Source organism: Couchioplanes azureus, from assembly GCF_014648355.1.
Classification (GTDB): Bacteria; Actinomycetota; Actinomycetes; order Mycobacteriales; family Micromonosporaceae; genus Actinoplanes; species Actinoplanes azureus.
The window spans coordinates 173,015-403,700 of the sequence record NZ_BMQY01000002.1 but is presented as its reverse complement, the minus strand read 5'-3'; the positions used below and the strand labels follow the sequence as shown (position 1 = coordinate 403,700).

The window sequence follows — 230,686 nt, the reverse complement described above, 5'->3', positions numbered from 1 at the left end:
GAAGCGGCCGTAGTAGCGGCCGTCGGCGCCGCGCAGCGGCGCACCGCGGAAGCCGAGCGCCTCGTTGCCGGCGACCTCGATCACCTGGTCCGGCTCGCTGGTCGCGAAGACCTCGATCGCCCCGGTGCCGTCCGGGCCGACGCTGTAGGTCGCCTGGTCGAGGTCGACGCCGGCGTTGGTCGCGTACCGGCCCTGGACGCTGAAGAGGTCGGTGAAGCCGAGCTCGGAGAGCACTGTGCCGGTGACCGGGTCCAGGCGCTCGATCCGCACGAAGTTGGTGTTGTACGGGCTGCCGACGACCTTGTGGTCCACACCCGGGTCGCCGACGTAACCGGCCGGAGCGGCGGGCGCGACGGCGGGGTCCCACTTCAGGAACGGGCCGACCCGCGAGGTGAACGCCTGACCGAACGCACCGGGGGTGGTGCCGATGTCCTCGGTCATGTTGACGCCCCGGTCGTCGGCCACGATGTCGTCGATGCCGTACGGGTGGGTGATGCGGTAGCGCTCGCCCTCGTTGGCGTCGAACCGGATCCGGATCCGGCCGAAGACCATCTGGTCGCCCTCGCGCACCTCCTCGGCGGCCCAGGCGCCCTCGAGATCCATCCCGATCGTGGCGTCGACGCCGTTGGCCAGCGTCAGCTCCGCGCCGGCGAGCTGGTAGAAGAACTCGCCGGGGAAGTTGTCGGGGTACGACACCGGCTGGTCCGGGTCGGGCACCTCGTCGGGCAGCGTGGAGCAGAGCGGGTCGTCGAGCGTCGTGCACGCCTCCAGGCGCACGTTGTTGCTGTCGCGGTACCAGGCCGGGAAGCCGTGCTCGGCGATCGGGCCGACCTGGGTGAGCTTGCCGGCCCGGGGGGCCGACGGTGCGACGACGACGGCGGCCGCGGTGCTGGCCAGCGGCGCCACGACCGCCACGGCGACGCCCAGGGCGACCGGCAGGCGAGCCAGTAGTTTCTTCATGGGACTCCTCAGACGTATCTGGAGCGTCACACCATGCCGAGGAGTCCCGTGGCCCGCCTGAGGCCGGCCTGAAGCCCGCCTGAAGTGCCCCTACCTGCCGGCCGGTGCGGGGGACACCGGCACCGGCGGCCGGCGGCGGCCGCGGACGGCACCGGCCGCGATGTCGAAGAGCAGGAACGCCGCCAGCGGGACGCCGAACAGCGGCAGGGCCCAGCCCAGCGCGAAGACCAGCGGAACGCCGGCCACCACGCCCCAGGTCGGCAGCTGCTGCCAGGCTCCGCGCGCGGGCGGCGCCCCGGCGAGCGCGCGGCGGCCGGCGCGGGTGGGGCGGCGCTGCCACCACATCCGGTAGCCCCAGCCGATGACGCAGACCAGGCCCACGGCGAGCGCGGCGAGCAGCAGCTGGTTGACCAGGCCGAACAGGGTGCCCATATGGGCGTTGATGCCCCAGCGGGTCAGCTTGGCCAGCAGCGGCCAGTCGGCGAAGTCGACCCGGTCCACGACCGTGCCCGTGGCGGCGTCGACGGCGACGACGTCGCGCCCGACCGGCCACTCGTTGCGGATCTGCCCGACGGACCACGCCGTCGCGGCGTCCTCGGGGACGGTGATCTCCAGGGGCCCGGACAGGCCGTGGTCGCGGGCCACCCGCACGACCCTGTCGGCCGCCGCGGGGTCGGCCGCCGTGCTGGCCGTGCCGGAGCCGCTGCCGCCGCCGTGATGGCCGCCGGACGGCTGCGCGCCCGCGCCGGTCAGGCTGGTGGACACCGAGGGACGGCTGCCCTGGAGCGCGTCCACGGCGACGCTGAAGTTGTCCCCGGCGTAGCGCGACCAGGTCAGGCCGGTGGCGGCCAGGACCAGCAGGCCGGCGGTCAGCCAGACCCCGGTGGCGGCGTGCCAGCCGCGGGTACGCCGGACGCCCTTGCGCGCGCTCAGGTCCGGGGTCAGCAGCCGGCGGGCGGTACGGTTGCCGCGCTGGCGCCGCCACCACAGGATCAGGCCGCCCACGGCGATGACGCCCAGCCAGCTCGCGGCGAACTCCGAGTAGTGCCGGCCGAGGTCGCCCAGGTGCAGGTTGCGGTGCAGGTCGTCGAGCCAGGTCTTCAGCGGCGTGGACGCCCACCACGTGGTCAGCCGGCCGGTCACCGCGCCGGTGTAGGGGTTCACGTACACCGTGTGCCGGTGCTCCTCGTCGAGCTCCGGCGACGTGAAGTCGATCTGCGTGGTGGCGTCGCCGTGCCCCGGCCGTACCGTGGTCAGGGTGCCCTCGGGGTGCGCGGCGCGGGCGGCGGCGATCTGCTCGGCCAGCGGGCGGGCCGGCCCGCCGGGCTCCGCCACGACGAGCTCGTCGGCGTACACGGCGCGTTCCAGCTGCGGCGCGAAGACGTACGCCAGCCCGGTCAGCGCCGCGACCAGCAGGAACGGCGCGACCAGGATGCCGGCGTAGAAGTGCAGGCGCAGCAGCAGGGGGCCGAAGCCCCTCGCCGACCGGTCCCGGCGGCGCGCGACGGGGGGCGCCGGGGAGGGTGGTGCGGTGGTGGTCATGGAAACTCCGGTCACGGTCGGCGGTGTGGGACTGCAGCGTTGGTCGCCCGTGACCGCCGGTTGGTTCCCGCCGTGATCGGCGGCAGCCCGGCGGTGAGGACCGTCATGGCAGGAACCTCCAGGGCGCGCGGACGAAGGCGCAGCCGTCGATGTCGAGCAGCGGACGTACGGCGGGATCGGTGGCCAGCTCGGCCAGGTCGGTGCGGACGCGGACGGCGGGCACCCCGTCGGCGTGCAGCGCGCGCAGCGCCTCGTCGGTGCTCACCTGCGCGAGGGCCACCGGCAGCGCGGGATCGTCGTAGCCGGCGGGCGTCCGTGGCGCGACCACCCAGCCGTCGCGGGTCGCCACCGGGGCACCGAGCGGTCCCCACGCCGGGCGCGCCGGCTCCCGCCCGCTCAGCCGGCTGTGCTGCAGGACCCCGGCGGCCGAGAGCAGGCTGCTGTCCACCCGGCGGCCGCGCCCGTCGGCGTGCCGGGCGACCAGCGCGGCGAGCACCCCCTCGGCCGACACCAGACCGCCGAGCACGTCGAGCAGCGTCATCAGCGATCCGGCCGGCGGCTCGTCGGCGGGGCGCAGATGCTCGCCCAGCCCGGCGTACGCCTGCACGGTGGAGTCGGTGCCCGGCGGTGCCCCGGGGCCTCGCGCGTCGCCCCAGCCGGAGGCGTACGCGTACACCAGGCCCGGATTGACCTTCGCCAGGTCCGTGCTGTCCAGCCCGAGGGCGGCGGCCCGTCCCGGCGCCCAGTTGTGCAGGAAGACGTCCGCCCCGGCGACCAGCTCGCGGACCGTGTCCTGACCGGCCCGGGTGCGCAGGCGGGCCGTCACGACCCGCTTGCCCCGGTTGACGGCGAGGAACCGCGCCGAGCAGCCGCCCACCATCGGCGGCATGCCGCGCGAGGGATCGCCGCCGTCGGGTTCCACCCGGATCACCCGGGCGCCGAGCAGGCCCAGCAGGTGCGCGGCGAGCGGGCCCTGGACGCGCCGCCCCGCCTCCACCACGGTCAGTCCGGCCAGCGGCAGGCCGCCGGGGTGCGCGGCCGCGGCGGGCCGCACCGCGTCGGTGGTGACGCTGACCGACCACGCGCCGCCGCCGAGACCGGGATCGGTCAGCCGCTGCGCGTGCGACCGTACCGGCTGCACCGCGACTCCGGCGGCCCGCGCCGCGCCGACCAGCTCGGCGTACGTCAGTGCGGCGACGGCCTCGTGCAGCTCGGGCGGCAGTGGGGCGACCGCGGTCGCCGAGCGGGTCACGAAGGCGTGCCACCCGGAATCGACCAGCCGGGCCGGCACCTGCAGGCCGGTCCACAGCGTCCACCACGGCTCGGGATCGAGCGTCTCCAGCTCGACGCGGATCCCGTCGATCGTGCAGAAGGGCGGTGGCGTGCCCCGCTGCTCGTAGCGTTCCGGGTGCTCGGGATCGGCCGCGGTTGCCGCGGCGAGATACTGCGACACGGTCAGCAGGGCCACCGAGGCGGGGTCGACGCGGACCTGCCCGACCGGCTGCCCGCGCAGGCCGGACAGCTCGGCGGCGAGGGTTCCCTGCGCGGCGACGATCCGGGTCGCGGCGGTCAGGTAGTCGACGCCGATGCGGCGCGGGCGGCCGGCGGCCCGCCCGTGCACGGCCATCAGCCCGTACGTGGCCTGGGCGCTCACCTCGTCGAACGCGCCGATCCCGGCGGTGGCCCCCGCGTGCTGGTTGGTATCCACGCTGAGAGTGGTCGGGAAACGGCCCGCCACGGTTCCCGGAAAGTCCGCCCGGGGCGATGGTCAAGTAGCCCGGTGCGGTGCCGAAGGAGAGCCGACGGAGTTCACCGTGGGGCCGAGCCGCCAGGAGGCGCTTGCAATGTCGCTCACCAGTCGTCTGTCGGTGTCGGGGGTGGCGGCCCTGATGATCACCGGCGCGCTCGTCGCGCCGGCCCCGGCCGCCTCGGCGGCTCCGGCGCCCCGTGCGGCGGCGGCCGCTTCGGGTGACGTGACGAGCCCGGAGGAGGCCGAGCGGGTCGACCGCGTCCCCGCGCCGGCGCCGGCCTGGTACAACTGCTACGGCGTGGGCCAGTGCGCCACGGTGACGGTGCCGCTGGACTACGACGACCCCGCCGGTCCGACGGTGGAGATTGCCCTGCTGCGGGTGAAGGCCCGCAAGCCGCAGAGCCGGATCGGCAGCCTCTTCGTCAACCCCGGCGGCCCCGGCGGCTCCGGCACCGCCATGGCGGCGTCGTCGTCGATGTTCCTCAGCGACGGCGTCCTCGACCGGTTCGACATCGTCGGCTTCGACCCCCGCGGCATCGGCTTCAGCGACACCGTCGCCTGCTTCCCCTCCACCCGGGCGCAGAGCATCGTGATGGCGAAGATGAACATGCTCTTCCCGTACGGCACGCCGCAGGAGAGCACCTTCGTCAAGTCCGTCCAGGCGATCGGCCGGGGCTGCTCCACGACCGGCGCCACGCTGGCCGGGGCCATGTCCACCGCCGAGGTGGCCCGCGACATGGACGTGCTGCGCCGCGCGGTCGGCGACACCAAGCTGACCTTCCTGGGCTTCAGCTACGGCACGGCTCTCGGGCAGTACTACGCCAACATGTTCCCCGACCGGGTCCGCGCCCTGGCCCTCGACGGCGTCATCGACCCCGTCTCCTGGACCGGCACCCCGCAGACCCGGGACCAGCTCCTGGACGACCGGCTGCGCTCCGCGGACGGGGCGTACCGGGCGCTGACCAAGCTGCTCGCGCGCTGCGACCGCGTGGGCCCGCAGGGCTGCGTGTTCTCGGCCGGCGACCCCGCGAAGCACTTCGCCGCCATCGCCCGCAAGCTGCGCGCGAAGCCGCTGGTCCTCCGGTTCGGCAAGAGCACCTTCAAGGTCACCTACGCCGACTTCGTCAGCCTCGTGCTGAGCAGTCTCTACACGCCGTACGCCGGCGAGATGGTCACCGAGATCGCGGCCTCCGTGGAGGCGCTGCTGGCCGCGCCGGGCAAGGTCACCGGCAAGCAGCGCTCGCTGGCGAGCAAGGCCCTGCTGGACCGGCTCGACCGGCTGCGGTCCCCGGGACGCGACTTCCCGTACGACAACTCGGCCGAGGCGTTCGCCGGGGTGATGTGCACCGACGCCCGGCACCCCGCCGACGCCGCGAGCTGGCCGGTGCTGACCGCGCGCGCGGACGCCCGCGCGCCCTACTTCGGCCGGGCCTGGGGCTGGGGCAGCGCCGCCTGCGCCGAGAACACCTGGACCGTCCGCGACGAGGACGCGTACCTGGGCCCCTTCGACCGTACGACGGCCGCCCCGGTGCTGTTCGTCGGCAACTACTGGGATCCCGCGACCAACTACCGCGAGGCGGTGTCGGCGTCGCGCCGGCTGCCCGGCAGCCGGCTGCTGTCCAGCGACAACTGGGGTCACACCGCCTACGGCACCTCGGCCTGCGTCACCCGCGCCGTCGACGCGTACCTGATCGAGGGCGCCCTGCCGGCCGCGGGCACGCTGTGCCGCTCGTCGATGCAGCCGTTCGGGCGCACCAGCGGCAGGGAGGTGGAGACCGACTCCATCTCGGTGGCGGCCGTCTCCGCCGCCGGGGAGACCAAGTCCCTGCCGCCGGTCGCGGGCCTCTACCCGGCCTCGATGCTCCCCATGAACGGCGGATGACCGCGAGCGCGCGACACGATCACCGGTGCGTGCATCGAATCCGATGGATGGTACGGTGCGACGGAATGTCATCTTTGGCACACGGGCGGTAACACACGGTCCCTAGTGTGGGCATCTCGGTGTCCGAACACCGTCACACCGGATCGGAGGGGTTGCAGCTGTTCGATGATTCTGCAGAGACGGAGCCGTACGAAGCCTACGTGTTCACGGACGATACTTACGACAACCTGCTCACCGCCCGGATGAGCCCGTTGTCGGTGATGGAGGTGCTGCACGCTCACGGGGTGGTACGCCGCCACACCGGGTCGGCCATGCAGGTCGCCGGGCAGGATCGCAAGGGAGACTGGCTCGTCGTGGCACTCATCGAGGACAGCGATGACGTCTACACCGTCGCCTCGGCCCGATACCTCGACGACGAGGAGATCGAGGCGATCGCCCGGATCAAGGGGGACTGATGAGCAGATTCGAGGACGCGGCGGCGTCCCTGAACGACCGGGACTGGAGCACGGCACACCGGGACAACGGCCATCGTCCCGGCGCGGTCGTGCACGCGGTCTCCATGTCGTACGAGACGACCGAGCGCCTGGTCACCCTGGCGCAGAGCCGGGGCATCAGCCCCAACGAGGTGATCCGCGAGGTGGTCGAGGACTACCTGGACAACGACACCGACGAGCTGATCACCCTCCGGCGGTCCGACCTGCACCGGGCCATCGACATCGCCGTGAAGAACGCCACCTGACGGCCGTCGGCCCGCGGTCCCGGGCGTGCCGGCACCGCGCGGCGGTTCCGGCCCGCGGTCAGCCGAGTGGGTCGGCGTCGCGCAGCGTCTCCAGCACGCGGGCGAACATCCGGGCCTTGATCGTGCCGAGGGTCGGTCCGGCCTTGGTCGTCAGGGTCTCGGCGAGGGCGAGCGCGGTGGGCAGCACGGCCTCCTCGCCGACCGCCTGGTCCACGATGCCCGCGGCGGCCGCCTCGGCTCCGCCGTAGCGGTGCGCGGTGGTCATCGCCCGGTGCGCGGCCTGCGGGGCGAGGCGCCCCTGGATCAGCGCGGACATGCCCCGGGTGAACGGGATCTCGATGTCGGCCTCGGGCAGGCACCAGTAGCCGCGGTCGGCGCGCATCACACGGAAGTCGTGCGCCAGCGACAGCATCGCCCCCGCCGCGAAGGTGTGGCCCTGCAGGGCCGCCACGGTGATCACCGGCAGGGCCAGGACCCGGGCGAACAGCTCGTGCACGCTGGCCGCGTACTCCTGGAACTTGTCGGCGTTCTCGCCCAGCCACCCCAGGTCCAGGCCGTTGGACCAGATCTTCCCGGTGGCGGTGGTGACCAGGGCGCACGGGCTGCCGGCCTGCTCGACCTTGTCGAGGGTGGCGTGCACGCTCGCGATCCAGTCGGGGTGGAAGCGGTTCTCCCCGTCCCCGAGGTCGAGCACGAAGACGTCGTCGTGGCGGTCGAGAGTTGGCACAGCAGGCTCCTCGCTCGTGGGCGGCCGGATTATGTTACTCCCAAGTAACTTGGCCGCGCCAGGGGTCCGCGGGGAGGCGGCTCAGACCCGGCGGAGCACCGACACCACCCGGCCCAGCACCACCGCCCGGTCGCCGTCGATCGGCTCGTACGCCGGATTGCGGGGTTCGAGCAGCACATGCCCGCCACGGCGGCGGAAGACCTTCACAGTGGCCTCCTCGTCGATCATCGCGGCCACGATGTCGCCCTGGTACGCCTCGCTCTGGCGCCGCACCACCACGATGTCGCCGTCGCAGATCGCCGCATCGACCATCGAGTCGCCCCGGACCCGCAGGCAGAACAGCTCGCCGCGGCCGACCAGGTCGCGGGGCAGCGTCAGGGTCTCCTCGGCGTCCTCCTGCGCCGGCATGGGACTGCCCGCGGCGATGGTGCCGACCAGCGGGACGCCCACGGTGTCCTCGGCCCGGCGCGCCGTCGGTTGCAGGAACATCCGGATGTCGACCGGGCGCGTCGCGCTGCGGCCCCGGCGCAGGAAGTCCCGCTCCTCGAGCACGCGCAGGTGACGGCTCACCGACGAGGCCGACGCCAGCCCGACCGCGTCGCCGATCTCGCGGGTGGACGGCGGGTAGCCGTACCTGATCGCCCAGTCCCGGATGACGGTCAGAATCGCCCGCTGCCGTGGCGTCAGCGTGGACGTGTCGAGATCCTCGGCCAGTGACATCTGGAGATCTTGACTGATGGACGGCCGCCCGGCCGGCAGGCGCGCTCAGGCCGGCGGCGGGATGCGCCGGCGCACGTCGTCCACGGTGGCCGGGCCCGGCTGCCACGCGGCCACCCAGGCGGCGTCGGACGGCGGCGCGAGCACCCCCTCCTCGAGGAAGGCGTAGCGCCCGTCCAGCACGCGCCGCGCCGCCGTCACGTCGAGGGCGTCGGTGTTGTCCCAGAGCGCGGCGAAGAGCGCCTCCGCCCGCAGCCGCGCCTGCCGGCAGAAGAGGTCGGCCAGCTCCACGCCCTGCGGCGAGTCCTGGCGCTGGGCGCGGGCACGGACGCACACCGCCGACATCGCGAACAGCTCCGCCCCGATGTCGACGATGCGGCCGAGGAAGCCCTGCTTGTGCTCGAGCCTGCCCTGCCAGCGTGACATCGCGTAGAACGTCGAGCGGGCGAGCTTGCGGGAGGCACGCTCGACGTATCGCAGGTGGTGGGCGAGCGGGCCGAACTCGGCGTACCCGGTGGGCACCTGACCGCGGCCGACGGCCAGGGTCGGCAGCCACCGCGCGTAGAAGGCGCCGGCGCGGGCCCCGGCGCGGGCCTTGCGGCCGAGCCCGGCCTCCGGGTCGACGATGTCGCCGGCGACCGACAGGTGGGCGTCGACCGCCTCGCGCGCGATGAGCAGATGCATGATCTCGGTCGAGCCCTCGAAGATCCGGTTGATCCGCAGGTCGCGCAGGATCTGCTCGGCCTCGGACGCCCGCTCGCCGCGGGCGGCCAGCGACTCGGCCCGCTCGAACCCGCGGCCGCCGCGGATCTGGACCAGCTCGTCGGCGATCTTCCAGGCCTGCTCGCTGGCGAAGAGCTTCACCAGCGCCGCCTCGATGCGGATGTCGTTGCGGTCGTCGTCGGCGATGACGCAGCAGAGGTCGAGCATCGACTCCATCGCGTACGTCGTCGCGGCGATGAAGGCGATCTTGCCGGCCACGGCCTCGTGCCGCCCGACCGGGCGGCCCCACTGCACCCGCTCCGCCGACCAGCCGCGGGCGATGGCGAGCGAGCGCTTGCCCGCGGCCACGCACATGGCGGGCAGCGACAGCCGGCCGGTGTTCAGCGTGGTCAGGGCGATCCGCAGGCCCTTGCCGAGGCCGCCGATGACGTTGCCGGCAGGGACGAACACGTCGTGGAAGCGGGTCACGCTGTTCTCCAGGCCGCGCAGGCCGAGGAACGAGTTGCGGCGCTCCACCGTGATGCCCGGCGCGTCGCCCTCCACCACGAAGGCGGTGATGCCCCGCTCCGGCACCCGGGCCATCACGACCAGCAGGGTGGCCACCGTGCCGTTGGTGGCCCACAGCTTCACCCCGTTGAGCCGGTAGCCGCCCTCGACCGGCTCCGCGACGGTGCCCAGGCGCGCCGGGTCGGAGCCGACGTCCGGCTCGGTGAGCAGGAAAGCGGACACCTCGCCGGCCGCCAGGCGGGGAAGGAACTCCTGCTTCTGGGCGGGGCTGCCGAAGATCTTGAGCGGCTGCGGCACGCCGATCGACTGGTGCGCGGAGAGCAGGGCGGCGACCGCGGGGCTCACCGAGGCGACGAGCGTGAGCGCCTTGCAGTAGTGCAGGTTCGACAGCCCGAGGCCGCCGTACTGCTTGTCGATCTTCATGCCGAACGCGCCCAGCCGGGCGAGGCCGTGGAAGACCTCGTCCGGGATCCGGTCCTCGCGCTCGATGCGGGCGCCGTCGACCCCGGTGCGCAGGTATTCGGCCAGCCGGGCGAGGAAGTCGTCGGCGTCGGCGCGGGGCTCGGGGGTGGGCCAGGGATCGATCAGGTCCAGCGGGAAGCGGCCCAGGAAGAGCTCCTTGCCGAAGCTGGGTTTGCGCCACTCGGACTCCCGGGCGGCCTCGGCGACCCGTCGTGCCTGCTGCTCGGAGACATCGGCCGGCTTGCGGTGCGTCGTGGTCACGGTTTTCCCCTTCGACCCGGTACGACTCGCTAGCCACACGCTACTCACGTCTGTTACCGAGCGGTAGCCCTGAGTGCTCACGGGTCCCGCCGCCAACCGGATCGCTACCTGGCTCGGGCTCAAGACGGTCCGGCCCGCGCCGATCGGTGAGCTTGCAGCAAACGGATCGAGCGGGTGGTGCATGAGCGAGAACGACGGGCAGGCGGCGATCCCGGCCCTGGGTGGCGCGGGCGACGCCGGCTTCCAGGCGCTGGTCGAACTGTCCCCGGACATCATCTTCGTGATCTGCGACGGCTACCACGTCTTCGCCAACGCCCGCGCGCTCGCGACGATGGGTGCGCGTACCATCACCGACCTGCAGGATCGTCCGGCGATCGAGTTCATGCACCCGGACTACCGGGACCCCGGCAGCGAGCGCATGCGCTCGCTGACCGCCGACGGTGAGCCGCTGCAGTACGTCGAGGAGAAGCTGGTCACCCTCGACGGCACGGTGATCGACATCGAGGCCGCCGGCACCCCGCTGGAGTTCGACGGCCGCCCGGCGGCGCTCATCGTCGCCCGCGACATCACCGCCCGCAAGCGGGGGGAGGCCGCGCTCGCGGCGGCCCAGGAGCGCTTCCACGCGGCGTTCCGGCACGCACCCACCGGCATGGCCATCCTCGACGGCCAGGGTGCCGTCACCGAGGCGAACCCGGCGCTGGAGGAGCTGCTCGCCACCCCGGCCGAGGAGATCGTCGGCAAGGCGTACTGGCAGTGGGTCGACGTCACCGACCGGCAGCGGGCCCGCGGCGCCTTCCGCGACCTGGCGCACGCGACCGTCGAGTCCTGCCGCGGCGACGTGCGCTTCTGGCGGCCCGACGGCACGAGCCGCTGGGTGCACGTGCGCATGGCCGCGCTCGCCGACAGCGGCGCGTTCGTGGCCCACCTGCACGACGTGACCGCCGCCAAGGCGGCCGAGCAGGAGCTCACCCAGCAGGCCCGCACGGACGCGCTCACCGAGCTGCCCAACCGGGCGGCGCTGCTGCACCACCTGGCCGGCGCGCTGGCCATGCGGATGACCCAGGTGGCGGTGCTCTTCCTGGACCTGGACGGCTTCAAGCAGATCAACGACGAGTTCGGGCACGCGGCCGGCGACGAGCTGCTGCGCCTGATGGGCCGGCGGCTGCGCGGCGCGATCCGGACCGAGGACATGATGGGCCGGCTCGGCGGCGACGAGTTCGTCGCCATCCTGACCGGGCCGGACTGCGAGCAGCGCGCCCGCGGCATGGCCGCCCGGATCAAGGGTGTGGTGCGCCAGCCGGTGCTGCTCGGCTGCGGCGTGGTGTGCGTCGGCGCCAGCGTCGGCGTGGCCGTGGGAACGGGCATGGACCACGAGGCGAAGGACCTGCTGGCCGCCGCCGACTCCGCGATGTACCGGGCGAAGACCGCCCGGTACGCCGCGGCGGCGCCGGCTACCGCCGGAACGGCCCGGTGACGCAGTACGTGATCCCGCCGGACGACAGCCCGGTGGTGCCCCGCTGCGAGGAGAAGTAGAGGCGGTCCCCGGCCGGGGTGAAGGCGGGACCGGTGATCTCGGAGCCGTCGTGGCCGGTGACCCGCAGGAACACCGAGACCTTGTCGTCCGGCGTGATCATGCAGATGTCCATGGTGGCTCCGTCCTCGGCGATGTACAGGTCGCCGCCCGCGGTGCCGGTGATGTTGTCCACGCCGCTCAGCGGCGCGGGGCCCGGGTTGACCAGGTCGTCGTCGTAGGCGAGCTCATAGCTGCCCGCGTTCAGGTTGACCTGCCAGATCCGGTTGTCGCCCTTGGTGGTGAACCAGACCGTGTCGTCGGCGTAGTGGCACCCCTCGCCGCCGTTGAACGTCTTGGCGCCGGAGACCTGGCGGCGGGTCGCCCGCGGTGATCCGTCGGGGTCGGGGACCCGGGCCCAGGAGAAGGTGCCCGAGGTGGCGCCGCCGGCGACCATCACCTCCAGCGCTCCCGCGGACAGGTCTCCCCAGGTGGTCGGGACGAAGCGGTAGAACTTGCCGTCCGGCTCGTCCTCGGTCAGGTAGATGACCCGCCGTACCGGATCCGCGGCCGCGGCCTCGTGTTTGAAGCGGCCCATCGCGGGCCGGGCCACCGCCGTGCCACCCAGGGGGTAGGTCTCGAACACCCGGCCCCGCGACACCTCCTCGCACGACAGCCAGGTGTTCCAGGGCGTCTTGCCGCCGGCACAGTTCACATTGGTCCCCGAGAGGATGCGGGACGCGCCGACGACCGCCCCGGACGACGAGAAGAGGATCCGCGAGGCGCCGCCGCCGGCGGACGCGGTGACCTCGGAGTTCGACACGTAGATCCAGCCCGTGCCGTTCGGGATGACCGCGCCGCCGTCGGGCGCGTCGTGCCACACATACGACGTCCCGGGCACCGCCTGCCGGGAGCGGGCGACGACCGTGCTCGTGAAGCCGGCCGGCAGCTGGATGCCGTTGGCGTCCGGGCCCAGGAGCGGGCCGTACGGCCCGACGGCGTTCTGCGCCGGCGCCCCGTAGGCCGCCGACCAGGCGGTGAACGGCAGGGCCACCGCTCCCGCACCCACCACGGTCGCTCGTAACATTGTGCGCCGGTCCATGGAACCTCCTCGATGGTTGTTTCGGGAATGTAGCCTCCGGTTTCTTGACGGCGGCGAGGCACAAAATGAACTTCTGGCACACGGTGCCGAATCTTCCCGCCCCGGAGGCGGGATGCCGCGTCTTGCCAAACCGTGCCGGGGAGGGCGAATCTGAGGGCGTGCCGCCGTGCCCCGGGCGGCGGCGACGGCTGACCCTGCCGGCCCGCCAGGAGGCGACCATGGTCAAGACTCGGATAGTGGTCGGTGTGGACGGTTCCGCCGGCGCGATGGCGGCGGTGCGGTGGGCCGCGGCCGAGACCCGGCTCCGCGGAGCCGATCTGCGCGTGGTGACGGCCCATCACCGGCGCTCCCCGACGGCCCCGGCCTCGGCGGACGAGGAGGCGGCGGCCGGCATTCTGCACGCCGCGGTGACCCAGGCCCGCTCGGCGGCGCCCGGCATCGAGGTCCGCGTCCTGGCGCTGCCCGGCTATGCGGTGCCGGTGCTGCTGCACGCCGCCGAGGAGGCGGCGCTGCTGGTGGTCGGCAGCAGCCGCCCGGACAGCGGCCTGCCCGGCCTGCCCCACGGGTCGGTACGCACCCAGGTGGCCACCCGCGCCAAGGGCTCCGTGGTCGTCGTCCGCGGCCGGCCCGGCCCGGAGGCCGGACCGGTGGTCGTCGGCGTCGGCGACGACGGCGGCACCGCCGGGCCGATCATCGGCCGTGCCTTCGAGGAGGCCGCCCTGCGTGGCGCCCCGGTCCTGGCGGTCACCGCGCAGGACGGCGCCCGCCGGCCCAGCCCGTCCGCCGCCCACACGGTGGGCGGCGAGCTCGACGACCTGCTCGCCCCCTGGCGTGCGCAATTCCCCGAGGTCTCGGCGGCGCGCGAGTTCACCGGCGGCGATCCCGGCAAGGTGCTCGTGGAACGCTCCCGGCAGGCCCGGCTGGTGGTGGTGGGTCCGCGCCGGCACGGCTTCGAGGGGGTCATGCTCGGCGCCGCCGGGACGCGGCTGCTGGAACGGGCCGACTGCCCCGTCATGATCGCGCGCTGAGGCCGCCCGGCGTCAGAGCGCGTACGGCGACCGGAACAGCCGTTGCGGGTCGACCGCGGCCCGGATGCGGCGCAGCCGGGCCAGGTGTCCACCGTGGTAGCGGGGGAGCAGTGCGGGGTCCGGCTCCACATAGTTGACGTAGCGGCCGGCCGACCACCGTGCCACCGCGCGATGCCCGTCGGCGATCCACCGGTAGGCGTCCGCGACGGTGGCCGGGTCGGCGGTGGGCGACTCGACGAGCCACTGCAGCATGGTGTGCACACCCCGCCAGGCGAAGGCGGTGGCGTCCGGCCGGACCCTGCCCAGCGCGCCGGTCATCCGCTTGAGCTTCGCCACCCCGGGACGGCGCTGCCGGGCGCGGCGCTCCACGGTGGCCAGCAGCGCCGCGACCCCCGCGCCGGGCAGCACGCGCGGGAAGATCTCGCTGCCGATCAGCTCGGTGGACCGGCTCGCGCAGGACGCGGCGTCGGTGCAGCCGGCCCGGTCGTGCACCACCTCCAGATAGGGGCGGCGGTGCAGCGCCGCGGACCGCGGGTCCCGGGCGATCGCGCGGACGATCGCCGCCACCTCGGCGTCCGGGGCGCCGTCGAGCACCACACCGGAGATGCGTACGGACAGCCGCCCGCGCGCGTCGGCGGCGAACTGGCAGGACGACCACGTCTCGTCCGGCGCGACCGCCAGCCGGGCCTGCCAGCCGGCGGCGACCCGGGCGGCGTCGCTCCAGGGGTACGTGAGCACGAACCTGCCGACCGGCGCCGCGCGGTGGGTGCGCATGCGCCAGGCGGTGACCACACCGAACTGACCGCCCCCGGCCCCGCGCAGGGCCCAGAACAGGTCGGGCTCCCGCCCGGCGTCCACGGTGCGGCGCCGGCCGTCGGCCGTGACCACCTCGGCGGCGGAGACCACGTCGCAGGTCAGCCCGTACGCCGAGGCGGCCATGCCGATCCCGCCGCCCAGGGTGATGCCGCCGATGCCCACGCTGCCGCACGAGCCGGACGGGACGGCGACTCCGGAGGCGCCGAGCCGGTTGTAGACGTCGATCAGCCGGGCCCCGCCGCCGATCGTCGCGCTGCGGGTGGCGGCGTCGTACGACACGGCGGCGAGCCGGCGCAGGTCGAGGACCACGCCGGTGCGGGTGGTGGAGGCGCCGACGTACGAATGGCCGCCGCCGCGGGGCACCACGGGCAGTCCCATCCGGCGGGCGAACCGCACCACCTCGGCGACGTCGGCGCCGGTCGCGCAGCGGGCCACCGCGGGCGGGCGGACGCCGTCGAAGCGGGGGTCGGCGAGGCGGCGGGCGGCCTCGTAGGAAGCGGTGCCGGGCAGCTCGACCGTGCCGTCGAGGGACGCGTCCAGCGCCCGCCAGTCCGCCGGGGTCGGTGCCCGACGGCCCGCGGTCGTGGCGCCGGACTGCCTCGTGACCTCTCCTGCGGCTTTGCCCGCGGAGTGTTCGGCGGCGTTTCCCGCGGCCTTTGCTGCCGCCTCTGCCGCGGCGGGCAGGGCGGCGACGGTGAGGCCGGCGGCCCCGGCTCGGATCAGGGCACGGCGTGACAACGGCATGCCGGAATCCTCGCATATCGCCGCATATCGCCCGCAGTGCTCGGGCCGGTGACCCACCACCGGGTGGTTGCGGCCCCGCTGTCGAGCTCCGTACGCCCGGCCGGGGTGTCGGCCTCCCGTCCCGAACCTTTCACCGGCGCTAAATCGTTTCTATGGTGTGGGCTACACCCGCAGCGGGGGCCTCCTGGGAAGTGAGCTTCATGGTGCCCTTGTCCGCCGCCGGCGCAGCGCTGCTGGATGAGATCGTCGAGATCGCCCTGATGCCGGGCGGTCCGGTGGAGCGGGCCCAGGCGCTGGTGGAGCCGCTGCGGCGGATCACCCCGTGCGACGCCGTGCTCATCACCGCCTTCGACCCGGAACGCCGGCTCCAGACACCGCTGCTGAGGCACGGCTACCACCCCATGGTGTCGCAGGCCCTGCACGGCCCGCGGTTCACCGCGGACGTCGAGCGGGCCGGACTGCACGGTCCCCGCCCGCCCGTACGGCTGTGCGACCTGCCCGTACCCGCCGAGACGCTGCCGACGTGGTCGCAGTGCCTGTATCCCGCGGGGTTCCGCGAAGGCATGGGAATGGGCCTGTTCACCCGCGACGGCCGGTACGTCGGCGTCGTGGGCACCAGCAGCACCGACCCGACGCCGGCCACCGAGGAGGCCCGCGACCTGCTGGACCACGCCGGGCCGTGGATCGCCCACGCGATCGACCCGCTGCGCACCATCAGCGCCATCGCCGCCCTGGTCAGCGACGCGATCGCGGGAGTGGCCCTCACCCGGGCCGGCAACACGGCGGCACTGAACGGCCTGCCCGGTCACCACCTCCTGCGCCTCGGCACCCGGCTGATGACGGCGGCGACCGCCCCGGCGGCCACCGAGAGCCCCCTCGCCACGTTCCTGTGCCCCGCCGACTGCACGAACACCGAGACCGAACTGTTCCGCGTCAGCATCCTCACCTGCCCTCCGGAACCGCCCGGTCACCTGCGCAAGGTGGTCCTGCTGTCCCCGGCGCCGAACCCGTACGGGCTGTCCCGCGAGGAGCTGCAGATCCTGGGCCTGCTGGTCGAGGGCTGGCCGCACACCCGGATCGCCGCCACCCTGGACATCCCCACGTCCCTGGTGGGGGACCGCCTCCACGAGATCCAGGCCAGGCTCGGCGCCACCTCCGCCCACCTGGCCGCGGCCCGGGCCCTGCGCCGGGGCCTCTACATCCCCGCCGCCCTGATCACCGCGGCAGTCTGCGAACGCTGCCCCTGAGCCCGTCGGAACCGTCCGCACGCCGGCGAGCCGCCCCGGACCGCTCGTCGGCGGGTGGGTAATACGGCGGTGTCACATACGGCGGCCCGGCGGTGCTCTGAAGATATGGAACATGAAGCCGAGCCAGCCGAGCCTGCCGGGCGCCGGGGGTTGTCGCCGGCGGCGGTGCTGACCGCGGACGGTCGCGGTGGGGTGACCCGGCGGGCGCAACGGAAGGACGGCGGTGCCGTGACGAGTCTGCCGCGGCCCGGGGGCTTCCGGAGTGATCTCGAGGCGGTCTTCCGTTCGGCCTATCCGCGGGTCGTGGCGGTCGCCGCCCGGGTGCTCGGGTCCCGCGACGAGGCCGAGGACGTGGCTCAGGAGGTGTTCCTCACCTTCGCCCGCTCGTCGGTGCCCGGCGGTGAGGCGATGGGGTGGCTCTCCGTCGCCGCGGCGCACACCGCGCTCAATCATCTTCGGTCCGGCCGCCGGCGCGCCGCCCGGGAGGGGTCCGCCGGCGCGGGGGACGTCGTCGCCGGGGACGTCGCCGATGCCGTGGTGACGCTCGACGAGCGCCGGCGGGTGCGGGCGGCGCTGGCGCGGCTGCCCCGCCGGCAGGCCGTCGCCCTGGTGCTGCGGCACAGCGGCCTCAGCTATGCCGAGGTCGCGGCCGCTCTCGGTCTTTCTTCCGGCAGCGTGGGCACCACCGTGCGGCGCGCCGAGTCCGCTCTACGCGAGGAGTTGATCCGTCATGCGCCATCCGACTGACGGCATCCTGCGCCGGCTCGTGGACGAGCCGGCCGGTGTCGCCCAGGCCGACCGCGAGCACGTGGCGGGCTGCCCGGTCTGCCTGGCCGGGCTGGCCGCCGCGCAGCAGGACGCGGCGGTCACCCGCGCGGCGCTGCACGCCGACCCGGAGGTCGACGTGGACGCCGGATGGGCCCGCCTGTCCCGGGCCGTCGCCGAGGCCCGGGCCGTGCCGGGAGACGCCCGGACCGCCGCCGGAGAAGCCGGGGCCGTCTCCGGAGACATCGTCCGGAGGGGGCGGGGGGCCACCGCTCCGGGCCGCTGGCGTACGGCGTTGCGCAGCCCGGTCGTGGCGGTGGTGGGTGTGGTCGCGCTGCTGGCCGGGGCCGGGGCCGCGGCCGCCGCGGACTGGCTGCCGATCTTCCGCGCCGAGAAGATAGCCCCGGTCACCGCCCCCGAGGCCGACCTGGTGAAGCTGCCCGATCTGTCCGCCTTCGGCGAGGTGCAGGTGACCGAGAAGGTCAGCGTCCGGACGGTCGACGGCGCCGCGGAGGCGGAGAAGATCACGGGGCTGTCCGTTCCGCAGGTGGGCGACCTGCCGCACGGGGTCTCGGGAGAACCGGCGTACCGGGTGGGAGCCAGGGCCAACGCGGTGTTCACCTACTCCGCGGAGAAGGCCGCGCAGACCGCCGCCGCGGCGGGCCAGACGCTGCCGCCTCCTCCCGCCGGGCTGGACGGCAGCCGGTTCCGGTTGTCCGCCGGCCCCGGGTTCGCCGCGGTCTGGTCGCAGGGCCGCCCGGTGCCGGCGCTGGTCGTCGCGCGCGCGGTCGCGCCCACCGCGTACTCCTCGGGCGTGCCGTTCGAGAAGGCCCGGGACTATCTGCTGTCGCTGCCCCTGCTGCCGGAGAACGTCGCGTCGCAGCTGCGCACGTTCTCCGCGGACGGGACGACGCTGCCGCTGTTCATGGCGGTCGAGGAGATGACGAGCTCCACCGCCGACGTCGACGGGAAGCAGGCCACCGTGCTCGCCTCGCGCGACGGTGTGCTGGCCGCCGTGGTGTGGGTCGAGGACGGGGTGGTCACGGCGGTGGCCGGTTCGCTCAGCGCCGACGAGGTGCTGGGTGTGGCCCGGGGAATGCGGTGGAACCGATGACGGGCCCGTCCGCGCCCTCCAGCGGCGCGCCCTCGGGCGGTGCCGGTCCGGGCGGTGCGGCTCTTCCGGGCGCCTCGGGCGGCGCGGCCTCGCTCGAGGCCGCCCGGCGGCTGGTCGCCGAGCTGCCGGCGGCGCCGGCCGTGTGGTGCTCGGGCCTGCGCAAACGGTACCGCCGGCAGACCGCGGTCGACGGCGTCTCGTTCACCGTCGGCCGGGGTGAGGTGCTGGGCCTGCTCGGACCCAACGGGGCGGGCAAGACCAGCGTCATCAAGATCCTGCTCGGTCTGGTCCGGCCCGATGCCGGAGAGGTGCTGCTGCTCGGGCGGCCGTCGGGGGAGCCGCAGGCGCGGGCCCGCGTGGGCTACCTGCCGGAGCTCTTCCGGTATCAGCCGTGGCTCACCGCCGCCGAGGTGCTGGCCCTGCACGTGCGGCTGGCGGGCGCCGCGGTGCCGGCCGGGGAACAGCGCGAGTGCCTGGCCACCGTCGGGCTCGCCGACCGCGCCGGCGACCGGGTCGGCGGCTTCTCCAAGGGCATGCAGCAGCGCCTCGGGATGGCCGTCGCCCTGGTGGCCCGCCCCGAGCTCGTGGTCCTCGACGAGCCGACCAGCGCGCTGGACCCGATCGGCCGGGCCGATGTGCGGGACCTGCTGCTGGCGCTGCGGGCGCGGGGGGTGGCCGTGTTGCTCAACTCCCATCTCATCGGCGAGGTGGAGCGGGTCTGCGACCGGGTGGTCATCCTCGACAAGGGCCGGGTCGCCGCCTCGGGCACCCTCGAGGAGCTGCTCGGCGGGCGGGAGCTGCGGCTGCGGCTGGACGCCGTGAGCGCGCCGGCGGAGGCCAGGCTGGCGGCCGCCGGCCGGCTCACGCGCAGCGGCGACGCGTTCACCGTCGAGCTGCCCGCCGAGCCGGATGCCGCGACCGTGCCCGAGCTGGTGGCCGACCTCGTCGCCCTCGGCGTCCGCGTCCACGCCGTCGAGCCGGCGCGGGTCAGCCTCGAGGAACGGCTGCTGGACATCCTCCGTACCGGTCACAGCGAGGAGCACCGATGACCGTCCGTACCGTGTTCGCCGTCGCCGCCCTGACGTTGCAGGAAGCGGGACGCCGCCGGGTGCTGCGGTCGCTCGCCGTCCTGACCGTGCTGCTGCTCTCGCTCAGCGCCTGGGGGTTCGCCCGGCTGGACGCGGAGTTCGGCGGGCTCACCTCGGGGGAGGCGAAGGTGGCCGGCTCCACGGTGCTCAACCTGGTGATGTTCGGCCTGAGCCTGATCGCCGCGCTCGGCACCGCGTTCCTGGCCGGGCCGACCGTGGCCGGGGAGATCGAGTCGGGGATCGCGCTGTCCGTCCTCGCGCGCCCGATCCGCCGCTCGGCGGTGCTGGTGGGCAAGTGGCTGGGGCTGGTCGTCTTCGGCAGCGGGTTCGTGTGCGTGGCCGGGCTCGCCCAGTTCGTCATCGTCCGCGCCACCGTGGGCTACTGGCCACCGCATCCGGCGACGGGCCTGGCCCTGCTGGCGGCCCAGACGACGGTGCTGCTCACCCTGGGCCTGCTGTTGTCGACCGCGATCTCGCCGATGGCGTCGGGCATCGTGGCGGTCGGGCTCTTCGGCGCCACCTGGATCGCCGGGGTGGTCGGTTCGGTCGGCGACGCCCTCGGCAACGACAGCATGGCGCAGGTCGGCACCGTCTCCCGCATGCTGCTGCCGACCGACGGTCTGTGGCGCGGCGCCATGAACTCCTTCCAGGATCCGGCGCTGCTTCTGCAGGTCGGCTCCGGGATCGAGGAGTCGCCGTTCCTGAGCATGGCCCCGCTCACCGCCACCTATCTGGTGTGGACCGGCGTGTGGGTCGCCCTGGTCCTCGGCCTCACCGCGTTCGCCTTCCAGCGCCGCGACCTGTAAGGATCCCTATTACTCAATATAGAGGTTCATATCGCGTACGCCCGGTTCGCCGCACTTTGCGGAAGTATGAACGGGCGGTCGAAAAAATTTTCTCAGATCGTTTTCAGGCGTCTTCATTCATCTGTCCTTAGTGGACTCTTAAGGATGGCCGTGACGCACGGTGACACCCGCCGCCGCGGCGCCCACCCGGCCGGGCGAGGCGCGGGCGAATCGCCTGCTCATCGGGTGGGTGCCGGGGAGGCCGGCCGCGTTGTCCGCCGCGCGTCCGTCGCGGAATTTGGACGCGCTCCCAGCGGCGCGACGCCGCGTCTCCGGGGGTCGGGCACGGGGGCGGTCGGCGGGCGTTGGTCCAGATTTCGGCGGTTGTGAATATCGACCGATTGTTATTAGCGTGCCAACCACTCAGTTGATCCTCTCCGCCGAACGGGCAGCTACAGCCAGCCGAACGGTGGAGGTGGCAGGTCAGGGAGGCACGTTGCGAGATCGCAGGAAAATGACGCGTCGGGTGTGGGGCGCGACGACGGTGGCGGCCGGGGCGCTGGCCGCCGCGGCCGTGGTGATGCCGGCCAGCGCGACGACGACGCCGCAGCCGGACGGGACCGGCACGGTGCACGGGGCCGGTGCGCCCGACGCCGTGGCGGACCGCTACATCGTGGTGCTCAAGCCCGGTGCCGACCAGGTCTCGGCGGCGGCCACCCGGCTGGCCGGCCGGCACGACGGCACGGTGCAGCGCACGTTCAGTCATGCGCTGCGCGGATTCTCCGCCACGATGAGCGCCGCCGAGGCGCGGAGGCTCGCCGCCGACAAGAGCGTGGCCTCCGTCCAGCAGGTGCGCCGGCTGCACACGATGGACACCCAGACCGACGCCGGCTGGGGCCTGGACCGCATCGACCAGGCGGCGCTGCCCCTGGACAAGTCCTACACCTACCCCAGCACCGGCAAGACCGTGCACGCCTACGTCGTCGACACCGGCATCCGCACCAGCCACGAGGACTTCGGCGGACGCGCGGAGAGCGGCTTCGACGCCGTCGACGGGGGTACGGCGGACGACTGCAACGGCCACGGCACGCACGTCGCCGGCACCATCGGCGGCACGAAGCACGGCATCGCCAAGGAAGTGAAGCTGGTGGCCGTGCGGGTGCTGAACTGCGAGGGCTCCGGCACCACCGAGCAGGTCGTCGCCGGCATCGACTGGGTCGCCGCCAACGCGGTCAAGCCCGCCGTGGCCAACATGAGCCTCGGCGGCGGCGCGGACACGGCCATCGACACCGCCGTCAAGGGCGCGGTCTCCGCCGGCATCACGTTCGCGGTGGCCGCCGGCAACGAGAACGCCGACGCCTGCGAGGGCAGCCCCTCCGGGGTCGCCGAGGCGATCACGGTCGGCGCGACCGCCGACACCGACGCCCGGGCCGACTTCTCCAACTTCGGCAAGTGCCTGGACGTCTTCGCCCCCGGCCAGGACATCGCCTCGGCCTGGATGGACAGCGACACCGCCACCAAGACCATCAGCGGTACGTCGATGGCGTCCCCGCACGTGGCCGGCGCCGCCGCCCTCGTGCTGGACACCAGGCCCGAGGCCTCCCCGGCCGAGGTCGCCACGGCCCTGACCGACGCCGCCACCGGCGACGTGGTCACCGGCCCCGGTACCGGATCGACCACCAAGCTGCTGCGCGTCGGTAGCTGACTCCCCGGCTCGACCCCCGCGACGGCGGGCCTCCGGCTCCCGGAGGTCCGCCGTCGGTCTCTCCGCACGAACCTTCACCGTGACATCCGAGCCGATCCTTGGAGACCATCGATGCGCCTTTCCCGTGCCGCCGCCGTCGCCGCCGCGGCCCTGACGGCGACCGCCGCCGTCGCCGTACCGGCCTTCGCCGGGGACGCACCCGACGCACCCGCCGTACCCGCCTATGCCGGGGACGTGCCCGACGTACCCGCCGTGCCGTCCAAGGCCGTCGCCCAGGAACACCTGAACGCGCTGGCCGTGGACGCCGAAGGCAGCGGCGCGGGCTACTCCCGCGAGAAGTTCCCGCACTGGGACGACGTCGAGGGCAGCTGCAACACCCGCGAGACCGTCCTGCGGCGCGACGGTGCCGGCGTCGTGGTCGACGACGCCTGCCAGGCCACCTCCGGTAGCTGGCTCAGCCCGTACGACGGGCAGACCTGGACCGACGCGGCCGACGTCGACATCGACCACCTCGTGCCGCTGGCCGAGGCGTGGCGCTCCGGCGCCGCCGCCTGGAGCACCGAGCGCCGCGAGCAGTTCGCGAACGACATGACCCATCCTCAGCTGATCGCCGTGACCGACGACGTCAACCAGGCCAAGGGCGACCAGGACCCGGCCGAGTGGCTGCCGCCCCGCACGGACTTCCGGTGCACCTACGCCAAGATGTGGATCAGCGTGAAGCACTCGTGGGAGCTCACCCTGCAGGATGCGGAGAAGTCGGCGCTGCAGGGATTGCTCGACTCCTGCACCTCCTGAACCACCGGCGCGCGGAGGTCCCCCGGAGCGGATTCGCCGGGGGACTTACCGGGTATGAGTAGATCTTGCTCGGGTGAGGAGGCCGGATGCGGCGAGGCGTCGCTCTGCTCGTCGTGGTGCTGGTGCTGGTGGCCGGGTGCGAGTGGCCGCGCGACGCCGGCAACACCCTCGCGGACGTCCGCGACGGCGTGTTGCGCGTCGGCCTGACCGAGAGCCCGCCCTGGGCCTGGGCCCCCGACCAGGGCGACCCGCAGGGCGCCGAGGTGTGGCTGGTGCAGCGCCTGGCGCAGCGGCTCGGTGCCCGGATCGAGTGGTATCCGGGCTCGGAGTCGGCGCTCATGCCGGCGCTGAAGGACCGGGTCCTGGACCTGGTCGTGGGCGGGCTGGACGCGCAGTCGCCGTGGACCGGGCACGCCTCGCTGACCCGCCCGTACGTCACGACCCGCACCGTCGTCGCCGCGCCGCCGGGGGTGACGGTGCCGGACGACCTGTCGGGCGTCGAGGTCGCCGTGCCGGCCGGCACCGCGGAGGTGGCGGCGCTGGCGTCGGAGGACGCCGTCGTCGTGGCGGTCCCGGAGATCACGGGCGGGGAGGGGCTGCCGGTCGTCGTGGGGCAGTGGCGGCTGACCGAGCTGCGGTTGCGCCCCTCCGGGCACGAGCTCGGCAAGCAGGACCACGTGTGGGCGGTGCCGCCGGGCGAGAACGGCTGGCAGGTGCAGGTGGAGGGCTTCCTGCTCAGCCTGTCGCACGCCGAGGTGGACGAGCTGCTGCGCCGGGCGGAGGAGGCGCGATGAGGGTCTTCGACCGGTTCGAGCTGCCACCCGGCAAGGCCGCGCTGCACCGGCGGGCGGTACGCCTGGAGTGGTGGACGATCGCCTTCTTCGTGGTCGCGATCGCGCTGCTGGCGGTCACGCTGGGGCAGTCGCAGGCGATGAAGGCGGCCTGGATCGAGGACATGCTGGGCCTGGTCCCGCCGGCGGCGTTCCTCATCGCCGCCCGGTACCGGACGCGCGCCCCGACCCCGCGCTTCCCGTACGGATATCACCGCTCGGTGAGCGTCGCCTTCCTGGCCGGCGCCGTCGCGCTGTTCGGGCTGGGCGGATACGTGGTGTACGACTCGGCGATGCGCCTCGTCGCCGGCGAGCGCCCGCCGATCGGCCTGGTCGAGGTGTTCGGTCAGCAGCTCTGGCTGGGCTGGCCGATGATCGTCGTCCTGTTCGCCACGATGGTTCCGGCGATCCTGCTGGGCCGGGTCAAGCGGCGGATCGCCCGCGAGCTGCACGACAAGGTGCTCTTCGCCGACGCCGAGATGAACCGCGCGGACTGGCTGACCGCGGGCGCGGCGATCCTGGGCGTGCTGGGCATCGGCGCCGGCTGGTGGTGGGCCGACGCCGTCGCCGCCCTCGTGATCGGCGGCGACATCGTCCGCGACGGCGTGCGTACCCTGCGCGGCGCGGTGGCGGACCTGATGGACCACCGCCCCCTGGTCGTCGACGGCAGCCGCCCGCATCCCCTGCCGGACCAGCTGCTCGCGGCGGTGCTCGACCACGACTGGGTGGCGGATGCCTGGCTGCGCCTGCGCGAGGAGGGCCACGTCTTCGTCGGCGAGCTCGTCGTCGTGCCCCGCCCGGGCACCGACGGCCTGGTGGACCGGCTCGAGCGGCTGGAGAAGTTCGTCCGCGGCTTCGACTGGCGCGTGCACGACCTGGTGATCGCGCCGGTGTCCCGGATCGAGGGCAGGCCGTGAGTCAGACCCGGCTGCCCGCCGGCGGGGCCGAGCGCTCCTCGGAGTAGCCGAGGAGGCCGATCAGGTCGCCGGTGGCCTTCGCGAACGCTTCCTGGATGTCGTCGTCGAAGTGGTTGCGCCAGTCGCCGGGCCGGCCCTTGCGGTAGTGCGACACCGCCCCCGCTCCCGTGCGGCTGTTCATCTCCGAGAAGCTGTAGCGGGAGAGGAGCGTGGTCAGCTCGGGCCGGGGAATGACGATCCCGCAGTGGCGCATCAGCTGGTCCACCTGCTCCAGCTGGGCGGGCCCGGTCAGATCCTCGTAGCGGAACAGCCGGACGGCGCCGTCGTCCGGGGCGGTCGCCCACGACCGGAGCGCCTTGAACGTGCCCTTCTTGGCGAGGTGGCCGATGAGGTACACCATCCCGTCCGTGAACGGCCGGTCCTCGAGCTCCTTGCGAACCTTGAGGACGTCGCCCATCGGCGCGTGCGACTTGCGCGTGGAGAAGTAGCTCGACACGACCATGTCCCGCGGGTCCCGCAGGACGAAGAACGCACGGTGGCTCTCGGGCTTCGGGATGGCGTCGAAGCGCTCACGGGAGAAGAAGAGCGACAACGCCACCCGGTTCGGCGGGCAGACCCGGGGATGGCTCCAGTTGTAGAACCGGGGATCGTAGGTGGGCAGCCCGCTGTGGCGATAGACGATCGGATCGCTGAATAGTGCCTTGATCCATTGGCTGGCCGTCTTGCGGACCGCGCAATGATAAATGTTCACGTATTCGCAACGCGAAACCACCGGGACGGTCAGCCGCAATCTGGTGTTGTGCGCCTCGAGCATGGTGCGGCGTATCACGACCCGCATGGAATTGGGAGTGTGCTGCTTGGCGTACATGACAGCGCGATTCAACATGGTCCAGGCCCTCGTCCTACCGTGCAGAAAAAGATCGCCACACCCGGCACCCCGCAGGTAGCGCACGTTACCTTACGAACTTTTAAACGGCCAGCGTTGCGGCCGGGGTGGCAGTGCGCGCACCAAGATCACGGATAGGTGGCCGGAACGGTTCAACGAAAGCCGGTGGAATGGGAAACGCCCGCCGGACTCAGGAGCGGACGAACGCGCCGAACTCCGCGGGGGTGCCGCCGGTGAGCGCGGTCGCCGAGGCCGGGGGATCCCTGCGGACGCAGCCGCCGGCCTTGCCGACCACCGTGAGACCCGTCAGGTCCCCGGCGCCCCAGACGGCCTTCTTGCGGGTCATCATCGGGTACATGATCTGCTTCTGATCCCGGATCTCCGGGTGGTCCAGGCCCACCGCGTGCCCGAGCTCGTGCATCAGCAGCTGGCCGCGGGTGCCCTGCCAGCCCACCCGCGGGCCGGCGCCGAAGCCACCCGTCAGTGTGACCCGCGTGTTCAGGACGACACCGGCCCACAGGATGAGACCCACCTTCGTGCCCTTCGCGGTGTAGCCGGTGGTCCACGCCGGGCCGCCGACGCCGGCCGGGCCGTTCTTCGGCAGCCACTCGCTCTGCTTGCCCGGATCCACCCACGCGACCACGAGCTGGGTGTCGGAGGGATAGTCCGGGTTGTAGCCCTTCGTGGCGTGCGGCACGGCGGTGGTCGTGCCGCGGTAGGCGAACCTGAGCCCGGTGGCGCTGCTGATCCGCCGGATCGCCCCCTCGAGGTCGGTCAGCGCGCCCTTCGGCGCCCGTGCCGGATTGAACCGGTAGCCGATGACCGCGCACGGGTTCCAGCGGGCGCGGGGGTCGAAGGTCGCCCACGCCTTGCGGTTGCCCGGCGCCGCGGCCCGGGCCGACGCGGTCGCCGCCGGGGCGGCCGTGGCCGGCGCCGGGACGGCGGCGGCGGGAACGCAGCCGGTGACCACGACGGCGAGGACGGCGGCGACGCGATGCCGGAGCGGGAGCGACATGGCCGTCCTGATCGGCAGCGCGGGGCCCGACCTGCGCAGATCCCGCCGGGGCGGCCGGCAACCCGATGGCAACCCGTCCCGTTCCCCCACGGCACCGGCTCGGGCCCACTCTGGGCCTGCGTCCTGCCGTCCGGGCGACGCGGAAGGGTGGTGGTCGCCGGATGTCCGTCGTACTGCGTCGCGTCGTGGTGGCCGGGTTCGCCGCCGGTGCGCTGGCCGCCGCCGTGGCGGCCGGGCCGGCCGGCATCGCCTCCGCGCCGGCGGCGACCGGCCCGGCCGCGGGACCGGCCCCCGTCTGGACCCCGGTGACCTCGGGGCTCACCGAGAGCCCGGACGAGCTGCTGCCCGAGCGGATCGGTGCCGACCAGCCGGTCGACATCGTCACCACCGCACTGGACGCCACCGGCCGCCCGGTGGTGACGACCCGGCGCGCGACCGGTCGGGAGCAGGCGCAGCGACTGATCCGCGCCGGGCAGGCGGTGCCGGGCGCGCTCGCCGTCGAGCTCGACGCCCCCGTCCGGCAGCTGGGCGTCCCGGCCGGCGCGGACCCGTACCGGAGCTCGCAGTGGGACTTCGCCAAGCTGCGGATCGCCACCGCGTGGCAGCGCTCCACCGGCGCCGGGGTCACCGTGGCGGTCGTCGACAGCGGCGTGGAGGCCGGCCATCCCGATCTGGGCGGGCGCGTCCTGCCCGGCATCGACCTGGTCGCGGACACGTCCGGCACCAGCGCGGACCCGAACGGCCACGGCACCCACGTGGCCGGCACCATCGCCGCGGTCACCGGCAACGGCGTCGGCGTGTCGGCCATCGCGCCCGATGCCCGCATCCTGCCCGTACGCGCCCTGGACGCGCAGGGCAACGGCGCCATGTCCGACGTGGCGGCCGGCATCGTCTACGCCACGGACCGGGGCGCCCAGGTCATCAACCTGTCGCTGGGCTCGACCAGCCAGGTGGCGTCGGTCAGCAACGCCGTCGCCTATGCCCGGGCCCACGGCGTGGTCGTGGTCGCGGCGGCGGGCAACTCCCGCAGTGCCGGCAGCCCCGTCTCCTGGCCGGCCGCCGACGAGGGCGTCATCGCGGTCGCCTCCACCGACTCGGCGGACCAGTACAGCAGCTTCTCCAACCAGGGCGGCTACGTCGACGTCGCCGCGCCCGGCTCGGGCATCCTCAGCACCGTCCCGGTCGCCGCGGGCGGTTACGGACGCATGAGCGGGACCTCGATGGCGGCACCGCACGTCGCCGCGGTCGCCGCGCTGCTGAAGGGCGCCGCGGCGGCCCTGACCCCGGACGCGGTCGAGCAGGCGCTGACCGGCACCGCCACCGACCTCGGCACCGCCGGACACGACCCCGACTACGGCTTCGGCCGGATCGACCCGGTGGAGGCCCTCGCCGCGGTCCCGGCGACCGCGCCGCCGGCACCCCCGGCCACGGAGCCCACGGCCGTCGCGACGACCACGCCGCCCACGGTCGTGCCGACCGCGGCCCAGCCGCCCCCGGTCCCGTCGCCGACCGCCACGGCGACCGGCACCCCCGCCCCCGTCACCACGCCGACGTCGAGCCCGACCGTGACGCCCCCGCCGAGCGGCACGCCGGCGCCGGAACCATCGCCCGGCCGGGCGGTGCCCGTCGTGTCCGGCAAGGGCCCGGCCAGCACGGTGACCTACGGGAGCGTGGTCACCACGACGTTCACCGTGACCGCCGGGGGACAGCCCTGGGCACGCCGGCCCGCGTCGCTCTGCGTGGCCGCCGTGACCGGCGCCTTCCGCTGCACGGCGACCGCCACGTCCGACACCGGCACCGTGCGCCACACCCAGGCGGTCACCGGCCGCTACTCGGTGCGGCTGGTGGTGTCCGCGACGGCGAGCTCGCCGCAGGTCTCGTCGGCGACGTTCACCTACCTGCCGCGTACGGTCGTACGCCTGGCGAAGAGCGGCCGAGGCGCGGTGACCGCGACCATCCGGGGCGTGGCCGGGCAGACGGCGCGCCTGCAGCGCCTCGACGGCCGGTCGTGGGTGACCGTGGTCACCTACCGCGCGACGGAGCGACGCACCGTCGCGCGCCTGCGGACCGGATCGCTCTACCGGGTCGTGGTGACGACGACGCCCGCCGTCGCGGGGACGGTCAGCGCGACCGTACGGCTCTGACCCGCCTCAGGAGCGGTGCGAGGCACTGCGGTTCAGCAGGGCCTGCACGTGCGACCGGAGCCGGGCGGGGCTGAACGGCTTCTCCAGCCAGCGGTCCACCGAGAACAGGTCGCGGTGCTTGTCGGCGCCGGTCAGCAGGATCACCGGGATCTCGGCGATGGTGTGGTCCTCGCGCATGGCCCGGATCAGCTCCAGACCCGTCATGCCCGGCATCATCTGGTCGGTGACCAGCAGATCGGGCTGGTTCTCCCGCATCGCGGTCAGCGCCTCGGGCGCGTCGTTCGCGGACAGGACGTCGTGGCCGTCGGTGCGCAGGGTCAGCTCGATGAGATCCCGCACGTCGACGTCGTCGTCGACCACCATTATCAAAGCCATGGCGCCCTTCCTGTGTCTGCCCAGAGTATGAGGCATCGGGGGCCCGCTCTCGCCCGTTTCGCCGACTCCGGCGCCGCGGGCACCGGGAGATCGCCACCGGTCGTCGCCTGACACCTCTGTGCCGCGCGAACCGGTCGACGGGGTTGATGTCGCAGGTTCCGGTCGTGTGCCGCGGCGGCGATCGCCGGGGGCGCGCCCGAGAAGCGCCACACCCGGATCGGCGACTCCGTGCGGCTGCGCGACGCGGGGGCGTGGTCCCACGCCGCCGAGGTGGGCGCGCACGACGTGACCGGCCGCCGCGCCGGAGGGGTAGCCGAGCAGGCCGCCGGGGGCTCACGTCCTGCGCGCGGTGGCGGTGGACCGCTCCGGCAACCGGAGCGAGCAGCCGCTGGAATACCGGATCACTGTGGGCGGCTGAGGGTCGCCGTTCCCGTGTCCTGCGGGCCGGCGCTGCCGAGCGTCCGGTTCAGCCACTGGAACAGGTCGGGCAGGACCGCGTTCCAGGTGGCGAAGTTGTGCCCGCCCGGCCGGTCGTCGACGACCTTGACCGTGTCCGGGGCGTGGACCAGCGGCGCGAAGGCCTTCAGGTCCTCGAGGGCCTCGCGGTCGCCCGTTCCGGCGAAGAGGAACAGGTGCGTCGGCGCGGGCCGGCGCTGGCCGATCAGGATCCGGGGGTCGTTGGCGCGGCGCAGGTCGAGGTCTCCCTTGTAGAGGTCGCCGGTCGACCGGTCGACGATCGGCCGGAAGTAGCCGGACAGGACTCCGGCGGCGGAGAACTTGTCCGGGTGGCGCAGGGCCAGGTTGGCCGCGCAGAAGCCGCCGGTCGAGTAGCCCACCACGGACCAGTTCCCCCGGCCGCTCGCCGCCCGGAAGTGGCGGCCTACCACGTCCGGCACGTCGCTGGAGAGGTACGTGTCGGCCCGGATGCCGTGGGCGGAGTCGACGCATTCGCTGTCCCGGCCGCGGACGGGGTCCTGCTCGGCCAGGACGGCGATCACCGGTGCCAGGTGCTTCGCGCCGATCGCCCGGTCCAGTGCGGCCGGCACGCCCACGCTCTTGGACCAGCTGTAATGGGTGCCGGGGTAGCCCGCCAGGAACAGCACGACGGGGAACTTGCGGGTCGCGGGAGTGGTGGCGTAGCCCGGGGGCAGGTAGATCTGCGCCGGGAGGCGGTATCCGGTGCGCGGGCCGGCCAGCATGGCGGGGATCAGGGTGCCCTGGCCGGGCCTGGGGGGATGGTCGGCGATCCAGCGGGCGAGACCGTCCTGGCCGGCGCCGTCGGCGGACAACGTCGGCGCCTGCTGCGGGAGCGAGGCCGCGTAGCTGTCCTCCTTGCCCTGGCCGAACAGCTCGCCGAGGGTGACGTAGAAGTTCGCCCCCCGGTTGATCACGGCGCCGATGCTGAGCAGCACCAGCAGTTGGACGACGAGCAGCCCGAAGGCGCGGTGCAGGGTGCGGAACCGGCCCCGGTCCCAGAACTTCGCGGTGGCCACCGCGGCGGCCACGGTCAGGGCGATCACCAGGGCGATCACCCAGCCGCTGGTGATGACGATGTCGCTCACCGGGACACTCCCGTCGGCGTGGCCGAGCGGGGGAGCACCGCCGGGGCGACGGCCTCGGCGCGGGGCGCCGGAACCGCACCGCGGCGTCCGGGCGGCGTGACGAACCCCTCGGCGATGGCGGCACCCAGGGCGACCCGGGGCAGGTCCCGGCCGCGCGGGTAGCAGATGAAGCGGGGCACCCAGCTGGGCTGGTACTTCACGTTGGCCCGGTAGAGCGACTCGAGCTGCCACCACCGGGAGGCGAACAGGAGCAGGCCGCGCCACCCGCGCAGCAGCGGGCCGGCGCCGAGCTGCTCGCCGCGGGCGAAGACCGAGCGGAACATGGCGAAGTTGAGCGAGACGCGCCGGACGCCCATCGCCTCGGCGCGCGCCAGCAGCTCCACGATCATGAACTCGAAGATGCCGTTGGGGCTGTCCGGGTCCTTGCGCATGAGGTCGAGCGAGAGGCCGTCGGCGCCCCACGGGACGAAGCCGAGCACGCCCGCGGGCCGGCCCTCGGCGTCGCGCACCTCGGCCACCACGTACTCCAGGTCGTCCGGGTGGGCGAAGCGGCCCAGGGCCATGGAGAAGCCGCGCTCCACGGATCCGTCCCGCCACTGGTCGGCGTAGTGCGACAGTTCGTCCATCGTGCTGGGTGCGACGTCGCCGACGCGGTGGATGCGCACCTCGTACCCGGCCCGCCGGACGCGGTGCACGGCCTGGCGGACCGCGCGCATCGGCCGGCCGTCCAGGCTGAACTCGCCGGTGTGCAGCACCGCCTCGTCGCCGATCTCCAGTACCCGCAGGCCCGCCCGGGAGTAGGCTCGCGCGCCGGCCGTGCTGGCGCCCAGGACCGCCGGGATCCAGCCGTTGGCCTCGGCCTGCTCGCGCCAGGCCGCGATGGCGACCGGCCAGTCCGCCTGGACGCCGATCGGGTCGCCGGAGGCGAGGCTCACCCCGTTGACCACGCGGTAGCAGACCGCCGACTTGCCCGTGGCGGACAGGATGCTGGTCTTGTCGTCGCGCAGGGCGAAGTAGCCGAGCGAGTCCTGACCGCCGTGCGCGGTCAGCAGCTCGCGCAGCCGCGGCTGCTGGGTGCTCGCCGCCTGCCCGGTGGCGCGACCCGGGCGCAGGCTCAGGTACGCCGCGAGGATCACGATCGCGGCACCGGCGAGGCCGGCGGTCACCGGGATCCAGCCCGGCGGGGCCGCGTGCAGCTGCGGCTGCCGGACGCCCACCAGCCCGCGTACCAGGTACCAGGCGCCGCAGAGGGCGCGGTGGGTGCCGCTGGCGGTGCCGGGGCTGAACGCCGTCAGCATCAACCAGCTCGCGACCGGCCCCAGCACCGCGAGGGAGGCCAGCAGCGCGGTGGCCGACCGGCGGGCCCGCGGCCGGGTCACCGGGAACTCGCCGCCCGCGGCGACCACGGCGGCCAGCAGCAGCACGCCGACGCCCAGGCGCAGCCCGGTGCCGTGCCCGCCGTAGCGGTGCCCGCTGTCCACCAGCGCCCCGGCGGCCGTCAGCACGATCGTGACCGTCATCAGGCACACCAGCCACACCCAGGCGGCGCGCTGCCGGCGGCTCAGGCCACGGGCCACGACGAGGTACAGGACGCCGCCCGCGGCCGTACTCATGGCGGGCAACCCGGACCACAGCGTCGCGTCCCCGGCGAGCTCGGCCCGGACCGCGCCGAGGGCGGCCAGGATGCCCAGCGTGCCGACGATGCCGCACAGCACGGCGGCGACCGCCGGTACCCGCCGGCGCCACGTGCGCCAGCGAGCGGACCGCGGTGCGGCCTGCTCCTCCACCGCCGTCGTACCGCCATCCTGTCGCGCCACGAATGCCTCCCCGTCGAACCGTCCGATGTCCGGCGATCCGCGTCGGTCCATCGACGCCAAGATCTGCCGGTCGACGAGAGAGTGCCATCAGCGCGCTACCCCGGGCATCGGTCGAAGAGCAGACCCGGCGCGCGGGTTCTCCACCGTTAGATGGAGCGGACCTCGTTCTGTGTACGTAGCGGCGCCCGGCCGCTCACGCTCCGTCGCCTACCGGACGCCGCCCATCAGCCGGGAGATCGGCCGCGCGGCGAGCGCCAGCGCCAGTCCCAGCACGATCGCCACGACGCCGAGCACCCCGAAGTACGCGACCTCGGCGTCGGCGCTGTAGTAGCGGGCCAGGGTGCCCGACAGGGCGGTGCCCAGCGCCACGGACAGGAAGAAGAGGGCCACCATCTGGGTGTGGAAGGCGCGCGGAGCGAGCTTGGTGGCCAGGGACAGCCCGACCGGCGACAGCAGGAGCTCCGCCACGGTGAAGACGAAGAGGATCCCGGCGAGGGCCAGCAGCGGCGCGCTGTTCGGCCCGCCCCCGGCGAGCGGCAGGAACAGCAGGAAGGCGACACCCATGATCGCCGTACCGGTGGCGAACTTCACCGGGGACGACGGCTGGCGGTCGCCGAGGCGTGTCCACAGTGCGGCGAAGGCCCCGGAGAGCAGGATGACGAACACCGGATTGATCGACTGCACCCAGGACACCGGCATCTCCCAGCCCAGAACCGTCCGGTCGAGCCGCTGGTCGGAGTAGAGCGTCACGACCGTGAACTGCTGCTGGTACAGCGACCAGAACGCGGCGCTGGCGAGGAACATCGGGATGAACGCGTAGACCCGCCGCCGCTCCACCGCGGTGACCTCGCGGCTGGCGAGGATCACCACGAAGTAGCAGAGGGCGGCGGCCGCGCTGACCACCACGACGACGGTGGCGAGCCGGTCCGCGGCCAGGACGCCGGTCACCGCCAGGACCACGACCGCCGCCAGGACGGCGCCGAACGCGCCGGCGGCCGTCGCCCGCCTGCCGGCGGGCAGCGGATGGGGCACCTCGTTCGCCGACTCGGGCAGTCGGCGCCGGCCGGCGGCGTACTGTGCGAGGCCGATGGCCATGCCGACCGCCGCCAGGCCGAAGCCGACGTGGAAGCCGGCGCTCTTCTGCAGCAGCCCGGTCAGCAGCGGCCCGGCCAGGGCACCGAGGTTGATGCCCAGATAGAACAGCGAGAAGCCCGCGTCGCGGCGTTCGTCGTGCTCGTCGTAGAGGGTGCCCACCAGCGAGGTGGCGTTGGCCTTCACGCCGCCGCTGCCGACCGCGATCAGCACCAGGCCCGCGGCGACGCCCGGCAGCCCCGGCAGCAGCGCCAGCGCGAGGTGCCCGCACATCACCAGCACCGCGCTGAGGAACAGGACGCGTTCGGAGCCCAGCAGCCGGTCGGCGACCCAGGCGCCGAGGATCGTCGACAGGTAGACGGCTCCGCCGTACGCGCCCACGATGCTGGTGGCGGTGTCCTCGCCGATCCCCAGGCCGCCGTCGGCGGCCGGGTAGTACAGGTAGATCAGCAGGATGCCCTGCATGCCGTAGAACGAGAACCGTTCCCACAGCTCCACCCCGAACAGGTGGGCGAGCGCCCGGGGCTGCCCCAAGAAGGTCTTCTCCCGCGTCACCGTCATGGCCCAGGCGCTACCCCCGGCCCCCGTAGGGCAAACGACGGACGTCGATCGATGCCGGCCCGGCTAGGCGCGGAACTGGCCGACCAGCGTCTTGAGCTGCGCGGCGAGGCCGGCGAGCTCCTCGGCGGCCCGGCCGGTGTCGGCGCTGCCCGCGGTGGTGTGCTGCACGGCCTCGGCCACCGAGCCGATCGTCGCGGCGATGTCCGCCGAGCCCGACGCGGCCTCGTCGACGTTGCGGCTCATCTCCTGCGTGGTGGCGGTCTGCTCCTCGACGGCCCCGGCGATCGTGGTCTGCAGCTCGTTGATCCGGGTCACCACGTGGACGATCTCCTCGATGGCGGCGACGGCGGCGTGCGTGTCCGACTGGATGGCCTGGACCCGCTGGGTGATGTCCTCGGTCGCCCGGGCGGTGTCCTGGGCCAGGTCCTTGACCTCGCCGGCGACCACGGCGAAGCCCTTGCCGGCCTCGCCGGCGCGGGCCGCCTCGATGGTGGCGTTCAGTGCCAGCAGATTGGTCTGCTCGGCGATGCTGGTGATCGCCTTGACCACCTCGCCGATCTGTACGGAGGATTCGCCCAGTTTCGCCACGGTCTGCGTGGTGGCCCGGGCGGCCTCGGTCGCCCGGCCGCCCACCTGGGCGGCCTCCGCGGTGCTGGCCGAGATCTCCCGGATGGAGGCGCCCATCTCGCCGGCGCCGACGGTCACGGTGGTGATGTTGCCGGACACCCGCCCGGCCGCCTCGGCCACGACGTCGGCGCGCTCGGCGGTCTGCGCGGCGTTGGCCCGGAGCTGGTCGCTGATCGTGCTGAGCGACCGCGCCGAGGTGGACACCTGCTCGGCCTGCTCGTCGATGCGGCGCACCACGTCGGCGATCTTGCCGGTGAAGCGGTTGAACGCGGCGCCGAGCTGGCCGATCTCGTCGCGGCGCGACTCGTCGACCCGCTGGCTCAGGTCGCTCTCCCCGGCGGCGATCTCGGCGAGCCGGTCGCGCAGCGACAGCAGGGGCCGGGTCAGCCGGGTGCCGAGCACCCACACCACGACGCCGGCGACCAGGAACGCCAGCGCGGCGGCGAGCAGCAGCCACGTGCGCAGCGCGTCCGCCGGCGCGGTGATCGAGGCGTCCGGCACCGCGACCAGCAGCGCCCAGGAGTCGCCGGTGGCGAGCCCGACGCGGGCGACGACCGCGGTGGCGTCCTCGCCCAGATGCTGGTCGCGGCCGGTCCAGCGCGCGGCGCCGGCCTCGCCCAGGGCGGCGGGGACCCGGCCGGCGACGTCCCCGGTCAGCGGCTTGCCGAGCAGTTCCGCGCGGGGATGGGTCACGACCACGCCGCCGGCGGTGACCAGCGAGAGGTACCCGGTGCCGTACGGCCGGCGGGCGCCCAGCTCGGCGCTCAGCTCGGCCAGCGCCAGGTCCACGGTGACCACCCCGGCGAACTTGCCGTCCACCATGACCGGGGCGGTGGCGGTCGTCATCAGCACGTCCTTGCCGTTGATCGGGTAGACGTACGGGTCGACCACCATGCTCTTGCCGGTCTTGCGGGGCACCAGGTACCAGTCGCCGGCGCCGGGCGTCTCGTAGTCCACCAGCGGGTCGGCCTCGAGCGCCTCGCCGTCGCGGTACCAGTACGGGATGAAGCGGCCGGTGGCGTCGCTCGGCGCCTTGCCGCGGAACTCGGCGTCGCGGCCGTCGAAGGCGTCGGGCTCCCAGCCGGTGGACATGCCGACGAACTCCGGGTGCCGGCCGAGGGTGTCGCGCACCAGGTGGCTCACCGCGGTCCGGTCGGTGATCCCGGCGGCCTTGAGGGTGACCATCGCCCCGGCCAGTTCCCGGGCGGCGTGCACGGCCACGTCGATCCGGGCCCCGACCTGGCCGGCCTCCCGGCGGGCCAGCTCCTCCATGTGCTCCGCGGCCTGCCGCTGGCTCAGGGCGGTCGTGCGCACGGTGGTGATCGCGACCAGCGCGCCGAGCGCCACGGCGATGATGACCAGCACGCTCGCGACGAGGCGGGTACGGATGCCGTGCACGGGTCCTCCCGGTGTCCGACGGGCGGCCGGGCGGTCCCGGGCACCCGAGGGAAAGATCGGCATGGCGTCCTGGATCGCTGAGCCTGCAGGATGCAGTGCACAATCGGGCCGTGAATTCCGCGCTGCCGTTCGAGGAACAGACCGCCGGCTCCGCCGTTCTGGGGGTATATCGGCAGGTCTTCGCCGTCCTCGCCCGGGAGGCGAACGGCATGGTCGACGACCCCGAGTCCGTCCGCGTCGACGAGTCGATCCTGCAGGCGTTCGCGGACGCGGGCCCGGCCGGGCTGACCGTGGAGCAGGTCGTCGCCGCCTGCGGGGACGCGCCGGCGGTGGCGGTCCGGCGCCGGTTCGAGGTGCTGCGCTCGTACCGGGCGGTGACCCGGGTCAACGAGCGCCCGCACGAGATGTACTACCAGGCGGCGTTCGCACCGTACGTGATGCTGCTGTTCCTGCGCCGCCTGGCCCGGACCGGCGGGCTCGGCGAGCTGCACCGGATGCTGTCGATCGCCCGGCTGGCGGCCGACGACCCCGCCACCACGCGCGACGACGCGCGCTCGCACCTGCGCGAGCTGACGCACGTGTTCCGGCTGCTCGCCAACCCGATCATGCAGCTGGCCCGGGGCGGGACGGTGGAGTCGCTGCGCTCGCAGGCGCAGCCGATGCTGGGCAACAGCGAGCTGCTGGAGCAGGCGCGGCTCTACCACAACCGCTCGGCGAGCCGGTGGCCGGAGCTGCTGAGCGAGTGCACCGACCTGCGGATGGCGCTGGGCGCCTACCGGGACGCGGTCACCACGGCCGCGCGCCGGCTGATCGACCAGGCCGGCCGGACCCGGGCGCTGGGGCTGCTCCCGGCCGAGCGGTGGCGCAGCTTCGCCCGGGACGCGAGCGTGGACGAGCTGGCGGCCGCGGCCGACGGCCTGCTGTTCGACGCCTTGGACCCGTGCTTCACGGCGGACGACCTGCTCGACGCGGTCGAGGAGGGCCTGCGTGGCGACGCCGGACGCACCCCGCCGCCGCGACCGCGGATCGAGGACGACGGCCCGGTCGCGGCACCCGCCGACACCGAGGCGGAGGTCCTCGCCGCCCGCGCGGAGCGGCTGCTCGGGAGCCGGGACCGGGTCGGTGTCGCCGAGTTGCTGGCCGCCGCGGGGAACTGGCCGGCCGCGCGGCGGGTCCTGTCCGACCTGACCGCGATCCAGTTGCGCACCGAGCTGCCGTACGCGCTCACCTGGGAGGACGGGCTGCGCATCGACCCGGCGTCCGAGCCGGCCTGGGTCACCGACGGCTGGTTGCGCCGCCGCGGCGACCAGGCGGTCCCGGCGTGAACGAGCGGGAGACCGCCCTGTGGTGGGCGAAGGTCCGATCCGGTGGACCGCAGCAGGCCCCGGCCGGCACCGCGTCCCCGGCGGGCATGGTGCGGCTCGTCGAGCCGGACGCGCGGTCGGTGTGGTTCCTGCCGGCCGTCGCGCCCGGCGCCGGTCCGCAGGTGCTCGCCGAGTACGGCCAGCCGGCCCCGACCCTGCCGGACAGCGCGGGCACCCTGCGGGTCTTCGCCGCGTGCCTGCGCTGCTGCTGGCCCGACCCGGGAACGGACCCGTGGCCGGGACGGCCCGCGGACCTGGCCCACGTCGACCGGGTGCTGGAGCTGCTGCACCCGGGCCGGGACCGGACCGGCCGGCAGCGGCTGCTGACCGCCGGGCTGCGCCGCCTGGAGACGTCCCGATGGGTGCTGCGGACCCCGGGTACGGTCCGGCTCGGGCCGCGGGTGGCGACCTGGGGCCCGCTGGAACTCAGCACGCTCCGGGAGCTGTGGCGGCTGATCCCCGACGCCGTCCCCGGCGCGCGGCAGGAGGCACGGTGACCGGCGCGAACCCGCTGTTCGACGCGGTGCTCGGCTCGTTGAGCGACCGCCAGCGCGAACAGGTCGAGGCGGCGTACGCGCTGCTGGAGCACTCCCGCGAACCGGTTCATCGCCAGGAGCTTCCCGCCCTGCGCGACCCGACCGGCCGGGAGCGCCTCGAACGGCTGCTGAGCCGCACCGGCCGGGTGCTCGTCCAGGTCGACGCCCTGCGGTTCACCACCGGCTACGACGACACCGTCGCCGCGGAGCTGACCGCCGGAGGCTGGCAGCCCCTGACCGCGGTCGAGCGGGCGGTGCTGGTGCTCGTGCTGGTGTACTCCGTCGCGATCCCGCGCAGCGAGGAACGGCTCGGCCAGGACGAGTGGACGAGCACGTACCCGGCGACCGAGCAGGACGTCCTGCGGACCGGCAAGGTGCCGCCGGGGGCCGCCAAGGCCGCGCTGAGCAAGCTGGTGTCCGCCGGAGTGCTGCGCCGGGTCCGCGGCGGCGACACCGACGGCGGGTACGTGCCCGGCCCGCAACTGCTGCGCCTGACCCCGGCGGCGCGGGCCCGGCTGCAGGACCAGCTGATCATCGCCGCCGCACCGGACCACCCCCTCGCCGCCGCCGTCCGCCGGCGTCGGTGCCGCACCTCGAGCAGGGAGAACCAGCGTTGACGGCACCCGGTAGCGGCCCGGACGTGGACGATCTCGTCGGGCCCAGGGTGCTCGCCGGCATCCAGATGATCAACATTTCCCGGCTGTCGACCCATCCGGTGCCGATCACCTCCCGGGGCCTGATCACCGTCGCCGGACAGGGCCCGTCGGACTCCAACGGCGCCGGCAAGTCGTCGTTCATCGCCGGGCTCAGCCTGCTGCACGCCGACGACCAGTGGCGCCTGCAGTCCGGTGCCCAGGCCGCGGCCGAGCTGCTGTTCACCGCCGAGCTGGCCGGGCAGGAGTCGCTGCACGCCAACGCCGACCGCGGCTACATCGTCGGCGTCTTCGTCCCGCCGGGCGCCCACTGCGTCGCCGAGCTGGAGGCGGACACGCTGACGGTGTGGCTGCGGATCAACCGGCAGGCCCCGCACCTGGAACTGCGGTGGGCGCCCCACCTGCACGTCGCGTACGGCGACACCGAGAACGAGCGTGCCGGCGGCGCCGACCGGCTCTGGGACGAGCTGCCCCGCAGCAACGGGCGTACCGACATCCGGGCCAACCGGCTCGCCCGGACCCTGTACGGCGGCACGGTCCGGTGCGTGTCGTTCCTGTCCACCTCGGTGCGGGCCAGCCTCACGGCGAACCTGCTGGCCCAGCCGCTGAACGAGCTCAGCCCGGAACGCATCTTCGCCGCGGTCGGGGCGCTGACCGGCCTGAACCGCGAGATCGACGACGAGCAACAGGCCCGACAGCAGGAACACCAGCACGCCGTCGACGCGCAGCAGGCCCGGCAGGAGTACGCGCAGTGGAGCGACCGGATGGCCGTCGTCGAGGACGCCGTCCGCTCCCGCGAGCAGGCCCGGACGCTGCTGGCCGAGGCGCGCGACAGCTGGACGTCGCGGTGCGCCCGCCACCTGGTCGACGGTGTCGCGCGGGACGCGGACCTGGCGGCGGAGCTGGACCGGCTGGCGGCCCGCCGCGACGAGCTCGACGAGCAGATCGAGACCGCGGCCGGCGACCTGGCCCGGCTGGCGGACGACGCGACCTTCGAGGCGAGCTACCGCCGGCGGGTCGCCGAGCACGAGGAGGCCCTGGCCGCCGCCCAGGACCTGCGCACCCAGCAGAGCCACCACATCGGCCAGCTCGAACAGCTCACCGCCCGGATCCGTACGCTGCGGGCGGCCGCGGACGCCGCCGACGGCCGGACGCTCGCCGAGGCCGAGACGGAGCTGCGTGACGCCACCGCCGCCATCCGCGACGCCGAGCGGCACAAGGGCGTCACCCAGCAGGCCGTGACCCGGGCCCGCGCGGCCCTCGCGGCCGCGGAACGGGGCGAGGACGTCGCGGACCCGCAGGTGCGGGCGCTGCGCGCCGCCGGGATCACCGGTGTCCCGCTCGTCGACGCGATCAGCCTCACCGAGGAGCAACGCCCGGTCTGGGAGGCGCGGCTGCTGCCGTACCGGCATGCCGTCGTGGTCGCCGACGCCGCGCCGGCGGTCAAGGTCCTCGCCGACGTCCCGGGGTCGCTGGTGGTCGAGGCGGACCCGCCGGGCCTGCCCGCCGGGGCCGGCCTGCCCGCCGCGGCCGACCCGGCGCTGACGGTCCACCGGTTCCTCGGCGTGCTCCGCGACCGCGCCGGCGACGCCGCGGCCGACCTCGACACCGCGGCGGGGGTGCACGGCACGGCCGGCTTCGGCGAGGCGATCACCGGCCGGGCCGGCCGCATCCACGCCGCCCGGGAGGCGCTGCACCGGGCCGCCCTCGCCGACGAGGCCGCCGACGACGGCATCCGCCGGGCACGGGGCGACCGGGACCGCTCGGGCGAGCACGTGCGGGCCGCCCGGGCCGCGATCGAGGCCGGCGCGCTCGACGGCCAGGTCGCGGAGCTGCGCGCCCGCAACGCCAGGATCGGCGAGGCGCTGGAGTCGCTCGCCGCCCGGCTCGCCGCGTCCAGGGCCGGCTACGAGGCGGCGCTCGGCGAGCGCAACGCCCGCGACCAGCGGATCACCGCGGCCCGGGCCCAGCGGGACGCGCTGCGCCGCGAGCGGGAGCACGAGCACGCCTCGTGGCTGCTGACGGCGGGGGAGCGGGCCACGCTCGACCTGCCCGGCCGGCACGACGCGTGGCAGGGGACCGTCGCCTCGGCGGAGCGGCATCTGCTGACCCTCGGCGAGCGGGAACAGAAGCGCAGCACGGCGGAGTGGGACGACCTGTGCGCGTACCAGGCCGATCGGGCCCGGGAGGCGTGCTTCCCCGCGGACACGCCCGCCGAGCAGATACCGGAGGAGCTGCAGGTCGTCGACGAGCGACGCCGCGACCGCCGGTCCGGCGCCCACCTGCGGCTCGTCCCGCAGGTCCTGCGGATCGTCGGCGCGTACCTCGACGAGCTGGCCGAGATCGACGAGCAGACCCTCGACCAGATCCACACCGAACGCGCCGTCCGCACCCAGACGCTGCACAGCGCCGAGACGCACCTGCACGAGGCGCAGCTCGCGTCGGCCGCCCTGCGGGCGACGCTCGCCACGGCGATCAAGGCCAAGCTGCGGCGGGTCGCGGCCGAGTTCGACCAGCTCGACCAGGCGTACGGCGGGTACGGCGCCGGCCTCGACTTCCCGGAACCCGAACCGCCGGCCGACCCGCAGAAGCCGTGGCAGTGGACGATCACGCCGCGCTGGCGGCGGGGCGAGGGGAAGCCGCTGTCGTCGTACCGGCTGCGGGGCAACACCGCGCAGATGGACGACAAGGCGGTGAAGCTGGTCTGCGCCGCGGCGCTCGCCGGGTCGCACGACCGGCCGCTGCTGCTCGTCCTCGACGAGCTGGGCCGCAACCTCGGCGCCGCGCACCGCCGGGACGCCGTCGCCCTGTTCGAGAACATCGGACGGGACCGTGCGATCAGCGTCGTCGGCGCGCTGCAGGACGACATGGAACGCTACGCGATCGGTGCGTCGAGCCTCTACATCAAACTGCGGCGCACCTCGGACGCGTTCCCGTACAACCAGGCGCCCGTCGTCGTCGGCAGCGAGGCGGAGTCCGCCCGCATCGCGCTGCTCGCCGAGTGGATGACGTCCTACCGGCCGCCCCCGCCGACCTGACGGCTCGCGGGGGCGGCGCGGGGTCAGCCGAGGCGCAGCTGCAGAGCGGCGGCGGCCCGGTCGGACGGATCGATGTCCAGGGTGTACGTGCCCGCCGGCAGCTTCTCCTGCCCCCACCAGCGGGACGGGTCGTACAGCCGCCGCTCGGCACCGTCGCACGTCTCGCCCATGCCGATGCTGCCGTCCGCCGCGCGGAGGGTGACCGACACGTACTCCGACGTGGACTGCGCACAGTGGAGGACCGGCCAGCCCTCCTGCGCCAGGGTGAAGGTCACCGTGGCGTTCTGCCCGGGGGCGAGGTCGAGGGCGAGCGGGCTGCCGTCCGCCGCCAGCGTGCCGGTCCGGTCCGCCGGAACCCGGTAGAACTTCACCCTCGCCGGGTAGGCCGGCCGGAACTCGCCGTAGTCCAGGACCAGCCGGTACTCTCCGCCGACCGGCAGAGCGTCGTCGACGACCGGGAAGAAGGGGCCGTCCGGGTCGCCCCACCGCGGGTCGTGCTGCGCGCAGTACGCGCCGGCCGTCCGGGGGAACTCCTTGTGGTCCGGGCCGAACAGGGTGGTCTTGAGGCCCCACTCCCTGCTCTGGCACTCCAGCCACACCCGCTCACCGGCGCGCGCCCGGAAGGCCACGACGGCGTTGCGCGGCGCGTCACCGGGCGACAGCTCCGTCACGAGGCCGCCCGCGGCCGGCACGATGGCCCGGTTGTCCAGCGCGGAGATCCAGAAGGTGGCGTGCACCGGCGACGAGAAGGTCATCCGGTACCCGCCGCCCTCGGACAGCATCAACAGCTCCAGCGACCGGTGCCGGCGGCCCTCCGCGCCGTCCACGCACGCCACCCGGCTGGTCCGGCCCGACGGGGCGACCAGCTCGCCCCACGGCGCCTTGCCCGCGTACGAGCAGTCCACGACCAGCTGGGCGCCGCTCCACGCCTCGAACCGGACCTCCGCGTCGCCGGTCACGGCGACCGGCTCGCCCGAGGCGTGCGACCAGACCACCGGCCGGTCGGCGGCGTGGGCGGGCGCCGCCCCGGCGACACCCGCCACGGCCGCCAGCACCAAGGCGGCAGCCCCCCGCAACGACAAGCGCATGTACGTTCCCCTCCATCGACTGTCGTCTCTTGCGTGCGACGCAGTGTCGCCCATCGCCCGCTGCCGGGTGTCACGGGGGTCGTCCGACGCGGATGCGCTGATGGTGCGGGCCGTCTACCCACGGCGGGCCGCGGCTTGTACAGTCGGGACCGGCTCGGGCGGTTGTTCACATGGATAACCAGCCGCCCCGGCGTCAACCGTCAACCATGTTCCGGCCCGGAGAAGCACGGGCCCGGGGAAACATGTACGTGAAGACGGCTGACGGGAGCTGATCATGGGCGCCGCCGGGATCCGGGTGAACGGGCGCGACCTCGCGCTGGGGGACGTCGCGCCGCACACCAGTGCGCTGGAGTGGCTGCGGGAGCAGGGGCTCACCGGCTGCAAGGAGGGCTGCGGCGAGGGCGAGTGCGGCGCCTGTGCCGTGCTGGTCGCGCGGCCCGGCGTCGACAGCCCCACCGAGTGGGTGGCGGTCAACGCCTGCCTGCTGCCCGCGCTGGGGCTGGACGGCCAGGAGGTCGTCACGGCCGAGGGCCTGGGCGGCCCGGAGCGCCTGCACCCGGTCCAGCACGAGATGGCGGTCCGCGGCGGCTCCCAGTGCGGGTACTGCACGCCCGGCTTCGTCTGCAGCATGGCCGCCGAGTTCTACCGGCCCGGCCGCGCGGCGGCGCCGGAGGGGACCCCGGCCGGCGACGACCACGGCCCGAACGGGTTCGACCTGCACGCGCTGAGCGGCAACCTGTGCCGCTGCACCGGATACCGGCCGATCCGCGACGCCGCGTACGCGCTCGGGCCGCCGGCGCCGGAGGATCCGCTCGCCGGGCGCCGGCAGGAACCGGCGGCACCCGCGCGGGCCACCCGGGTACGCCGCGACGACGGTGAGTTCGTCCGCCCGGCCGCGCTGTCCGAGGCGCTGCGGCTGCTGCGGGAGCGGCCCGGCGCGACCGTCGTCGCGGGCTCGACCGACTGGGGCGTCGAGGTGAACCTGCGCGGGGCGCGGGCCGGATGCGTCGTCGCCGTCGACCGGCTCCCCGAGCTGCGGGAGCTGACGATGGACGGTGACCACGTCGAGATCGGCGCCGCGCTCACCCTCACCGAGATCGAGCGCCGGCTCGACGGGCGGGTGCCGCTGCTCGCTCAGCTCTTCCCCCAGTTCGCCTCCCGGCTGATCCGCAACAGCGCGACCGTCGGGGGCAACCTCGGCACCGGGTCCCCGATCGGCGACCTCCCGCCGGTGCTGCTGGCGCTCGACGCCGACGTGGTCCTGGCCGGCGCCGACGGCGAGCGCGCGGTGCCGCTGGCCGACTACTACACCGCTTACCGGCGCAGCGTCCGGCGCGCGGACGAGCTCATCCGCTCGGTGCGGATCCCGCTGCCGCTCGCCGGCCTCACGGCCTTCCACAAGATCGCGAAGCGGCGCTTCGACGACATCTCCAGCGTCGCCCTCGGGTTCGCGCTGGAGGTCACCGGCGGGACGGTCGTGCGGGCGCGCATCGGTCTCGGCGGCGTGGCGGCCACCCCGCTGCGGGCCCGGGCCACCGAGGCGGCCCTCGAGGGGCGGCCCTGGTCCGCGGAGACCGCCGAGGCGGCCGCCCGGGTGCTGCGCGGCGAGGGCACGCCCCTGGACGACCACCGGGCCAGCGCCGGATATCGCGCCGCGATGCTCGGCCAGGCCCTGCTCAAGCTGTACGCCGAGAACCCGAGCCCGCAGGAGGTGGCCGGATGAGCGCCCTGTCCGAGCGCCCGGAGCACCCCGCCGTCGGCGTCGCGGTGCCGCACGAGAGCGCGGCGCTGCACGTCACCGGCGCGGCGCTGTACACCGACGACCTGGTCCACCGCACCAGGGACGCGCTGCACGCCCACCCCGTGCAGGTGCCCCACGCGCACGCCCGGGTCACCGCGCTGCGGGTCGAGCCCGCGCTGCGGGTACCCGGCGTCGTGCGGGTGCTCACCGCCGCCGACGTCCCCGGGGTCAACGACGCCGGGGTCAAGCACGACGAGCCGCTGTTCCCGGACGAGGTGATGTTCTTCGGTCACGCCGTCTGCTGGGTGCTCGGCGAGACGTACGAGGCGGCGCGGCTGGGTGCGGCCGCCGTCGAGGTCGACGTGGAACCGCTGCCGTCCGTGGTGAGCCTGCGGGACGCGATCGAGGCGGAGAGCTTCCAGGGCGCCACCCCGCAGATCGTGCGCGGCGACGTCGAGGCCGGGATGGCGGGCGCGGCCCACGTGTTCAGCGGCGACTTCGAGTTCGCCGGCCAGGAGCACTTCTACCTGGAGACGCACTGCTCGCTGGCGCACGTCGACGAGGCGGGCCAGATCTTCGTGCAGAGCAGCACGCAGCACCCCACGGAGACCCAGGAGATCGTCGCGCACGTGCTGGGCCGGCCCAGCCACGAGGTCACCGTGCAGTGCCTGCGGATGGGCGGCGGCTTCGGCGGCAAGGAGATGCAGCCGCACGGCTTCGCGGCCATCGCGGCGCTCGGCGCGACGCTCACCGGCCGTCCGGTACGGCTGCGGCTGACCCGTACCCAGGACATGACCATGTCCGGCAAGCGCCACGGCTTCCACGTCGACTGGCGGGTGGGCTTCGACGCCGCCGGCCGCCTGCAGGCGCTCGACGCGACGCTGACCGCGGACGGCGGCTGGAGCCTCGACCTCTCCGAACCGGTGCTCGCGCGGGCGCTGTGCCACACGGACAACGCCTACTGGCTGCCGCACGTGCGGCTCACCGGCCGCATCGCGCGCACCCACAAGACGTCCAGCACGGCCTTCCGCGGCTTCGGCGGGCCGCAGGGCATGCTGGTCATCGAGGACATCCTCGGGCGCTGCGCGCCGCTGCTCGGCCTGGACCCGGTGGAGCTGCGCCGGCGCAACTTCTACCAGGCCGGGCAGAGCACACCGTACGGCCAGCCCGTGCGGCACCCGCAGCGGCTGTACCGGGTCTGGGACCAGGTCCTCGACACCGGTGCGATCCGCGCACGGCAGGAAGAGATCGCGGCGTTCAACGCCGCGCACCCGCACACGAAGCGGGGCCTGGCCGTCACGCCGGTGAAGTTCGGCATCTCGTTCAACTTCACGGCGTTCAACCAGGCGGGCGCGCTCGTGCACGTCTACAAGGACGGCTCGGTGCTGATCAACCACGGCGGCACCGAGATGGGCCAGGGCCTGCACACCAAGATGCTGCAGGTGGCGGCCACCGCCCTGGGCCTGCCGACCGGCCGGGTACGGCTGGCGCCGACGCGGACCGACAAGGTGCCCAACACCTCGGCCACCGCGGCCAGCTCGGGCGCCGACCTCAACGGCGGCGCGATCAAGCACGCCTGCGAGCAGATCCGCGAGCGGCTCGCGCAGGTCGCCGCCACCATGCTCGGGGTCAACGCCGCCGACGTCCGCTTCGCCGGCGGCATCGCGCGAGGTGTCGGCGCCACCACCGGCGTCGCCTGGGACGACCTCGTCCGCGCCGCGTACTTCCAGCGGGTGCAGCTCTTCGCGGCGGGCTACTACCGCACCGAGGGGCTGCACTGGGACTCCTCGGTGATGCAGGGCTCGCCGTTCAAGTACTTCTCGTACGGCGCCGCCGCCGCCGAGGTCGAGGTGGACGGCTTCACCGGCGCCTACCGCACCCGGCGGGTGGACATCGTGCACGACGTCGGCGACAGCCTGTCGCCACTGATCGACGTCGGTCAGATCGAGGGCGGGTTCGTGCAGGGCGCGGGCTGGCTGACCCTGGAGGACCTGCGCTGGGACACCGGCGCCGGCGCCACCCGCGGGCGGCTGGCCACCCAGGCGGCCAGCACGTACAAGCTGCCCAGTTTCTCGGAGATGCCCGAGGACTTCCGCGTCACGCTGCTGACCGACGCCGAGGAGGACGGGGTCGTCTACGGCTCCAAGGCGGTCGGGGAACCGCCGCTCATGCTGGCCTTCTGCGTCCGCGAGGCGCTGCGCCAGGCGGCCGCCGCGTTCGGCCCCGCCGGGACCGGCGTGGAGCTCGCCTCGCCGGCCACGCCCGAGGCCGTCTTCTGGGCGATCGAGCGGGCGCGGGCCGGCGCCGGGGGAGAGCACACGGCGCGAGCGGACGTCACCCCGCCCGGGCCCGGTGCCGGGGCGCACCCGTTGCGGCCCGAGTCGGAACGGGTGGGCGAGGCGGTGAGTCGTGTCTGACCGCGGCTGGCTCGGCGCGGTCACCCACCTGCGGACCGTCCGGGAGCCGGGCGTCCTGGTCACGCTGGTCGCGGTCCGCGGGCACGCGCCCCGGGCCGCCGGCGCGAAGCTCGTCGTGGGCGCGACGCGGACCTGGGGATCCATCGGCGGCGGCAACGTGGAGGCCGTCGCGATCGACCGGGCCCGCGCGCTGCTGGGCACGGCGGGCGCGGTGCCGCAGACGTTCACGCTGGCGCTGTCGGACAAGGCGCCGTACCAGCACGGCGTGCAGTGCTGCGGCGGAGAGGTCACGGTCCTGCTGGAACCGCTGCCGGTGGTCCCCGCCGTGGCCGTCTTCGGCGTCGGCCACGTGGGCCTCGAGCTCGCGCGCATCCTGGCCCGGCACGACATCGAGCTGCACCTCGTGGACACCCGCGCGGATCAGCTCACCGAGGCCCGGCTGGCGGTGCTCGCCGACGCGGTGGCCGGCGTGCACGTGCACCGGGTGGCGGTGCTGCCGGAGATCGTGCTCGGGGAGCTGCCGCCGGGCACCCACGTACTGATCATGACGCACGACCACGCGGAGGACTTCGCGCTCTGCGACGCGGTGCTGCGCGGCGGCGCGTTCGGTTCCGTCGGCCTGATCGGCTCCGCGGGCAAATGGGCCCGGTTCCGCGCCCGGCTGGCCGAGCAGGGCCACGATGCCGCGGCGATCGCCCGCATCACCACCCCCATCGGGCTCCCGGACATCCGGGGCAAGGAACCCGCCACGATCGCCGTCAGCGTGGCGGCCGACCTGCTGCGCACGATGGAACGGGAGGCAGCCGCCGCCGTTCCCCTGACCCTGGACGCCGACACATGACCCTCTACCGTGCCCAGACCATCGACACCCCGCAGGACCCGTTCCGCGGTGGCGCGCTGCGCGCCGACGCCGACGCCGGCCTGCTCGTCGAGGACGGCGTCATCGTCGACCGGGACGGCTTCGCCCGGCTGCGGTCGCGGCACCCCGAGGCCGAGGTGGTGGAGCTGACCGGCGGTGTCCTGCTGCCCGGCCTGGTCGACACCCACGTCCACTTCCCCCAGGTACGGGTCATCGGCGCGCTGGGCATGCCGCTGCTGGAATGGCTGGAGCAGTGCGCCCTGCCCGAGGAGGCACGGCTCGCCGAGGTGGAGTACGCCCGCGCCGTCGCCGCCGAGTTCGTCACCGCGCTGATCGGTGCGGGCACCACCACGGCCCTGGTCTTCGGTTCGCACTTCGCCCCGGCGGTGGACGCCCTCTTCGAGGCGGCCGCCGCGAGCCGCCTGCGCGTCACCAGCGGTCTCGTGGTCAGCGACCGGATGCTGCGCGCGGACCTGCACACGACCGCCCGGCGCGGGTACGACGAGGGCCGCGCCCTGGCGCAACGCTGGCACGGCACCGGGCACAGCCGTTACGCGGTGACCCCGCGGTTCGCGCTGTCCTGCAGCGACGACCTGCTCGCCTCGTGCGGGCAGCTGCACCGCGACCTGCCGGACAGCTGGTTCACCTCGCACATCAACGAGAACCTCGACGAGGTGGCCACCGTCGGCCGGCTGTTCGACGGCGGCAGCTACCTCGACAGCTACGACCGGCACGGGCTGGTCGGCCGGCGCAGCGTGCTCGCGCACAACGTGCACCCGACGGACGCCGAGCTGAAGCGGCTGGCCGAGGCGCGGACGAGCGTGGCGCACTGCCCGACCAGCAACGCGGCGCTGGGCAGCGGCCTCTTCCCGCTGCACCGCCATCTCGCCCACGGGGTGCCGGTCGCGCTGGGCTCCGACGTCGGGGCGGGCACCGGCTTCTCGCTGTTCAAGGAGGGTCTGCAGGCGTACCTGCTGCAACGGCTGAGCGGCCCGGACGGCGTCGCGCTGACCGCGGCGCACCTGCTGCACCTGGCCACCGCGGCCGGCGCGGAGGCGCTCGGGCTGCGCGAGGAGATCGGCGACCTCGGCGTCGGGCGGCGCTTCGACGCGGTCTGGGTGCGCCCGGCGCCGGGTACGCCGCTCGACATCGGCATGCGGCACGCGACCGGACCGGAGGACGCGCTCGCCAAGGTGTTCGCACTGGGCACACCGTACGATGTGGCGCGGGTCTGGATCGACGGCGAGCCGGTGGCGGCGGGGACCGCCCGGGTGGAGCGCGCCGCCTCGGCGAGTTAGGACGACATGACGGACGACAGCATCTGGTTCCGGCGGTTCCGGCCCGCGGAGCCCGCGGCACCCCGGCTCGTCTGTTTCCCGCACGCCGGCGGCGCGGCGAGCTTCTTCGCGCCCATGTCCCGCGCCCTCGCCCCCGGCATCGACGTGTACGCCGTGCAGTACCCCGGCCGCCACGACCGCCACGGCGAACCGTGCCTCGACGACATCGCCGTGCTGGCCGACCGGCTGCACTCCGCCATGGCGGGATGGGATCCCCGGCCCCTGGCGCTCTTCGGGCACAGCATGGGGGCGATCGTCGCGTACGAGGTGGCCCGGCGGCTGCGGCGCGACAACCCGGGGCTGCCGCTGCATCTGTTCGCTTCCGGACGGCGCGCCCCGCACCGGCTGCGTCCCGACAGCGCGCCGCCGCGCGACGACGCCGGCATCATCGCCGAGCTGCGCAGGCTCGGCGGCACCGACGCGGCGCTGCTCGACGAGCCGGGCATCCTCGAGATGATCCTTCCCGCGCTGCGCAGCGACTACCGCGCCGTCCAGACCTACCGCTGGAAGCCGGGCGGCCCGCCGCCGTGTCCGGTCACCGTCCTGACCGGCGACCGCGATCCGCACACGACGATCGAGGAAGCCCGCGACTGGGAGCGGCACTCGCAGGAGCCCTTCGCCGTCCGGGTCTTCCCCGGCGGGCACTTCTTCCTGCTCGACCACGCCCCGGCCGTCCTGACGGTGATCCGCGACCAGCTCGCCGTCCCGCAGAACCGCCGCACCGCTTGACGGACAATCACCGGGGCGGACTCGGCACGGCGGACGGTGGACCATGCGCAACTGGCTGATCGGGCTCGGCATCGGCGTGGCGTGCGTGGTGGCGAGCTGGGCACTGCTGGTGGTGCTGGCGCGCCGGCTCCCTCCCGGGGTCCTGCGGGACCTCGCCGCGTTCATCCCGGACTGCGTCACCACCGTGCGCCGGCTGCGCAAGGATCCGCGGGTGCCGCGCCGGGCCCGGGTGGCGATCGTCATCGCGGGGCTGTGGCTGGCGAGTCCGATCGACCTGATCCCGGAGTTCCTCCCGGTGATCGGGCCGCTCGACGACATCGTCGTGGTCGCGCTGGCGCTGCGCTACGCCGGCCGGCAGGTGCCCCGCGAGGTGCTGCTGGCCGCGTGGCCGGGCGAGCCGCGGCTGCTCGAACGGCTGCTGGGACCGCCCCGGCCGGGCGCCACACCGGCCGCCTGACGCGCCTGGCGGCCCCGCGCTCGTCCACGCGTCGACCGGGGATCGAGGGGGCCCCGCCACCATCGGCAGACATGAACCGCCGCCCGGACCCGCCCGCGACGGATCTCGCCGCGCTCGCGTACGCCGGCGCGCACGGCGACCGTGACGCGCTGAGCCACCTCATCCGCGCCACCCAGCAGGACGTGGCACGATTCCTCGCCCGGCTGAGCGCCCCCGCCGACGTGGCGGACCTGACCCAGGAGACCTACCTGCGCGCCATCAAGGCGCTGCCCGGCTTCTCCGGCCGCTCCTCGGTCCGCACCTGGCTGTTCGCCATCGCACGCCGCGTCGCCGCCGACCACGTACGCACGGTCGTGCGCCGCCCCCGGCTCGCCGCCATCGCCGAGTGGCGGCAGGACCCGGACACCGCCGGTCCCCGCGGGCGGCACCGCTTCGACGAGTACCACGCCCTCACCGACCTGCTCGACCGGCTGGACCCCGAGCGGCGCGAGGCGTTCCTGCTGACGCAGGTCGCCGGACTGTCCTACGCCGAGGCCGCCGACGCCTGCGACTGTCCGGTCGGCACCATCCGCTCGCGGGTCGCCCGCGCCCGCGCGGACCTCGTCTCGGCCCTGCACGACCGGGACCGCGGGCCGCGCACCGCCGTGAGCTGAGCCACCGGGCGCTTCCGGCGGCACCAGACCACCCTCGCGAGCGGTCGAGCGCCGCCGGTCAGCGGACGAAGGCCAGGTCGTGGAGGGAACGCACGCGGGGCACGCCGGCGTCGGGGTGGGCGTCCGCGCGGTCCACGAGGACCGCCTCCAGACCGGCGGCCCGTGCGGCGAGCACGTCCTTCTCCAGGGAGTCGCCGACCATCAGGACGTCGGCACCGCGGAGACCCAGGAGCGCGACCGCGTGCTGGAAGGCGCGCGGGTCCGGTTTTCCCGCGGCCACCATCGAGGACGCCACCAGCAGGTCGATCTCGGCGCTGAGGGACAGCCGCTCCAGTTTGCGGCGTTGCTGGGTCTCGTCGCCGTTGGTGAGGATGGCGACCGGCAACCCGGCGGCACGGGCCCGCCGGAGCGTGGGAACCGCGTCCTCGAACGCCGTCCAGCCGGCCTCGTAGCGCGTGAGGTAACCCGCGAAGAGCGCGTCCGCTTCCCGGTCGGTCAGCGGCCCGGGCAGGAAGTCGCGGACCCGCTCGCGGCGCTGCTCGTCGAAGGTCAGCTCACGGCGCTGATAGCGGGCCAGGTGCCGTTCGGAGAGGTGTGCCCAGCGCCGGGGGACGTCCGGATCGGTGACACCGAGCTCCGCGGCCCACGCGACGACCGCCTCACGGGCGGCGGTCTGCTGGTCGATCAGCGTGTCATCGAGGTCGAACAGGACGGCGCGCACCGGAAGATCATGGCATGGGCCCGGGCACCTCGCGGTCCAGCAGGTGCAGCGGGGCCGCGCGGACCCCCGCCGCGTCGAGGGCGTCCCAGTAGGCGGCGGCCGCCGCCGTGCCGACCGGGCCGGACACCAGCGGCAACCCCGGTCTCGTCGCGTGCAGCAGCGACTCCAGCTGGCACGACGCCACCGTGCCCGGCAGGCCGGGCCGGGCCGCGGCGGGCAGGCCGGCGGCGACCGTCCGGTCGACCGGGCCGCAGTGCAGGAGCCCGCCGCCCACCACGAGCACGTCCCGCCGGTCGCGCATCCGGCTCAGGGCCCGCCCGGTGTCGAAGCAGTGCGGGAACGAGTCGTCCACCACGACGGTGCCCGGTCGCAGCCGGTCGACGTCCAGGGTGCCGGGACCGCCGCTGGTCGCCGCCACGATGACGTGCGCCCGGTACACCGGGTCCGGCGCCGCCGGGCCGGCGGTGACGATGTCGACGGGACCGTCGTAGCCGCCGGCCGCGATCGTGGCCGCCAGCTCGGTGAGCCGGCCGGCGGCGGCCGGTAGGTCGCACAGCAGCAGGCCGGCCGGCGCCGGCCCGGTGCGGGCCAGCAACAGCCGCAGAGATGCGGCGCCGATGGAGCCGACTCCCACGACGGCCAGCACACCGTCGGGCAGCGTGCGGCCGGTGGCGGCGACGGCGGCGAGCGTCGTGCGGACCACCGAGGCGGCGGTCACCGCGTGGCCGCTGGTCACCCGGGCCGCCGAGCGTACGCGGCGTGCGACCGCCGTGCCGTACCCGGTCAGGGACGGGATCATCCCGGCCAGCGACACGCTGCGCGCGCCCAGCTCCGCGGCGAGGTCGACGGCGGCGGCGCCGTCCGCGGCGAGGCCCGGCCCGGTCAGCTCGTCGGCGAACCGGGGCAGGCACACGAATCCCGACCGGCCGAGCGGCGTCGCGGCGGTCTCCAGCAGGCGCGGGCCGCCGTCGGGGAACAGGACCGCCCGGATGCCCTCCCGGTCCAGGGCGGGCAGCGCGCGGCGTACCTCCGCGGGCAGGTCTTCCGCCACGGCCGCGAGGTGCGCGGGGGCCGGAAGGTAGCCGACGAGGGCGGCATCCAGCCGGGTGGCCCGGTCGTGCCGCGGCCGTGCGCCGGCCGCTTGCTCGAGGCGCGACCGGAGGTCGGCGGCGAGCCGGTCGAGGGTCTGCGGTGCGGCGCGGCCGCGCAGCGTGAGCCGCAGGCCGCCGTCGACCGGGCGGACCGCCAGCAGCGTCTCGGTGCCGGGCGGGACCGCCAGGTCGGCGTCGGTGTCCTCCCAGGACAGCCGGAGCGTCTCGCCCCGGGGCGGGCCCAGTGCGTCGAAGTCCAGGTAGGTGAAGAAGAACCGCCATCCGCGCGGCGCGGTGAAGGTGCGGCTCCGGGCCTCCTGCACCGCGGCGGCCGCGCGCCGCAGGTCGTCTCCGGCGCCGGCCGGTGCGGGACGCACGGCGACCGCGGTCGCGCACGGGCCGAAGATGCGGGCCACGTCGGGCAGGGCGTGGTCGCGGCCGGTCACCGCCACGCCGACCAGCGGGTCCGGCTGCCGGGTCACGATCGCGAGGCTGTGTGCGTACGCGGCGAGGACCGGCACGAACGGGGTCACGCCGGCCGCGGCCGCCCGGTGCCGCAGCCCGGCCGTGACCGCCGCGGGGAGCGTGAAGCCGGTCGTCGCCACCGGGCCGAAGGCGTGCCCGTCGTTCTCCACGGGGACGGCGCTGAGCCCGCGCAGCAGTGCGGCGTAGTCGCGGAACGTCGACCGCAGCGGCGGCAGGGCGTCCGCACCCCGGTCGTAGACCGCCAGCAACTCGCGGGCCAGCAGCGCCACGCTGTATCCGTCCCCGACCAGGTGGTGCGCGTGCAGGACGAGGACGTGCTCCTGCGGGCCCGTGCGCAGCAGCCGCAGCCGCACCAGCGGCCATCGCGCGGGATCGAACCGATGGGCCCGCTCGGCCTCCAGCGCCGCGGCGAGCGGCCCCGGTGCCGCGTCGTAGCCGACGATCAGCCGGGAGGACGGCGGCAGCTCGCGCTGTGCCGGCGGGCGTGCGTCGCAGCGGAACGCCGTTCGCAGCATCGGATGCCGCGCGACGAGCACGTCGACGGCCCGCTGGAACCGGTCGGGGTCGAGCGGGCCGTGCAGCCGCGGCGCCGCCAGCCAGGCCGACGGGGCGCCGACCGCGTCGGCGAGCAGATAGCCGCGCTGGCCCGGGGTCAGCGGAAACTCCGCGTCGTCTGCGGCACCCGCCGCGGGCTCGGGGTGCGCCGCGGGCCCGGGGTGCTCCGCGGGCTCGGGGTGCGCCGCGGGATCGGCGGGCGCCGCGTCGATGGCGGCCGCCAGCGCGGCCAGCGTGCGGTGCCGGTAGACCACCGTCGGCCGGGGGAGCGCCGGCCGGTGCGCCGCCAGCCTGGCGAACAGGTCCAGGACGCCGATCGAGTCGCCGCCGAGGGCGAAGAAGTCGTCGTCGCGCCCCACGTGCGGCACGCCGAGCAGGCTCGACCAGAGCTCGGCCAGCAGCCGTTCGGTCGCGGTCACCGGTGGCGCGCCGCTCCGGCGGTCCGCGGCGCCCGGCGCCAGCCGCGCCCGGTCGACCTTGCCGGTGGCGGTGAGCGGCAACGCCGTCACCACCTCGACGCGGGCCGGCACCAGATACGGCGGCACCAGCCCTTCCAGGTACGTCCGCAGCTCCGCCCCGCCCGGCCGCAGGTCGCCCCGCGGCTGCACCCAGGCGACGAGCCGCCCGTCGTGGACCCGTACGGCGGACCGGTCGACCGCCGGGTGCCGGCGCAGCACGGCCTCCACCTCGCCCGGCTCCACCCGGTACCCGTGCAGCTTCACCTGGTCGTCCACCCGCCCCCGGAACCACAGCAGGCCGTCGGAATCGCGGTGGGCCCGGTCGCCGCTGCGGTACCACCGGTGTCCGTCGCGGTCCACGAACGACGCCGCGGTCTGCTCCGGGTCGTCGAGGTATCCGGCGGCGACCCCGGCCCCGCCGATGTGGAGCTCGCCCACCTCGCCGGGCCGGCAGCGGCGGCCGTCGGCGCCGATCACCTCGGCCAGCGCGCCGCCGATCGGCCGGCCGATCGGCAGATGCACCTCGTCGTCGCCGGGGCGCCGGTCGATCACGTGCGCGGTGGCGTTGATCGTCGTCTCGGTGGGGCCGTACAGGTTGGCGATGCGCGTGCCGGGGCCGGCCAGGTCGAACCAGCGCCGTACGTGGGCGGCGGACAGCTCCTCGCCGCCCACGTGCACCCAGCGCAGTGCGGAGAGATCGGGACGCCGGGCGCGCTTCTCGGCGGCCCCGAGCAGCCGCTCCCACAGCGTCGGCACCGAGCTCCACACCGTGATCCGGTCGCGTTCGACCCGGCGCAGCAGCTCCTCGGGGTCGCGGAGGGTGTCCCGGTCCCAGGCGACGACCGTGGCGCCGGCCAGCAGCGGCGCCAGAAGCTGACGCACCGAGGCGTCGAAGCAGATCGGCGCGGTCTGCGCCAGCCGGTCGCCGGGCCGGTACCCGAACGCCGCCACGGCCCAGTCCAGGTAGTTGGCCATGGCCCGGTGACCGACCACGACGCCCTTGGGCCGCCCGGTCGAGCCGGAGGTGAAGATGACGTACGCCTCGTCCCCGGGTCCGGTGGTCACGGGAGGCGGTACGCCGTCCACGCCGTCGCGCGTGTCGACCAGGGTGAGGTCGCCCAGGGTTCCCGCCTCGGTACGGGTGCTGTCGTCGTGCACGACCACGCCCACCCCGGCGCGAGCGAGCTGCTCGGCCAGCCGGGCGGTGGGGTACGAGGCGTCCAGGGGCACCCACGCCGCACCGGCCTTGAGGATGGCGACGAGGCCGACGACCGTGCCGGCGCCCGGCCCGGTGAGCAGGCCGATCCGGCGGGCACCGGTGGCCGCCAGCCGGGCGGCGAGCCGGTCGGAGGCCGCGTCGAGCTCACCGTAGGTCAGCGGCACGCCCTCGGTGCGGACGGCGACCGCCTCGGGCGAGCGACGGCACTGCCGCCGGATCCGCTCGACGACGGGCACCGTCGGCGGCGCGGGCACCGTCGGCGGCGCGGGCACCGTCGGCGGCGCAGCGCCGGCGAGCTCGTCGATCTCCGCCAGATGCTCGGCGGCGAGGCGCTCCACCGTGGACTGATCGAACAGCGCTGCCGGGTAGTTCCACGAGAAGTGCAGGGCGCCGTGCGCCTCGAAGCACACCAGGCCCAGCCGGGTCGCGGCCGACGCGGTGCCGGCGACGGTCGCCACGACGGGGCCGCCGGCGCCGCCGGTGCCGGGGAAGCGGGCGAAGCTGAAACTCGCCGGGCTCGCCGTGCGCGGCCCGGCGCCCTCCGCGGCGAGCATCCGCGCGAGGTCCACGGTGGAGACCGAGCCGTGCCGTTCGCTGTCCAGCCAGGCGTCGCGCAACCGCCGGGCGAGCGCGAGGACCGGCTCGCCCGGCCGTACATCGGCGAGCACCGGCAGCGTGTCCGCGAACGGGCCGACCATCCGCTCCACCCCCGCCAGCCGCGCGGTGCGCCCGGCGCGGGCGACCGCCACCGGCACCGCGGACTGGCCGCTCCACCGGGACAGGCACCGCACGTAGCCGGCGAGCAGCAGATGGAACAGCGACACCCCCGCCTCCCGGGCCCGCTCGCCCAGCCGTGCGGTCGGCGCCGGGCCGGCCGTCACCTGATGGACGGCGTACGGCGGCTCCGGCTCGCTCCGGGCGTCACCGTCGAACGGCAGCGCCAGCCCGGGGTACGCCCCGAGCGCCTCCCGCCAGTGATCCAGGTCCGCCGCGGCCGGGGCGCCGCGCGACGCCTCATGGTCGGCGAACGTCGTGGCGGGCGGCGCGGGCAGCTCGCGTCCGGAGTAGAGCGCCCACAGCTCGTCGCCGAGGATCGCCAGGCTGTAGCCGTCGGCGGCGGCGTGGTGCGCCACCACGAGCAGGTGCGCCAGCTCCGGACCGGCGACGGCCAGGACCGCCCGGAGCGGTGCCTCCCGGGTCAGGTCGAACCGGCGGTGGCGCAGGGCGGCGTCGAGCGTCTCCACCGGCCCGGCGAGCGCGGTCACGGTGAACCACGCGGGCCGCCCGGGTCCCGGTGCCGCGAACCGCTGCCCGCCGGCGCCGAACCGTACCCGCAGCATCGGATGGCGTCGCTCCAGCTCCGCGAAGGCGCGCCCCAGCCGGTCCGGGTCGACCGGCCCGGTCACGGTCTGCCGCACGGACGCGTACGCGGGTACCCCGGGGTACAGCCGGCCGGTGGTGACGAACGCCCGCTGCACCGGGCTGAGCGGGAACTCCGGCGCGCCCGCGAGGTGTCGGGCGACCTCGCCGAGCGTACGGTGCTCGAAGAACAGCGTCGTCGACAGCGTGCGGCCGAGCCGGGCCTCGAGCTTCTTGACCAGGTCGACGGCGGTCAGCGAGTCGAGCCCGAGGGCGAGGAACGGCTCGTCGGCGCCGATCGCCGCGGCGTCGGTGCCCAGCGGGCCGGCCAGCAGCTCCCGCACGATCGCGACGACGTCGTCGTAGCCGGTGCCGGACCCCGTGGTGCGGTGCCCGCCCGCCGCCTCCGGGGCACCGCCGTGGGCCGATGCGGAGCTGCCGGCCGCGTCGCCCGGCGCCGGACCGGCGGCCGCGTTGCCCGCAGCCGCGACGGCGGAGGTCTCGCCCGGCCGGTGCGGCACGGTGACCAGCACCTGGGGTGCGCCCACGGCGGCGGCCGTCCACAGGATCTCCGGCAGCCGGTCGAGCGGCAGCCCGTCGCCGTCCGCGGCGAGGCCCCCGGCCGCGGCGAGGCCGCCGCCGGTCAGCACCGGCAGGTTCACCGACACGAATCGCCGCCCGGCCTTCCGCTGCGCCGCGGCGAAGGCGTCGAGGCAGGCGTTGCCGGCCACGTAGGCGCCGAGCGCGCCGGCCAGGCCGGGCAGCACGGACGAGACCGACGACAACGCCACGACGAGCGGATCCTGCCCGCGCAGGGCCTCGGTGAGCAGGCGGGTGCCGCGGACCTTGGCCGCCAGATCCGCCGCGATCTCCGCCGGGGCCGCCGCCCGCAGGCTGCCCGGGCGGACCACCCCGGCCGCGTGCACCACGACGTCGAACCGGTGCCCGGCGACGAGCGCGGCCACGTCCGCCGCCACCGCCACGTCGGCCCGGCGGTACTCCACCGACGCCCCGAGCTTCCGCAGCTCCCCGAGGAGCGCGGCCGGTGCCGCCGAGCGGCCCGCGAGCAGCAGGTGCGGGCGTCCCCGGCGGGCCAGGTCCCGGGCGATCGCGCTGCCCGCCGCACCGGCACCGCCGACGATCAGATACCGCCCGTCGCTCGGCAGGTCCACCGGCGTGATGGGGGCGGCGCCGGTGAACCGGCGCTCGAGCCGGCGGCCGTCCCGCCAGGCGACGATCCGCGCGGGACCGGGCGCCGGCGGGTCGGCCGACTCCCGCGCGACGGCGTCGCGCCGGGCCGCCGGCGTGTCCGTCGAGGACAGGTCGACGATGCGGACGCCGAGGCCGGGGTTCTCGTCCGCCAGCGCCATCGCCAGACCCGTCCAGACGGCGTGCACGGGGTTCGGCCGCTCGGGGCCGGCGCCGGTGACGTGAACGTCCTCGGTGACGACGAGCAGGTGTCCCGACCGCGGCGCCCGCGCCAGCGCCCGCGCGGCGGCGGCGCCCTCGTCGTCGGTCCCGGCGGGTGCGGCCGTCACGACCGTCACCGGCGGGGGACTGCCGTCTTCCCCGGCGGCGTCGGTGCCGCGGACCGTGGCGGGCGCCTCGACCCATCGGGCGGTCGCCAGCGTCGGCGGCACGTCGGTGACCCAGTGACGGCGCCGCTGGAACGGATACGTCGGCACCTCCACCGGTCGCGTGCCGGCGTCGAGCCGGGTGCGGTCGAGAGGGGCACCGCGCCGCCACAGGTCTCCGGCCGTCGCCAGCAGGGCACGGGCGTCGCGGCCCGCCGGGCGTACCGGTGCCGCCGGGATCAGCGGCGCGAGCGCGACGCTCGCGCCCACCTCCACGAAGGCGTCGAAACCGGCGTCCCTCAGCCGGTGCACCGCGGCCGCGAAGCGTACCGGCCGCACCGCCTGTGCCGCCAGGTAGGCCGCGTCGTACGCCGCACCCCAGTCGCCCGTCACCGTGCTGAGCAGCGGAATCTCCGCGGGCCGCGGGGCCGGGGCATGGCGGGCGAGCCGGTCGGCGACCGGCGCCATGGCCGGGGAGTGGAAGGCGTGCGAGACCGCGAGCCGGCGGGTGCCGATGCCGAGGGCGACCAGCCGCCGGCTCGCCTCCTGGACCGCCTCGACCGGCCCGGCGAGCACCACCTGACGGGCGCCGTTGTCCGCCGCGAGGACCACGCCGGCGTCCAGCACCGCAGCCACCGCGTCGGCGCCCGCGGCCACCGCGACCATCGCCCCCGGCGTGGCCAGCTCCGCGGTCAGCCGGCCCCGTTCGGCGGCCAGCAGCACCGCCTCCACCGGGGTGAGCATCCCGGCGGTCGCCGCGGCGGCCAGCTCGCCGACGCTGTGCCCGGCGACCGCCTCCGGCCGGACCCCGTACGCGAGCAGCTGGGCCGCCTGCGCCACGCCGAACGCGACCACCAGCGGCTGGGTGACCTCGGTGCGGGCCAGGTCGCCGGCCGGCACCGACGGGTCCGTGCACCATGCGCGCAGGGTGCGGCCCGCGATCGGCCCGGCCGCCGCGGACACCTCGTCGAGGACCGCACGGAACCGGGGCGCGCCGGCGTACAGTGCGGCGCCCCGGCCCGGACGCTGGGTGCCCTGCCCGCCGAAGAGCCACGCCACCCGGGGCGCGCGACCCACGGGCGGGCCGTACGCCGCGGTCGCCAGGCGCTCGGCGAGGTCGCCGTCCGCCACCAGCGCGACCCGGTACGGCCCGTCGTCGCGGGCCGTGGAGACGGTGGCGCACACGTCCGCCTCGCGCAGCGCCGGATGGGCCCGCAGATGCTCCACGAGCTGGCCGGCCGCCGCCCGCAGCGCGGCCGCGGAACGGGCCGACAGCGTGAGCAGATGCGGCCCGCGGGCCGCGGGCGCCGGGTCGGCGGGGCCCTCCACCGGGTCGGGGCCGCAAGGCCCGGGGACCGGCGGCCCGGCGTCCGCAGGCCCGTCGGCCGGCTCCGGCGCGGGCGGCGCGGGCGGCGCGGCCAGGATCGCGTGCGCGTTGGTGCCGCCGAAGCCGAACCCGTTGATCCCGGCGACGGCGGGACCGGTCCACGGCCGCCGCGACGTGACCACCTCGAACCCGGCCCCGGCCAGGTCGAACCGCGGCGACGGGCGGTCGTGGTGCAGCGACGGCGGCAGCTCCCGGTGCCGCAGCGCGAGGACCACCTTCACCAGGGCGGGCAGCCCGGCGGCGTGCAGCAGGTGCCCGACGTTGGTCTTCACCGAGCCGAGCAGCCGCTTGCGCCCGTCCGGCAGCGGCGGGAACGCGTACGCCAGCGACTGCGCCTCGACCGGGTCGCCCACCGCGGTGCCGGTCCCGTGCGCCTCCACGTAGGACACCTCGGCCGGGTCCACACCACAGTCCCGGTATGCCTGGGCGATCACCTCCCGCTGCCGCAGCGGGTTCGGTGCCATCAGACTCAGCGAGCGGCCGTCGTTGGTGACCGCCGTGCCGCGCACCACCGCCAGCACCCGGTCGCGGTCCGCGTCGCCGAGCCGGGTGAGCACCAGCGCCGCGCCGCCCTCGCCGGGCACGAAACCGTCGGCGTCCGCGGCGAACGCCCGGCAGCGCCCGGTCGGCGACAGCGCCTGCGCCCCGCCGAGCAGCCGCTCGCCGGTCGGTGTCAGGAGCAGGCCGACGCCGCCCACCACCGCCACGTCGCAGTCGCCCGCCGCGAGACTGCGGTGCGCCAGGTGCAGCGCGACCAGCGCCGACGAGCAGGCGGTGTCCACCGCGAGGGCCGGGCCGCGCAGGTCGAGCAGGTGGGCCACGCGCGCGGGCAGCAGGCCACGCATCGTGCCGGTCATCGCGTGCGGCCCGGCCGTGCCGGTCGCCGCCACCAGCTCGGCGTACCCGCTCTCCCCGACGGCCGCGAACACGCCGATCCGGCGGTCGTGGCGGCGGGGCCCGGCGAGACCGGCGCGCTCCAGCGCCTCGTACGCCAGCTCCAGGAAGATGCGCGCGTGCGGGTCGAGGTAGCGGGCCTCGGCGTCGTCGATGCCGAAAAAGCCGGCGTCGAACAGCGCCGGGTCGCCGAGGAACGCGCCGTGGCCGCCGCCGGGCCAGCGGGTCACCGGGGCGACGCTGTCGCGGCCGGCCAGCAGGTTGCGCCAGAACTCCTCCGGGGTGGCGGCGTCGGGGAAGCGGCACGCCATCGCCACGACCGCGAGCTCGGTGCCCGCCACCGGGCGGGAGGCGGGCGCCGGCCGGCCGGCCGGGGCGGCCGGCCACCGGTCGGCCAGCAACCGGTCGGCCAGCTCGGGCACCGTCGCACAGTCGCGCAGCAGGACCGGGTCGAGCGTACGGCCGAGCGTGTCCTCCAGCGCCGCGAGCACCTCCATGGCCGCCAGCGACGAGCCGCCGATCGCCAGGAACCGGTCGGCCGGGCCGATCCGTTCCTCGGGGATGCGCAGCACGCGGGACCACACCGCGCGCACGGTCCGTTCCAGGTCGGCCCGGCTCCGCGGCACCCGGGCGGCGGAGGCCGGCACGACGGGCGGCGCGGGCGGCGCCGGCAGCGGCGCCGCGACCTCGTCGGCCCCGATGCGCTCGCGCAGCGCCTGGCGGCGGAGCTTGCCGCTGGTGGTCCGCGCGAATGCCCCGTTCGGGACCACCCGCACCTCGACCCCGTCGTACCCGAGCGCCTCCGCGACCCGGGCCCGGACCCGGGCGCCCACCTCCGGGTCCGCGCGCACGGCCGGCGCCGCCAGGAACACCACGACCCGCTCCCGGCCGCTCACCGCGCCGGTCGCGCCGACCACCGCCACCGGCCCGGCCCCGAGCCCCGGCGTCGCCGCCGCCACCTCTTCCAGGTCGCCGGCGTGGAAGGTGCGGCCGTGGACGAACACCACGTCCTTCTCCCGGCCGGTGACGCAGAGCCGCCCCGCGCGCAGGAAGCCGGTGTCGCCGGTCCGCAGCCAGCCGCCGGCCAGCGCGGCGGCGCTCGCGGCCGGGTCGCGGTGGTAGCCGCGGGTGACGTTCGGGCCGCGTACCTGGATGTGGCCGACGAGGCCGTCCTCGACCGGCCGGCCGTCCTCGTCGACGATCCGGATCCGGCAGCCCGGCACCGGGTGGCCGGCATCCATCAGCTCCACGGCCGGGGTGCCGGCCCCGGCGTCCACCGCGACCCCGCGGGCGAGCGCCGCCCGGCTCAGCCGCAACGGCCGGGCCAGCTCGCCGGGCGGCGTGAAGGCGACGGCGACGGTGGCCTCCGCCAGCCCGTACACCGGCCGCAGGGCGCGGGGGTCGAGCCGGGCCCGCGCCATCCGGTCGGCGAACGCCCGCCACACCGTGGGGGAGATCGGCTCGGCGCCCACCATCATCAGCCGGACGCTGCTCAGGTCGATCCCGTCGAGGGTCTCGCCGGCCACCCGCCGTACGGTCAGGGCCAGGGCGAAGTTGGCGGCCGACAGCACGGTCGCCCGGTGTCTCGCGGCGGTGCGCAGCCAGAGCTCGGGTCGCTTGGCGAACGTCAGCGGGCTGATCCGCACCTGCCGGCAGCCCCGGTGCAGCGGCACCAGGTGGGTGCCGATCAGCCCCATGTCGTGGAAGTACGGCATCCAGGTCAGCACGACGTCGTCGCCGTCCAGCGCGCTCGCCCGCGCCGCCTGCTCGAGGTTGGCGACCAGGTTGCCGTGGGTCAGCTCGACGCCCTTCGGCGCCGCGGTGCTGCCGGAGGAGAACTGCAGCATGGCGAGATCGCCGGTCGCGGCCCGGACCGGCGCGGCGAGCGGCGCGGAGCGGCGCAGCGTGGGCACCGGCAGCACCCGGGCGCCGGCGAGGACGGCGTCGCCGGCCAGCGGCGGGCCGCCGAGCAGCGCCGCGACGGCGGCCAGGCGGGCCGGTTCCGGCGGCAGCGGCACGGGTACGACGCCGGCCAGCACCGCGCCCCAGAACAGCGGCAGGAACTCGGCGCTGTCGTCGGCCACCACCAGCAGGCTGTCGCCGGTGGCGAGCCCCGCCCGGCGCAGGCCCCCGGCGATTCGCAGCGCGTCCGCGTACAGTTCGGCGTGGGTGACGAGCCGCTCGGCGCCGGCGTCGCCGAGGTGGACCACGCCCCGGTCGGGTGCGCGGGTCGCGGCCCGGAGCAGCACGTCGGTCAGCGTCATGAACACTCCTGGCAGGTCTCGGCGCCGGCACACAGCGCCGCCACGGTAGCCCCCGCGGGATGTCGAAGTACGCTGCGGGGATGACGGTGCCGCTGCTGCACGAGCGCTTTCCCGCGATCGTGGGACGCCTGCCGTTCCGCCGGCTCGGCACCGCGCCGACGCCGGTCCGCGCGGTCGCCGGCCTGGGCGGGGTGTGGGTCAAGGACGACGGCGGGTACGGCACGCTGTACGGCGGCAACAAGGTCCGCAAGCTGGAGTGGACGCTGGCCGACCTGCTGAGCCGCGGCCGCCGCACGGTGGTGACCGCGGGCGGCACGGGCAGCCACCACGCCGTCGCCGTGGCCCGCTACGCCACCGCGGCCGGCCTGCGGGTGGCGGTCGTCGCGCTGGAGCAGCCGTACGACGAGCACGTGGCCCGGCAGGCCGCCGCCGTGCACGCCACCGGCGCGACCGTGCGCCGGGTGGGCAGCGTGCCCGCCGGCTACCTCGCCGCCGGTCTGCTGCTCGCCCGGGCCGCGGTCACCGGCGCCCGGCCGAGCCTGCTGCCGGTCGGCGGATCGAGCCCGCGCGGCTGTCTGGGCTATGTGGAGGCGGCCCTCGAGCTCGCCGCCCAGGTCGCCGCGGGCGAGCTTCCGGTGCCGCGGCAGGTGGTCGTGCCGGTCGGCTCGGGCGGCACCGCCGCCGGGCTGGCCCTGGGCCTGGGTCTCGCGGGCCTGCCCACGCGGGTCGTCGGCGTGCTCGTCAACGACCGGACCCCGATGGGCGAGCCGCAGGTCCGCCGCCTCGCCGAGGCGACCGCGCGCCTGCTGCGCCGCAGCGGCGCCCCGCTGCCGGAGCGGGCCCCGCTGGCCCCGCTCACCGTCCGGGCCGACTGGCTCGGCCCGGGCTACGGCCACCCGACCGCCGCGTCGGCGGCCGCGGCTCCCTGGCTCACCGAGCACGCCGGCGTCCGCACCGAGCCGGTCTACACCGCGAAGGCCGCGGCGGCCCTGCGCGAGCTGGCCGGCGCCGGCCCGGCGCAGGGGCCGGTGCTCTACTGGCACACCGCGGACGAAGGGAACCGCGCGGAGACGCCGACGCAGTGATAGCTTTCGATGCGTTTCCGGGAATCCCCTCGTCCGGAGGTTACGCATGAAACGTTCCGTGCTGCGCGTCGGCCTCGCCGCGGCGCTGGTCGCCGCCTCGGTCGCGGTCCCCGGCGCCGCGGCCGCCGGTGCCCCGGTCCCCAAGCTGCTGGTGGTGGGGATGGACGGGCTCAACTGGGACAGCGTCGTGGCGGCGGACGCGCCGAACCTCGACGCCCTCGCGGCGCAGGGCGCGCTCGGCCGCAGCCTGGTGCAGTGCCCGTCGCTGGCCGACTCGTCCAGCGGCCCCGGCTGGTCGACCATCGCCACCGGCGTCTGGCCCGACCGGCACGGCGTACGCAACAACAGCTTCGCGGGCAAGCGGTACGACGCCTACCCCGACTTCCTGACCCGCCTGGAGCGGGCGGACCCGGCGCTGGCGACGTACTCCGCGGTCGACTGGGCGCCGCTGCACGAGCAGGGCACCTTCTCGCCGGCGATCGACACGCGGGTCACCCTCGACGGGGACGCCGACGGCTACGCCGGGGAGGACGAGAAGATCACCACGGACGCGGTGACCCGGCTGGGCACCGGCGATCCGGACGCGTCGTTCGTCTATCTGGGCAACACCGACGTGGTGGCGCACGCCGTGGGCACCGGCGGGCGCTACCGGGCCGCCATCGAGAAGCAGGATCAGCAGCTCGGCAGGATGCTGGCGGCGGTGCGGTCGCGGCCCACGTACGCGGACGAGAACTGGCTCGTCATGGTCACCACCGACCACGGTCACCGGGTCCCGTTCGGCGGGCACGGCGGCTGCCGCCCCGACGAGCGCGGCACGTTCCTGCTCGCCGTGGGCCCCGGCATCGCCGCGGGGGCCCGGCCGGTGGACGTCCGGCAGGCGGACCTGGCCGCGACGGCGCTGCAGCACTTCGGCGTCTCCGTGGCCCTGGACGGCCGCACCGTCCGGGCCCTCGCCGGCGATCCCTTCGACGGCCTGGCGCTGCGGACCCGGGTGGACGAGACGGGCATCCCGTCGACGCTGGCCGGCTGGACCCCGGTGCCGCCGGCCGGCTGGTCCGTGGACCGCGGTGCGATGCCCGCCGGCGGGGTCACCGAATGGCGGGGCTGGTCCTTCGCCACCGACGAGTTCTGGAGCCGGACGCAGGGCGGCCAGGAGCGGGAGAACGCCGTACGGGCGCGCGGCGTCTTCGCCGTGGCCGACAGCGACGAGTTCGCCGACAGGTCCGGCGGCACGAGCTTCGACTCGACTCTGGTGACGCCGGCCTATCCGGTCGCGGCGGGCACCACGGTCCGGGTGAACTACGTGACCCACTACCGGCAGGAGGGCGCGCAGAAGGGCGACGTCCTCGTCTCCTTCGACGGCGGACCCGACCGGCTGGTGCGGCGCTACTCGGCGGACGCCCTGGCCACGGCCGAGTCGCTGCCCGTGCCGGTGCCGGCCGGGGCCGGCGCGATGACCGTGAAGTTCCGCTTTCACGACGCGAGCAACAACTGGTACTGGGTGATCGACGACGTGACGGTCACCCCACTAATCTGAGCCGGACTCGTCTTTTCGAGGAGGCCGGAACCGTGGTTGCCCTGCCGACATTCCCCCCGGACTTCCTGTGGGGCGTCTCCACCGCGGCCTACCAGATCGAGGGCGCCGTGCGCGACGGCGGGCGGGGACCCTCCATCTGGGACACCTTCAGCCATACCCCGGGCCGGGTCCGCGACGGCGACACCGGCGACGTGGCCTGCGACCACTACCACCGCTGGGCGCAGGACGTGGAGCTGCTCGCCGCGCTGGGCGTCGGGGCGTACCGGTTCTCGATCGCCTGGCCGCGGGTGCAGCCCACCGGCGCGGGCCCGGCCCTCGCCCAGGGTCTGGACTTCTACGACCGGCTGGTGGACGCGCTGCTGGGCCGCGGCATCGCGCCGGTGCCGACGCTGTTCCACTGGGACCTGCCGCAGGCCCTGGAGGACGCCGGCGGGTGGCTCGCCCGGGACACCGCGCACCGCTTCGCCGACTACACGGCCGCGGTCGCCGACCGGCTCGGCGACCGCGTCCGGCGGTGGATCACCCTCAACGAACCGGTCGTGCACATGGCCGAGGGATACGCGCTCGGCACCCACGCCCCCGGCCGCGAGCTCATGCTCGACGCCCTGCCGGTGGCCCATCACCAGCTGCTCGCCCACGGGCTGGCGGTGCGGGCGCTGCGCGAGCGCGGTGCCGCGGAGGTGATGATCACCAACAACTGCACGCCGGTGTGGCCGGCCGGCGACGGCGAGGACGACCTGGTGGCCGCCGCGGTCTACGACGGCTTCCACAACCGGCTCTTCCTCGACCCGGTCCTGCGCGGCGAATATCCACCGTTCGCCGCCGGGCTCACCGACGCCGGCGTGGTCCGCGACGGGGACCTGGACGTCATCGCGACGCCGATGGACGCGCTGGGCGTCAACTACTACCACCCCACCCGGGTCAGGGCGGCACCGGAGGGCGCGCCGCTGCCGTTCGAGACCGTCGAGATCGAGGGCGTGCCGCGGACGGCGTTCGGCTGGCCCGTGGTGCCGGACGGCCTGCGGGAGCTGCTGGTGGGCCTGCGCGAGCAGTATGCCGGCGTGCTGCCGCCGGTCTACGTCACCGAGAACGGCTGTTCCACCGTGGACGTGCCCGGCGCCGACGGCCGGGTCCACGACGCCGCCCGCATCGACTACCTGGACGCGCACCTGCGGTCCCTGCACGAGGCGATCGTCGCGGGCGTCGACGTGCGGGGGTACTTCGTCTGGTCGCTGCTGGACAACTTCGAGTGGGCGGAGGGCTACAGCCAGCGGTTCGGCCTCGTCCGGGTCGACTACGACACCCAGCGGCGTACGCCCAAGGACTCCTTCGCCTGGCTGCGCGCCGCCCTCGCCGGGCAGCGGTGACCGTGCGCGCCGGCCTCGCCGCCCCGCCGCGGGTGGGCGGGCGCTGGATTACGCTGCTGTCGCTGGCCAACCTCGGCCTGTGGGTCGGCTACTACGCGCCGCTGCAGGTGTTGCTGCCCCAGCAGGCCGAGGAGGTGGCGGGCGCCGGCAAGGCCACCGCGCTGGGGATCGTCACCGGCGTCGGCGCGCTCGTCGCCGTCGTGGCGGGCCCGCTCGCCGGGGCGCTCTCCGACGCGACGACGGCGCGGACCGGGCGCCGGCACACGTGGACGGCCGTCGGCGCCCTGACCGGCCTCGCCGGGCTCGTCCTGCTCTCCGGGCAGCACACCCTGCTCGGGCTGACGCTGTGCTGGTGCCTGGCGCAGGCCGGGCTCAACCTGCTGCAGGCCGGGATCACCGCCATCGTCCCGGACCGGACGCCGGTGGGCCAGCGGGGCCGGGTGTCCGGCTGGGTGGGGCTGGCCCAGTCCTCCGGGGTGGTGCTCGGCGTCCTGCTGGTGACGGCCGTGGTGACCGGGGTGGACGCCGGCTACCTGCTGACCGGCGCCGTGGTGGTGCTCGCCGCCGCGCCGTTCGTGCTGCTCACCCGGGACCCGCCGGTCCCGGCGGAGCTCGCCCCGCGGTTCACCGCCCGGTCGGTGCTGACCGCGTTCCGGTTCCGCCCGGGGGAGGCCCCCGACTTCGCCTGGGCCTGGGCCACCCGGTTCCTCGTCCAGCTCGGTAACGCGATGGCGACGCTGTACCTGCTCTACTTCCTGCGCGACCGGGTCCGCCACCCGGACGCCGAGCAGGGGCTGCTCCTGCTCGTACTGGTCTACACCGCCGGGACGCTGCTGACCGTCGTGGCCGGGGGAGTGGTGTCGGACCGCACCGGGCGGCGCAAGCCGCCGGTCGTCCTGTCCGGATACGTGATGGCGGCCGCGGCCGTGCTGCTGGCCCTCTGGCCGACGTGGCCCGGGGCGGTCGTCGCGGCCGCCCTGCTGGGCCTGGGCTTCGGCGTCTACCTGTCGGTCGACCAGGCACTGATCACCCAGGTCCTGCCCGACGCGCGGGAGCGCGCCCGCGATCTCGGCATCATCAACATCGCCAACTCCGCGCCGCAGGTGCTCGGCCCGGCCGTGGCCTTCCCGATCGTGGCCTACCTGGGCGGCTATCCGGTGCTGTTCCTGTCGGTGGCGGCGGTGACCGTGCTGGGCTCGGTGCTGGTGACCCGCATCCGCTCGGTGCCCTGAGCCGGCCGCGGACCGCCGCCTCGAGTACATGTACAAGCTGGACACCTTTCGGGGTCAGGGTCTGGTCGGGTGTATCGCGGGACTGCGGTGGGTGTTCAGACCGTCCCAGACGAGCCCGATGGGTGCCTGCAGCTGCTGGTGAGCGGCGTCGAGCAGACGGATGAGGCTCGGTTCACGGAACCCTTTCGGCTCGCCCTTTCCACCGCCATCACCGGGGTCACGCCCCTGGGCGCCCAGGTGATGGCCTTGTGCGCTCGTGACGTCCGGCCGCACTCGTCGGCGAAACCGACCTAGGCGCCTCGTCGGGCGGCGACTCCTCCAGCGCGCGGCCACCGATATCGCCGCCAGTGCTCAGGTCGGCGTGGGTTTGGGCGCGGCGTTGCTCGGCGGCGCCGAGCAGGTGCAGGCCGAGATGCCCCGTGGGACTCGGCGGTGATGGGCAAGCACGGTGGTCAGCGTTGCGGGATGATCCATCGCTCGCCCGGCGCCGGGTAGCAGGACTTGGCGTCGGAGGCGAACCCGTCGCCGAACGCTGATCGCCCGGAACGCCCTGAGTCGCGACGAGTGCCGCATCCTGCTGTCCACAGCTGCCGCGAGTACCACACGGCGTCCGCCCTGACCCCGGGCACCGAGGCCGCGTCGCGACGCTGACAGCCGGCACGACAACGCACGCCGGGGGTGACCGACTGTCGCATGCGAAGAGCACTATGGGGGACATGGGAGCCGATCAGGTAGCTGACACCGACCGGGAGAATGCGGAACGGGATCGTCTCGTCGCCTTGGTCACCTCCGGTTCCGGCGCCTTCCAGTCCCGGTTGGACGCGCTGGCCGCGTTGGTGACCCGCTGGCCCCGACATCCAGCCACCGCCGCTGCGACAACGGCGTGCATCGACGGCGACCCGGTGTGGGTGGTGCGGCTGCGGGCGCTGCGGCACGTAGATCCGGCCCGCACCACGGCCGACGTCGTACGCCGGCGCGCTGTCGAGGACCTTCATCAAGACGTCCGTCTGGCGGCGCTGCGTTGCCTGGCCACGAACTGGCCCGCGGAACCCTCGACTCGCCGCTTCGTGTGCGATCGCCGGCTCCACGACCGCCACGCCACCGTACGCGTCGGCGCGGTGCGCATCCTCGCTGAAGCCTGGCGGGACGACCCGGCCACCTGCGCGCAGCTGCAACGCGTCGCCGAGGACGACCCGATTCCCGCAGCCAGGGAGGCAGCGCTCGCTGCGCTCACCGAACTGTGGCGCGACGACACCGGCGTCGAGGAATGGCTGCACCGCTACGTCGTCGCCGGCACGGGCGGTGCTGGCACCGCGGACGCCGACCGGGTGCCCCATCAGACCGCCGTGGTACGAGCACTGATCCGCTACCGGCGGACATCTCCCGCCACCGTGCCGCTGCTGCGCGCCGTCGCCTGCAACGCCCACGACGCGCGGCTACGGCAGTGCGCGCTCGAAGGCCTGGCGCACGGGTGGCCCCCGGACGATGGACTGCGAGCACTGGTCGAGGAACGGATCCGACACGAACCCGACGGCGCCGTGCGTACGGCTGCCGTCACCCTGCTTCAGCAGATCTGGCCGCAGTATGACGACACCATCGATGTGCTGAGTGGCGTGCTGTTCCACGATGCGAACCTGTCGGTTCGCCGTGCCGCCCTGTCGGCAGTCGTCTCGGGATGGCGACATCATCCCGGTGTCGAGCTCTGGTTGCGCCAGTGCGTCACCGCCGATGCCCTGGGCCTGTGCGAGGACGCCATGGATGCGCTGGTGACGCACTGGCGCAGCGACCCGGAAACGTACCCGTGGGTGTGCGGGCTCGCCATGGAGCACCCGCAGCCCAAGGTCCGGATCACCGCGATCAAGGCGCTTGCCGAGGGGTGGGCACCGCTCCCGTCGACGTTGCCACTGCTGCAAGGGCTGGCCGTGGCCGCCGAGACGGCCGAGGTGGTCCACGCCGCGTTCCGAGCCGTCGTGAGAGTGTGGCGCTCCGATGCCGCCGCTCGGCGGCGGTGGCTGGAAGAGCAGGCCATGTCCGACGAGCGCCCGGAACACGTACGGGCGGCGGCACTGTCCGCCCTGGCCCGTCTCGGCTCGACCGAGGAGACCTATCTGCTGCTGCACGAGATCGCGGTCACCGACGCCAGCGCAATGGTTCGGCGTACGGCATTACGGGCGTTGAAAGACGGATGGCGACGTGACGCGGCGACCACGCATCTGCTGGCGCACAGCGCTGACTCGGATGACGACCTCCGCACCCAGCCTCCCCGCATCCTGGCCCCCGACGCCGGCCAGATCGGCCAGGTGGCGCAGTGGGTGGCTCTCGCCGTTGCCAGTGGCGTCCTGGGCAACGCCGCCTACGAAGGCGCGAAGGAGTCCCTTCGCGGCCACCTGCGCCGCAGGAAGGCCAAGTCCGTCGAGGCACCGGAGGACACCGGCGCCTCGGCGACCGGTGACGCTTCCCGCAAGCACCCGGAGACCGCCCTGGTGCCGATCACCGCGAAGGAAGCCGAGCTGCTTGCCCGCGAGGCCGTCCGGTCCCGCTGCCGGGCCATCGCGATCGCGGTGCCCGACATGGACGCCGTCAAGACCAGTATCTATCAGGAGTCCACCGGCCGGTGGATGCTGATCCTGCGGGACCCCGCGCACCGGCGCTTCCGCGTCCGCATTCCTGCCGGACGCCCCACGGTGGGTGACGTGACCGTCGAGGTTCACCTCCCGCCCAGCTAGACACCGGGGTCTAGCTCCGGTCCGTTGTGAGGCTTTCGGAGGATCGACGTTGGCGGTGTAGCTGGTTCTGCTGGTGGGATGCGGTTCGGCGATTCGCCTGACCGCCTCCACTCGTGCGGACGCCCGGTTCGGCCGGCGAGGCCGAACCGGGCGTCCGCATGCTCAGTGCGAGTACAGCTCCACCTCGTAGGCCGAGAAGCCGTAGGAGGTGGCCCGGCTCTGCCCGGTCAGCCGCACGTGGCGGGCGCCGGTCGCCGGGAAGGTGACGTTGTCGACCCCGCCGTTGCCGCCGGTCACCGCCGCGACCTGGGTCCAGGCGCTGCCGTCGGGCGAGACCTCGATCTTGTACGCGGTGGCGTACGCGGACTCCCACCGGATCACCATCCGGGCCACCGGCCGGCTGCTGCCCAGATCGATGCGCAGCCACTGGTTGTCGGACCACCGGCTCGCCCAGCGCGTGGCCCGGTCGCCGTCGACGGCGTGCGCGGCGGGATGGCCGGGCTGGGTGGTCGACGCGGTCACCGCGCGCCCGGCCGCCAGGTTGCTCACGTCGTCGCCGCGCCGCGCCGGGAACGAGACGACCTGCTGGTAGGTGGGCCGGTTCTGCCAGCTCGTCATCGGGTGGGTGATGCCGCCGAGCGGTGACTGCAGGATGGCGTCGGCGCACCACTGGTCGCCGGCCGCGCAGTGCGAGTCGCCGGGATAGGTGGTGGTGGCCGGCACCGCCAGCGCCGCCGTGAGGCTGGCGAGCAGCGCGCCGCGGCAGGCGCCGAGACTGCCGTTCCCGCAGTAGGTGACCGGCCAGTGGGGAACGTCGTCGCCGAGCACCGCGCGCAGGTCCTTCTCCACGTAGCCCCACCAGCCGGACTGGAACGCGGAACCCTCGTGGCCCTGGCCGGTGGACGGCGACTCGTCGATCGGCAGGGTGTTCGCCAGCGTCTGGTACAGCTCGTCGCCGAGCGGCGTCTTGAACTGCGCCGGCACCAGCCGTGGCCACCAGGCGTCGAGGATGCGGATGGCCTCGGCGTCGCGGTAGACCTTGCTGCCCGGCGCGGTCTCGACGCGCTTGCTGCCGTCCTGCTGCCACGCGCGCAGCTTGGCGATCGCCTGGGCCTGGGCCGGATCGGTGACCGGGGCGGAGTCGATGACGCGCAGCAGGTCGTCGAGGACCTCGGCGCCCCGCAGGTCGGTGATCGCCGCGGTCTCCACGACGCTCAGCAGGCTGCCCCGGTCGAACGTGCGACCCGCCGCCAGGGCCTGCTTGATCGGCCGGTCCAGCAGGTCGCCGCGGTGCACCGCGCCGAAGCTGAAGTTGCCGTCGGCGGCCGAGAACCCGTTCGCCTGCTTGTTGTTCCAGCTGACGAAGTAGTCCTGGTTGACCGCCTGCGGGTGCGCCGAGGCGGGCTGGTACGCGGCGACGTTGGTGGCCGGGTCCCAGCCGGACCACTCGTACGCGGGCCGGCCCCAGGTCGGCAGGTTCGGGTCGGCGCCGGCGGACCGGACCGGGTGCGCCCCGGACGCGAAGTACGCCGTGTCGGCGGAGTTGACGTAGAACCAGTTGAACGCGAACGAGATCTGCGACGCCGCGGCCTGGAACCCGGCGGCCGTACCCATCTGGTCGGGCTCGTTGAACATCTGGAAGCCGAGCGCCGAGTCCGCCTCGTGCCGGTACGTCGCGCGCAGGCTGGTGAACGCGACCGGCTTTCCGCCGACCAGGCCGCGGTGCGACACCAGGCCGTACCTGGTCCGCAGCACGGTGAGCCGGTACGACCCGGCCGGGGTGGGATCGGCGGTGCTGGGCTCCCACGCGTTGGACTTGGACAGCGCCTCCATCGCGAGGCACTGACCGTGGTAGAGGTAGTGCGAAGACGCGGTGGTCGGCGTGCCGCCGCCGGGCTCGCAGAGCTCCGCGGCGAAGGTGTCGGTGATGTCCTGCCCCGCCGAGGTGGCGCTCCACGCGTAGTCGGGCCCGCGGCCCAGCAGCGTGTAGAGGTTCAGTCCGGCGAAGGCGGCGCCCCGGCTGCTGATCCCCGGGCCCTGCAGCTCCTGAAGCATGAGCAGCTGGGGAGCGAAGTAGCCGGTCTGCGGGCCGAACACGGCGACCGGGTGGCCCGTCGCCGAGTGCGCGGCGGAGACCACCGCCGCGTTGGACATGCCGCGGTGGCCGTCGATGGCCAGCTTGCCGAGGGACTCGGCGATGGCGCTCCTGCCGTGCCTGCGGGCCGACGTCGCCGTCCCGGACTGGTCGTAGACGAGCGGCTCGCCCGTGACGGTGCCCGGGTCCGGCATGGCGACCCCGGCGGCGCCGCGGTTGTCCGGCGTGTAGGGGAACGTCTGTCCGGCGTGCAGGGTCTGCACCGTCTCGGGATCGTTCTGGGAGCGGAACGTCGTCCAGACCGCGTCGCCGGCCGCGTCGCCGTACTCGGCCCGCGCGGCGATCCGGACCAGGGCGGACTGCATCTCGCCGCCGCCGCCCCCGCCGAACAGGCCGCCGATGACCCCGGCGACCGCGATCAGGTCGGTCAGCGTGAAGTCCTCCGGGCCCCCGGCGTTGGTGATCGGGTCCATGTTGCCGGTCAGCACGTACTCGCCGGGACAGTTGCGCGCGGCCATGCAGTCGGCGATGTACTCGTTGACACCGGCGACGTACGCCTGCACGTCCGCGTAGAGCTGCGCGCCGCGCGGTCCCGAGGACCGCAGCGCGTCGATCTGCGCCTGCAGGTCCGCCTCGGTGTACGGCGAGTTGCGCCACACGCTCTGTTCCAGGGCCCGGTTGCCCGGGTTGCCGCCGGCGAACGGGGTGAGCTCGCCGCGGGCCACGTGCCGCATCAGGTCCATGAGGAACAGCCGGTCCTCGGCCCCGGCGTAGCCCGCGCCGAACATCGTGCCGGCCCGGGTGCTGCCGGTGATGTGCGGGACGCCGAGGGCCTTGTCGCGGACCACGGTCACGTCGGAGCGGGGCTGGTAGCTGCGTTCGACCTCGCCGGGTGCGACGCCGAACGAGCCGTCGTTGAAGAAGGTGCCGATCTGCTCCTCGGTCAGGCCGGTGTGGTGGTGCACGAGGTCGGCATAGCGTCCCAGCTGGTCGCTGGAGTGCCGGGGCATGGTGCCGAGGGTCTGATGGGCGATGATCTGCACGAGGTTCGCGGTGCCGTTCTGGCCCGGCGGCAGGATGTCGTGGCACTCGCCGAGGCAGTGGTCGGTGTTGGTGGCGGGGGCCGCGGTGGCCGGTGCGCCGGAGGTGGCGCCGACCGTGACGGCGGCGGTGAGCAGCAGTGAGGCGGTCAGTACCGCGCGGATGCGCGGGGGGCGTCGGTGCATGGGCGGGGGTCCCTTCCGGGCCGCATGACGCGAGAAAGATTCATACTGCTAACCACCTGTTTACGGTCGGCGTCACACTTTGACAAGAGTCGATTTCTTCGGCCTCCGGCAGATGCCGCGAACGGATCAGAATTCGTACGGCGTCAGGAACTCCGGCCGCACGATCCGGGTCCGCGGCGACGCCGCCCGGATCGCGGCCTCGAAGGCGTCCAGCCGCCGGCGGTCGGCGGGTGCCACCACCGGCGGGTTCCGCAGCGGCGTCTCGAAGTTCTCCCAGTGCACCGGCACGACCACGGCCGGGCGGTCGAGCGCCGCGAGCAGGCGGGGCACGTAGTCGTGGGTGGCGTCGCTGCTGTTGATCGGGATCATCGCGACGTCCGGCCGGATGCCGGCCAGGTTGCGCTCGACGAAGTCGCTGGCACCCATGAGGAAGACCGACGGGCCGCCGGGTACGCGGAACACGTACGCCAGGGTGTCGCCCTCGGGCAGATCGGCGATCGTCGCCGGCGCCGCGCCGGGCGCCTGCAACCGGACGCCGGGAAAGGCGAGTGAGTACCTGGCGTTGCGGCTGTGCAGCGCGGCGACGACCTCGACCCGGTAGTCGCCGAAGTCCAGCACCTCGCCGCCCTTCACCGGGCTCAGCCGATCGCCGGGTACGCCGGCGGCCAGCCCCAGGTGGTAGGCGGTGAGGGTGCCCAGTACCCGTGCCCCGGTCGTCCGGGCCACGTGGGGCACGTCGGCGAAGTGGTCCCAGTGGGTGTGGGTCACCAGCACGGTCTCGGGGGCGCCCAGGTCCGCGGCGGCGATCGCGGCGGGATCCACGGCGAGCGGCGTGGCCGGGTCGAACGTGCCGCCGAACAGCCCGGTCCGGAAGCGGCTCACGTACGGGTCGACCAGCACGGTCCGGCCCGCGACGTCGATGCGCCAGCCGGTGGTGCCGAGCCAGCGGAACGTCGCGGTCCGCCGGCGTCGGGGAGCGGCGCCGGGCGCGGCGGCGGCCGGCGTGCCGGGCAGCGCCGCGGGCAGGGAGGCCAGCGCGGTGCCGGCCGCGGCGGTACGCAGGAAGTCGCGGCGGTCGAAGGCGTTGCGGGACATCACGGTCCTTCCGTCGAGGGACCCGCAGCACACCAGCGGCTCCCGCCGCGCGTCCAAGATCCGGTCGCCGCACCCGCCATAGCCGTCCGGATATCAGCCCAGCTCGCGACCGGCCCGTCGCGCGTCGCGCGTGGCGTGGATCACTCGGCGCCGGCGACTCCGGGCACGCCGGCGGGCAGACCGTCGCGCAGGTGCCGCACCGCGGCCGCCGCGGCCCGGCCGAGCAGCTGGTCGACGTCCATCCGGGACGTGTCGAGCCGCCGGGTCCGGACGAACACCGCGAGCGCGTACCGGCCGCCGTCCGGATACTCCGCCACGCCGGCCTCCATGTGCAGGCCGGGCAGCGTGCCGGTCTTGCCGGCCACCCGGACTCCGGCCGGGAACGCGGCCGCGAGCCGCGTCCAGAACATCTGCCGCGACATCAGGTCGCGCACCGTCGCGCAGGCCTCGGGCGGCCCGGCCTCGTCCCGCCAGATCAGCTGGAGCAGACGGGTGATCTCCTCCGGCGTGCTCGACGTGGTCCGCCGCGGGTCGAAGACGCGCAACGCGCGCACCTGCGCGTCGGAAAGGGTGGGAAAGACCCGGGCGAAACCGGCGCCGTCCGCCGCGCCCACGTCGGCGAACATGGTCTCGAGCATCTGGCGCGGGCCGCCCACCACGCGGGTCCGGACGAGGCCCAGCTCGGCGGCGAGGACCGGCAGCAGGTCCGGGCCGACCCGGCGCAGCAGCACGTCCGCGGCGGCGTTGTCGCTGACCGACATGGTGAAGTACGCCAGGTCGCGCAGCGACAGCTCGACGTCGTCGGCGCATCCGCCGGTGCCCCAGCCACCCAGCCGGTCCCCGCCGCGCACCGTCACCCGTTCGGCCGGATCGAGCGCGCCCGAGGCGGCCTGCCGGGCGTACTCCAGCGCCAGCAGGATCTTGAAGACGGAGCTGAGCACCACCGGCTCGCCGGAACGGCACCCCACGGCGTCGCCGGTGTCGATGTCGCGGGCATGCAGCCAGCCCTCGACGCCACCGGCGGCGAACACGTCGTCGACGGACATCGGACCACCCTAGGGTGGACGCCGTGGATCTCTTCCGGCACCTGCGGTATTTCCTGGTCGTCGCCGAGGAACTGCACTTCAGCCGGGCCGCGGAGACGCTCGGCATGGCCCAGCCGCCGCTCAGCCAGGCGATGCGCCGGCTGGAGCGCGAGCTCGGCGTCACGCTCTTCGACCGGCTGCCCCGGGGCACCGCGCTGACCACCGCGGGCCAGGCCCTGGTCGAGCAGGCGCGCGAGCTGCTCGCCGCGGAGCAGCGGATGCGGACGCTCATGCGCACCATCCGCGACGGCGACCTGGGCACGCTGCGGGCGGGCGTACCGCCGGACACCCCGGCGCAGGTCCTGGGGGAGCTGCTGCGCCGGCTCCGCGCGCACGCACCCGGGCTGGACGTCGATCTGCACGAGCTGACCACCGCCGAACAGCTCGACGCGCTGGCCGGTGCCCGGCTCGACGTGGGCCTGGTCCAGCACCCGGCCGACCTGGTCGACCTCGGGTCCGGCCCGGTCACCCGTACGCCGCTGGGGGTGGTCCTGCCGCGCGCCTCGCCGCTCGCCCGGTCCGCCACGCTGAGCCTCGCCGACCTCACCGGGCACGGCCTCGTCCTGTTCCCGCGCGCCACCGCACCCGCCTGGTACGACCACATCCTCGCGGTCGCCCGGGACAACGGGTTCGTGCCGGAGCGGATCCGGCACGCCCGCAGCCCGGAGCTGCTCTGCGGCCTGGTCCTCGCCGGAGACGGGGTGGCTCTGCACCGCGAGGCCGCGGTGCGCCGCGAACCGCGCGTCGCCTGGCGTCCACTGGCCGGCGAGCCGCTGCGGGAGGAGGTCTCCGCGGTCTGGCCGCGGCGCGGCGCGCACCCGGCGGCCGAGCGTTTCGCCACCGTGGCCGCCGAGGTCCTCACCGGACCGTGGTCACCCGCCGCCGCGCCGGCCGGCACGCCGACGCCCTGGTCGGTCGTCTTCGACACGGTCCGCCCGGGCCGTTGAGCGCCGGCCGGCGGCCTCCGGCTGCTCAGCCGAGGTCGCGGTAGTAGAAGTACATCGGCTCGCCGGCGCCGGGCTCGGTGTAGGTGAAGCCGTGCGCCTCGTAGAAGCGCCGGGCGTCCGTGTCGTCGCCGTCGACGTTGATCTCGATGGTCTCCGCGCCGCGCTCGCGGGCCAGCCGGCAGGCGGCCTCCAGCAGGGCATGCCCGTAGCGGCGGTTGCGGAGCTCGGGTCGCACGTACAGCTCGTCGAGCAGCACCACCGGGCCGTCGCTCCAGACGTTGGGGCGCAGGGACAGGACCGCCACGCCGGCGGCCGGTTCCCCGGTGAGCAGGACCGCGAGCCGGCCGTCGGCGAGCAGGCCCGGCAGGCGCCGGGCGAGGACGGCGGGACCCGGCGTGGGGGTGTCGAACTCGCGGTTGAAGGCGTCCAGCAGCTCGGCGACGGTGGCCGTCTCGGCCGGGGTCATCTCCCGTACGGGGTGGTCGGGCATCTCCGTACGGTGCCGCCCGCGGGCGAGCGGCGCAACCGGGTTCGGCCGGTGGTCAGCCGGCGCGGGTCACGGGGTCGTCTCGGCGAGCACCATCTCCGGCGTGGGCTCCGTGGTCGCCGGCGGTGGGGTGGTGGTCTCGGTGGACGGCTGCGGGATCGTCGTGGTCTCGGTGGGTGGCGGGGTGGTCGGGTCCACCGTCGGCGGCGTCGTCGGTTCCGTCGTGGCCGGCGGCGGCGTGGTCGGGGTGTGCTGGGTCGCCGTGGGCTCGGCCGTCGGCATCGTGGTGGTCGGCCACGTCGCCGGCCGGGACCAGGTCACGGTGGCGGCCGGCGGCGCCACGACCTCGCGGATGATGTCCCCCGGCGGCTTGCGGACCGGGTGGTCCGCCTCCGCGGGCAGGTCCCGCGGCGGCGCGCTCGCGGTGGGGCGCGGCATGACCTGCGGCGTCGGGGTCATGCCGGCGGCGCCGGCCGCACCGTCGGCGGCGGCCTCCGCCTGCCGGCCGTGCGGCGCCGCGCCGCCGTTGGCGATCTGGAGGCCGAGGATGCTGACGATCGCCGCGGCGACGGCCATGGACGCGGTGGCGGCGACGCGGCGCCGCGACCGGGTCCGGCCGATGGCCCGGACGCCGCCGACGACGGCGCCCGGAACGTTGCCGATGGCGGTGAGGGCCGGAACGCGGCCGAGGGCGGCCAGGGCCGGACCGCGGCCGGCGGCCGTGGCGACGGCAGCGCTGCCGGCCGGGACGCCATCGAGCGCGGCGGTGCCGACGGCGGTGAGGGCCGCAACGCCGCCGGCCGTGGTGGCGGCCGTGACTCTGGCGACGGCCGGACGCACGGCCGGCAGCCTGCCGATGGCCCGGCGGAGGACCTCGACCGCGGAAGCGGCCGACGGGCGCCGGTCGGCCTCCTCGGCGGTGCAGTCGTCGTAGAGGCGGATGATCTCGCGGGGGAGTCCGGCGATGCGCGGCAGGCGCGGCGTCCGGCCCCCGTGGCGGGCGGCCAGGATCTCGCCGACGGTGGTGCCGGGCCACGCGCGCGAACCGGTGAGGCATTCGAACAGCAGCAGGCCGAGCGCGTACACGTCCGCGGCGGGATAGGTCGGCTCGCCGCGCAGCTGTTCCGGCGCGAGGGTCGCCGGGGTGCCCCAGAGCCGCCCGTGGGTGTCGAAGCTGTTCTGCCCGGCGAAGGCGGCGATGCCGAAGTCGAGGACCTTGACGCCGCCCGGGGTGAGCATGACGTTGCGCGGCTTGACGTCGCGGTGCACCAGGTTGCGCGCGTGCGCGGCGGCCAGGGCCGCGGCGGTGTCCGCGCAGATCGCGACGGCCCGCTGCCACTCCAGCGCGCCGGTGCGGGCCAGCTCGTCGGCGAGGGTGTCGCCCTCGAGGAACTCCATGATGAGGTACGGGTGCCGCTCCTCGCCCTCGATCGCCTCGCCGTAGTCGTAGACCCGGGCGACGTTAGGGTGGCTGAGCCCGGCCGCGGCGCGCGCCTCCCGCAGCACGTCGACGGCGGGCTCCTCGGTGCCGTACCGGTACGGCGAGAAGAGCTTGATCGCCACAGGGCGCTTGAGCGTGCGGTCCCAGCCGCGGTGCACGACCGCGCTGCCGCCCCGCCCGACGGCCTCTTCCACGCGATAGCGGCCCGCGAGTGATCGCACCGTGATCCCTCCCCCGGACCTTGCGCTCGACCGTGGCATCACGCCACTACTCACCGTGCAGATCGGCGCCGGCTCGCCCCGGCGTCGCCGGATCGATCACGGTGCCGATTGCCTCGTGTGAATGGCCGACATCGTACCCGACCTGGGGAAGTGGTGCACCGCCCGGTGATGGTAACGATCGTGAACGATTTTCACGGTGTGTGAGCGCCACCACAGTGCCGCGGTCAGGCCTCGGCGTCGTAGGGCACTCCCCGCCCGGTGCGTTCCTCGAACACCAGCCAGGTCCGCGTGGTGCGCACGCCGGGGATGTCCTGGATGCGGTCCAGCACGACGTCCCGCAGCGCGGTGTTGTCCGGCGCCCGGACCAGCGCGAGCACGTCGTTGTCGCCGCCGATCAGGGCGAAGTGCTCCACGTACGGGATGTCGCTGATCCCGGCGGCGATCTGGCGCCAGGCGGTCTGGTCGATGGTGATCGCGACGTACGCGGTCGTGCCCAGCCCGATGCTGTGCGGGTCGAGCTCGGCGGTGAAGCCGCGGATCGTGCCGTCGTCGACCATCCGGGCCACCCGCGTGTACGCGTTCGACCGGGAGATGTGGGCGCGTTCCGCCAGCGCCCGAATGGAGATGCGCCCGTCGCGCTTCAGCTCCGCCAGCAGGACCCGGTCGGTCGGATCGAGCGGCCCGGCAGAACGTCCAGCCGCGCCGTCGGTCGGCGGCCTCTCCGAGGACATTGTGACGCCACTTCCCTTCATGATCGGCCATTCGTCTGCGATCATCCGGCGCCCTTGACCGTACATCGCCGCGAACCCACGCTGATGCGATCAGGCGTCCAGAGAGAGCGAGCGTCGCCATGCGGCTTGAGGACCTGCTGCCTTCCCCGGAACCCGTGCGTTTCGTCGCCGCCGACGGCACCGAGACGCCCGCGCCCGCCGGGTATGCCCGGCCGAGCGACGACCTGCTCGTCGAGGCGCACCGGCGGATGGTGCTGGGCCGGCGCTTCGACACCCAGGCCACCGCGCTGACCAAGCAGGGCCGGCTCGCCGTGTACCCGTCCAGCCGCGGCCAGGAGGCGTGCCAGATCGCCGCCGTCCTCGCGCTGCGTGACGACGACTGGCTGTTCCCCACCTACCGCGACAGCGTCGCCCTGGTCGCCCGGGGACTCGACCCGGCCGAGGTGCTGACCCTGCTGCGCGGCGACTGGCACTGCGGCTACGACCCGGCGGCCGTCAAGGTGGCGCCGCAGTGCACCCCGCTGGCCACCCAGACCATCCACGCGGTCGGCCTGGCCGAGGCGCTGCGCCGCAAGGGCGAGGACGGCGTGGTGCTGGCGCTGATCGGCGACGGCGGCACCAGCGAGGGCGACTTCCACGAGGCGCTCAACTTCGCCGCCGTGCGGCGCGCGCCGGTCGTGTTCTTCATCCAGAACAACGGGTACGCGATCTCCGTGCCGCTGGCCCAGCAGACCGCGGCACCCGCCCTGGCCTACAAGGGCGTCGGCTACGGCGTCGCCTCCGAGCAGGTCGACGGCAACGACCTGCTCGCCGTGCTCTCGGTGCTCGGCACCGCGGTCGAGCACGCCCGGTCCGGCCGCGGCCCCTACCTCGTGGAGGCGCACACCTACCGGATGGAGGCGCACACCAACGCCGACGACGCGACCCGCTACCGCGACGAGGCCGAGGTGACCCGGTGGGCCGCCGCCGACCCGCTCGCCCGGCTGCAGACGTACCTGCGCCGGCGCGGCCTGATCGACGACGAGGCGGTGCGGACCGCCGAGGCCGAGGCCGAGGCGTTCGCCGCCGAGGTGCGCACCAAGCTGAACGCGGACGTGGCGGTCGACCCGCGCACTCTGTTCGACCACGTCTTCGCCGAGCCGACCGCGCAGCTCGAGGAGCAGCGCGCGCAGCTCGTCGCCGAGCTCGACGCCGGGGAGGCATGAGATGACCACGGGTACCGCACCCACCGAGCTGACCATGGCGCAGGCGCTGAACGCCGCCCTCTGCGACGCGCTCGGTGACGACGAGAGCGTGCTGGTCTTCGGCGAGGACGTCGGCGCCCTGGGCGGCGTCTTCCGGATCACCGACGGCCTCACCCGCAAGTTCGGCGAGGACCGCTGCTTCGACACGCCGCTGGCCGAGTCCGGCATCGTCGGGCTCGCCGTCGGCCTGGCCATGGGCGGCATGCGGCCCGTCGTCGAGATGCAGTTCGACGCGTTCGCCTACCCCGCGTTCGAGCAGATCGCCTCGCACGTGGCGAAGATGCGCAACCGGACCAGGGGCGCGCTCACCATGCCCATCGTGATCCGGGTGCCGTTCGCCGGCGGCATCGGCGGGGTCGAGCACCACTGCGACTCCAGCGAGGCGTACTACGCGCACACGCCGGGGCTGAAGGTGGTCACGCCGGCCACCGTCGAGGACGCGTACTGGCTGCTGCGCGACGCGATCGCCGACCCCGACCCGGTCGTCTTCATGGAGCCCAAGCGGCTGTACTGGAGCAAGGCGAAGGTCGACCTCGGCACCCGCGCGGCCGGCCCGATGGGACGGGCCGCCGTCCGGCGCGCCGGCACGGACGCGACCCTGGTGGCCTACGGCCCCACCGTGCCGCTCGCGCTGCAGGCGGCGGAGGCGGCCGCGGCCGAGGGGATCAGCCTGGAGGTCGTCGACCTGCGCACGATCGTGCCCTTCGACGACGAGACCGTGGTCCGTTCGGTACGCCGCACCGGCCGCTGCGTCGTCGTCCAGGAGGCGCAGGGCTTCGCGGGCGTCGCCGCGGAGATCGCCGCCCGGGTGCAGGAGCGCTGCTTCCACTCGCTGGCCGCGCCGGTGCTGCGGGTGACCGGGTACGACATCCCGTACCCGCCGCCGAAGCTGGAGCACGCGCACCTGCCCACCGTCGACCGCATCCTCGACGCGGTCGACCGACTCCAGTTCGACGACGAGCCGGACCTGCGCCACACCGGGACCACGGCATGAGCGCCGACCAGGTCTTCCGCCTGCCCGACCTGGGTGAGGGCCTGACCGAGGCGGAGGTCGTCCAGTGGCGGGTCTCGGTCGGCGACACGGTGACCGTCGACCAGGTCGTGGTCGAGGTGGAGACGGCCAAGGCGGCGGTCGAGGTCCCCGTGCCGTTCGCGGGCACGGTCGCGATCCTGCACGCCGAGGCCGGCTCGGTCCTCGCCGTGGGCGAGCCGCTGATCACCGTCGCCGCGGCGGCGGCGCCGGACGGCGGCTCCGGTCCGGCCGAGCAGTACCGCACCGAGGAGCGGGCCGGCTCGGGCAACGTCCTGATCGGGTACGGCACCGGCCATGCCCCGGCCTCCCGGCGGCGTGCCCGCCGGGGCCGGACGGCGGCCACCGCGGCCGCTACCGCTACCGCCGGTGCAGCGTCCGCGGCCGGTGTGGCCACCCAGGCCTCCGCGACCGCCGTGACCTCCGTGGCCGCCGCGCCGGTGTCCGGTGAGCCGGCCGCGCCCAAGGTCATCTCGCCGCTGGTCCGCAAGCTGGCCCGCGAGCACGGCGTCGACCTCACCGCGGTCGTCCCCGGCGGTCACGGCGTCATCCGGCGCCGCGACGTCGAGGAGGCCATCGCGGCCACCACCGCTCCGGCCACCACCGCTCCGGCCACCACCGTTCCGGCCACCACCGTTCCGGCCGCTCCCGTCGCTCCCGTCGCTTCCGCCGTTTCCGCGGCCGGCGCACCGGCGGCCGGCATCGAGCGCATCCCGTTGCGGGGCGTGCGGCGGGCGGTCGCCGACAAGCTGGCGCGCAGCCGCAGCGAGATCCCCGACGCGACCACCTGGGTCGACGTCGACGCCACCGGCCTCGTCGAGGCGAAGAACGCCCTCGCGGACCGCGGCGTCGGCCTGCTCGCCCTGCTCGCCCGGATCTGCGTCGCGGGTCTCCGGCGGTTCCCCGAGCTGAACTCGACCGTCGACGTGGCGGCCGGGGAGATCCTCCGGCTGCCGCACGTCAACCTGGGCTTCGCCGCGCAGACCGACCGGGGCCTGATGGTGCCGGTGGTGCAGGGTGCGCACCTGATGAGCGCCGCCCAGCTCGGCGCCGAGATGAGCCGGCTGGCCGGGCTGGCCCGTGCCGGGACGCTGCCGCCCGCCGCGCTGACCGGCGGTACGTTCACGCTGAACAACTACGGCGTCTTCGGCGTGGACGGCTCGAACGCGATCATCAACCACCCGGAGGCTGGCATCCTCGGTGTGGGCCGTATCGTCGACAAGCCCTGGGTCGTCGACGGGCAGCTCGCCGTCCGAAAGGTCACGCAGCTGTCGCTGAGCTTCGATCACCGGGTGTGCGACGGCGGCGCGGCGGGCGGGTTCCTGCGCTATGTCGCCGACTGTGTGGAGAAGCCGGCGACCCTGCTTGCCGATCTGTGAGCTCGTGGAGGTGGACGTGACCGCGGTCGATCCCGCCGTTGTGCGCATCGAGGGCGACGAGGACCGCTGGGCGGTCCTGCGCGAGGTGGAGCAGCGGGTGCTCTGGCTCGCCACCGCGATGATCGACCACGCCAACCGGGTCCGGCCGAACCCGGACGGCCTCAAGGTCGGCGGCCACCAGGCGTCGAGCGCGTCGATGGCGACGATCATGACGGCGCTGTGGTTCGACCACCTCACCGCGCAGGACCGCGTCTCGGTGAAGCCGCACGCCTCGCCGGTGCTGCACGCGATCAACTACCTGCTCGGCAGCCTGGACGAGCGCTACCTGACCACCCTGCGCTCCTTCGGCGGGCTGCAGAGCTACCCGAGCCGGTCCAAGGACCCCGACCCGGTCGACTACTCCACGGGCTCGGTCGGCATCGGCGCCACCGCCCCGATCTGGGGCGCGCTGGCCCGCCGCTACGTCAACGCCTGCGGCGCCTCGACCGGCGCCGGCCGGCAGTACTCGCTCGTCGGCGACGCCGAGCTGGACGAGGGGGCGTGCTGGGAGGCCATCCTCGACCCGATGGTGGGCGAGCTCGGCGAGGTCTGCTGGATCGTCGACCTGAACCGCCAGTCCCTGGACCGGGTCGTGCCGCACGTCGCGGCGACCCGGCTGCAGGCCATGTTCGAGGCCGCCGGCTGGCAGGTGCTGACCGCCAAGTACGGCCGGCTGCTCAGCGCCATCTTCGAGCGGCCCGGCGGTGACGCGCTGCGCCGGCGGGTGGACGACATGTCCAACGCCGAGTTCCAGCGGCTGCTGCGGTGCTCGCCGGAGCAGTTGCGGCTGCGGTTGCCCGGCGAGGGGGCCGACGCGGCGGCACTGCGGGAGCTGGTCGACGGGCTCGACGACGGCACCCTCGTGGCGGCGCTGCGCAACCTCGGCGGCCACGACCTGCGCACCCTGGGCGACACGCTGGCGGCGATCGACGACAGCCGCCCCACGGTCATCTTCGCCTACACCGTGAAGGGCTACGGGCTGGCCACCGAGGGCCACCCGCAGAACCACTCGTCGCTGCTGACCGAGGCGCAGCTGCGCGAGCTCGGCGCCCGGGTCGGCATGTCGGTGGAGGCGCCGTGGGCCCGCTTCACGCCGCACTCGGCGCCCGGCCGGCTCTGCGCGGAGGTCGCCGCCCGGCTGCACCGCGCGCCGGTGACCGCGGAGCCCGCGCCGGACGTGCCCGCCGACCTGGGCCGGACCCCGTCCGGCACCTCGTCGACGCAGGCCGGGCTCGGCCGGGCCCTGCTCGACCTGACCCGCCAGGCCCCCGCCGTGGCCCGCCGCGTGGTGACCGCGGCACCCGACGTGGCGTCCTCCACCAACCTCGGCGGCTGGATCAACAAGGTCGGCGTGTGGTCGACCGACAACCGCCGCAACTGGTTCGACGACGACCCCGAGACCATCCTGCACTGGCGCGAGCGCCCCACCGGGCAGCACATCGAGCTGGGCATCGCCGAAGGCAACCTGGTCGGGCTGCTCGGCGAGCTGGGTGCCACGTGGAGCCGCTGGGGCCAGCCGCTGCTGCCCATCGGCGTGGTCTACGACCCCTTCGTCGAGCGCGCCCTCGAACCCTGGTCGTTCGGCATGTACGCCGGCGGTCAGTCGATCCTGGTCGGCACCCCGGCCGGCGTCACCCTCGCCGCCGAGGGGGGCGCGCACCAGTCCATCAAGACGCCGTCGATCGGTCTCGAGCAGCCGGGCTGCGTCAGCTACGAGCCCGCGTTCACCGTCGACCTGGAGTGGACCCTGCTCGCCGCGCTCGCCCGCCTCGGCAAGCCCGGCGGCAGCTCCGCGTACCTGCGGCTGTCCTCGCGCCCGGTCGACCAGGGCCTGGCCGACGTCCCCGCCGACCCGGCCGCCCGGGAGCGCCGCCGCCGTCAGGTGGTCGCCGGCGCCTACCTGCTGCGCCGCGCCCCGCAGCCACCGGCGCTGACCATCGCCGCGATGGGGGCCCTGCTGCCGGAGGCGCTGGCCGCCGCCGACCGGCTCGCCGCGCTGGGCACGCCCGCCGACGTGGTCTGCGTGACCAGCCCCGGCCTGCTGTTCGCGGCCATGCAGGCCCGCGCCGGCCAGGGCAGCGCCGACACCTGGATCCTCGACGCGGCGTTCCCCGCCGACCGGGCCGCGCCGCTGCTCACGGTGCTCGACGGCCACCCGCACACGCTCGCCTTCCTGGCCGGGGTGCACCGCCGGAGCGCCCGGCACCTCGGCGTGAGCACCTTCGGTCAGTCCGGCGCGCTCGCCGCGGTCTACCAGCACCACGGCATCGACACCGACAGCATCGTCCGCGCCGGCCTGGATCTCACCTGACCCACCCCGGGATCCCGCCCGGCCTCCGGCGGGGCCTCGCCCGGCCTCCGGCCGGGATGGCCTGACCTAGCGCCGGGGCGGGGCGATCAGGGCGCGGGCCGCCGCGGTGGCCCGGTCGGCGACGGCGTCGCTGGAGTGCGCCTTGCGGGCGAAGAAGCCGTCCGCCAGCAGCGACGTGTAGCCGTGCGCCACGGCGATCGTCGCCTCGACGAGCCGCACGGCCTCCTGGTACGAGCGGGAGCCGGTCGCCGTGGCCAAATCGATCAGGGTGGTCATCAGCGCCCGGGTCTGCTCGCGGCGGGCCTCGTCGGGCAGGTCGTACAGCTCGGCGGCGTAGATGACCTGGACGCCGGCGCCCGTGCCGGCGACGTACCGCACGTAGGCGCCCGCGGCCGCGGCCAGGCGCTCGGCCGGGTCGGTTCCCGCCGCGGCGGCGGCCGCGGCGATGGCGGCACGCAGGTCGCGGGCGGCGGCCGCGGAGACCGCGCCGAGCAGGTGCGCCCGGTCCGGGAAGTGCCGGTACGGCGCCGCCGAGCTCACTCCGAGCCGGCGCGCGACCGCGGCGACCGAGAAGCGCTGCAGGCCGCCCTCGGCGAGCAGCTCGAAGCTGGCCTGGATGAGCGCCGCGCGGAGGTCGCCGTGGTGGTAACCCCGTTCCGCCGACACGCCGCCCTCCCCGCTTGCCGATAAGTGAATGGGCTCTTACATTAGCAGGTGATAGCCCTCTTACATTGGCGGAGGCACTGTGAGCATCCGGCTCGGGTACCAGATTCCGAACTTCACCTATCCCGGCGTCGCGGACGAGGACCTCTTCGACACCGTCGTCGCGCAGGCCCGCGAGGCGGAGGCGGCGGGGTTCGACACCGTCCTGGTGATGGACCACTTCTACCAACTGCCGGGCATCGGGGCGCCGGAGAACGCGATGCTGGAGGCGTACACGACGCTCGGCGCGCTCGCTACGGCCACCTCGACGGTCCAGCTGTCCGCGCTGGTCACCGGGAACACGTACCGCAATCCCGCCCTCCTGGCGAAAACCGTGACCACCCTGGACGTGGTATCCCGGGGCCGGGCGCTGCTCGGGATCGGCGCCGGCTGGTTCGAGCGCGAGCACCACGACTACGGTTTCGAGTTCGGGTCGTTCGCCCAGCGCTTCGAGCGGCTGGAGGAGGCCCTGACCATCATCGCCCCGATGCTCAAGGGCGAGCCCGCGACCTTCGACGGCAAGTGGTACACGGCCCGCGGCGCCATGAACAACCCGCGGGTGCGGCCGGCGATCCCGATCATGCTGGGCGGCAGCGGTGAGCAGAAGACGTTCCGGCTGGCCGCGCGCTTCGCCGACCACATGAACATCATCTGCGACATCGACGACCTGCCGCACAAGGTCGCCGTCCTACGCCGGCGCTGCGAGGAGATCGGCCGCGATCCCGCCACGCTTGCCACCAGCTACCTGGTCATGGGCCTGGTGGGGGAGACGGGGCAGGAGGTCGCCGAGCTCGCCCACGCGGTGCCCGAGGACCGCCGCAACCGCGTCTTCCTCGGCACGGCCGACCAGGTCGCCGCGCAGGTGCAGGAGAAGGTCCTCGGCGCCGGGATCGACGGCATCACCATCAACCTGATCCGCAACGGCCACCGGCCGGGTGCCGTCGCGGGCCTGGGCGCCGCCCTCCGGCCCCTGGTCGCCGCCTAGCAGACGTCGAGGTGTGCGGCCCGCGTTGTCGGCGGGCCCATTCCACCGCGGGACGGCTCCTCGCTCGTCAGAACGAGGAGCCGCGACCCGGATGGCGTGCCTCGATGATGCGGAGGGTAGCGGCGGCGACTATCCTCTGTGACTCTTGTCAGGGTGAACACTGCGGGTCTGGAAGCCATCGCCGCTCGCCGCGCCCGCGGCCGCCGAGGCGGCCGTCTCCAGGACCGAGCCGCCTGATGCCAGGTCGATCACCAGCCCACGAACCCGCAGCAAGCGAGCGCGAGCAGTTCCTGAACTGGTGTTATGACAACCCGGGAACCACGGTGCACCAGTTCCAGAGAAGCCAGGTCGCCAGTTCGCGCGTTCCGCGTTCTTACCTGCCGCCGGACCCGAGGCAACTGACCCGCCAGTATGAGGCTCGGCGCCTACCTCCCGTTCGTCCTGTTCATCGCATCGCTCGGTCCTCTCGGGATCCGGCCGACCCCTGGACCTGGAAAGCCGGGAGATCACCAGAAGCCGGGTCCATATGGCAGTACCGCCTTGCGGAACTGCGCGACGCGGGCCTGATCACCTACAGCATCGACAAGGTTCCGCGGATCACTCTCACCGCTCTGGGCAGGACGAAGGTGGAGGCGCAGCGGGCCGACATCGAGGTTCGGCGACGGTGGCGGCAGAAGAACGCCGCCACGAACGGTCTGCTGCGCTGGTTGAGCGAGCAAGACCCAGATGGCCAACGGTGGAACCACGTCGACGGAGTGCTGACGAGTGAGCACGCCACCTTCGAGGGCGAGCAACTGCCTGAGGGCCTGTTCCGGCTCGCTGCGCAGTACCTGCAAGACGAAGGGCTGATCCGCGGAGACGGTGGCGCTGCCGAGATCCGTGGTCCAGTGACCGCGCAAATCACCTTCCAAGGCCAAGAATGCGTTGCACATGGAGGAGACGTGGCTGACCACCTGAGCCGGGAGAACGACCACCGCCCGAACATCACCACCACCTTCAATGCTCCCGTGTCCGGCAACATCGCCCTGCACAACAAGCACGTATCCCAGGGGTTCACCACGACATCAGGCCGTGCCGACGACGAGATCAGTGTCCTCGTGCGCGCCATCGTCGAGGCGCTCCCGGCTCTCGGCCTGCCTGAGGAACACGCCGCCGCGGTCCGCAGCAACACCGACGTCATCGAGGGCGAACTTGCCCGCCGCGAGCAGGACTCGAACATCGTCAAGACGATGATGAGTCGCACGGTGGAGATCATCACCGGGGCCACCGGCAGCACGCTCGGGCTCGTCCTGACCGGGTACGCCAAGGAACTCATGAGAAACGCCGGGCTACCCATCGATTAGGGAGTCTCGCTCGGATCAGGGTGGCTCGTCGACCGGACGTGGCGCCAGCGCGGTGGCCGGTGGCGCACCGGGTCGCCGTGGCGCGAGCTTCCCATCGAGCCCTGGACCCGACCATGATCGGCGAAGACGCCGCCTAGTTCGCGCAGCCGCGGCCGGCCGGGGCGTCCGGCAGGCCCAGCAGCCGCAGTTTCTCGAGGACGGCGGCGGGGGTGAACGGCTTGGTGAGGTAGGCGTCGGCGCCGGCCGCCATGGCATGCGCGATCTGGCTCTGCGCGCATTCGCCGGTGACCATCATCAGGGCGATGTCGCGCCACTGCGGGTGGGCGCGTACGGCGGTGAGCAGGTCCACGCCGTTGAGGTGCGGCATGTCCCAGTCCGACAGGATCACGTCCGGCGGTTGCGGCATGGCGGCCAGCATCCGCAGGGCGGCGCTGCCGTCGGGCGCCTCGACGACCTCGCACCCGGCCGGCGTCAGGATGCGCCGGATGACCCTCCGCATGGCGCACGAGTCGTCGACGACGAGAACCAGCACCTTGTCACCTCGTTGGCGTGGCCGGTGCGGCGCCCCTCGCCGCAGTGGTTGTCGTATCGGCGGCGAGCCCGGGGCGGCGAGCGATTCGCCGGGGTGCAATCGCGGAGTGAGCCGGTGCGCCCGGCCGGCGGTGCGCGGTGCGGGCGGCGCGGCGCGAGCCGGCCGGGGCGGTGGCGTTCGCGTGCCGGCGTCCGTTAGCGCACGACCACCGCGCCGGTCGGGATGAGCCGCAGGAGCCGGGCGACGTGGGGTTGCGGGCTGCGCATGTGGCAGGGGACGCCGTCCGCCGTGAGCTGGCGGAGGATACCGGCGAGCACGCGCATGCCGGCGAGGTCGCAGAAGCCCAGGCCGGCGAGGTCGATGACGACGTGCCGCGGGGCGTGCGCGGCGATGGCGTCGTGCAGCGCGTCGTGGACCTCGACCCGGTTCGACGCGTCGAGCTCACCCGCCACCGCGAGGATCAGCGCGCCGGTCGTCCCGATGACGGTGACGCTGGCGGGTGGTGGTTCCGCGAGTCGCCCGACCCATGGCTGAGTGGCTGTCACGGGCTTCTCCTTCCGGGACCCTCCGCCACCGGGTCTCCTCGCCGAAGCTGTGCGATACCCGAAGTCTCGTCTTCGCCGAGGCGGGCGGCAACCGGAAGGGAACCGTCAGGAAACGCCGATCCGGCGGAGGACGGCATCGGCCAGGCGCGCGGCCGCGCCGTCCGCGCTGCGCAGGAACAGCGACGGCTCGGTGAGCTCCAGCTCGAGCAGCAGCGGAGCGCCGTCCGGGCCCGGCACCAGGTCGACCCGGGCGTAGAGCAGGCGGTCGGCGCCTCCGGGAACCAGCCGCAGCACCCGCCCGGCGAGATCCCGCTCCTGTGCCGAGGGGGTACGGGCGGTGATGTCCTCGCGGTACTCGCCCGAGCGCTCGCCCCGGCCGTTCAGCAGCGGACCCTTGCGGACCGCGTGGCTGAAGGCGAGGGCCCCGGTGGCGTCCGGCAGGCACAGGATCGCCGTCTCGCCCGCGGTGTCGACGGCGGCGAGGTACGGCTGGACCATCGCCGTGCGGCCCTCGGCGCCGAGGCGTTGCACGTGCGCGCGGGCGGTGGTGAGATCCTCGGGCAGCAGATACCGGCCGGTGTCCCGGCTACCCGCGCTGATCGTCGGCTTGATCACCCATTCGCCCGCCTCCGGCGGCGTCCAGGCCTCGCCCGGCTCGACGAAGGTCGTCGGGGTGATCGGCAGACCGGCGGCCGCGAGGTCGCCGAGGTAGTGCTTGTCGGTGTTCCACTCCACGACGTCGGCCGGGTTGACCAGCCTGGGCACCGTGCGCGCCCAGGCGACGAAGGCGTCGCGCCGCGGCGCGTAGTCCCACGGCGAGCGCAGGACGACCAGGTCGTAGCCGTCCCAGTCGGCGGCCGGGTCGTCCCAGCGGACCGCGTCCACGGCCACCCCCCGCTCGCGCAGCGCGTCGCGCAGCGGGTGGTCGTCCTCGTAGAGGTCGGGGAAGATCTCGGCCGTGACGAGAGCGACCCGGGTGGCTCGCTCGCTCTGTGCGTGGGTCATGGAGATCTTGTACCCGGCTCCGCCACGGCGTGCCAGCGCTTTAGCGGGTCCGAGGGCGCCCGAAGCCGGGAACTTAGGGTCGCCTATCCTCACCGCGTGCCCGCCGTCGATGATCCGCCGCCGCTGCTCGCCCTGCGCGAGGTCGGTGTCGTGCACCGCGACGCCGGCGAGCCGGCGACCGCGGGCCGGGCGGTGCCGTGCGGGGTGACCCTCGCGGTCCGGCCCGGCGAGGCCGTCCTGCTGCTCGGCCCGTCCGGCTGCGGGAAGTCGACGCTCGCCCTGACCACCAACGGCCTCATCCCGCACGTCGTCGGCGCCGAGCTCACCGGCGCCGTCGAGGTCGGCGGCCGGGACACCCGCGCGCACCGGGTGAGCGACCTGGCCCGCGACGTGGCCATGGTGTTCCAGGACCCGGACGCCCAGATCGTCACCGCGACCGTCCTCGACGAGGTCTGCTTCGGACCGGAGAACCTGCGGCTGCCGGCCGGCGAGGTGCTGGCCCGCGCCGAGGAGGCGCTGCGCCGGGTCGGCCTGTGGGAGCGCCGCGACGAGGACCCCGACCGGCTCTCCGGCGGCGGGAGGCAGCGGCTCGCGATCGCCTGCGCGCTGGCGATGGGCGCCCCGCTGCTGGTCCTCGACGAGCCGACGGCGAACCTCGACCCGGCCGGCGTCGAGGAGGTCTACGCCGTGCTGCGCGAGATCGTCGCCGCCGGTGACCGGGGCGTCCTGCTCGTCGAGCACAGCCTGGACACGGCGATCGACCTCGTCGACCGGGTGGTCGTGCTGGACCGCGCGGGACGGGTGGTCCTCGACGGTCCGGCGCGGGAGACGCTCGGCCGGCACTGCGACCTGCTCCTCGACCTCGGCGTCTGGCTGCCCGTCAGCGCCCTCGCGGCCCTGCGCCTGCGCGCGGCCGGCATACCCCTGGAGCCGCTGCCGCTGACCCCGGCCGAGCTGGCGGCGGCGCTGGACGCCCGGCCCGAGCTGCCCGCGCCCGCGATCCGGGCGCCCGGCACCCCGCCGGGCGAACCGGTGCTCGTCGTGGACCGGCTCACCGTCGCGCGCGGCGGGCGGCCGGTGCTGCACGACGTCAGCCTGCGCGTCGCCCGGGGCGAGCTGATCGCCGTGGTGGGCGCGAACGGCGCCGGGAAGACGACCCTCGTGCAGGCCGTGGCCGGGGTGGTACGGCCACCGCGCGGCGCGGTCACGGTCGCGGGGCTCGACCCGGCGCGCGCCGGCGCCCGCGAGCTGGCCGGCCGGATCGGCTTCGTCTTCCAGAACCCCGAGCACCAGTTCGTGACCGGGCGCGTCGACGACGAGCTGGCCCTCGGGCTGCGGCTGCGCGGCGTGCCGGAGGACGAGGTGGCCGCCCGGGTCGAGGAGGTGCTCGCCCGGTTCGGCCTCGGCGAGTGGCGAGCGCTGCACCCCTTCCTGCTGTCCGGCGGGCAGAAGCGGCGGCTGTCGGTCGGCACCGCCGTCATCGTCCGCCCCGAGGTCCTGGTCCTCGACGAGCCGACGTTCGGCCAGGACCGCGAGCGCGCCGCCGAGCTGCTCGACCTGCTCACCGGCCTGCACGCCGAGGGCACCACGGTCATCGTCGTGAGCCACGACATGCAGCTCGTGGCCGAGCACGCGACCCGGGTCGTCGCGCTCGCCGGCGGCCGGATCGCCGCCGACGGCCCGCCGGCCGAGGTGTTCGCGCGCGACCTGCCGGGGCTGCGCCCGCCACCGGTCGCCCGGGCCACCCGCGCGCTGGTCCGGCACGACCGATGGCGCGCCGTGACCCGCCTCGCCGACCTTCCGGCTCCGGCCGCGGCGGGTGCGGCGTGAGCGTGCTCGACCTGCGGACGTACAACCCGCTGTCCATATTGTTCGGGACCCTGCCGCTCATGGTCTTGGTGATCGGCACCCGCGACCTGGCGACCCCGGCGCTGGTGTGCGCCGTGGCGCTGGTGCTGATCCTGGCCGGCGCGCGGGCGTCCGGCCGTACGCTGGCCCGGATCCTGCTCGGCGTGCCGGCCGCGCTGGCGGTCATGACCTGCTCGTTCGGCCTCTGGACCGACCCGGCCCGGTTCTCCGGCACCCGGCCGCCCGCCCGGTTCGGCCCGTTCGAGCTGTGGCCCGAGGCGCTGGAGAACGGGCTGGCCACGGGGCTGCGGCTGGTCGCCGTGGTGCTGCTGGCCCTGGTCGGCGGCCTCACCACCACCGGCCCGGACCTGGTCCGCTCGATGGTCCGCCAGCTGCGGGTGCCCTACCGCATCGGGTACGCCGCCCTCGCCGCGTTCCGCTTCGTCCCGCGCCTGCGCCACGAACTCGGTGTCATCCGCAGCGCGCACCGGGTGCGCGGGCTCGCCGGCGGCCGCGGCCCGATCGGGAGCGTGCGCCGGTACGGCGGCTACGCGGTGCCCCTGCTCGCCGGCGGGATCCGGCACGCCGAACGGGTCTCGCTGGCCATGGAGTCCCGGGCGTTCGGCGCCCACCCCACCCGCACGGAGCGTCACGTCGTGCCGTTGCGCGTCCGCGACGCCGTCCTCGTGGCCGCCCTCTGGTGCCTCACCCTCGGAGTGTTCGCATGAAGTCCCTCACCACCCGGTTCCTCATGACCTGCGCGGCGATCGGCGCGGCCAGCGGCGTGCTGCTGGTGCCGGTGAACCACGTCAGCGCGATCCTGGCCCCCACCGTCCCGGTCGCGTACGCGGCACTGGTCGGTTTCTGGGTCCTCGGCCCGGTCCTCGGCCTGGCGGTGCTGCGCCGCCCCGGCGCCGGCGTGCTCACCATGCTCATCGCCGGCCTGGTCAACGTGCCGCTCACGCCGTTCGGGCCGAGCGCGGTGCTCACCACGCTGATGGCCGGCGCGGCGGTCGAGTCCGCCTTCGCCGTCACACGGTACCGGGTCTGGAAGCCGTGGCTGTTCTATGCGACGACGACGGCCGCCACGGCGCTCTACGCGCTGATGGCGCACGTCAGCTTCCACATGGCCGCCACGGCACCCGCCGTCCAGGTGCTGTTCTTCGTCCTCATGCTGGCCGGCGCGGCCGTGGCGACCTGGGCCGGCCTGCGTCTCGCCCGGCGGGTCGCGGAGACCGGCGTCACCCGCGGCCTCGTCCGTCCGACCTCGACGGGTGCCTGACCGTGGGGTACAAGCCGCGCAAGCCGGTCGACCCGCGCGTGCTGCTCGTCGAGGTGCTCCGCACCGAGCGGGTCAGCCCGAACGTCATCCGCGTCACGGTCGGCGCCGAGGGCTTCACCCCGCAGGGCTACGACCAGTGGTTCCGGCTGTTCCTGCCGAGGCAGGGCCAGGACCACCTGCGGCTGCCCACCCGCACGTCGAGCCTCTGGTACGCGCAGTACCTGGCCACGCCGAAGGCTCAGCGGCCCTGGGTGCGCACCTACACGGCCCGGGCGGTCCGCCCGGAGACCGGGGAGCTCGACATCGACTTCGTCGTCCACATGGAGCCGGACGGCACCTCGGGCCCGGCCGCGACGTTCGCCCGTACCGCCCGGCCCGGCGCCAGGGTGGGCGTGCTCGACCAGGGCGTCGCCTACCACCCGCGCCACCCGCACGCCTGGACGCTGCTGGTGACCGACGAGACCGGCATGCCCGCGGTGGCCGGCATCTGCGCCTCGCTGCCCGACGACGCCCAGGGCGTGGCCATCGTCGAGATCCCGGCGGAGGCGGACCGGCAGGACTTCCGGGTGCCGGCCGGCGTCGACCTGCGCTGGGTCGTGCGCGGCCCGGACGAGCACGTGCCGGGACGGGCCGCGCTGGCCGCGCTGCGGGCCGCCGACCTGCCCGCCACGCCGGTCTACGCCTTCCTGGCCGGCGAGTCGTCCCTGGCCACCGGTGCCCGCCGGCACCTGGTCGAGGACCGCAAGGTGCCCCGGCAGCACGTGGACTTCATCGGCTACTGGCGCCACGGTCACGCCCAGCCCTGATCGCCGGGCGGCCGGGCCGGCCGGGTGCGCGGCTAGGCCACCGCCCGGTGGCCGATGTGGCGCAGCCGGTGTGCGGCGACTCCCGCGGCGGTGAGCTGCCCGGCGACGGCGACGGAGGAGTAGTCGAGGAAGACCGCCACCTGCTGGTCGTCGCCCAGATGGCAGGCGGCGGCGAGGGTGCCGAGGCTGATCGGGTCGAGGCCGTCCAGGTCGTGCAGGTCCAGGATCAGCCGCAGCGGGCGGATGTGCCGGACGGCGTGGACGAGGGTGCGGCGCAGCTCGACCGCGTCTTCGGCGTCCAGGACTCCGTGGGGCTGGATGACGAGGCTGCCGTCGGACCTGGTGCCGACGTCGACCGTCGCGCCGGTCATCGCGCTGCCTTTCGACAAGGGCTGTCGGGGTTAGTCAGAGTAGAGCGCGGGAGAACGGCGGTCGACAGCTGGGCGAAGATTTCACTCCCGCGTACTCCGTGCCGCACGCCGGGTCCTGCGCTGCGCGGGACGCCAGGCGGTCAGCATGGCCAGGGCCAGCAGGAGCTCGGCGATGTCGCCGCCGTAGTACATGAGGTCCGCGCCGGCGCGGCGCTCGTCGGCGGGTACGTCCAGCCGGACGCCGATGCCCGCGAAGATGAGCTGGGCCAGCGTGGCGTGGACGGCGATGGCCACGGCGAGCATCACCAGGCGGGCCGGGACCGGCGGCCGGTGCGGGGCCGGATCGGGGCCCGCCACCACCCAGGCGAAGAGGTATCCGGAGGCGAGGAAGTGCGCGTGCACGGCGTGGTGCAGCGCCGGGCTGGTCGTGGTCGCCGTGTAGAGCGGCGTCAGGTACAGCGCGAGCAGCGCGCCGGCCGTGAGCAGCAGGACGACGACCGGGTGGGCCACCAGGCGGGCGGGCCGGCTGCGCAGGATCCGGGTGATCCGCCGGGCGCGCCGTACGGGCAGCGTGCGCAGCAGCAGCGTGACCGGCGCGCCGAGCACCAGGCCCAGCGGGGCCAGCATGGCGAGCAGCAGGTGCTGGAGCATGTGCCCGTGGAAGCTGCGCTCGGCGTATCCGCTCACCGGCGGCAGCAACGCGACGGCCAGCAATGCCACGCCGGTGAGGAAGGCGGCGGTCCGGTGCCGCGGCCAGCCCCGCGGGTCGCGCCGGACGGCCAGGACGTAGCCGGCCGCGGCCAGCGCCAGCACCCCGGCCGGCAGCACGGCCGGGGCGACGGCCGTCGCGCCGCCGGAGGAGTCGCCGCCGTGTGCGAGCAGCGTCACGACCGGTTCACCGGTCGGCGGCGTCACGCGACCGCGCCGCGCGGTGCGGTCCGGCAGCGTCGCGCGGCGGTGCGGCGGTGCGCTGCAGCAGCCATCCGCCGGCGACGAGGATCGCGCCGAGCGCCAGGAAGCCCAGGTCCCAGGCGAGTTGGTGGGGGCCGCCGCGGACGTGGTGGATCCCCAGGAGGTGGTGGTCGACGACGCCCTCCACCAGGTTGAACAGTCCCCAGCCGACGAGCATCCAGCCCCACAGGGCGCGCGACGCCAGCAGGCCGGAACGGTCGCGGCCGACCCGCGAGTACAGCAGGGCGAGGCCGCCCAGCACCGCCAGCCAGGTGACCGTGTGGAACAGCCCGTCCCACAGCGTGTTGATCCGCAATCCGTGCACCGTGTCCGCGGTGTACGACGTGCTGGTCAGCATGTGGTGCCACTGCAGCAGCTGGTGCAGCAGGATGCCGTCGAGGAAACCGCCCAGGCCGATGCCGAGGATGACGCCGGGTGCCGTCAGACGTGGCCGTGCACCGATCTCCATGACATCCGCCTCCTGCCGCTGTGGCGCCCTCCCGCCGGCCCGGCGCCGGTTTCCAGGCGGATGCCCATCGCGGCGACGACGAAACCGGTCTTCCTAAGAGGACGGTGCGCTCAGATCGGCCGTCTCCGTGCGCGCGGGTGCCCGGAACATGACGGCCCCGAGGGCGATCCCGGTGCAGAGCAGGAAGATCTGCGGGTCCAGCTCGGTCTGGTCCAGGATGGTGAAGATCTCCCACCCGGCCGGGCTGGGCAGCCCGAAGCCGCTGGCGGTGAGGGCGGTGAACAGCCACAGCGGCGCCGACGCCGGGTGCGGCGTGCCGGTGGCCAGGAAGACGGGCACCATCACCGCGGCGTCGGCGAGGGCCAGCGCCCCGAGCGCCCCGATCCACCATGCCCGGGCCCGCCGGCCGGTGGCGGCCAGTCGGTCGACGCGGGGGAGCAGCGCGCCGAGCCCGCCGAAGAAGATCAGGTACGCCGGACCGTGCGTCGCCAGCTTCGCGGAGTTGCCGGAGAGGGCGTACTGCAGGAAACCGGCGGCGCAGCCGGGCACCGTGACGGCGAGCACCAGCGTGGTCGTCGCGGCGCCACCGACCGTCCACCAGCGGCCGAGCCGGGCGAGCAGGACCGCGCCGGCGCCGAGGAGCAGGGTCGTCGCCGCGTACTGGAGGGCGCCGGTGTCGGGCAGCAGCACACCGGCGACGACGATCGCGACGAGGAACACGGCGGCCGCCGTCAGCGGAGCGACGACGGTCAGCCGCAGGGCGCGCCACAGCGCCCCCGCCCGCGCCGCGGCGGTGCCGGGCTCGCGCGCCGGGCGGGCGACGGCGAGACTCGCCGCGAACCGCAGCATCGCCCCGGCCCGGGCCTCGCCGGCCAGCACGTGCAGCTCGGCGGCCCACTCGCGGCGCAGGTCGTCGCGGAGCCGGGCGGGCCAGCGACGGACGGCGAGCCGGAGCAGCGCCTCGGCGATCCGCCGGGTCACCATGCCGGCCTCGCGGCGCCGGGCGCGGCCGGGACCGCCGTCTGCGTCCGCAGCTCGGCGAGGGCCTGCCGGGCCTGCGCCACGCCCTCGGGCGTCAGCCGGTAGAACCGGCGGGCCGGCCGGCCCTCGGCTGCCGGGTCGATCTCCTCCCAGCGCGCGGTGAGCCATCCCGCGGCCTGGAGCCGGTGCAGGATCGGGTAGAGGCTGCCGCTGGCCAGGCCGGTCGCCCGCATGAGGTCGAGGCCGTACCGGTCGGTGCCGGGTTCGGCGAGCAGGACGGCGAGCACGCGCGCCGTCGTCACGGTCATCCGCATCGCCGGACTATATCCCATCTCTACATAGGGGGAGGGCTGGCGGGTGACGGGCGGCCGCGCAGGGCGCCGGGGTCGCGGCCACCAGCGCGGCCGGGGCGGCGGTGAACTCCGGGCGTCGACCGGCTTCGACGTCCTGCAGACCTTCGTCGTCAACCCGGTCGCAATGACCCTGTTCATCGAGGCCACGGCGTCGCTGTTCGCGTTCGACCCGGTCGACGAGATCATCGACGCGGTGCGCAACAGCGGCGCCAAGACCTCCCGGAGCGGCACCTGGTGACAGACACGTCCGCACCCCGGCCTCGCGGCGGGGGTGCGGACTTCCTTCGGGTGCTCACCTGAGCCCCTGGGCCAGGTACAGGGCGGCGAGGGCGACGGCGAGCGTACCCAGCAGCAACCGCAGCGCCGCCTCGGGCAGGCGGGGCTGCACCCGGGCGCCGGCGTACCCGCCGAGCAGCCCGCCGGCTCCGCAGAGCAGGCCGAGAGTCCAGTGCGGAGCGATCTCGCCGGTGACGGTGAGGGCGAGGATGCCGTAGGTCGCGGCGCCGGCGATGGAGCTCACGAAGGTGGAGGCCAGGGCGGCGGGCGCGAGCTCGGTCATGGGAGTGCCGCGGCCGGCCAGGATCGGGCCGAGGAGGGAGCCGCCGCCGATGCCGTACACGCCGCCGACGGTGCCGACGGCGAGGCTGAGGCCGAGGATGGCGGGCCGGGACAGCGGGGCCCGCTCCCGCGCGCCCGGCCTCAGGGCACGGACGCAGAGCCAGAGCCCGAGGGGCAGCAGGACCGCGGCGGCGACGAGGCGGAAGGCCCGGGGCCCGGGTACGGCGAAGACCCGCAGGAGCGCGCCGAGCACCACGCCGGGCAGGGTGCCGGCGATCAACAGCCGGGCGAGCGGACCGGCGAGCTGGCCGTTGCGGCGGTAGCGGGCCAGCGCGCCCGGCCCCGAGACGACGTTGAACAGCAGGTTCGTCGGCGTGACCGCCGGATTCGGGACGTGCAGCACGCTGAGCTGGACGGGAAGCAGGAACACCGCTCCGGAGACGCCGACCGGCGCCGTGACGATCGAGAGCGCGAATCCGGCGAGAAAGCCGGCCAGCCCGGTCTGCCAGCTCATCGACGGCACCATATCGAGTGGTTGTTGCGAGGTTTTTGTCGGAGGGGCCCGTCACCATGGCGGCATGGCCCAGCCCTCACCGACGCACCGGCCGCCGGCGGAACTGCCCGTCAACGACGTCCGCACCCGGCTCACCACCCTGGCGCGGATGACCCAGCTCACCGGCGAGGTCACCGTGATCACCGACGGCGGTCAGCCGGTCGCCGCCCTCGTGAGCGTCGACACCGCGCGCAGCCGCAGCGAGACGCAGGCGATGCTGGCCCGCCGCCAGGCGGCCGCCCGGGGATGGCAGGAGCGCCTCGAGGCCATGCGGCAGGAGGTCCGCGCCCAGCACCGGCAGCGCGCCGACGACCTGCAACGGGCCCTGCTCGAGGCGTGGGCGCTGATCGACGAGCTGCGCCCCGCGGGCCGGCACCGCCGGCTGGAACAGCTGCGCGCCATGCACCGGGAGCTGCTGGGGGCGGCGGGCGAGCCACGCTGAACGGCGCTCCCGGATCGCAACCGCTCGAGCACCCGGCCCTGCCGCGGGCTGCGCATGCTGAATGACCCGATTGCTCCTTCGACCGACGAGGCGCCATGACTCATGTCCGTGCGGGCTTGCGCTCCAAGCCCCGTACCCCCTGGATGGCGGCCGCCGCGCTCGCGGCCGCCGCGGTTCTCTTCCCGGGGGTGCCGGCTCAGGCGGCCGCCTCCGCCACGACCGTCTCCACCGCGGCCACGGATACGGCGGCCCTCGGCGTCAACGTGGGTGGTGTCAACGACTGGACGCCCGAGTGGCCGTTCGTGGACGCCTTCCGGACCTCCCGTTACTGGGTCTCGCAGCGTACGGGGCAGGGCTGGGGCCAGGGCCCCGCGCTCAGCCTCGACGCCGACGGCTGGGTGACGAGCCTGGAGAAGGACCAGTCGGTGGATGCCGCGATCCTGCTCAGCCCGGGCCCGTACCCGGCCGGCAAGTTCGTCGTCACCTGGAAGGGCCGGGGAAAGGTCTCGATGTGGGGCGGGGACGGCAAGATGTCCAGCCCGGCCCCGAACCGGTTCGAGTACGAGGTGGGCACGCCGGGCGGCCACTTCCTGCGGATCAGCGAGACCGATCCGCGTGACTACGTGCGCGACATCCACGTGTGGATGCCGGGCTACGAGCACACCGGCGCGGAGCAGGAGTTCCACCCGCAGTTCCTGCAGCGTCTGCAGGGCATGAAGACGCTGCGGTTCATGGACTGGATGGCCACCAACAACTCGGCGCAGGTCACCTGGGACCAGTACCCGACCGAGCGCTTCGCACGCCAGAGCGACGGCGTCGCGCCGCAGATCATGGCGCGGCTGTCGAACCGGGTCGGCGCCGACCCCTGGTTCACGATGCCGCACCTGGCCGACGACGACTGGGTCCGCCAGTTCGCCACCACGATCCGTGACACCGTCGACCCGGACCGCAAGATCTACATCGAGTACTCGAACGAGGTCTGGAACGGCATCTTCGACCAGGCGAAGTGGGCGCAGCAGCAGGGCATCGCCAGGGGGTGGTTCAACCCCGGATGGGAGTGGCAGGCCAAGCTGCGCATGCAGGCGCACCGCTCGGTGGAGATCTTCCGGATCTGGCGGCAGGTGTTCGGTGCCGACGCCGACCGGCGCCTGGTCCGGGTCCTGGCCACCCAGGCTGCCTTCCCGGCGGCCGGCGAGGCCGTGCTGTCCTGGCAGAACGCCTACCAGGAGGCCGACGCGGTGGCGATCGCGCCGTACTTCAGCTGCGACGGTGACTACCTGCGCAACGGCAGGCTCGCCAACCCGGGCGCTCCCGCGGCCGCCGCGGGTGTCCTGAGGGCCGGCGTGACCGGGGTGCTCGACAACTGCGAGCGCGCCGTCCACCAGGAGATCCGCGACTGGATCACCAAGTACAAGGCGCTCGCCGACAAGTACGGCCTGGATCTCATCGGCTACGAGGGTGGCCAGCACCTGGCCGGTATCCACGGCGGCGAGAACAACGAGGCCGTCAACAAGATCATGTACGCGGCGAACCGCCACCCCCGCATGCGCACCGTGTACGCGGAGTACATGAGCATGTGGCGCGAGCTGGGCGGCGGCACTCTCGCCATGTTCGCCTCGGGCGGCACGTACACCAAGTGGGGCTCGTGGGGCCTGGTCGAGTACGAGGGCCAGCCGATCTCCCAGACGCCGAAGTACCTCGCGGTCCACGAGGCCATGCAGGGGCTGGGCCAGCGCCCCTCGGGCATCGTCCGGCCCGCGGTCACCGCCCTGTCGGTCCGTGGCGGCCTCGTCGGCGGGGGAGTCAAGCTCACGATCACCGGCACGAACCTGACCAGTGCCAGCGCCGTCCGCTTCGGCAAGGTCCGCGCTCTGTTCCAGCCCGTGGTGAAGGGTGCCACGACCAGCCTGACCGCGACCGTGCCGCCGAACCTGGCCGGTGGCGTGGTGGACGTGACGGTGGAGAACCCGGCCGGCACCAGCGCGGCGACCACCGCGACGACGTACACGTACTTCCCGCCGCCGCGCGTGGAGTCGCTCAGCACGTCGACGGCGTCGGTCGTGGGTGGCACCGAGGTCACCGTCACCGGCACGGCGCTGTCCGGCGCCACCGTGGTGAAGCTGGGCAAGGCGACCGTGCGCCCGGTCCGGGTGTCGCCGACCTCGCTCGTCTTCAAGGCGCCGGCGCTCGCGGCCGGAACGGTCGACGTCACCGTGACCACGCCGTACGGCACCAGCCCCGTCGTGGCGGCCGGCCGGCTGACGTACGTGAACCCGCCGCGGCCGGTCATCACCGGTCTCTCCGTCGACCACGGCTTCAGCAACGTCGCGACCACGGTCCTCGTCACCGGCACCGACTTCACCGGCGCGACGTCGGTGACGATCGGCAAGGCGCGGGCGACGTCGTTCACGGTGCTGTCCAGCACCCAGCTGCGGGCGGTGCTGCCCCCTCAGCCGGCGGGCACATGGGACACCGTCCGGGTGATCACGCCGGGCGGCTTCAGCTACGGCACCGACGCGACCGACTTCCGGTACTTCGCACCGCCCAGGCCGGCGGTGACCGGCATGTCGGTGCACCGGGGCGCGACCCGGGCGGCGACGACGGTCGTCGTGACCGGCACCAACTTCACCGGTACGAAGCTGGTGACGGTGGCCGGGGTCAGGGCCAAGTTCCGGGTGATGTCGCCGACCCAGCTGACGGTCACCGTGCCGGCGCACGCCCCGGCGAGCGGCCACGTGATCGTGACGAACGCCGGCGGCGAGAGCCTCGCGGCCGGCGACCGGACCGCCTTCGCCTGGGTGGCCGGCTGACCTCCGCGCCACGCTGACGCCGACCCCCGTCGAACCGTATCGGTTCGGCGGGGGTCGAGTCGTGTCGGCGGTTAGCCGCGGGGTGCGGGCTTCGTGACTGGGCGGCCGTTTTGTCGCAGGACCGGCGGGTGTGCACCCCGGGACCGCCCGGTATCCGGCCATCCCATTGACTGGGATGGGCGGCAAAATATCGAAACGCCTCTCTCCTTCGATGGTGGGAGCCGTGACGTGGGAAGACGCCCCGATCCGGTCCACAGTGCACGATTCGCTGTGAGGTGTTACATCTGACGCCGATCTGTACACCTGATCTTCGATGCGGTACTTGTCATCCCGCAAGGCCGCATCGATGGCGGCCCGCCCGCGCCGTGGTGGCGATCCGGGCGTAGCGCATCCACGACATCTGGAGGACGAGGTTGAAGCGAACCTCGAGGCGTTGGCCGCTGACCCTCGCGGTCGCCACCGCGGTGACCGGTGCGGCCAGCATCACGGTGGGCCTGGTCATCGCGCCGGCCGATCGATCGGCCACGGTCGCCGCCGTGGCCGCCCCGGCGGGGGAGACGGCCACCCTGGCCGCCGCCGACGACACCTCCGGCACCGTGACGATCGCCCGGCCCGACGGCAACGGTGGCGTCCAGCGGGTCGCCGGCGACGAGCTCAAGCTCGCCTCCTACGACCCGCGTGCGGGCAAGGCGCGCCTCGTCGGCGCCCCGCGGGGCGGCAAGCCGCAGGCCGGCAAGCCCGTGGTCCGCAAGGGTGACGTGATCGCCAGCGGACGCTCGAAGACCCTGCCCCACGGCGCGCTGGTGAAGGTCACCGACGACCGTGCGGACGCCGCCGGCCAGGTCTCGGTCACCCCGGCCACGCTGCCCGACCTGCTGGGCGACCAGAAGATCACCACCAGCACCCCGGTGCCCTCCACCGACGTGACGGTCAAGCCGTTGACCAAGGGTGTCACGGCCACGATCGAGCAGGTCGCCGGCCGGACCGCCGCGCAGCCCGGTAAGACCGGGCAGACCGGGGCGCCGGCCCCGTCGTCGTCCGTGGCCACCCCGCCGGTCAGCCCGTCCGGGCGAGCGTCGTCGCCGGCCGCCACGCCGCCGGCCAGCCCGTCCGCCGGCGCCGGCGACCCGTCGGGCCCGGCGACGCCGTCGACCGGTGCGTCCGTCGCGCCGCCGACCACCCCGCCCACCCAGGCGTCGCCCTCGGCGCCCACCTCGTCGTCGGAGCCCGCGGAGCCGGCCACTTCCCGCGAGCTGGACGGCGCGACGCTGCTGCCGCCGGCAGCCGTCGCACCCGCGCCGCTGGCCGCGGCCGGGGGCAAGGAGCGGCACAACGTCGGCAGCGAGATCAAGCTCGACCTCGACGTGCCGGTCGGCGAGCTCGGCTTCACCGGCACCGCGCAGGCCGGTCCGACGCTGTCCGGCTGGGTGCACCTCCAGCCGCAGGTCATCTTCAACTACGAACGGGCGCACTGGTACAGCGTCGCCCCGTCCGCGGCGGCGATCGGCATCGGCGGCGCGTACGACTACGGCTGGAAGGTGCACGCCGGCCTGGCCGGCACGGTGGACACCGGGCGCAAGCCGCTGCGGCTGCCCTTCGCCGAGGTGCACGTGCACACCACGCTGCTGGTGGGCGGCTTCCCGGTGGTGGTCGACGCCGACCTGACGTACTTCTACCAGGTCTCCGCGTCCGGCAAGATCACCGTCGACGCCGAGCAGAAGACCGCCGGCGAGCTGTCCCTCGGCGTGCGCTACAGCAAGGACCGGGGCTGGTCGCAGATCCCGCTGGCCACCTCGCACGTGACGCCCGGCAGGAAGCTGGAGATCAACGGCGCGGCCGAGGCCAAGGCCACCATCGGCGCCCAGTTCGACGTCGCCCTCTACGGCGCGGTCGGTGCGGGCCTGGAGTGGGCGCCCTACCTGCGCGCCGACGCCGCGGCGGGCACCAGCACCGCCCCGCGCTGGGGCGTGTACGCGGGCTTCGAGGCCAAGGGTCAGCTCTTCGCCCAGCTGAAGATCCTCGGCATCAAGCTCTTCGAGAAGCGGCTCGACCTGCCGCCGCTGCGCAAGGAATGGCAGATCGCCGGCAGCAAGCCGGCGGCGCCGGGCGGCGGCACGGCCGTCACAGGCTGACCTTCCCACCACGACAGGGCCGGATCCCCACGAGGGGTCCGGCCCTGTGTGTGCCGGCGCTATCCCCGGGGGCCGAGCGCGGCGCGCCGGGATGCCAGGAAGGCGCGCTCGGTCGCGTTGCCGGCCAGGGCGATGGCCTCGTCGTAGGCGGCCGCGGCCTCCGCCTCGCGTCCGAGCCGGACCAGCAGGTCGGCGCGGGTCGCCGGAAGCAGGTGGTAGCCCGGCAGCTGCACATCCTCCAGCGCCGCCAGGGCCAGCGCGGGCCCGTGCACCTCGGCGACCGCGACCGCGCGGTTGAGCGCGACGACCGGCGTCGGCAGCAGGGCCTGGAGCTGGTCGTAGAGGGCCAGCACCTGCGACCAGTCGGTGGCGGTCCCGTCGGTGTGCACGGCGTTGATCGCCGCCTGGATCTGGTACGGGCCGGGCCGGTTGCGCCGCAGGCAGCGGCGGACCAGGTCGTGGCCCTCGGCGATGAGGCCGCGGTTCCACAGTGACCGGTCCTGGTCGCCGAGCCGCACCAGCTCACCGCCCGGGCCGAGCCGGGCCGGCCGGCGCGCCTCGGTGAGCAGCAGGAGGGCGAGCAGGCCGAGGACCTCGGGCTCGTCGGGCAGCAACGCGGCGAGCTCCCGGGCGAGCCGGATCGCCTCCGCGCACAGGTCGGTCCGGATCAGCGGCCCGGCGGTGGCCGTGTAACCCTCGTTGAACATGAGGTAGAGCACGGTCAGCACCGGCGGCAACCGGTCCGGCAGCTCCTCGGCGGCCGGGACCCGGTAGGGGATGCCGGTGTCGCGGATCTTCTTCTTGGCGCGCACGATGCGCTGGGCGACGGTGGCCTCCGGCACGAGGTACGCCCGGGCGATCTCCGGCACCTCGAGCCCGCCGAGCAGGCGCAACGTGAGGGCGGTGCGGGCGTCCGGGGCCAGCGCCGGGTGGCAGCAGGTGAAGATGAGCCGGAGCTGGTCGTCCTGCACCGGTCCCACCTCCTCGGGCTCGGCCTGCTGGTGCAGCAGCAGCGCCTGGGCGTGTCGTGCCTCGCGGGTCGACTCGCGGCGGAGCCGGTCGACGGCGCGGTTGCGGGCGGTGGTCACGATCCAGGCGCCCGGGTTGGGCGGCAGGGCCTCCCACTTCTCCAGGGCCACCGCGAACGCGTCCTGCACGGCCTCCTCGGCGAGGTTGATGTCGCCGAGGAGGCGGACCAGGGTGGCCACGCAGCGGCCGTACTCCGCCCGGTAGACGCCGTCGAGGTCCATGCCGGTGCGCCGGTTCCCGCTCAGCTCTCGGGCTCGTCGTCCTGGAAGGGCCGCACCTCGACCGGCCGCATGCAGGCCTCGGTGCACTTGGCGGCCCAGGCCAGGGCCTCGTCAAGGTCCCGGCAGCGCAGGACCCAGAACCCGCCGAGCTGCTCCTTCGTCTCGGCGAACGGCCCGTCGGTCATGGTGGTCCGGCCGTTCTCGGCGCGTACGACGGTGGCGCTGTCCGGCGGCAGCAGTCCGCCGCCGAAGACCCAGGCCCCCGCGTCCTGCAACTCCTTGTTGACCCGGTCGACCTGCGCGAAGGCGGTCTGCATCTCCTCCGCCGAGGGGGCCGGCTCGCCCTCGACCATGTGTACGGCCAGCAGGTACTGCTTCATGACGTTCCTCCGATGGGTAGACGGGTGAATGGTGGCAGAAACGAGGTGACCGCGGACAGCGTGGTCAGGCGGACAGGCGACGGGCGACGGCGGGGATCACGATCGCGGCGGCGACCAGGTGGGTGAGCATCAGCAGCGCCTTGGTGGCCGGGGTGGCCTGCACGATGACGTCCGGGACCAGCGAGAGCACGGTGAGCGCCACCGTCGTCCGCACGAACGCGCGTCGCGGGTGGCGCACGGTGCGGGACAGGACCGCGGCGAGGACCAGGCCGGCCACCGAGCACAGCGCGGTCAGCACCGCGAATCCGGGCATCGGGATGGGCTCGCCGCCCACGTCGAGGCTGACGCCGGCGGCCCGTCCGGCCACGGCGACGGCCATGGTGGCGGCACCGGCGACCGCGGTGCCGGCGAGACCGGTCCCGATCAGCGCGACGATGCGGGAGTCGGCGGTGCGGGCCGGCTTCGCGGTGATGGTCATGATGCCCTCCGGTGTGTCGCGGACCGGCTCCGTGCCGGCCTCTCACCAGGGCTACGAACGGGCCCGGCCGGAATCGACAGCACGACCGAAGTTTTTTCCGGACTTTTTTCTGAGGCCCCCGGGGCGGGTGTGAACGATGGCCTGCCTCGCCGGCCCCGAGGGGCGATACCCCGGGGGGCCGAAGCTCAAGATGCCGTCAATTCCGCCGATTGTTGCTGTCAGCGGCGGGGGTGCCGCGGGAAGGAGGCGACGTGCTCAGCCAGCGTACGGAAGCGACGCAGCAGCTCACCGATCTGTTGCGGACGGCCCGTCAGTCACTGGGTCTCGGCTGTGCGTTCCTCACCCGGTTGGACGGCACGCACCAGACCCTGGAGCTCGTCGACTCCACGAACCCGGACACCTTCCGCGCGGGGATGAGCCATCCCCAGGAGAACTCGTTCTGCCAGGCGATCCTGGACGGGCGGCTGCCTCCGGTGATGGCGGACGTCACCGCGTACCCGGAGGCCATGAAGCTGCCGGGCGCCCAGGTTCCCTGGATGCGCAGCTTCGTCTCGGTGCCGGTGGTCCTCAGCGACGGCACGGTCTACGGCACCTTCTGCGCGGCCGGCTTCTCCACCGACCCCGAGCTCGCCCCGCGGGACCGCGCGCTGATGGACGTGCTCTCGCACGCCGCCTCGGTGATCATCGAGCCCGGCCTGCAGGAGGCGGCCCGGCACGCCGAGATCGCCGAGCGGCTGGGCCCGGTGCTGGACGCCGGCGGCCCGGTCGTGCTGCTGCAGCCCATCGTCGACCTGGCGAGCCGGGTCCGGGTCGGCGCGGAGGCGCTGAGCCGCTTCCCCCGGGAGTGGGACCTGCCGCCGGACCGCTGCTTCGCCGACGCCCACGCCATCGGCGAGGGGCACCGGCTCGAACTGCTGGCGCTGCGCCGGGCCGCCGCCCACCTGGACCGCGTGCCGCACTACGTGACCATGAACGTCTCGCCGGCGACCCTGCTGACCCGGGCCTGCACCCGCCTGCTCGACCGGTTCCCGCTGGACCGGGTGGTGCTGGAGCTCTCCGAGCACGAACCGGTCGAGGACTACGACGCGCTCAAGGCCGTGCTGGCCCCGCTGCGCGCCCGCGGCATGCGCCTGGCGATCGACGACGTGGGCGCCGGGTTCTCGTCGCTGCGCCACATCGTCGTCACCGCCCCCGACGTCATCAAGCTGGACCGCAGCATCGTCACGGGGATCGGCACCGACCCGGTGCTGAGCGTGGTGACCCACTCCCTGGTCGACCTGGCCCGGGCCACCGGCGCCACCGTGGTCGCCGAGGGCGTGGAGACCGAGGCCGACGCCGCGGCCCTGACCGCCGTCGGTGTCGACCTGGGTCAGGGGTGGCTCTTCGGCCGGGCGACCAGCCCGGAGGAGCTGCGCGAGGACTACGCGGTAGCCGTCGCGTCATAGGCCCGCCGGACACACGGCGTCCCCGGGAGCGTGTCGCTCCCGGGGACGCTTCGTCATGGGGACCGGCCTACGGCATCGCCACCGTGACGGGGGTGGAGTTCTCCGCCGCGGTGTACGCCACCACGTGGTAGAGGCCGGGCTTGACGTGCCGCCGGGGCTCGGTCCACTGCTCGGTGCGCGTGCCGGCGACCAGCCCGAGCCGGTCGACGAGGTGCACCTCGCCGGCCACCGTGCCCTCGATCAGGTACCAGGCCTGCACCGACACCGCGTCGGCCGGCGCCTCGACCGTGTAGCTGCTGGTCATCCAGCCGGTCGTGGCGTCGACGGTGGCCCGGTTGTTGGTCGCCAGGTTGTGCACCCGGCCGTCGGCGGTGGTGAACTTCAGGCCCGCGCGCACCCACCGGCCGGCGCCCTGCGCCTGTGCCGAGACGACCGAGGTGTAGACCTGCCCCGGGGTGGCGTCCAGCTTGCGGCCCGCGAAGCTGACCTCGCCGGTGCCGCTCGAGGTCAGCGACATCGCCCCCGTGCCGGCCGCGCCGGTGGTGCCGACCCGGGCCAGCGTGGTGCGGAACCCGGCGGTCCAGCCGGCGGTGCCGGCGGCGGCCTTCTCCAGGCCGGACTCGTCCGCGGTGAGCAGGTTGCCCGGGATCGTCGCGCTGCCGACCGGCAGGTCGCCGACGACCCGGCCGTCGCGGTACACCCGGTAGCCGGCGATCGGGCGGCCCTCCAGCGCGTACGACTCCTCCCAGCTGAGCGTCCGCCCGTGCGCGGTCAGGTTGTTCGGGGCCTCCGGGGCCTGGGCCACGCGGTGGTAGGCGGAGGCGATCAGCCGGCCGGCCGTGTTGGCCTGCCCGGCCGGACCCGTGAGCACCGTGTTCGTCGGCGTGGTGGGCGCGCGGCGGGCGCCCAGGTGGATGCCGTACCAGGTGGTCGGCTTCCCGGGGCCGTCGCCGACGGTGTTGCCGTACACCCGGTCGCCGTCGCCGATGGACAGGCCGATGCCGGCGGTGTCGAAGAACCCCGCGCCGGTGTCGTAACCGGTCGAACCGCCCCAGCCGGAGTTGCGCACCAGGTTGCCGGTGATGGTGTCCGGGGCGTCCTTGGCGTGGGCGTAGCTGCCGAGCACCAGGATGCCGGAGCGGCCCGCGTACTGGACCACGTTGTCCCGGATGACGTTGTTACCGCCGGGACGGACGATGTGATCGGTGTCGACGGTGCTCTTGTCGTTCCAGCCCCCGGTGGTGCCGGTCGTGTCGTCGGCGTCGCGGTAGTCGTCGTAGACGACGACGATGCCCGCCTCGCCGGGGTAGCTGATCCGGTTGCCGGAGACCACCGAGTCCCGCGGGTTGGTGATGTCCTTGTTCTCGCCGCTGTGCTCGTAGCCACCGTTGGTCTTCAGGCTGATCTGCGCGCCGTGCAGCACGTTGTCCGCGACGGTGGCCTGCACCAGGCCCTCCAGGTACATGTTGCCGGAGCTCCACCGCTCGCCGCGGGCCGCCGCCACGGCGCCGTCGGAGACGACGGTGTTGCGGCGCACGGTGGTGCGGATGGCGTTGGTGAAGTCGAAGCTGTTGCCGTGGATGGTCTTGTCGAACTGGTTGTACTCGACCACGACACTGTCGTTGCGGCTGCCGCCGCCCACGTTGTCCTCGTCGCCGGACTCCGCGCCGCCCCAGTTGTCGAAGCGGTTGTCGACGAGGCGGACGTCCCGCACGCCGTCGCCGACCCACACCTTGAAGTACTCCAGGTTGGTGAAGCGCACCTGGCGTACCGTCCAGCGGTCGCCGACGGCGATGCCGCCACCGGCGTTCGTGCTGGCCAGGCTGCCGTCGGGCCCGCGGAAGTCGCAGTACGCGCCGGGGCGGCCCGGCAGGTTCCGCCGAATCGGGGCGCCGGCGCCCTCGCGGCAGTTGCCGTTCACGGTGAGGTCCGCGACCAGGTTGCTGCTGCCGGCCTGGCGGGTGTGGAAGTCCCAGCTGATCAGGTAGCCGTAGGTGAAGTTCTGCCAGTTCGCCGTGATCATCGAGACCGTGGTGTGCCGCAGGCCCCGACCGCGCAGGTTCACGTTCGGCGGCAGCTGCAGGCCGCGGCTCAGCCGGTAGGTGCCGGCCGAGAGCAGCACCGTCGCCGGCCGGGCCGGCGTGCGCACGGCCCCGCCCGCGTCCAGCACGGCCGGGACCACCAGGGCGGCGGCCCGGTCCACCGCGGCCTCGAGCGCGGCGTGGTCGTCGCCGCCCGACGGCGCCGGCGCGAAGACGCAGGCGGCGTCGGTGCGGCAATCGTTGATCGACATGGCCGGCGGTGCCACCGTCGGCGCCAGCGAGTACGCCAGCGCGGCCGGCTTGGCGGCCGGGGCCGGCGGGGCGGCCTGCGCCGGCTTGGCCGCCCCGGCCGGCGGGGCGGCCTGGGCCGGCTGGCTCACCAGCAGGGGCGCCGAGAGCAGCGGAAGCAGGGCGGCGGCGGCGAGCCGCTTGGCGGTGACCGCGTCGCGGCGTCGTTCCCGGCGGGACGCGCGGGGCCCGGCAGTGTCAGTCATGCGTACCTTCTCGATCGGGGCGGCGGCCCGGCTCTCGGGGCCGGTCACCATGGCGGCGCAACCCATCGGCAACCGGCCCGCAATCAAAAGGGTTTTCGCGAGGGTCATACCGCGGGCGCCCAGCGCCGGACCGCGGCGGCCGCCGCCAGCGTGGCTCCGGCCAGCAGCCCCCAGAGCACCCCGGGACCCGCGCTCAGCAGGGTGGTCAGCACGGCGGGGGCCGCCGCGTTGCCGATGCCGGTGGAGAGCTGCCAGCGGGCCAGCGCGCGCCCGAGCGCCCCGGGCGGTGCGGCCGCGGCGACCAGGGCGGTGCCGCTGCCGGCGTACAGGATCTCCCCGACGGTGTAGGGGACCGCGACCAGGGCGACCGCCGCGGGCCCGGCCGGCCCCGCCGCCCAGAACCCGAGGTAGGACGCGGCGAGCACCACGCCCGCGGCCGCCAGGACGGTGCGGCGGGGGAGCCGGCGCAGCCGCACGACCAGGAACACCTGCAGGGCGACGACCAGCACGGTGTTGCCCGCGAACAGCGCCGCGGACCAGCCCGGCGCGGCGTCCAGGTGGGTGACGAGCAGCGCCGGCAGCGCCACCTCCAGCACGCCGAAGCAGAGGGCGTACGGCAGGTTCGCCCACGCCAGCGGCCCGATCCCGGTGCCGCCGCCGTCCGGCATCGGCACCCGGGCCACGACGGGGCGGGGCAGGGACAGGATGAGCACGCCCGCCAGCAGGTAACCGGCCCCGTTGGCCACGGCGAGCAGGCGGAGCACGTCCGTACCGCCGGCCACCGCCAGGCCCGCCACCAGCGCGCCGGCGCCGAGTCCGGCGTTGCGGACCGTCCGGGCCAGGGCGAGCGCCCGGTCCGGCGGCCCGTCCGTCATCGCGGTGACGAGCGCCGCCTGCGCCGTCGGCAGGGCCTGCCCGCCCGCGCCGAGCAGCAGCGCCGCCGCGACGTAGCCCGGCATCCCCTCCGCGGCGAGCAGCACCGCGATGCCCGCCGCACGGACGAACATCGTCGCCGCCATCGGCGAGCGCCGCCCGCCCGCGTCGATCCAGCGGCCGAGCAGCGGGATGCCGGCGAGCCCGGTGAGCAGGCCGGCGGTCAGCGCCAGGCCGGCGGAGGTCACGCTCAGGTGCAGGACGCTGAGGCCGTACAGGAGGAGGAAGGGGCGCAGGAGGCCGGAGCCGAGGGCGTCGACCGCCAGGGCGACCGCGTAGCGGGGCGAGAACATGCCGCCGACCGTCCACCGGACGACCGCCGATCGGCGCGTCGATTGACGGTTCCCGTCAACCGTCGCGGGGGTCCGCGCGGACCGGCCCCACAATGGGGCCGTGGCACTGACGATCGACATCACCGGCATGCCGGCGGAACGCCTCGCCGTCGCCGCGTCCCCGCTGGCCGAGCTGGGCGCGATGCTGCACGTCCTCGCCGCGCCCGCGCACCATCCCGCGCTGCAGCCGTGGGCCGCCGGGGTCCTGGCGGCCGGCAAGCCGTCGTTCACCGACCGGCTGCTCGAGGCGGAGTTCCTGTGGCACTCGTCGCGCGCCGACTTCCTGGTGCCCGCCCACCCGCGGCCGACCCTCGCCGAGGAGCTCGACGACGTCGACGCGGTCAGCGACGAGGCGTACGTGGCGGCCGCGCTCGTCACCACCTGTGGCTGCTCGCGGCTGTCGTTCCGGCGCGGCGGGCCGGACCGCCTCAAGGATCTTGCGCGGGCCCGAGGGCCGGTCCAGGCCGCGTTCGCCGAGCGGCTGCTCGACGATCCGGGCCCGGTCCGGGCGCGGGTGCGGCGCCTGCTGGAGGACTGCGTCGAGGAGTTCTTCGGGGAGGCCTGGCGGCGGGTGGCGTTCGACCTGGCGGCCGACGCGCGGCGCATGGCCGACCTGCACGAGCGGCAGGGCCTGGCGGCGGCGCTGGCGGCGATGTCCCCGGCCATGACCCTGTCGGGCACCCGGATCGTCCTCGACAAGCTGCAGGACAGCTGGACCACCGCGGCGGACGGGATGACCTTCATCCCCACCGTGTTCGGCCGCCCGCACCTGGTCTCCGTGTACGCCCCCGGCTGCCGCCCGGTCGTGCAGTACCCCACCGCGGCCGGGGAATCGGTGCCGCTCGACGTGGTGCGGCGCCGGATCGACGCCTTCGCCCATCCCGTCCGGCTGCGGCTGTGCCGGACGCTGGCGCGCGGGCCGCGCACCACCGGGGAGCTCGCCGAGGCGTGGCAGCTCAGCGCCCCGGAGGTGTCCCGGCACCTGGCCGTCCTCAAGAAGGCCGGCCTCACGGTGACGACTCGGCGCGGCCGGTACGTCAGCCACCAGCTGGACCTGTCGGCGACGGCGGCGCTGGGCGCGGACCTGATCGCCGTCCTGCTGCGCTGAGCGCGGCGGGAAGAGCAAGTTTCGAGAAGCTCTTCGCAGGCGCCGCCGCTACCGTCGGGACACTGTGCTCGGACACGACGGAAAGGGCTTCCCATGGCGAACGGTGGCTTGCTGACCCCCCGGACGCTCAACGAGAGCCACCACCGCGCCGCGCTGAACGTCTTCATGCTGATCGTGTTGGCGCACTGGGCCGAGCACATCGTCCAGGCCGTGCAGATCTGGGGACTGGGCTGGCAGCGTCCGCAGGCGCGCGGCGTCCTGGGCGTGCCGTTCCCCTGGCTGGTGTCCTCCGAGTGGCTGCACTACGGCTACGCGCTGGTCATGCTGGCGGGCCTGTGGATGCTGCGCGACGGCTTCACCGGGGCCTCGCGGCGGTGGTGGCTGCTCGCGTTCGGCCTGCAGGCGTGGCACCACGTCGAGCACCTGCTCCTGCTGCTCCAGGCGCAGACCGGGCGGCCGCTGCCCGGCCAGGCGGCGCCGACCAGCATTCTGCAGCTGGTGGCGCCCCGGGTGGAGCTCCACCTCTTCTACAACACCGTGGTCTTCGTCCCCATGGTGGTGGCCGTCTACCTGCATCTGCGGCCCAGTGCGGCGCAGGCGCGGCGGATGCGGTGCAGTTGCCGGCCCTCGGCGGCCGGCATCCGGCCGGAGTCGCTGCCGGCCCCGGTCGTCTGACGGCCATGACGGCCGTCGGACTCGTCGTCCTCGCGGCGGCCCACCGGCACGGCGGGATGGGTACGGCGGACGCCCTGCTGCTCGCCGGCAACGCGGTGCTGGTCGTGGTGTCCCTCGGCCTGCTGTTGCGGCGGCCGAGGGTGCGCGCCCGGGCCGACGGACGCTGGCGGCTTCCAGCGGCGGACCGCCGACCCGGCGGACCCTCCCGCCCTCCGGCGGCGGACCGCCGACCCGGGGGAGTGGGCGACGACGAGCCCCTACGGCGCTGACCGCGGCGGGGTACGCACCACCGCGGACGGGCCGGCCCGCCAGCCGACGCTGGGCCACATCAGACACTCGTCGGACAGGCTGAGCATCACGAACCGCGGCCCGTCGGGAACGGCGAAGCTGATGCTTGCGGACCCCTCCGCGCCGGTGCAGCGCACGCCGCGGGTCTCCAGCACCGCCCGGACCGCGTCGATCTCGTCGACCAGCAGAACCACCTCAGCACACGGACCGCTCTGCGCGGACGTGGCGCGGTGGTCGGCGGACGTGGCGCGGTGGTCGAGGGACCAGTCCAGGACCAGGACGACGCCGCCGGCCTCGTAGCTGATCGACTTCCGGTCCTCCGCCGTGGCCCGCAGGCACAGCGACTCGTCGAAGAAGCGCCGCAGCGCCGCCACGTCCTGGCGCGAGGCGTGCAAGCGTCCGATCCTCGGGTGCGTCGCCACCGTGCTGCTCCTTGTGCGGGTCGTCCCTGTATTGTGCAAGCCGCCGCCGGGGCGGGAGTACTTCCAGCTTGCTCATCTCGGGCCGGTCGCCACGCCCTAGGTCGGCCGGTCCTTCTTGGGCAGGGTCTTGACGACCGCGTCGTACGAGGCGTCCACCGCCTCGCGCAGCTCCTCGTCCGGGATCGCCCCGCCGATCCGCAGCGAGTTCCAGCCGTACCGGCCGATGTAGGACGACGGCGACGCGTCGTCCGGATAGCGCTTCAGCCACTCGTCCGCGGCGTCGCGGTCCTTGCCGCACTTGACGCCGACGGAGGTGATCTCCGCGCCGAGGAACGCGAAGACCTTCGCGCCCACCTTGGCCACGACGTCGCCCTCCCACGGCTCGTCCTGCCAGGCGCCGGGCTTGGACAGGCAGTACGCGAGCATTTCTTCCCCGGTCATGGCATCAGTCGTACGCCGTGGCGCCCGTACGCGCAACCACCCCGGCAACGGCGCCGATCTTCGTAGCCGAAAGAGCAACACGAGAGAAGGCGCCCGAGCCGGCACCGGCCGAGCATGACGGGGACGGCTCCACGCCTGGAGGTGGCGAATGCTGACCGGTGCTCCCCTTGTCTCCCTGGTGATGTACGCGTCCAACGTCGCCGAGTCCGCGGACTTCTATCACCGCCGGCTGGGCCTGCCCCTGCTCCCGGCCGAGCCCAACGAGGCACGCGTCGGCGCGGGCGGCATCGACCTGTGGTTGCGTCCCGCAGGCCGCCACGGCGTGCAGCTGTTCGGGCGCCGCGACGACTCGTCCGACGTGGTGTTCCTGGTCGAGGACATCGAGGCGACCCGCGCCGCCCTCGAGGGCCGGGGCATCCAGTTCGAACGGCGGCGCAGCTACGAGATCGGCTCGGTGACCGACTTCTACGACCCGAGCGGGCACCGGCTGATGCTCTACCAGCCGTCGCCGACCGCGCTCGGCTGGCCGAGCGGGCCCAAGGTGAAGGAGGTCTGGCGCTCGCACGGCCGCGGCGGTGCGGAGGTCATCGGGCCCGCGGCGGGCCCGGCCGAGGGCACGCCCGCGCAGACCGGCCTGGCCGGCAGCCCCCTGGTCTACCTGTTCATGTTCGAGAACGACCAGACCGCCGCCCTCGACTTCTATCGCGACCGGCTCGGCCTCGAACTGCTCGAGCGGGTGCACTGCTGCAACCAGGACTGCGACGAGGAGATCGAGGGGATCGGCAAGTACGACGGCGGCGACGTGCTGCTCGCCACCCACCACATGCACGAGAAGAGCATGGTCTTCGACGACCTCGGCCGGCCGTACTCCCCCCGCGAGTTCACCCCGGCGCACGGCCAGGGCATCGCGCCGGTGTTCCGGGTGGACGACGTCGCCACGACGGTCGACCGGTTGACCGGCCGGGGTGTGGCGTTCCCGCTCGGCGCCCAGGCCGACCCGTCCGGCACGCTGGCGCGTTTCGAGGACCCGTTCGGCCATCCGTTCTTCCTGTTGGAAAGGGCGCCGGTGAACGGTGCGCAGCAGAGCAAACGGCGAGAAGGCGCCGGCACCGCCCGCTGAAACAATTTCTCCAGACGACTTCGTTGAACTCCCGTTGCACAAGCAGAGAGGGAACAGCCATGCCCGTCAACGTGTACCGCAATGAATCCCTGGTCCAGATGGAGACCTACGAGGCCGAGCCGGCCCAGGTCGACGAGCTCGTCGAGCAGGTCCGCGCCAAGTGGTCGCTGTTGCGGGAGCACGGCTTCGCCGGCGACTACCCCATCGAGGTGCTGCGCGGCGGCCGTAACGGCGGCAACATCAAGGTCGTCGAGGTGTTCCGCTGGAAGTCCATCCAGGACCGGATCAACGCCCAGAACGATCCCGACTACATCGCGCTGGCCGGCCGGATCTCCTCGCTGACCGCCACCGAGGGCCCCAAGGAGGCCTTCACCCAGGCCGTGCGGGGCTTCAACCACAACTTCCCGGCGATCGGCGGCGTGGAACTGCTCAAGGGCGTCTGCTCCTGCCTGCTCACCATCGACGGGGTGGTGAAGGACTACCAGATGAGCGTGAAGAACGGCATCGTGCTCATGCACCGTAGCCCGCGCATGGACCTCGACGGCGACGGCAAGAACGAGATGTACCTGAAGATCCTCATGCACGGCGGTGAGATCATCCAGGCCGCGCTCGGACCCATCCGCGTCGAGCAGAACTTCAACCGGCCCAACGACGGCATCGTGAAGTCCAACAGCCCCGACGGGTCCGACTTCCCGGCCACGGCGATCTGGCGGGTGTCGTGGAAGATCCACACTCCGCTCGGCCCGGTCCTCACCGACCCCGACCAGCCGCTGATCTTCGGGCCGGCGACGGTCAACCACTACCCGCCGGTGGGTACGCACTTCCACTCGCCGACCGGTCCGGTGGCCCTGGTGCACGAGGAGACCGGCGCCCGGGTGGGCACGCTCACCCCCGGCGAGCTGACCGCCTTCGACATCGTCGTGACCAAGGACGACGAGATCTACGCCGACGTGCTCAACACCCCGCCGGCCGACATCTTCGAGGTGATGGCGGAATGGCAGGCCCGGATGGGTGACAAGGAAGTCGCGCCGGTGGTGGCGGGAGCGACCGACGGCGTGATGTGACCAATCCAGGGGAGGGGCCGCCGACCAGCTGGCTGGCGGCCTCCGATCCGGATCCGTTCCCGGCACCGGACGCGCTGCCGCCCGGCGCCGACGTCGTGGTGGTCGGCGGCGGTCTGATGGGCGTGTCCGCGGCCTACTGGATCGCCCGCCGCGGCGGCTCGGTGCTGCTGCTCGAGGCCCGGCGGCTGGCGTGGGGCGCGAGCGGCCGCAACGCCGGCATCCACCTGGCCGGGCTGCAGGCGATGGAGGACGACACGGTGCTCCGCAAGGTGATCGCCGAGGAGGGCTTCGACCCGGGCTACCGGCGTACCGGCCATCTGGCCCTGGCCGCCTCCCCCGAGGTGTGGGAGCAGTTCCGGGCCGAGGTGGCGCGGCGGCCGGCGACGGCCAGCCCGCTGCACGCGCTCGACCGGGCGGCCTGCGCCGGCCTGCTCCGGATGCCGGTCGCCGGGCACTTCGCCGGCGGGCGGTGGATGCCGGACGGGCACGTGGTCCAGCCGGCGCGGCTGGTGCACGGACTGGCCGCCGCGGCCCGGCGGCACGGCGCCCGGATCGGCACCCGTACCCGGGTCCTGCGCGTGGTGGCCGGCCACGACGCTGCGCTGCGCGTGCGGACCACCCGCGGTACGGTCCGGGCCGCCCAGGTGGTCTACGCCTGCCACGCGGAGGTCGCCCGCTTCTGCCCCACGCTCGCCGGCTTCATCCGGCCGGTACGCGGGCAGGTGCTGGCAACCGCACCCCTGCCGCCGCTGTTCGCCCCGGGCATGGCCGTCGACTTCGGCAGCGTCTACTGGCGGCAGGCGCCCGACGGGTCGATCGTCATCGGCGGCTGCCGCGCGGCCTCCACATCGGACGACGTGGACGAGCGCCTCGACCCGCCGGTGCAGCGCGCCCTCGAAACCTTCCTTCCCACCGCCTTCCCCGGATTCCCCCGGTTCGAGGTGCGGCGGCGGTGGGCGGGCGTGATGGACCAGACCGCCGACGGACGGCCGTTGATCGGCGCCGTGCCGTGGGCGCAACGGCAGTGGGTGATCGCCGGCTTCGGCGGTCACGGCCTGCCACCCGGCATCGCCGCCGGCGCGGGACTGGCCGAGGCGATGGACACCGGGCGCCGGAGCGGACCGGTGCCCGCCTGCGACCCCGCCCGTGCGGTGCCCGGCATGGAAGGACAACGATGAGCATCAAGACCGACGGCCTGGCCGACTCGCCGCTGATGTTTGTGTTCCTGGACGTCTCCTCGTTGCCCCGGCACCGCCGGCTGTACGAGGAGGTCTTCGGCTTCCGCGTCATCGAGAACCAGTTCCACCCGCCGCACGAGCACCACGGCCTGGTGAAGTACGACGCCGGCGGCACCATCCTGGCGGTCAACCTGTTCGCCGAGCGCAAGTTCCAGCGTCCGGACGCGGACGGCGTCACCCTCGTCTGCCGGGTCGCCGATCCGGACCGGCTCCGGCCGCTGTCCGGCTACGGGCAGCGCACCGGTGACGACTTCACCGACGCCGACGGGCATCACTACCGGTTCACCGGCGCCCCCGCCGATCCCGGGCTGGACGCCGAGATCGGTGAGCTGCGGGTGGCCGTACCGGACCTGGACGCCGCGCTGCCGTTCTACCGCGACGTGCTCGGCCTGCGCCCCGAGACGGTGACCGGCGACTCCGCGCGGTTCCGTACGGGAACGCTCGACCTGACCGTCTACCACGCCGCGCAGAGCCCGGACGGGCGGCCGATCCGCCACAACGCCTGCCTGATGGTGTTCTACACCGGCGACGTCGTCGCCGCCGAGCGGGACCTGCGCGAGCGGGGGCTGACGTTCTCGCAGGGCGCCGGGTTCAGCGACATCGGTGGCACGGCACGCTTCCGCGATCCGTCGGGCCACGTCTTCTGCCTCTACCAGCCGTCGGCCGAGAGCCTCACCTGGGGCAGCGCCGACAAGGTCATGGAGCTCATGACCTCCCGCCCCTCCGGGTCGAGTTCCAGGAACTATCGCGCCCCTACCCGCCGCTGAAGCAAGGGAGCCTGCCCATGCCGACCGATGCTGCCACGCTGACCGAGCGACGCGTCGTCTATCTCTTCCTCTACGTGCGCGACCTGGCCGTGTCGCGGGACTTCTTCGAGCGGGCCCTGCGCCTGCGCGTGCTCGAGGAGGACGACCGGTCCGTCAAGTACGACACCGGCGAGGTGATCCTGGCGCTGAACCGGGCGGACGACTACGGCATCGCGCTGCCGAACGAGCCCGACCACTCCACCGACATCGTGTTCCTGGTCGAGGACCTGGACGCCGCGCGCGCCGCGCTGGAGGAACGCGGCGTGGAGTTCACCGAGACCCACAACTACGAGATCGGCGGGATCAGCGACTTCTACGACCCCGACGGGCACTGGTTCACCCTGTACGAGACCTCGGAGGAGTCGCTGACCTGGCCGAGCGGCGACCGGATCCAGGCGGTCCGCAAGCTGTACCAGGCCGACGGCGAGCCGGGCCTGCGCGGCCCGCACGGCGGGCCGGACTTCAGCCTGGACGGCAAGCCACTGATCTACCTGTTCCTGTTCATCCGCGACGCCGAGGAGGCCGTCGACGTCTACGCCGAGGGCCTGGCGATCCGCGACCTGGAGGGCGGGCCGTGCAGCCGCGCCTCCACCGCCGACGAGGAAGGCGTCATCAAGTACGACACCGGCGGGATCATCCTGACCACGCACTCGCTGGAGACGGTACGGGAGGAGCACGAGATCATCGACCACCCGTGCCCGCCGCGCACCGTGAACCCGGCGGAGATGGGTGGCAAGGCGGTGGTCTTCCACGCCCCGGACATCGAGGTGGCGGTCAAGGAGCTGGCCGAGCGGGGGATCCAGTCGCCCGAGGGCATCGTCCGCTCGGAGATCGGCGCGACCGCCCGCTACACCGACCCGTCCGGCCACGTGTACTTCCTGTACGAACCCTCCGAGGAGGCGCTGCGCACGCCCAGCGGCCGGAAGCTGCGCACGATCATCTCGCGGACGTACTGAGCCGTGGCGGGCTCCGCCGGCCAGGCCGCGTACCGGGACCTGCGGGGACTGGTGCGTGGCCTGCTGCTGCGACCGGGCGACGACGGGTACGACGCCGCGCGCCGGGTGTGGAACGGCGCGATCGACCGCCGGCCGATGCTGATCGTGCGGTGCGCCGGCGCGGACGACGTCGCGGCCGCGGTGCGCTACGCCGTACGCCACGGCATCGAGCTGTCGGTGCGCAGTACCGGCCACAACGTCACCGGCTGCGCCGTCAGCGACGGCGGGCTCACCCTGGACCTGTCCGGGATGCGCGCGGTCCGGGTGGACCCGGACCGCCGGACCGCGGTGGCCGAGCCCGGGGTGCTCTGGGGCGACTTCGACCGGCAGGCGCAGGTCCACGGCCTGGCGACCACCGGCGGGCGTATCTCCACCACCGGGGTGGCCGGCCTGACCCTCGGCGGCGGCTTCGGCTGGCTGATGCGCCGCTACGGCCTGGCCGCGGACAACCTGCGCTCGGTGGACCTCGTCACCGCGGACGGCCGGCTGTCGCATGTGGACGCCGTCACGGACGCGGAGCTGTTCTGGGCGCTGCGCGGCGGCGGCGGCAACTTCGGCGTGGCGACCTCCCTGGAGTTCGAGCTGCATCCGGTGGGCCCCCTGGTGACCGGCGGTGCCGTCTTCTATCCGGCGGCCGCGGCCGGCCGGGTGCTGCGGTGGTACCGCGACTTCATCCGGGACGCCCCCGACGTCCTCTCCGCGCAGTGCAACCTGCTGAGGCTGCCTCCCGCGCCGTTCGTCCCGGCGGAGCTGCACGGCGTGCCGGCGGTGGCGATCGCCGTGTGCCACCTCGGCGCCGAGGCCGTCGCCGAGCGGGACCTCTCCGCGCTCGCCGACCTCGGTCCGCCCCTGCTGCGCCGGACCGGCCGCATGCGCTACACCTCGCTGCAACGTCTGTACGACATGGCGGGCCGCTTCGGGTCCTACGTGTACGGTCGCGCGGGATACCTACCGGCCCTGGACGACCGCGCGATCGCCGTGCTGGACGGCGGTGCCGCCGCGGTCCCGTCGCCGCACTGCATCGTGATGATCTCGCCGCTCGGCGGGGCGGTGGCCCGGGCCGGGCCGTCCGAGACCGCGGTCGGCCACCGCGACGCCGCGTTCAGCGTGTCGGTGGACGCGGTGTGGCGGCGTCCCGCCGAGGCACGCGCCCACCGCGACTGGGTGCACGGTCTGTGGGACGGGCTGCGTCCGTCCACCGCCGGGGTCTACGTCAACGAGCTCGGTGACGAGGGCCCGGAGCGGGTGCGCGCGGCGTACGACCCGGCGAGCTGGTCGCGGCTGCGCGCGGTGAAGGCCCGCTACGACCCGGCCAACGTCTTCCGCCTCAACCAGAACATCCCGCCGGCCGGCGGTGGGACAACCGCAAGCGCCGAGAAGACACCCGAAGCCGTGACCGAGAAGGTTGGGGTGACGAGCGTCCACGACCTCCGGGAGCGGCCATGAGTGCCGAACCAGCACCGACGTTGGCGGCCGCGCTGTCCGCGACCGCCCAGCGATGGCCGGACCGGGCGGCCCTGATCTGCCCCCGGCACCGGATGACCCACGCCGACCTGAGCGAGGCGGCCGGACGGCTGGCCGCGATCTACCGGAGGCTGGGCGTCGGTCCCGGCGACCGGGTGGCCTGTTCGGTGGGCAACCGCTGCGAGCATCTGGTGGCGATGCTGGCGGCGTGGAACCGCGGCGCGGTGCACGTCGCCACGGACCACCGGTTCACCGTGCCGGAGCTGGACGCGGTGGTCACGAAGACCGGCGCCCGGCTGCTGATCTACGAGCCGGGCGACGAGCGGATGAATCCGTACGCGACCCCGTCCGCGCTCCGCCGCCGCCACCCGGACCTGCAGTTCGTCGTGGTGACCGGCCATCTCGCCCCGGCGGAGTTCGTCCGGTGGACGGTCGACGACCTGGGCGAGACCGATCACGGTCCCGGCCCGGCGCCGGACGACCCCGCCGTCGTGTTCGTCAGCTCCGGCACGACGGGCACCCCGAAGACGACCGTCGGCTTCCACGGCAACCTGGCCGGTCGCTGGCGCGGGCTCGCCGGCTGGCTGGAGTTCCGGCCGGAGGACGTGCACCTGGCCCAGCTGCCGCTGTCGCACGGCTTCGGCATGATGATGGCCCTCGCCGGGCTGCTGGCCGGCGGCACGCTGGTGCTGCTGGACCGGTTCTCCCCGGAGGCCGCCCTGCAGGCCTGCGGCCGGTACGGCGTCACCGTGCTCAACGGCGCACCGGCGCACTTCTCGCTGCTGCTGGACCGCCTCGACCCGGCCCTGCACCAGATCGACACGCTGCGGTTCAGCGTCGGCACCGCGGGCTCCTTCCCGCCGGAGCTGGTGAACGCCATCTGGGAGCGGCTCGCCGTCGACCTGATGGTCATGTACGGCTCCAGCGAGGGCATCGGCGTGGCGACCAAGGACGCGGAGGACGTGCTCCGCGGCTCGGTCGGGCGCCCGGACCCCGGCACGGTCCGCATCGTCGGCCCGGACCGGGAGCCGCTGCCGCTCGGCGAGGTCGGCGAGGTCGCCTTCTCCCGGGCCGCGTTCCCGGTGCGGTACTACGGCGAGGCGCCCTCGGCGGAGGCCTGGTACTACTCCGGCGACCTGGGCCGGCTGGACGAGCAGGGCCGCCTCTACATCCACGGCCGGCTGGCGCACCGGATCGACCGCGGCGGGCTCAAGGTGGACCCGGTCGAGGTGGAGCGGGCGCTGCTGCGCTGCCCGGACGTGGCGGACGCTGCCGTGTTCGGCCGCACCGACCCGGTGGTCGGCGAGACGGTGTGCGCCTGCGTGCGCCCGGCGGCCGGGCGCCGTCCGGGGCTGACCGAGCTGCGGGCCGAGCTGAGCGAGCGGCTGGCGCCCTTCAAGCTGCCCGAGGAGCTGTGCCTGGTCGACGAGATCCCGCGGACGGCGATCGGCAAGGTCGACCTGCCCCGGCTGCGGGAACTGGTCGCGGCCGGGCCGACCCAGCGCCTGGCCCGGCGGTGAGCGGGGTGGACGCGGGCGCGCTCGTCGCCGATCACCTCGCCCGGCTCGGCGTCACCCTCCGGGACGGCCGGGCCGGCGGGCAGGTCCGGGTCTGCGTCGATCCGCCGCCGGGCCCGGCCGAGCCCGAGGCGGTGACGCAGGCGCGGACCGGCCTGATGACCGTGCACGGGCGCGAGTACGGCGCGCCACGCCGGCTCGGCCTCGACGTGGCCACGGTGGCCACCGGCATCCTCGCCGCCCAGGGCGCGCTGGCCGCCCTGCTCGGCCGGCACCGTGGCCTGCCGGTGCAGGGCGTGACGGTCCGCGGCCCGGCGGGGGCGCTGCAGTTCGTCCGGCATCATCTGGCGATCGCGACCGGGGGCGGCGCGTTCCCGTTCCGTCCGGCCGGTGTGCCCGGTCCGCCGTTCCGGACCGCGGACGGCGTGTGGGCCGAGATCGAGGTGCTGGCCGGCGACGACTGGGCGGCGTTCTGGCGGCGGCTCGGGCTCGACGGCGCCGGCGTGGTCGGCGCCGCCTGGCTGCCGTTCGTCTACCGCTACCTGGCCGGCGAGTGCCGGGTGCCGCCGGAGCTGCCGGCCGCGTTCGCCCGGCACACCCTGGCCGAGGTGCGCGCGGCCGCCGGCGCCTGCGGCGTCGCCGTCGTTCCGGTGCGCCGGACGCCGCCGCCGGGCGCGGCCCAGCCGTGGACCGTCGACCCGCACGGTGCGGGGACGGACGCCCGGCGCCCCGAGAGGAAGTCGCCGGACGCCCGCCGCCGGACGGCGCCGCCGGACGCCCCGCTGCACGGGCTGCGTGTCGTCGAGGTCACGTCCCGGCTGCAGGGGCCCCTGGCGGGTCGCCTGCTCGGTCAGCTCGGCGCCGAGGTGACCAAGGTGGAACCGCCGGGCGGGGACTTCGGCCGGCACAGCCCGCCGCTGGCCGGCGAGCACGGCGCCGCGTACCTGGCGTACAACGAGGGCAAGCGGGTCGTCGAGATCGACTACAAGCACGCCGCCGGCCTCGCCGAGCTGGGCGAGCTCGCCGCGGAGGCCGACGTCTTCCTGCACAACTGGCGGCCCGGCCGGGCCGAGGCGCTGGGCCTCGACGCGGCCGCGGTCGCCCGGGCGAACCCCGCCGTGGTGTACGCGTACGCGTCCGGCTGGGACGGCATCGCCGACCCGCCCTGCCCGATCGCCGGCGACTTCGTCGTGCAGGCGCACGCCGGGACCGGTGCCCTGCTCCACCCGAGCGGCGAGGCCCCCGTGCCGAGCCGGCTCACCCTGGTGGACGTCGCCGGCGGCCTGCTGGCGGCCGAGGCGGTGCTCGCCGGCCTGCTGCACCGCGAACGCACCGGCCGGGGCTGCCGGGTCGGCAGCTCCCTGATCCGGGCGGCGTCGGCCCTCGCGGCCGCCGCCGGCTCACCCTGGGGCCCGCTGGACGGCCCGCTCGAGACCGCCGCCGGTCGTCTCGTGGTGGGCGCCGCCGACCCGGCCGCCGCCCGCCGGCTGCGCGCCGCCTGCGGCCTGCCGGGCACGGCCGGCGACGCCGAGGTCCGCGCCCGGCTGGGCCGGGGCACCGCCGCGCAGTGGGCGCAGGCGTTACCGGCCGCCGGCGTGCCGGCCGCCGAGGTGCCGGCCGGCCTCGCCGCGCTGCCGGACGACCCGCGGCTGGCCGGTCTGCTCGCGCGCTCGGGCGACGCCTGCTGGGTGCCGGGCGTGCCGTGGAGCTTCGATGCTTGAGCCGGGGGAATGCGCGCTGGTGGTGACCGCCCATCCGGACGACGCGGAGTTCCACTTCGGCGCCACCATCGCGGCGCTGACCGACGGCGGCGCCGAGGTGCGCTACCTGGTCTGCAGCGACGGCGCCCAGGGCGAGCCCGGGGCCGCCCCGGTCCAGGGCACGGCGTCGGTACGCATGGCCGAGCAGCGCGCCGCGGCGGCCGTCCTGGGCGTGCGCGAGGTGCGGTTCCTGGGTCTGCCGGACGGCCGGCTGGAGCCGACCCTCGCGCTGCGCCGGGAGATCACCGCGCAGATCCGCCGCGACCGGCCGGTCCTGGTGCTCACCCACTATCCCCGCCGGGTGCTGGACATCCCCATCGAGGCCTCCCACCCCGACCACATCGCGGTCGGCGAGGCGACGCTCGCGGCGGTCTACCCGGACGCGGACAACGCCCGGGCCTTCCCGGAGCTGGCGGAGGCCGGGCTCGCGCCGCACAAGGTCCGCGAGGTCTGGGTGCCCGGGTACGAGCGGCCGAACCACTACGTCGACGCGACGCCGTACGTGGAGCGCAAGGGCGAGGCGCTGCGGCAGCACCGGAGCCAGACCGGCGGAGAGCCGCCCGAGTGGGTGTTCGGGTGGATGCGCCAGGCCGGGCGCACCCCCGGATACCGCTTCGCCGAGCACTACAAGCGCATCGAGATCGGCTGACCGGCACCGTCAGCAGGCGACGGGCGGGTCCTCGAGGTCCGCGCCGGCGACCGCCATCAGCAGCGGCAGCGCCAGCAGGATCGGCGGGTCGGTCGGGCGGCGCCGGCGCAGCGGCAGGTCCACGGCGATCGGCGCGCCGGCCGCCTCGACGCGGACCGGGCCGGGCGCGGCGGCGACGTAGCAGCGGTCCAGGTCGGTGGCGGCCACCGCCTCGCGGACCGTCACCGAGCGGTCGAAGCACATCGCGAGCGGCTGGCAGGTGGTCTCCGGCGGCACGTCGAGCCGGGCCGTGCCGGGGGTACGGAGCACGGCGCAGCCGGCCGGGCGGCGCTGCGGGATGGCGCTGTCGAAGAGGCCGACCACGGCCAGGGCGCCGTCGCCCGGCCCGCCGCCGACCGACACCGTCACCGTGGCGTGCTCCGGCCGCCCCAGCGCCGCGGCGAGCCGTTGCAGGATGTCGTGGAACGGCACGTCCGCATAGGCCTGCACGAGCCGGCGGAACCGTCCCGGAGGGACGCCGACCACCCGGGTGAACTGCGACGTGAAGGTGCCCAGGCTGGCGTAGCCCACGTGCATGCAGACGTCGGTGACGCTGTCGTCGCTGTAGGCCAGCAGGCGTTTGGCCTCGGCGATCCGCCACGCCGCGAGGAACCGGGCCGGGGTGGAGTCGGTCAGCCGGTGGAAGATCCGGTGGAAGTGGAAGGGGCTGAGCCAGGCCGCCTGGGCGAGCGTCCGCAGGGACAGGTCGTCGCCCAGGTGCTCGCGCATGGTGCCGATGGACCGCAGGACGGCCTCGCTCCACATGTCCGCGGTGCGCTCGGTGACCGGCCGCCCGGCGGTCGATGTCAGCTCCATGACGTCTCCTTCTCCGCCTCCGCCGGCGGTTCGCTCCGCAGCGCCTCGAAGAGCGCGGGAATCGACTGGGCCTGGAAGTCCACCTGGACGTCGAAGTCGTTGATCATGCCTTCCAGGACGAGCAGCGACAGCAGCGGGAACACGAACTCCGGGTCGGCCGAGATCCGGCTGCGGCGCTGCAGGTCGAACAGCCGGGCGGCGAACGGCCCGAGCCGGAACTGACCGGCCCGCTTCCCGTGGTTCTCCCGCACCAGCCGGGCCAGGTCGCGCCGGAACCCGCGCAGGTCCGCGCCGGCCGGCAGGGCACTGGCGCTGCGCAGCACGATCTCCACGCACTCGTCGGGCCGCCCCAGGGCGAGGTTGAGGAAGAACTGCGCGAAGAGCTTGCGCACCTTGGGGCTCAGCTCGACCACGAAGCCGGCGTCCAGCAGCACCACCTCCCCGCTCGGGCGCAGGTAGAGATTGCCGGGATGCATGTCGCAGTGCACCAGGCCGTCGATGAACAGCATCTGGAAGACCGCGCGCAGGATCTGCTTCACGATCGTGGACCGCTGGTCGCGGGTGAAGGACGCCGGGCCGAACCGTTCCAGGCCGTCGAGGAACTCCATCACCAGCACACCTTCGCCGGCCGCGGCGGGTACGGTCGCCGGGATCCGTACCATGGCGCCGAGGTTGCGCCGCAGCCGTTCCAGCATGACGGCCTCGCGCGCCAGGTCGAGCTGGTTGAGCACCGCCGGCCCGACCTGGTCGATCATGCGCTGGGCCGGCAGGCCGCGCAGGCCCGGCATCCGCTCGCCCAGCCTGGCGAGGAGGCCCAGCAGCCGGAAGTCGGCCGACATCTGGCGATCCAGGCCGGGGCGCCGCACCTTGACCGCGACCGTCCGCCCGTCGTGCAGGCGTGCCCGGTACACCCCGGCGATGCTGCCGCTCGCCACCGGCGTGTAGTCGAAGTCGGCGAAGGGCCAGGGCCGGCCGTCCGGGTACGCCGCGGCCAGGGCCCGGCGGACGTCCGCGGCGGGCATGGCCGCCATCCGGTCGGTGAGCTGGGCCAGCGTCGCGCAGAACGCCGGGGACAGCAGGTCGGACCGGGTGCTCAGCAGCTGGCCGCTCTTGACGAAGGTGGGCCCGAGCCGCACGAGGGTGGGCACGACGGACCGTCCCGGAGCATCCGGCGGCCGGCGCAGGGCCCGGCCGGCGGTCCGCCGGGAGAGGGCGACCAGCAGGCCGGCGCCGGCCAGCGCCCACCTGCTCAGGCGAGTGACCAGGACGGGCCACGGGACGGTGGGCGCCATGCGGGCCTCCGGCGGACTGCGAGCTGCCGAGCTGTCTCGGCCGATTCAACGGCGCCCCGGCGACCCCGGCAAGGCCGTGCGACGCAAGACCCCAAGCTGGAAGACCTGGTGCTCGGCGGCGTCAAGGATCCGTCAAGGTGACGGGTACAGACTTCGATGTCTCGGCGGCCCGACGCGAAGGGGGATCGTGTCCACGGCGACGGAGGCAGCAAGCAACGACACGCGGGTGGCCCACCTCGAGGCGGTCACCCGGGCGATCGGCGTCATGCGGAGCCGGCTCGCGCACCCTCAGCCCCTGCGGACGCTGGCCGACGTGGCCGCGTTCAGCCCCTTCTACTTCCACCAGATCTTCCGGCAGGTCACCACGGTGACGCCGGCCCGGTTCCTGGCGGCCCTGCGGATGGCCGAGGCCCGGCGGTTGCTGCTGCATTCGAACCTGCCCGTCCGGCAGGTGGGTGCCCTGGTGGGCTACACCAGCCCGGGCACGTTCTCCGCCCAGTTCGCGCAGCTCACCGGCACCCCGCCGTCGCGATTCCGCACCCAGGCCCGCGCGCTGGGCGACGTCCGGGCGGCCGGCGCGCGCTGGTGGACGCGGTCGCGCCCGGCCGCGATCGACGGTCCGGTGGTGACCCTGTCCCGGGCGCCGGATCCGGGCTCGCTGGTCTGCGTCTGCCTGCTGCCGGCCGGCAGTCTGCGCGTGCACCGGGGCCGCTGGACCCCCTCCACCGGCTCGCCGTGGATCCCGCTGGGCGCGCCGCCGCCGTGCGGCGAGTACGCCGTGTTCTGTGTGGTGATCCCCGCGGGCGCGCGCGTCGTCGACGCCCTGGTGGACGACGTGCCCGGCAGCCTGCGCATCGGCCGCGCCGCCCTGTCCGTCCCCGCGCATCCACCGCCGGCGACGGTCCGGACCGGGCTGCGCCGGCCCGCGCCGACAGATCCGCCGGTCACGGCCCTGCTGCCGCTGGCCCGGCCGCCCGGCGCGGCGGGGTGACCCGGCGGCGGGCGCCGAAGTGGACGGACGATTTGGATGATCGGCCACTCGAACCTACGGATGGCACAAGGGCACACTCTCTATGCGGACCGGCGGGGCGGTGCTCGACGACCGACGCCGGTGACGACCTCGACGGGGGAGCAGTCGATGTCCGATTCCAGGGCGATTCTGCGTATTTCGGCGTTGGGCTCGATGCAGGTGCACCGCGGTCCGGTGCCGATCGACCTCGGTCCGGCCAAGCAGCGGGCGGTACTCGCGGCGCTGGCCCTGCACGTCGGTCACGCCGTCTCCATCGACTGCATGCTCGGCATGGTCTGGGGGCCGGCCCAGCCGGTCAGCGCCCGGCAGCTGGTGCACACCTACGTGGCCCGGCTGCGCCGCCTGCTCGAACCGGATCTTCCGCCCCGGGGCCGTACCAACATCATCAGCTCCGGGCCGGGCGGCTACCGGCTCGTCACCAGCCGCGAGCTCGTCGACGTCACGCGCTTCGAGCTGCTCTACCGGCAGGCGAAGCAGTTCCTCGGCGCCGACGAGCCGCAGCGGGCCTTCGAGCTGCTCGGCGAGGCGATGCGCCTGTGGCGGGACCCGGAGCTGGCCGAGCTCTCCACCCTGCTGAACTCGCCGGAGGTCCTCGATCTGCTGCGCCGGCGGTGGTCCGAGGCCGCGCTCGACTACGTCCGGGCCGGGCTCGACCTCAAGCAGGCCGCGGCGGTGCTTCCGGCGGCGCGCCGGCTGGCGATCACCGAGCCGATGAACGAGGTGGCCCAGGCGCTGTACATCGTGGCGCTCGAGCAGACCGGCCGCCGCGCCGCCGCGGTCCGGCACTTCGACGACATCCGGGTGATGCTCAAGGCGGAGCTCGGCGTGCAACCCGGCTCGCAGCTGTCCGACGCCTACCGCGCGGTGCTCGCCGGCGACGACATGGCGCACGGGCGGGCCGCCGGAGCGGGCCCGTCGGCCGAGCAGGCCCGGCCGCCCTGGCACGGCCGGGGTCCCGGCCTGGGCCCGCTGATCTACCGGGAACGGGACCTGGACGCCGTGATGTCCCTGCTGGCCGAGCAGCGGCTCCTCACGGTCACCGGACCGCCGGGATGCGGCAAGTCCACGCTCGCGCTGCGGGCGGCGGCCTGCCTGCGGGACAACCTGCTGGGCGGGGTCGCGGTGCTGGACTGCGCGGAGCTCACCGCCGCGGCGCGCCTGGACGCCCAGCTCAGCGAGCTCCTCGGCGCCGAGCCGGGCACCCCGCCGTCCCGGCTGCTCGGCGACCAGCAGATGCTGATCGTCCTCGACGACGTCGAGCACGTGATCGACGCCTGCGTCGAGGTGGTGGACGAGGTGGTGCGCGCCTGCCCGAACGTCTCCGTCGTGGTCACCTCGCGCGAGCCGCTGGGCGTGCCGTACGAGACCGTCTGGCGGCTGCGGCCGCTGGCCGTGGCCGGCGGCGACGAGGCGCGCTGGGGTGCCGAGCCGCCGGCCGTCCAGCTCTTCGCGCGCCGGGCGGCCCAGGTCAGCCCCGGCTTCCGGCTCGCCGCGGACGACCTGCGGACGGTGGCCGAGCTGTGCGCGCAGCTCGACGACCTGCCGCTGGCGGTGGAGCTCGCCGCCGAGTGCCTGGCCACCGAGACGCTGGACGAGCTGGTCCGGCGCCTGGACGATCCGCTGCGGGAGCTCAAGCCGCCGCGGCGGGGACAGCCGGTGCACCACCGCTCGCTGCAGGCCGCGCTGCTGCGCAGCCTGCACTGCCTGGACGGGCAGGAACGGTGGTGCTTCCTGCGGCTGGGCGCCCTGCCGCTGTCGTTCCGCGCCGAGCAGGCCGAGGCCGTCTGGGCGGCGTCGCCGTACGGTCCGGTGGACGGCCGGCTGATGCTGATGCGGCTGGCCGAGAAGTCGCTGCTCTTCGTCCGGCACGACCTGGCCGGGCCGCTCTACGGCAAGCTGCGCCTGGTGCACCGGCTCGCCGCCGACCTCGGGGTCACCGAGCGGCGCCCGGTCGACGCGTCCGCCGTCCCCATCCTCTGATCACCCGGCCAGGTCCACGCCCCGCCCGGCGGGGGAGCGGTCCAGCTCGGCGATCCGGATGCCGATCCGCCCGTGCAGGTCGTACGCCGCGCTGACCCGCGCCATCAGCACGGCCAGCGCCTCCATCTCCCGGCTGCTCTCGATGCCGCCGACGTCCACCGGCTCGAATCCCAGCCGCCCGGCCAGGTCGAGCACCGGCGGCTTGGCGTCCGCCGGGCCCGCCACCGGCAGCGTCACCGTGCCGCCGCCGATCCGGGTCGCCGCCAGGTGCTCGGCCGGGACGGTGTTGAACGCCTTGACCGTCCGCCAGCCGGTCGCCGCGGCGGCGATGAGCTCGCCGCCGGACAGGCCGGGCGGCACCACCCGGTCGCGGCAGAAGCCGGGATTGGTGGCGTCGATCAGGACGCGGCCGTCGCCACAGTGGCCCGCCGGCCCGGACGCCAGCCCGACGGCCACCGGGAACGGCAGCGCGAGCAGCACCGGGTCGGTGTGCCAGAGCACGTCGTCCAGGGTCGCGGGCGTGCAGCCCGGCGGCGGGTCGGCCGCCGGCCGGTCGCACCGGGCGGTGCACAGCGCGGCCGGCACGCCGGCGGCGGCCAGGACGCGGGCCAGCGCCGTACCCATCCGGCCCGCGCCGATGATCCCCATCATGGTGGCGTTCTCCGATCACCGGCCGGCCGGGGCGCCGGCCGGGTCGAACGGGGCCAGGGCCGCGCGCAGCTCGTCCGGGATCTCGGCCGGCTCCAGCCCGTGGGCCGCGCGCCGCATGCACGCCACGGTCTGCCGGCCGCGGGCCAGCAGCTCCTCCCGGCCGTCGCGGCAGCGTACGTAGTCGAACGTCATGGCCGCCCGGTTGCCGGTCATCCGGTCCAGGCCCATCCGGATCTCGATCTGGTCGCCGGCGAAGCCCTCCGCGTAGAACTCGACCGCGCAGTCCACGGTGACCAGCGCCAGGTCGCCGGAGAGCCGGGCGATCACCCCGGGCGCGCGGTCGAGCAGGAACCGCTCCCGGCAGTGGCCCTGCCAGCGTACGTAGTGTGCGAAGTAGACGTTGCCCACCAGGTTGGTCTCGTCGAAGGTCACCAGGTGCCGGTGGACGAAGTGGCCGGCCATCGGCGTCACCCCGCCCCGACGCAGATCGCCACCGGGCCCGCGGTGCCCGCCAGCACCGTGCTGTGCAGGTTCAGGTCCCCGGACCGCAGCGTCGTCCAGCCGTCCCGGGCGCCGGCCACGGTGAGCGGCGCGGACGGCGGCTCACCGAGCTTGGCCAGCACCTCTCGGCAGGTCCAGATCCGGAAGGCGGCGGTGGCGGCGTCCCCGCCGGCCACCCGGGCGGCCCGGGCCGCGACCGCCGTGTCCGCCGGGGACAGCGGGGGCGCCGCCGGGCCGATCCCGGCCCAGTCCACCCCGACCCGGCCGGGACCGGCGGCGACCAGCAGATGATCGCCGAGGTGGCTGGCCGACACGGCGCCCGTCCCGGCGCTCACCAGGCGGCCGTCGCCGGCGTGGGTGACCGGCGAGCCCGCCAGCCAGCCGGCCACCGCGGCGGTGTGCTCCGGATCGGAGCGGTCGGCCCGGGCGGTGACCAGCTCCACCGGCGGTGCCGACGGCTGCCGGGCCAGCGACCGGGTCAGGTACGCCCCGGCCACCTCCAGCGGCCACCGGGGGAGATCGATGGCCCGGACGGCGCGCAGCCGCAGGCCGGTCCAGTCCTCCACGGGCGCGCCCGCCGGGTCGGTCACCGTGAGGTCGAAGACGAAGCCGGTCGCGTCCTGCGACCGCTGGCGGGCCGAGACGAGCAGCCGGCCGGCCGGTGCCCGGTGCATCCGGATGCGGTCCACGCCCACCGGCAGCACCATCCGGTCCGGCACGCAGGCCTGCAGCAGGTGCAGGAACGCGTCGCGCGCCCCCGGGTCGCCCAGGCGCAGGCGCTGGTCCAGGAACGCCGAGAACCACGGCTGGCCCGCTTCCGCGTCGACGACGCCGACGCAGCCGTACGCGCCGATCGCGCGGTAGCCCCGGACGCGCCGGAAGCGGGGTCCGTGGAAGAACAGCGGGCCGTACAGGTGCGCGGCCGGCAGGTCGGCGCCGGGCAGCACGGCGGCCGCCGGGACCGGCTCGGTGACCGGGCCGCCGTAGCGGGCGGTGAAGTGATCGGTGGCGAAGCCGGTCTCGTCGCTGCGCAGCACCACGTCGGCCGAGCCGTCGTCGCGGGTCAGGGCGGCCACCCGCAGCGTCCGGCGGTCCCGGTCGCCGACGGTGACCGGGTGGCTGAGCCGCACGCCGGTGAACTGCGCCGGCCCGGCGTCGCCCAGCAGCGCCCCGGCGCACTGGGCCATCGCCTCCAGCCCCAGCACGGCCGGCAGCACGGCGGCTCCGTCGATGCGGTGGTCGCCCAGGTAGGGGTCGGTGCCGGTGGACAGGTCGACGGCCGCGACCAGCTCGGTGCGGGGCGTGTGGACGAGCGGGGTCTCCGGGAACCGCCCGCACGGCGCCGCGTCACCACCGTGCCAGCGCAGCACCGGCCCGGCGGGCAGCCGGCCGGTGACCAGTACCGTGGGCGGCAGGTCCGGCGTGGCGAGCAGGCGCAGCAGGGTGGCCACGCCGGCGTCCACCGGGATCGGGTCGAGCCCGCGCCGGATCAGGCCGTCGAGGACGCCCAGGCGTACGCCCATGCCGGTGCCCGCCCACGCCGACCATTCGACGTTGAGCCACCGGACGCCGGGATGCTCCGCGGCCAGGTGCGTGCAACGCCGGGCCAGCCACTCGTTGGCCACCGCGTAGTGTGCCTCGCCGGCCAGCCCGGTGCGGGCGATCACCGAGCCGAAGGTGACCGCGCACCGTAGCTCGACGAGGTCGAGGGCGGCCAGCACCCGGTCGAACCCGTCCGCCTTCGCCGCGGCGGCCGCGCGCATGGCCGCGGCGTCGAGCTCCGGGATGAGCACCGGCACGTTCTGCCCGGCGGCGTGCAGCAGCGCCCGGACCGGGCCGTGGCGCCGGCGCACCTCGCCGAGCACCGCGGCGACCGCGCCGCCGTCGGTGATGTCGACGGCGTGGTAGGCCGCGTCCGTCAGCCGGGAGAGGGTGGCACGCACCGCGGGATCGGTGTGCGGGGCCCGGCCGAGCAGGACCATCCGGGCGCCGGTCAGGCCGGCGAGCGCGACCGCGCATTCCGCGCCGATGCCCTTGGCGCCCCCGGTGACCACGCAGACCTCGCCGGGACCCAGCGGGATGCGCCCGGGGTCGGCCGCCGCGAGCGGCACGGGCGCCAGCTCCGGCACCGTGCGCCGGCCGTCGGCGTCGAGGACCACCTCCGCGTACGGCGCCAGCTCGCGGCGTGCCTCGGCGGCGGCCCGGGCCACGCCGGCCGGGTCCGCGGGCGCCTCGACCACCAGGACGGGGATCCGCGGTTCCTCGGCGGCCAGGCTGCGGCCGACGGCCGCGCCGACGCCGCCGTGGTGCACGACGACCAGCGGTGCGCGGTCCCGGTGCGCGGCCTGCAGGGCGGTCACCACGTCCTCCGGCGCCGGCTGCGCGGGCCACGGCGGGACCGCGAGCAGGTACGCCGGGGCGCCGTCGCCGGAGTGGCCGAAGGCGGCGCGGATCTCGTCGGCCAGCGGATGACCGGCGAGGTCGCCGACCACGGTGAAGGACCGGGGGACCCCAGCGGCGCCCGGCGCCGGCTGCGGCACGAGCAGCGGGGCGAACGCCCGTACCCAGCCGGCCACCCCCGCCGGGGGAGCCTCCCGCTGGTCCGCGGCGGGCAGGTCGGCGACGGTACCGGCCAGCTCGCGGACCGTCGCCGTGCTCAGCGCCAGCGGCGCGGCCGGCATGGCCCGGCCCAGCCGCGCGGCCACGGCGGCGGCGATCTGGGTCACCCGCAGGGAGCTGAGATGCAGCTCCGCCAGCAGGCGCGCGTCCGGCGCGACGGTGTCGGCGTCCAGCTCCAGAGCCTCCGCGACGCAGGCGACGGCGACGGACAGGGGATCGTCGCCGGCCACCTGCGGACCGGGCGGCCGGTCCGCACCGGCCGGCTCGGGCCCGGGCGGTGCCCCCGGTACGGCCTCGCAGGGGTTGGTCAGCAGCACGCGGTCGCGGTCCAGGTCGTACGGCCTGGTGAACCGGCCCGCGAACCAGGGCGCGAGGGTGCCGCAGCGGCCCGCGGCGAACAGCGCCGCGGTGACCGACGCGGCACCCTCGGCCGACGGCGACCCCGCGTCCAGGGAGACGGTCGCGGGCCCGGCCAGCCCGGCCATCATCCGGCCCGGTCCGACCTCGACGAACAGGTCGGCGGAGAGCCGGCCGAGCGCCTGGGCGAAGCGCACCGGCGCGGTCAGCTGCCGGACCAGCAGTTCCACCAGGTCCTCGCCGGCCAGCCAGTCGCCGGTGACGGTGGAGGCCACGGGCCGGCGCAGCGGGCGCCACCCGAGCGCCGCGGCGGCGGCCTTGAGCCGGGGCGCGGCCGGTTCCATGGCCGGTGAGTGGAAGGCGTGCGCGACCGGCAGCCAGGTCGCGCCGATGCCCGCGCGGGCCGCCGCGTCGACGACCCGGCTCACCTCGGCGCGGCCGCCGGACACCACGGTCCGGCGCTCGCCGTTGTCCGCGGCGATCACCACGTCGGTGCCCCGCAGCAGGGCGGCCGCGGTGTCCGGATCGGTGTGCAGGTTCGCCATGCCGGCCGGAGCGGGGTCGGCCTCGGCCATGGCCGCGCCGCGGACCGAGGCCAGCAGGTAGGCGTCCGCCTCGCGCAGCGCGCCGGCCCAGACCAGGGCGCCGAGCTCGCCGAGGCTGTGCCCGGCCGCCTGGTCCGCGTCGGCGCCGATCGCGGCGAGCCAGCGCAGTCCGGCGAGGATGCCCCGGATGATGGCCGGCTGGGCGACGTCGGTGCCGGCGGTGGCGTGCGGGTCGCCGGGGAGCGCGAGCCGCTCGTCGTACCCGGGTGGCAGGCTGCCCAGCAGGTGGCCGAGCGCGCCCGGTCCGGAGTAGCAGGGCGCCGCCTGCCCGGGGAACAGCACCGCGACGCGGAGCCGGTCGGGGCCGCCCACGAAGACCCGGCGCAGCGGATCGACGAGCGCGCTCCCGCCGGCGGCCAGATGGTCACGGGCCTGCCGGGCCGCGGCCGCCAGCTCGTCCGGGCCCGCGACCGCGGCGGCGAACCGGTACGGCGCGTCCACCGGGGTGCCCGCCAGGGTCGCCGCGAGATCACCCAGCTCGCCGCGGGTCAGCGTGCCGCTCACTGCGGCGATCCGGGTCAGCCTCGCGACCAGCGCCTGCGGGTCGGCGGCGGCGCACACCACCACCTCGTGGTCCGGGTGCGGGGCGGCGAGCCGCTGGTGGACGGGGGCCAGCCGGCGGCGCCGGGCGACCGCGGCGCCGCCGACGACCACGTGCACGTTGATGCCCCCGAAGCCCATCGCGCTGACCGCGGCGTGCCGCCGGCCGGCCGGCCACGGCCGTGCCTCGCCGAGGATCTCCAAGCCGGCACCGGGCGCGGTCAGCAGCGGATGGGGCTCCGCGCACCCGGTGGTCGGGGGCAGCACGCCGTGGTGGACCGCCAGCACCGCCTTGAGCAGGCCGGCTACCCCGGCCGCCGCCTTGGTGTGCCCGATGTTGGCCTTGATGCTGCCCAGCGCCGCCGGGCGGCCGGCGCTGCGGCGCAGCTCGCGCAGCGCCTCCAGCTCGGCCTGGTCGCCGACGGCGGTGCCGGTGCCGTGCCCCTCGATCAGGGCCACCGTCGCGCAGTCGACCCGGGCGTGCTCGTACGCCCGGCGCAGCGACAGGCGCTGACCGGCCGACTCGGGGCGGGTCAGGCCACCGCTGCCGTCCGACGACATCCCCCAGCCCAGCAGGTGGCCGTACGTGCGCAGCCCGCGGTCGCGCGCGAACGACTCCCGGCACAGCACCAGCACGCCGCAGCCCTCGCCGGGCAGGAAGCCGGTCGGGCGCCGGTCGTACACCCGCATCTCGCCGCGCGCCAGCGCGCCCACCCGGGCGAATCCCACCAGCTCGAACGGGTCCAGGCTGAGGTCCACGCCGCCGGCGAGCGCGACCTCCAGCCGGCCGTCGGCCAGCGCCGTGGCGGCCGTGGAGACGGCCAGCAGCGACGAGGCGCACGCACCGTCCACCGTGTACCCGAAGCCGTGGAAGTCGAAGTGGTTGCACACCCGGCCGGCGATCGTGTTGGCCAGCGCGCCGGAGAGGGTCTCGTCGGACGGCTCCGGGAACGGCGCCTTGTACGCGCGCTCGATCGCCGCCATCAGGCCGGCCTGCTCGCCGGCCGGGACCGCGGAGCCGGCCAGCGCGGCGAGCACCGCCTTGCGGACGTACGGCCAGCGGGTGCGCAGCGTGGCGGCCCGGGAGAACTCGCCGGTCAGCGAGTTGCCCAGGACCACGCCGGTGCGGGCGCGGTCCAGTCCGTCGCCGTGCGGGAACCCGGCGTCGGCGAGGGCGGCCGCGCTGACGTCGAGGGCCAGCCAGTGCGTGGTGTCCACCGCCCGGAACGCCGGGCCGGCCACGCCGAAGCGCTGCCGGTCGAACGTCCAGTCGCTGATCAGCCCGGCCCGGGTGACGTACGTCTGGTCCGCGCTGTCGCCGCCGTACTCGGCCAGCGGGAGCCGCCCGGGCGGCAGCCGGCGGAAGGACTGCCGCCGCGCCATGACGTTCTGCCACAGCCGGTGCGGGGAGTCGGCCTCCGGGTAGCGGCACGCCATCCCGACGACGGCGATTCTCTCGGCCATGCTGGTCCTCCTAGCCGGCGACGGGGGCCGCCTCCGGCGCCGGGGCCGCGACGGGTGGCGGCTGGGACGGCGCCGTGGCCCGGTCCCGGCCGCGGCGCGCCTCGCGGATGCCGGTGACGAGGAACCGGCCGGCGCAGACGAGGGTCAGCGCGTAGAACAGCCCGAAGGTGATGTGCATCGCGACCAGGACGCCGTAGACCCCGGCCGCGGCCGCGCCGAACAGCACCTGGTCGCGGGGGCGTGCGGGGGAGGTCTGCGGGTCGGTGATCATGTAGTTGGTGAACAGGATGAAGGCGACGCCGCTCATCACCAGCAGCCCGGACGCCAGCGAGTCCGGCCCGATCGTCGCCCGGATCACCGCCTGGACGACGAACCCGCCGACCCAGCCGAGGATCAGCGGCATCCGCCCGGTGAGCTTGGCGTTGATCATGGTGCCGGCGACGAGGATCAGGGCCGGGATCGTCCAGTCGACGATCGACCCGGTGTTCTCCGTGAAGTGGTACGGCGGTGCGATGGCCACCCAGCTGAACAGCACCAGGGTGGCGCTGATCCCCAGGTTGCTCGGGTTGAAGAAGTGCTTCGGCACGCCGCCGATCCGCAGGCGCAGCAGGTACTTGCTCGCGATCGCGACGGTCACGGCGAAGACGGTGGGCATGAGGCGCTGGTTGCCGTACAGCAGCATCGCGCAGGCGAGGGCGGCGATGTGCGCGGGCAGCAAGAAGTTGATCATGTTGACCGGGCCGCCCCGGTAGCGGGCCGGCCGGTGCTGGGCCCAGGCGTCCGCGGTCTCCAGGACCAGGCTCAGGGCGTAGGACACCAGCAGCGCCACGATCGGCGTCAGATAGGCCTGTTCGAAGCCCAGCCACGCGTGTCCCAGGATGGTGAACACGGTGATGGACACGGCGAACCGGCGCAGCGCGGTCAGTCCCTTGGCGGATCGGGTGGGCACGGAAGTCATGGTCATCGCCTCCTGCGGCGTCGGGGCCGGCTGCGTCAGGCGCCGAGGGTCAGGTCGTGCCAGCCGGGTGGCAGCGTGCGGGTGATGGTGTGCAGGCCGGCGGCGTCGCGCCAGGTGACCGCGACGGACGCCGGGCCGCCGGCCGCACCGAGCCCGAAGAGCAGCTCGGGCGCGTTGACGCCGGTGTGCCCGTTGGCGGGATAGAGCTGCGAGCGCAGGACCGTGCCGTCGGCCCGGGTGACGGTGACCGAGGCGCCGACGGCCGGCCGCGCCCGGCCCGACGCCCCGGTTCCCGGCAGCAGCGGCCGCAGGCCCAGGAACGCGCGCGGCGCCGCGGTGTTGTGCAGGAACTGCGAGCGGGCCCACTGGTTGGCGATCAGCACGTCCGGGCGTCCGTCGTGGTCGACGTCGCCGACCGCGATGCCGCGGCTCGGCCCGGGGTTGTCGATGCCGAGCTGGCGGGCGATGTCGACGTAGCGGCCGTCGGCGCCGCGGACGAAGAACGGGTCCCGCTCGCGGCCGGAGATGTCGGTGCCCGCCTCGAAGTTCGGCCAGGCCTGCGGGAACCGCAGCAGGTCGTCGTTGGCCATGGCGAGCTCCTGCAGGTTGGCCCAGCGGTTGATCCGGCCGCGCACGAAGCCGACCGCCTGGACCAGCTCGTCGGTGCCGTCGCCGTCGAAGTCGGCGGCCTTGACGTCCCAGCCCCAGCCGCTGCGGGACAGCCCGAGGGCCTCACTGTCGTCGCGGTAGGGCGCGTGGCCGTCCCGCAGTGGGCCCGTACCGGTGCTCACGAACGCGAAGTTGCTCTCCTCCAGGCCGCGCTGCACGGTGATGTTGCTGACCACCAGGTCCGGCCGGCCGTCGGTGTCGATGTCGGTGAAGGCCACGCCCATGCTCTTGAACGAGTCGTCGCCCAGCGCCTTGGACTTGGGAGTGCCGACCTCGCGGGCGCCGCGGAGCTCCGTGAAGGCCACCCGGCCCGGCGTGGACCGGTTGTGCAGCAGCTGGTCCGGCCCGAAGTCGTTGGCGAGGTACAGCTCGGGCAGCCCGTCGCCGTCCAGGTCCTGCGCGCCGGTGGCCAGGGTCCAGGACCGGGACTGGGTACGGCTCAGCGCCGCCGACGCGTCCGCGTAACGCGGCACCCCCACGCCCCCGACGGTCTCCACCCGCTCGAGCCGCAGGATCCGGTTGGTCCCGGCGTTGGCCGCCTTGGACATCGAGTCGTGCATGCGCATGTGCGGGTCGTCGGCGGCGGTGCCGTCCAGCACCCGGGCGCCGTCCGGGAAGTAGTTGCCCACCACCAGGTCGAGGTGGCCGTCGCCGTCCAGGTCCACCACGTTGGCCGTGGAGCTGTTCCAGATCTCGCCGGGGTGGGGCGCGACGTCGGCGCCGCGGAAGGCGTCCGGTGCCAGCGGCGCGCCGGGCCGGCGCAGGTAGGCGATCGGCGTCCGGCCCCAGAAGTGCACGAGCACGTCGGTCCAGCCGTCCTCGTTCAGGTCGGCGGGCACGCAGCCCATCGGCGCGGTGCTCGCCGCGTCGAAGGCCAGCCCGGCCGGTACGAGCGGGAAGACCGGGAAACGGCCAAAGGATGACGGCACGGGCCGGACGGTGACCGAGTCGTCGCGCGGGTCGACCAGGCACGCCTCGGCGCTCAGCCCGTCGCCGTCCAGATCGCCCAGTCCGGCGGCGGCGCCCACCGCGGAGATCCAGGCCCGGATGTGCTCGAGCGCCGGCTGCACCACCCGCTGGCTACGGGCGCGCGCGGGGTCCCCGTTGACGTCCTCGATCGCGAAGGCGAACCGCTTCGCCAGCGCCGCGGTGTCGGCGGCCGGCGCGGCCGGTACCCGGGTGAACCAGCCGGCTCCCACGCACAGTGCCGCGGCGAGCACGGCCACCAGCGCCGTCCGTCCACTCTGTCGTGCCTTCATGCCACGTCCTCCGCTCCCGCCTTGCCGACCGCGGTCGCGGTCGCCAGCCGCTGGATGCGCAGCCGCCACTCGCGATAGTCGTCCGCGGTCCGGTCCGGTCCGGTCAGGCCCTGCCGGGCGGTCCAGGTCCATTGCGCGGCCACGGCCGGCGGGACGCCGGTCAGGATGGGCACCGCGACGTCGGCGTGGCCGGGCGTGCAGCCGCTCAGCCGCCACGCCTCCGCGCCGAACGCGGCGCCCTGGGCGGCCGCTGCCCGATGCTCCGCCGCCCGCTCGGCGAGCCGCCGGTAAGTGTCGGCCCCGACACCGCCGGCGTAGACACCGGCGAGGGCGATCCCGCTCCACAGGTCGCCGTGGTGCCGGGCCGGCATCGTGGCCACCAGGACGGCCAGCCGGTCCGGGTTGCCGCAGGCGCGGAACCAGAGGGAGCGGCCCACGCCCTGGTACTCGATCTCGCAGACCGCGGAGCAGCGGCGGGCGTGCGTGCGCCAGCGGTCGAGGGCCCGCGGCGTGGCGAAGAACGCCTCGCAGAACCCCTTGCCGTCGTACGCCAGCCAGCGCAGCAGAGGCGCCCCGGCACCGATCCGGCCGAGCCGCCGGCGCCGGAGCTTGGCCAGGGCCCAGCCGCTGCCGACGTGCAGCAGGTACGCGTACCGGCCGCCGTGCGCCGCGTGCAGCGCGGCCGTGCGCCGCATCCCGGTGACCCGGCCCGCGTCCAGCAGCGTGGCGGCCATGGCGGCTCCCTCGGCGGCGAGGCCACGCCGGTGCGCGGGCACGTCCGCGAGGTCGGGTGCGTCGTCCGGGGCCGTGGCCAGCTCGGCGTTGAAGCCGTCCAGGAAGGACCCGGCCGCCGCCTCCAGGGTGGCCCGGGTCTGCGCCGGTCCGGTGGCGAAGCCGCGCACCTGGAAGTCGACGAGGGAGTGCTCGAGCACCAGCGGTCGCCGCCAGCCCAGTCGGCGCGGCGCGGTCTTCGGTCCGGTCATGTTCGCCCCTCCCGGCAACATTCGGCCCGAAGCCAAGCACGGCCGGGTTGACCGCTTCTGGATCGTCCTGGACTGCACTGGACAGCCGGCGCCAGACACAGAGCACGGCCCCGCGGGGCGGGACCGTGCTCTGCCGGGTGGGAGTGGAGGTCAGTTCCAGGGCATGGTGGGGAACGCTCCGAAGCCGAACATCGAGGGGACGCGGACGTCCCAGTACACGACCAGGAACGTGCCCAGCGCGATCAGGGCGACGCCGGCGACCCGGACGGCCCGCTCGGGACGCCGGGGACGGCCGGCCCGGCGGGCGGAGGTGGCGTGGGCGACCAGCGCGATCGCCCCGGCGAGCACGGCGACGAGGAGCACGTTGCCGAGCGACTGCCAGGTCAACGCCAGGGCGCCGTACAGCGGGTTGCGGGTCTCCGCCGCGTACTCGAGCAGCTTGTCGAACAGCGGGTACGGGCGCCCGACGAGGAAGCCGCCGATGAGCGCGCCGAGCGTCACCAGCCTTGCCCGGGGGCGGCGGGCGAACGGGTCGGGCACCACGCCGAGGGTGCACAGTCCCAGGTAGACGAACGCCAGGCCGATCAGCCCGAACACGACGAACGACTGGACCAGGCGGACCGGCACTCCGTTGCTCAGGACGCGGTCGGAGAGCTGCGGAAGCCGGTCGCCGAGCAGGACCGCGAGGAAGCCGTACCCGGCGGAGACGGCGACCATGCCGGCGGTCAGCCAGCCGAGCCCGGTCAGTGCCGCGCGCGCACGGCTGGTGGTGCCCCCGGCGAGCTGCGGCAGCGCGCCGAAGACGGCGATGTTGCAGGCCGTGAAGGTGCCGGCGAGACCGGACACGAAGGCGAACACGATGCCGGCCGCCGCCCCGCCGATCGCGGTCTCCTTGGCGTCGTAGCCCAGCAGGGTGTTGGCGGTGTTGTCGCCGATGACCCCGTCGACGAACCGGTACGACCAGACGAGGGCGAGGATCACGCCGAGCACGACGCCGACGGTGACCGGTACGAGGCTCGGCGGGCGGGAGGTCTCGGCGACGTCCGGGGTCTGCACTGGTCGCTCGGACAGGCTCATGGCGAAACGTCCTCTCGTACCGTGTCGAACAGGGTGTCGAAGAGCTCGATGCGCCGCGCGGACAGCGGCACGGTGAGGTGCAGGTGCCCGGGCGCCGGCGGTGCCGGGACGGGCGCGGGGGCGGGCAGCAGTCCGCGGATGCCGCGCTCGGCGAGCGTCCGCCCGGCGGCGCCGTCCGCGTCGGCGACCACCACCCAGGGAATGTCGGGATGGCCCGGCTCGACCGCGAACCCGGCCGTACGGAGCCGCTCGGCGAACCGCGGCTTCACCGTGCGCACGCGCCGGCGCAGCGCGGCCAGCGGGTCCCCGGCGGCCAGCACCCGCAGCGCGGCCTGCAGCGCCAGCTCGCCGATCAGCATGGGCGTCACCAGCTCGCGGACCCGGACGGCGAGCGCCGACGAGCAGACCGCGAAACCGGCCCGCAGCCCGCCCCACGAGTACGCCTTGGTGAAGCCGCGCAGCACGATCAGGTTCCCGGTCTCGCCGACCACCGTGGCGGCGCTGCCGGCCGGGCCCAGATAGGCCGCCGCGCTCTCGTCCACGACGACGGCCGCGCCGGCCTCCGCCGCCGCCCCGGCGAGGCGTACCAGGTCGGCGAGGCCGAGGATGCTGGCGTCGAACGCGGGCCGGTCCAGGTGCACCACGGCGGGCCGCACCCGCCGGATCTCCGCCGCCCATGCGGCCACCGTGGCCGGTCCGGCGGTGATCTCGACGTCCGCGCCGCCGAACGCGGCCCAGGCCTGCAGGTCCGGATGGGTGTGCGCGGGCGCGAGGACCGGCCCGCCGGCCGCGAGGCCGGCCAGGTCCCGCAGCAGCGAGGTCACGCCCGCGCCGAAGTAGAGCTGCGCCGGCGCCACGGTACGGCCGAAGTACCGGCTGACCACCGGCGCGCCGCGCCGGCTGCCGAAGGGGTCGTCGACCGGGTAGTGGCCGGCCACCTGGTCCGCCGTGGCGGCGAGCCCGGCCCAGACCGCGGCGGGTGCGGGGTCCAGCAGTTCCGTCTCGTCGTCGGCGTACCGCAGGTCGAGCCGGGTGCCCTCCGCCGCCTCGCCCCAGCCGGTGACCGCCAGGGAGCCGGGCGGCGCGACCAGTGCGCGGGCCACGAGCAGCGCGCCGGGTGGGGCCGGTGCGTCCGGGGTGGACGTGAGCTCCACGTGCGTGACCCGGAAGCCCGCGCCGCGGACGAGCGCGGCCAGCTCGGTGGGGTGGTAGTAGCGGATCGGGCCGGCGCGCCCGGTCAGCGGGTCGAAGCCCGCGGCCTCACCGGCCGTGGCGGCGGCCTGATCGAGGACGAGCACGCCGTCCGGCCGCAGCCGGCGCCGGATCTCGGCCAGGAGACGCCGGTGTGCCGCCTCGTCGCCGTGCCAGCGCCAGTCGGCGCAGACGACGGCGTCGGACTCGGGCGTACCGGATTCCGGCGGCCAGACGCTGATCGTCCGGCCGGGCCGGGCGAGCGCGGCCGTCCACGGCGCCGCGTCCCCGGCGGCGAGCAGGACGCGGGCACCGGTGAGCCACCGGTCGATGTCGCCGGCGCGCATCAGCGGCCGGCCAGGATCTTGCGCAGGGTGGGGCCGCTGCCGTCGGTGAGCGCGTCGTCCGACGGCTCGTACAGGCAGAACCGGTGCCCCGAGGGGTCGGTGAACCGGATGGTGCGGCCGATGTCCTTGGCGCCGACGCCGCGGCCGGTGAAGGTCAGCCCGGCGGCGGCCAGCTCGGCGGTGCTGCGGTCGATGTCCGGGGTGTGGAAGACGAGCAGGTACGTGTCGTACCGCACGGGCCGGCCGTCCACGGCGAGCGGGGCCGGCTCCAGCACGATGGGCACCGAGCCGGTGGCGAAGGCGGGCGCCGCCGGATCGGGTTGCCGCAGCCCCAGCACGTCGCGGTAGAAGGACACCGACGCGGCCGCGTCGGCGACCCGCAGGCGCAGCTCGGCGACCGTCGCGGGCCGCTCGCCGAGCCGGAAGTGATGGCCGTGCGGATCCGTCGTCAGCGTCGTCCCGCCGGTGCACGCGATGGTCAGCCCGTCCGAGCCGGACCGGGCGAACCGGGAGGCGGGGGAGAGGTTGAGCGACAGGATCACGGAACCCGCGTCGTACTTGACGACGCCGTGGCGGTGGTGGGGGTCCTCGTCGGTCTCGATGACGGCAAGGCCGAGCCGGTGCTCCAGGAAGGACCGCTGGGCCGTCAGGTCGTGTGCCTCGAGGAAGACGTACAGCAGTGCCAGATCTCGGAAAGTCACCGGAACTCCTCGCTGTCCGTACCTGCGCAGAGCGTAGGCAGGGGACGTCCGGACGGCTTCTCCTCGCTTGCTTCGTTCGGGTTTGCGGGTACCCGGACCGCCCGTCTAGTGCCACTCTGGTCAGGACGGACGTACTCACCAGAAGGAGTACCTATGATCACCGGATCCCATGTGGTCCTGTACAGCGCCGACGCGGACGCGGACCGTGCCTTCCTCCGCGACAAGCTGGGGCTCGCCGCGACCGACGGCGGAGGCGGCTGGCTCATCTTCGCGCTTCCCCCGGCCGACGCGGCCCTGCACCCGGCCGAGAGCGTGCCGCGGGGGGAGACGGGCGATCTCAGCGAGTTCTACCTGCTGTGCGACGACGTCAAGGCGACGATCGCCGAGCTGCGGGAGAAGGGCGTCGACATGCCCGGCGACGTCGACGACAAGGGCTGGGGGCTGCTCACGTCGATCCCGCTGCCCAGCGGCGGCCGGATCGGCATGTACGAGCCGCGTCATCCGTCCGCGCACGGCTGAGGTGTGCCGGGCGGGACCGAGAGTCAGGCGGGCGCACCGGAGCGCGTCGCGTGCGGCGTGATGTCCGGGCGCCCGCATCCACAGGGGCGCCGGCGGCTACTGGAACCTGCTCCGGAGCATGCCGCCCTTCTCGTCGAGCGACCGGTGCTCGACCATCTTGCCGTCGCGGAAGGTGACCACGTCCTGCCCGGTGAAGCTGACCTTCCGGTTCGACGCCGCCCGGCCGAGGAACCGGCCCCGGTGGGTGCCCTCCAGCTTCCAGCGGAAGGTGACCGTGTCGCCGTCGGACGTCATCTCCTCGATGCTGTACTTGCCGTCGGGGAACGCCGCGCGGAGATGCTGGATCTTCAGCTTCAGGCCCAGCCTGTCGCGGGAGGTCCCGGGCATCGGCGTCTTCTCCAGATCCGCGACGTCCTCGACCAGCTCGTCGACGATGTCGACCTCGCCGGAGTTGAACGCCTCGGTCATCCGCCGGATCGCGCGTTCGTGGTTCTTCTGCCTTTCTGCCTGCGTCATCTCCCAACCTCCTCGATGTGCCGATATCGCGGAGCCTAGGTGTGACGTGGGGAAATGGCTTCTCCCACCTTGCTTGCTCAGTTGATTGTCTGTGCATCAAAGACTTTCGATGGCAGGTCGGCGCGGTCGGCGGCCACCTTGATCCGCTCCAGCAGGCCGAGCTGCTCGTCGAGCGGGGGCTGCCGCACGTTGGTGAACAGCACATGGTCGACGGCGAGGTCCGCGAGGTGCCGGAGATCCTCGGCGACCTGGTCCGGCGAGCCGCCGAGGAAGGGACGGCCGGGACCCAGGTCCGCGGGTGTGATCGGGGTCGCGGCCCGGACCACGACCGACAGCCGGCCGGGGTCGCGCCCGGCCCGTGCGGCGGACGTCCGGAACCGGTCGATCGCCGCGGTCAGCCGCGCGAGCGACATCGACGTCGGGTTGAAGCCGTCGGCGATCCGGGCGGCCCGGTCGATGGCGGCGGGGGCGGCGGCACCCACCAGGAGCTGCGGGCCCCCGGGGCGGTGCGGCTTGGGGTCGATGTGCGACGGCGGTATCCGGTAGTAGGGACCGTCGTGGGAGACCGGGTCTGGCGACCACGCCGCGCGCAGCGCCGCCACGAAGTCCTCCAGCCGGGGGCCGCGCTGCGCGAACGGCACGCCGGCGGCCTCGTACTCCTGCCGCATCCATCCCTGGCCCAGGCCGACGACCAGGCGTCCGCCGCTGAACCGGTCCAGTGTGGCCAGCCGGCGCGCCATCGGGATCGGATGGTGCAGCGGCGCGGTCAGGACGCTCGTGCCCAGCCTGAGGCCGGTGGTGCGGGCGGCGACGAAGGACAGGGTGTCGAGGGGTTCGAAGGTGGTCCGGTAGTACATCGGCAGGGGCCGCGGCGGACCCGGCGGCTGGGCGACGTCGCCCGCCGGGTAGAGCATCCGCTCGTGGGTCCACACCGCGGCGTAGCCCATGGCCTCCGCCTCCCGGGCCATCCGGACGATCGCGGCCACCCCGGCGTGCGGCCCCGAGGTCAGCAGGTCGATTCCCAGGTCCATCCTCGGTCCCTCACCGGGCGGCGCACTCGGCGTCGGCTTCGCAGAGCGCCCGCGCGATGGTCTCGCAGTGCGCGGGTTCCAGCCGCGGGTTGGTCTGGACGAAGGCGATCCGCTGGAGCAGGCCGAGGCTCTCGTCCATGAAGCCCGGCGGATACTCGCGATCCGAGCCGGCCCAGGGATCGTGGCGGGGATCGATGCCGACCTTGGCGACCATGGCCCGGAAGTTCGTCGCCCAGTGCGCCCCGGTGGTGGGCAGATACCGGTCCGTGCTCATGGCCGCGTAGCAGTGCTCGATCTCGCCGCCGGCGAACAGCTCCCGCGACGTCGTGACGTGCCGGATCCCGCGGGCCCGCACCGCGCGGACGAACGCCTGGCAGGCCCGCTCGTCGTCGAAGATGAGCGGGGTCATCCACCCCGAGTCGCCCGCCGGGTCGTTGCCGGGCACCCGCCGGTACGTCCGCGCCGGCCCGGCCGCGCCGAAGATGAGGTCCCGTGCGACCCGCAGGCGGCCGAGCAGCTCGTCGAGGCGCTCGAGCTGGGCCAGCGCCACCGCCCCGGTGAGCTCGTTCATCCGCAGGCCGGTGGCGGGCATGATCCGGTCGCCGACCTCGATGCCGCGCTTGCGGGCCGGGAAGGTGCGGCCGCCCGTGTAGAGCACCGCGAACTGATAGAGCTCGTCCGAGTTCGTCGCGAGGAAGCCGCCGTCCCCGGCGGCCAGGAACTTCATGAACTTCGTGCTGAAGGCGGACGCGTCGCCGATGCTGCCCACCCGGCGGCCGCGGTAGCTCACGCCCACGGCCTGGGCGTTGTCCTCGACCAGCGCGATGCCGTGCCGGTCGGCGAGCGCCCGCAGGCCGCCCAGGTCGCAGGCCGCGCCGAAGAGGCTGACCGCCATCACCGCGCGGGTCCGCGCGGTGATGTTGCGCGCCACGTCGGCGACGGAGAGGCCGAGCGTCTCGTCCACCTGGGCGACGACCGGTACGGCGCCGCACAGGATCACCGCGTCGGCGCAGCCGACCCAGGTGACGGCCGGAACGATGACCTCGTCGCCGGGGCCGACGCCGATGCCCAGCAGCGCCGCGGTGAGCGCGGCGGAGCCGGACACCGTCGCGTGCACGTGCTTCACCCCGAGCAGCGACTCCGCGGCCTCCTCGAAGCGCCCGACGAACGAACGGGCGGCGGGGATCTCGTAGCGCCAGAGCCGCTTGCTCCGCAGGGCCTCGAGCACGTAACGCTCCTCGGCCTTGCCGGTGAGATCCGCGCCCGTACTCGTGTACGGGACGTCCAGATAGTTGCCCAGGCCCGCCGACCGCAGCGCGGACTCGTAGCGGTCGCGGCCGACGGCGTCGCGGAGCAGGGACAGGACGACCGCCACCGCGGGCGGCGCCGCCGTGCTCGTGAGCTGCCGGACCACCTCGGCGATCTCCTCGTCGTCCTTGGTGACGAACGCCTTGCAGAACTCGTCGTAGGCCTCGTCGCCGGCGAGGGCCGCATAGGCGGCGAGCTGCAGGTCCTTGACCGCCTTGCCCGGTTGCGCCGGGCCGCCGTCCCCGGCCTCGTGCCCGGCCAGGGCGGCGAGCGCGGCACGGAGGTCCTTGAAGTCCATGGTGTCCTCCTTCCCCGGGTGTCAGAGGTCCGCGCCGAGGATGCGCCGGATCTCCGCGCCGCTTGGCCCGGCCATGGTCTCGTCGGAGGGTTCGCACAGGTAGTAGCGGTAGCCGCCGGGGTCCTCGAAGGAGGCGGTGGCCCCGATCCGGGACACCACCGGCTCGCCGCCGAAGGCGAGCCCGCGCGCGGACAGCTCGGCGGTGGAGGCCTTCAGGTCGGCGGTGTGGAATCCGAACGCGACGCCCTTCGACCCCTCGGTGGCCACCTTGTGCAGTGCCGCGTGCTCGCCCTCGCCGACGTGGTGGGTCGTCAGGAGAACCCCTCCGGCGTCGTACTTAACGACGCCGTCGGCGACGCTCGTCACCCCGCGGTGGCAGGTGTTCGTCTCCATCGGTACGAGACCGAGCATGCGCTGGTAGAACTCCTCCGTCGCGTGCAGGTCCCGTACGTAGAGGAAGACGTAGAGCAGCTCCTGGTGGTCGTCGCCGGGCTTGCGGTGCCCGGCGGAGGCCTCGCGCAGCGCCTCGACCTTGCGCCCGCTCGGCCAGCCCATCGCCGGTTCGGACACCTCGTAGAGCGACAGCCAGTGCCCGTCCGGGTCGTAGAACTCCGCCATCGTGCCGGCCCGCGACGTCTGGGTGGGACGCAGCCGGCCGCCGCGGTCCTCCATGGCGGCCCGGGTCCGGGCCACGTCGTCGACCAGCAACGCCAGGGTCAGGGACCGGTCCGGCTCGCCGAGCGCGACGGCGGAGTCCGGCGCGCTCTGCAGGCTGAGGATGACGTGGCCGACCGGATAGCTCACCGACGTGTCGTCCGGATCGAGGGCGCGCAGGCCGAGGACGTCCTCGTAGAACCGCCGGGACGCGGCGAGGTCGCGGACGAGGAGGGTGACGTACATCAGGCGCGATTTCGTTAGCATCGTTCCGGCTCCCGACCCTCGATGAGGCTGTAACCGTGCTTGGTCGACGTGATCCCGGCCAACCGCAGACCCGCGCGACGGAAGAGGTCCGCGAAGTCGGCCGCCGTGCGCTCGCGGCCGTGGCAGCCGACGAGCATCAGCAGGTCCATCAGCAGGCCGGGGCTCGGCGCGTTGCCCGGCGGCAGGACGAACTCCACGACGAGCAGACGCCCGCCCGCCCGCAGGGTGCGCCGGCAGTTCGCCAGCACCTCGACCGCCTCGTCGTCGCCCAGCCCGTGCAGCACGCTCTTGAGGACGTACACGTCGGCCGCCGGCAGCGGCCGGTGGACGTCCCCGGCCACCGCCTCGCAGCGGTCGGCGACGCCGGCCCGGGCGAGCACCCGGCGGGCCTCGTCGAGCACGCGCGGCTGTTCCACCAGTACGCCCCGCAGGCCCGGCCGGTCACGCAGGACGGCGGCGAGCAGCTCGCCGCGGCCGCCGCCGACGTCGACGACCACCTCGGCGCCGGTGAGGTCGTGCCCGGCGATCGCACCCGCGACCGGTGCGGTGTGCCGCGACATCATCGCGTCGAACACCGCACCGGACTCGGGATGCGCGGCGAGGTAGGCGAAGAACTCCTGACCGAACAGGTGCTCGAACGCGGGCTCGCCGGTGCGCACGCTGTGCTCCAGGGCGCCGAACGCCTGGTAGCTGACGCCGCCGGACCAGAGTGCGAACGGGAGCACCGATCGCGGATGGTCCGCACGCAACAGTTCGCCGAGCGGGGTCAGGGAGAACCGCTGGTCGTCGTCCGCGGCGACGATGCCGTGGCCGGCGAGCGCGCGCAGCAGCCGGTGCAGCGCATCGGGATGGGCGCCGACCTCCTTCGCGAGCTCGGCGCTGTGGCGGGGCCCGTCGCCCAGCCGGTCCGCGACGCCGAGCCGCGCCGCCACGTGGACGGCCTGCTGGAGCTGGTTGCCGACGAGCAGCCGGGCGAGGGTCTGGGCGGCGGACGTCGTCGGTGCCGACGGGCTGGTCATCGTGACGGCTCCCCCTGATCGCCGGGTGCCGCGATCGTATGCAGACGAGTCGGGCGAATCTTTCTCCTCGCTTGCTCTCTCGCGGTGACCCGGCTCAGGGCACGAGTACGAGCCTTCCGCGCACTCCGCCGGCGGCGAGCCGCTCGTGGGCCTCGGCCACCTGGGCCAGCGGCAGCGTCTGCGCGACCCGGAGCGTCAGGTGACCGGCCCCGGCCAGGGCCGCCAGCTCTTCCAGCCGGGCGCCGTCGGCATGGACCTCCTGCACCACCACCTGGGTGCCGCGCAGCGGCGGCGGCGCGAACGGCGCGACCAGCGCGACGAAGACCCCGCCCCCGCGCAGTGCCTCGTGCGCACCGATCCCGGCCACGGCGGCGTCGATCACCGCGTCGACGCCGCCGGGGACCAGGTCCCGGACCGCGGCGCCGAGCCGGTCCGTCGGCGCCACCACGTGCTGCGCGCCCAGTCGCCGCAGCAACGGCTCGTCGGCGGCGCCGGCGGCCGCGACCGTCCGGATGCCCCGGAGGGCGGCGAGCTGCAGGACGATGCCGCCCACGCCGCCGGCGGCGCCGGTGACCAGGAGCGTCTGCCCGCGCCGCAGCCCGGTCAGCTCCAGCGACCGGTCCGCGGTCAGCCCGGCCAGCGGCAGGGTGGCGGCCTCGGCATCACTGGCGTTCGCCGGGGCCGCAGCGACCGCGCCCTCGTCCAGCACCACCTGCTCGGCCTGGGTGCCGGCCGCGGAGAGCAGGTCGCGCAGCCCGATCACCCGGTCGCCGGCGGCGAAGCGGGTGACCCCGGGCCCGGTCGCGGTCACCTCGCCCGCGACGTCCCAGCCGAGGGCGACGGCGGGCGCCGGGGCGAGCAGCCCGGCCTCGGTGATCCGGCCCGCCCGGGTGGAGAGGTCGATGCGGTTGACCGCGGCGGCGGCCACCCGGATCAGCACCTGCCCGGGGCCGGGCCGGGGTGCGGGGACGTCGGCGATTTCGAGAACTTCGGGGCCGCCGAAGCGGCGGACGATGACTGCTTGCATGCCGTCGACGCTAGGAAGATTAGGGTGCATCGGTAAGAAGGCACCTGCAAGTGCCTGGGGCACCCGGAGGTACGCATGACCACCGTCTCCGCCGCCGAGCGCCGGGAGCGGGCGCGCCGGGCGTACAACGCCAACCTGGCCGGGTGCCCGGGCCACGAGCTGTTGTCGGCGCTGAGCGACAAGTGGCTCACGCTGGTGGTCAGCGCGCTGGCCGACGGTCCGCTGCGGCACGCCGACCTCGCCCGGGAAGTCGCCGGGGCCAGCCAGAAGATGCTCACCCAGACCCTGCGCAAACTCGAGCGCGACGGCCTCGTCAGCCGTACCGTCACGGCGTCGGTGCCGGCCCGGGTCGACTACGCGCTGACCCCGCTCGGCGAGGCGCTGGTGCCGCTGCAACGCGCGATCAAGCAGTGGGCGGAGACCCACATCCCCGAGGTCCACGCCGCGCGGAAGCGGTACGACGCGGCGCAGTAAACTTGATTTATTCCAGACTAGGGGCCTATGGTCGTCGGGTGACGTCCGACTTCGAGGCGCAGCTCCGGGCGGTCTCGTTGCGCGTGACCCGGCCCCGGCTGGCGGTGCTCGCCGCGCTGCGCGACCACCCGCACGTCGACACCGACACGGTGATCGCGCTGGTCCGGGCCGATCTCCCCACGGTCTCCCACCAGGCCGTGTACGACGTGCTGCGGGCGCTCACCGACGCCGGTCTGGTGCGGCGCATCCAGCCGGCCGGTGCCACCGCGCGCTACGAGTCGCGGGTGGCCGACAACCACCACCACGTCGTGTGCCGCTCCTGCGGCGCGATCGCCGACGTCGACTGCGCCGTCGGCCACGCTCCCTGTCTCACCGCCTCGGGCGACCACGGCTTCGTGGTCGACGAGGCAGAGGTCGTCTACTGGGGCACCTGCCCCGACTGCGCGACCGACCGCACGCCCCAGAGATCCGAGTAGCAGTTCGGAAGGAAAGACAATGAGCCAGGACAACGTCCCCGCCAGCGCGCAGGGCGTGGACCAGAAGGCTGCCGCCGGCTGTCCGGTCGCGCACGACTCCGTGACCGCGCACGGCAGCGAGAGCGAGAACCCGGCAATCGACTCGCCGACCCCGAAGACCGGCGGCCGTCCGCGCACCAACCGGGACTGGTGGCCCAACCAGCTCGACCTGTCGGTGCTGCACGCCCACTCGTCCAAGGGCAACCCGCTGGGGGAGAACTTCGACTACGCCAAGGAGTTCGCCAAGCTCGACGTCGAGGCCCTCAAGCGGGACATCGTCGAGGTGCTCACCACCTCGCAGGAGTGGTGGCCGGCCGACTTCGGCCACTACGGCGGGCTGATGATCCGGCTGAGCTGGCACGCCGCGGGCACCTACCGCATCCACGACGGCCGCGGCGGGGCCGGCGACGGCAACCAGCGGTTCGCCCCGCTCAACAGCTGGCCCGACAACGCCAACCTCGACAAGGCCCGCCGGCTGCTCTGGCCGGTCAAGCAGAAGTACGGCCAGAAGATCTCCTGGGCCGACCTGCTGGTGCTCGCCGGCAACGTGGCCCTGGAGTCGATGGGCTTCAAGACCTTCGGCTTCGCGTTCGGCCGTGCGGACGTCTGGGAGCCCGAGGAGATCTTCTGGGGCCCGGAGGACACCTGGCTCGGCGACGAGCGCTACCTCGGCGACGCCAAGATGGCGGACGAGTTCGGCGCCACCGAGATGGGCCTCATCTACGTCAACCCCGAGGGGCCGAACGGCAACGCGGACCCGCGGGCCGCGGCGTACTTCATCCGCGAGACCTTCGGCCGGATGGCGATGAACGACGAGGAGACCGTCGCCCTCATCGCCGGCGGCCACACCTTCGGCAAGACCCACGGCGCCGCCCCCGCGCAGGGCCACGTCGGGCCGGAGCCCGAGGGCGCCCCGCTGGAGGCGCAGGGCCTGGGCTGGCTGAGCAGCTACGGCAGCGGCAAGGGCGCCGACACGATCACCAGCGGCCTCGAGGTGACCTGGACCGACCGGCCGACGCAGTGGAGCAACCGGTTCTTCGAGATCCTCTTCGGCTACGAGTGGGAGCTCACCACGAGCCCCGGCGGCGCCAAGCAGTGGGTCGCCAAGGACGCCGAGGAGATCATCCCGGACGCGCACGACCCGTCGCGCAAGCACAAGCCGACGATGCTCACGACGGACCTGTCGCTGCGCTTCGACCCGGCGTACGAGAAGATCTCCCGCCGTTTCCTGGAGAACCCCGACGAGTTCGCGCTCGCCTTCGCCAAGGCCTGGTACAAGCTGCTGCACCGCGACATGGGTCCGGTCAGCCGCTTCCTGGGCCCCTGGGTCCCGGAGGCCCAGCTGTGGCAGGACCCGGTGCCGGCCGTCACCCACGAGCTCGTGGGCGACGCGGACGTCGCCGCGCTCAAGGCCAGGGTGCTGGAGTCCGGCCTCACCACCGCCCAGCTGGTCTCCACCGCCTGGGCCTCCGCCGCGAGCTTCCGCTCCACCGACAAGCGCGGCGGTGCCAACGGCGCCCGGATCCGGCTGGAGCCCCAGCGCAGCTGGGAGGTCAACCAGCCGGAGCAGCTCGCGACGGTGCTGAGCACCCTCGAGGGCATCCAGCGCGAGTTCAACTCCGCGGGCGGCGCGCAGATCTCGCTCGCCGACCTGATCGTGCTGGCCGGCTCGGCCGCCGTCGAGAAGGCGGCGCGCGACGCGGGCGTCGAGGTGACCGTCCCGTTCCACCCGGGCCGCACGGACGCCACCCAGGAGCAGACCGACGTCGAGTCGTTCCGGGTCCTCGAGCCGCGTGCCGACGGCTTCCGCAACTACCTGCGGTCCGGCGAGAAGACCCAGCCGGAGGTGCTGCTCGTCGACCGGGCGTACATGCTGGACCTGACCGCGCCCGAGATGACCGTCCTCATCGGTGGTCTGCGCGCGCTGGGCGCCAACGTCGGCGGCTCGCGCCACGGCGTCCTCACCGACCGGCCCGGCGTGCTCAGCAACGACTTCTTCGCCAACCTGCTCTCCCCGGGCACCCGGTGGAAGGCGTCGGAGTCCGAGGAGCACGTGTACGAGATCCGGGACGTGGCCACCGACGAGGTGAAGTGGACCGCCACCGCGGTCGACCTCGTCTTCGGCTCCAACTCCCAGCTGCGGGCCCTCGCCGAGGTCTACGCCAGCGAGGACGCCCGCGACAAGTTCGTGGCCGACTTCGTCGCGGCCTGGACCAAGGTCATGGAGCTCGACCGGTTCGACCTGGCCTGATCCCGGCCCGGTCCCGGCGCGGCCGGCGGAGCGACGCTCCGCCGGCCGCGCCGTCCGGCATCCGGCGGGGCGATGTCCCGCACCTCGCCGCCGGCGAGATCTCGGTCGTCGCCCGCCGGGACACGGATCGATCCGCATCGCTCGTTCTCCGGGAGCCCTTGATCACGGCGAGACCACGGCGTACGCGCGGACCGGCAGCGTGCCGAAGTCGCGTACCCGGGGCGGGGCCGCGTGCAGCCGAGCCCCGGTGACCGGCAGACCGGCCAGCCCGGTGAGGTGTTCCAGCACCGGGATGTCCGCCCGGAGCAGGATCGAGTGGGCCGGGCGCCGGCCGCCGCCGTGGGTGTCGTCGATGTTGACGCTGTCGATGCCCACGAGGCGGGCGCCGGCGTCGACCAGCAGCTCGGCGGCCTGCTCGGTGAGGAACGGTGCGGGGTCACCGTACGCCTCGGTGCCCCAGTGGCGGTCCCAGCCGGTGTGCAGCAGCACCGCCGTGCCCGCGAGCTCCAGGCCGGCCAGGGCCTGCGGTCCCACGCCGCGCTCCCGGCTGTCGGTGAGCCGCACGACGACCGCCGGCAGGTCCGCGACGGATTCCAGGGGCAGGCCGGCGAGGTCGGCCCCGTCGGCATAGCGGTGGAAGGGACTGTCCAGGTAGGTGCCCGTGTTGCCGACCATGCTCAGGCGGTCGATGGCGAACTCGACGCCCGGCGCGTAGTGGGCGCGGGAGTCCTCGCGGGTCAGGTGGGGAGTGATCTCGGGCCCCGGCAGCCCGGGATACGTCGTCATGCCGGCGGTGATCACGTGGTTGAGCTCCACCAGCCGGGCGGCCGCCGCCGGTGTGCCGGCCGGCGGGACACCGCGCGAGCCCTTGTGCGGCTCGGCCACCACCTCCGAGCGCAGGATCCGTACCCGGTCCACCATCAGCAGGCCGAGATGGCGGATCAACAGGTCGCCCAGCTCGTCGTCGGTGACGGCGGGGCCCGGGATGTCCAGCCGGAAGCCCTGCGTCTGCAGGCCACCCTCGTTGAGGAAAGTCACCTCGGCGTCGAACACCGCGCGGTACTGGGTCATGCAGCCATGATCCACCAGCCCGGCAAGGGGCGGAAGCGGCCGCGGGCCACGGGACGGTGATTGGCCGTCGACCGGCGCGGGCCGCCGTGACAGCGTCGGCCCATGATCACGGTTGGAGCGGTGCTCGGGGTCGCCATGGTCGCGCTCGGGATGGTCCTCACCCCCGGGCCCAACATGATGTACGTCGTGTCGCGCAGCATCACCCAGGGCCGCCGGGCCGGGCTGGTCTCGCTGCTCGGCGTCGGCGTCGGCTTCCTCTGTTACGTCGCCGCCACGGCACTCGGGCTGTCGGTCGTGTTCACCGCCGTGCCGCAGCTGTACACCGCGGTCAAGTTCGCCGGCGCCGCCTACCTGGGCTGGCTGGCGTGGCAGGCGGTCCGGCCCGGCGGCACGTCGGTCTTCGCGCCGGTCGACCTGCCGCCGGACTCCGACCGGCGGCTCTTCGTCATGGGGCTGATGACCAATCTGCTCAACCCGAAGGCGGCCATCATGTACGCCTCGCTCATCCCCCAGTTCATCGACGTACGGGCGGGCCACCTCGTCCTGCAGGGATTCCTGCTCGGCGGCACGCAGATCCTGGTGAGTCTGCTGGTCAACGGCGTTCTGGTGCTGGCGGCCGGCGGCATCGCGGTCTTCCTGGCGAAGCGCCCGGGCTGGCTGCGGGTGCAGCGGCACGTGACCGGCACCGTCCTCGGCCTGATCGCGGTGCGGCTGGCCACCGACCGTACCCCGGCGGCCGCCGCCTGACGGCGGCAATCCGCACAATGGCCTGTTCCCGCATGCGGTCTTTCTCCTTCGTGCCAGCAATCCGGTGTGGTCAGACATCACCGCTGCCGAAGCCGGCCGTACTCATCCGCACGGATAGGGCCGATCGCCGATCATCAACGGCTGAGAAACGCGTGGGCTGCGTCGTGGCCCGCTGAGCCGATACCTGTCGGCACCCGGCCCGCTATCGTCGGCGCAGAAAGGGGCTGCACGTCGCGCACTCACGCCGTTCGGTGGACTTTCTGGCACCCCAGGCCGAGCAATTTCTCGACCCGGATGGAGCCACCGACAATCGCTGGCAGTCGACCTGGGAGGCGCCATGCCACGGGGAGTCGGAGGACGGGCGGGGAGATTCCTGCTGGTGGCGGTTGCACTGGTCGCCGGGTTCGGCTGGCTGGGATGGACCTTGCGAGACAGCGAGGTGACGGCAGGGGCGCCGACCGGGATGCCCAGGAGCGCTGGTGGCGAGCCGAGCGCCAGCCCCCTCGGCAGCCCGCGCGCGGCCTCGCTGTCCGAGCAGCTGACCTCCGGCAAGGAGGCGGACCTGCGGGCTGCCCTCGTGGTGCCATCCGGTCAAGCCCTGGAACCCGCCGCGACCGGGCAGCTGGCGTCGCTGGGCTCGATCGACTTCGACCTCGCCACGTTCACGTACCTCGACGGCCACTCGGCAGAGGTCCGGGGCACGGTGGCCACCCCGCCGGCCGGCACGAGCCCCCGCTGGACCTTCACGCTGCTGCACCTCGCAGGTGACTGGAAGCTGGTCGATGGGAGGCCGGACGCATGAGGTCCTGCAGCGCACTGACCGCCCTGCTGCTGGTCGCGGCTTCGCTGATCGTCCCGCCAACCGCTGCCCGGGCCGATGGATGTGACGGGAACTCCACCGAGCCGACCGCCCACCAGTCCGCCGACCGACGGCCGGTCGTTTTCGTCCACGGCTGGACCGTCGGTGGCGAAGCCATGCAGGAGACCGGGGAGGAGCTGCGGAAGCGGACCGGGGGGCGGATCCAGCCCTTCTACTTCGACTATGGCCGCCACAGCACGACGTGGGCAGCCGACGACACCGTAGCCGGCTGCCTGGCGACCTACATCGCCAAGGTCTCCACTGCCTACAGCGACATCAGCGGCGGTGACGGCAAGATCATTCTGGTCGCGCATTCCATGGGCGGGTTGGCGTCGCTCTACGCCGCCCGGAGCAAAGAGGTGGGGGAACGCATCGGCGGACTGATCACCTTCGGCACGCCTTATCTCGGCAGCCCGTTCGGTAACACCGGCGTGGCGTCGGCATGGCAGAAAGTGCGGCAGGAGCTGGGCGACAAGGCCGTTCCGCCGGTGGGATCGAACGCCCAGACCTGTCTGTCGCCGCACAAGAACGGCGCCGACATGGCGGCTGGCTGCGTCGGCGGGCTACCGCCCTACCTGCCTGCGGCGGCGGGCGTGACGGCCATCGCCGGCGACATCACCGTCAAGCGGAGTTTCGGCCCTTTCCATCTCTACGACATCCCACTCGACAGCGATGGCATCGTGCCCGTCGACAGCCAGCACGGTTACCTGCACATCGCTCAGAAGGACCAGTGGCCGAAGGGACAGCAGGTCCGCCTCGAGAGTGACAGCTGCACGATCACCAACGACTCGATGATGCGGACGGTCAAGGCGGCCGGTCGGGGAGGCTCCGCCGGGATCATCAGTGCGCTCCTCAGTGCCAACGCAGAACTGCAGGTGGACGGAAACGCTCTGGACGGGCTGCTGGAAGACCGGTTCACCCCGGGACTGGTCGTCTACCTGGGTGTCGCTGTGTGGACCGCCGGCTGCAGTCATCTCCATGTCACCGGGCACGGCCCCGCCTTGGATCATGCGACCGACTCGTTGCACGACTATCTGCACCAACTCGAGCCGGGTACGGCGGTCCGCAACCTCGCGCCGGTCACCTCAGCCGGCGAGGTGGCCTCCGGCTGGAGAGTGGTGGACGGGGGCGGGGACGGGGTGGACTGCAGCTTCAACACCGCCAGCCCCGCGGCCAGAAGCGGGAACATCTACTACTGCAGCCCTGACGCAGAGATGGCCGACGCCTGCTGGGTGGAAGCCGGGCAGGACTCGGTGCTGTGTCTCAGCGATCCGACGAGCCGCCAGGTCGTACGGAAATGGATGGAGGGGGCGATCGGCGCGGCCCTGCCCACCGGCCCGGCCGAATACAGCGGTATCCGGCTACCGATTCGACTGGACCTCGACAACGGCGCACAGTGCCGACTACGCACCGGCGGTAGCTGGGGCATCCAGGAAAGCAACCCGAGCCTCGTGGGCTTCTACCGCTGTGGCAACGGCGAGATGGTGTGGGCCGGCCGGGCAAGCACCGGCATCGACCAGTCCGGGAAGACGTGGACGGTCCGTGCCGGAAAGGAACGTGGCGGGCTCACGAAGCGCAGGGTCCGAACCGCCTACTACGTGGCTACCGCCTAGCCCGCCTTCCCCAGGTGATCGACACCGGGTTTTACGCTGCGCGCCATGAGCGTCATCGATCTGGGACTCGTCGCGGACGAGCGGGACAGTCCGGCCGCGTACGACGGGCCGCGACTGCGCTTGGGCGTACTCCGGCGGGTGCTGGCGGTGGCGGCCGCCGTGTTGTGCGTGCTGAGCCTGACGGGTTCGGCGCGACCTGAGTCGCACGGACCGCGAGAGCTCTGGAGTGTTGCCTTCCCGGGCGACGGGGCCACCTTCACCGTGGGGTCCGGCATGGTCTACGTGCAGGGCGGCCCGGACCACACGCTCACCGCGTACGGCGCCCGCGACGGAGCGGTGCGCTGGACGAGCGGCAAGCTGGGGGAGGAGGCCCTGATCGCGGTGGATTCCGGGGTGGTGCTGGCGCGCGCCGCGGTGCAGACGCCCGCGGAGAGCGACGACCAGGGCTTCCCTGAGATGTCCGGCGAGAGCGTCGCCCTCGACGCGCTCACCGGTCGCGAGCTCTGGCGGCGTCCCGGAGAGGGCTACGCCGCCGGTGGCGGGCGGGCTCTGTTCCTCGACTGGAACGCCGACCGCAGCGGGATCCGGACCCTGCACGCCGTCCGGCTGCACGACGGCCTGCCGCTCTGGTCGCAACCGGGCGGCGGCGCGACGACCTGGGTGCGCGGCGGCACGCCGAGCTCCGTCACGGACCGCCTGGCCACCATCGGCAGCGATGGCCGGGTGCGGATCCGGGACCTGGCCGGCGGGCGGGTCTTCGCGACCGCGGTGGTGCCCTGGGTGGGCCGGGACGAGGAGGGCGACTCCTCCAACAACGTCCATATTGACGGTCATACGCTGTATGTCGAGAATGTGAAGCAGGGAGAGGGCACGATCACGGCGTACGACACCTCGACGATGCGCCGCAAATGGCGCATCGCGGAGCGGTCCTACGGCGGCGCGATCTATCCGTGCGGTGCGGTTGTCTGCATCGACCAGGCGGAGGGCGTGTCCGGCTTCGACCGGGACACCGGGACGAGACGGTGGCGTGTCTCCGGCGCGCCCAGTGGCATCCCCTTGCGCGACGGCGGCGTCCTGGTCGTCAGGGACGAGGCCGGCTCGCAGCATTCCGTGATCGACACCGCCACCGGGCGGCGCCTGAGCGACATCGGCTCCGGAACGCTGGTGGGTGACTCGTCCGCCCCCCAGGAGGCGCTGTACGTGCTGGCTCCCGTGTTCCAGCCGCGCGGTCGGATGGCCGTCACCAAGATCGACGACACCGGCCGCGCGGTGCTGCGCGGGGCGATCGGACCCGTCGATCAGACCACCTGTCAGAACGGCGGCGAGCTGCTCTACTGCGTGAGCCCCGGCGGACGCCTCGCGGTCACGGAAGTCGGCTGATCGAGCGGCATCAGCGCCGCGAGCTCGCCCGCACGGCGCTCGGCGCCCGCTCAGGGCCGTCGGCCGGGTGAGGTTTCCGCCAGTTCGGTGAGCACCTCGCGGATCATCCGGCGGCATCCCTCGGCCATGCGCGGGAAGCTGTGCCGGTAGTAGTCGAGGCCGGTCAGCGACGGCGCCAGCGCCCAGCCGCAGGCGCGCCGCCACGTGGCCTCGTCGCAGCCGACCGCCTCCCGGTAGGCCTGCCGGGCCGCGCCGGTGAAGGTCCAGAGGGCGGCCGCCAGGTCCGGAGCGGGATCGCCGACGCCCAGCGCGCCGAAGTCGATGACCGCGGCCAGCCGGCCGCCGTCGACCACGATGTTGCCCGGCTGGAGATCGCCGTGGATCCACACGGGATCCCGGTCCCAGGCGGGAGCGGCCAGGCACGCATCCCAGGCCGCCTCGGCGGCGGCCACGTCGAAGCCGTCGTCGCACCCGGCGAGCCGGGACAGCGCCCGGCGGACGCCCTCGTCCGCGTGGCGCAGGGCGGACCCGCGCGTGCCCGGCGGCTTGACCGGCCCCCCGGTCGGATCCACCGCATGCAGGGCGCGGACGAAGGCCGCCAGATCGCGGGCCGGCGGGATGTCCGCGCAGCCCCGCCGGGGGAGCGTGGCTCCGTCGATCCACGGCACCACGGTCCATCGCCACGGGAATCCCGCGCCGGGCTCGCCCAGGTGCAGCGGGACCGGAATCCGCGCCGGCAGCCGGGGCGCCAGCACGGGCAGCCACCGCGCGTCGGACTCGGCCTGGTCGACCGCCCAGCCGATCTTCGGCATCCGGGCGACGAGCGTGCCGCCGATCCGGAAGAGGACGTGGTCGGTGCCCTCCACCTCGTCGGGCAGCGGCGTCACGGGCAGGCCGGCCCACTGTGGGCACTGGGCCGCGACCAGCCGGCGCACCTGCCCGGCGGTAGCCCGCACCTCGTCGTCATGCATCGGCACGACCGGCACGCTAGGCGAGACGCCGACGGCGCCGCCACCGAATTCGTTGTGTGCCGGCAGATCTTGTGTTCAAGATGGCGGAGTGCCGAAGACGCTCAGCTATGCCGATGCCGTGCGGATCCTCGGCCAGGGGCCGGAGCTGGACGTGGTGCGCCGCATCGACGACGCCACCGGCGGCATTCTGCTCGGCGCGACCGTGACCACGCCGGCCGTCCTCGGCTGGTTCGACGCGCTGGCCAGGTTCGCCGACCTGTCGCACCAGGTCGCCACGGCGGTCGGCAGGCGGCTCACCGGCGCGCACCGCCTGGACCGCACCGACCGGATCGCCGCGGCCCACACCATCGTCGTGATCGCCGCCTACTTCGAGGCGCTGGCCGGGACCCGTCTGCCGTTCGAGCTGTCCAAGCTGCGGCTCACCAGCGAGGATCAGTGGCGGCTGGCGGGCACCCGGCCGCAGGCCGAGCGGGTGGCGCAGGCCGCGCTCCACGCCACCGTCGGTCTGCCCGAGCCGCACGGGTTCCGTGAGGAGTATCTGAAGAGCCTGCGCGGCACCTACTACCGTGACCTCTCCCGGGCGGTGATCGCGTTCCTTCGCGGGCTGTCCGTGTGGGACGAGCTCAGCACCGGTGAAGCCGACCGGGCGGAGCGCGCCCTCGCGGAGGTGCCGGCGGGTGCCGTCGCCCGCTACGAGCGGTTGCTGCTCGACCTTCAGGCGGACTGCCCGGAGGTCGCCCTCTGGGTACGTGACCGCGACCACCGGGCCGTGCTTTCTGCCCTGCACGACCTGGGCGGCCTGATGCGGCAGGTCGCCGTGACGGTCACCGCGGCTCACCTGCCTCACCTGCTGGGCCGTGCCTACGGGGCGCTGCTCGATCGCCCGGTGGCCGATTCCGGTGACCTGCCGGCCGGGCTGGAGGTGCCGAGCCTGCGCCAGGCGTACGTGCCGGCGCTGTTCCGCATCCTCGAGGCGTCGGTCGACAACCCGGCCGGCGACGAGCGGACCTGGACCGACCGGCCGGTCCGGTCCGACCTGCACCCGTTCCTGACCGGCTTCCTGACCTCCCCGCGCGCGCGGCAGGCCCCGCTGCTGGTGCTCGGCCAGCCGGGCGCCGGGAAGTCGGTCCTGACCAGGGTGCTCGCCGCGGAGTTGTCCGAGGGCGGCTTCCTGCCGATCCGGGTGCCGCTGCGCGATGTGGACACCTCACTCGACCTGCAACGCCAGATCGAGCAGGCGGTCGGGTCGTCCACCACCGAGCCCGTCAGCTGGCCGCGGGTGGCGGAGGCCGCGGGAGGCCGCCTGCCGGTGGTGCTGCTGGACGGCTTCGACGAGCTGCTCCAGGCCACCGCGACCAGCCAGACCGACTACCTGCACCGGGTCGCCGACTTTCAGCAGCGGGAGCGGGACCTGGGCCGGGCGGTGGCGTTCGTGGTCACGACCCGCACCAGCGTCGCGGATCGCGCGGCGCCGCCGCCGGAGACCCTTGCCCTGCGCCTGGAACCGTTCGACACCGAACGGATCACCCGCTGGCTGGACGTCTGGCACGGGGTCAACGCCGGCCTGCTCGGCTCCCGGGGTCTGCGCCCGCTCCCGGCCGAGGTGGCGCTGCGCTTCCCCGAACTGGCCGGCCAGCCGTTGCTGCTGCTGCTGCTCGCCCTCTACGACGCCGACGAGAACGCGTTGCAGCATACCGGGACGCTCTCGGAGGTGGAGCTCTACGAGCGGCTGCTCACCAGCTTCGCGCGCCGGGAGGTGCGCAAGGCGGCGCCGCACCTCGCCGAGGAGCAGTGCGCCCGGGAAGTCGAGCTGGAGCTGCGCCGCCTGTCCGTGGTGGCGTTCGCCATGCTGAACCGCTCGGCCCAGTGGGTGGGCGAGCGCGATCTCGAGGCCGACCTCACGGCGATCTTCGGCCGGCCGCCGGAGGGTACGGTCGGCGACGGGATCGGTCCCGCCACGCTGCTGCTCGGCCGGTTCTTCTTCGTCCACCGCGCCCAGGCCGTCCGGGGCCGGGCCACCCTGCAGACGTACGAGTTCCTGCACGCCACCTTCGGCGAGTATCTCGTCGCCCGCTTCACGTGGCAGTTGCTCGGCGAGGCGGTGGCCCGCGCGTCCGTCACCGTCTCCGCGGGCTGGAGCGCCGACGACGGCCTGCTCTCCCGGCTGCTGTCGTTCGCGCCCCTGGCGGGTCGTGCCCCGATCATCCGGTTCTGCCGGGAGATGGCCGAGCGTCTTCCCGTGGCCGGCCGGGAGGCGTGGGCGACGGTCACGACGACCCTGTACCGCCGTAGCCAGGACGTGACCTGGGCGGTGCAGGCCGGCGACTACCGGCCGGCGACGCTGCCGATGCCCGCCCGGTACGCCGTCTACACGGCCAATCTCGTCCTGCTCGCGGTTCTCGTCTCCGGTGATCTCCGTTTCGGCGCACTGGCCGAGCTGGACGGTCACGATGCCGGCCACCGGTGGCACGACCAGGCGTTGCTCTGGCATTCCCAGCTCAGCAGCGCGGGCTGGCATGCGATGGTCGAGCACGTCGCCGCCACGCCGTGCCGGGACGACTCCGGTGCCCGCGACGTCCGGCTGCGCCTCGTGGACGGCTCGGCTCCGGTTCCCGTGCCGGATCCCGTGTGGCTGTACGACCGTCCGGAGGACCAGCGGAGCGAGTTCGCCTTCGCCGACGTGATGGCGGCGAGGGACTATCGCCGCCTGATCCAGTTCTCGCTGTGCGCCGCCGACAGCACCCTGTTGCACGCGCTGACCCCCGTGCTGGAGTCGGCGCTGAATCCCAGCGTGCGGACATATTGCCGCGGGGTCTCCGACGAGTGCCCGTCGGCCGCCGAGGCGCTGCTGCGCGTCTGGCTGCTTCCGGCGCTCGACGCCGACCCGGACACTGTGCACCGGGCCTACCTGGCCTGCGCCCAGATCGCCGCGTACCGCTTCCCGCCGTGGGACGAGCGGGCGCAGCAGGAGTACGCCCGTCAGCTCATCCGGGCCCTGGAGTCGGACACGGTTCCCGTGGAGACCGCCGCCGAGGTGATCACGACCCTGGTGCAATCCGACGCACTGGATATCCGGCTGCTCGTCCCGTCGATCCTTCGCGCGGCCGGTAGGGCCCTTCCGCGCGGGACGGGCGAGCCTGGCGCCGCCCTCCGCCTGGCGGAGACCTGCCTCTGGTTGCAGGAGGCATATGGCAGATTCGCCATCGGACCGGGGGACGAGCCGAATCTTCATGCGGTCCTCGTGGCGCTGCGGCCGGCACATCCCAGACCGGCGGCCGTGCCCAGACCCGACGACCCTGCGCCGGAAGAGAGCGACGGGGTGAGCATCGCTGGCGTCCACCGACGGCTGGCAGGCCTGCTGCCGCAGTTGGAGGAGGCGTACCGTCACGCCGAGATCCTGGAGGCCGCCCTCGCCGCAGTCTCCGCCGAGCTCCGTGACGTCGCCGGCGAGTCCGACTTCCTGGCCGCGGCCGTGGACGCGGTCAGCTCGGCACGGGTGCTGCCGGATCGGGTGGCGGCGGTGCTGGCCTATGTCGCCCACCGGGTCGAGCGCTGGGGCGCGGCGCAGAACCCTCTTCCACCCGAAGGCTGCTGACCCGGGCGGGCACGACGGAGGGGACCGTGCTGCCCGCGAGCGCGGTGACGAACTCGGCCGGACATTCCGCGCGGGACCACAGGCCTCGTTGCCGGTCCGCCCCGGTGCCGCCGCGCAGCTGACGGGAGACCCAGGCGCGGACCTCGTCGAGGTCTCCGGCGGCGGCCAGCGCGGGTGTGACCTTGGACAGCAGCCGGGCGACCAGGCCCGCCGACTCCTGGGCCGTCCGCGGGGACGTCATCCGGGTGCCCCGCTGGGCGGCCATGAGCAGGGCGGCGTCGACCGAGAACCCGGGCGCGGGGTGCTGCGGGCGGCGCCGGCGCTCGTCCTCGATCGCCGTGGCGACCAGGGCGCGCACCAGGCCCGCGTACCCGACCGCGTCGTCGGCGGCCAGGCAGGTGTCGGCGACGCGGACCTCCACCGTCGGGTAGCGCGCGGAGGGCCGGGCCAGGAAGTACACGCTCGCCTCGTCCATCGCCGCGCGGCAGGTCACCAGGGAGTGCACGACCTCGTCGTACCGCCGGGCGCTCGGCCAGAATTCCGGCGGGCGGAACGTCGGCCAGCGGCGTTGCGCCACGTAGCGGTAGCTGGCCCAGCCGGTGTCCGCGCCGGCGGCGTAGGGCGAGTTCACGGTGAGGGCCAGCAGCGCCGGCAGCCAGGGGCGCAGGCGGACGGTCGCGGCAACGGCAAGATCGCGGTCGGGTACCCCGACATGGACGTGACAGGCGCAGGTGCCGCCCGCCGCGGTGGCCGAGGGGAACTGGCGGGCCAGCGCCCGGTAGCGGGCGTGGTCGCTCAGCGCGTCGAGCGGACCGGCCCGGAACGGCGGTGTCCCGCTCGCGACCAGCCACACCCCGGCCTGCCGGGCGCCGGTGGCCGCCCGCCGCCGGAGCTCCACCAGGTCGCTGCGCAGCTCGTCCAGCCGCCGGCACACGCGGCTCATCGTCTCCAGCTGGTAGCTCATGTACTCGGGGGTGACCCGGCCGTCGAAGCCGGCGTGCCGCGCCACCTTGGATGCCGCGGACGCCACGGCACCGGTCCCGTCCAGCAGCAGGAACTCCTCCTCCACCCCCAGGGTCAGCATCGCTCCGCCTTTCGCACCCGGCGAGGATGCTTGACAGTCTCGTGCGATGTGCGTGACCGCACCTCCTCCTTCGGGGATGAGATGCGCGCCGCCCTCGGTGTGACAGCGTTGCTCCGTGGCGGAAAGGCGTGATTCGCTGGATGGCGCCACGCTCTCGAGGACGGCGTCGTTCTCTGCCGAGGCGTATGACGACCAGCCCAGGAGCACCCTGAAGCATGATGCCCCATCGAGTCCATTCGATGGCTTTCGATCACTGCCGAAGGGCGGGACGGCGTGGAACTCGACGACGTGACCGGACGGGTGGCCGGTTCGCCGACGCAGGGACGGCCGGGCCGGCGGCCGCGCCGGTGTCCCGGGGCGCCGGCGCTCGCCACCGATGACGGGGCCAAGGTGACCCGGCCGCAGATGTTCCGGCCGCACGTTTCCCGCCCGCGGCTGATCCGCACGCTCGACGCGGCGCTGCACGTTCCCGTGACGCTCGTCTGCGCCGGCGCCGGCTGGGGAAAGACCGTGCTGGTCTCGACCTGGCTGGAGGACCGGCCGTTCCCCGTGGCCTGGCTCACCGCGGATCGCACCGACAACGACGTGCCGTCGTTCTGGTCCGGCGTGGCAGCGGCCCTGCGGACGGCGGGGGTGGTGCCGCACGGTGGCCCGTCGGCGGAGCCGCCCGGGGTTCCCGCGGGCGCCGGGGACCGGATGGCGACCCCGACCGACGGCATCATGCGGTTGCCGACGCCGACGGTCATGGTGATCGACAACCTCGAGGAGATCGATGACGGCGAGGTTCTTCGCGAGCTCGGCAGGCTGATCGACCGGCCGTGGCCGAACCTGCGTCTCGTCCTGATCAGCCGCGCGGAGCCCGCGCTGCCGTTGTACCGGCTGCGTCTCGCGGGCGGCCTGCGGGAGATCCGCGGCGTCGATCTCGCCTGTACCGCCGAGGAGGCGGCGCTGGTGCTGGCCCGTCCCGGTCTCCACCTCAGCGGCACCGACGTGGCGGCGCTGGTCGAGCGTACCGGGGGATGGCCGGCCGGCCTGCAGATGGCCGCGGACTTCCTGACCGCACCCGGCGGGCCACGCCGGATCGCCGACTTCGCCGGCGACGTGCGCCTGGTCGCCGAGTACCTGACCAACGAGGTCCTCGCCGCGCAACCGCCGCGGACACTGCGCTTCCTGCTGTACACGAGCATCTGTGAGCAGGTCTGCGGCGATCTGGCCGACGCGATCACCCTGGACGGCGACGGCCGGCGGATCCTCGAGGAGCTCGAGCTGGTCAGCGACTTCGTCGTCCGGCTCGGTGCCCGGCCGCAGTGGTTCCGCTTCCACCGGCTCCTGCGCGACATGCTGCGGCATCGTCTGGCTCTGGAGTGTGCGCCCTGCGTGCCGGAGTTGCACGGGCGGGCGGCACGCTGGCACCTCGCCCACGGCTCGATCCTCGACGCGCTCGCGCACGCGTCCGCCGGCGGCGACTGGTCCTTCGTCGGCCGCGTGGTGGTCGCGCAGGCCGTCCCGATGATCCTGTCTGCCGACCGGGCGACGCTCCTGCGGGTGCTCCGGGGTATTCCCGCCGGGGAGCTGACGACGACCGCGGAGTTGATGGTGTGCGGTGCCCTGCTGCTGTTCGACGCGGGGGACTGGGATGCGATCCCGGAACGCCTGGTGGCGGCGCGCGGGCTGGTGCAGGGCCGGCCCGCGGGGGACCGGACGCCGGTCGAGACCGCGATCCGCGCGCTGGAGCTGGGCGTACACCGGGCGGTCGGCGACATGCCGGCGGTCGTCGCCGAGACGACGCGGCTGCTCGCCGCCCTGGGCGGGTCCGGGATGGCCGAGATACCGGCCGCCGTGCAATACCGGGCGATCGCGCTGACCACCAAGGGTGTCGGGCTGTTCTGGCAGGGACGGACGGATCTCGCGGAACGGTTCCTGTGGAGCGCCTCGACCGCCGCGCGAGCCGCCGGCGCCCCGCTCGTGGAGATCAACGCGACGGGCCACCGGGCCCTGCTGGAGATCATGTACGGATCGGTCCAGGAAGCCGGCCGCCTCGCCGCGTCCGCCCGCGACCTGGCGGACCGGGGCGGCTGGACCTCCACCTGGCAGACCGCGGCCGCGCATCTGGCCATGACGCTGGTGCACGTGGCACGCCGGGAGCTGGCGCCGGCACAGCGGGCCCTCCATCAGGGACGCCGGGCGCTGGGCCAGGAGCGGGAGGTCGCGCAGCAGCTGGCCTGGCTGGCCTGTCAGGCCGAGCTGGCGTCGGCGCGGGGCGAGTTCAGTGTGGCCCGGGCCGTGCTCGCGCAGGCGCACCGGCAGCGGGACCCGCGGATCCGGGCGCCCGCTCTGGACCGGTGGCTCCTGCTGATCGAGTCGCGGGTGGACCTGCGGACGGGCGCGATCGAGGCGGTCGAGCAGCGGTACGCGGCCGATGCCGCACCGACGTTCGCCGAGCGGGTGTGTCACGCCCGGGCGGCGTTCGCGGTGGGTGACCTCTCCCGCGCGGAAGCGTTGCTGGCCGGGGCGTCCGTCTCGCTCACCGAGACGGTGACCACCGTCGAGGCGCACCTGCTGACCGCCCTGATCGCCGACGCCCGGCGGCAGGGCCTCCGCGCCGCCTCGGCGCTCGCCGGCGCCCTCGCGCTGGCCGAGCACGAGGGCCTGATCACACCGTTCGTCGCCATGGCCGGCGGTCGCCTGGAGCGGCTCGTCCGGCGGCAGAGTCTGCTGACCCACCGCAGCACGGCGTTCGTCGCGGACGTCCTGAAGGCGATGACGGCGGCCGACGCCGGCGGGACCGTCGCCATCCGGGCCGGAGAGCTCAGCGGGCGGGAGCGGGAGGTGCTGAGCTTCCTTCCGACGATGTTGACGGCCGGCGACATCGCCGCCGAGCTGGGCGTGTCGACCAACACCGTCAAGGCGCACCTGAGGTCGATCTACCGCAAGCTGAACGTGGCCCGGCGCCGGGAGGCGGTGACCTACGCCCGGGAGCACGGGCTGATCTGAGCTACCGGCCGGTCAGTGCAGCAGCGTCTTCAGCACGATCATGGCCACGCCGAACAGGCCCGCCACCACGGTGCAGACGAGCTGTTCCCGCGCGGACAGCCGGCCCTGCCGGCCGATCCGCCAGCCCGCCAGGCAGAGCAGCGCGGTGCTGCACACCAGCGCCGCCACCACCGCCGTGCGCAGCTCCCGCCGGGTCAGCCACACCGCGACCAGGACGCCGAGCGGAAGCAGCGAAGCGGTGATCATCTCCCATCCGGTGGTGAGCTGCGTGCGGATGGTGTCCCAGCGGGGGCGATGGCCCTGGTGGATGCGCTCGGCCAGGATCCGGGCGTAGCGCTCGGCGGCCCAGTAGACCGACAGGGTGACGACCACCGTGGCCACGGTGGCCGCGGCCGTCGGCGCATGCGAGGCGGCCATGACGGCGGAGCTCACGATGATCCCGTAGAGTCCCGCCGCCGTGGCCTCCTGCACATCGTGCGCCGGCCTCGCCACGGTGCCCACTCAGCCCGCGCTCGGCGCCGTGCGGCCCGGCCGGGCGGTCAGCGCCACCCCGGCGCCCGGCCCGGGCCGGGCCGACCGGGCGAGCACCGTGACGCCCACCTCGTATGCCGCCAGCGCCAGCGCGACCACGAGCAGGGAGAGCCAGGACGATATCAGCAGCGCGAGTACGGCGGCCGTGACGACGCCGCCGACGCGCAGCGCGTCCCGATGGGCGGCGGCCCAGCCGGGGCCCTGCGCGACCAGGATCCGGGTGAGGGCGCCGATCCCCCGGCCGGTGGCACGCAGCCCGGTGGCGGCCCGGGCGCGCAGCCACCTCGGCCACCGTCCCGGACCGATCAGGTACATCCCCAGGGCCAGCACGGCGCCCAGCACGATGAGCTGCACCCCCCGGTCGCGCAGCGGCCCGAAGACACTCGTGAAGGTCGCGGCGACGCCGTCGCGATAGACCCCTGCCGGGACCCTCTCGAGCAGCTCGGCGCGGACGACGCGCAGCGCCGCGGTCACCGCCACGGCGGCGACGATCAGCCAGAGGCCCAGTTGCAGCAGCGTACGCCGGCGCTGTGGTGAGATCAGGAGCGCGAGGGCGAGCAGGACGACGGTGCCGATCACGCCGAGCAGCAGATCACGCTTGGCCGTCGCCACCGCCTGCTGGGCGGCCCACAACTGCCCGGAGTCGTAGACGGTGAACTGCGCGAAGTTCGCCGGCAGCGTCACCCCCAGCACCTCCTGCACCTTCACCCGCAGGTTCGCGGGGATCTCACCGCTGCTGAGATCCGGCAGGGAAAGCTGCTTGCCGAACAGCGTCGGCATCTGGGCGCTCAGCTGCCGGAGCACCTGGTTGATCAGGGGCAGCAGGTCGATCTCGATCCGGTCCGGCCGGCCGGTCACGACCGTGCTGGTCCCCTCGACGACGGCGAGGGCGCGCTGGTGCGCCCGGCGGTTCAGCTCGGCCCAGATACCGGCGAAGCGCTCGCTCTGCAGGACGTCGTCCACGGTCGAGCGTACGGCGCCACGAAGCTGTTGGGTGACCGGCGCCGCGAGAAACGCCGCCTGCTCGGGCAGCACCGCACGGATCCGCTGCTCCACGTCGACGGCCTCGAACACCTCGGTCGTGGTGTACTCCGCCACGGCCGCCGCGATCTGCGGGTCCCGGGGGAGTGGCGCCACCGTCGCGACCCAGCGGTCGGTGTCGAGGACGGTGGTGGCCGCCCAGATCCCCACCACGCTCGCCGCCAGTGCGAACGCCGTGAGGACGACGAGGAGGGCGGCCGTGACGCGGCGCAGCGCGACGACCGCGGCGGCCCGCCGCTGCCGGGTGTCGAGCCGGGCGTGCAGCGTGGAGACCTCGGCGCGCAGCCGCGCGAGCTCGTCCGTACCGGCGGGGGCAGGCCCCGGTGGGGCGGCCATGTCCGTCATCTCCGGCCGGCCCGCAGCGCCTTGGCCTCGCCGCCGTGGACGATCAGGGCGTAGATCGCCGACACGTCGAAGCACACCGCCAGGATGGTCCAGGTCGGGTACGCGGTCGCGAACCCCAGGTTCACCAGCGCGTTGATCGAGGCCACCACCACGCCGACGACCCGGGCCCACCGGTAGCCCAGCACCACGCCCGCGCCGGCGAACAGCAGCGTGCCGCCCAGGATCAGCAACGCCCATCCCCAGACGGCGTAGTCGGCGTCGACGACCAGCGACGACGTCGGTGCTCGGTAGAAACCGTCGTCGAAGATCGCGACGAGTCCCTGGACGGCGTTGATCAGCCCGGCGGCGCAGAGGATGATGCCGATGAACACGACCCAGCCGAGCCAGGCGGTGGTCACCTCCGGTTCTTTCGCCCGAAGTCGCTCACTGTGCGTCATGGCTCCTCCGCTTCTGTCAGTACCGCCGCGGCGCGGGTGCCGCGCGTACCGCCGTACGCGCGGAGCCCGCGACCAGCGAGCCGATCGCGACGCCGAGGAAGAAGTTGAGGCCCGCGGTGAACATCCGGGAGCCCAGGTCGTTCTCGGTGACGAAGGGCGCCAGCATCGCCACCACCGTCGCCAGCGTCATGACCCAGCCGAAGAACAACATCGGCCGCGGCGTGAACAGCAGCAGCAGGTGCATGAGGCCGGTCGCCACCAGGCTGAGCATCGCGGCGCCGAAGGCGTACCAGAAAGTGCTGGCGTCGCCCCAGACGCCGGCGCCCTTGGGGGCGAGGACCTCGACCCCGAACAGGCCGCGACCGACCAGGATCCCGACGATCGCGATGAGTGCCGCCACGACGGCGGTCGCGCCACCGCCGGCCCACAGCCGGCCGGCGTTGAGCATGGCGCGTGGCTGGGGGCTCGCGGACTGGTACATCGCCGTCATGGTGTCCTCCTCGCCCGCGGCGGCGCGGACGGCCGCCCGTGGGTCGACGGTCCCGGGCGGGCACCGGACGTGCCTCATCCGGCGGGGATGAGGGTGGGCGGCGGGCTTGCGGCCACCATGGGATCGGCAGGTCCCCGGGCGGGACGCCGCGGGGCACACCGACATCGGGAGCCGGCGATGACAACCTTCACCGTGTGGAAGTTCGACGACGCGGACGGCGCGGACCGCGCCGAGCACATCCTCCGGAACGCCGAGGCGGACGGCCTGGTCAAGGTGGAGGACTATGCGATCGTCCGGTGGCCGTCGGACGCGGACCACCCCACGACCGCCCACGGGCGCCAGGGCATGTGGCAGGGCGCGGGCTGGGGTGCGGTGTTCGGCCTGCTCATCGGCACCCTGTTTTTCGTACCGCTGGTCGGTGGCCTGGCGGGGGCCGCGCTCGGCGCGCTGGGCAGCGTGATCGAGGACGCGGGGATCACCAGGGAGCAGCTGGAGAAGATCCGCTCCGAGGTGACCGCCGGGACGTCGGCGCTGTTCGCCGTCACGGAGCACGGCGACCTCGACCGCCTGGGGGAGCGGTTCCGGGGCATGCGGAGCACCCTGATCGCCACCAACCTCACCGACGCCGAGCGCGACGTCCTGCTCGAGACGTTCGGCGGTCAGAACGGCGTGGGGATGCGCCGCACGGACACGTCCGGCTCGCGGTAGCCGCCGGCCTTCTGGCCCTTCGGCAGCGACACGTCCTTGCGCGGTAGCGGCTGGTAGGGGACACGGCTGAGCAGATGGCTGATGATGTTGAGGCGGCCGCGCTTCTTGTCGTCGGTGTCCGCCACGAACCACGGTGCCCAGGCGGTGTCCGTGGCACGGAACATGGCGTCGCGCGCCCGGGAGTAGTCGTACCACCGGGCGTACGACCGCAGGTCGAGATCGGACAGCTTCCACACCTTGCGGGGATCGTTGATGCGGCTCTCGAGGCGCCGCGTCTGCTCCTCCCGGCTGACTTCCAGCCAGTACTTGAGCAGGATGACCCCGGAGTCCACGATGGCACGTTCCACGCCCGGAACGGCCTGCAGGAAGTCGTGGGTCTGCTGCTCGGTGCAGAAGTCCATGACCCGCTCCACGCCCGCCCGGTTGTACCAGCTGCGATCGAAGATCACCACGTCGCCGGCGCCCGGCAGGTGCGGCACGTACCGCTGCAGGTACAGCTGGGACCGCTCCCGCTCGGTCGGCGCCGGAAGCGCGACGACGCGGAAGACGCGGGGGCTGACCCGTTCCGTGATCGCCTTGATCGTGCCGCCCTTGCCCGCGGTGTCGCGACCCTCGAAGAGGATGCAGATCTTGGCGCCGGAGGCCTTCACCCACTCCTGCATGGCGACCAGCTCGCCGTGCAGGATGCGCAGTTCCCGCTGGTACGGCTTGTTCTTCAGCCGTTCCTGCTTGGTCATGAGCTCCTCCTCGTCGTGGCCGAGCGGGCCCGCGCCGGCGTGACCGCGCGCCCGGCGTCGAGGCTCACCCCCGGTGCGCGGCCGCGGCGGATCGCCTTCGCGACCTCGACGGTCAGCGGCAGCGCCAGGGCGAGCAGGAAGCAGGCCAGCCACTGCCGCCCGGTGAGGGCCTGGGTCAGCAGGCTCTGCTGCAGGAAGTCGACGCGCGTCGCCAGGAGGACCAGGCCGGCCGGGATCAGTGCGATCGCCGCGGCCTCGAGCACCGGGGGCAGCAGCCCGCTGGCGGGATCGCGGCGGTTGACCAGGGCGTTGCCGACGGTACCCAGCCCCATGACCACGAACGTCATGGTCATGGCGGTGCTCGGTGCGTCGGGCCGGGGCCGGTCCGGGCCGGCGACCAGGGGCACGAGCGCCGCGAGGAAGAGCACGGCCGCGTAGAGCAGCCAGAACAGCACGGCGGTGCGATGGGTGATCGGGACCGCCGGGTCCCGCGGCGGCCGGTGCATGACCTCGGGGTCCCCCGGGTCGACGGCGATGATGACGACGCCGACCGCGGTGGCGCAGAAGAACAGGTAGAGCACCATCGACGGGGTCAGTGCCACACCCTGGTTGACGTTGAAGGCGGTGGCCGCCACGAACAACATGACGAGCGCCAGGAGCTGGGTCATCTGGTAGCGCACGTACGCGACGATCTTCTCGTAGACGCGGCGGCCGATCTCGACGGCGCGGACCAGGGTGCCGAAGTTGTCGTCGGTGAGGATCATCCGCGCGGCCTGCTTCGTGACCTCGCTGCCGCTGCCCATCGCCACGCCGATGTCGGCCTGCTTCAGCGCCGCGGCGTCGTTGACCGCGTCCCCGGTCATGGCGACGATCATGCCCTGCTCCTGCATCGCCCGGGCGAGGCGCAGCTTGTCCTCGGGCGAGACCCGGCCGAAGACGTGCAGCTCCGGCAGCCGCCGGGCCAGCTCGTCGTCGGACAGCTCGCGCAGCTCCCGGCCGCTGATCGCGCCCGGCCCCAGGCCGAGCGTCGCGCCGATGGCCTGGGCCGTGACGGCGTGGTCGCCGGTGATCATCCGGACGTCGATGCCGGCCGCCAGCGCGGTGCGGACGGCGTCCCCGGCCTCCGCGCGCAGCGGGTCGATCATCCCCGCCATGGCGACGAAACCGAGGTTCCGGACCAGCGACATCGGGTCCTTGGTCAGCGCCGGGACCTCGTCGGGCCCGATGAGGCGGGCCGCGAAGGCGAGCACCCGCAGCCCCTGCTCGCCCATGCGCCGGTTCGCGGCCGCGATGTCGGCGCGGGCCCGCTCGATCGGCACCGCGGAGCCGTCCAGCGGTCCGCCGGCCGTGGCGCAGCGGGCGAGCACCACGTCCGGGGCGCCCTTGACCAGGGCGACGACCCGCTCGGTGCCGCCGACCGGGTAGCGGTGGAAGGTCGCCATGAACTTGTAGTCCGAGTCGAACGGCACCTCGGCCAGCCGCGGGTAGCGCCGCCGCGTCTCCGCGGCATCCACGCCGAGCTTGGCGGCCAGCACCACCAGCGCGGCCTCGGTCGGGTCACCCACCACGCTCCCGTCGTCGCCGACGGCCGCGTCGCTGTCCAGGACGAGCCCCAGGGCCAGCCGGGTGAAGTCGGGCACCGGCGCACCCGCCGCCGAGGTGACGGTTCCGGACTTGCGGTAGCCCTCGCCCCCGACGGTGAACCAGGCGTCGTGCGCGTAGATGACCGAGACCATCATCTCGTTCATCGTCAGCGTGCCGGTCTTGTCCGTGTTGATGGCGCTGGTGGCGCCGAGCGTCTCCACGTCGGTGAGGTTCTTGACGATGGCCTTCGCCTCCGCGAGGCTCTTGGCGCCGTACGAGAGCAGGCCCGCCACGAAGGCCGGCAGGCCGGTGGGGATCGCCGAGATGGCCATGGCGGTGCCCAGCATCAGGAGGCTGTCGAACGGCATGCCGCGCCACCAGCCGACGACCACGATGAACGCGACGGCGCTCCAGGCGACGACGCCGAGGATCCTGGTCAACGTGTCGAGCTCGCGCTGCAGCGGCGACCGGGTCCGGTGCACGGTGCGCAGCATGGTCGCGATCCGGCCCATCTCGGTCCGCATGCCGGTCGCCGTGACGACCATGGTCGCCGTACCGCGGGTCACCGAGGTGCCCTGGAACAGCATGCTCGACCGGTCGCCGAGCGCGACGTCCTCGCTCGCCAGGGTACGGGCGTCCTTGGCGACGGGTGCGCTCTCGCCGGTGAGCGCGGCCTCCTGCGTCTCCAGCGTCGCGGAACGCACGATGCGCCCGTCGGCGGGAACCAGGTCGCCGGCCTCCAGGCGGACGATGTCGCCGGGAACGACCTCGACGGCCGGCACCAGCGTGAGCCCGCCGTCGCGGACCACCCCGGCCTCCGGCACCTGCATCCGCGAGAGCGCGTCCACGCTGGCCCGGGCCTTGAGCTCCTGCCGGGCACCGAGCACCACGTTGAGCAGCAGCAGCAGGCCCACGATGATCGAGGTGGAGAGCTCGCCGATCAGCACGCCGGCGGCGACGACGGCCACCAGCATGACGTTCATCGGGTCCCGCAGCTGGCGCAGCGCGATCGCCCACGCCGAGGGCGGCTTCTCGGCGGCGATGCGGTTGGGCCCGTGCCGGCGCAACCGTTCCGCCGCCTCGTCGCGGCTGAGGCCACGGCCGGCGTCGCTCTCCAGCGCCGCGACCGTGGCGTCCACCGGCCGGGCGAACCATGGCGGGTGTCCGCCCAGGTCGGTGCCCGCGTGGTCCATCGTGCTGGTGCCGTCGCTCATGCGTGCCCCCTGGAGATGCCGGCCGGCGGCCGCCCGGCGGCCGGGCTCCCACCCTCGTGGCCGTGCGGGGGCGGGTCCCTCACCCGGCGGGGATGGTTTCCGTGCGGGCCGCCCGGAGCCCGGCGATCGCGCCGAGCACCTGGACGATGCCCACGAAGACCAGGACCGTCGCCCCGACGGCGACGAACGTGGCGAGGCCGAGCTTCGGCCACACCAGGACGGCGATCGCGCCGAGGATCATCAGCAGGCCGCTGCCGATCCGCCAGCCCGAGGCATGCCCGGCCGGGGTGCCGATGGCCGTGAAGAGCTCCACCAGGCCGTCCAGCAGCCAGCCGATCGCGACCACGACCAGCAGCAGGACCACCGAGCCCGCGATGTTGCGCAGACACAGGATTCCGACGATCCCGGTGAGGACGCCGAAGACGATGCCGACGACGCGGTAGACGAGCGGGTAGTCCGGGACGAAGAACAGCAGCCCGGCGCGGACGAAGCCGGTCACCACCAGGTTCAGCCCGAAGAGGAAGCCGACGACCTGGACGGTGGCGGAGGGCCACGCGAAGGCGGCGACGCCCACGGCGATGGCGAAGACGCCGAGCAGCAGTCTCAGGGTTTCGCGACGCATTGATCTTCCTCCCTCGAGGGGTTTCCCGCGGAGATCAGCGGGCCGATCCAGCGCGTCGCCGGATCGATGTCCACCAGCAGGCCCTTGGCGAGCAGGCTCAGCGGGATGGCCAGCAGGGCGCCGAGGGGACCCATCACCCAGCTCCAGAACACCAGCGACAGGAAGGACATGGTGGCCGAGAGGCCGACGGCGGCGCCGACGATCTTCGGCTGGATCACCGACTGGATCAGGAAATTGATCACGCAGTACAGCACGATCACGCTGACCATCAGCTGCGGACCGCCCTCCAGCAGGGCCAGCAGCGCCGGCGGCACCAGGCCCACCACGAAGCCGATGTTGGGGATGTAGTTGGTGATGAAGGAGAGCAACCCCCAGAGCAGCGGCAGCGGGATGTCCAGCGCCCAGAGGGCCAGGGTGTCGATCACGGCGACGATCAGTCCGAAGACCGTCGACACCATCAGGTAGCGGCGGGTGCCCTGCGCGAAGGAGCGCAGCGCGCCGACGACCTCCGGCCGCTCGGCGGCGGCGACCCGCAGCCGGGCCGGGAACCGGACGGCGTCGAGGCAGAGGAACAGCAGTACGGCGACCAGGAAGACGCCGTTGGACAGCACCCCGAGCACACCACCGAGCGCGGCCTGCACGAGGTCGGCGACACCGCTCGGATCGATCATCCCCGCCACGTTGCGCAGCTGTGCCGCGTCGACGCCCATCGCGCCGAGCGCGCCGGTCACGTCGGCACGCAGGTCGGCCAGCTGGCTCTGGTAGGCGGGCATGAGGTCGAGCAGCCGGGCGACCGCGAGCACCACGGCGCCGCCCAGCCCGAGCAGCACCAGGTACACCGTCGCGACGAGCGCCGCACCGGCCACCCAGGCCGGCGCGCCGAGCCCGCGCAACCAGCCGGTCAGCGGGCTCGCCGTGACGGTGAGCATCAGGGCCAGGGCGACCGGGGCGAGCAGGTCGGAGACCGACCGCAGGCCGGCCACCGTGACCACGACGCACGCCAGGCCGAGCAGCACGACCACCCCGCGCGGCATGACCGGAGCGCTGGTCTGCGCGGTGCCGGCCAGGGGACGGGGTGGCGCCGTAGTGCGCTTCACGACGGACACTCAGCGGGATCGGACCTCGCGGCCGTGCACCGCCAGGGCGTAGATGATCAGGACGTCCATCGCGATGACGATCGTGCACCAGACCGGGTACGCCGGCAGGAACGCGATGTTGGCCAGGGCGCTCAGGACGGCGATCGTGATGCCCAGCACGCGCGCCCACATCTGGCCGAGCAGGATGCCGATCCCGACGGCGATGGCGATGAGGCCGAGGAACAGGTGGGTCCAGCCCCACGCGGTGTAGTCGACGGTGAGCACGAGGCCTTCCTCGGCGACCAGATAGTAGCCGTCCTTGAAGAGCGCGACGAACCCCTCGATGGCCTGGAAGCTGCCCATCATCAACAGCATGATGGCGCCGAAGAAGACGAAGCCCACCCAGGCGGTGGCTTCCCGGCCGCTCGGCACGGCGTACGGTTCGTCGGGGGTGTAGCTGGGTCTCTGCTGCTGGGTGTCCGACATGGTGCTGTCACCTTTCTCTCCTCGGTCCGGTCGTCCGGCCGTGCGGCCGGGCGTCAGGTCTGACGCCGGCGGATCGGCGCCCGGGGCAGGTCGTTGACCGCCGCGGCCAGGTACGGCCCGACGAGCGCCAGGCGCGCCTCGCCGTCCGTGGCGATCTCCAGCCGGCAGCCGTCCGGCGTCAGCACGCGGACGGCGACCGGGTGGGTGCCGCACCGCCGCGCATCGCGCGTCGCCAGGGTGTACACGCCGGCCGACACCCGCGCCCGCAACGAGACGGTGCGGGCGAACACCGGTCCACGACGGACCGTCAGCACGTCGCCGGCCCAGGTCGCCCACATCGGCCGGGACCACCGCCGGCCGAGCCGGGGCCAGGCCGGCGACGGGTCTCCGCAGGTGCGGACCCGGCACCGGAAGGTCTCCCCGGAGTCGATGAAGCGCCGCCGGCTGCGCCACGCCGCGAGGTCCGCGCCGATGGCGGCGGCGAGAAGGACCACGATCACCAGTGAGATCAGCACGGGATCTCCTCCGCTCGGCTGTCGCCGTATGCTCGCCCGGCGCCGATTCCCGCCGCGCCATCCGCCGCGAGTGAGATGACGCGACCGCCGGCGACCGCGACGCCCGCCCTGACCGGATCAGCGTGCCGGGGCGGGCGGGGGCTGCGGGTTCTCGTCCGCCGGGAGGCGGCGTACCTCGACGAGGCGCAGCCCCAGACCGTGCAGGCGGGAGATCAGGCCGACCACCGCGGACTGGTCCGGTAGGAACCCGTGCAGCACGGTTTCCGGCGGTTCGACGCTGACGGTCAGGTCGTGGAGCTCCGACAGCAGTTCCGCCGGAATCTCCCCGGAGACCCTGACCTGGTAGGACGCCTCGGGCATGAGCCTTCCCTCCGTCGTCGGGTGCGCCGGTCCGTCATCCCGTGAACCTGCCGCTGCGCCTGCGCTGGGCTCGCATGAGGGAAACCTCGTCCGCGCCCGGGACGACGATCTGCGGGTCCGGGCGGAAGTCGAGGTCCGTGGCCCGCTCCTTGTAGTCGACAGCGTTGAGGATGACCTTGATGGTGTTCAGTCGCGCCCGCCGCTTGTCGTTGGAGCGGACGATCAGCCAGGGAGCGGCCTTGATGTCGGTGCGCACCAGCATCTCGTACTTGTGGTTGGTGAAGTCGTCCCATCGGTCCTGGGCCTGCAGGTCGATCTCGCTGAGCTTCCACCGGCGCAGCGGATCCGTCAGGCGCCGCTCGAAGCGGCGGGCCTGCTCCTCCTTGGTGACGCTGAAGTACAGCTTCACGAGTACGGTGCCCTGACGGACGAGGTCCTTCTCGAAGCCGGTGACGCCGCGCAGGAAGTCGTGGTACTCCTTCTGGCTGCAGAACCCGAAGACGCGTTCCACCATCGCGCGGTTGTACCAGCTCCGATCGAACAGCACGATCTCGCCGCCGGTCGGGAACTGGGCCACGTAGCGCTGGAAGTACCACTGGGACCGCTGGTCCTCGGTGGGCCGCCCGAGCGCGACCACGCGGTAGCGCTTCTCGTTCATGTAGCGGGTGACCCGCCTGATCGCCCCGCCCTTGCCCGCCGCGTCCCGCCCCTCGAACAGCACGATCATCCGCAGATCCTCGGCCTCCAGGTGGCGCTGCAGCTTGAGCAGCTCGACCTGCCACGGCCGCAGGCAGTGGTCCGCCTTCGCGGGCATCGTCTACCTCCTTCGGCCGGCCGGCTTCCAGCCTTCTCCGGCCGTCGTCGTGGTACGTCATCCCGGCCGGGTGACGTCACCGATCAGACCCAGCGAGCGGGCCCGGCGCACCGCTTCGTTGCGGCGCGAGGCGGAGAGTTTGCGCAGGATGCTGCGGACGTGGGTCTTGACCGTGTTGACCGAGACGTACAGCGTGGCGGCGATCTCCTCGGTCGGCAGCATGGCCGCCATGCCCTGCAACACCTCCATCTCGCGCCGGCTCAGCGCCTCGACGATCACCACGCCGCCGGGCTCCGCCGCCCGTGCCGGCCGCGGTACCTTGTCGCCCAGCAGCTCGCGGTACTGCCGGGCGAGCTCGTCGTCGTCGCGCAGCACCCGGCGCAGCTGGGCCCAGACCTGTTGGACGGCGCGGCGCTGGCACTCCGGTCCGGCGGCGCGCAGCGCGTGCCGCAGCGAGCCGCGCGCCCGTTCGGCGTCGCCGAGCTGCTCGGCGATGGTGGCCATCACGAGCCAGGCCTCCACGCCCGTCGGCGGAAGCAGCGCGGACGAGGCGAGCGTCGGCAGAAGTGTCTCGGCCGCCTGCTCCGGTGCCCCACCGGCGGCGAGAGCGGCGGCATGAAGCACCACGACCTCCGCCGGGTGCGGCGCGGTGAAGCGGCCGACGGTCTCGACCGCCTCGCCGGGCCGGCCGGTGAGGATCAGCAGGTGACCGTGGGACACGGCCAGCTCCCGGGCGAGCCACTGCGGAGGCGGGGTCCCGGGTGCGCTCAGCGCCTCCTCGAGCAGGCCGAGGGCACCTCGCAGCTCGCCGCGCGCCTGCAGCCGGCGCGACTTGACCAGGCCGTAGGCGGCCGCCGCGACACCGTCGGTCCGCGGATGATGCCGCGGGTCCGCGGCCCGCAGGTGACGTCCGGCCGCATCGACGTGATACCGCTCCATCGCGACCCAGGCCAGGGCCACGTGGGCCAGGACGGGTCTGCGGGCCGGTTCCAGCCCGCACTGGTCGGCGGCATCGAGGGCCTCGGTGGCCAGCTTCCCGGCACGTTCGAGCCGCCCCCGGTAGGCCTCGACGAGCGACAGGTGGGCCAGGGCGTCGATCGCCAGCCCCCGGCAGCCCGGCGCCGTCACGGTCGCGACCTGGTTCAGGCAGTTCATGGCCGCGTCGACGGCGCCGAGGTGGCTGTGCGCCAGGCCCCGGGCGGCCGTGGTCAGCGCGGGCAGCTCCGGACGGTTCGTCAGCACCGCGGCCGGCACCCGGCCGAGGGCCTGCGCGATGGCCGGGCTGAACTGCAGCACCTGGGGATGATCCTCGCGCGCCGCCGCCAGCAGGACGCCGAGGACCGAGTCGGCCAGCGCGAGGGCCTCGGTGTACTCCCACCCCCGGAGGATGACCAGTTCCTCGGCCCGGGCCAGGTGCCGGGCGCAGCGGTCGAGGGAGCCGTCGGCCAGCGCCAGCGCGGCGGCCACGACGGCGGCCTCGGCGTCGTCGCAGTCGTCCGGAAGCTGCCCCAGCAGCGCACCCAGCCGGCCGGTACGCCCCTCCAGCACGAGACGGCCGATCATGTAATGGTCGATGGCGATCGTCGCGGCGGTGTGCCAGTCCCGTGCCTTGACCGCGTGGCTGACCGCCTCGGCCGTCTGGCCGTGCGCCGCCAGCCAGGCCGCGGCGTGACCGTGCAGATCCGCCGTCCGTTCCGGAGCCTCGCACATGAGCTGGGCGCGCAGCAGCTCGGCGAACAACCGGTGGAACCGGTACGTCGTCGAGTACTCGGCCGTCGGCTGGACGAAGGCATTGCGCCGCTCGAGCTCCGCGAGCAGCCGCCGGGCGTCGGCCCGCCCGGTGACGGCCCCGGCCAGCTCGGGGGTGAACGTGTCCAGAATGCTGGCTTCCAGGAGGAAAGCCCGGACATGCGGTGGCTGGACCCGCAACACCTCGTCGACGAAGTACTCCGCGATGGTGGCCTCGTTGCCGGTGATGGTGTCGACCAGGTGTTCGGCGTCGCGGTGGTCCTGCAGGGCCATGGCGAACAGGCGCAGGCCGGCCGCCCATCCCTCGGTGTGCTCCAGCAGCGACGCCAGCCTCGGCGGGCTCAGCTCGACGCCGTGCAGGGCCAGCAGATCGGCCGCCTCCTCGGCGGTGAAGGCGAGGTCCTCGCTGCGGATCTCGGTCAGCCGTCCGGCGAGCCGGTAGCGGTGCAGCGGCAGGGGCGGATCCCAGCGGCCGATCAACGCCAGCCGCAGCACCGGGCTCGTGTGCCGCAGGACGAACTCCAGATCCGCGGCCCACTGTTCGCCGCTGAGGCTGGACGCGCCGTCGAGGACGAGCAGCAGGGGCATCTCCTGTTCCGACAGCTCTGCTGCCAGCCGAACCAGAAAGGACCTGTCCACGCCGGTGCCTGAGGTCAGGGCCGTCAGCGACGGAGAGACGGCGACTCCGGCGCGGCGCAGCGCCGCCACCACGTACGTCCAGAATCCCGATGCTTGGTCGTCCTCGTCCTCCAGGGTGATCCAGGCCACGGCGGTGTGCGCGGCCTCGCCGCGCGCCCAGGCGGCCGCCAGTTGGGTCTTGCCGCTGCCCGCCGGACCCACCACCAGCGTGACGGGGGCGTCTCTGCGGGCGTTGAGCGTGTCGAGCAGGCGGGGACGTGCCACCATGAAACGTGGTCGTTCGGGAATCTCGAACTTGGACTCCAGCAGCGGATCGACGTCCGCCTCCGGACCGATCACAGGCGTGGTGACAACGAGATCAGCACGCACGTGCCCTCCCTCCTGTGCGGCAGACACGGAGCTTCGCCTCCAGCCTCGTCGCCGCGCGGACCCTCCACATCGTCCGAATCGGATAATTTCGAGGTACTCCTCCCCGGCGGATGGTGCGCCGCGCGGCCCGGGGATGTCTGCTGCTCAGCGGTATCCGATCGCCTTTTCGGAGGTGCGCGATGGCAATGCGGACGGCTCACCCGACAGCGGCGGCGGCCCACCCGGCGCCGGAGGTCAGGCAGGCGGCGGGACGGGCGGCCCGCGTGCGGACGGCCGTCGAGGCGCACGCGGCCGTGCCGGACGACCGCGACCGGCCCGATCCGGTCGGCCTGCTGACGGCCCAGGACGCGACCCGGGTGGACGAGCTCGTGCCGATCCGGTACGGCCGGATGCTCACCTCCCCGTTCGCGTTCTTCCGCGGCGCCGCCGTCGTCATGGCGGCGGACCTGGCCCGGACCCCCGTCTCCGGACTGATGTGCCAGGTCTGCGGCGACGCGCACCTGAGCAACTTCGGGCTGTTCGCCTCGGCGGAGCGCCGGCTGGTGTTCGACGTCAACGACTTCGACGAGACCCATCCCGGCTTCTGGGAGTGGGACGTCAAGCGCCTGGCGGCGAGCCTGGTCGTCGCGGCCCGCGACAACGGCCTGCGCCGCAAGGTCCGCGCGGCGGTCGTGCGCGAGTCCGTGGGCCGGTACCGGCAGGCGATGCACCGCTTCGCCGCCCAGCGGGAGCTGGACGTCTGGTACGCCCGCGCCGATCTCGAGGAGGTGACCGCCCTGCTGCGCGACCAGATCAGCAAGGCCGGTCGCAAGCGCATCGCCGCCGCCCAGGCGAAGGCGCGGACGCGCGACAGCATGCAGGCGTTCCGCAAGCTGACCGCGCTGGTGGACGGGCAGCGCCGCATCGTCGCCGACCCGCCGCTGCTCGTGCCGCTGGTGGACCTGCTGCCGGACACCGGCCGGGCGGAGCTGGAGACACAGATGCGCGACCTGCTGGCCGGTTACGCGGACACCCTGACCGGGGAAAGACGGCATCTGTTCCGCTCGTTCCGCTTCGTGGACATGGCTCGCAAGGTCGTCGGGGTGGGCAGCGTCGGCACCCGTTGCTGGGTCGTGCTGCTCAGCGGCCGTGACGAGGACGACCCGCTGCTGTTGCAGGTGAAGGAGGCGCTGCCCTCGGTCCTGGCGCCGTACGTGGCGGCCGGACCCGCGGCCACCTGGCGCAGCGAGGGGGAGCGGGTCGTGTCCGGCCAGCGGCTGATGCAGGCCACCGGCGACATCTTCCTCGGCTGGCAGACGTTCGCGGGCATCGACGGGCGCACCCGCGACTTCTCCGTGCGGCAACTGCGGGACTGGAAGGGCTCGGCCCTCGTCGCGACGATGGACCCCGAGGCGCTGCGGGTGTACGGCGCCGTCTGCGGCTGGACCCTCGCCCGCGCCCACGCCCGCACCGGCGACCGGATCGCCATGGCCGCCTACCTCGGCGACGACGCCGCCTTCGACCAGGCCCTGGTGGAGTTCGCCGAGGCCTACGCGGACCGCAACGAGCGCGACTACCAGTGCCTGGTCGCCGCGGTCCGTTCCGGCCGGGTCTCCGCCCGCGAGGGCGTCTAGCGCGGGTATCGACGTCGACCGTGGGCGATGCCCGCCGGCCAGGAGATCATGATCACTGTCGATCGGCGCGCGGCGTACGCCGTGACCGGCCGCCCTATATTCGGGCGCGGGCCGCATCGAGGCGGCCCGGCAATCAGGGGGATGATCCATGCAGTCGAGAAGAATGATGCTGTTCGCTACGGCGGTTGCCGGTACGGCGATCGGCGCTCTCGTCGCCGGTGGCGCGATCGGCGGCAGCACCGGGACTCCCGCATCGGACAGCGCCGACCTCGCAGGCGGCTCGATCGGGGGCTTCAACGGGCTGACCACGGCAGCCATCCCGGGAATCGGCTCGGGTGGCGGTGGGCACCCACGCGGGACGGACGCCCTCTCCGGCACGGGCGTCGGTGGCGGCGGGGTCGGGCGCGGCGCGGAGTTCCTGACCGGCACCGGGTCGGGTGGCGGAGCCTTCGGCAGAGGCGGGGAAACCGGCACGCTCTAGAGCCGAGGAGCCCGATCGAGCGGACTGGTGTCGTTCCATCGGTTGCGCAGTGGCGGGTGCCCCCGGTGGACGGCCGGGCACCCGCGCACCAAAGGCGTCCTGAGCGGCGTTCAGGAGGCGGTGTCCGCCGTGGTCTTGTGGAGCCGGCCGTGGAACAGGCCGAGGCGGTAGAGGCGCTCCAGCCGGCGTACGGTGAACGGGTGTGAGCGCGGGAGCTGGGAGAGCCCGACCCAGAATCCGCGCAGCGCCCGGCCCTGGCGGACCAGTTCGTCCACGTCCACGACGTTCTCGGTGTGCCGGCCCGAGGCGAGCAGCACCAGGCCGGTCATGCCCTGGGGCGACAGGTGGGCGCCGTGCCGGTCGCAGGAGTACTCCCGCAGCCGGGACAGTGCCGGCCCGAGCAGCGGGATCCGTTCGGAGTACGCCACGGACAGCTGGTACCACAACGACACGTGGTGCAACCGGATGTGCCCGAGCTCGTGTCCCAGAATGAACCGCAGACCGTCCTGGTTGTGGTGGTACAGGTTCACGAACAGCTCGTTGGACAGCACGACGTAGTCGTGGCCGGTCGCCTGGGCGGCGAAGGCGTTCAGGGTGCCGTTGCCGTTGCTGAGGTAGATCTGCGGGCGGCGGCGCAGCCCGAGCCGGTGCGCGAAGTCGTCCGCCGTGCGGTACAGGTCGCCGTACTGGCGCGGTGAGAGCTCCACGGCGGTGCCGCGCACGGACGCCCGCTGCGTCTCGCGGATCACGATGAGCGCGGGGACGAGGAGCAACAGGGCGAGGAGCGCGGACCGCACCGCCGTCGCCCATCCGGACTCCGCGAGACGTTCCGGAAGGTACGGCAGCATCACGGCGGCCTGCACGATGGCGACGACGATGAGCACGTTGAGGATCGCCATGAAGGTGTAGAACGGCAGCTCGGCCGGGTGTCGCAACGGGCTGTGGGCGGTGGTGTGCTGGCGCGTCGACGTCGACACAGTGTGCTCCTCTTCCCGGGGACCGATGGTCGGGCACAGCGTCCGCCGCACGCGCGACCGCCGCCTCATCCCGGCTGGATGGCAGTGGTGTCCACCGCCGGCTCACCCTGCGGAGATGAGGCGGGAGCTCGGTCCCGGGCGCGACGATGGCGTCATGATCGACCCCGGAACCGGCGGCGTGTCGGTGCTGCCCGCCTCGACGCGGCCCGCGCAGCGGTGGCTGGCGCGCTTCGCCTTCCTCGCCGTGGCCGCCGCGACGGTCCTCGTGCTCGCCGTCGCGGGCCTGCGCGGCGGTGTCGCCCTGCTCGTCGTCGCGGTGGCGGGCATGGCGGCCGCGCTCGCCGGGGTGTGGTGGTTCCTGACCCACCGCGGAGTGCTGCGCTGGCTGGCCGCCGCGGTCATGGTCCTCGCGCCGCTGACCGTCGCGGTGCTGTACGCCCGCGCCCGGCTCGTCTGGGTCGTCGTGGTGTTCGCGCTGCTCTGGTCGGCCGCCCTGGCCGCGGGGCGGCAGGCCCTGGCGGCATCCGCGGCCGGGCCCCGCGAGTACGACACGCCACCGCCGCGCCGCCCGTACCTGATCATGAACCCACGCTCCGGCGGCGGCAAGGTCGGCCGCTTCGACCTGGTGCGCAAGGCCCGGGCGCTCGGCGCCGAGGTCGCCCTGCTGGACGGCGCCGGCACGGACGTGGCCGGGCTGGCCCGGCAGGCCGTCCGCCAGGGAGCCGACCTGCTGGGTGTCGCCGGCGGCGACGGCACGCAGGCCCTGGTGGCCGGGATCGCCGCGGAGCACGGGCTGCCCTTCATGGTCGTCTCGGCGGGTACCCGCAACCACTTCGCCCTCGACCTGGGACTCGACCGGGAGGATCCGGCCACCTGCCTCGAGGCTCTCACCGACGGGGTGGAGCTGCGCGTGGACCTCGGCCTGGTGGGATCACGGACGTTCGTCAACAACGCGTCGTTCGGCGCGTACGCGGCCGTCGTGCAGAGCCCGGCCTACCGCGACGACAAGACCCGGACCACCCTCGACCTGCTGCCCGGCCTGCTGACCGGCCAGCGCGGCCCCGGGCTGCGGCTGTCCGCGGGCGACACGGTGGTGGCCGGCCCGCAGGCCGTGCTCATCAGCAACAACCCGTACGCCACCGGCGACATCGCGGGCCTCGGGCACCGGCCCCGGCTCGACACCGGCGTGCTCGGGGTTCTCGCCGTCACGGTGCACCACGCGTTCGACGCGGCCGGGCTGGTCCGCGGGCGGCGGCGGTCGGGGGCGCTGACCGTGGTCACCGCCGACGAGGCGGTGATCGACGCCGATGCGCCGTCGGTGCCCGTGGGCGTCGACGGCGAGGCCCTGACCATGCCCACGCCGGTGCGGTGCGCGATCCGGCCGGGCGCGCTGCGGGTCCGGGTGCCGCGGCGGCGCCCCGGCACCGGCGTGCCCCGGCCCGAGCTGGACTGGACCCGGCTGCGCCGGCTGGCCCTGTCCGGCGGCCGGGCGTGACCGCACCGGGCGCCGCCGGCGTGCTCGTCGTCGCGCACCTGTCGGACCTGCATCTGGGCGCCCACGATCCGCAGGCCGTGGAGTCGGTGGTCGCCGACGTCGCGGCCGTGCGCCCGGCGCTCACCGTGGTCACCGGCGACTGCACCATGCGCGCCCGGGTCCGCCAGTTCCGCCAGGCGCGCGAGCTGCTCGACCGGCTTCCCGGGCCCCTGCTCGTGGTCCCCGGCAACCACGACGTGCCCCTGGTCAGCGTCGCGCGGCTGGTGGCGCCGTACCGGCGCTACCGGCGTCTGGTGCAGCCGGGCCTCGACCCGGTGGTGCGGCTGCCCGGCCTGACCGCGCTCGGGCTGCACTCCGCGCCGGCCTGGCGCTGGAAGAGCGGCCGGGTGTCGCGGCGTCAGGGCGACGCCGTCGCGACCGTCCTCGGCGCCGCGCCCTCCGGGTCGGTCCGGCTGTTGGCGCTGCACCATCCGCCCCGGGCGACCGGCCTGGCCCGGGTAGCCGGTCGCGGGCGCCTGTTCCGGGCCCTCGCGGCCGCCCGGGTGGACCTGCTGCTGGCCGGGCACACCCACGTGCCGGCGGCGGGCCTCGTCCGCGTGCCGGGCACCCGGCACCGGCTGGTCGAGGTCGTGGCGGGCACCGCGGTCAGCCGGCGTACCCGGGGAGTCGGCCGGTCGTGGACCGTGATCCGGGTGGACGGGCAGGGGATCGCCGTCGAGGAACGTCTGGAGACGGCCTCCGGCTGGTGTCCCGGTGCCACCCGACGGTGGCCGCGCCGGCGGTGAGTCAGTGCCCGACCCGGATCATCGCGGTCCGGGCCAGCTTGTCGTGGACCGCCTGCCGGCGGCGGTCCACCAGGGCCCACACCGCGCCGACCGGAAAGTACGCCAGCACCACCGCCCGGACGATGGCCGACGGCCAGGACAGGCGAGGCGAACGGACGGCGACGACCCGCAGGCCGAGCAGCGCCATGGCGGGGGTCCGGCCGGCCAGCGCCCAGAACAGCGCGTGATAGGCCGCCAGCAGGGCGGGCAGCACCAGCAGGTATCCGGAGGCGACGGCCCGGGAGATCTCCTGGACGCCGACGACCGCCGCGATCACGCCGGCCACGGCGGTGGCGCCGGTGAAGAGGACGGCGACGATGACGGCGTCCAGCACGTACGCGATCGTCCGGCTGACCGGCCCGGCGTACTCGCGCGGCACTCTCACAGGTCGCCCGGCGGTGCCGGCTGCGGTCCGGACCCGTGGTGGAGCATGCGGGAGGTCAGCCGGTCCACCGCGGTGTCGCCGGCCTCCGCGCCGGCCCGCAACCGGCCGACCAGCTCGTCGACCATGCTCTCGCGCTGGCCGCGGATGAGCGTGCGAATCCGGTCGGGCTCCTTCTCCAGCAGCAGCAGGACGTCGTCGAGCACCGCGTGCACGACCGGGCGCAGCACGCGCCGGAGCTGGTTGTCCACGATGCGGTCGACCAGTGGGGAGGTGGCGACGGCCGCGACCGCCGCTTCGGCCGCCTGCGCGGTCCGCCGCCGGTACCGTTCCCGCTCGGCCGCACCGCGCTCGGCCCACTCGCGCAGGTGCCGCCGCCGCTCCTCGGCGACCCGGCGGAGGTCGCGGACCAGGCGGGCCGCGGCCGCCTCCGCCTCGAACGCCGCGCCCACCGCCGCGTCGCCCCACAGGGAGATCCTTCGTTGCGCAACCGGGTCCGTGGTGGTCATGCCCCGACGATGCGGCCTCGCGGCCCGGGCCGCGCCACCCGGAAGGGATGAAAACACGGATGCAGCCGGACCCGGTCCGGCTGCATCCGTGGTGATGCGCTGTCAGCGGCGACGGCGGGACACGCGCCGCGCCGTGCGGCGGGCCGTGCGCCGGGCCACCCGGCGGGATCCGAACACGTCCGTACCTCCTCCTTCTTCGTCGGCGGCGGCCGTCAGCGGGCCGCCGCGGTCTCGAGGTCGTGCAGCTCCTTGGCCTCCTGCGCGGTCGCCAGGCCGATCTCCACGAGGTCGAGGGGGCTGATGAACCCGTCGCCGATCCGGTAGCCGCCGGCCCGGAAGATGGCGTCGCGCAGCGGTACGGCCCAGTGGTGCTCGATCAGGAGCAGTGCCGCGGCGCTGTCGTTGGGGATCTCCTCGATGATGTCCCACGCGTCCGCGTCGGTGAAGGCGTGCAGGCCGGTCGTCGCGGCGGTCTCGGCGCCCGCCGCGGCCCCGGCCTCCATGCCGGCCTCGCCCTCGATGCCGAGCCCGACCAGCGCGCCGATCTTGCTGCCCAGCTCCACCGCCTCCTCGGTGGACAAGTTGCTCAGGTGCTCGACCTCCAGGTCGCCGCGGGCGTCCTTGTAGACGGCGAGCGCGTCGATGACGCGCACGGTGTCGCTCTTGCGGAGCTTCTCCAGCTCCGCGATGACCTCACCGTGGAAGTTCGGCTGGGAAAAACCCAGGACGATCATCTGGACCGGACCGATGGACATCTGCTGCAACTCCCTTCCCGACCGGACAGAAGGGCGAGAATCACCCCGCAGCCGATGGTCCTGTGCCACCCGTGGCGCCGCCTCATCCATCGAGGGTGACCGGCCTGTGCCGGGGTCGTCCTGGCACCGCACGTGGATCAGTTCGACGCCGCAGCGGTCCAGCTCGGCCAGCAGCCGCCGGAGCCCCTCGGCGGACAGGCGCGCGTGGATCGTCGACTGCCGGCTCACGGTCCGGCAGTGGACTCCGGCGAACGCACAACGCAGGACCGGGCCGATGAAGCCTTCCACACAGATCTCATAGCGCACGCCCATGGCGACACCCTGCCCGGGCGCGCCGGCCAGTGCTTCATTCGTACGGAATGAGGCCCGTCGCGGCGGCGCATGGCTGACTGGGTGCCCGGTGCAGTTCAGCGAAGGGATGTGTACGGATCATGGCAACACTCGTCGCCATCGGCTACCCCGACGAAACCACCGCGACGGCCGCGTCGCTGGAGGCCCAGCGGCTCGCCAACGACCTCATCATCCAGCCCGACGCCATCGCGTCGATCATCCGTGACCGCGAGGGGAAGTTCCACGTCACCACCAACCACCACGCGGTGAAGGGAGGCACCACCTGGGGCATGTTCTGGGGTCTGCTGTTCGGCCTCCTGTTCTTCATCCCGGTTCTCGGCATGGCCGTCGGCGCCGGCCTGGGCGCCCTGATGGGCAAGATGACCAAGGGTGCGATCAACAAGGAGTTCCAGTCCCAGGTGCGTGACATGCTCCAGCCCGGCACCTCGGCGCTGTTCCTCGTGGTCGAGCAGGTCACGCCCGACAAGGCCGTCGAGGGACTGGCCCGCTTCGGCGGCACGGTGCTCAAGTCCTCGCTCTCCAAGGAGACCGAGGTCGAGCTGCAGAAGGCGCTGCACGGCGAGGAGACCAGGACGTCCACCGAGTAGCCGGGGCAGAGGTGCCCGGCCGGCGGCCGGGCACCGCACAGATCGCGGAGGATGCGATGTCGGCAGAGGGTGCGCCGTACGCCGGCGTGGAGCACAGCGAGGCCACGGCATGGGTCGCGGTGGTGCTGCTCGGTGGGGTCATGCTCGTCCTGCTGGGTGCGGTGCACGCCGGCACCGGCGTCGTCGCCCTGCTGCGCCCGGAGGCGCTGGCCGGCGGCCGCGCGGATCTGCTGCTGCCCGTGGGGCTGACGGCGCTGGCCTGGTGGCACCTCGTGATCGGCGCCGTCGCCGCGACGGCGGGCGTGGGGCTGATCCGCGGGCTCCGCTGGGCGCGCGTCACCGCGATCCTGCTGGCGGGTGCCGCCGCGCTGGTGAACTTCGCCTTCGTGGCCGTCCATCCGGTGTGGTCCGTCACCGCCATCGCCATGACCGTCATCGTCATCTATGCGGTGGCCGCGCACGGCGCCGAGGTGGCCGGCGCGTACGGCCGCACATGAGGGGGACCGGCATGTGGCGCAGGCGGATGCCGTGGGCCCGGGTCCCGCTGCGCCGCGGCACGGACCGGGTGCAGGCGTGGCTCACGCTGGTCCTGGTCACGACGACACTCCTCGCCGCGCCGGGCGCGGCATGGTGGGCGGCGAGCACGACCTATCGCGGCGTCGCGCAGGCGGTCGCCTGGGACCGGCAGCATCGCGTCCCGGTGGTGGCCGTCCTGGTGGAGGACGCGGCCGGCCCGGACGGCGGCGCGGGGCCCGGGGCGGGAACCGTCCCGGTGCGGGCCCGGTGGACCGGGCCGGACGGCGCGGCCCGGTCCGGAATGATCTCGGCCCCGGCCGGCACCCGGGCCGGCAGCCCGGTGCCGATCTGGCTCGACGACCACGGCCGGACGGTTCCCAAGCCCGCCCGGCGCAGTCCCGTGGCGGACGCCATGCTGGCCGCGGTGCTGGCCGGGGGCGCCGTGGTCGCCGGCCTCGGCGGCGTGCGCCGCATCGTCGTCTGGCGCCTCGACCGCCGGCGGCTGCGCTCGTGGGAGGCGCAGTGGCAGGTCGTCGGACCGCAATGGAGCCGGCGATGACACCGCCCGGGCTCGCGCTCGTCCGCCGAGGTGAAGGGGTGTGCCAGCGCGCCGGCGCCGCCCCGGCCCGGGCCGGCCGCGTCCTGGAGCGGCTGGACCGCCTGCAACAGCGGCGCGCGATGCTCGGATTCCCGTTCGCCGTGCTCCGCAAGTACGCCGACGACGGCGGCGGCCGGGAAGCGGCTCTCATCACCTACTACGGCTTCCTCAGCATCTTCCCGGCGCTGCTGCTCGCGCAGACGGTCGTCGCCAGGGTCTTTCCCGAGCGTGCGGAGCTGCGGCACCGGCTGTTCCTGGCCATGGTGCCGCCGTCGTTGCAGTCCACCGTCGCAGGCGCGGCGGATGCCCTGCCGGAGTCCGCTGCGGCCTTCATCGCCGGGCTCGCCGGTCTGCTGCTGGCCGGCACCGGGGTGGTCTTCGCGGCGTCGCAGACCCTGAACCATCTCGCCGCGGTGCCGTACCGGCGGCGGACCGCACGAGTGTCCGGTCCGGTCCGGGTGGTGGCGGCGCTGCTGCTCATCCTGGGCGGCGCGGTCACCGTCGGCGGCCTCGTCGTGGTCGTCACGGCGTACCCGGGCCTGCCGGAGGCGTCCCGGGCCGTGGCGGTCGCCGGCGAGGGTGCGATCGTCTTCGTCGTCCTGGTGCTGGTCGCCCGCCTGCTGCTGGCCCGTCCGGCGCCCGTGCGGGCGCTCTGGCCGGCCGCGGTGCCCGCTGCGGTCACGATCACGTTCACGCTGGAGCTGGGCGCGGCCGTCCTGCCCGGGCTGGTGCGGCGGGCGGGGCCCGTCTACGGAGGATTCGCCACCGTCGCGGGCATGTTCACGCTGCTGTACGTCCTGAGCAACGCCCTGGTGCTCACCGCGGAGATCGCCGCGGTGCGCGAGGCCCGGCTCTGGCCGCGTGCCCTCGACCGGGGCCGGCCCACCGAGGCGGATGCCCACGCCCTCGCGCTCCTGGCCCGGGAACAAGAGCGCGTCCCGGGTCAGCGCATCGAGTCCCGCCTGCGAAGCAACGCTTCCTAGCCCGGCGCGGACAGCAGGGCGGCCGTGGCCAGGATGCCGAGCCCGTTGACCGCCCAGTGCAGCCCGGCCGGCGCCAGCAGGCTGCCGCTGCGCCGGCGCAGCTCGCACAGCACCGCCCCGGCGGCCGCGGTGAAGACCACCGCGCCCGCCACGGCGAGGAGCTGCCCGTTCCGGCCCGGCCCCACGATCTGCGCGACGGCCGGGTTCACGCGGTGCAGCCGAAGCGACGGCAGCACGTGCCAGAGGCCGAACAGCCCCGACGACACGAGGGTCGCCAGGGTGGCGCCGCCCCGCCGGTGCAGCAGTCCCCAGAGGACGCCGCGGAAGGCGACCTCCTCGAACAGGACGGTGCCGAGGGGGACCAGGAGCAGCGCCGCCGTCACCGCAGCACCGGGACCGCTGCGGTACCGCGTGTCCAGGAACGCGGGGCGCAGGGCGGGTATCAGGGCCGCCACCGCGTACCCCGCGGCGACCACCGACACGCACACCAGGGCGTACGCCGCGCCGCGCCGCCACGATCGGCGGCCGATGCCCACGTCGTCGGCGCTCAGCCCGGCACCGCGGGCCAGCGCCAGCAGCCCCGCGGCCCCGAGCGGCCCGGCGAGCAGCATGGCGCCCGGCGGCCCGAACCGCCCGGCGGTCGCGACCGCCACCAGCACCGCGACCGTCGCGCACAAAGCGGGACCGGTCGCCGTCTCGCGGGTCGACGGCCTGGCTGCCACCCGTTCAGGGTCCGCGCCACGCCCCGCGGCTGCCTCATCCCTCCCGGATGCCCGGGGACGCCGGCCGGGTCACTCCGCAGGGATGAAGGCCGGGCCCGGCATGCGGTCGATGCTGGCACCGACGTCCCCTCCGAAGGCGGCACAGCCGGCCGTCCCGGCACGGCAGTGCGGCCACGGGAAGGACACCCAGCTCGAGGGAGGCCCAGGATGATCAAGAGAAGTTCGCGGCGCCGCGGTAAGGCCCGGGCCCGCACCGGCGCGGTCGGCACGGCCGTCGTCGCCGGCGCCGTCGCGGTCGTCGGCGGGATGACGGTCGCGGTGCGGAAACGCTCGGCGCGCCGTGCCCGGGGCACCGGTACGCAGACCGCCGCCGGCCCCGCCCCGGTGACCACCGACAGCCCAGGAGGACCCGCGGCTCCGGCCGTCGTGTCCTAGCTCGATGGAGACCCGTCTGAGCGTCCGGGGCAACGCCGTACAGCCCCTGCTGCTGATGTTCCCGGCCGGTCTGCTGACCGTGGCGGTCATCCTCGACGTGTTCCAGCTCCTCGGCACGCCGAGGCTGCTCGGCGCGCTCGCGTACTGCACGGTCGTCGCCGGGCTGGTGGGCGGCACGGTGACGGCCGTCGCCGTGCGGATCGACAGCCTGGTCGCCGGGGGCGGGCGGCGGGAGACCGTGCGGTCGCTGCTCGATCTGGCCGTGCTGGTGGTGTTCGCCGTCGTCCTGCTGGTCCGGATGCGCACACCGGACCGTACGGCGGGGCCGGGCCTGGTGGTTCTCGAGGTCCTGGGCCTGGGCCTGGCCGGATTCGCCCTGTGGTTCGGCGCCCGGGACGCCGGCAGTCGTTTCGATCGGAGGACTCCATGCCGCACCGTCGCAGGATCTCGGCCCGGCGCTCCCACACCGCGCCCGGTGCCCGGGACGTCCGGCCGGCCCGGCCGGACTACGGCATCCTCGTCGTCATGCCGTTCCTGGCCGCAGCGGGCGGGTCGCTGATCGCGTGGGCCGTCGAGTCCGCGGTGGACCGGCGCCGCGCGGGCGGGCGTACGGTCGCCGGCCGGTCCCGCACACCGGACGTCAGGACCGGCGAACCCGTGCCCGCGGAAGGTCTGTGACGGCCGCGACGCGATCGCCGGGCTGAGCCGTGACCCCGGGCGCCCTGGCACTCGTCGTGGCCGTCGTGTTCGCCTGGGGCACGTTCTCGGGCAGGCTGGAGCGCGCCGGCCTCACCGCACCGATGGCCTTCGTCGCCGTCGGTGTGCTGCTGGCCGGTGTCTCGCACGTCGGCGGGCAAGCCGACGCGGCCGGCATCATGGTGCTGACCGAGGCGACACTGGTCTGGGTGCTGTTCTCCGACGCCGCCCGGGTCGGCCTGCGCGAGTTCCGTGCGGACGCCGGCGTGTACGGCCGGCTGCTCGCGCTGGCCCTGCCGCTGACCGTGGTGGCCGGCGCCGCCGGCGCCTGGGTGATCCTCGACCTCCCGGCGCCCTGGCTCGCGCTGCTCATCGGTGCCGCCCTGGCGCCCACCGACGCCGCCCTGGGCGCCGTCGTCATCTCCCATCCGGCGGTGCCGGCCCGGATCCGGCGCCTGCTCAACGTGGAGAGCGGGCTGAACGACGGCATCGTCACCCCGATCGTGATGGTGGCGCTGGCCGGGGCCGCGTCGGCGCCCGGACACGCGGGCGCCAACGTGGTCGCCGCCGGCCTGCAGCTGGCCGGCGGTGCGCTGATCGGCGCCGGAATCGGCGCGGGCGGCGGGTGGCTGCTGCGGGTGGCGGCACGGCGGCGGTGGGCGGCCGACGGCTTCGCCGGTCCCGCGGTCCTGGCCCTGGCGCTGGCGACCTACGCGGGATCGCTGGCCGCTCACGGCAACGGGTTCGTCGCCGCCTTCGCCGGCGGCGTCGCCTTCGGGCACGTCGCCGGCCGGGGTGGTCCGCTGGAGGTGTTCTACGTCGAGCAGACGGCCGACCTGGCGTCGCTCCTGGTCTGGCTGCTGTTCGGTGCCGTCGCGGTTCCTCTGCTGTACGGCGTGGTCGACGGCGCTCTGGTGCTCTACGCCGTGGTGAGCCTGACCGCCGTCCGGATGATCCCCGTCGCCCTGAGTCTCGCCGGCACCCGGCTCGGGGCCCGCACCGTCCTCTTCGTCGGCTGGTTCGGCCCGCGCGGGCTCGCCTCCGTCGTCTTCGCGCTGCTGGCGGTGGAGCAGCTCGGCGAGGGCGCCGGCCCGGCCGTGGCCGTCATCGTCCTGACCGTACTGCTCAGCGTGGTGGTCCACGGCCTGACCGCCGGTCCGCTGGCCGCCCGCTACGGCGCCGGCGCCCGGCGGCACCACCCGGCGAAGGCGTGACCCAGCCGGACACACCATCCGCACCTCATTCGCGCCAGATGACGTGTGTCCCGGCGACCCCGGCCAAGCTCGGGACATGAGACGCATTCCATGGATCGCCGTCGTGGCGACGTCCGTGCTGGTCGGAGCCGGTGGATGCGGCACGGACCAGCCACCGGTGTGTGCCAGCCTCGCGTCCGTGCAGGCCACCATGAACCAGGTACGGCACGCCAACATCAGCGAGAACGGCCTGGCGTACCTGAAATCGACCCTGCAGGAGCTCAAGCTGGACCTCCAGCAGCTGGCGACCGACGCGCAGGCGCAGTTCGCGCCGGAGGTCGAGGAAGTGAAGGCGGCCGCGGCGCAGGTCTCGGCGAGCGTGGACTCCGCCCGGGCCACCCGGGACGCGGCGGCCGTGGCCTCCGTACGGGCGTCGCTGACCACTCTCCAGGCCAGCCTCCTCGATCTCCGCACCGCCCTGTCGGCCACCTGCTGATGGCCGGGGCGAGCGCGGCGGGCCGCTGGGTCCCCGGCCTCCGGATGCTGCCGGACTACCGGCGGAGCTGGCTGCCGAAGGATGTCGTCGCCGGCCTGGTCCTGACGACGCTGCTGGTGCCCCAGGGCATGGCGTACGCCGAGCTCGCCGGCCTGCCGCCGATCACCGGCCTCTACACCACCGTGTTCGGCCTGCTCGGCTACGCCCTGTTCGGCGCCTCGCGGATCCTGGTGGTCGGGCCCGACTCCTCGCTCGGGCCGATGATCGCCGCCGTGCTCATCCCGATCGTCGGGTCCGGCGGCGATCCGGTCGTGGCGATGGGCCTCGCGTCGATGCTCGCGTTGCTGGTCGGCCTGACCATGACCGTGGCCGGTGCGGCGAAGCTGGGCTTCGTCGCGGACCTGCTGTCGAAGCCGACGCAGATCGGCTACATGAACGGCCTCGCGCTGACCATCCTGGTGGGACAGCTGCCCAAGCTGTGCGGCTTCTCCGTCGACGCCGACGGCCTCATCGGCGAGGCGGCCGGCTTCCTGCGCGGACTGGCCGCGGGCGATGTCGTGCCGGCCGCGCTGGGGGTGGGTCTGTTCACCCTGGCCGTCATCGTGGCCCTGCAACGCTGGCTGCCCAAGGTCCCGGCGGTCCTGGTCGCGGTCGTCGGTGCGATCGCCGCCACCTGGCTGCTGGACCTGGGCGGGCGCGGGGTCGAGCTCGTGGGACCGCTGCCGGCCGGGTTCCCGCCGTTCACCCTGCCGCACGCGTCCTGGTCGCAGCTCGCGCTGCTGCTGGTCGGCGCGGTCGGCATCACGATCGTGTCGCTCACCGACACCATCTCGACCGCGTCGTCCTTCGCCGCCCGCACCGGTCAGGAGATCCGGGCCGACCAGGAGATGAAGGGCGTCGGCGCGGCGAACATCGCGGCCTCCTTCTTCCAGGGCTTCCCGGTCAGCACCAGCGGGTCCCGCACCGCCGTCGCCGAACAGTCGGGCGCCCGTACGCAGGTGACCGGCGTCGTGGGTGCGGCCGTCATCCTGGTGATGCTGGTCCTGACCCCGGGACTGTTGCGGGACCTGCCGCAACCCGCGCTCGGCGCCGTGGTGATCGCCGCGTCGCTGTCCCTGGCCGACATCCCCGGCACCCTCGCGCTGTGGCGCCGGCGCCGCACCGAGTTCGCCGTGTCGATCGCGGCGTTCCTGGGTGTGGCGCTCTTCGGCGTGCTGCCCGGCATCGGCATCGCCGTCGGGCTGTCGGTGCTCAACGTCTTCCGCCGGGTGTGGTGGCCGTACCAGACCGTGCTGGGGCGGGCCCCGGGCGTGCCGGGCTACCACGACGTGCGCTCGTACCCGGACGCCGAACGCCTGCCGGGGCTGGTGCTGTACCGCTTCGACGCCCCGCTCATCTTCGCCAACGCCCGGGTGTTCCGCGACCAGATCCGGGGGCTGGCCCGCACGGAACCGGCGCCGCGCTGGATCGTGCTGGCCGCGGAGCCGGTGACGGACGTCGACACCACGGCCGCCGACATGCTGCAAGCGCTCGACACCGAGCTCGACGCCCGCGGCGTGTCGCTCGTGCTGGCGGAGCTGAAGGATCCCGTACGGCGCAAGCTCGACCGGTACGGCCTGACCGGCCCCCTCGACCCGGCGCATTTCTTCCCCACGCTGGACGACGCGGTGGCGGCCTACCGGGCCCGTACCGGCGCCGAGTGGGCGGCTCCGGTGCCGTCGCCGGGGCGGGACGGCGCCGGCGGCTGAGTGCTCATCCTCGAGGGGTGACGTGTGCGCCGCCGGGCGTGGCGACCATGGCGGCATGACGATGGCAGATTCCTCCGGGTCCGAGCAGCGACGGCTGCGCGAGGCCGGCACGACGGGCGCCGGCTGGCGCCGGTGGGGTCCCTACCTGAGCGAACGGCAATGGGGCACGGTCCGTGAGGACTACAGCGCCGGCGGTGACGCCTGGGGGTATCTCACGCACGATCAGGCGCGCAGCCGCGCGTACCGGTGGGGCGAGGACGGCATCGCCGGCTTCAGCGACGACGAGCAGCGGCTGTGCCTGGCGCTGGCGCTGTGGAACGGGCGCGACCCCATCCTCAAGGAGCGGTTCTTCGGGCTGACCAACGCCGAGGGCAACCACGGCGAGGACGTCAAGGAGTACTACTTCTACCTGGACGCCACACCCACGCACTCCTACCAGCGGATGCTCTACAAGTACCCGCAGCGCGAGTATCCGTACGCCGACCTGGTCGCGACCAACCGATCCCGCGGCCGCGACGAGTTCGAGTACGAGCTGCTCGACACCGGAGTCTTCGCCGACAGCCGGTACTTCGACGTCGTGGTGGAGTACGCCAAGGCCGCGCCGGAGGACGTGCTGCTGCGGGTGACCGTGCACAACCGCGGCCCCGATCCGGCCGAGCTGCGCCTGCTGCCGACGCTGTGGTTCCGCAACACCTGGTCGTGGGGCTCCGGCGGCGCCCGGCCGTCGCTGGGGGAGGTGCCGGGCGTGCCCGGGGCCGCGGTCGTCGTGGCCCGCCACGCCGAGCTGGGCGACCGCTGGCTGCTCTGCCAGGGCGCGCACCGGCTGCTGTTCACCGACAACGACACCAACACCGAGCGGCTGTTCGGCACGCCCAACCCGTCGCCGTACGTCAAGGACGGCATCGGCCGGTTCGTCGTCGGTGGCGACACCACCGCGGTGAACCCCACCGCGACCGGCACCAAGGTCGCGGTCGACGTCCCGCTGACCCTGCCTCCCGGCGGCTCGGCGACGATCCGGGTGCGGCTCACCGACCAGGCGGTCGTCGCGGGAGCCGGGGACGGGCGCACCGCGGCGGAGGACTTCGACGAGATCGTGCGGCAGCGCCGGGCCGAGGCCGACGAGTTCTATGCGGGCGCGCTGGCGCCCGAGCTCGGCGACGCCGAACGGCAGGTGGCCCGGCAGGCGCTCGCCGGCATGCTGTGGAGCAAGCAGTACTTCGGCTACGACGTGGAGCAGTGGCTCACCGAGCACGGCCTGGACCCGCTCGACGCCCAGGGGATCCGCAACGGCGACTGGTTCCACCTGCTGGCCCACGACGTCATCTCGATGCCCGACACCTGGGAGTACCCCTGGTTCGCGGCCTGGGACCTGGCGTTCCACGCGGTCACCCTGGGCCTGGTGGACGTCGACTTCGCCAAGGGACAGCTCGACCTGCTGCTGAGCCGGCGCTACCTGCACCCCAACGGCCAGGTCCCGGCGTACGAGTGGAACTTCGGCGACGTCAACCCGCCGGTGCAGGCGTGGGCCACCTACCTGCTGTACCAGTTCGAGAAGTCGCGGACCGGCCACGGCGACCGGGCCTGGCTGGAGAACGCGTTCCACAAACTCGCCAAGAACTTCACCTGGTGGGTCAACCGCAAGGACGTCGACGGGCGCAACGTCTTCCAGGGCGGCTTCCTCGGCCTGGACAACATCGGCGTCTTCGACCGCAGCGCCCCGCTGCCCACCGGCGGGCACCTGGACCAGGCGGACGGCACCGCGTGGATGGCCCTGTACTGCCAGAACATGCTGCAGATCGCCGTCGAGCTGGCCGCGGAGGACCCGGTCTACCTGGAGCAGGCGCAGACCTTCTTCGAGCACTTCGCCTGGATCGCGGTCGCCGTCAACCGTACGGCCGGCAAGACCGAGACCATGTGGGACGAGGAGGACGGCTTCTTCTACGACCTGCTGCGCACGCCCGGCGGCGGCGCCACGCGGTTGCGGGTGCGCTCGATGGTCGGACTGCTCCCGCTGGCGGCGGCGACCGTGCTCGGCCCGGAGGTGACGGCCGGGCATCCGGAGCTGCTCGACACCGCCCGCGACTTCCTCGCCCGCCATCCGAGCGTGGCGTCGGTGCTCTCGCACGGCGGCGCCCGGGGCGCGAACGGCAACCGCCTGCTCGCGCTCTTCGACGAGTCGCGCCTGCGCCGCATCCTGGCCCGCATGCTCGACGAGGACGAGTTCCTCAGCCCGTACGGGCTGCGCTCGCTCTCGCGCCACCATGCCGGGCGGCCGTACGAGCTGGAGGTGGACGGCCGCCGGTTCGAGGTGTCGTACCTGCCGGCGGAGTCCCGCAGCGGCATGTTCGGCGGCAACTCCAACTGGCGCGGCCCGATCTGGTTCCCGATGAACGCGCTGATGATCCGGGCGCTGCTCAACCTGTACGTCTGCTACGGCGACGAGTTCACCGTCGAGTGCCCGACCGGCTCGGGGACCCGGATGACGCTCTTCGAGGTGGCCCGGGAGATCTCCGACCGGCTGATGCGGATCTTCCTGCCGGACGCCGCCGGGCGCCGCCCGTGCTACGGCGGTCAGACGATCTTCGCCGAGGACGAGCACTGGCGCGAGCTGGTGACGTTCTCCGAGTACTTCCACGGCGACGACGGGGCGGGCCTGGGCGCCAGCCACCAGACCGGCTGGACCGGGCTCGTCGCCGTGCTGCCCCACATGTTCGCCGGCCTGACGGGCGAGGAACTGCTCGCACACGGCCTGATCGGCGGCCGGCGCGAGCGGCCGGGAAGGGACACCCGATGACCGGATGGCCGTCGCATCCCGTGGTGTACGAGGTGGACACGCTGCCCTGGCTGACCGGGCTGAGGCGGTGCCTGGGCCCCTCGGCGACGCTCGCCGACCTGCCGGCGCGGGTCTGGGACGAGCTGGCACCGGCGGGCACCGACGCCGTGTGGCTGATGGGAGTGTGGGAGCGCAGCCCGGCGGGCCTGGAGGTGGCCCGCCACGACGCCGGGCTGCAGCAGGCGTTCCGGACGGCACTGCCGGATCTGACCCCCGCGGACGTCGCCGGGTCGCCGTACTGCGTACGCCGGTACGTGGTCGACGCCCGGCTGGGTGGCCCGGCCGCGCTCGCCGTGGCCCGCGCGCAGCTGGGCCGGCGCGGGTTGCGGCTCATCCTCGACTACGTGCCCAACCATGTCGCCCCCGACCACCCGGCCGTGACGGCGCACCCGGACTGGTTCGTGCAGGGCACCGCCGCGGACCGGGCGGCGGCACCGGAGGCATGGTGCGAGATCGGCGGACGGGTGCTGGCGCACGGCCGCGACCCGTACTTCCCGCCGTGGCCCGACGTCGTCCAGCTCAACGCCTACCGGGGCGAGGTGCGCCAGCGCACGGCGGAGGTCCTGGGCCACATCCTCGACCAGTGCGACGGCGTCCGCTGCGACATGGCGATGCTGCTCACCAACGACGTGTTCGGCAAGACCTGGGGCGCGCACGCCGGTCCGGCGCCGTTCGAGGAGTTCTGGCCGGTGGTCGTCGCCCGGCTGCGCCGCCGGCATCCGGGGGCGGTGCTGATCGCCGAGGCGTACTGGGACATGGAATGGACCTTGCAGCAGCACGGCTTCGACTTCTGTTACGACAAGCGCCTGTACGACCGCCTCGCCCACGAGGATGCCGGCGCCGTACGGATGCACCTCGGTGCCCGCGTGGACTATCAGCGGCGGCTCGTGCGATTCATCGAGAACCACGACGAGCCGCGCGCCGCCACCGCGTTCGCCGGTGGACGCGACCGCGCCGCCGCGGTGGCCGTCGCCACGCTCCCGGGCGCCACGCTGTGGCACGACGGCCAGCTCGAGGGGCGGCGGACGCAGCTGCCGGTGTTCCTGGGCCGGCGCCCGGACGAGCCGGTCGACGGCGAACTGGCCCGGTTCTACCGGCGCCTGATGGTCGCGGCGGCCCAGGTGCGGCGCGGGAGCTGGATCCTGCTGGGCGCCACCGGGTGGCCGGACAACCCGACGCATCACGACCTGCTGGCCTGGGCCTGGCACGGCAGCCTCCCGCACCACCTGATCGTCGTCAACCTGGCCGGCCACGCCTCGCAGGGCCGCGTGTGCCTGCCGTGGGAAGCCCTGCGCGGCCACGACTGGAAGCTCACCGACCTGCTGGACGGACAGGTCTACCGGCGCGACGGCGCCGAGCTCGCGGGTGCGGGCCTCTACGTGGATTTGCCGCCGTGGGGCGCCCACGTGCTGGCCCTGGAACGGCGCTGACCGCCCCGCGGGCCCCGGCCCTGGCCCCGGGACCGGCGCCGGTCACGCCGCCGGTCCCGGTTCGCCGAGGGCCGGGGCCGGCTTGCCGAGGTGGCGGGGGAGCAGCAGCGCGGCGACCAGGCCGATGACGCCGGCGGCCGCCACGGCGGCCATCGCCAGGGCGTACGACCGCTCCGGCGTGGCGGTGAGGCCCGCGACGAGGATGGTGCCGGCCAGCGCCGCGCCCAGCGAGGAGCCGAGGTTGGACACGCTGCGGGAGAGGCCGGAGATCTCGCCCTGCATCTCCTCGCCGAAGCTGGACTGCACGATGTTCACCGAGGGTGTCAGCATCGCGCCCAGCCCCAGTCCGATCAGGCAGAGCCCGGGCAGCAGGGTCCACACGGGACTGCCGCCGCGCGCCATGAGCAGGCCGGTGACGACGCCGCCGATGGTGACGGCGAAGCCCACCACGATGATGGTCCGCTGGGCCCGCCGCCGGGCGAGCCGCTCCGCGGCCAGCGAGGACGCCAGCAGGCCGGCCGTGGTCGCGGTGAAGATCAGGCCCGTCTCGACGGCGTTGTAGCCGCGCACCACCTGCAGGTACGCCGACACGGTGAAGGACGTGCCCATCAGCATCAGCCACTGGACGTTCTGCGTGACCAGGCCCAGGTTCGAGGTACGGCTGCGGAACAGCGTCATCGACAACAGGGCGTCGCGCCCCGCGCGCTCCTTGGCCCGCATGGAGAGGAAGAACCAGGTCAGCACGAGGGCGCCGGCGAGGAGCAGGCCGCTCATGAGCCACAGGCTGTCGTCGGCCGCCAGGATGCCCGTGACGACGAGCAGCAGTCCCGCCGCCGACAGGACCGCGCCGCCCACGTCGAACGGGCGCGTGGGATCCGGCGGCAGCGGGTCGTGGACCCAGCGCCGGCTCAGCGCCACGATCACCACGATGATCAGGACCTGCAGTCCGAAGGCGGCGCGCCAGCTGAACGCCGAGGTGATGAACCCGCCGATCAGCGGTCCGGCGGCCGCGCCGATGCCGCCGAGGGCGCTGATCGCGCCGAACGCCCGGGCCCGCGAGGCGAGGTCGGTGAAGAGCAGGGTCGTGAGGATGTAGACGGGCGGGATCAGCAGCGCCGTGCCCACGCCCTCGAGGATGGAGTTGCCGAGAATGAGCACGCCCAGGCCCGGTGCCACCGCGCTCAGCAGGGCGCCGACGCCGTAGACCACCAGCCCGGCGGTGAGGCACCGCTTGCGGCCCCAGCGGTCGGTCAGCTTGCCGGCGGGGATCATCAGCGCCGCCATCACCAGCAGGAAGATGGTGATGGCCACCTGCACGCCCTGCACGGTGGTGCCGAGGTCGGTGCTGATATCGTTGATCATCACATTCATGTTCGAGCCGGCGAAGCTGCAGATGAACTGTGCCAGCGCGAACGGGACCAGCGCCCGGCGCAGCTCCCCCCTCGGCCGTCCCGCCTCGACCCGTGCGTCCATTGCGCACCGCCCTCCCGCCCGGCGAACCCTGCCGGACATCCACAGGGCAGGGTCCGCCTCCCGCGGCGCCCCGGCATCCTCCTGCGCGCATGACGTCCGCGCCGCGTCGCTCAGAACAGGTGGTAGCGCTGGGCCAGGGGGAGTTCGGTGACCGGGTCCGGTTCGACGACCTCGCCGTCGATGCGCACCGTGCCTGTGCCGGGCGCCACCTCGATGCGCGGCGTCGCGTCGTTCAGCGGGAGGTCCGCCTTGCTCACCGTCCGGGTGCCCGCCACCGGCGCGAGCCCCCGCTTGAGCCCGATCCGGTCGGCGAGCAGCGCGTCGATCGCCGCCGGGGCGACGAAGGCCAGCGAGGTCACCGCGGGCACCACCCCGCAGGCGCCGAACATCGCCCGGGGCAGCACCGGCTGGGGCATGGGGATCGCGGCGCCGGCGTCGCCCAGCTGCGCGTACGCGATCATGCCACCCTTGAGCACCAGCGCCGGCCGTACGCCGAAGAAGGCCGGGTCCCAGAGCACGAGGTCGGCGAGCTTGCCGGGCTCGACCGAGCCGACCTGGCCGGCGATGCCGTGGGTGATCGCGGGGTTGATCGTGTACTTCGCCACGTAGCGCCGGGCGCGCAGGTTGTCGGCGGCGCCGTCGCCGTGCAGCGCGCCCCGGCGGGCCTTCATCACGTGGGCGGTCTGCCAGGTCCGCGTCACGACCTCGCCGGCGCGGCCCATGGCCGGCGAGCCGGAGCCGATCATGGAGATCGCGCCGAGGTCGTGCAGCAGGTCCTCGGCGACCGGCAGGTCGAGGCGCTCGTCGAGGGTGTTGCGCGTGTACGGCAGGGTCGCGTTGGTCGACGACGGCAGCACGTGGGGGAGCGCGGCGACGGTGATGGCGTCCGGCGCCCGCCCGCCGCCCGCCCCCTCGGTGTGGTAGGCGTGGATCGTCCGCCCGGCGACGGCCCGCAGGGTCTCCTCGACGAACCCGGTCTCGTGCAGCGTGTCGGCGTGGACGGCCACCTGGACCCCGCACGCGTCGGCGACCTTCAGCGCCGCGTCGATGGCCGCCGGTGTGGTGCCCCAGGCCTCGTGCAGCTTGAGGCCGCCGGCGCCGCCGCGCAGCTGCTCGCGCAGCGACTCCTCGCTCGTGGTGTTGCCCTTGCCGAGCAGCAGCACGTTGACCGGCCAGCGGTCGAGGGCCTCGAGCATCCGGGCCACGTGCCAGGCGTTGGGCGTGACCGTGGTGGCCTTGGTGCCCTCGGCGGGGCCGGTGCCCCCGCCGATGATCGTGGTGGTGCCGCCGGCCAGGGCGCTGTCCAGGATGGCGGGGCAGATCAGGTGCACGTGGCTGTCGACGGTCCCGGCCGTGAGGATCCTGCCGTTGCCCGCGATGATCTCGGTGCCGGGCCCGATGACGAGGTCCGGGTGCACGGCGTCCATGGTGTCGGGGTTGCCGGCCTTGCCGAGCGCGGCGATCCGGCCGTCGCGGATGCCGACGTCGGCCTTCACCACGCCCCAGTGGTCGAGCACCACGGCGCCGGTGATCACGGTGTCCGGGGAGCCCTCGGCGCGGGTGGCCCGGGACTGGCCCATCGACTCGCGGACGACCTTGCCGCCGCCGAACACCACCTCGTCGCCGGGGGAGGGGCCGGCGCTGCGGTCCTGCTCGACCTCGATCAGCAGGTTGGTGTCGGCGAGCCGGATCCGGTCGCCCACCGTGGGACCGTAGAGCTCGGCGTAGCGGACGCGGTCGAGAGTGGTCACCGGCTGCTGCCGTTCTCGGGCAGGTCCCCGGGCGCGTCCGGGCGTCCGGTCGCCTCCCCGTGCCCGTTGCCGGGCAGCTCCTCGTCGAGGGCGCCGGCGGGCTCGATGTCGTCGCGGGGCGAGGGGTCCAGCGGGCCGCCGGCCAGGCCGCGCAGGCCGGGCACGATCCGCCGCCCGGACAGGGGTACGAGCGTGACCTCGCGCGGCAGGCCGGGCTCGAAGCGCACCGACGTCCCGGAGGGCACGGCGAGCCGGTACCCCCACGCGGCGTCGCGGTCGAAGTCGAGCGCCGCGTTGGACTCGGCGAAGTGGTAGTGCGAGCCCACCTGCACCGGCCGGTCGCCGGTGTTGCGCACGGTCAGGTGCCGCACCGGACGGTCCGGGTTGATGGTGATGTCGCCGTCCCCGGCGAGGATCTCGCCGGGGATCACGAGATCGGCCCGTGCACGGTGACCAGCTTGGTGCCGTCCGGGAAGGTGGCCTCGACCTGCACCTCGGCGAGCATCTCGGGCACGCCCTCCAGGACGTCGCCGCGGCCGAGCACCCGCCGTCCCTCGTCCATCAGCTCGGCGACCGTGCGCCCGTCGCGCGCTCCCTCCAGCAGGAACGCGGTGATGACGGCCGTGGCCTCCGGGTGGTTCAGGCGCAGCCCGCGATCCCGCCGGCGCCGGGCGACGTCGGCCGCGACGTGGATCAGCAGGCGTTCCTGCTCGTGCTGGCTGAGGAACAACCGAACCTCCCCTGAACGTATCCGCAGTGTCACTCAGCGTCAGATCTTGGAGAGATCAAAGCACGGGTACGGGCACAGCGCCGCGCGGCCACGCCGTGGGGGTGCCGGGCGGCCGCGGGGGCCTCAGCGGGGAGCCGGCACGCGCGGTGCGCCGTCGCCGGGGGTTCCGGTGAGCCCCCGGCGCGCCTCGCGTTCGACGAGCAACGGCACGAAATCGCGAATCGGCGCACCGTCGTAACGGCGATGGATTTCGTGGACATAATCCGCGACAGCCGTCGCCCCCATCCGGGGAAATCGCTTCTGCAGCGTGTCGACGAGCTGTTCCATCGCCATTTTCTCGGCGTCCACGGGGGAGGCCGCTGGCTCGTTGCTGCCGGTCATCGTCCCCATTGAACCGGGTCCGGACGGGCCAGGCAATAAACCCCACGAGGGACGTAACCGGGCGACATTCGTGCCTTTGTCATCAGGAATTCCCCATATTGGATGCCTCGCTCGAGGAATCGTGCATTTCCGGGCATTCGGCTCACGGTGCGCAGCGCGGAAGGCGAGACCCGGGCGCCGGGGACCTCGGCACCCCCGGAATCGCCTCGCGCGCCCCGGCGCAGGCTAGGCTCTCCCTGGTGAGTGCCCCGGGCGTGATGCGCGACGACGAGCGGCTGCGCCGCGTCAAGGCCGTGACGGACGCCACGCTGTCCCGGCTCGACGCCTCCGATCTGCTCGACGAGCTGCTGGAACGGGTGCGCGATCTGCTCGGCGCCGACACCGCCGCCATCCTCATGCTCGACCCGCACGCCCGCCAGCTGGTCGCGACCGCGGCCAAGGGCCTCGAGGACGAGGTACGGCACGGCGTACGCATCCCGGTCGGCGGCGGGTTCGCCGGTCGGGTCGCCGCCACCCGCCAGCCGGTGATCCTGTCCGACGTCACCCCGGACAAGGTGCTCAATCCCATCCTGCTGGAGCGGGGAATCCGGTCTCTGCTCGGCGTGCCGATCTTCGCCGCCGGGGAGGTCATCGGCGTGCTGCACGTCGGCACGCTGACGCCGCGGCAGTTCGCCAGCGACGACGTCGAGCTGTTGCAGCTCGCCGCCGACCGGGCCGGCACGGCGGGGCAGATCCGCGCCCGCAAGCTCGAACAGTCGGCGGCGCTCGCGCTGCAGCGCAGCCTGCTGCCCGCCCAGCTTCCCGAGCTGCCCGGTCTGGCCACCGCCGCCCGGTACGTGCCGGGCCACGAGTTCGGCATCGGCGGCGACTGGTACGACGTGTTCACCCTCCCGTCGGGCTGGACCGGCGTCGTCATCGGCGACGTGTCCGGCCACGGCCTGGCCTCGGCGGTCGTCATGGGCCGGGTCCGCAGCGCCCTGCGCGCGTACGCCCTCGTCGCCGACGATCCCGGGCAGGTGCTCTCCATGCTCGACCGCAAGGTGCGCCACTTCGAGGCCGGCAACCTCACCACCGCCCTGTACGCGATGATCTCCCCGGACCGGACCGCCGTCCACCTGTCCTCCGCCGGGCACCTGTCCCCCCTGCTCGCGGTGCCGGGCCGCGACACCGCACCGGTGGAGGCACCGGTCGACGCGCCGCTGGGAGCCGGCCGCCTCGACGGCCCGCGCCGGACCACCGTCCTCGGCTTTCCCGAGGGAGCCCTGCTGCTGCTCTACACCGACGGCCTCGTCGAGCGCCGTGACCAGGTCATCGACGTCGGCATCAAGGCACTGGCCGAGGTCGTCGAACCCGGCGACCCCGACGCCCTCTGCGGCCGCATCATCGGCGGCATCGGCATCGAACGGCCCATCGACGACGTGGCCATCCTGGCGATCAGCCGCGACCACCGGAGCTAGCGCCCCGCGACCGGCTGGGGGCCGGGGGCCGCTCAACGGGTCAGCGGGTAGGCCGTCACCCCTTCGCCGATGCACGCGAGGAGCATTCCCGATCCCTCGAGCAGGGAGTCGACGGGACCGGGCGTGGCGGTGGACCAGACCGTCTCGCCGGTCGCCGGGTCGAGCTCGTGCAGGACGGAGTCGTACGTCGCGGCGAAGAGCCGGCCGTCGGTGGTCGCCAGCACGGCGGGGCTGAGCAGCGGGCGGCGCCAGCGGACGACGCCGGCCTCCACGGCGACGACACCGGAGTAGGCCAGGGAGATCCGCCGGTCGGTCAGGCCCGTCACGGTGAGGGCGCCGAGGGTGACGACCTGCGAGACGTCGATCCAGGACGAGTCCTTCTCCCTGATGCCCGCGAGCGGCGCCTCCCAGCGCCGTTCGCCGCTGGCGGCGTCGTGGCGCGACAGCTTCCACGCGTCCTTGTCGATCGTGACCGCGAACAGGTCCGGGCCCGCGGCCCAGGGGCCCAGCACCGCGCCCTTCTTGGTCATGAGGGTCCGCCAGGTCAGGTCGCCGGTCCGGCCGTCGATCCCGTAGAGGTAGGACGGCCCGTCCGAGGCGGCGTTGTTGACCCCGGTGCAGAGCACACCGCCCGGGCCGAGGTGGATCTCGCCGTCGAACTCGCCACGGCCGGTCACCTGCCAGAGCTCGCGGCCCGTGACGACGTCGTACGCGGTCAGCGTCCTGGGCGGCTCGCCGCTCAGGACGAGGCCGTCCACCGCGGAGGTGAAGCCCTTTCCGCGCGCGCCGCGCTCGCGGCCGCTCTCCACGTCGAGGATCCGGCCGCCGTCCCGCCCGCCGACGAACACCAGGCCGCGGCCGGCGTCGTAGACGTACTGCGCGTCGTCGGAGCGCCAGAGCCAGCGGATCTCACCGGTCGCCGCGTCCACGGCCCGGACGCCGTCCACGGCCGCGCCGATGAGCACATAACCCACCTTGACCGGGCTGTAGAGGTCGTCGCGCTGCCACGCGACCGCACCGACGCCCGACGGGCTCGGCGGCGGGCCCGGCGGCGCCGCCCCCGCGCGGGACGACCGGCCCGGGTGCCACCACCGCACGGCGGCTCCGGTGGCCATCGCGGCCCCGGTCAGCGCGCCGGTGGTGAGCAGCCGGCGGCGGCTCAGGACCGGGCTCCGCACGGCCCCGCCGAGCAGCAACCTGCGCGCCTGCTCGGCGGTCGGCCGCTTGGCCGGGTCGGCGGCGAGCAGCCGCAGCAGGGCCGGCCCCAGGGCCCCCGCCCGCCGCGGCGCCCGGATGTCGTGCCGGGCGTACGCCACCAGGGTCGGCAGGTAGGCCTCGCGCTGGAACGGCCCGACTCCCTCGACCGCGTAGTACAGCGTGGCCCCCAGCCCGAACACGTCCGCGGGCGGGCCCGGGGGAAGCCCCTTCGCCTGCTCGGGGGCGAGGTAGCCCGGGGTGCCGATGATCGCCCCGGTCTCGGTCAGCGTCTCCGCGTCCGGCAGGGTGGCCAGGCCGAAGTCGGTCAGCCGCACCGCCCCGTCGGCGGAGATCAGCACATTCGCCGGTTTGACGTCGCGATGGGTGATTCCCGCGGCGTGGGCGGCGCGCAACGCCGACAACAGCTGCAGCCCGATGTCGACCGCCCGCTCGACCGGCAGCGGGCCGTCCTCGGCCACGATGTCCTTGAGCGACCGGCCGGGCACGAACTCCATCACGATCCACGGCTGGCCGTCCTGCGCGGCGATGTCGTAGACCGCGACGATGTGGGGGTGACGCAGGGCGGCTGCGGCCCGCGCCTCCCGCAGGCTGCGCTCGCGTCCCGCGGCGACCGACCGGTCGGAGCTTCCCCAGCTGTGGCGCAGCTCCTTCACCGCGACCTGACGCTGCAGCACCTCGTCGCGAGCGAGCCACACCACACCCATGCCGCCGGAGCCGATGCGCTCGAGCAGGCGGTAGCGCCCGGCGACGAGCACGGGACCCGCGAGGGACTCGTGGACGTTCTCCGGGCTCGACATGGTCGCCTACGCTACCGATCTTCCCGTTCCCGCGAAACCGTCCTCGACCTGCGAGAAGGTCCGCCGTGCGGGATGGCACACTGGCCGGGTGCCCAGGGTCTACCACGGCGACCATACCGCGCATATCAGGCAGAGGCTGAGGGCCGAGACCCGGCGCTACTCGGCCGGCCTGGTCGTGGCGGTGCTCCTTGCCGCCCTCCACATCCTGGTGCTCTCGGCGGCCCTCGACGCCCGCCACGCCCTGCTGTCGGCCGCCGCCTGGTGGGCCGTCAGCCTTCTGGCCGCGATATCCCTGCTCGGCCTGGCCCTCGTCGGGGTGCAGTACCTGGTGTACCGGCGCCGCCGCCCGGACCTCGACGCCGCCGGCGCCGAGGCCATGGGCGAACGCAACGCCCGCCTGCACCGCAGTGCCGAATCCTGAAACCTGCCGTCGCGGCGATGAGTTCGCCGGCGCTCACCGGTCTACCTTCCGACCGGGACGACCAACTCATCGGGAGTACGACATGGGCCTCATCCACATCGAGCTGTTCGCCACCCTCGACCTCGTCGCGCAGGCGCCCGGCGGTCCCGACGAGGACCCGGTGGGGTTCCCGTTCGGCGGCTGGCAGGCGCCCCTGCTGGACGAGGTCGCCGGTGCCCAGGTCGGTGCCGCGTACGAGGGCACCGACGCCCTCCTGCTCGGCCGGCGCACCTACGACATCTTCGCCGCCTACTGGCCGCACCAGAAGGGCGGCGAGGACGGTGAGATCGCCGCGCTCTTCAACAGAGTGCCGAAGTACGTCGCCTCCCGCGGCAAGCCCGACCTCTCGTGGGCCGGTTCCACACAGCTGGGCCCGGATCTGGCCGCCGCGGTGCGCGAGATCCGTGACCGGCACGAGCACGTGAAGGTCGTCGGGAGCCTGAACCTGGTGCAGACCCTGCTGCGCGAGAAGCTCTTCGACCGTCTCGACCTCTGGGTGCACCCGATCGTGCTCGGCGTCGGGAAGAAGGTCTTCGACGGCGGCGCGGTACCCACGAACGTCACGCTGCTCGAACCGCCGGTGGCCAGCCCGAAGGGCACCGTGTACCTGCGCTACGGCCTCGCCGGCGGCATGCCCGCAACGGGGGACATGAGCGCACCCGACCGCGGAGTCGCGCACGACGACTGAAGCCGCAGGACGCGGCCCGGGCCCGGCCGCCCGCGTGCCGCCCCGGCCGCCCGCGTGCCGCCCCGGCCGCCCGCGTCGTCAGGCGCCGACGTGGATGCCGGGTCGGCGGTCGGGGTCGGGCTCGACCTTGCGGATGATCTCCCGTACGACCGGGGCGGTGTCGCCGCGGCCGAGCAGGAAGTAGCGCACCATGTGCACGAGGGGGCTGCCCTCGGCCCAGGCGAAGTAGCAGTGCGGCCGTACCCCGGTGGCATCCCGCAGGGCGAGCAGGATCGCGGCGATGGCGTTGGGGGCGGCGGGGGCGTCGGCGCGCATGATCCGGTAGCCGCCGACCTCGACGCCGCGCACGGTGAGGGTGTCGCTGAACTCGGACGGGTCGACGACGTCGATCTCCAGGAAGATCACGTCGGCGGCGCCGGGTACGGGGTTGTCGCCGCGCTGTTCGTGCTCCTTGAGCCGGTATTCGGCGCGGTCACCGGCCTGGCGGCGGTTGGCGATGATGTTGATCTGCCCGTCGTGGGCCAGGGTCTCCGCGATGAACCGGCGGGCGTCGTCGTCGAACACGATGCGGTCGGCGCGCAGCTCGGTGGTGCGGGCCACCCGGGAGATCAGCGACACGGTGACGATGCCGAGGATGAACATCGCGGAGATCGCGATCCCGTCCGGCTTGTCGACGATGTTCTCGACCAGGGCGTAGACCAGCACCGTGGTCAGCAGCCCGAATCCGGCCGTGGCCAGGCGCTGGCGACGGCGTACGGCGGAGACGGTCACCGCGAACGCCCCGGAGACCATCATCGCCAGGATGCCGGTGGCGTACGCGCCGGCCTGGGCGTCGACGTCGGCGCCGAACGCGATCGTGAGGACGATGCTGACCGTGGTGTAGACCAGCACCACCGGCCGCACCGCCCGGCCCCATTCCGGGGCCATGCCGTATCCGGGCAGGTAGCGCGGCACGATGTTGACCAGCCCGGCCATCGCCGAGGCGCCGGCGAACCACAGGATCAGCACGGTGCTGAGGTCGTAGACGCTGCCGAAGACCTCGCCGAGCCGGTCGTGGGCCAGCCAGGCCAGTGCCCGGCCGTTGGCCGCGCCGCCCTCGGCGAACTCCCCGGCGGGGATGAGCACGGTGGTGACCACGCTGCTGGCCAGCAGGTACCCGCTCATGATGACGGCGGCGCCGGTGAGCAGCCTGCGGGCGTTGCGGATCCGCGAGCGCAGCCGCTGCTCGGCGTCCGCGCCGTCGGCGGCGATCAGCGGCATCATGCTGACGCCGGTCTCGAACCCGGACAGGCCGAGCACCAGCAGGGGGAACGCGAGCAGGGCCGGGCCGGCCACGCCGGTGAGGCCGCCCTCGCCGGAGGTCAGCGCCGACGTCCAGGCCGTCCAGGCCGACGGGGTGGCGACGATGTCGGCCAGGCCGGCGACGATGACGACGGCGTTGAGGCCGAGGAAGAGCGCGACGAGGGGGATCGCGACCGTGACCGCCTCGCTGAACCCGAGCAGGAACACCCCGCCGAGCACCAGCAGCAGGACGACGGTCAGGGCCACCTCGTGGCCGTGCAGGAACCCGGGGGCGTGCGGGTTCTCGACCACGTGCAGGGTGGCGTCGGCGGCCGACAGGGTGATCGTGACGATCCACGAGGTGGCGACGAAGCCGAGCAGGACGAGCACGAAGATCTTGCCGCGCCAGAAGGGCAGCAGCCGCTCCAGCATCGCCACCGACCCGGCCCCGTGCGGGCTCTCCCGGGCCACCCGCCGGTACATGGGCAGCATGCCCAGCAGGGTCAGCGCCACGATCAGCAGGGTGGCCAGCGGGGACACCACACCGGCGGCCGCGGCGGCGATGCCGGGGACGTAGGCCAGGCTGGAGAAGTAGTCCACCCCGGTGAGGCACATCACCTGCCACCACGGGTGCTGCGCGGAGTGCGCGCTGTCCGCGGCCGGTCCGACCGGCTGCACCCGGTGCCGCAACAGCCACCCGGCGAGCCCCCGGCTGGGCTGCGGCCGCGCGTCCGGGCTGCTCACCACCGCGGGTACGGCCGGTTCGGTCCGGGTTCCTGCCCTGGTGCGCGCCTGACGACCCTTCCTTGCCACGAGCCGACGCTACGGCACCGCCTCAAGCGTCAGGCGACCGTCGTGCCCACCAGCGCGCCGATGCCGTACGTGGCCGCCATCGCCACCGCGCCCCCCGCCACCAGCCGCAGCACCGCCCGGCCCGGCCGCGCGCCGCCGAGCCGGGCGCTGAGGTACCCGGTGGCGGCGAGCGCGACGACGACCACGACGAACGTGACGACGGCCCGGAGCCCGGGCGGCGGCAGCAGGATCGCCACCAGCGGCAGCAGGGAGCCCGTGGTGAAGGCGATCGCGGAGGCGCCGGCCGCCTGCCACGGGCTGGTCAGCTCGTCCGGATCGAGGCCCAGTTCGACGTCGACGTGGGCCGCGAACGCGTCCCGGTCGCTCAGCTCCCGGGCCACCTGCCGGGCGGTCGTCGCGCTGAGCCCCTTCGCCTCGTAGAGCGCGACCAGTTCCTCGAACTCCTCCTCGGGGAACGCGGCGAGCTCATGGCGTTCCTTGTCCAGCAGGGCCTGCTCGGTGTCGCGCTGGCTGCTGACCGACACGTACTCGCCCAGCGCCATCGACACCGCGCCCGCGACCAGGCCCGCGACCCCGGCGGTCAGGATCGGGCCGGTGGAGGTGGTGGCCCCGGCCACGCCGACCACCAGGCCCGCGGTCGACACGATGCCGTCGTTGGCGCCCAGCACGCCGGCGCGCAGCCAGTTCAGGCGCCCGGACACGGCCGCGTCGTGCGGCTCACCGGCGTGCATGACCACGGCAGCTCCTCGAATCCTCGGTGTGCGGAACCGGCCGATGGCTCGCCGGCCCGGTGAAGCTACCGCGTCCACGATCGGGATACGCAGAGTAGGCAGGCTTTAGGCTGTACGCCATAACGACACATCAGAAGATATGGATCTTTATGCCCCAGCGGAGGCAGCGTCGCCGCCGAAGGCACCCGTCCCCCCGTCCTCGATCGAGTTGAAGACCTGAACAGGCGGACTTCCCATGTCCCAGCGATCGTCCGTTGCCGTCCTGCTCACCGCCCAGATCGCGGCCGTCGCGGGCCTCAGCGCCGGGGTCGCCGAACGCGCCGAGGCGCTGCTCGAACCCCTGCGCGGCATCATGACCTTCGACGCGGCGTGCGTCACCCTGCTCGAATCCGACCGCCGCCGGCAGCCTCCGCTGATCCATCACGGCTATCCCGCCAAGGTGGTCGAGCATCTGCACTCCACGGACTTCCTCCTCGGCGTGGAGAGACTGGGGCTCGACCGCAGCCGCAGCCCCATGCGCGTGATGGACATGCCGGATCCCGCCGAGACGCCCGGCTGGGCCGATCTCATGGTCCCGGCCGGATTCGGCGAGGGCATCGGCGTTCCCCTGCACACCACCGACGGTCGCTACCTCGGCATCCTCGCCACCCATACCCGGAGCCGGACCCCGGTCGACGACGCGACCCGCAGCCTGCTCGCCCGGCTCGCCCCGGTCATCGCGCACGCGGTCGACCCGCTGCGCACCATCACCGCGCTGGCCGCCCTGGTCAACGACGCCGTCGCCGGCGTCGTGCTCACCCGCAGCGGTGCCACCGCGCCGCTGCCCGGCCTGCCCGGGCACCGCCTGCTCGCGCCCGGCTCGTCCGTGCTGGCCGAGGCGGCCGCGTGCTACGCCGACGGGGACAGCCGCGCCACCTTCCTCGCCCCGACCCGGTATCCCGATCCGCCCGGATACCTGCGGGTGACCATGCTGGCCTGCCCGGACCAGCCACCGTACGACCTGAACGCGATCGTCATGCTCCGCCCGCCCGGGAATCTGCACCGCCTCAGCCACCGGGAGATGTCCGTCCTCGGCATGCTCGTCGCCGGCTGGAGCGAGCTGCACAGCGCCGCGCGCCTGCACATCTCCCCGCACGCCCTGCGCTCCGCCCTGGAGCAGGCGCGCGCCAAGCTCGGCGCTCCCAGCGACGCGGCCGCCGTCATGCGCGCCGCCGACCGGGGCATCTACCTGCCACCCGGCCTGCTCACCTGATCTTTTATCGAGCTCGAGCTATGCGCGGAGCCCTTCGTTACCTATCGTTTCGTTTCGATCCACCGCGACGACGACAGGGGGCAACCATGACCCGGACGGTTCCCGACGGCCTCACCGCCCAGGCGCACGCTCTCGCCGAGGGCGAGGTCACGTCGCGGTCGCTCGTCGAGCGGGCGCTGCGGCGCATCGAGGCGGCCCAGCCGACCCTCAACGCCTTCCGCCGGGTACGCGCCGAGGCGGCGCTCGCCGAGGCGGACGCGGCCGACCGCCGGCTGGCCGCGGGCGAACGGCTGCCGCTGCTCGGCGTTCCGGTGGCCGTCAAGGACGACATCGACGTGGCCGGGGACCCGACCGCGTTCGGCTGTGCCGGTGAGTTCCCGCCCCAGCAGACCGACGCCGAGGCGGTACGCCGGCTACGCGCCGCCGGCGCCGTCATCGTGGGCAAGACCAACACCTGTGAGCTGGGGCAGTGGCCGTTCACCGAGGGACCCGCCTTCGGCGCCACCCGCAACCCGTGGGCGCCGGAGCGTACCCCCGGGGGCTCCTCCGGCGGTGCGGCGGCCGCGGTCGCCGCCGGCCTGGTGGCGGCGGCCCTCGGTTCGGACGGCGCGGGCTCGGTGCGCATCCCGGCCGCCTGGACCCACCTGGTCGGCATCAAGCCGCAGCGCGGGCGCGTGTCCACCTGGCCGCACCCCGAGGCCTTCCACGGCCTCACCGGCTACGGGCCGCTGGCCCGTACGGTCGCCGACGCGGCGCTGCTGCTCGACGCGGCCGCCGGCAGCCACGCCGGCGACCTGCACCGCCCGCCGCCCGTGCGGGTCCTGCCGGCGGTGCGGCGCGATCCGGGCCGCCTGCGCATCGCGTTGTCGTTCCGCAGCGCCTTTGCGGGCGGCATCTCCCGGCCGGTGGACCCGGAGGTGCGCCGGGCCGTCACCGACCTGGCGGCGACCCTGGCCCGGCTGGGTCACGACGTCGTCGAGGAGGATCCCCGCTACGGGCTGATCGGGCTGGCCTTCGTCCCGCGCGCGGCGGCCGGCGTCCGGGACTGGACCCGGCGGGTGCCGGACCGGGCGGTGCTGGATCCCCGGACCCGGCACACCGCGCGGCAGGGGCGGCTGCTGGGCGGCGCCGCGCTGCGCCTGTCCTGGGCCGCCGACGCCCGCCTGCGCCACCGGATCGGGGCCGTCTTCACCCGGTGCGACGTGGTGCTCACGCCGACCACGGCCGTCCCGCCCCCGAAGATCGGCGCCTGGGCCGGGCTGTCCGGATGGGGCACGGACCGGGCGATGATCGCCGCGTGCCCGTACGCCTGGCCGTGGAACGTCCTCGGCTGGCCGGGGGTGAACGTGCCGGCCGGCTTCACCCCGGACGGGCTGCCGGTCGGCGCCCAGCTGCTCGGTCCCGCGCACAGCGAGCCGCTGCTGGTGTCGCTCGCCGCTCAGCTGGAGGACGACCAGCGGTGGGCGCGGCACTGGCCGGCCGGCGCGGCCGGCGGCCGGGACGAGCTGATCGGCGAGGTCGCCGAATAGCCGCTCTCGAGTGGTTTCTTGCCGCCGCAGTGGGTAGGCAGTCCTGATCTCTTCCGCCGTTGCCCCAGCAAGGAGCCCTTCTCATGCGTGTTGCCGTGATGACCGCGCCCGGCGAGGTCCGGGTCGAGGATCGCGCCGAGCCGGTGATCGCCGAGCCCACGGACGCGATCGTCCGGCTCTCCGCGACGTGCATCTGCGGATCCGACCTGTGGCCCTACCGCGGCATCGAGGCGCTCCGCAAGCCGCGGCCGATGGGCCACGAGTACGCCGGCATCGTCGAGGAGGTCGGCTCGGCGGTGACGACGGTCCGGCCCGGCCAGTTCGTGGTGGGCTCGTTCTTCGCCTCCGACAACACCTGCGAGATCTGCCGGGCCGGCTACCAGACGCACTGCGTGAACCGGCAGCCGGCGGCCCCCGACGGTGCCCAGGCCGAGCGGGTCCGGATCACGCTGGCCGACGGCACCCTGGTTCCCCTGCCGGAGGTCCCGCCGGACGACCTGGTGCCCTCGTTCCTGGCCGCCTCCGACGTGCTGGGCACCGGCTGGTTCGGCGCGGTGGCCGCCGAGGCCGGTCCGGGCAAGACCGTCGCCGTGGTGGGCGACGGCGCGGTGGGGCTGCTGGGCGTGCTGGCGGCCCGGGAGCTCGGCGCGGAGCGCATCATCGCGATGAGCCGCCACGCCGACCGGCAGAAGCTCGCCGACGAGTTCGGGGCCACCGACATCGTCACCGAACGCGGCGACGAGGGCGTGGCCCGGATCAAGGACCTCACCGGCGGGCTCGGCGCGCACTCGGTCATCGAGGCCGTCGGCACCCAGGAGTCGATGCTGCAGGCGATCCGTTCCACCCGCGCCGGTGGGCACGTCGGGTTCGTCGGCGTGGCCCACGAGGTCACGCTGCCGGGCATGGAGCTGTTCTTCTCCGGGGTGCACCTGCACGGCGGGCCGGCGCCGGTCCGCCGGTTCCTGCCCGACCTGCTGGACCGGATCGTGAGCGGCCGGATCGATCCCGGCCGGGTGTTCGACCTGGAGCTTCCGCTCGACGAGGCCGCCGAGGGCTACCGGGCGATGGACGAGCGCCGGGCGATCAAGGTGCTCCTGCGCCCCTAGTCCCGGCGGCGCCGCCGCTCCCGTCAGGTCGTGAAGCCGGCGACGATGCCGCGGAGCCGTTCCGCGGTGTGCGCGAGCTCGCCGGCCGAACGGGCCGTCGATTCCGCGCCGGTCGTGGTCCGGTTCGCCTCCTGGGTGACGGAGCCGATGCCCGCGGCGATCCGCTCGGCCCCGGCCGCCACCTCGCTGATCCCGTGGGTCATCTCCGACGTGGTGGCCGACTGCTCCTCGACGGCGGCGGCGATGGTGGACTGGATCTCGTTGACCCGGGTGATGATGTCGCTGATCTGCTGGATCGCGGTAGCGGCGTCCCGGGCATCGGTCTGGATGGCGTCGACCCGGGTCGCGATGTCCTGGGTGGCCTTCGCGGTCTCCTGCGCCAGGTCCTTGACCTCGCCCGCGACGACGGCGAAGCCCTTGCCGGCCTCGCCCGCGCGGGCCGCCTCGATGGTGGCGTTGAGGGCGAGCAGATTGGTCTGTGCCGCGATTGCGGTGATGACCTTCAGCACCTCGCCGATCTGGGCCGAGCTGGTGCCGAGCCGGCCGATCGTCTGCTCGGTGTCGCGCGCCGCCCCGACCGCCTCGGTGGCCACCGCCGCGGCCTGGCTCGCGCCCTGCGAGATCTCCCCGATCGACGCGGACATCTCCTCGGCCCCGGCGGACACCGCGGTGAGGTGCTGCGAGACGGCGTCGGCGACCGTGCCGGCCTGCCCCGCCTTGGCCGCCGTCGACTCCGCGGTGGTCCGCATGTCGGCGCTGACCTGGGACAGGGTGGTGGACGTGGTGGCGACCTCGTCGGCGTCGGCGCGCAGGGCGCGTACCGCCTCGCGGACCCGGGCGAGAGCGTCGTTGAACGCGGCGCCCATCTGACCGACCTCGTCGCGGGTGTCGACGGGCACCTGCTGGGTGAGGTCGCCCTGGGCCAGGGCCCGCAGCGCGGTCACGATCCGGCGCAACGGGACCGTCGCCGACCGGTAGAACCCCACCAGGAGGTAGGCCACCAGCAGCAGGGCTCCGGCCGCCGCCGCCTCGACGACGTAGGCCTTCGTCCGGAACCCGGCGATCCTCGTCGTCAGCAGCGCGTCCAGGTGAGGTACGAGTCCTTCCGACAGCCGCACCACCGCGCTCCACGCCGCGTCCCCGGCCGCGGGCGTGACATCCGCGAGCCGCCCCGAGGCGACGGCACCGTCGACCTGGGCGAGCAGGGCGGTGAGGGCCTGCTGCTCGGCCTCGACCAGCGGGCGCACCCCGGCCAGCTCCGACCGGGCGGTCTTGGCGAGGGCGGTGGCCATCCCGGTGTCGACCGCCTCCTGGGTGCTGGCCAGCGCCCCGGCGGCCCGGGCCAGATGGAGCTGGGTGGTCCGGGCCGCGGCCTCGGCGCCCCCGGCCGCCAGGGCCGTCTCGTCGACCGCCCGGCCGGCCTGGTCGAGCAGCCCGGGCAGCCGGAAGACCAACGCGTCCATCAGGTAGTAGGAGTCCAGGTCCGGGTCCAGGGTGAGATTCGATCCGTCGGAGACGGCGACGATGAGGTCGAGCAGCGCGGCCGAGGCCTTGCTGTAGGCGTCGTAGGCGGCCTGCCCGGCCCCGGCGTTCGCGGCGGCGGCCAGCTCGGCCTTGGCCGTGGACCACGCCTGGCCGACCCCGAGCTCCGCACCGTGGGCCCGGTCCGCCGCGTCCACCTCGGCGATCGACGCGCCGACCGGGGCCTCGGCGGGATCGCCGCCGGAGACCGCCAGGTGCCGCGCCCGCACCGTGGCCGCGGTCAGCCCGAACAGCGGCCGCAGATAGGCGACACCGACGCGCTCCTTGGCGCTGAACGCGACCTGGCTGGATTGGATTCCCACGTAACCCCAGGTGACGAAGCCCAGCGGAAGCAACAGCACCACCGTCACCAGGACGATCTTGTACGCGTACCGCAACCGCCCTAGCAGCAGACTCGCCGGTGAGAACAACGCAACCGCCTGGCTCGACCTCGGGATTCGTACCTCCAGGCTAGGCGGCAGAGGGATCTTGGCGGCGCCGCTTTTCCTTATTCCGGGCTCGCGGGCGCCGCGCCGTCGCCGCGTACCGATCGCAGCAGCAGCTCGGACACGTCGGTGACCCGGGCGTCCTGCGCCGCCCTGCCCTGCTGCTTGCGGGTGGCGACCCCGTCGGTGAGCATGCTGATGCAGAACGGGCACGCCGCGGCGACCACGCTCGCCCCGGTCTCCAGCGCCTGGTCGGTGCGGGCCTCGTTGATGCGCGTCCCGAGGGGTTCCTCCATCCACATGCGGGCACCGCCCGCACCGCAGCAGAACGACGTCTCGCGGCTGCGGGCCATCTCGGCGAACCGCAGTCCCGGCACGCTGCCCAGCAGCTCGCGCGGCGGCTCGAAGACGCGGTTGTGTCGCCCCAGGTAGCAGGGGTCGTGGTAGGTGACCGCGGTGTCGACGGGGTGCGCCGGACGCAGCCGGCCGTCGGCCACGAGCCGGGAGAGCAGCTGGGTGTGGTGGACGACCTCGAAGTCGCCGCCGAGCTGGCGGTACTCGTTGCCGATCGTGTTGAAGCAGTGCGCGCAGGTCACGACGATCTTCCGCGCCCCGGCCGCGGTGAGCGTCTCCACGTTCTGCGTGGCCAGCTCCTGGAAGAGCATCTCCTGGCCGAGGCGGCGGGCGGCGTCGCCGGTGCACGTCTCGCCGCTGCCGAGCACCATGAACTCGACGCCGGCCTCGTGCAGGAGCTGGGCGACCGCGCGGGTGGTCCGCTTGGCGTTCTCGTCCAGCGCGCCCGCGCAACCCACCCAGAAGAGATATTCGACGTCGTCGGGCAGCCGGTCCTCGCCGCCGGTGCCGAACACGCGGACCTCGAAGGGGAGCCCGGCCGTCCACTCCAGCCGCGCCTTGCCGCCGCGCCCCCACGGGTCCCCGGCCCGCTCGAGGTTGCGCAGCATGAGGTTGGCCTCCTTCGGGAACTGCGACTCGATGAGCACCTGGTAGCGCCGCATGTCGACGATGTGGTCGACGTGCTCGATGTCGACCGGGCACTGCTCGACGCACGCGCCGCAGGTCACACAGGACCAGAGCACGTCGGGGTCGATGACGCCACCCTCCTGCGCCGGGGCGACGAGCGGCCGGGCCGCCTCCGCGCGGGCTTCCTCGCCCAGAGCGTCACGCTCGGCGTCGGAGGACGCGAGCAGGTACGGCGCCTTCGCCAGCGCGTGGTCGCGGAGGCCCATGATGACCAGCTTGGGGTTGAGCGGCTTGTCGGTGTGCCAGGCCGGGCACTGGGACTGGCACCGGCCGCACTCCGTGCAGGAGCCGAAGTCCAGCATGCCCTTCCAGGTGAAGTCCTCGATCGTCCCCCGGCCGATCTTGTCGTCCTCGTCCGGGTCCTCGAAGTTCACCGGCGCGCCGCCCGAGTGCACGCTCAGCAGCGGGCCCAGCGCCCGCGGGCGCCGGGAGAACAGCACGTTGAGCGGCGCGAGGCCGATGTGCAGGTGCTTGGAGTGCACGACGATCACGAGGAAGGCGAGCACGACGCCGAGCGTGGCCAGCAGAGCGGCCGTCTCGATGACCTCGTTGGCGGCGTGCCCGGCGGGCTCCAGCAGCCGGGCGACCGCCTCCGAGGCGAACGCGCCCTCGGCGAAGGGGAAGTTCCCGGTGTTGATCTGCGCGGCACGGCAGAGCAGCAGCGTCCACATCACGTTGAAGATCATGAACAGGACGAGCCACGCGGCGCCCACGTGCGAGCCGAAGAACCGGGACCGGCGCCCGTCGCGCCGCGGGCTGTGGCGCAGGCGGATCGCGGCGAAGACGACGAGCGACAGCAGCACCGCCACGATGAAGAAGTCCTCGAGGAAACCGAGCCAGGCGTGGGTGCCGATGAGCGGGATGTGGAAGTCGGGGTCGAACAGCGCGCCGTAGCCCTCCACGATGGTCGCGCCGAGGATCACGAACCCCCAGAACACCGCGAAGTGCGCGAGGCCGGGAGTGCTCCACTTCAGCAGCTTCCGCTGGCCGAACACCTCGGTGACGATCGCCCACAGGCGGGTGCCCAGGTCCCTGGTGCGTTCCGGCTCCACCGGCTGCCCGGTGCGCGCCAGCCGGACCAGGGTGCGGACCCGCCGCCCGGCCAGGAGGAACGCGGCCGCGGTCATCGTCAGGCCGAGCACCAGTCGTAGCGTCACGTCGTCTCCTCGCTGTGGCGGGTCACCGGGTGGCCTTGCGCCGGCTGATCTCGGCGAGCAGCTCGGGCACCACGCGGTGCACGTCGCCGACGACGCCGAGGTCGGCCAGCTCGAAGATGGGCGCGGCCGGGTTGCGGTCGACCGCCACGATCGTCTCCGCGTGCTGCATGGCGGCCCGGTGGCGCACCGAGCCCGAGATGCCGAGCGCCAGGTACAGCCGCGGGTGGACGATCGTGCCCACCTGATCGATCTGGTCGCACCGCGGGCACCAGCCGAGCTCGGTCGCGGTGTGCGACCCGCCGGCGGTGCCGTGCAGGGCCCTGGCGAGCTCGCCGACCAGGCCGAACGACCGCTGGGAGCCCAGCCCCCGGCCGCCGGCGACGACGACGGCCGCCGTGGCCAGGCCCGGCCGCAGCTCGGCGCCGGCCGGCCGGCGGGCGATGCGGCGCACGGCGCGGACGCCGGGCGGGAAGGCGAGGTCGGCGCGCCGGACGGCCGGCTGCACCGGCGCGGCCGCCGCCTCGACGGCATCGGTGCGCACGGTGAACACCGGCACGCCGCCGGTCACCCTGGACTCCACCCGGTACGCGCCGAGCAGCGCCGACTGCACCGCGACCGGCCCGTCCGCGTCCCGGCGCAGGTCGACGACGTCACTGACCAGGCCGGAGCCCAGCCGCGCGGTCAGCCGGGCGGCGACCTCCTGGCCCAGCCGGTGGGAGGCCACGAGGACGGCGACGGGGCCCGTCCGGCGGACCAGGTGGGACAGCAGCTCGACCCGGGCGGAGGCGGGATACTCGTCGAGCTCGGGGCGGTCGGTGGCGGTGACCGTGGCGGCGCCGTACCGGCCCAGCAGCGCGACGGCGGTCGCGTCGGGCGGACCGCAGAGGACCGCCGCGGGCGGGCCGAGCCGGCGGGCGAGGGTCAGCAGCGCGCCCGCGGAGCGGCACACGGCCCCGTCGGCCGCGGTGCGATCCACGAGCACCAGCACAGGTCTCATGACACCTCTCCGGGGGTGGGCAGCGGCTACAGGAACTGGTGGAGCGCCAGGAAGTCGGCCATCCGGATGGCCGCGACCGTGGGGTCGTCGGCGAGCAGCACGGAGGTCCGGCCGGCCGGAGGGACGGGGACGGCCCGGACGACCGTGGTGGTGGCGCCGCCGTCGCTCGCGGTGCGGCCGAGGTCGTCCAGCGACCAGGTGTGGACGAGCTTGTGGTGGGCGTCCAAACTGGCCGTCAGGGTGGGCAGCAGGGGCTCGCCGCAGCGCTCGGTGACCGAGACGACGGCGGGCAGCGCGGCCGCGTACGTCTGCAGACCCGCGCCGTCGTCCCGGGCGATCTCGACCTTGTGCTCCCGCACCCGCAGGATGTCGGCGAAGCACAGCACCGGGACCCCGAGCAGCTCCGCGACCATGGCCGGCACCGCGGACATCGCGGCGTCCGACGAGGCCGAGCCGGCCAGCACGAGGTCGAAGCCGAGCCGGTCCACGACGGCGGCGAGCACCCGCGCGGTGGCGAGGGCGGGACTGCCGTGCAGCCGGTCGTCGAGCACGTGGACCCCGTCGTCGGCGCCGAGGACCAGGGCCTTGCGCAGCGCCGCGGCGGCCGCGGGCGGGCCCATCGTCACGGCGGTGATCTGCACGTCGCGCCGCCGCCGCGCGATCCGCCGGGCCTGGTCGACCGCGTACTCGTCGGCCTCGTTGAGCTGACCGGGCCGGCCGGCGCGCTCCAGCGTGTGGTCAGCCCCGAACGTCATGCCGCGCAGCGTGCACGGCACATGTTTGACCAGGACCACGATCTTCATCCGACAGCCTCCGCCCGTCCAAGAGCACGACGCTGTCGCGAGTGTACCGACAGATATTGATCAACATAGATTTTTCGGTCAACCCGGTCCGGCGGCGGCGTTGCGGCCGACGGCCAGGGCGAGTGCCATGATGCTCAGCTGCGGGTTGACCTCCGGGCAGCCGGGCAGCGCGGCGGCGTCGGCCACCCAGACGCCCCGGACACCGCGCAGCCGGCCCTGCGGGTCCACCGGCGCCCGCTGGGGATCGGCGCCCATCCGCGCGCTGCCGGTCGGGTGGAACGCCGCCAGGTGCAGCTGCCGGGTGTCGGCCGTGGCGACCGCGTCGCGCAGCTCGCCGACGCTGTGCGCGTACGGCCGGTGGCCGAGCCCGGTGAGGACGGCCTCGGCGCCGGCGGCGAACAGCAGCTCCCCGATGGCCACGATGGCCAGCCGCAACCGGTCCCCGTCGGTGCCGGCGAGCCGGTAGCGCACCATGCGGGCGCCGACCCGGCCGCTCGGCTGGTCGGCGATCATCGCTCCCACGGTGGCCAGCCGGTCCGCGGCGGCGAGCTCGGCGTGCAGCTCCCGGCCGATGCCGGGCGGGACGAACGACACCAGGCCCGGCGGGCCGGCGGTCGCCTCGATGAGGACGCCGTCGTCGTGCAGTTGCTCGACGCCGACGCTCTGCAGGACGCCTCGCCAGGCCGTCACGGGCTCGCCGAAGCGCCCGGCCAGGCTGACCGCCGGGTGCACGGCGAGCCCGCGGCCCGTCCCGGGATGCCCGCCCAGCCCGGACCTGGCCAGCAGCCGGGGCGTCTCCACCGCCCCGGCCGCCGCCACCACGAGCGGCGCGGCGATCAGCCGGCCACCGAAGCGCACGCCGACGGCGCGGCCACGGGACGTGACGATCCGCTCCACCCTGGCCCCGGTCACCACGACCGCGCCCGCGGCGCAGGCCTGCGGCAGCGCGTTGAGGTGGACGCCGTTCTTGGCGTTACGCGGGCAGCCGACGACGCACTGGCAGGAGCCGGCGCAGCCGGGAGCGTTGCGGCGCATCGGCGCGGCCTTCCAGCCCAGCGCCGCCGCGCCGGCGAGCACCAGCTCGCCGTTACGGCCCAGCCCGTCCAGTGGCTGGGGTGCCACGCGCAGGGTGCGCTCCACCTCGTCCAGCAGGGGCGCGAACCGCGCCGGGTCGGCCAGGGCGAGCCCGTGCACGTCGCGCCAGCGCCGCAGGACCCGCTCGGGCGTGCGGTAACAGGTGCCGGAGTTCACGAGCGTGGTGCCGCCGACGCCGCGCCCCTGGGGCAGCAGCACCGGCGGGTTGCCGAGCGCGAACGTCGCCCCGCCGTCGCGGTACAGGTCCACGAAGCGGTCGGCGGCCGGCCGGTCGCGGAACTCCGCCGCGGTGAACCGCCGGCCCTCCTCCAGCACCACCACCGACAGTCCCGCCCGGGCCAGCTCCCGGGCGGCCATCGCGCCGCCGGCGCCGGAGCCGATCACGACCGCGTCGGCGCGGCTGCGCCGCGGCCAGTCGCCGGCGGCGACACAGGTCAGCTCCGGCTCGGGCGCGGGCGGGGCGGCCGTCGCCGGTACCGGGTCCGCGGCCGTGCCGCCCGGCCCGCCGGCCGCCGCGGCGGCCAGCAGCAGGGGCATCTTCACCGCGTCGAGCAGCGCCCGGCCGCCGGGCCGGGCGGCGAGGGCGATGCAGACCGCCTCCCGGGTCTGCGGGTCGAGCCGGGCGAGCGACCCGCCGCTCAGCAGCCGGGCGGCCAGGTCCAGGCCGCCGCCGGCGGCGCCGAGCCCGAGCCGTACCGGCCGGGGGAAGGCGACCGCCAGCCGGGCCAGCTCGGTCGCGATCCGGCGGCCCTCGCGGGCGTCGGTGCCGAGCACGGTGGCGGCGAGGGCTCCCAGGCGATCAGTCACGCTCGCCCACCTCCGCGTGCGCGGTGCCGGTCAGCTGCCAGCGCCGCTCCTCGCGCCAGCCGTCGCGGTGGCGCCGCTCCAGCAGGATCAGGGCGTCGGCCACCTCGCAGTTGTGGCAGACCGCCGGGGCCCCGTCCGGGTCGGTGTACGGCACGGCGATGGTGCGTCCGGGCGGCATGGACACGGTCACGGAGATCCTCCGATCACCGCTGCGCCCGGTCACCGTCCACCATGGCCGGCTCAGGCGGGCGCGGAAGCGCAGCGCCGCCAGCAGCGGGTCGCCGGCCGGGAAGTCGATGCCGCCGGCGCGCAGCCGGACGAGCGGCAGGGCGGGCAGCCGGTTGAGGCCGGGCCGGGTGGAGACCGCCGCCACCACCTCGCACACGTCGCCGTCGCCGAGATCGGCGTGCAGCCAGGCCCACCGGCGGGCGTTGCCGTGGCCGTAGATGCGGGCGATGTTGCCCGGCGCGTCGGTGAGGGTCAGCTCGCGATCGGCGATCCGGACCGTCCCGGTGAACCGGCCGGTCGGCACCGGGAGGATCTGGGCGGCCGGCAGCAGCTCGCGGTGCCAGGCCCAGCGGGGGAAGGTGAACAGCGGCGCGCCGGCGGCGGTCACCCGCAACTGCCAGCTCAGGTCGCCGGCCGCGCCGGTCAGCTCGCGCGCGGTGGCCGTGATCCCGGCGGCGTCGTACCCGTCGGCCGGGCGCTCGGCGGGCCAGGGGGCCGGGCCGTAGCGGTGCCAGACCGGCGCCGCGTCGCGCGGGAAGACTGCGGCCCAGCCGTGCGCCCGGGCGGGGGAGCCGTCGGCCGGGGCCACCAGCTCGTGGTGCAGCCAGATGCCGGTGCCGGTCTCCGGGTCGGTGACGGTGGCGTACCAGACCTCCAGCCGCCCGGGCTGCCCCCGCCACCGCGAGGGCAGCAGCCGGTCCGGCGCGACGGCGTCCGCCGCCGCCGGCCAGGGCCGGCGCTCCCGGCGCAGCCGCATGCTGGCCAGGAACGGCAGGAGCTCGCGGCGCAGGTCGAACACCAGCCGGGCCTGGCCCACCACGGTCCCCCCGGCGTCCAGCAGCCGGGCATCGAGCCGGGTCATGCTGGCCAGCGGGCGGCGTACGGTCACCGCCTTGGCGCCGTCGAGCCACAGCCGCCGCCCGTCGCGCGCGGTGAAGGCGAGCCGGTAACCGATCCGGCCGCCCCGCAGCGGCGCGATCTCCATGGTGCCGGCCGCCGCGGGATCGTCGGCGAACCCGGTCACCTGGACCCGGCCGGTCGCCTCGGCCTTCAGGTCGGCAAGGGGATGCAATGCGCCCGGCGCGGTGAACCGCAAGGTCAGCCGGAGGGGCCGCTCAGCGGTCTCCCCGCGCAGCCGCACCGTCCCCGTCATCACTTCTCGCATCGTCGTGAACACCGTCGCCTCCCAGCATGAGTCGTTCGGTGGAGAGGTAGTAAGCGTCGGCGGCGGGGTACGCCGCCGCCGGGTCCCCGGAGTGGACCGCCTCGACCAGCGGGGTGATCCGCCGGGCGGCCGCGCCGGCGTCGGCGAACGGGGCGGCGAAGAGCTCCCGTACGTCGTCGTAGGCCCGCAGCAGCGAGTTGACGAGCAGCTCGTACACCCGGTTGCCGGAGGCGACGGCCAGGGCGCGGTGGACCTCGGCCTCGGCCCGCTGAGCCGGCCCGGGAGCCGGCGCGGCGGCGATCTCGTCGCGGAGCCGGAGCAGCCGCTCCCGGTCCGCCTCGCCGGCGTGCCGGGCGGCCCGGGCCGCGATCAGCGCGCCGATCTCGCGGCGCACGGCGAACACCTCCGCCAGCCAGCTCGGCCCGTCCAGCGAGACCAGGAACGGCAGCAGGTCCGGGCCCGCGGTGCGGCGGAAGTCGCGCACCCGGGTGCCGATCCCGTGCCGGGTCTCCAGCAGGCCCGCCTCCACGAGGCGGACCAGCGCGTGCTTGAGCGACGTACGGGTCACCCCGTAGCCCGCGGCCAGTTCCCGCTCGGGTGGCAGCAGGGTGCCCGGGGCGTACCGCTCGGCGAGCACGTCGGCACGCAGCCGCTCGACCAGTTCGTCGACGAGGGAGCTGCGGGCGACGGGAGAGTGGATCAGTGGATCAGCCACTGGCCCACAGTGTCAGACGCGGGCATGCCCGTCAATGGGTGCCGCCCGGCGGATCATCCGATGCGGATGGTCCTCGCGACGCTGGGGACGCCGCGCGCGTCCATGGCGAAGAGCATCCAGTAGCCGGGCAGCGCGACACCCCGGTCGGCCGGGACGGTGAGCCGGTAGCCGCCCGTCACCGCCGCCGGCGTCAGGGCGATGCGGCGCTGGTCCGTGTTCACGCTGTGCGTCGCCGTACCCATCCGGACGAGGGCGAACGAGGACACCGCCCGGTCGGTCGCCACCGTGATCGACGCGCCGTTGCCGGCCGTGGGCGGGGCCGCCGTGACGACCGGCCGCGGCGCCGCGGTGCCGTCGGGATTCAGCAGGTTCGGCGGGGTGAAGATCTCGCCGTCGAAGTGGTTGGTGGCGCAGCTGCCGCAGAGCCCGCCGCCGCCGGTGAACACCCGCGCGTCCGGCATCAGGATCGCCACGCTGTGGTACGTCCGCGGTACCGCCGCCGGGGCCAGGGTGGTGAACGACCCGGTGGCCGGGTCCCACATCTCGGCGCCGAGCACCGCGGTGTTGTCCGAGAACGGCACCGGGAAGTTCTGCCCGCCGAGGACCACCACCTTGCCGTCCGGCAGGACGACGCTGTTGGCGAACGAGCGCGCGTGCGCCATCGAGCCCGTCCGGCGGGCGGTCACCGTGGTACCGGAGATGCTCAACGTGTACGCGCTCGTGCTGGCGTCGACGTTCTCGTACGACGTCGCGCCGCCGACCGTGAGGATCTTGCCGGCGTCGTACATCACCGCGTTGCCGTTCATGGCGTCCCCGTCGTCGGCCCGGTTGCCGGCCGGTGTGGTGCCTCCGGTGCCCGCCGTCGAGTACCAGTTCATCGCCCGGCTCGGCCCGGCCTGCAGCACCGTGCCGCCGCTCCACGCGAACAACCAGGCGTGGTTGTCCTTGCGGTAGTCGCCGTTCGGGTTGGCGTCCGCGGTCAGCATCGGTTCCACCCGGGCGTCCGGCAGGGCGGTCCAGCCGGTCGTCGTCGAGTACACCTCGCCGGCCTTGTGCGGGGTGCCGCCGGTGCCGCCGATCCCGCCGCTCCAGGACCCGCCGATGGTGAAGACGCGGCCGTCGGAGAGCGTGGTGCTCGACTGGTAACCCCGGGCGGTGGTCATCGCCGGGCCGGTCGTCCACGCGTCGTCGCCCGGGTCGTAGATGCTCGTCTTGGCACTGTCGTTGCCGCCGGTGACCACGATGCGCCCGTCCGGCAGCACCGAGATCCCGGGACAGAACATGTCGTGGCCGGTCTCGGTGACGGTCCGCGGGGTCACCACGCCGGTCGCCGGGTCGTAGGTGGCGGTCACGGTGCGCCCGCGGCCGCCCACGAAAGCATCCGGCGCGTACGCCGACCAGGTGAGAAGCTTGCCGTCGGGCAGCTGGGCGGCCGCCACGGGCACGAGCGGGAAGCCGACCGGCGTGCTCCACCTGCCGCCCGCCGCCGGCACCGATCCGCTCGGTCCCAGCAGGGCGAGCTCGGCGGCGCTGCTCCAGGGTCCGCGGTTGCCCGCCTCGGACTCGGCCGTCAGCCGCACGTACCGCGCGGTCGCCGGCGGGAACACCACGGTCTGGAGTGCGGGGTCGTCCGCGAAGGCGCCGCCGGTCACCCGGGCGCTCCACGCCGTACCGTCGGCGCTGGTCTCGATCTTGTAGCGGCCGATCCGGCCGTTCGCCGACGGGGCCGGCCGCGGCAGATAGGTGAGACCACCCACGCGTACGGCGGCCTTCAGGTCGACGGTCAGCGAGTGCGGCAACGGTACGGGCGCGGCGCCGCTCCAGGCCGAGTGCCAGATCGTGGCGGCGTTGCCGTCCAGGACGTTGACCGCCGCGCCGTTCTCCCGGGCGGTCTCCTGGTCGGAGGCGGTCACCGTCCAGCCGGTGCGGGCCAGGGTGGGGTCGGCCCGCCCGAGCAGGTTGATCTCGGCGGCACTGGTCCACGGCCCGCGGCTGCCCGCCTCGGTCAGCGCGGTGAGGCGGACGTAGCGCGCGATCCGCGGCGCGAAGGTGACGGTCTGCGCGGTGCCGGTGTCGGCGAAGCGGCCGGTCGCCGCCGCGGCGCCCCACGTCGCCCCGTCCGTGCTGGTCTGCACCCGGTACTGGCCGATGGTGCCGTTGCGGCTCCCGCCCTGCCGGGGCAGGTAGCTCAGCCCGGAGACCAGGTGGGACGCCTTGGTGTCCACGGTGATCCAGTGCGGTAGCGGCGGGACCGGCGCGGTGCTCCACGCCGTGTGCCAGATCGTCGCCGTGTCGCCGTCGAGCACGTTGGCGGCCGCCCCGTTCTCGGCCGCGGTCTCCTGGCTGTCCGCCGACACCGACCATCCGGTACGCGCCAGCGCCGGATCGGTGCCACCGAGCAGGTGGATCTCCGCCGCCGCCGACCACGAGCCCCGGCCGCCCGCCTCGCTGAGCGCGGTGAGGCGCACGAACCGCGTCAGCACGGTCGCGAAGGCCGCGGACTCGACCGCC

190 protein-coding genes (2 of these 190 cut by a window edge) are annotated in these 230,686 nt (G+C 74.3%); 95 read left to right on the top strand and 95 right to left on the bottom strand.

What is annotated here, in order from left to right:
- The 3 genes from IEY99_RS08950 to IEY99_RS08940 all read right to left on the bottom strand — a co-directional run.
- Positions 1-960: the beginning of a PKD domain-containing protein gene (locus IEY99_RS08950; protein WP_189201303.1), read on the bottom strand. It extends 1,161 nt beyond the left edge of the window; 960 of the gene's 2,121 nt are visible here — the first part of the coding sequence; it begins with the start codon at positions 958-960; its stop codon lies beyond the left edge, outside the window.
- 90 nt (positions 961-1,050) lie between these two features.
- On the bottom strand, positions 1,051-2,502 hold the full coding sequence (locus tag IEY99_RS08945; protein ID WP_189201301.1) for a PepSY-associated TM helix domain-containing protein: 1,452 nt from the start codon (positions 2,500-2,502) through the stop codon (positions 1,051-1,053).
- Positions 2,503-2,605: 103 nt separating this feature from the next.
- The gene (locus IEY99_RS08940) at positions 2,606-4,210 is read right to left on the bottom strand and encodes a CoA transferase (protein ID WP_189201299.1); all 1,605 of its coding nucleotides are present in this window, start codon (positions 4,208-4,210) and stop codon (positions 2,606-2,608) included.
- Between the two features lie 136 nt (positions 4,211-4,346).
- Here IEY99_RS08940 and IEY99_RS08935 point away from each other — a divergent pair, with 136 nt between their 5' ends.
- The 3 genes from IEY99_RS08935 (at position 4,347) to IEY99_RS08925 (ending at position 6,873) form a co-directional block, all read left to right on the top strand.
- Positions 4,347-6,134, top strand: coding sequence for an alpha/beta hydrolase (locus IEY99_RS08935; protein WP_189201297.1), 1,788 nt, complete (start codon positions 4,347-4,349; stop codon positions 6,132-6,134).
- Positions 6,135-6,334: 200 nt separating this feature from the next.
- Positions 6,335-6,589, top strand: a complete 255-nt coding sequence (locus IEY99_RS08930; RefSeq protein ID WP_229798361.1) for a hypothetical protein — start codon at positions 6,335-6,337, stop codon at positions 6,587-6,589.
- Positions 6,589-6,873 carry a ribbon-helix-helix domain-containing protein gene (locus tag IEY99_RS08925; protein ID WP_189201295.1) on the top strand — a complete coding sequence of 95 codons (285 nt, stop codon included), beginning with the start codon at positions 6,589-6,591 and terminating at the stop codon, positions 6,871-6,873. The genes IEY99_RS08930 and IEY99_RS08925 overlap by 1 nt, the downstream gene beginning before the upstream one ends.
- Positions 6,874-6,931: 58 nt before the next feature.
- On the opposite strand, the gene IEY99_RS08920 is transcribed toward IEY99_RS08925, so the two are convergent.
- The 3 genes from IEY99_RS08920 to IEY99_RS08910 form a co-directional block, all read right to left on the bottom strand.
- On the bottom strand, positions 6,932-7,600 hold the full coding sequence (locus IEY99_RS08920; RefSeq protein WP_189201293.1) for an enoyl-CoA hydratase-related protein: 669 nt from the start codon (positions 7,598-7,600) through the stop codon (positions 6,932-6,934).
- A gap of 81 nt (positions 7,601-7,681) precedes the next feature.
- Positions 7,682-8,320, bottom strand: a complete 639-nt coding sequence (gene lexA, locus IEY99_RS08915) for a transcriptional repressor LexA (RefSeq protein ID WP_189201291.1) — start codon at positions 8,318-8,320, stop codon at positions 7,682-7,684.
- 45 nt (positions 8,321-8,365) lie between these two features.
- The gene (locus tag IEY99_RS08910) at positions 8,366-10,270 is read right to left on the bottom strand and encodes an acyl-CoA dehydrogenase family protein (protein ID WP_189201289.1); all 1,905 of its coding nucleotides are present in this window, start codon (positions 10,268-10,270) and stop codon (positions 8,366-8,368) included.
- Positions 10,271-10,451: 181 nt separating this feature from the next.
- Between IEY99_RS08910 and IEY99_RS08905 the strand changes: the two genes are divergently transcribed.
- The gene (locus IEY99_RS08905) at positions 10,452-11,744 is read left to right on the top strand and encodes a diguanylate cyclase domain-containing protein (protein ID WP_189201287.1); all 1,293 of its coding nucleotides are present in this window, start codon (positions 10,452-10,454) and stop codon (positions 11,742-11,744) included.
- Here IEY99_RS08905 and IEY99_RS08900 read toward each other — a convergent pair.
- Positions 11,722-12,882 (bottom strand): alkaline phosphatase PhoX, encoded by a 1,161-nt coding sequence (locus IEY99_RS08900; protein WP_189201285.1) that lies wholly within the window; start codon positions 12,880-12,882, stop codon positions 11,722-11,724. The genes IEY99_RS08905 and IEY99_RS08900 overlap by 23 nt on opposite strands.
- 218 nt (positions 12,883-13,100) lie before the next feature.
- Between IEY99_RS08900 and IEY99_RS08895 the strand changes: the two genes are divergently transcribed.
- A complete protein-coding gene (locus IEY99_RS08895; protein ID WP_189201283.1) occupies positions 13,101-13,910 on the top strand; it encodes a universal stress protein in 810 nt (269 codons plus the stop codon).
- A gap of 12 nt (positions 13,911-13,922) precedes the next feature.
- On the opposite strand, the gene IEY99_RS08890 is transcribed toward IEY99_RS08895, so the two are convergent.
- A complete protein-coding gene (locus IEY99_RS08890; protein ID WP_189201281.1) occupies positions 13,923-15,470 on the bottom strand; it encodes an FAD-binding oxidoreductase in 1,548 nt (515 codons plus the stop codon).
- Positions 15,471-15,670: 200 nt separating this feature from the next.
- On the opposite strand from IEY99_RS08890, the gene IEY99_RS08885 reads away from it, so the two are divergent.
- The 9 genes from IEY99_RS08885 (at position 15,671) to IEY99_RS08845 (ending at position 24,716) form a co-directional block, all read left to right on the top strand.
- Entirely contained in the window at positions 15,671-16,717 is a 1,047-nt protein-coding gene (locus IEY99_RS08885; RefSeq protein WP_189201279.1) for a GAF domain-containing protein, read from the top strand.
- A 228-nt stretch (positions 16,718-16,945) separates the two neighbouring features.
- On the top strand, positions 16,946-17,464 hold the full coding sequence (locus tag IEY99_RS08880; RefSeq protein WP_229798360.1) for a sigma-70 family RNA polymerase sigma factor: 519 nt from the start codon (positions 16,946-16,948) through the stop codon (positions 17,462-17,464).
- Complete coding sequence (locus IEY99_RS08875) at positions 17,448-18,596, top strand: hypothetical protein (protein WP_189201275.1); 1,149 nt, start codon at positions 17,448-17,450, stop codon at positions 18,594-18,596. Before IEY99_RS08880 ends, IEY99_RS08875 begins: the two co-directional genes overlap by 17 nt.
- On the top strand, positions 18,593-19,645 hold the full coding sequence (locus IEY99_RS08870; RefSeq protein ID WP_189201273.1) for an ABC transporter ATP-binding protein: 1,053 nt from the start codon (positions 18,593-18,595) through the stop codon (positions 19,643-19,645). The genes IEY99_RS08875 and IEY99_RS08870 overlap by 4 nt, the downstream gene beginning before the upstream one ends.
- Entirely contained in the window at positions 19,642-20,490 is an 849-nt protein-coding gene (locus IEY99_RS08865; protein ID WP_189201271.1) for an ABC transporter permease subunit, read from the top strand. Before IEY99_RS08870 ends, IEY99_RS08865 begins: the two co-directional genes overlap by 4 nt.
- A gap of 493 nt (positions 20,491-20,983) precedes the next feature.
- On the top strand, positions 20,984-22,174 hold the full coding sequence (locus IEY99_RS08860; protein ID WP_189201269.1) for a S8 family peptidase: 1,191 nt from the start codon (positions 20,984-20,986) through the stop codon (positions 22,172-22,174).
- A gap of 111 nt (positions 22,175-22,285) precedes the next feature.
- Positions 22,286-22,969 carry an HNH endonuclease family protein gene (locus IEY99_RS08855; protein ID WP_189201267.1) on the top strand — a complete coding sequence of 228 codons (684 nt, stop codon included), beginning with the start codon at positions 22,286-22,288 and terminating at the stop codon, positions 22,967-22,969.
- 86 nt (positions 22,970-23,055) lie between these two features.
- Positions 23,056-23,763 carry a substrate-binding periplasmic protein gene (locus IEY99_RS08850; RefSeq protein ID WP_189201264.1) on the top strand — a complete coding sequence of 236 codons (708 nt, stop codon included), beginning with the start codon at positions 23,056-23,058 and terminating at the stop codon, positions 23,761-23,763.
- Entirely contained in the window at positions 23,760-24,716 is a 957-nt protein-coding gene (locus IEY99_RS08845) for a cation diffusion facilitator family transporter (RefSeq protein WP_189201262.1), read from the top strand. The genes IEY99_RS08850 and IEY99_RS08845 overlap by 4 nt, the downstream gene beginning before the upstream one ends.
- Position 24,717: 1 nt before the next feature.
- Here IEY99_RS08845 and IEY99_RS08840 read toward each other — a convergent pair whose 3' ends face one another.
- Positions 24,718-25,602, bottom strand: coding sequence for a sulfotransferase domain-containing protein (locus IEY99_RS08840; protein WP_189201260.1), 885 nt, complete (start codon positions 25,600-25,602; stop codon positions 24,718-24,720).
- A gap of 190 nt (positions 25,603-25,792) precedes the next feature.
- Positions 25,793-26,617: a zinc metalloprotease gene (locus IEY99_RS08835; protein WP_189201258.1), complete on the bottom strand. Its 825-nt coding sequence runs from the start codon at positions 26,615-26,617 to the stop codon at positions 25,793-25,795.
- Between the two features lie 161 nt (positions 26,618-26,778).
- Here IEY99_RS08835 and IEY99_RS08830 point away from each other — a divergent pair, with 161 nt between their 5' ends.
- The gene (locus IEY99_RS08830; protein WP_189201256.1) at positions 26,779-28,761 is read left to right on the top strand and encodes a S8 family serine peptidase; all 1,983 of its coding nucleotides are present in this window, start codon (positions 26,779-26,781) and stop codon (positions 28,759-28,761) included.
- Positions 28,762-28,767: 6 nt separating this feature from the next.
- On the opposite strand, the gene IEY99_RS08825 is transcribed toward IEY99_RS08830, so the two are convergent.
- The 5 genes from IEY99_RS08825 to IEY99_RS08805 all read right to left on the bottom strand — a co-directional run bounded on the left by IEY99_RS08825 (position 28,768) and on the right by IEY99_RS08805 (position 36,193).
- The gene (locus IEY99_RS08825; protein WP_189201254.1) at positions 28,768-29,136 is read right to left on the bottom strand and encodes a response regulator; all 369 of its coding nucleotides are present in this window, start codon (positions 29,134-29,136) and stop codon (positions 28,768-28,770) included.
- 401 nt (positions 29,137-29,537) lie between these two features.
- Complete coding sequence (locus IEY99_RS08820) at positions 29,538-30,698, bottom strand: alpha/beta hydrolase (RefSeq protein WP_189201252.1); 1,161 nt, start codon at positions 30,696-30,698, stop codon at positions 29,538-29,540.
- The gene (locus tag IEY99_RS08815; RefSeq protein ID WP_189201250.1) at positions 30,695-32,515 is read right to left on the bottom strand and encodes a phosphatidylglycerol lysyltransferase domain-containing protein; all 1,821 of its coding nucleotides are present in this window, start codon (positions 32,513-32,515) and stop codon (positions 30,695-30,697) included. Before IEY99_RS08815 ends, IEY99_RS08820 begins: the two co-directional genes overlap by 4 nt.
- Before the next feature lie 207 nt (positions 32,516-32,722).
- Positions 32,723-34,168, bottom strand: coding sequence for a peptide MFS transporter (locus IEY99_RS08810; protein WP_189201248.1), 1,446 nt, complete (start codon positions 34,166-34,168; stop codon positions 32,723-32,725).
- Positions 34,169-34,231: 63 nt separating this feature from the next.
- Positions 34,232-36,193, bottom strand: coding sequence for a methyl-accepting chemotaxis protein (locus IEY99_RS08805; protein WP_189201246.1), 1,962 nt, complete (start codon positions 36,191-36,193; stop codon positions 34,232-34,234).
- 110 nt (positions 36,194-36,303) lie between these two features.
- On the opposite strand from IEY99_RS08805, the gene IEY99_RS08800 reads away from it, so the two are divergent.
- The 4 genes from IEY99_RS08800 to IEY99_RS08785 are packed head-to-tail and all read left to right on the top strand — an operon-like array spanning position 36,304 to position 41,784.
- Positions 36,304-37,518, top strand: coding sequence for a hypothetical protein (locus IEY99_RS08800; RefSeq protein WP_229798358.1), 1,215 nt, complete (start codon positions 36,304-36,306; stop codon positions 37,516-37,518).
- A complete protein-coding gene (locus IEY99_RS08795; RefSeq protein ID WP_189201244.1) occupies positions 37,515-38,054 on the top strand; it encodes a hypothetical protein in 540 nt (179 codons plus the stop codon). Before IEY99_RS08800 ends, IEY99_RS08795 begins: the two co-directional genes overlap by 4 nt.
- The gene (locus tag IEY99_RS08790) at positions 38,051-38,710 is read left to right on the top strand and encodes a hypothetical protein (protein ID WP_189201242.1); all 660 of its coding nucleotides are present in this window, start codon (positions 38,051-38,053) and stop codon (positions 38,708-38,710) included. The genes IEY99_RS08795 and IEY99_RS08790 overlap by 4 nt, the downstream gene beginning before the upstream one ends.
- On the top strand, positions 38,707-41,784 hold the full coding sequence (locus tag IEY99_RS08785; protein WP_189201240.1) for a coiled-coil domain-containing protein: 3,078 nt from the start codon (positions 38,707-38,709) through the stop codon (positions 41,782-41,784). Before IEY99_RS08790 ends, IEY99_RS08785 begins: the two co-directional genes overlap by 4 nt.
- Positions 41,785-41,807: 23 nt before the next feature.
- Here IEY99_RS08785 and IEY99_RS08780 read toward each other — a convergent pair whose 3' ends face one another.
- Positions 41,808-42,872 (bottom strand): hypothetical protein, encoded by a 1,065-nt coding sequence (locus tag IEY99_RS08780; protein WP_189201239.1) that lies wholly within the window; start codon positions 42,870-42,872, stop codon positions 41,808-41,810.
- A gap of 274 nt (positions 42,873-43,146) precedes the next feature.
- Between IEY99_RS08780 and IEY99_RS08775 the strand changes: the two genes are divergently transcribed.
- The 7 genes from IEY99_RS08775 (at position 43,147) to IEY99_RS08745 (ending at position 51,065) form a co-directional block, all read left to right on the top strand.
- Positions 43,147-44,595 carry a xanthine dehydrogenase small subunit gene (locus tag IEY99_RS08775; protein ID WP_189201237.1) on the top strand — a complete coding sequence of 483 codons (1,449 nt, stop codon included), beginning with the start codon at positions 43,147-43,149 and terminating at the stop codon, positions 44,593-44,595.
- Positions 44,592-47,030, top strand: coding sequence for a xanthine dehydrogenase molybdopterin binding subunit (xdhB, locus tag IEY99_RS08770; protein WP_189201235.1), 2,439 nt, complete (start codon positions 44,592-44,594; stop codon positions 47,028-47,030). The genes IEY99_RS08775 and xdhB overlap by 4 nt, the downstream gene beginning before the upstream one ends.
- Positions 47,023-47,871 carry a xanthine dehydrogenase accessory protein XdhC gene (xdhC, locus tag IEY99_RS08765; protein WP_189201233.1) on the top strand — a complete coding sequence of 283 codons (849 nt, stop codon included), beginning with the start codon at positions 47,023-47,025 and terminating at the stop codon, positions 47,869-47,871. The genes xdhB and xdhC overlap by 8 nt, the downstream gene beginning before the upstream one ends.
- Positions 47,868-49,187, top strand: a complete 1,320-nt coding sequence (gene guaD, locus IEY99_RS08760; protein WP_189201232.1) for a guanine deaminase — start codon at positions 47,868-47,870, stop codon at positions 49,185-49,187. The genes xdhC and guaD overlap by 4 nt, the downstream gene beginning before the upstream one ends.
- A gap of 6 nt (positions 49,188-49,193) precedes the next feature.
- On the top strand, positions 49,194-49,955 hold the full coding sequence (locus IEY99_RS08755) for a thioesterase II family protein (protein WP_189201231.1): 762 nt from the start codon (positions 49,194-49,196) through the stop codon (positions 49,953-49,955).
- A 43-nt stretch (positions 49,956-49,998) separates the two neighbouring features.
- Entirely contained in the window at positions 49,999-50,412 is a 414-nt protein-coding gene (locus tag IEY99_RS08750; RefSeq protein ID WP_189201230.1) for a YkvA family protein, read from the top strand.
- Positions 50,413-50,483: 71 nt separating this feature from the next.
- The gene (locus IEY99_RS08745; RefSeq protein WP_189201229.1) at positions 50,484-51,065 is read left to right on the top strand and encodes a sigma-70 family RNA polymerase sigma factor; all 582 of its coding nucleotides are present in this window, start codon (positions 50,484-50,486) and stop codon (positions 51,063-51,065) included.
- A 58-nt stretch (positions 51,066-51,123) separates the two neighbouring features.
- Here IEY99_RS08745 and IEY99_RS08740 read toward each other — a convergent pair whose 3' ends face one another.
- Both IEY99_RS08740 and IEY99_RS08735 read right to left on the bottom strand, forming a co-directional pair.
- Positions 51,124-51,786 (bottom strand): HAD family hydrolase, encoded by a 663-nt coding sequence (locus tag IEY99_RS08740; protein ID WP_189201228.1) that lies wholly within the window; start codon positions 51,784-51,786, stop codon positions 51,124-51,126.
- A gap of 7 nt (positions 51,787-51,793) precedes the next feature.
- Positions 51,794-63,073 carry a non-ribosomal peptide synthetase/type I polyketide synthase gene (locus IEY99_RS08735; protein WP_189201227.1) on the bottom strand — a complete coding sequence of 3,760 codons (11,280 nt, stop codon included), beginning with the start codon at positions 63,071-63,073 and terminating at the stop codon, positions 51,794-51,796.
- An 80-nt stretch (positions 63,074-63,153) separates the two neighbouring features.
- Here IEY99_RS08735 and IEY99_RS08730 point away from each other — a divergent pair, with 80 nt between their 5' ends.
- The 5 genes from IEY99_RS08730 (at position 63,154) to IEY99_RS08710 (ending at position 71,020) form a co-directional block, all read left to right on the top strand.
- Positions 63,154-64,158, top strand: coding sequence for a pyridoxal-phosphate dependent enzyme (locus tag IEY99_RS08730; protein ID WP_189201226.1), 1,005 nt, complete (start codon positions 63,154-63,156; stop codon positions 64,156-64,158).
- Between the two features lie 46 nt (positions 64,159-64,204).
- A complete protein-coding gene (locus IEY99_RS08725) occupies positions 64,205-65,695 on the top strand; it encodes an alkaline phosphatase family protein (protein ID WP_189201224.1) in 1,491 nt (496 codons plus the stop codon).
- 41 nt (positions 65,696-65,736) lie between these two features.
- On the top strand, positions 65,737-67,062 hold the full coding sequence (locus IEY99_RS08720) for a GH1 family beta-glucosidase (RefSeq protein ID WP_189202128.1): 1,326 nt from the start codon (positions 65,737-65,739) through the stop codon (positions 67,060-67,062).
- Positions 67,059-68,294, top strand: coding sequence for an MFS transporter (locus IEY99_RS08715; protein ID WP_189201223.1), 1,236 nt, complete (start codon positions 67,059-67,061; stop codon positions 68,292-68,294). Before IEY99_RS08720 ends, IEY99_RS08715 begins: the two co-directional genes overlap by 4 nt.
- Positions 68,295-69,010: 716 nt before the next feature.
- Positions 69,011-71,020 (top strand): HEAT repeat domain-containing protein, encoded by a 2,010-nt coding sequence (locus IEY99_RS08710; RefSeq protein WP_189201222.1) that lies wholly within the window; start codon positions 69,011-69,013, stop codon positions 71,018-71,020.
- A gap of 162 nt (positions 71,021-71,182) precedes the next feature.
- Here the strand turns inward: IEY99_RS08710 and IEY99_RS08705 are convergent, their stop codons facing one another.
- The 3 genes from IEY99_RS08705 to IEY99_RS08695 all read right to left on the bottom strand — a co-directional run bounded on the left by IEY99_RS08705 (position 71,183) and on the right by IEY99_RS08695 (position 76,482).
- On the bottom strand, positions 71,183-74,341 hold the full coding sequence (locus tag IEY99_RS08705; RefSeq protein WP_189201221.1) for a penicillin acylase family protein: 3,159 nt from the start codon (positions 74,339-74,341) through the stop codon (positions 71,183-71,185).
- Between the two features lie 126 nt (positions 74,342-74,467).
- On the bottom strand, positions 74,468-75,436 hold the full coding sequence (locus IEY99_RS08700; RefSeq protein WP_189201220.1) for an MBL fold metallo-hydrolase: 969 nt from the start codon (positions 75,434-75,436) through the stop codon (positions 74,468-74,470).
- A 140-nt stretch (positions 75,437-75,576) separates the two neighbouring features.
- Entirely contained in the window at positions 75,577-76,482 is a 906-nt protein-coding gene (locus IEY99_RS08695; protein WP_189201219.1) for a serine hydrolase, read from the bottom strand.
- 23 nt (positions 76,483-76,505) lie between these two features.
- Here IEY99_RS08695 and IEY99_RS08690 point away from each other — a divergent pair, with 23 nt between their 5' ends.
- Positions 76,506-77,468: a LysR family transcriptional regulator gene (locus IEY99_RS08690; protein ID WP_189201218.1), complete on the top strand. Its 963-nt coding sequence runs from the start codon at positions 76,506-76,508 to the stop codon at positions 77,466-77,468.
- 25 nt (positions 77,469-77,493) lie between these two features.
- Here IEY99_RS08690 and IEY99_RS08685 read toward each other — a convergent pair whose 3' ends face one another.
- The 3 genes from IEY99_RS08685 to IEY99_RS08675 all read right to left on the bottom strand — a co-directional run bounded on the left by IEY99_RS08685 (position 77,494) and on the right by IEY99_RS08675 (position 80,348).
- On the bottom strand, positions 77,494-77,958 hold the full coding sequence (locus IEY99_RS08685) for a GNAT family N-acetyltransferase (protein WP_189201217.1): 465 nt from the start codon (positions 77,956-77,958) through the stop codon (positions 77,494-77,496).
- 66 nt (positions 77,959-78,024) lie between these two features.
- Positions 78,025-79,617, bottom strand: a complete 1,593-nt coding sequence (locus tag IEY99_RS34865) for a serine/threonine-protein kinase (RefSeq protein WP_189201216.1) — start codon at positions 79,615-79,617, stop codon at positions 78,025-78,027.
- A gap of 224 nt (positions 79,618-79,841) precedes the next feature.
- Positions 79,842-80,348 (bottom strand): Lrp/AsnC family transcriptional regulator, encoded by a 507-nt coding sequence (locus IEY99_RS08675; protein ID WP_189201215.1) that lies wholly within the window; start codon positions 80,346-80,348, stop codon positions 79,842-79,844.
- Between the two features lie 119 nt (positions 80,349-80,467).
- Here IEY99_RS08675 and pdhA point away from each other — a divergent pair, with 119 nt between their 5' ends.
- From pdhA to IEY99_RS08655, 4 genes are read left to right on the top strand one after another with little or no spacing between them, the layout of a single operon-like run.
- Complete coding sequence (gene pdhA / locus IEY99_RS08670; RefSeq protein ID WP_189201214.1) at positions 80,468-81,553, top strand: pyruvate dehydrogenase (acetyl-transferring) E1 component subunit alpha; 1,086 nt, start codon at positions 80,468-80,470, stop codon at positions 81,551-81,553.
- Between the two features lies 1 nt (position 81,554).
- Complete coding sequence (locus IEY99_RS08665) at positions 81,555-82,586, top strand: alpha-ketoacid dehydrogenase subunit beta (RefSeq protein ID WP_189201213.1); 1,032 nt, start codon at positions 81,555-81,557, stop codon at positions 82,584-82,586.
- A complete protein-coding gene (locus IEY99_RS08660; protein ID WP_189201212.1) occupies positions 82,583-84,001 on the top strand; it encodes a dihydrolipoamide acetyltransferase family protein in 1,419 nt (472 codons plus the stop codon). The genes IEY99_RS08665 and IEY99_RS08660 overlap by 4 nt, the downstream gene beginning before the upstream one ends.
- A 16-nt stretch (positions 84,002-84,017) precedes the next feature.
- Positions 84,018-86,351: a thiamine pyrophosphate-binding protein gene (locus IEY99_RS08655; protein WP_444542441.1), complete on the top strand. Its 2,334-nt coding sequence runs from the start codon at positions 84,018-84,020 to the stop codon at positions 86,349-86,351.
- Positions 86,352-86,417: 66 nt separating this feature from the next.
- Here IEY99_RS08655 and IEY99_RS08650 read toward each other — a convergent pair whose 3' ends face one another.
- The gene (locus tag IEY99_RS08650; protein WP_189201210.1) at positions 86,418-87,017 is read right to left on the bottom strand and encodes a TetR/AcrR family transcriptional regulator; all 600 of its coding nucleotides are present in this window, start codon (positions 87,015-87,017) and stop codon (positions 86,418-86,420) included.
- Positions 87,018-87,096: 79 nt separating this feature from the next.
- Between IEY99_RS08650 and IEY99_RS08645 the strand changes: the two genes are divergently transcribed.
- Positions 87,097-88,038, top strand: coding sequence for an LLM class F420-dependent oxidoreductase (locus IEY99_RS08645; RefSeq protein ID WP_189201209.1), 942 nt, complete (start codon positions 87,097-87,099; stop codon positions 88,036-88,038).
- A 323-nt stretch (positions 88,039-88,361) separates the two neighbouring features.
- Positions 88,362-89,381 (top strand): hypothetical protein, encoded by a 1,020-nt coding sequence (locus tag IEY99_RS08640; protein ID WP_189201208.1) that lies wholly within the window; start codon positions 88,362-88,364, stop codon positions 89,379-89,381.
- A gap of 133 nt (positions 89,382-89,514) precedes the next feature.
- Here IEY99_RS08640 and IEY99_RS08635 read toward each other — a convergent pair whose 3' ends face one another.
- The 3 genes from IEY99_RS08635 to IEY99_RS08625 form a co-directional block, all read right to left on the bottom strand.
- Positions 89,515-89,913, bottom strand: a complete 399-nt coding sequence (locus tag IEY99_RS08635) for a response regulator (RefSeq protein WP_189201207.1) — start codon at positions 89,911-89,913, stop codon at positions 89,515-89,517.
- A 194-nt stretch (positions 89,914-90,107) separates the two neighbouring features.
- Positions 90,108-90,458 carry an STAS domain-containing protein gene (locus IEY99_RS08630; protein ID WP_189201206.1) on the bottom strand — a complete coding sequence of 117 codons (351 nt, stop codon included), beginning with the start codon at positions 90,456-90,458 and terminating at the stop codon, positions 90,108-90,110.
- Positions 90,459-90,563: 105 nt separating this feature from the next.
- Positions 90,564-91,463, bottom strand: a complete 900-nt coding sequence (locus IEY99_RS08625) for an ATP-grasp domain-containing protein (RefSeq protein WP_189201205.1) — start codon at positions 91,461-91,463, stop codon at positions 90,564-90,566.
- Positions 91,464-91,559: 96 nt separating this feature from the next.
- On the opposite strand from IEY99_RS08625, the gene IEY99_RS08620 reads away from it, so the two are divergent.
- The 4 genes from IEY99_RS08620 to IEY99_RS08605 are packed head-to-tail and all read left to right on the top strand — an operon-like array spanning position 91,560 to position 95,399.
- Positions 91,560-93,293 carry an ABC transporter ATP-binding protein gene (locus IEY99_RS08620; protein WP_189201203.1) on the top strand — a complete coding sequence of 578 codons (1,734 nt, stop codon included), beginning with the start codon at positions 91,560-91,562 and terminating at the stop codon, positions 93,291-93,293.
- Complete coding sequence (locus IEY99_RS08615) at positions 93,290-94,039, top strand: energy-coupling factor transporter transmembrane component T (RefSeq protein ID WP_229798351.1); 750 nt, start codon at positions 93,290-93,292, stop codon at positions 94,037-94,039. Before IEY99_RS08620 ends, IEY99_RS08615 begins: the two co-directional genes overlap by 4 nt.
- Positions 94,036-94,593: an ECF transporter S component gene (locus IEY99_RS08610; protein WP_189201199.1), complete on the top strand. Its 558-nt coding sequence runs from the start codon at positions 94,036-94,038 to the stop codon at positions 94,591-94,593. The genes IEY99_RS08615 and IEY99_RS08610 overlap by 4 nt, the downstream gene beginning before the upstream one ends.
- A 2-nt stretch (positions 94,594-94,595) precedes the next feature.
- Positions 94,596-95,399, top strand: a complete 804-nt coding sequence (locus tag IEY99_RS08605; RefSeq protein ID WP_189201197.1) for a siderophore-interacting protein — start codon at positions 94,596-94,598, stop codon at positions 95,397-95,399.
- A 32-nt stretch (positions 95,400-95,431) separates the two neighbouring features.
- Here the strand turns inward: IEY99_RS08605 and IEY99_RS08600 are convergent, their stop codons facing one another.
- The 5 genes from IEY99_RS08600 to IEY99_RS08580 form a co-directional block, all read right to left on the bottom strand.
- The gene (locus IEY99_RS08600) at positions 95,432-95,770 is read right to left on the bottom strand and encodes an STAS domain-containing protein (protein ID WP_189201195.1); all 339 of its coding nucleotides are present in this window, start codon (positions 95,768-95,770) and stop codon (positions 95,432-95,434) included.
- Between the two features lie 81 nt (positions 95,771-95,851).
- Positions 95,852-96,658: a cytochrome c oxidase assembly protein gene (locus IEY99_RS08595; protein ID WP_229798349.1), complete on the bottom strand. Its 807-nt coding sequence runs from the start codon at positions 96,656-96,658 to the stop codon at positions 95,852-95,854.
- A 7-nt stretch (positions 96,659-96,665) separates the two neighbouring features.
- Entirely contained in the window at positions 96,666-97,190 is a 525-nt protein-coding gene (locus tag IEY99_RS08590) for a DUF2243 domain-containing protein (RefSeq protein ID WP_189201193.1), read from the bottom strand.
- Positions 97,191-97,283: 93 nt separating this feature from the next.
- Positions 97,284-98,174, bottom strand: a complete 891-nt coding sequence (locus IEY99_RS08585) for a hypothetical protein (protein ID WP_189201191.1) — start codon at positions 98,172-98,174, stop codon at positions 97,284-97,286.
- Positions 98,168-98,485 carry a PadR family transcriptional regulator gene (locus tag IEY99_RS08580; RefSeq protein WP_189201189.1) on the bottom strand — a complete coding sequence of 106 codons (318 nt, stop codon included), beginning with the start codon at positions 98,483-98,485 and terminating at the stop codon, positions 98,168-98,170. Before IEY99_RS08580 ends, IEY99_RS08585 begins: the two co-directional genes overlap by 7 nt.
- A 43-nt stretch (positions 98,486-98,528) precedes the next feature.
- On the opposite strand from IEY99_RS08580, the gene IEY99_RS08575 reads away from it, so the two are divergent.
- Positions 98,529-98,762 (top strand): hypothetical protein, encoded by a 234-nt coding sequence (locus tag IEY99_RS08575; protein ID WP_189201187.1) that lies wholly within the window; start codon positions 98,529-98,531, stop codon positions 98,760-98,762.
- 54 nt (positions 98,763-98,816) lie between these two features.
- Here the strand turns inward: IEY99_RS08575 and IEY99_RS08570 are convergent, their stop codons facing one another.
- Positions 98,817-99,596 carry a sulfite exporter TauE/SafE family protein gene (locus tag IEY99_RS08570; protein WP_189201185.1) on the bottom strand — a complete coding sequence of 260 codons (780 nt, stop codon included), beginning with the start codon at positions 99,594-99,596 and terminating at the stop codon, positions 98,817-98,819.
- Positions 99,597-99,660: 64 nt separating this feature from the next.
- Here IEY99_RS08570 and IEY99_RS08565 point away from each other — a divergent pair, with 64 nt between their 5' ends.
- From IEY99_RS08565 to IEY99_RS08555, 3 genes are all read left to right on the top strand, one after another.
- Positions 99,661-100,077: a type II toxin-antitoxin system Phd/YefM family antitoxin gene (locus IEY99_RS08565; RefSeq protein WP_189201183.1), complete on the top strand. Its 417-nt coding sequence runs from the start codon at positions 99,661-99,663 to the stop codon at positions 100,075-100,077.
- A 95-nt stretch (positions 100,078-100,172) separates the two neighbouring features.
- On the top strand, positions 100,173-102,887 hold the full coding sequence (locus IEY99_RS08560) for an IPT/TIG domain-containing protein (RefSeq protein WP_189201181.1): 2,715 nt from the start codon (positions 100,173-100,175) through the stop codon (positions 102,885-102,887).
- A gap of 413 nt (positions 102,888-103,300) precedes the next feature.
- Entirely contained in the window at positions 103,301-105,019 is a 1,719-nt protein-coding gene (locus tag IEY99_RS08555; protein ID WP_189201179.1) for a superantigen-like protein SSL4, read from the top strand.
- A gap of 59 nt (positions 105,020-105,078) precedes the next feature.
- Here IEY99_RS08555 and IEY99_RS08550 read toward each other — a convergent pair whose 3' ends face one another.
- From IEY99_RS08550 to IEY99_RS08540, 3 genes are all read right to left on the bottom strand, one after another.
- A complete protein-coding gene (locus IEY99_RS08550) occupies positions 105,079-106,269 on the bottom strand; it encodes an RNA polymerase sigma factor (protein ID WP_189201177.1) in 1,191 nt (396 codons plus the stop codon).
- A 20-nt stretch (positions 106,270-106,289) separates the two neighbouring features.
- On the bottom strand, positions 106,290-106,649 hold the full coding sequence (locus tag IEY99_RS08545) for a YciI family protein (RefSeq protein WP_189201175.1): 360 nt from the start codon (positions 106,647-106,649) through the stop codon (positions 106,290-106,292).
- A gap of 64 nt (positions 106,650-106,713) precedes the next feature.
- On the bottom strand, positions 106,714-107,127 hold the full coding sequence (locus IEY99_RS08540) for a DUF6069 family protein (protein WP_189201173.1): 414 nt from the start codon (positions 107,125-107,127) through the stop codon (positions 106,714-106,716).
- 251 nt (positions 107,128-107,378) lie between these two features.
- Here IEY99_RS08540 and IEY99_RS08535 point away from each other — a divergent pair, with 251 nt between their 5' ends.
- Entirely contained in the window at positions 107,379-108,572 is a 1,194-nt protein-coding gene (locus IEY99_RS08535; protein ID WP_189201171.1) for a sensor domain-containing phosphodiesterase, read from the top strand.
- A 67-nt stretch (positions 108,573-108,639) separates the two neighbouring features.
- On the opposite strand, the gene IEY99_RS08530 is transcribed toward IEY99_RS08535, so the two are convergent.
- Both IEY99_RS08530 and IEY99_RS08525 read right to left on the bottom strand, forming a co-directional pair.
- A complete protein-coding gene (locus IEY99_RS08530) occupies positions 108,640-111,108 on the bottom strand; it encodes a hypothetical protein (RefSeq protein ID WP_189201169.1) in 2,469 nt (822 codons plus the stop codon).
- 104 nt (positions 111,109-111,212) lie between these two features.
- Complete coding sequence (locus IEY99_RS08525) at positions 111,213-112,334, bottom strand: MFS transporter (RefSeq protein ID WP_229798347.1); 1,122 nt, start codon at positions 112,332-112,334, stop codon at positions 111,213-111,215.
- 100 nt (positions 112,335-112,434) lie between these two features.
- On the opposite strand from IEY99_RS08525, the gene IEY99_RS08520 reads away from it, so the two are divergent.
- From IEY99_RS08520 to IEY99_RS08510, 3 genes are all read left to right on the top strand, one after another.
- Positions 112,435-113,481 carry a DUF5937 family protein gene (locus IEY99_RS08520; protein WP_189201165.1) on the top strand — a complete coding sequence of 349 codons (1,047 nt, stop codon included), beginning with the start codon at positions 112,435-112,437 and terminating at the stop codon, positions 113,479-113,481.
- A 93-nt stretch (positions 113,482-113,574) separates the two neighbouring features.
- On the top strand, positions 113,575-114,156 hold the full coding sequence (locus IEY99_RS08515) for a hypothetical protein (RefSeq protein WP_189201163.1): 582 nt from the start codon (positions 113,575-113,577) through the stop codon (positions 114,154-114,156).
- Between the two features lie 5 nt (positions 114,157-114,161).
- Positions 114,162-114,425, top strand: coding sequence for a hypothetical protein (locus tag IEY99_RS08510; RefSeq protein WP_189201161.1), 264 nt, complete (start codon positions 114,162-114,164; stop codon positions 114,423-114,425).
- On the opposite strand, the gene IEY99_RS08505 is transcribed toward IEY99_RS08510, so the two are convergent.
- Both IEY99_RS08505 and IEY99_RS08500 read right to left on the bottom strand, forming a co-directional pair.
- A complete protein-coding gene (locus tag IEY99_RS08505) occupies positions 114,414-114,839 on the bottom strand; it encodes a hypothetical protein (protein ID WP_189201159.1) in 426 nt (141 codons plus the stop codon). The genes IEY99_RS08510 and IEY99_RS08505 overlap by 12 nt on opposite strands.
- Before the next feature lie 123 nt (positions 114,840-114,962).
- A complete protein-coding gene (locus IEY99_RS08500; RefSeq protein WP_189201157.1) occupies positions 114,963-115,307 on the bottom strand; it encodes an MmcQ/YjbR family DNA-binding protein in 345 nt (114 codons plus the stop codon).
- A gap of 148 nt (positions 115,308-115,455) precedes the next feature.
- On the opposite strand from IEY99_RS08500, the gene IEY99_RS08495 reads away from it, so the two are divergent.
- From IEY99_RS08495 to IEY99_RS08455, 9 genes are read left to right on the top strand one after another with little or no spacing between them, the layout of a single operon-like run.
- Positions 115,456-116,427, top strand: coding sequence for a VOC family protein (locus tag IEY99_RS08495; protein ID WP_189201155.1), 972 nt, complete (start codon positions 115,456-115,458; stop codon positions 116,425-116,427).
- Between the two features lie 59 nt (positions 116,428-116,486).
- The gene (locus tag IEY99_RS08490; protein ID WP_189201153.1) at positions 116,487-117,491 is read left to right on the top strand and encodes a hypothetical protein; all 1,005 of its coding nucleotides are present in this window, start codon (positions 116,487-116,489) and stop codon (positions 117,489-117,491) included.
- The gene (locus IEY99_RS08485; protein WP_189201151.1) at positions 117,488-118,669 is read left to right on the top strand and encodes an NAD(P)/FAD-dependent oxidoreductase; all 1,182 of its coding nucleotides are present in this window, start codon (positions 117,488-117,490) and stop codon (positions 118,667-118,669) included. Before IEY99_RS08490 ends, IEY99_RS08485 begins: the two co-directional genes overlap by 4 nt.
- A complete protein-coding gene (locus tag IEY99_RS08480; protein WP_189201149.1) occupies positions 118,666-119,496 on the top strand; it encodes a VOC family protein in 831 nt (276 codons plus the stop codon). Before IEY99_RS08485 ends, IEY99_RS08480 begins: the two co-directional genes overlap by 4 nt.
- 17 nt (positions 119,497-119,513) lie before the next feature.
- Entirely contained in the window at positions 119,514-120,491 is a 978-nt protein-coding gene (locus tag IEY99_RS08475; RefSeq protein ID WP_189201146.1) for a VOC family protein, read from the top strand.
- 3 nt (positions 120,492-120,494) lie between these two features.
- Positions 120,495-121,976, top strand: a complete 1,482-nt coding sequence (locus IEY99_RS08470) for an FAD-binding oxidoreductase (protein ID WP_229798345.1) — start codon at positions 120,495-120,497, stop codon at positions 121,974-121,976.
- A complete protein-coding gene (locus IEY99_RS08465; protein WP_189201144.1) occupies positions 121,973-123,514 on the top strand; it encodes a class I adenylate-forming enzyme family protein in 1,542 nt (513 codons plus the stop codon). Before IEY99_RS08470 ends, IEY99_RS08465 begins: the two co-directional genes overlap by 4 nt.
- Before the next feature lie 5 nt (positions 123,515-123,519).
- A complete protein-coding gene (locus tag IEY99_RS08460; RefSeq protein ID WP_189201142.1) occupies positions 123,520-125,232 on the top strand; it encodes a CoA transferase in 1,713 nt (570 codons plus the stop codon).
- A complete protein-coding gene (locus tag IEY99_RS08455; protein WP_189201141.1) occupies positions 125,225-125,920 on the top strand; it encodes a PIG-L deacetylase family protein in 696 nt (231 codons plus the stop codon). The genes IEY99_RS08460 and IEY99_RS08455 overlap by 8 nt, the downstream gene beginning before the upstream one ends.
- Before the next feature lie 9 nt (positions 125,921-125,929).
- On the opposite strand, the gene IEY99_RS08450 is transcribed toward IEY99_RS08455, so the two are convergent.
- The gene (locus IEY99_RS08450) at positions 125,930-126,775 is read right to left on the bottom strand and encodes a helix-turn-helix domain-containing protein (RefSeq protein ID WP_189201139.1); all 846 of its coding nucleotides are present in this window, start codon (positions 126,773-126,775) and stop codon (positions 125,930-125,932) included.
- Positions 126,766-128,067, bottom strand: a complete 1,302-nt coding sequence (locus IEY99_RS08445) for an ABC1 kinase family protein (RefSeq protein WP_189201137.1) — start codon at positions 128,065-128,067, stop codon at positions 126,766-126,768. Before IEY99_RS08445 ends, IEY99_RS08450 begins: the two co-directional genes overlap by 10 nt.
- Before the next feature lie 187 nt (positions 128,068-128,254).
- Here IEY99_RS08445 and IEY99_RS08440 point away from each other — a divergent pair, with 187 nt between their 5' ends.
- Complete coding sequence (locus IEY99_RS08440) at positions 128,255-129,058, top strand: helix-turn-helix domain-containing protein (protein ID WP_189201135.1); 804 nt, start codon at positions 128,255-128,257, stop codon at positions 129,056-129,058.
- A gap of 147 nt (positions 129,059-129,205) precedes the next feature.
- Positions 129,206-131,077, top strand: a complete 1,872-nt coding sequence (locus IEY99_RS08435) for an AfsR/SARP family transcriptional regulator (RefSeq protein ID WP_189201133.1) — start codon at positions 129,206-129,208, stop codon at positions 131,075-131,077.
- On the opposite strand, the gene IEY99_RS08430 is transcribed toward IEY99_RS08435, so the two are convergent.
- From IEY99_RS08430 to IEY99_RS08390, 9 genes are all read right to left on the bottom strand, one after another.
- Positions 131,078-131,728, bottom strand: coding sequence for an NADPH-dependent F420 reductase (locus tag IEY99_RS08430; RefSeq protein WP_189201131.1), 651 nt, complete (start codon positions 131,726-131,728; stop codon positions 131,078-131,080).
- Positions 131,729-131,743: 15 nt separating this feature from the next.
- A complete protein-coding gene (locus tag IEY99_RS08425) occupies positions 131,744-132,190 on the bottom strand; it encodes an acyl-CoA thioesterase (RefSeq protein WP_189201129.1) in 447 nt (148 codons plus the stop codon).
- Between the two features lie 5 nt (positions 132,191-132,195).
- A complete protein-coding gene (locus tag IEY99_RS08420) occupies positions 132,196-137,814 on the bottom strand; it encodes a type I polyketide synthase (protein ID WP_189201127.1) in 5,619 nt (1,872 codons plus the stop codon).
- Between the two features lie 10 nt (positions 137,815-137,824).
- Positions 137,825-138,772: an RnfABCDGE type electron transport complex subunit D gene (locus tag IEY99_RS08415; RefSeq protein ID WP_373293325.1), complete on the bottom strand. Its 948-nt coding sequence runs from the start codon at positions 138,770-138,772 to the stop codon at positions 137,825-137,827.
- A 35-nt stretch (positions 138,773-138,807) separates the two neighbouring features.
- Positions 138,808-140,700 carry a CRTAC1 family protein gene (locus IEY99_RS08410; protein ID WP_189201123.1) on the bottom strand — a complete coding sequence of 631 codons (1,893 nt, stop codon included), beginning with the start codon at positions 140,698-140,700 and terminating at the stop codon, positions 138,808-138,810.
- The gene (locus IEY99_RS08405; protein ID WP_189201121.1) at positions 140,697-141,683 is read right to left on the bottom strand and encodes a DUF1702 family protein; all 987 of its coding nucleotides are present in this window, start codon (positions 141,681-141,683) and stop codon (positions 140,697-140,699) included. Before IEY99_RS08405 ends, IEY99_RS08410 begins: the two co-directional genes overlap by 4 nt.
- Positions 141,684-141,833: 150 nt before the next feature.
- Positions 141,834-142,760, bottom strand: coding sequence for a hypothetical protein (locus IEY99_RS08400; protein WP_189201119.1), 927 nt, complete (start codon positions 142,758-142,760; stop codon positions 141,834-141,836).
- Positions 142,757-144,298 (bottom strand): aminotransferase class I/II-fold pyridoxal phosphate-dependent enzyme, encoded by a 1,542-nt coding sequence (locus IEY99_RS08395; protein ID WP_189201117.1) that lies wholly within the window; start codon positions 144,296-144,298, stop codon positions 142,757-142,759. Before IEY99_RS08395 ends, IEY99_RS08400 begins: the two co-directional genes overlap by 4 nt.
- On the bottom strand, positions 144,298-144,999 hold the full coding sequence (locus tag IEY99_RS08390) for a VOC family protein (RefSeq protein WP_189201115.1): 702 nt from the start codon (positions 144,997-144,999) through the stop codon (positions 144,298-144,300). Before IEY99_RS08390 ends, IEY99_RS08395 begins: the two co-directional genes overlap by 1 nt.
- A gap of 153 nt (positions 145,000-145,152) precedes the next feature.
- Here IEY99_RS08390 and IEY99_RS08385 point away from each other — a divergent pair, with 153 nt between their 5' ends.
- A complete protein-coding gene (locus IEY99_RS08385) occupies positions 145,153-145,518 on the top strand; it encodes a VOC family protein (RefSeq protein WP_189201113.1) in 366 nt (121 codons plus the stop codon).
- A gap of 96 nt (positions 145,519-145,614) precedes the next feature.
- On the opposite strand, the gene IEY99_RS08380 is transcribed toward IEY99_RS08385, so the two are convergent.
- The 6 genes from IEY99_RS08380 to IEY99_RS08355 form a co-directional block, all read right to left on the bottom strand.
- Entirely contained in the window at positions 145,615-146,034 is a 420-nt protein-coding gene (locus IEY99_RS08380; RefSeq protein ID WP_189201110.1) for an ester cyclase, read from the bottom strand.
- A gap of 77 nt (positions 146,035-146,111) precedes the next feature.
- Positions 146,112-147,065 (bottom strand): TIGR03619 family F420-dependent LLM class oxidoreductase, encoded by a 954-nt coding sequence (locus IEY99_RS08375; protein WP_189201108.1) that lies wholly within the window; start codon positions 147,063-147,065, stop codon positions 146,112-146,114.
- A gap of 10 nt (positions 147,066-147,075) precedes the next feature.
- Complete coding sequence (locus tag IEY99_RS08370) at positions 147,076-148,671, bottom strand: DegT/DnrJ/EryC1/StrS family aminotransferase (RefSeq protein WP_189201106.1); 1,596 nt, start codon at positions 148,669-148,671, stop codon at positions 147,076-147,078.
- A 21-nt stretch (positions 148,672-148,692) separates the two neighbouring features.
- Positions 148,693-149,592 (bottom strand): VOC family protein, encoded by a 900-nt coding sequence (locus IEY99_RS08365; protein WP_189201104.1) that lies wholly within the window; start codon positions 149,590-149,592, stop codon positions 148,693-148,695.
- Positions 149,586-150,611 (bottom strand): methyltransferase, encoded by a 1,026-nt coding sequence (locus IEY99_RS08360; RefSeq protein WP_189201102.1) that lies wholly within the window; start codon positions 150,609-150,611, stop codon positions 149,586-149,588. Before IEY99_RS08360 ends, IEY99_RS08365 begins: the two co-directional genes overlap by 7 nt.
- A gap of 94 nt (positions 150,612-150,705) precedes the next feature.
- Positions 150,706-151,638, bottom strand: coding sequence for an NADP-dependent oxidoreductase (locus IEY99_RS08355; RefSeq protein WP_189201100.1), 933 nt, complete (start codon positions 151,636-151,638; stop codon positions 150,706-150,708).
- Positions 151,639-151,713: 75 nt separating this feature from the next.
- Here IEY99_RS08355 and IEY99_RS08350 point away from each other — a divergent pair, with 75 nt between their 5' ends.
- From IEY99_RS08350 to katG, 3 genes are read left to right on the top strand one after another with little or no spacing between them, the layout of a single operon-like run.
- Positions 151,714-152,112: a winged helix-turn-helix transcriptional regulator gene (locus IEY99_RS08350; protein WP_189201099.1), complete on the top strand. Its 399-nt coding sequence runs from the start codon at positions 151,714-151,716 to the stop codon at positions 152,110-152,112.
- Between the two features lie 38 nt (positions 152,113-152,150).
- A complete protein-coding gene (locus IEY99_RS08345; protein WP_189201097.1) occupies positions 152,151-152,588 on the top strand; it encodes a Fur family transcriptional regulator in 438 nt (145 codons plus the stop codon).
- A gap of 19 nt (positions 152,589-152,607) precedes the next feature.
- Entirely contained in the window at positions 152,608-154,878 is a 2,271-nt protein-coding gene (gene katG, locus IEY99_RS08340) for a catalase/peroxidase HPI (RefSeq protein WP_189201095.1), read from the top strand.
- A gap of 162 nt (positions 154,879-155,040) precedes the next feature.
- On the opposite strand, the gene IEY99_RS08335 is transcribed toward katG, so the two are convergent.
- Positions 155,041-155,949 carry a cyclase family protein gene (locus IEY99_RS08335; RefSeq protein WP_189201093.1) on the bottom strand — a complete coding sequence of 303 codons (909 nt, stop codon included), beginning with the start codon at positions 155,947-155,949 and terminating at the stop codon, positions 155,041-155,043.
- A gap of 102 nt (positions 155,950-156,051) precedes the next feature.
- Here IEY99_RS08335 and IEY99_RS08330 point away from each other — a divergent pair, with 102 nt between their 5' ends.
- From IEY99_RS08330 to IEY99_RS08315, 4 genes are all read left to right on the top strand, one after another.
- Positions 156,052-156,696 carry a LysE family translocator gene (locus tag IEY99_RS08330; RefSeq protein WP_189201091.1) on the top strand — a complete coding sequence of 215 codons (645 nt, stop codon included), beginning with the start codon at positions 156,052-156,054 and terminating at the stop codon, positions 156,694-156,696.
- Between the two features lie 379 nt (positions 156,697-157,075).
- Positions 157,076-157,498 (top strand): hypothetical protein, encoded by a 423-nt coding sequence (locus IEY99_RS08325; RefSeq protein ID WP_189201089.1) that lies wholly within the window; start codon positions 157,076-157,078, stop codon positions 157,496-157,498.
- Positions 157,495-159,168, top strand: a complete 1,674-nt coding sequence (locus IEY99_RS08320) for an alpha/beta fold hydrolase (RefSeq protein ID WP_189201087.1) — start codon at positions 157,495-157,497, stop codon at positions 159,166-159,168. The genes IEY99_RS08325 and IEY99_RS08320 overlap by 4 nt, the downstream gene beginning before the upstream one ends.
- A gap of 45 nt (positions 159,169-159,213) precedes the next feature.
- The gene (locus IEY99_RS08315; RefSeq protein WP_189201085.1) at positions 159,214-160,548 is read left to right on the top strand and encodes an outer membrane protein assembly factor BamB family protein; all 1,335 of its coding nucleotides are present in this window, start codon (positions 159,214-159,216) and stop codon (positions 160,546-160,548) included.
- A gap of 50 nt (positions 160,549-160,598) precedes the next feature.
- On the opposite strand, the gene IEY99_RS08310 is transcribed toward IEY99_RS08315, so the two are convergent.
- On the bottom strand, positions 160,599-161,519 hold the full coding sequence (locus IEY99_RS08310; protein ID WP_189202123.1) for an aminoglycoside phosphotransferase family protein: 921 nt from the start codon (positions 161,517-161,519) through the stop codon (positions 160,599-160,601).
- An 88-nt stretch (positions 161,520-161,607) separates the two neighbouring features.
- Here IEY99_RS08310 and IEY99_RS08305 point away from each other — a divergent pair, with 88 nt between their 5' ends.
- On the top strand, positions 161,608-165,114 hold the full coding sequence (locus tag IEY99_RS08305) for an NACHT domain-containing protein (RefSeq protein WP_189201083.1): 3,507 nt from the start codon (positions 161,608-161,610) through the stop codon (positions 165,112-165,114).
- Here IEY99_RS08305 and IEY99_RS08300 read toward each other — a convergent pair.
- On the bottom strand, positions 165,002-166,198 hold the full coding sequence (locus tag IEY99_RS08300) for a carboxylate-amine ligase (RefSeq protein WP_189201081.1): 1,197 nt from the start codon (positions 166,196-166,198) through the stop codon (positions 165,002-165,004). The two genes, IEY99_RS08305 and IEY99_RS08300, sit on opposite strands and share 113 nt — an antisense overlap.
- A 273-nt stretch (positions 166,199-166,471) precedes the next feature.
- Here IEY99_RS08300 and IEY99_RS08295 point away from each other — a divergent pair, with 273 nt between their 5' ends.
- A complete protein-coding gene (locus IEY99_RS08295) occupies positions 166,472-169,192 on the top strand; it encodes a winged helix-turn-helix domain-containing protein (RefSeq protein WP_189201079.1) in 2,721 nt (906 codons plus the stop codon).
- Between the two features lie 12 nt (positions 169,193-169,204).
- On the opposite strand, the gene IEY99_RS08290 is transcribed toward IEY99_RS08295, so the two are convergent.
- The 4 genes from IEY99_RS08290 to IEY99_RS08275 form a co-directional block, all read right to left on the bottom strand.
- Positions 169,205-169,624, bottom strand: coding sequence for a hypothetical protein (locus tag IEY99_RS08290; protein ID WP_229798342.1), 420 nt, complete (start codon positions 169,622-169,624; stop codon positions 169,205-169,207).
- 69 nt (positions 169,625-169,693) lie between these two features.
- A complete protein-coding gene (locus IEY99_RS08285) occupies positions 169,694-171,100 on the bottom strand; it encodes a hypothetical protein (protein WP_189201075.1) in 1,407 nt (468 codons plus the stop codon).
- A gap of 5 nt (positions 171,101-171,105) precedes the next feature.
- A complete protein-coding gene (locus IEY99_RS08280) occupies positions 171,106-171,507 on the bottom strand; it encodes a DUF7144 family membrane protein (protein ID WP_189201073.1) in 402 nt (133 codons plus the stop codon).
- A 55-nt stretch (positions 171,508-171,562) separates the two neighbouring features.
- Positions 171,563-172,036 (bottom strand): DUF6069 family protein, encoded by a 474-nt coding sequence (locus IEY99_RS08275; protein ID WP_229798340.1) that lies wholly within the window; start codon positions 172,034-172,036, stop codon positions 171,563-171,565.
- 177 nt (positions 172,037-172,213) lie between these two features.
- Here IEY99_RS08275 and IEY99_RS08270 point away from each other — a divergent pair, with 177 nt between their 5' ends.
- A complete protein-coding gene (locus IEY99_RS08270) occupies positions 172,214-172,744 on the top strand; it encodes a DUF1269 domain-containing protein (protein WP_189201071.1) in 531 nt (176 codons plus the stop codon).
- On the opposite strand, the gene ppk2 (IEY99_RS08265) is transcribed toward IEY99_RS08270, so the two are convergent.
- From ppk2 (IEY99_RS08265) to IEY99_RS08225, 9 genes are all read right to left on the bottom strand, one after another.
- Positions 172,696-173,481, bottom strand: coding sequence for a polyphosphate kinase 2 (gene ppk2, locus IEY99_RS08265; RefSeq protein WP_189201069.1), 786 nt, complete (start codon positions 173,479-173,481; stop codon positions 172,696-172,698). The genes IEY99_RS08270 and ppk2 (IEY99_RS08265) overlap by 49 nt on opposite strands.
- Complete coding sequence (locus IEY99_RS08260; RefSeq protein WP_229798338.1) at positions 173,478-176,279, bottom strand: cation-translocating P-type ATPase; 2,802 nt, start codon at positions 176,277-176,279, stop codon at positions 173,478-173,480. The genes ppk2 (IEY99_RS08265) and IEY99_RS08260 overlap by 4 nt, the downstream gene beginning before the upstream one ends.
- Before the next feature lie 79 nt (positions 176,280-176,358).
- Positions 176,359-176,901 carry an HdeD family acid-resistance protein gene (locus IEY99_RS08255; protein WP_189201067.1) on the bottom strand — a complete coding sequence of 181 codons (543 nt, stop codon included), beginning with the start codon at positions 176,899-176,901 and terminating at the stop codon, positions 176,359-176,361.
- The gene (locus IEY99_RS08250) at positions 176,883-177,998 is read right to left on the bottom strand and encodes an AI-2E family transporter (protein WP_229798336.1); all 1,116 of its coding nucleotides are present in this window, start codon (positions 177,996-177,998) and stop codon (positions 176,883-176,885) included. Before IEY99_RS08250 ends, IEY99_RS08255 begins: the two co-directional genes overlap by 19 nt.
- A 9-nt stretch (positions 177,999-178,007) precedes the next feature.
- Positions 178,008-178,463: a DUF7144 family membrane protein gene (locus IEY99_RS08245; RefSeq protein WP_189201065.1), complete on the bottom strand. Its 456-nt coding sequence runs from the start codon at positions 178,461-178,463 to the stop codon at positions 178,008-178,010.
- Between the two features lie 53 nt (positions 178,464-178,516).
- On the bottom strand, positions 178,517-178,978 hold the full coding sequence (locus tag IEY99_RS08240) for a hypothetical protein (protein WP_229798335.1): 462 nt from the start codon (positions 178,976-178,978) through the stop codon (positions 178,517-178,519).
- Between the two features lie 117 nt (positions 178,979-179,095).
- Positions 179,096-179,338 carry a DUF8691 family protein gene (locus tag IEY99_RS08235; RefSeq protein ID WP_189201063.1) on the bottom strand — a complete coding sequence of 81 codons (243 nt, stop codon included), beginning with the start codon at positions 179,336-179,338 and terminating at the stop codon, positions 179,096-179,098.
- A gap of 34 nt (positions 179,339-179,372) precedes the next feature.
- A complete protein-coding gene (ppk2, locus tag IEY99_RS08230; RefSeq protein WP_189201061.1) occupies positions 179,373-180,152 on the bottom strand; it encodes a polyphosphate kinase 2 in 780 nt (259 codons plus the stop codon).
- Positions 180,153-180,209: 57 nt separating this feature from the next.
- On the bottom strand, positions 180,210-182,909 hold the full coding sequence (locus IEY99_RS08225) for a winged helix-turn-helix domain-containing protein (protein WP_189201059.1): 2,700 nt from the start codon (positions 182,907-182,909) through the stop codon (positions 180,210-180,212).
- A gap of 179 nt (positions 182,910-183,088) precedes the next feature.
- On the opposite strand from IEY99_RS08225, the gene IEY99_RS08220 reads away from it, so the two are divergent.
- Together IEY99_RS08220 and IEY99_RS08215 are read left to right on the top strand one after the other, a co-directional pair.
- A complete protein-coding gene (locus IEY99_RS08220) occupies positions 183,089-184,522 on the top strand; it encodes a DUF2252 domain-containing protein (RefSeq protein ID WP_229798333.1) in 1,434 nt (477 codons plus the stop codon).
- A gap of 148 nt (positions 184,523-184,670) precedes the next feature.
- Positions 184,671-185,003 carry a hypothetical protein gene (locus IEY99_RS08215; protein ID WP_189201057.1) on the top strand — a complete coding sequence of 111 codons (333 nt, stop codon included), beginning with the start codon at positions 184,671-184,673 and terminating at the stop codon, positions 185,001-185,003.
- A gap of 110 nt (positions 185,004-185,113) precedes the next feature.
- On the opposite strand, the gene IEY99_RS08210 is transcribed toward IEY99_RS08215, so the two are convergent.
- Positions 185,114-185,980, bottom strand: a complete 867-nt coding sequence (locus IEY99_RS08210) for a M48 family metallopeptidase (protein WP_229798331.1) — start codon at positions 185,978-185,980, stop codon at positions 185,114-185,116.
- A 154-nt stretch (positions 185,981-186,134) separates the two neighbouring features.
- Here IEY99_RS08210 and IEY99_RS08205 point away from each other — a divergent pair, with 154 nt between their 5' ends.
- The gene (locus IEY99_RS08205; protein ID WP_189201053.1) at positions 186,135-187,475 is read left to right on the top strand and encodes a diacylglycerol/lipid kinase family protein; all 1,341 of its coding nucleotides are present in this window, start codon (positions 186,135-186,137) and stop codon (positions 187,473-187,475) included.
- On the top strand, positions 187,472-188,260 hold the full coding sequence (locus IEY99_RS08200) for a metallophosphoesterase family protein (protein WP_229798329.1): 789 nt from the start codon (positions 187,472-187,474) through the stop codon (positions 188,258-188,260). The genes IEY99_RS08205 and IEY99_RS08200 overlap by 4 nt, the downstream gene beginning before the upstream one ends.
- A gap of 1 nt (position 188,261) precedes the next feature.
- Here the strand turns inward: IEY99_RS08200 and IEY99_RS08195 are convergent, their stop codons facing one another.
- The 3 genes from IEY99_RS08195 to IEY99_RS08185 form a co-directional block, all read right to left on the bottom strand.
- Entirely contained in the window at positions 188,262-188,684 is a 423-nt protein-coding gene (locus tag IEY99_RS08195; protein ID WP_229798327.1) for an RDD family protein, read from the bottom strand.
- Positions 188,681-189,190: a hypothetical protein gene (locus tag IEY99_RS08190; RefSeq protein WP_189201051.1), complete on the bottom strand. Its 510-nt coding sequence runs from the start codon at positions 189,188-189,190 to the stop codon at positions 188,681-188,683. Before IEY99_RS08190 ends, IEY99_RS08195 begins: the two co-directional genes overlap by 4 nt.
- 212 nt (positions 189,191-189,402) lie before the next feature.
- Positions 189,403-189,945, bottom strand: coding sequence for a hypothetical protein (locus IEY99_RS08185; protein WP_189201049.1), 543 nt, complete (start codon positions 189,943-189,945; stop codon positions 189,403-189,405).
- Between the two features lie 132 nt (positions 189,946-190,077).
- Here IEY99_RS08185 and IEY99_RS08180 point away from each other — a divergent pair, with 132 nt between their 5' ends.
- The 5 genes from IEY99_RS08180 to IEY99_RS08160 all read left to right on the top strand — a co-directional run bounded on the left by IEY99_RS08180 (position 190,078) and on the right by IEY99_RS08160 (position 192,980).
- On the top strand, positions 190,078-190,308 hold the full coding sequence (locus tag IEY99_RS08180; protein WP_189201047.1) for a hypothetical protein: 231 nt from the start codon (positions 190,078-190,080) through the stop codon (positions 190,306-190,308).
- A 68-nt stretch (positions 190,309-190,376) separates the two neighbouring features.
- Positions 190,377-190,883, top strand: a complete 507-nt coding sequence (locus IEY99_RS08175) for a DUF1269 domain-containing protein (RefSeq protein WP_189201045.1) — start codon at positions 190,377-190,379, stop codon at positions 190,881-190,883.
- Positions 190,884-190,939: 56 nt separating this feature from the next.
- Positions 190,940-191,380, top strand: a complete 441-nt coding sequence (locus tag IEY99_RS08170; RefSeq protein ID WP_189201043.1) for a DUF7144 family membrane protein — start codon at positions 190,940-190,942, stop codon at positions 191,378-191,380.
- An 11-nt stretch (positions 191,381-191,391) separates the two neighbouring features.
- On the top strand, positions 191,392-191,958 hold the full coding sequence (locus IEY99_RS08165) for an Rv1733c family protein (RefSeq protein WP_189201041.1): 567 nt from the start codon (positions 191,392-191,394) through the stop codon (positions 191,956-191,958).
- Positions 191,955-192,980 carry a YhjD/YihY/BrkB family envelope integrity protein gene (locus IEY99_RS08160; RefSeq protein ID WP_229798326.1) on the top strand — a complete coding sequence of 342 codons (1,026 nt, stop codon included), beginning with the start codon at positions 191,955-191,957 and terminating at the stop codon, positions 192,978-192,980. Before IEY99_RS08165 ends, IEY99_RS08160 begins: the two co-directional genes overlap by 4 nt.
- Here IEY99_RS08160 and IEY99_RS08155 read toward each other — a convergent pair.
- Positions 192,977-193,702, bottom strand: coding sequence for a CPBP family intramembrane glutamic endopeptidase (locus IEY99_RS08155; protein WP_229798324.1), 726 nt, complete (start codon positions 193,700-193,702; stop codon positions 192,977-192,979). The genes IEY99_RS08160 and IEY99_RS08155 overlap by 4 nt on opposite strands.
- Before the next feature lie 207 nt (positions 193,703-193,909).
- Here IEY99_RS08155 and IEY99_RS08150 point away from each other — a divergent pair, with 207 nt between their 5' ends.
- The 8 genes from IEY99_RS08150 to IEY99_RS08115 all read left to right on the top strand — a co-directional run bounded on the left by IEY99_RS08150 (position 193,910) and on the right by IEY99_RS08115 (position 202,533).
- The gene (locus IEY99_RS08150) at positions 193,910-194,137 is read left to right on the top strand and encodes a hypothetical protein (protein ID WP_189201039.1); all 228 of its coding nucleotides are present in this window, start codon (positions 193,910-193,912) and stop codon (positions 194,135-194,137) included.
- A gap of 4 nt (positions 194,138-194,141) precedes the next feature.
- A complete protein-coding gene (locus IEY99_RS08145) occupies positions 194,142-194,696 on the top strand; it encodes a DUF2231 domain-containing protein (protein WP_189201037.1) in 555 nt (184 codons plus the stop codon).
- Positions 194,663-194,815 (top strand): hypothetical protein, encoded by a 153-nt coding sequence (locus tag IEY99_RS08140; RefSeq protein ID WP_189201035.1) that lies wholly within the window; start codon positions 194,663-194,665, stop codon positions 194,813-194,815. Before IEY99_RS08145 ends, IEY99_RS08140 begins: the two co-directional genes overlap by 34 nt.
- A 29-nt stretch (positions 194,816-194,844) precedes the next feature.
- The gene (locus IEY99_RS08135; protein WP_229798322.1) at positions 194,845-196,047 is read left to right on the top strand and encodes a cation:proton antiporter domain-containing protein; all 1,203 of its coding nucleotides are present in this window, start codon (positions 194,845-194,847) and stop codon (positions 196,045-196,047) included.
- A gap of 76 nt (positions 196,048-196,123) precedes the next feature.
- Complete coding sequence (locus tag IEY99_RS08130; protein ID WP_189201033.1) at positions 196,124-196,522, top strand: hypothetical protein; 399 nt, start codon at positions 196,124-196,126, stop codon at positions 196,520-196,522.
- Positions 196,522-198,270: a SulP family inorganic anion transporter gene (locus tag IEY99_RS08125; protein WP_189201031.1), complete on the top strand. Its 1,749-nt coding sequence runs from the start codon at positions 196,522-196,524 to the stop codon at positions 198,268-198,270. The genes IEY99_RS08130 and IEY99_RS08125 overlap by 1 nt, the downstream gene beginning before the upstream one ends.
- A 55-nt stretch (positions 198,271-198,325) precedes the next feature.
- Positions 198,326-201,064: an MGH1-like glycoside hydrolase domain-containing protein gene (locus tag IEY99_RS08120; RefSeq protein WP_189201029.1), complete on the top strand. Its 2,739-nt coding sequence runs from the start codon at positions 198,326-198,328 to the stop codon at positions 201,062-201,064.
- On the top strand, positions 201,061-202,533 hold the full coding sequence (locus IEY99_RS08115; RefSeq protein ID WP_189201027.1) for an alpha-amylase family glycosyl hydrolase: 1,473 nt from the start codon (positions 201,061-201,063) through the stop codon (positions 202,531-202,533). Before IEY99_RS08120 ends, IEY99_RS08115 begins: the two co-directional genes overlap by 4 nt.
- Before the next feature lie 42 nt (positions 202,534-202,575).
- On the opposite strand, the gene IEY99_RS08110 is transcribed toward IEY99_RS08115, so the two are convergent.
- The 5 genes from IEY99_RS08110 to IEY99_RS08090 form a co-directional block, all read right to left on the bottom strand.
- Positions 202,576-204,006, bottom strand: a complete 1,431-nt coding sequence (locus IEY99_RS08110; protein ID WP_189201025.1) for an MFS transporter — start codon at positions 204,004-204,006, stop codon at positions 202,576-202,578.
- A 110-nt stretch (positions 204,007-204,116) separates the two neighbouring features.
- Entirely contained in the window at positions 204,117-205,757 is a 1,641-nt protein-coding gene (locus IEY99_RS08105) for an urease subunit alpha (RefSeq protein ID WP_189201023.1), read from the bottom strand.
- A complete protein-coding gene (locus IEY99_RS08100; RefSeq protein WP_189201021.1) occupies positions 205,754-206,188 on the bottom strand; it encodes an urease subunit beta in 435 nt (144 codons plus the stop codon). The genes IEY99_RS08105 and IEY99_RS08100 overlap by 4 nt, the downstream gene beginning before the upstream one ends.
- Complete coding sequence (locus IEY99_RS08095) at positions 206,185-206,487, bottom strand: urease subunit gamma (protein WP_189201019.1); 303 nt, start codon at positions 206,485-206,487, stop codon at positions 206,185-206,187. Before IEY99_RS08095 ends, IEY99_RS08100 begins: the two co-directional genes overlap by 4 nt.
- Positions 206,488-206,610: 123 nt before the next feature.
- Complete coding sequence (locus IEY99_RS08090; protein WP_189201017.1) at positions 206,611-206,868, bottom strand: three-helix bundle dimerization domain-containing protein; 258 nt, start codon at positions 206,866-206,868, stop codon at positions 206,611-206,613.
- Positions 206,869-207,107: 239 nt separating this feature from the next.
- Between IEY99_RS08090 and IEY99_RS08085 the strand changes: the two genes are divergently transcribed.
- Positions 207,108-208,325 carry a PP2C family protein-serine/threonine phosphatase gene (locus tag IEY99_RS08085; protein ID WP_229798321.1) on the top strand — a complete coding sequence of 406 codons (1,218 nt, stop codon included), beginning with the start codon at positions 207,108-207,110 and terminating at the stop codon, positions 208,323-208,325.
- Between the two features lie 32 nt (positions 208,326-208,357).
- Here IEY99_RS08085 and IEY99_RS08080 read toward each other — a convergent pair whose 3' ends face one another.
- A complete protein-coding gene (locus tag IEY99_RS08080; RefSeq protein ID WP_189201015.1) occupies positions 208,358-210,340 on the bottom strand; it encodes a serine/threonine-protein kinase in 1,983 nt (660 codons plus the stop codon).
- Positions 210,341-210,428: 88 nt separating this feature from the next.
- On the opposite strand from IEY99_RS08080, the gene IEY99_RS08075 reads away from it, so the two are divergent.
- Together IEY99_RS08075 and IEY99_RS08070 are read left to right on the top strand one after the other, a co-directional pair.
- Positions 210,429-210,761, top strand: a complete 333-nt coding sequence (locus IEY99_RS08075) for a hypothetical protein (protein WP_189201013.1) — start codon at positions 210,429-210,431, stop codon at positions 210,759-210,761.
- Positions 210,762-210,843: 82 nt separating this feature from the next.
- Complete coding sequence (locus IEY99_RS08070) at positions 210,844-211,488, top strand: dihydrofolate reductase family protein (RefSeq protein ID WP_189201011.1); 645 nt, start codon at positions 210,844-210,846, stop codon at positions 211,486-211,488.
- 78 nt (positions 211,489-211,566) lie between these two features.
- Here the strand turns inward: IEY99_RS08070 and IEY99_RS08065 are convergent, their stop codons facing one another.
- Entirely contained in the window at positions 211,567-213,516 is a 1,950-nt protein-coding gene (locus IEY99_RS08065) for an APC family permease (protein WP_189202100.1), read from the bottom strand.
- Between the two features lie 95 nt (positions 213,517-213,611).
- Complete coding sequence (locus IEY99_RS08060) at positions 213,612-214,313, bottom strand: VIT1/CCC1 transporter family protein (protein ID WP_189202098.1); 702 nt, start codon at positions 214,311-214,313, stop codon at positions 213,612-213,614.
- A gap of 235 nt (positions 214,314-214,548) precedes the next feature.
- On the opposite strand from IEY99_RS08060, the gene IEY99_RS08055 reads away from it, so the two are divergent.
- From IEY99_RS08055 to IEY99_RS08045, 3 genes are all read left to right on the top strand, one after another.
- Positions 214,549-215,565, top strand: a complete 1,017-nt coding sequence (locus IEY99_RS08055; protein WP_189201009.1) for a LuxR C-terminal-related transcriptional regulator — start codon at positions 214,549-214,551, stop codon at positions 215,563-215,565.
- 86 nt (positions 215,566-215,651) lie between these two features.
- Positions 215,652-217,094, top strand: a complete 1,443-nt coding sequence (locus IEY99_RS08050) for an amidase (RefSeq protein WP_189201007.1) — start codon at positions 215,652-215,654, stop codon at positions 217,092-217,094.
- An 83-nt stretch (positions 217,095-217,177) separates the two neighbouring features.
- On the top strand, positions 217,178-218,200 hold the full coding sequence (locus IEY99_RS08045) for a zinc-dependent alcohol dehydrogenase family protein (RefSeq protein ID WP_189201004.1): 1,023 nt from the start codon (positions 217,178-217,180) through the stop codon (positions 218,198-218,200).
- Between the two features lie 23 nt (positions 218,201-218,223).
- Here IEY99_RS08045 and IEY99_RS08040 read toward each other — a convergent pair whose 3' ends face one another.
- The 8 genes from IEY99_RS08040 to IEY99_RS08005 form a co-directional block, all read right to left on the bottom strand.
- Positions 218,224-220,119 carry a methyl-accepting chemotaxis protein gene (locus IEY99_RS08040; protein WP_189201003.1) on the bottom strand — a complete coding sequence of 632 codons (1,896 nt, stop codon included), beginning with the start codon at positions 220,117-220,119 and terminating at the stop codon, positions 218,224-218,226.
- 110 nt (positions 220,120-220,229) lie between these two features.
- Positions 220,230-222,335, bottom strand: coding sequence for a (Fe-S)-binding protein (locus IEY99_RS08035; RefSeq protein WP_229798477.1), 2,106 nt, complete (start codon positions 222,333-222,335; stop codon positions 220,230-220,232).
- Between the two features lie 52 nt (positions 222,336-222,387).
- A complete protein-coding gene (locus IEY99_RS08030; protein WP_189200999.1) occupies positions 222,388-223,362 on the bottom strand; it encodes an electron transfer flavoprotein subunit alpha/FixB family protein in 975 nt (324 codons plus the stop codon).
- Between the two features lie 26 nt (positions 223,363-223,388).
- Positions 223,389-224,165 (bottom strand): electron transfer flavoprotein subunit beta/FixA family protein, encoded by a 777-nt coding sequence (locus IEY99_RS08025; RefSeq protein ID WP_189200997.1) that lies wholly within the window; start codon positions 224,163-224,165, stop codon positions 223,389-223,391.
- 78 nt (positions 224,166-224,243) lie between these two features.
- The gene (locus tag IEY99_RS08020; protein ID WP_189200995.1) at positions 224,244-226,067 is read right to left on the bottom strand and encodes a GMC family oxidoreductase; all 1,824 of its coding nucleotides are present in this window, start codon (positions 226,065-226,067) and stop codon (positions 224,244-224,246) included.
- Positions 226,060-227,448: a tocopherol cyclase family protein gene (locus tag IEY99_RS08015; RefSeq protein WP_229798319.1), complete on the bottom strand. Its 1,389-nt coding sequence runs from the start codon at positions 227,446-227,448 to the stop codon at positions 226,060-226,062. The genes IEY99_RS08020 and IEY99_RS08015 overlap by 8 nt, the downstream gene beginning before the upstream one ends.
- Positions 227,411-228,175 (bottom strand): FadR/GntR family transcriptional regulator, encoded by a 765-nt coding sequence (locus IEY99_RS08010; RefSeq protein WP_229798317.1) that lies wholly within the window; start codon positions 228,173-228,175, stop codon positions 227,411-227,413. Before IEY99_RS08010 ends, IEY99_RS08015 begins: the two co-directional genes overlap by 38 nt.
- Positions 228,176-228,228: 53 nt before the next feature.
- Positions 228,229-230,686 carry the 3' portion of a galactose oxidase family protein gene (locus tag IEY99_RS08005; RefSeq protein ID WP_229798315.1) on the bottom strand. It continues 422 nt past the right edge of the window, so the window shows 2,458 of its 2,880 coding nt (coding positions 423-2,880); its start codon lies beyond the right edge, outside the window; its stop codon occupies positions 228,229-228,231.

Bases quoted from the DNA above. Each gene is read 5' to 3' on its own strand.
- IEY99_RS08945 (WP_189201301.1), bottom strand. From the start codon at position 2,502: ATGACCACCACCGCACCACCCTCCCCGGCGCCCCCCGTCGCGCGCCGC.
- IEY99_RS08935 (WP_189201297.1), top strand. From the start codon at position 4,347: ATGTCGCTCACCAGTCGTCTGTCGGTGTCGGGGGTGGCGGCCCTGATG.
- IEY99_RS08925 (WP_189201295.1), top strand. From the start codon at position 6,589: ATGAGCAGATTCGAGGACGCGGCGGCGTCCCTGAACGACCGGGACTGG.
- lexA (WP_189201291.1), bottom strand. From the start codon at position 8,320: ATGTCACTGGCCGAGGATCTCGACACGTCCACGCTGACGCCACGGCAG.
- IEY99_RS08905 (WP_189201287.1), top strand. From the start codon at position 10,452: ATGAGCGAGAACGACGGGCAGGCGGCGATCCCGGCCCTGGGTGGCGCG.
- IEY99_RS08900 (WP_189201285.1), bottom strand. From the start codon at position 12,882: ATGGACCGGCGCACAATGTTACGAGCGACCGTGGTGGGTGCGGGAGCG.
- IEY99_RS08895 (WP_189201283.1), top strand. From the start codon at position 13,101: ATGGTCAAGACTCGGATAGTGGTCGGTGTGGACGGTTCCGCCGGCGCG.
- IEY99_RS08890 (WP_189201281.1), bottom strand. From the start codon at position 15,470: ATGCCGTTGTCACGCCGTGCCCTGATCCGAGCCGGGGCCGCCGGCCTC.
- IEY99_RS08885 (WP_189201279.1), top strand. From the start codon at position 15,671: ATGGTGCCCTTGTCCGCCGCCGGCGCAGCGCTGCTGGATGAGATCGTC.
- IEY99_RS08875 (WP_189201275.1), top strand. From the start codon at position 17,448: ATGCGCCATCCGACTGACGGCATCCTGCGCCGGCTCGTGGACGAGCCG.
- IEY99_RS08870 (WP_189201273.1), top strand. From the start codon at position 18,593: ATGACGGGCCCGTCCGCGCCCTCCAGCGGCGCGCCCTCGGGCGGTGCC.
- IEY99_RS08865 (WP_189201271.1), top strand. From the start codon at position 19,642: ATGACCGTCCGTACCGTGTTCGCCGTCGCCGCCCTGACGTTGCAGGAA.
- IEY99_RS08860 (WP_189201269.1), top strand. From the start codon at position 20,984: ATGACGCGTCGGGTGTGGGGCGCGACGACGGTGGCGGCCGGGGCGCTG.
- IEY99_RS08855 (WP_189201267.1), top strand. From the start codon at position 22,286: ATGCGCCTTTCCCGTGCCGCCGCCGTCGCCGCCGCGGCCCTGACGGCG.
- IEY99_RS08850 (WP_189201264.1), top strand. From the start codon at position 23,056: ATGCGGCGAGGCGTCGCTCTGCTCGTCGTGGTGCTGGTGCTGGTGGCC.
- IEY99_RS08845 (WP_189201262.1), top strand. From the start codon at position 23,760: ATGAGGGTCTTCGACCGGTTCGAGCTGCCACCCGGCAAGGCCGCGCTG.
- IEY99_RS08840 (WP_189201260.1), bottom strand. From the start codon at position 25,602: ATGTTGAATCGCGCTGTCATGTACGCCAAGCAGCACACTCCCAATTCC.
- IEY99_RS08835 (WP_189201258.1), bottom strand. From the start codon at position 26,617: ATGTCGCTCCCGCTCCGGCATCGCGTCGCCGCCGTCCTCGCCGTCGTG.
- IEY99_RS08830 (WP_189201256.1), top strand. From the start codon at position 26,779: ATGTCCGTCGTACTGCGTCGCGTCGTGGTGGCCGGGTTCGCCGCCGGT.
- IEY99_RS08825 (WP_189201254.1), bottom strand. From the start codon at position 29,136: ATGGCTTTGATAATGGTGGTCGACGACGACGTCGACGTGCGGGATCTC.
- IEY99_RS08810 (WP_189201248.1), bottom strand. From the start codon at position 34,168: ATGACGGTGACGCGGGAGAAGACCTTCTTGGGGCAGCCCCGGGCGCTC.
- IEY99_RS08780 (WP_189201239.1), bottom strand. From the start codon at position 42,872: ATGCGCTTGTCGTTGCGGGGGGCTGCCGCCTTGGTGCTGGCGGCCGTG.
- IEY99_RS08775 (WP_189201237.1), top strand. From the start codon at position 43,147: ATGGGCGCCGCCGGGATCCGGGTGAACGGGCGCGACCTCGCGCTGGGG.
- xdhB (WP_189201235.1), top strand. From the start codon at position 44,592: ATGAGCGCCCTGTCCGAGCGCCCGGAGCACCCCGCCGTCGGCGTCGCG.
- guaD (WP_189201232.1), top strand. From the start codon at position 47,868: ATGACCCTCTACCGTGCCCAGACCATCGACACCCCGCAGGACCCGTTC.
- IEY99_RS08755 (WP_189201231.1), top strand. From the start codon at position 49,194: ATGACGGACGACAGCATCTGGTTCCGGCGGTTCCGGCCCGCGGAGCCC.
- IEY99_RS08750 (WP_189201230.1), top strand. From the start codon at position 49,999: ATGCGCAACTGGCTGATCGGGCTCGGCATCGGCGTGGCGTGCGTGGTG.
- IEY99_RS08745 (WP_189201229.1), top strand. From the start codon at position 50,484: ATGAACCGCCGCCCGGACCCGCCCGCGACGGATCTCGCCGCGCTCGCG.
- IEY99_RS08735 (WP_189201227.1), bottom strand. From the start codon at position 63,073: ATGACGCTGACCGACGTGCTGCTCCGGGCCGCGACCCGCGCACCCGAC.
- IEY99_RS08730 (WP_189201226.1), top strand. From the start codon at position 63,154: ATGACGGTGCCGCTGCTGCACGAGCGCTTTCCCGCGATCGTGGGACGC.
- IEY99_RS08725 (WP_189201224.1), top strand. From the start codon at position 64,205: ATGAAACGTTCCGTGCTGCGCGTCGGCCTCGCCGCGGCGCTGGTCGCC.
- IEY99_RS08710 (WP_189201222.1), top strand. From the start codon at position 69,011: ATGGGAGCCGATCAGGTAGCTGACACCGACCGGGAGAATGCGGAACGG.
- IEY99_RS08705 (WP_189201221.1), bottom strand. From the start codon at position 74,341: ATGCACCGACGCCCCCCGCGCATCCGCGCGGTACTGACCGCCTCACTG.
- IEY99_RS08700 (WP_189201220.1), bottom strand. From the start codon at position 75,436: ATGTCCCGCAACGCCTTCGACCGCCGCGACTTCCTGCGTACCGCCGCG.
- IEY99_RS08695 (WP_189201219.1), bottom strand. From the start codon at position 76,482: ATGTCCGTCGACGACGTGTTCGCCGCCGGTGGCGTCGAGGGCTGGCTG.
- IEY99_RS08685 (WP_189201217.1), bottom strand. From the start codon at position 77,958: ATGCCCGACCACCCCGTACGGGAGATGACCCCGGCCGAGACGGCCACC.
- IEY99_RS08675 (WP_189201215.1), bottom strand. From the start codon at position 80,348: ATGTCCTCGGAGAGGCCGCCGACCGACGGCGCGGCTGGACGTTCTGCC.
- pdhA (WP_189201214.1), top strand. From the start codon at position 80,468: ATGCGGCTTGAGGACCTGCTGCCTTCCCCGGAACCCGTGCGTTTCGTC.
- IEY99_RS08665 (WP_189201213.1), top strand. From the start codon at position 81,555: ATGACCACGGGTACCGCACCCACCGAGCTGACCATGGCGCAGGCGCTG.
- IEY99_RS08660 (WP_189201212.1), top strand. From the start codon at position 82,583: ATGAGCGCCGACCAGGTCTTCCGCCTGCCCGACCTGGGTGAGGGCCTG.
- IEY99_RS08625 (WP_189201205.1), bottom strand. From the start codon at position 91,463: ATGACCCACGCACAGAGCGAGCGAGCCACCCGGGTCGCTCTCGTCACG.
- IEY99_RS08610 (WP_189201199.1), top strand. From the start codon at position 94,036: ATGAAGTCCCTCACCACCCGGTTCCTCATGACCTGCGCGGCGATCGGC.
- IEY99_RS08600 (WP_189201195.1), bottom strand. From the start codon at position 95,770: ATGACCGGCGCGACGGTCGACGTCGGCACCAGGTCCGACGGCAGCCTC.
- IEY99_RS08590 (WP_189201193.1), bottom strand. From the start codon at position 97,190: ATGGAGATCGGTGCACGGCCACGTCTGACGGCACCCGGCGTCATCCTC.
- IEY99_RS08585 (WP_189201191.1), bottom strand. From the start codon at position 98,174: ATGGTGACCCGGCGGATCGCCGAGGCGCTGCTCCGGCTCGCCGTCCGT.
- IEY99_RS08580 (WP_189201189.1), bottom strand. From the start codon at position 98,485: ATGCGGATGACCGTGACGACGGCGCGCGTGCTCGCCGTCCTGCTCGCC.
- IEY99_RS08570 (WP_189201185.1), bottom strand. From the start codon at position 99,596: ATGAGCTGGCAGACCGGGCTGGCCGGCTTTCTCGCCGGATTCGCGCTC.
- IEY99_RS08565 (WP_189201183.1), top strand. From the start codon at position 99,661: ATGGCCCAGCCCTCACCGACGCACCGGCCGCCGGCGGAACTGCCCGTC.
- IEY99_RS08560 (WP_189201181.1), top strand. From the start codon at position 100,173: ATGACTCATGTCCGTGCGGGCTTGCGCTCCAAGCCCCGTACCCCCTGG.
- IEY99_RS08550 (WP_189201177.1), bottom strand. From the start codon at position 106,269: ATGGACCTCGACGGCGTCTACCGGGCGGAGTACGGCCGCTGCGTGGCC.
- IEY99_RS08545 (WP_189201175.1), bottom strand. From the start codon at position 106,649: ATGAAGCAGTACCTGCTGGCCGTACACATGGTCGAGGGCGAGCCGGCC.
- IEY99_RS08540 (WP_189201173.1), bottom strand. From the start codon at position 107,127: ATGACCATCACCGCGAAGCCGGCCCGCACCGCCGACTCCCGCATCGTC.
- IEY99_RS08530 (WP_189201169.1), bottom strand. From the start codon at position 111,108: ATGACTGACACTGCCGGGCCCCGCGCGTCCCGCCGGGAACGACGCCGC.
- IEY99_RS08525 (WP_229798347.1), bottom strand. From the start codon at position 112,334: ATGTTCTCGCCCCGCTACGCGGTCGCCCTGGCGGTCGACGCCCTCGGC.
- IEY99_RS08515 (WP_189201163.1), top strand. From the start codon at position 113,575: ATGGCGAACGGTGGCTTGCTGACCCCCCGGACGCTCAACGAGAGCCAC.
- IEY99_RS08510 (WP_189201161.1), top strand. From the start codon at position 114,162: ATGACGGCCGTCGGACTCGTCGTCCTCGCGGCGGCCCACCGGCACGGC.
- IEY99_RS08500 (WP_189201157.1), bottom strand. From the start codon at position 115,307: ATGACCGGGGAAGAAATGCTCGCGTACTGCCTGTCCAAGCCCGGCGCC.
- IEY99_RS08495 (WP_189201155.1), top strand. From the start codon at position 115,456: ATGCTGACCGGTGCTCCCCTTGTCTCCCTGGTGATGTACGCGTCCAAC.
- IEY99_RS08490 (WP_189201153.1), top strand. From the start codon at position 116,487: ATGCCCGTCAACGTGTACCGCAATGAATCCCTGGTCCAGATGGAGACC.
- IEY99_RS08480 (WP_189201149.1), top strand. From the start codon at position 118,666: ATGAGCATCAAGACCGACGGCCTGGCCGACTCGCCGCTGATGTTTGTG.
- IEY99_RS08475 (WP_189201146.1), top strand. From the start codon at position 119,514: ATGCCGACCGATGCTGCCACGCTGACCGAGCGACGCGTCGTCTATCTC.
- IEY99_RS08465 (WP_189201144.1), top strand. From the start codon at position 121,973: ATGAGTGCCGAACCAGCACCGACGTTGGCGGCCGCGCTGTCCGCGACC.
- IEY99_RS08455 (WP_189201141.1), top strand. From the start codon at position 125,225: ATGCTTGAGCCGGGGGAATGCGCGCTGGTGGTGACCGCCCATCCGGAC.
- IEY99_RS08450 (WP_189201139.1), bottom strand. From the start codon at position 126,775: ATGGAGCTGACATCGACCGCCGGGCGGCCGGTCACCGAGCGCACCGCG.
- IEY99_RS08445 (WP_189201137.1), bottom strand. From the start codon at position 128,067: ATGGCGCCCACCGTCCCGTGGCCCGTCCTGGTCACTCGCCTGAGCAGG.
- IEY99_RS08435 (WP_189201133.1), top strand. From the start codon at position 129,206: ATGTCCGATTCCAGGGCGATTCTGCGTATTTCGGCGTTGGGCTCGATG.
- IEY99_RS08430 (WP_189201131.1), bottom strand. From the start codon at position 131,728: ATGATGGGGATCATCGGCGCGGGCCGGATGGGTACGGCGCTGGCCCGC.
- IEY99_RS08425 (WP_189201129.1), bottom strand. From the start codon at position 132,190: ATGGCCGGCCACTTCGTCCACCGGCACCTGGTGACCTTCGACGAGACC.
- IEY99_RS08420 (WP_189201127.1), bottom strand. From the start codon at position 137,814: ATGGCCGAGAGAATCGCCGTCGTCGGGATGGCGTGCCGCTACCCGGAG.
- IEY99_RS08415 (WP_373293325.1), bottom strand. From the start codon at position 138,772: ATGACTTCCGTGCCCACCCGATCCGCCAAGGGACTGACCGCGCTGCGC.
- IEY99_RS08410 (WP_189201123.1), bottom strand. From the start codon at position 140,700: ATGAAGGCACGACAGAGTGGACGGACGGCGCTGGTGGCCGTGCTCGCC.
- IEY99_RS08405 (WP_189201121.1), bottom strand. From the start codon at position 141,683: ATGACCGGACCGAAGACCGCGCCGCGCCGACTGGGCTGGCGGCGACCG.
- IEY99_RS08400 (WP_189201119.1), bottom strand. From the start codon at position 142,760: ATGAGCCTGTCCGAGCGACCAGTGCAGACCCCGGACGTCGCCGAGACC.
- IEY99_RS08395 (WP_189201117.1), bottom strand. From the start codon at position 144,298: ATGCGCGCCGGCGACATCGACCGGTGGCTCACCGGTGCCCGCGTCCTG.
- IEY99_RS08385 (WP_189201113.1), top strand. From the start codon at position 145,153: ATGATCACCGGATCCCATGTGGTCCTGTACAGCGCCGACGCGGACGCG.
- IEY99_RS08380 (WP_189201110.1), bottom strand. From the start codon at position 146,034: ATGACGCAGGCAGAAAGGCAGAAGAACCACGAACGCGCGATCCGGCGG.
- IEY99_RS08375 (WP_189201108.1), bottom strand. From the start codon at position 147,065: ATGGACCTGGGAATCGACCTGCTGACCTCGGGGCCGCACGCCGGGGTG.
- IEY99_RS08370 (WP_189201106.1), bottom strand. From the start codon at position 148,671: ATGGACTTCAAGGACCTCCGTGCCGCGCTCGCCGCCCTGGCCGGGCAC.
- IEY99_RS08365 (WP_189201104.1), bottom strand. From the start codon at position 149,592: ATGCTAACGAAATCGCGCCTGATGTACGTCACCCTCCTCGTCCGCGAC.
- IEY99_RS08360 (WP_189201102.1), bottom strand. From the start codon at position 150,611: ATGACCAGCCCGTCGGCACCGACGACGTCCGCCGCCCAGACCCTCGCC.
- IEY99_RS08355 (WP_189201100.1), bottom strand. From the start codon at position 151,638: ATGCAAGCAGTCATCGTCCGCCGCTTCGGCGGCCCCGAAGTTCTCGAA.
- IEY99_RS08350 (WP_189201099.1), top strand. From the start codon at position 151,714: ATGACCACCGTCTCCGCCGCCGAGCGCCGGGAGCGGGCGCGCCGGGCG.
- katG (WP_189201095.1), top strand. From the start codon at position 152,608: ATGAGCCAGGACAACGTCCCCGCCAGCGCGCAGGGCGTGGACCAGAAG.
- IEY99_RS08335 (WP_189201093.1), bottom strand. From the start codon at position 155,949: ATGACCCAGTACCGCGCGGTGTTCGACGCCGAGGTGACTTTCCTCAAC.
- IEY99_RS08330 (WP_189201091.1), top strand. From the start codon at position 156,052: ATGATCACGGTTGGAGCGGTGCTCGGGGTCGCCATGGTCGCGCTCGGG.
- IEY99_RS08320 (WP_189201087.1), top strand. From the start codon at position 157,495: ATGAGGTCCTGCAGCGCACTGACCGCCCTGCTGCTGGTCGCGGCTTCG.
- IEY99_RS08315 (WP_189201085.1), top strand. From the start codon at position 159,214: ATGAGCGTCATCGATCTGGGACTCGTCGCGGACGAGCGGGACAGTCCG.
- IEY99_RS08310 (WP_189202123.1), bottom strand. From the start codon at position 161,519: ATGCATGACGACGAGGTGCGGGCTACCGCCGGGCAGGTGCGCCGGCTG.
- IEY99_RS08300 (WP_189201081.1), bottom strand. From the start codon at position 166,198: ATGCTGACCCTGGGGGTGGAGGAGGAGTTCCTGCTGCTGGACGGGACC.
- IEY99_RS08285 (WP_189201075.1), bottom strand. From the start codon at position 171,100: ATGGCCGCCCCACCGGGGCCTGCCCCCGCCGGTACGGACGAGCTCGCG.
- IEY99_RS08275 (WP_229798340.1), bottom strand. From the start codon at position 172,036: ATGACGGCGATGTACCAGTCCGCGAGCCCCCAGCCACGCGCCATGCTC.
- IEY99_RS08270 (WP_189201071.1), top strand. From the start codon at position 172,214: ATGACAACCTTCACCGTGTGGAAGTTCGACGACGCGGACGGCGCGGAC.
- ppk2 (WP_189201069.1), bottom strand. From the start codon at position 173,481: ATGACCAAGCAGGAACGGCTGAAGAACAAGCCGTACCAGCGGGAACTG.
- IEY99_RS08260 (WP_229798338.1), bottom strand. From the start codon at position 176,279: ATGAGCGACGGCACCAGCACGATGGACCACGCGGGCACCGACCTGGGC.
- IEY99_RS08255 (WP_189201067.1), bottom strand. From the start codon at position 176,901: ATGCGTCGCGAAACCCTGAGACTGCTGCTCGGCGTCTTCGCCATCGCC.
- IEY99_RS08245 (WP_189201065.1), bottom strand. From the start codon at position 178,463: ATGTCGGACACCCAGCAGCAGAGACCCAGCTACACCCCCGACGAACCG.
- IEY99_RS08235 (WP_189201063.1), bottom strand. From the start codon at position 179,338: ATGCCCGAGGCGTCCTACCAGGTCAGGGTCTCCGGGGAGATTCCGGCG.
- ppk2 (WP_189201061.1), bottom strand. From the start codon at position 180,152: ATGCCCGCGAAGGCGGACCACTGCCTGCGGCCGTGGCAGGTCGAGCTG.
- IEY99_RS08220 (WP_229798333.1), top strand. From the start codon at position 183,089: ATGGCAATGCGGACGGCTCACCCGACAGCGGCGGCGGCCCACCCGGCG.
- IEY99_RS08215 (WP_189201057.1), top strand. From the start codon at position 184,671: ATGCAGTCGAGAAGAATGATGCTGTTCGCTACGGCGGTTGCCGGTACG.
- IEY99_RS08205 (WP_189201053.1), top strand. From the start codon at position 186,135: ATGATCGACCCCGGAACCGGCGGCGTGTCGGTGCTGCCCGCCTCGACG.
- IEY99_RS08190 (WP_189201051.1), bottom strand. From the start codon at position 189,190: ATGACCACCACGGACCCGGTTGCGCAACGAAGGATCTCCCTGTGGGGC.
- IEY99_RS08185 (WP_189201049.1), bottom strand. From the start codon at position 189,945: ATGTCCATCGGTCCGGTCCAGATGATCGTCCTGGGTTTTTCCCAGCCG.
- IEY99_RS08175 (WP_189201045.1), top strand. From the start codon at position 190,377: ATGGCAACACTCGTCGCCATCGGCTACCCCGACGAAACCACCGCGACG.
- IEY99_RS08170 (WP_189201043.1), top strand. From the start codon at position 190,940: ATGTCGGCAGAGGGTGCGCCGTACGCCGGCGTGGAGCACAGCGAGGCC.
- IEY99_RS08165 (WP_189201041.1), top strand. From the start codon at position 191,392: ATGTGGCGCAGGCGGATGCCGTGGGCCCGGGTCCCGCTGCGCCGCGGC.
- IEY99_RS08160 (WP_229798326.1), top strand. From the start codon at position 191,955: ATGACACCGCCCGGGCTCGCGCTCGTCCGCCGAGGTGAAGGGGTGTGC.
- IEY99_RS08150 (WP_189201039.1), top strand. From the start codon at position 193,910: ATGATCAAGAGAAGTTCGCGGCGCCGCGGTAAGGCCCGGGCCCGCACC.
- IEY99_RS08145 (WP_189201037.1), top strand. From the start codon at position 194,142: ATGGAGACCCGTCTGAGCGTCCGGGGCAACGCCGTACAGCCCCTGCTG.
- IEY99_RS08140 (WP_189201035.1), top strand. From the start codon at position 194,663: ATGCCGTTCCTGGCCGCAGCGGGCGGGTCGCTGATCGCGTGGGCCGTC.
- IEY99_RS08130 (WP_189201033.1), top strand. From the start codon at position 196,124: ATGAGACGCATTCCATGGATCGCCGTCGTGGCGACGTCCGTGCTGGTC.
- IEY99_RS08125 (WP_189201031.1), top strand. From the start codon at position 196,522: ATGGCCGGGGCGAGCGCGGCGGGCCGCTGGGTCCCCGGCCTCCGGATG.
- IEY99_RS08120 (WP_189201029.1), top strand. From the start codon at position 198,326: ATGACGATGGCAGATTCCTCCGGGTCCGAGCAGCGACGGCTGCGCGAG.
- IEY99_RS08115 (WP_189201027.1), top strand. From the start codon at position 201,061: ATGACCGGATGGCCGTCGCATCCCGTGGTGTACGAGGTGGACACGCTG.
- IEY99_RS08110 (WP_189201025.1), bottom strand. From the start codon at position 204,006: ATGGACGCACGGGTCGAGGCGGGACGGCCGAGGGGGGAGCTGCGCCGG.
- IEY99_RS08090 (WP_189201017.1), bottom strand. From the start codon at position 206,868: ATGACCGGCAGCAACGAGCCAGCGGCCTCCCCCGTGGACGCCGAGAAA.
- IEY99_RS08080 (WP_189201015.1), bottom strand. From the start codon at position 210,340: ATGTCGAGCCCGGAGAACGTCCACGAGTCCCTCGCGGGTCCCGTGCTC.
- IEY99_RS08070 (WP_189201011.1), top strand. From the start codon at position 210,844: ATGGGCCTCATCCACATCGAGCTGTTCGCCACCCTCGACCTCGTCGCG.
- IEY99_RS08060 (WP_189202098.1), bottom strand. From the start codon at position 214,313: ATGCACGCCGGTGAGCCGCACGACGCGGCCGTGTCCGGGCGCCTGAAC.
- IEY99_RS08055 (WP_189201009.1), top strand. From the start codon at position 214,549: ATGTCCCAGCGATCGTCCGTTGCCGTCCTGCTCACCGCCCAGATCGCG.
- IEY99_RS08050 (WP_189201007.1), top strand. From the start codon at position 215,652: ATGACCCGGACGGTTCCCGACGGCCTCACCGCCCAGGCGCACGCTCTC.
- IEY99_RS08045 (WP_189201004.1), top strand. From the start codon at position 217,178: ATGCGTGTTGCCGTGATGACCGCGCCCGGCGAGGTCCGGGTCGAGGAT.
- IEY99_RS08035 (WP_229798477.1), bottom strand. From the start codon at position 222,335: ATGACCGCGGCCGCGTTCCTCCTGGCCGGGCGGCGGGTCCGCACCCTG.
- IEY99_RS08030 (WP_189200999.1), bottom strand. From the start codon at position 223,362: ATGAGACCTGTGCTGGTGCTCGTGGATCGCACCGCGGCCGACGGGGCC.
- IEY99_RS08025 (WP_189200997.1), bottom strand. From the start codon at position 224,165: ATGAAGATCGTGGTCCTGGTCAAACATGTGCCGTGCACGCTGCGCGGC.
- IEY99_RS08015 (WP_229798319.1), bottom strand. From the start codon at position 227,448: ATGACGGGGACGGTGCGGCTGCGCGGGGAGACCGCTGAGCGGCCCCTC.